The sequence below is a fragment of the Halorubrum tibetense genome (assembly GCF_055396225.1).
This window is the reverse complement of the sequence record NZ_AP043742.1, coordinates 2,460,618-2,691,303: the sequence shown is the minus strand read 5'-3', so window position 1 is coordinate 2,691,303 and position 230,686 is coordinate 2,460,618. Positions and strand designations below refer to the sequence as shown.

At 56.3% G+C, this 230,686-nt stretch carries 202 protein-coding genes and 9 pseudogenes (2 of these 211 only partly in view); 108 read left to right on the top strand and 103 right to left on the bottom strand.

All coding sequences use genetic code 11. The features are described 5' to 3' along the window. Positions 1 to 1,652, bottom strand: a pseudogene (locus ACZ5TV_RS13280) (transposase); it reaches 25 nt to the left of the window's first position. A gap of 412 nt (positions 1,653 to 2,064) precedes the next feature. Between ACZ5TV_RS13280 and ACZ5TV_RS13275 the strand changes: the two are divergent. Further along, positions 2,065 to 2,214, top strand: coding sequence for a DUF2080 family transposase-associated protein (locus tag ACZ5TV_RS13275; protein ID WP_209486872.1), 150 nt, complete (start codon positions 2,065 to 2,067; stop codon positions 2,212 to 2,214). A 3-nt stretch (positions 2,215 to 2,217) separates the two neighbouring features. Then, positions 2,218 to 3,446: pseudogene (locus tag ACZ5TV_RS13270) on the top strand (RNA-guided endonuclease InsQ/TnpB family protein). Between the two features lie 50 nt (positions 3,447 to 3,496). On the opposite strand, the gene ACZ5TV_RS13265 reads toward ACZ5TV_RS13270, so the two are convergent. The 3 genes from ACZ5TV_RS13265 to nrdR form a co-directional block, all read right to left on the bottom strand. After that, positions 3,497 to 5,191, bottom strand: a complete 1,695-nt coding sequence (locus ACZ5TV_RS13265) for a ribonucleoside-diphosphate reductase subunit alpha (protein ID WP_128904688.1) — start codon at positions 5,189 to 5,191, stop codon at positions 3,497 to 3,499. Positions 5,192 to 5,193: 2 nt separating this feature from the next. Continuing rightward, positions 5,194 to 6,204 carry a ribonucleotide-diphosphate reductase subunit beta gene (locus tag ACZ5TV_RS13260; RefSeq protein WP_379778096.1) on the bottom strand — a complete coding sequence of 337 codons (1,011 nt, stop codon included), beginning with the start codon at positions 6,202 to 6,204 and terminating at the stop codon, positions 5,194 to 5,196. Positions 6,205 to 6,337: 133 nt separating this feature from the next. Beyond that, on the bottom strand, positions 6,338 to 6,826 hold the full coding sequence (gene nrdR / locus ACZ5TV_RS13255) for a transcriptional regulator NrdR (protein ID WP_128904686.1): 489 nt from the start codon (positions 6,824 to 6,826) through the stop codon (positions 6,338 to 6,340). A 989-nt stretch (positions 6,827 to 7,815) separates the two neighbouring features. Between nrdR and ACZ5TV_RS13250 the strand changes: the two genes are divergently transcribed. Together ACZ5TV_RS13250 and ACZ5TV_RS13245 are read left to right on the top strand one after the other, a co-directional pair. Next, positions 7,816 to 8,808 (top strand): ParA family protein, encoded by a 993-nt coding sequence (locus ACZ5TV_RS13250; protein ID WP_379778098.1) that lies wholly within the window; start codon positions 7,816 to 7,818, stop codon positions 8,806 to 8,808. Then, the gene (locus tag ACZ5TV_RS13245; protein ID WP_379778100.1) at positions 8,808 to 9,314 is read left to right on the top strand and encodes a DUF7970 domain-containing protein; all 507 of its coding nucleotides are present in this window, start codon (positions 8,808 to 8,810) and stop codon (positions 9,312 to 9,314) included. The genes ACZ5TV_RS13250 and ACZ5TV_RS13245 overlap by 1 nt, the downstream gene beginning before the upstream one ends. 21 nt (positions 9,315 to 9,335) lie before the next feature. Here the strand turns inward: ACZ5TV_RS13245 and ACZ5TV_RS13240 are convergent. Both ACZ5TV_RS13240 and ACZ5TV_RS13235 read right to left on the bottom strand, forming a co-directional pair. Further along, a pseudogene (locus ACZ5TV_RS13240) lies at positions 9,336 to 10,608 on the bottom strand (IS4 family transposase). 220 nt (positions 10,609 to 10,828) lie between these two features. Next, positions 10,829 to 11,404 carry a DUF8170 family protein gene (locus ACZ5TV_RS13235; RefSeq protein WP_379778102.1) on the bottom strand — a complete coding sequence of 192 codons (576 nt, stop codon included), beginning with the start codon at positions 11,402 to 11,404 and terminating at the stop codon, positions 10,829 to 10,831. A gap of 132 nt (positions 11,405 to 11,536) precedes the next feature. Here ACZ5TV_RS13235 and ACZ5TV_RS13230 point away from each other — a divergent pair, with 132 nt between their 5' ends. The 4 genes from ACZ5TV_RS13230 to ACZ5TV_RS13215 all read left to right on the top strand — a co-directional run bounded on the left by ACZ5TV_RS13230 (position 11,537) and on the right by ACZ5TV_RS13215 (position 19,443). Further along, positions 11,537 to 11,968 (top strand): helix-turn-helix domain-containing protein, encoded by a 432-nt coding sequence (locus tag ACZ5TV_RS13230; protein WP_050022831.1) that lies wholly within the window; start codon positions 11,537 to 11,539, stop codon positions 11,966 to 11,968. Positions 11,969 to 12,576: 608 nt separating this feature from the next. Next, entirely contained in the window at positions 12,577 to 16,149 is a 3,573-nt protein-coding gene (locus ACZ5TV_RS13225) for an ATP-binding protein (RefSeq protein ID WP_379778104.1), read from the top strand. Positions 16,150 to 17,710: 1,561 nt separating this feature from the next. Continuing rightward, the gene (locus ACZ5TV_RS13220) at positions 17,711 to 18,070 is read left to right on the top strand and encodes a hypothetical protein (RefSeq protein WP_379778106.1); all 360 of its coding nucleotides are present in this window, start codon (positions 17,711 to 17,713) and stop codon (positions 18,068 to 18,070) included. Between the two features lie 200 nt (positions 18,071 to 18,270). Continuing rightward, positions 18,271 to 19,443 (top strand): tubulin/FtsZ family protein, encoded by a 1,173-nt coding sequence (locus ACZ5TV_RS13215; protein ID WP_379778108.1) that lies wholly within the window; start codon positions 18,271 to 18,273, stop codon positions 19,441 to 19,443. Positions 19,444 to 19,455: 12 nt separating this feature from the next. Here the strand turns inward: ACZ5TV_RS13215 and ACZ5TV_RS13210 are convergent, their stop codons facing one another. Further along, positions 19,456 to 20,256, bottom strand: a complete 801-nt coding sequence (locus tag ACZ5TV_RS13210) for an SWIM zinc finger family protein (RefSeq protein ID WP_379778110.1) — start codon at positions 20,254 to 20,256, stop codon at positions 19,456 to 19,458. Positions 20,257 to 21,117: 861 nt separating this feature from the next. Here ACZ5TV_RS13210 and ACZ5TV_RS13205 point away from each other — a divergent pair. From ACZ5TV_RS13205 to ACZ5TV_RS13170, 8 genes are all read left to right on the top strand, one after another. Further along, positions 21,118 to 21,462, top strand: coding sequence for a DUF7344 domain-containing protein (locus ACZ5TV_RS13205; RefSeq protein WP_379778122.1), 345 nt, complete (start codon positions 21,118 to 21,120; stop codon positions 21,460 to 21,462). Further along, complete coding sequence (locus tag ACZ5TV_RS13200; protein ID WP_379778112.1) at positions 21,459 to 22,142, top strand: hypothetical protein; 684 nt, start codon at positions 21,459 to 21,461, stop codon at positions 22,140 to 22,142. The genes ACZ5TV_RS13205 and ACZ5TV_RS13200 overlap by 4 nt, the downstream gene beginning before the upstream one ends. Beyond that, positions 22,139 to 23,182: a hypothetical protein gene (locus ACZ5TV_RS13195; protein WP_379778114.1), complete on the top strand. Its 1,044-nt coding sequence runs from the start codon at positions 22,139 to 22,141 to the stop codon at positions 23,180 to 23,182. The genes ACZ5TV_RS13200 and ACZ5TV_RS13195 overlap by 4 nt, the downstream gene beginning before the upstream one ends. Positions 23,183 to 24,003: 821 nt before the next feature. Further along, entirely contained in the window at positions 24,004 to 25,179 is a 1,176-nt protein-coding gene (locus ACZ5TV_RS13190; protein WP_464383908.1) for a Cdc6/Cdc18 family protein, read from the top strand. A 185-nt stretch (positions 25,180 to 25,364) separates the two neighbouring features. Next, the gene (locus ACZ5TV_RS13185; protein ID WP_464383907.1) at positions 25,365 to 26,705 is read left to right on the top strand and encodes an ISH6 family transposase; all 1,341 of its coding nucleotides are present in this window, start codon (positions 25,365 to 25,367) and stop codon (positions 26,703 to 26,705) included. Positions 26,706 to 26,861: 156 nt separating this feature from the next. Further along, positions 26,862 to 28,580, top strand: coding sequence for an L-lactate permease (locus ACZ5TV_RS13180; RefSeq protein ID WP_379780891.1), 1,719 nt, complete (start codon positions 26,862 to 26,864; stop codon positions 28,578 to 28,580). Positions 28,581 to 28,640: 60 nt separating this feature from the next. Further along, a complete protein-coding gene (locus tag ACZ5TV_RS13175; protein WP_379780893.1) occupies positions 28,641 to 31,688 on the top strand; it encodes an FAD-binding and (Fe-S)-binding domain-containing protein in 3,048 nt (1,015 codons plus the stop codon). Between the two features lie 169 nt (positions 31,689 to 31,857). Next, positions 31,858 to 32,085: an SHOCT domain-containing protein gene (locus ACZ5TV_RS13170; RefSeq protein ID WP_245202894.1), complete on the top strand. Its 228-nt coding sequence runs from the start codon at positions 31,858 to 31,860 to the stop codon at positions 32,083 to 32,085. A 26-nt stretch (positions 32,086 to 32,111) separates the two neighbouring features. On the opposite strand, the gene ACZ5TV_RS13165 is transcribed toward ACZ5TV_RS13170, so the two are convergent. Further along, positions 32,112 to 32,435 (bottom strand): cupin domain-containing protein, encoded by a 324-nt coding sequence (locus tag ACZ5TV_RS13165; protein WP_209487344.1) that lies wholly within the window; start codon positions 32,433 to 32,435, stop codon positions 32,112 to 32,114. Positions 32,436 to 32,550: 115 nt separating this feature from the next. Here ACZ5TV_RS13165 and ACZ5TV_RS13160 point away from each other — a divergent pair, with 115 nt between their 5' ends. The 6 genes from ACZ5TV_RS13160 to ACZ5TV_RS13135 all read left to right on the top strand — a co-directional run bounded on the left by ACZ5TV_RS13160 (position 32,551) and on the right by ACZ5TV_RS13135 (position 38,523). Beyond that, positions 32,551 to 32,838, top strand: coding sequence for a DUF5789 family protein (locus ACZ5TV_RS13160; RefSeq protein ID WP_209487328.1), 288 nt, complete (start codon positions 32,551 to 32,553; stop codon positions 32,836 to 32,838). Continuing rightward, on the top strand, positions 32,838 to 33,392 hold the full coding sequence (locus tag ACZ5TV_RS13155; protein ID WP_209487327.1) for an adenylate kinase: 555 nt from the start codon (positions 32,838 to 32,840) through the stop codon (positions 33,390 to 33,392). Before ACZ5TV_RS13160 ends, ACZ5TV_RS13155 begins: the two co-directional genes overlap by 1 nt. A 385-nt stretch (positions 33,393 to 33,777) precedes the next feature. Beyond that, entirely contained in the window at positions 33,778 to 34,575 is a 798-nt protein-coding gene (locus tag ACZ5TV_RS13150; RefSeq protein WP_379780896.1) for a TCP-1/cpn60 chaperonin family protein, read from the top strand. 833 nt (positions 34,576 to 35,408) lie between these two features. Next, on the top strand, positions 35,409 to 36,866 hold the full coding sequence (gene tnpC, locus ACZ5TV_RS13145; protein ID WP_464383906.1) for an IS66 family transposase: 1,458 nt from the start codon (positions 35,409 to 35,411) through the stop codon (positions 36,864 to 36,866). A gap of 65 nt (positions 36,867 to 36,931) precedes the next feature. Next, the gene (locus ACZ5TV_RS13140; protein WP_464383905.1) at positions 36,932 to 37,588 is read left to right on the top strand and encodes a glycosyltransferase family 2 protein; all 657 of its coding nucleotides are present in this window, start codon (positions 36,932 to 36,934) and stop codon (positions 37,586 to 37,588) included. Positions 37,589 to 37,677: 89 nt separating this feature from the next. Further along, a complete protein-coding gene (locus tag ACZ5TV_RS13135) occupies positions 37,678 to 38,523 on the top strand; it encodes a glycoside hydrolase family 16 protein (protein WP_379779389.1) in 846 nt (281 codons plus the stop codon). A gap of 411 nt (positions 38,524 to 38,934) precedes the next feature. Here the strand turns inward: ACZ5TV_RS13135 and ACZ5TV_RS13130 are convergent, their stop codons facing one another. Then, positions 38,935 to 39,423 carry a cupin domain-containing protein gene (locus ACZ5TV_RS13130; protein ID WP_379779387.1) on the bottom strand — a complete coding sequence of 163 codons (489 nt, stop codon included), beginning with the start codon at positions 39,421 to 39,423 and terminating at the stop codon, positions 38,935 to 38,937. A gap of 232 nt (positions 39,424 to 39,655) precedes the next feature. On the opposite strand from ACZ5TV_RS13130, the gene ACZ5TV_RS13125 reads away from it, so the two are divergent. Further along, positions 39,656 to 39,817 (top strand): hypothetical protein, encoded by a 162-nt coding sequence (locus ACZ5TV_RS13125; RefSeq protein ID WP_464383904.1) that lies wholly within the window; start codon positions 39,656 to 39,658, stop codon positions 39,815 to 39,817. A 681-nt stretch (positions 39,818 to 40,498) separates the two neighbouring features. Here the strand turns inward: ACZ5TV_RS13125 and ACZ5TV_RS13120 are convergent. Next, positions 40,499 to 40,924, bottom strand: coding sequence for a hypothetical protein (locus ACZ5TV_RS13120; protein ID WP_464384349.1), 426 nt, complete (start codon positions 40,922 to 40,924; stop codon positions 40,499 to 40,501). Positions 40,925 to 41,006: 82 nt separating this feature from the next. On the opposite strand from ACZ5TV_RS13120, the gene ACZ5TV_RS13115 reads away from it, so the two are divergent. After that, positions 41,007 to 41,999, top strand: coding sequence for a transposase (locus ACZ5TV_RS13115; RefSeq protein ID WP_379779385.1), 993 nt, complete (start codon positions 41,007 to 41,009; stop codon positions 41,997 to 41,999). Here the strand turns inward: ACZ5TV_RS13115 and nadE are convergent. Next, positions 41,953 to 43,242, bottom strand: coding sequence for an NAD(+) synthase (gene nadE, locus ACZ5TV_RS13110; protein ID WP_379779383.1), 1,290 nt, complete (start codon positions 43,240 to 43,242; stop codon positions 41,953 to 41,955). The two genes, ACZ5TV_RS13115 and nadE, sit on opposite strands and share 47 nt — an antisense overlap. A gap of 77 nt (positions 43,243 to 43,319) precedes the next feature. Here nadE and ACZ5TV_RS13105 point away from each other — a divergent pair, with 77 nt between their 5' ends. Beyond that, positions 43,320 to 44,654 carry an IS4 family transposase gene (locus ACZ5TV_RS13105; protein WP_379779381.1) on the top strand — a complete coding sequence of 445 codons (1,335 nt, stop codon included), beginning with the start codon at positions 43,320 to 43,322 and terminating at the stop codon, positions 44,652 to 44,654. A 1,029-nt stretch (positions 44,655 to 45,683) separates the two neighbouring features. Here the strand turns inward: ACZ5TV_RS13105 and ACZ5TV_RS13100 are convergent. Together ACZ5TV_RS13100 and ACZ5TV_RS13095 are read right to left on the bottom strand one after the other, a co-directional pair. Further along, positions 45,684 to 45,851: a DUF1931 domain-containing protein gene (locus tag ACZ5TV_RS13100; protein ID WP_089385250.1), complete on the bottom strand. Its 168-nt coding sequence runs from the start codon at positions 45,849 to 45,851 to the stop codon at positions 45,684 to 45,686. Positions 45,852 to 45,928: 77 nt separating this feature from the next. Next, complete coding sequence (locus ACZ5TV_RS13095) at positions 45,929 to 46,789, bottom strand: DUF8137 family protein (RefSeq protein ID WP_379779379.1); 861 nt, start codon at positions 46,787 to 46,789, stop codon at positions 45,929 to 45,931. Between the two features lie 61 nt (positions 46,790 to 46,850). Here ACZ5TV_RS13095 and ACZ5TV_RS13090 point away from each other — a divergent pair, with 61 nt between their 5' ends. The 4 genes from ACZ5TV_RS13090 to ACZ5TV_RS13075 are packed head-to-tail and all read left to right on the top strand — an operon-like array spanning position 46,851 to position 50,283. Next, positions 46,851 to 47,210 (top strand): hypothetical protein, encoded by a 360-nt coding sequence (locus ACZ5TV_RS13090; protein ID WP_379779377.1) that lies wholly within the window; start codon positions 46,851 to 46,853, stop codon positions 47,208 to 47,210. A 60-nt stretch (positions 47,211 to 47,270) separates the two neighbouring features. Beyond that, the gene (locus ACZ5TV_RS13085) at positions 47,271 to 48,680 is read left to right on the top strand and encodes a DEAD/DEAH box helicase family protein (RefSeq protein WP_379779375.1); all 1,410 of its coding nucleotides are present in this window, start codon (positions 47,271 to 47,273) and stop codon (positions 48,678 to 48,680) included. After that, entirely contained in the window at positions 48,667 to 50,019 is a 1,353-nt protein-coding gene (locus tag ACZ5TV_RS13080; protein WP_379779373.1) for a DUF790 family protein, read from the top strand. Before ACZ5TV_RS13085 ends, ACZ5TV_RS13080 begins: the two co-directional genes overlap by 14 nt. A 60-nt stretch (positions 50,020 to 50,079) precedes the next feature. Further along, on the top strand, positions 50,080 to 50,283 hold the full coding sequence (locus ACZ5TV_RS13075; protein ID WP_459825075.1) for a DUF7837 family putative zinc-binding protein: 204 nt from the start codon (positions 50,080 to 50,082) through the stop codon (positions 50,281 to 50,283). A 167-nt stretch (positions 50,284 to 50,450) separates the two neighbouring features. Here the strand turns inward: ACZ5TV_RS13075 and ACZ5TV_RS13070 are convergent, their stop codons facing one another. Continuing rightward, positions 50,451 to 50,825 (bottom strand): hypothetical protein, encoded by a 375-nt coding sequence (locus tag ACZ5TV_RS13070; protein ID WP_379779371.1) that lies wholly within the window; start codon positions 50,823 to 50,825, stop codon positions 50,451 to 50,453. A 27-nt stretch (positions 50,826 to 50,852) separates the two neighbouring features. Here ACZ5TV_RS13070 and ACZ5TV_RS13065 point away from each other — a divergent pair, with 27 nt between their 5' ends. Together ACZ5TV_RS13065 and ACZ5TV_RS13060 are read left to right on the top strand one after the other, a co-directional pair. Then, entirely contained in the window at positions 50,853 to 51,845 is a 993-nt protein-coding gene (locus tag ACZ5TV_RS13065) for a transposase (RefSeq protein ID WP_209487235.1), read from the top strand. Between the two features lie 82 nt (positions 51,846 to 51,927). Next, positions 51,928 to 53,187, top strand: coding sequence for a glycosyltransferase family 2 protein (locus tag ACZ5TV_RS13060; protein ID WP_379779369.1), 1,260 nt, complete (start codon positions 51,928 to 51,930; stop codon positions 53,185 to 53,187). Here ACZ5TV_RS13060 and ACZ5TV_RS13055 read toward each other — a convergent pair whose 3' ends face one another. The 3 genes from ACZ5TV_RS13055 to ACZ5TV_RS13045 all read right to left on the bottom strand — a co-directional run bounded on the left by ACZ5TV_RS13055 (position 53,188) and on the right by ACZ5TV_RS13045 (position 55,111). Beyond that, entirely contained in the window at positions 53,188 to 53,466 is a 279-nt protein-coding gene (locus tag ACZ5TV_RS13055) for a YgaP family membrane protein (protein WP_209487239.1), read from the bottom strand. Between the two features lie 271 nt (positions 53,467 to 53,737). Further along, complete coding sequence (locus ACZ5TV_RS13050; RefSeq protein ID WP_379779366.1) at positions 53,738 to 54,730, bottom strand: DUF7983 family protein; 993 nt, start codon at positions 54,728 to 54,730, stop codon at positions 53,738 to 53,740. 102 nt (positions 54,731 to 54,832) lie between these two features. Then, positions 54,833 to 55,111: a hypothetical protein gene (locus ACZ5TV_RS13045; RefSeq protein WP_379779364.1), complete on the bottom strand. Its 279-nt coding sequence runs from the start codon at positions 55,109 to 55,111 to the stop codon at positions 54,833 to 54,835. Between the two features lie 174 nt (positions 55,112 to 55,285). On the opposite strand from ACZ5TV_RS13045, the gene ACZ5TV_RS13040 reads away from it, so the two are divergent. Continuing rightward, complete coding sequence (locus ACZ5TV_RS13040) at positions 55,286 to 56,431, top strand: ISH3 family transposase (protein ID WP_379783759.1); 1,146 nt, start codon at positions 55,286 to 55,288, stop codon at positions 56,429 to 56,431. A gap of 520 nt (positions 56,432 to 56,951) precedes the next feature. On the opposite strand, the gene ACZ5TV_RS13035 is transcribed toward ACZ5TV_RS13040, so the two are convergent. From ACZ5TV_RS13035 to ACZ5TV_RS13025, 3 genes are all read right to left on the bottom strand, one after another. Continuing rightward, positions 56,952 to 57,557, bottom strand: coding sequence for a GNAT family N-acetyltransferase (locus ACZ5TV_RS13035; protein ID WP_464383903.1), 606 nt, complete (start codon positions 57,555 to 57,557; stop codon positions 56,952 to 56,954). A gap of 317 nt (positions 57,558 to 57,874) precedes the next feature. Beyond that, a complete protein-coding gene (locus ACZ5TV_RS13030) occupies positions 57,875 to 58,432 on the bottom strand; it encodes a hypothetical protein (RefSeq protein ID WP_379783561.1) in 558 nt (185 codons plus the stop codon). A gap of 4 nt (positions 58,433 to 58,436) precedes the next feature. Next, positions 58,437 to 59,048 carry a helix-turn-helix domain-containing protein gene (locus tag ACZ5TV_RS13025; RefSeq protein WP_379783563.1) on the bottom strand — a complete coding sequence of 204 codons (612 nt, stop codon included), beginning with the start codon at positions 59,046 to 59,048 and terminating at the stop codon, positions 58,437 to 58,439. Positions 59,049 to 59,434: 386 nt separating this feature from the next. Here ACZ5TV_RS13025 and ACZ5TV_RS13020 point away from each other — a divergent pair, with 386 nt between their 5' ends. Beyond that, a complete protein-coding gene (locus ACZ5TV_RS13020) occupies positions 59,435 to 59,806 on the top strand; it encodes a hypothetical protein (RefSeq protein ID WP_464383902.1) in 372 nt (123 codons plus the stop codon). A 180-nt stretch (positions 59,807 to 59,986) separates the two neighbouring features. Here the strand turns inward: ACZ5TV_RS13020 and ACZ5TV_RS13015 are convergent, their stop codons facing one another. From ACZ5TV_RS13015 to ACZ5TV_RS13005, 3 genes are all read right to left on the bottom strand, one after another. Continuing rightward, positions 59,987 to 60,658: a hypothetical protein gene (locus ACZ5TV_RS13015; protein WP_379782833.1), complete on the bottom strand. Its 672-nt coding sequence runs from the start codon at positions 60,656 to 60,658 to the stop codon at positions 59,987 to 59,989. Positions 60,659 to 62,319: 1,661 nt separating this feature from the next. After that, a complete protein-coding gene (locus tag ACZ5TV_RS13010; protein ID WP_379782835.1) occupies positions 62,320 to 62,853 on the bottom strand; it encodes a hypothetical protein in 534 nt (177 codons plus the stop codon). 503 nt (positions 62,854 to 63,356) lie between these two features. After that, entirely contained in the window at positions 63,357 to 64,502 is a 1,146-nt protein-coding gene (locus tag ACZ5TV_RS13005) for an ISH3 family transposase (protein ID WP_464383898.1), read from the bottom strand. Between the two features lie 1,413 nt (positions 64,503 to 65,915). Between ACZ5TV_RS13005 and ACZ5TV_RS13000 the strand changes: the two genes are divergently transcribed. The 3 genes from ACZ5TV_RS13000 (at position 65,916) to ACZ5TV_RS12990 (ending at position 68,986) form a co-directional block, all read left to right on the top strand. After that, positions 65,916 to 67,265, top strand: a complete 1,350-nt coding sequence (locus tag ACZ5TV_RS13000) for a PD-(D/E)XK nuclease family protein (RefSeq protein WP_379780106.1) — start codon at positions 65,916 to 65,918, stop codon at positions 67,263 to 67,265. A gap of 55 nt (positions 67,266 to 67,320) precedes the next feature. Continuing rightward, entirely contained in the window at positions 67,321 to 68,223 is a 903-nt protein-coding gene (locus ACZ5TV_RS12995) for an ADP-ribosylglycohydrolase family protein (protein ID WP_379780104.1), read from the top strand. Positions 68,224 to 68,317: 94 nt separating this feature from the next. Further along, positions 68,318 to 68,986: a peptidylprolyl isomerase gene (locus ACZ5TV_RS12990; protein ID WP_379780102.1), complete on the top strand. Its 669-nt coding sequence runs from the start codon at positions 68,318 to 68,320 to the stop codon at positions 68,984 to 68,986. A 122-nt stretch (positions 68,987 to 69,108) separates the two neighbouring features. Here the strand turns inward: ACZ5TV_RS12990 and ACZ5TV_RS12985 are convergent, their stop codons facing one another. Then, positions 69,109 to 69,735: a peptide-methionine (S)-S-oxide reductase MsrA gene (locus ACZ5TV_RS12985; RefSeq protein WP_379780100.1), complete on the bottom strand. Its 627-nt coding sequence runs from the start codon at positions 69,733 to 69,735 to the stop codon at positions 69,109 to 69,111. Between the two features lie 190 nt (positions 69,736 to 69,925). On the opposite strand from ACZ5TV_RS12985, the gene ACZ5TV_RS12980 reads away from it, so the two are divergent. From ACZ5TV_RS12980 to ACZ5TV_RS12965, 4 genes are all read left to right on the top strand, one after another. Further along, a complete protein-coding gene (locus ACZ5TV_RS12980; protein ID WP_379780108.1) occupies positions 69,926 to 72,514 on the top strand; it encodes a PD-(D/E)XK nuclease family protein in 2,589 nt (862 codons plus the stop codon). After that, entirely contained in the window at positions 72,511 to 75,357 is a 2,847-nt protein-coding gene (locus tag ACZ5TV_RS12975) for a UvrD-helicase domain-containing protein (protein ID WP_379780098.1), read from the top strand. The genes ACZ5TV_RS12980 and ACZ5TV_RS12975 overlap by 4 nt, the downstream gene beginning before the upstream one ends. A 128-nt stretch (positions 75,358 to 75,485) precedes the next feature. Next, entirely contained in the window at positions 75,486 to 76,865 is a 1,380-nt protein-coding gene (locus tag ACZ5TV_RS12970; protein ID WP_379780096.1) for a PDDEXK-like family protein, read from the top strand. 511 nt (positions 76,866 to 77,376) lie between these two features. Further along, complete coding sequence (locus ACZ5TV_RS12965) at positions 77,377 to 77,967, top strand: hypothetical protein (RefSeq protein WP_379780094.1); 591 nt, start codon at positions 77,377 to 77,379, stop codon at positions 77,965 to 77,967. Between the two features lie 211 nt (positions 77,968 to 78,178). Here ACZ5TV_RS12965 and ACZ5TV_RS12960 read toward each other — a convergent pair whose 3' ends face one another. Then, positions 78,179 to 78,562: a hypothetical protein gene (locus tag ACZ5TV_RS12960; RefSeq protein ID WP_464383901.1), complete on the bottom strand. Its 384-nt coding sequence runs from the start codon at positions 78,560 to 78,562 to the stop codon at positions 78,179 to 78,181. A 377-nt stretch (positions 78,563 to 78,939) separates the two neighbouring features. Between ACZ5TV_RS12960 and ACZ5TV_RS12955 the strand changes: the two genes are divergently transcribed. Continuing rightward, the gene (locus ACZ5TV_RS12955; RefSeq protein ID WP_379780090.1) at positions 78,940 to 79,761 is read left to right on the top strand and encodes a tyrosine-type recombinase/integrase; all 822 of its coding nucleotides are present in this window, start codon (positions 78,940 to 78,942) and stop codon (positions 79,759 to 79,761) included. Between the two features lie 183 nt (positions 79,762 to 79,944). On the opposite strand, the gene ACZ5TV_RS12950 is transcribed toward ACZ5TV_RS12955, so the two are convergent. The 7 genes from ACZ5TV_RS12950 to ACZ5TV_RS12920 form a co-directional block, all read right to left on the bottom strand. Further along, complete coding sequence (locus tag ACZ5TV_RS12950) at positions 79,945 to 80,574, bottom strand: hypothetical protein (protein WP_379780088.1); 630 nt, start codon at positions 80,572 to 80,574, stop codon at positions 79,945 to 79,947. Then, positions 80,574 to 81,281, bottom strand: coding sequence for a hypothetical protein (locus ACZ5TV_RS12945; protein ID WP_379780086.1), 708 nt, complete (start codon positions 81,279 to 81,281; stop codon positions 80,574 to 80,576). Before ACZ5TV_RS12945 ends, ACZ5TV_RS12950 begins: the two co-directional genes overlap by 1 nt. Before the next feature lie 23 nt (positions 81,282 to 81,304). After that, on the bottom strand, positions 81,305 to 82,528 hold the full coding sequence (locus tag ACZ5TV_RS12940; protein WP_007140874.1) for an IS701-like element ISHala1 family transposase: 1,224 nt from the start codon (positions 82,526 to 82,528) through the stop codon (positions 81,305 to 81,307). Positions 82,529 to 82,549: 21 nt separating this feature from the next. After that, the gene (locus tag ACZ5TV_RS12935; RefSeq protein WP_379782371.1) at positions 82,550 to 83,032 is read right to left on the bottom strand and encodes a hypothetical protein; all 483 of its coding nucleotides are present in this window, start codon (positions 83,030 to 83,032) and stop codon (positions 82,550 to 82,552) included. An 82-nt stretch (positions 83,033 to 83,114) separates the two neighbouring features. Beyond that, on the bottom strand, positions 83,115 to 83,474 hold the full coding sequence (locus tag ACZ5TV_RS12930; RefSeq protein WP_379782373.1) for a DUF7344 domain-containing protein: 360 nt from the start codon (positions 83,472 to 83,474) through the stop codon (positions 83,115 to 83,117). Between the two features lie 1,399 nt (positions 83,475 to 84,873). After that, positions 84,874 to 86,148 carry an IS4 family transposase gene (locus tag ACZ5TV_RS12925; protein ID WP_379782375.1) on the bottom strand — a complete coding sequence of 425 codons (1,275 nt, stop codon included), beginning with the start codon at positions 86,146 to 86,148 and terminating at the stop codon, positions 84,874 to 84,876. A 98-nt stretch (positions 86,149 to 86,246) separates the two neighbouring features. Then, the gene (locus tag ACZ5TV_RS12920) at positions 86,247 to 86,882 is read right to left on the bottom strand and encodes an HNH endonuclease (protein WP_464383900.1); all 636 of its coding nucleotides are present in this window, start codon (positions 86,880 to 86,882) and stop codon (positions 86,247 to 86,249) included. Between the two features lie 127 nt (positions 86,883 to 87,009). On the opposite strand from ACZ5TV_RS12920, the gene ACZ5TV_RS12915 reads away from it, so the two are divergent. Beyond that, positions 87,010 to 88,233 (top strand): IS701-like element ISHala1 family transposase, encoded by a 1,224-nt coding sequence (locus tag ACZ5TV_RS12915; RefSeq protein WP_007140874.1) that lies wholly within the window; start codon positions 87,010 to 87,012, stop codon positions 88,231 to 88,233. A 619-nt stretch (positions 88,234 to 88,852) separates the two neighbouring features. Here the strand turns inward: ACZ5TV_RS12915 and ACZ5TV_RS12910 are convergent. Further along, positions 88,853 to 91,804, bottom strand: coding sequence for a helicase-related protein (locus tag ACZ5TV_RS12910; protein WP_379778305.1), 2,952 nt, complete (start codon positions 91,802 to 91,804; stop codon positions 88,853 to 88,855). Between the two features lie 44 nt (positions 91,805 to 91,848). Between ACZ5TV_RS12910 and ACZ5TV_RS12905 the strand changes: the two genes are divergently transcribed. Beyond that, complete coding sequence (locus tag ACZ5TV_RS12905) at positions 91,849 to 92,391, top strand: hypothetical protein (protein WP_379778303.1); 543 nt, start codon at positions 91,849 to 91,851, stop codon at positions 92,389 to 92,391. Here ACZ5TV_RS12905 and ACZ5TV_RS12900 read toward each other — a convergent pair. The 3 genes from ACZ5TV_RS12900 to ACZ5TV_RS12890 all read right to left on the bottom strand — a co-directional run bounded on the left by ACZ5TV_RS12900 (position 92,377) and on the right by ACZ5TV_RS12890 (position 98,123). After that, complete coding sequence (locus tag ACZ5TV_RS12900; protein ID WP_379778301.1) at positions 92,377 to 96,468, bottom strand: Eco57I restriction-modification methylase domain-containing protein; 4,092 nt, start codon at positions 96,466 to 96,468, stop codon at positions 92,377 to 92,379. The two genes, ACZ5TV_RS12905 and ACZ5TV_RS12900, sit on opposite strands and share 15 nt — an antisense overlap. 3 nt (positions 96,469 to 96,471) lie before the next feature. Then, the gene (locus ACZ5TV_RS12895; RefSeq protein WP_379778299.1) at positions 96,472 to 96,663 is read right to left on the bottom strand and encodes a hypothetical protein; all 192 of its coding nucleotides are present in this window, start codon (positions 96,661 to 96,663) and stop codon (positions 96,472 to 96,474) included. A 74-nt stretch (positions 96,664 to 96,737) separates the two neighbouring features. Continuing rightward, positions 96,738 to 98,123, bottom strand: a complete 1,386-nt coding sequence (locus ACZ5TV_RS12890) for an AlbA family DNA-binding domain-containing protein (RefSeq protein ID WP_379778297.1) — start codon at positions 98,121 to 98,123, stop codon at positions 96,738 to 96,740. A 653-nt stretch (positions 98,124 to 98,776) separates the two neighbouring features. Here ACZ5TV_RS12890 and ACZ5TV_RS12885 point away from each other — a divergent pair. The 3 genes from ACZ5TV_RS12885 (at position 98,777) to ACZ5TV_RS12875 (ending at position 102,844) form a co-directional block, all read left to right on the top strand. After that, positions 98,777 to 99,877 carry a restriction endonuclease gene (locus ACZ5TV_RS12885; RefSeq protein WP_379778295.1) on the top strand — a complete coding sequence of 367 codons (1,101 nt, stop codon included), beginning with the start codon at positions 98,777 to 98,779 and terminating at the stop codon, positions 99,875 to 99,877. A gap of 29 nt (positions 99,878 to 99,906) precedes the next feature. Continuing rightward, positions 99,907 to 100,101: a hypothetical protein gene (locus ACZ5TV_RS12880; protein ID WP_245202765.1), complete on the top strand. Its 195-nt coding sequence runs from the start codon at positions 99,907 to 99,909 to the stop codon at positions 100,099 to 100,101. A gap of 1,417 nt (positions 100,102 to 101,518) precedes the next feature. Next, positions 101,519 to 102,844, top strand: coding sequence for a Cdc6/Cdc18 family protein (locus ACZ5TV_RS12875; RefSeq protein ID WP_209486343.1), 1,326 nt, complete (start codon positions 101,519 to 101,521; stop codon positions 102,842 to 102,844). A gap of 478 nt (positions 102,845 to 103,322) precedes the next feature. On the opposite strand, the gene ACZ5TV_RS12870 is transcribed toward ACZ5TV_RS12875, so the two are convergent. Next, complete coding sequence (locus tag ACZ5TV_RS12870) at positions 103,323 to 105,299, bottom strand: SWIM zinc finger family protein (RefSeq protein WP_209486342.1); 1,977 nt, start codon at positions 105,297 to 105,299, stop codon at positions 103,323 to 103,325. A 132-nt stretch (positions 105,300 to 105,431) separates the two neighbouring features. Here ACZ5TV_RS12870 and ACZ5TV_RS12865 point away from each other — a divergent pair, with 132 nt between their 5' ends. Both ACZ5TV_RS12865 and ACZ5TV_RS12860 read left to right on the top strand, forming a co-directional pair. Then, positions 105,432 to 106,844 (top strand): DEAD/DEAH box helicase, encoded by a 1,413-nt coding sequence (locus ACZ5TV_RS12865; protein WP_379778291.1) that lies wholly within the window; start codon positions 105,432 to 105,434, stop codon positions 106,842 to 106,844. Then, positions 106,831 to 108,180 carry a DUF790 family protein gene (locus tag ACZ5TV_RS12860; protein ID WP_007997472.1) on the top strand — a complete coding sequence of 450 codons (1,350 nt, stop codon included), beginning with the start codon at positions 106,831 to 106,833 and terminating at the stop codon, positions 108,178 to 108,180. The genes ACZ5TV_RS12865 and ACZ5TV_RS12860 overlap by 14 nt, the downstream gene beginning before the upstream one ends. A gap of 6 nt (positions 108,181 to 108,186) precedes the next feature. On the opposite strand, the gene ACZ5TV_RS12855 is transcribed toward ACZ5TV_RS12860, so the two are convergent. From ACZ5TV_RS12855 to ACZ5TV_RS12840, 4 genes are read right to left on the bottom strand one after another with little or no spacing between them, the layout of a single operon-like run. Further along, on the bottom strand, positions 108,187 to 108,555 hold the full coding sequence (locus ACZ5TV_RS12855; protein WP_007997470.1) for a calcium-binding protein: 369 nt from the start codon (positions 108,553 to 108,555) through the stop codon (positions 108,187 to 108,189). Further along, entirely contained in the window at positions 108,552 to 109,331 is a 780-nt protein-coding gene (locus ACZ5TV_RS12850; protein WP_379778288.1) for a hypothetical protein, read from the bottom strand. The genes ACZ5TV_RS12855 and ACZ5TV_RS12850 overlap by 4 nt, the downstream gene beginning before the upstream one ends. 6 nt (positions 109,332 to 109,337) lie before the next feature. Further along, the gene (locus tag ACZ5TV_RS12845; protein ID WP_379778286.1) at positions 109,338 to 109,970 is read right to left on the bottom strand and encodes a DUF7986 domain-containing protein; all 633 of its coding nucleotides are present in this window, start codon (positions 109,968 to 109,970) and stop codon (positions 109,338 to 109,340) included. Between the two features lie 58 nt (positions 109,971 to 110,028). Then, a complete protein-coding gene (locus tag ACZ5TV_RS12840; RefSeq protein ID WP_379778284.1) occupies positions 110,029 to 110,829 on the bottom strand; it encodes an SWIM zinc finger family protein in 801 nt (266 codons plus the stop codon). Positions 110,830 to 111,228: 399 nt separating this feature from the next. Between ACZ5TV_RS12840 and ACZ5TV_RS12835 the strand changes: the two genes are divergently transcribed. After that, positions 111,229 to 112,326, top strand: coding sequence for a tetratricopeptide repeat protein (locus tag ACZ5TV_RS12835; RefSeq protein WP_379778282.1), 1,098 nt, complete (start codon positions 111,229 to 111,231; stop codon positions 112,324 to 112,326). A 269-nt stretch (positions 112,327 to 112,595) separates the two neighbouring features. After that, on the top strand, positions 112,596 to 113,579 hold the full coding sequence (locus ACZ5TV_RS12830; protein WP_379778280.1) for a DUF7983 family protein: 984 nt from the start codon (positions 112,596 to 112,598) through the stop codon (positions 113,577 to 113,579). 782 nt (positions 113,580 to 114,361) lie between these two features. Here the strand turns inward: ACZ5TV_RS12830 and ACZ5TV_RS12825 are convergent. Together ACZ5TV_RS12825 and ACZ5TV_RS12820 are read right to left on the bottom strand one after the other, a co-directional pair. After that, on the bottom strand, positions 114,362 to 115,153 hold the full coding sequence (locus tag ACZ5TV_RS12825) for a hypothetical protein (protein WP_149784125.1): 792 nt from the start codon (positions 115,151 to 115,153) through the stop codon (positions 114,362 to 114,364). A 120-nt stretch (positions 115,154 to 115,273) separates the two neighbouring features. Continuing rightward, a complete protein-coding gene (locus ACZ5TV_RS12820) occupies positions 115,274 to 115,603 on the bottom strand; it encodes a hypothetical protein (RefSeq protein WP_379778278.1) in 330 nt (109 codons plus the stop codon). Positions 115,604 to 116,127: 524 nt separating this feature from the next. Between ACZ5TV_RS12820 and ACZ5TV_RS12815 the strand changes: the two are divergent. Next, positions 116,128 to 116,262 (top strand): annotated as a pseudogene (locus ACZ5TV_RS12815) (DUF5817 domain-containing protein); the annotation flags it as partial. On the opposite strand, the gene ACZ5TV_RS12810 reads toward ACZ5TV_RS12815, so the two are convergent. Beyond that, positions 116,245 to 116,847, bottom strand: a complete 603-nt coding sequence (locus ACZ5TV_RS12810; RefSeq protein ID WP_379778311.1) for a hypothetical protein — start codon at positions 116,845 to 116,847, stop codon at positions 116,245 to 116,247. The pseudogene ACZ5TV_RS12815 and the gene ACZ5TV_RS12810 overlap by 18 nt on opposite strands. On the opposite strand from ACZ5TV_RS12810, the gene ACZ5TV_RS12805 reads away from it, so the two are divergent. Beyond that, on the top strand, positions 116,812 to 117,576 hold the full coding sequence (locus tag ACZ5TV_RS12805; RefSeq protein ID WP_379778309.1) for a hypothetical protein: 765 nt from the start codon (positions 116,812 to 116,814) through the stop codon (positions 117,574 to 117,576). The two genes, ACZ5TV_RS12810 and ACZ5TV_RS12805, sit on opposite strands and share 36 nt — an antisense overlap. 7 nt (positions 117,577 to 117,583) lie before the next feature. Continuing rightward, on the top strand, positions 117,584 to 119,338 hold the full coding sequence (locus ACZ5TV_RS12800; protein ID WP_464383899.1) for a hypothetical protein: 1,755 nt from the start codon (positions 117,584 to 117,586) through the stop codon (positions 119,336 to 119,338). 193 nt (positions 119,339 to 119,531) lie between these two features. On the opposite strand, the gene ACZ5TV_RS12795 is transcribed toward ACZ5TV_RS12800, so the two are convergent. Both ACZ5TV_RS12795 and ACZ5TV_RS12790 read right to left on the bottom strand, forming a co-directional pair. Further along, the gene (locus tag ACZ5TV_RS12795) at positions 119,532 to 120,059 is read right to left on the bottom strand and encodes a hypothetical protein (RefSeq protein ID WP_094521150.1); all 528 of its coding nucleotides are present in this window, start codon (positions 120,057 to 120,059) and stop codon (positions 119,532 to 119,534) included. Between the two features lie 11 nt (positions 120,060 to 120,070). Continuing rightward, positions 120,071 to 120,652: a DUF7437 domain-containing protein gene (locus ACZ5TV_RS12790; protein WP_209487308.1), complete on the bottom strand. Its 582-nt coding sequence runs from the start codon at positions 120,650 to 120,652 to the stop codon at positions 120,071 to 120,073. 243 nt (positions 120,653 to 120,895) lie between these two features. Between ACZ5TV_RS12790 and ACZ5TV_RS12785 the strand changes: the two genes are divergently transcribed. Further along, on the top strand, positions 120,896 to 121,327 hold the full coding sequence (locus ACZ5TV_RS12785; RefSeq protein ID WP_209487306.1) for a TRAM domain-containing protein: 432 nt from the start codon (positions 120,896 to 120,898) through the stop codon (positions 121,325 to 121,327). A gap of 65 nt (positions 121,328 to 121,392) precedes the next feature. On the opposite strand, the gene ACZ5TV_RS12780 is transcribed toward ACZ5TV_RS12785, so the two are convergent. From ACZ5TV_RS12780 to ACZ5TV_RS12765, 4 genes are all read right to left on the bottom strand, one after another. Further along, complete coding sequence (locus ACZ5TV_RS12780; RefSeq protein ID WP_209487304.1) at positions 121,393 to 121,740, bottom strand: DUF6788 family protein; 348 nt, start codon at positions 121,738 to 121,740, stop codon at positions 121,393 to 121,395. A 235-nt stretch (positions 121,741 to 121,975) separates the two neighbouring features. After that, positions 121,976 to 122,140 carry a DUF7837 family putative zinc-binding protein gene (locus ACZ5TV_RS12775; protein WP_449405244.1) on the bottom strand — a complete coding sequence of 55 codons (165 nt, stop codon included), beginning with the start codon at positions 122,138 to 122,140 and terminating at the stop codon, positions 121,976 to 121,978. Positions 122,141 to 122,439: 299 nt separating this feature from the next. Further along, positions 122,440 to 123,096 carry a hypothetical protein gene (locus ACZ5TV_RS12770; protein WP_379778275.1) on the bottom strand — a complete coding sequence of 219 codons (657 nt, stop codon included), beginning with the start codon at positions 123,094 to 123,096 and terminating at the stop codon, positions 122,440 to 122,442. Continuing rightward, positions 123,089 to 123,694: a hypothetical protein gene (locus tag ACZ5TV_RS12765; RefSeq protein ID WP_379778273.1), complete on the bottom strand. Its 606-nt coding sequence runs from the start codon at positions 123,692 to 123,694 to the stop codon at positions 123,089 to 123,091. Before ACZ5TV_RS12765 ends, ACZ5TV_RS12770 begins: the two co-directional genes overlap by 8 nt. A 273-nt stretch (positions 123,695 to 123,967) precedes the next feature. Between ACZ5TV_RS12765 and ACZ5TV_RS12760 the strand changes: the two genes are divergently transcribed. Then, positions 123,968 to 124,198, top strand: a complete 231-nt coding sequence (locus ACZ5TV_RS12760; protein WP_379778307.1) for a winged helix-turn-helix domain-containing protein — start codon at positions 123,968 to 123,970, stop codon at positions 124,196 to 124,198. Positions 124,199 to 124,567: 369 nt separating this feature from the next. On the opposite strand, the gene ACZ5TV_RS12755 is transcribed toward ACZ5TV_RS12760, so the two are convergent. Then, positions 124,568 to 124,768, bottom strand: a complete 201-nt coding sequence (locus tag ACZ5TV_RS12755; protein WP_379778271.1) for a hypothetical protein — start codon at positions 124,766 to 124,768, stop codon at positions 124,568 to 124,570. A 354-nt stretch (positions 124,769 to 125,122) separates the two neighbouring features. Between ACZ5TV_RS12755 and ACZ5TV_RS12750 the strand changes: the two genes are divergently transcribed. The 3 genes from ACZ5TV_RS12750 to ACZ5TV_RS12740 all read left to right on the top strand — a co-directional run bounded on the left by ACZ5TV_RS12750 (position 125,123) and on the right by ACZ5TV_RS12740 (position 128,072). Continuing rightward, complete coding sequence (locus ACZ5TV_RS12750; protein ID WP_379778269.1) at positions 125,123 to 125,536, top strand: ribbon-helix-helix domain-containing protein; 414 nt, start codon at positions 125,123 to 125,125, stop codon at positions 125,534 to 125,536. Between the two features lie 110 nt (positions 125,537 to 125,646). Then, positions 125,647 to 126,792 (top strand): ISH3 family transposase, encoded by a 1,146-nt coding sequence (locus ACZ5TV_RS12745; protein WP_464383898.1) that lies wholly within the window; start codon positions 125,647 to 125,649, stop codon positions 126,790 to 126,792. A 173-nt stretch (positions 126,793 to 126,965) separates the two neighbouring features. Further along, entirely contained in the window at positions 126,966 to 128,072 is a 1,107-nt protein-coding gene (locus ACZ5TV_RS12740; RefSeq protein WP_379778386.1) for a tyrosine-type recombinase/integrase, read from the top strand. 549 nt (positions 128,073 to 128,621) lie between these two features. Here ACZ5TV_RS12740 and ACZ5TV_RS12735 read toward each other — a convergent pair. Both ACZ5TV_RS12735 and ACZ5TV_RS12730 read right to left on the bottom strand, forming a co-directional pair. Further along, positions 128,622 to 129,278 carry a hypothetical protein gene (locus ACZ5TV_RS12735; protein ID WP_379778384.1) on the bottom strand — a complete coding sequence of 219 codons (657 nt, stop codon included), beginning with the start codon at positions 129,276 to 129,278 and terminating at the stop codon, positions 128,622 to 128,624. Then, positions 129,271 to 129,516 carry a hypothetical protein gene (locus tag ACZ5TV_RS12730; protein ID WP_379778382.1) on the bottom strand — a complete coding sequence of 82 codons (246 nt, stop codon included), beginning with the start codon at positions 129,514 to 129,516 and terminating at the stop codon, positions 129,271 to 129,273. The genes ACZ5TV_RS12735 and ACZ5TV_RS12730 overlap by 8 nt, the downstream gene beginning before the upstream one ends. A gap of 518 nt (positions 129,517 to 130,034) precedes the next feature. Here ACZ5TV_RS12730 and ACZ5TV_RS12725 point away from each other — a divergent pair. Continuing rightward, positions 130,035 to 130,286, top strand: a complete 252-nt coding sequence (locus ACZ5TV_RS12725; RefSeq protein ID WP_379778380.1) for a winged-helix domain-containing protein — start codon at positions 130,035 to 130,037, stop codon at positions 130,284 to 130,286. Positions 130,287 to 130,606: 320 nt separating this feature from the next. Here the strand turns inward: ACZ5TV_RS12725 and ACZ5TV_RS12720 are convergent. Continuing rightward, a pseudogene (locus ACZ5TV_RS12720) lies at positions 130,607 to 130,797 on the bottom strand (IS1595 family transposase); the annotation flags it as partial. A gap of 212 nt (positions 130,798 to 131,009) precedes the next feature. After that, on the bottom strand, positions 131,010 to 131,138 hold the full coding sequence (locus tag ACZ5TV_RS12715; RefSeq protein WP_379778378.1) for a hypothetical protein: 129 nt from the start codon (positions 131,136 to 131,138) through the stop codon (positions 131,010 to 131,012). 95 nt (positions 131,139 to 131,233) lie between these two features. Here ACZ5TV_RS12715 and ACZ5TV_RS12710 point away from each other — a divergent pair. The 3 genes and pseudogenes from ACZ5TV_RS12710 (at position 131,234) to ACZ5TV_RS12700 (ending at position 132,416) form a co-directional block, all read left to right on the top strand. Further along, positions 131,234 to 131,529: pseudogene (locus ACZ5TV_RS12710) on the top strand (toxin-antitoxin system TumE family protein). 57 nt (positions 131,530 to 131,586) lie between these two features. Next, entirely contained in the window at positions 131,587 to 131,982 is a 396-nt protein-coding gene (locus ACZ5TV_RS12705) for an HVO_A0114 family putative DNA-binding protein (protein ID WP_379778376.1), read from the top strand. A 14-nt stretch (positions 131,983 to 131,996) separates the two neighbouring features. Continuing rightward, complete coding sequence (locus tag ACZ5TV_RS12700; RefSeq protein ID WP_379778374.1) at positions 131,997 to 132,416, top strand: DUF8161 domain-containing protein; 420 nt, start codon at positions 131,997 to 131,999, stop codon at positions 132,414 to 132,416. A 189-nt stretch (positions 132,417 to 132,605) separates the two neighbouring features. On the opposite strand, the gene ACZ5TV_RS12695 is transcribed toward ACZ5TV_RS12700, so the two are convergent. The 3 genes from ACZ5TV_RS12695 to ACZ5TV_RS12685 form a co-directional block, all read right to left on the bottom strand. Continuing rightward, positions 132,606 to 132,767, bottom strand: a complete 162-nt coding sequence (locus tag ACZ5TV_RS12695) for a hypothetical protein (RefSeq protein ID WP_379778372.1) — start codon at positions 132,765 to 132,767, stop codon at positions 132,606 to 132,608. Between the two features lie 52 nt (positions 132,768 to 132,819). Beyond that, positions 132,820 to 132,981, bottom strand: a complete 162-nt coding sequence (locus tag ACZ5TV_RS12690) for a hypothetical protein (RefSeq protein ID WP_379778370.1) — start codon at positions 132,979 to 132,981, stop codon at positions 132,820 to 132,822. Between the two features lie 512 nt (positions 132,982 to 133,493). After that, on the bottom strand, positions 133,494 to 135,248 hold the full coding sequence (locus ACZ5TV_RS12685) for a transposase (protein ID WP_379778368.1): 1,755 nt from the start codon (positions 135,246 to 135,248) through the stop codon (positions 133,494 to 133,496). 274 nt (positions 135,249 to 135,522) lie between these two features. Here ACZ5TV_RS12685 and ACZ5TV_RS12680 point away from each other — a divergent pair, with 274 nt between their 5' ends. Beyond that, on the top strand, positions 135,523 to 136,029 hold the full coding sequence (locus ACZ5TV_RS12680; RefSeq protein WP_379778366.1) for a hypothetical protein: 507 nt from the start codon (positions 135,523 to 135,525) through the stop codon (positions 136,027 to 136,029). A gap of 443 nt (positions 136,030 to 136,472) precedes the next feature. Here the strand turns inward: ACZ5TV_RS12680 and ACZ5TV_RS12675 are convergent, their stop codons facing one another. Next, positions 136,473 to 136,778: a hypothetical protein gene (locus tag ACZ5TV_RS12675; RefSeq protein ID WP_379778364.1), complete on the bottom strand. Its 306-nt coding sequence runs from the start codon at positions 136,776 to 136,778 to the stop codon at positions 136,473 to 136,475. Positions 136,779 to 136,987: 209 nt separating this feature from the next. Beyond that, on the bottom strand, positions 136,988 to 137,995 hold the full coding sequence (locus ACZ5TV_RS12670; RefSeq protein ID WP_379778362.1) for a hypothetical protein: 1,008 nt from the start codon (positions 137,993 to 137,995) through the stop codon (positions 136,988 to 136,990). Positions 137,996 to 138,371: 376 nt separating this feature from the next. Here ACZ5TV_RS12670 and ACZ5TV_RS12665 point away from each other — a divergent pair, with 376 nt between their 5' ends. Beyond that, on the top strand, positions 138,372 to 139,511 hold the full coding sequence (locus tag ACZ5TV_RS12665; protein ID WP_379778360.1) for a Fic family protein: 1,140 nt from the start codon (positions 138,372 to 138,374) through the stop codon (positions 139,509 to 139,511). Positions 139,512 to 139,522: 11 nt separating this feature from the next. Here the strand turns inward: ACZ5TV_RS12665 and ACZ5TV_RS12660 are convergent, their stop codons facing one another. Together ACZ5TV_RS12660 and ACZ5TV_RS12655 are read right to left on the bottom strand one after the other, a co-directional pair. Further along, a complete protein-coding gene (locus tag ACZ5TV_RS12660; RefSeq protein WP_379778358.1) occupies positions 139,523 to 139,852 on the bottom strand; it encodes a hypothetical protein in 330 nt (109 codons plus the stop codon). 2 nt (positions 139,853 to 139,854) lie between these two features. Further along, positions 139,855 to 140,265, bottom strand: coding sequence for a hypothetical protein (locus ACZ5TV_RS12655; RefSeq protein WP_379778356.1), 411 nt, complete (start codon positions 140,263 to 140,265; stop codon positions 139,855 to 139,857). 176 nt (positions 140,266 to 140,441) lie between these two features. On the opposite strand from ACZ5TV_RS12655, the gene ACZ5TV_RS12650 reads away from it, so the two are divergent. Beyond that, positions 140,442 to 141,653, top strand: coding sequence for a hypothetical protein (locus tag ACZ5TV_RS12650; protein WP_379778354.1), 1,212 nt, complete (start codon positions 140,442 to 140,444; stop codon positions 141,651 to 141,653). 129 nt (positions 141,654 to 141,782) lie between these two features. Here the strand turns inward: ACZ5TV_RS12650 and ACZ5TV_RS12645 are convergent, their stop codons facing one another. Further along, the gene (locus tag ACZ5TV_RS12645; RefSeq protein ID WP_379778352.1) at positions 141,783 to 142,049 is read right to left on the bottom strand and encodes a hypothetical protein; all 267 of its coding nucleotides are present in this window, start codon (positions 142,047 to 142,049) and stop codon (positions 141,783 to 141,785) included. 195 nt (positions 142,050 to 142,244) lie between these two features. After that, positions 142,245 to 142,991: a hypothetical protein gene (locus ACZ5TV_RS12640; protein ID WP_379778350.1), complete on the bottom strand. Its 747-nt coding sequence runs from the start codon at positions 142,989 to 142,991 to the stop codon at positions 142,245 to 142,247. Between the two features lie 564 nt (positions 142,992 to 143,555). On the opposite strand from ACZ5TV_RS12640, the gene ACZ5TV_RS12635 reads away from it, so the two are divergent. After that, a complete protein-coding gene (locus ACZ5TV_RS12635; RefSeq protein ID WP_379778348.1) occupies positions 143,556 to 145,430 on the top strand; it encodes an ABC transporter permease in 1,875 nt (624 codons plus the stop codon). 5 nt (positions 145,431 to 145,435) lie between these two features. Here ACZ5TV_RS12635 and ACZ5TV_RS12630 read toward each other — a convergent pair whose 3' ends face one another. From ACZ5TV_RS12630 to ACZ5TV_RS12620, 3 genes are all read right to left on the bottom strand, one after another. Further along, positions 145,436 to 146,338, bottom strand: a complete 903-nt coding sequence (locus tag ACZ5TV_RS12630) for an ABC transporter ATP-binding protein (RefSeq protein ID WP_379778346.1) — start codon at positions 146,336 to 146,338, stop codon at positions 145,436 to 145,438. 141 nt (positions 146,339 to 146,479) lie between these two features. Beyond that, on the bottom strand, positions 146,480 to 147,163 hold the full coding sequence (locus ACZ5TV_RS12625) for a hypothetical protein (protein ID WP_379778344.1): 684 nt from the start codon (positions 147,161 to 147,163) through the stop codon (positions 146,480 to 146,482). Positions 147,164 to 147,325: 162 nt separating this feature from the next. Then, positions 147,326 to 148,450, bottom strand: a complete 1,125-nt coding sequence (locus ACZ5TV_RS12620) for a chymotrypsin family serine protease (RefSeq protein WP_464383897.1) — start codon at positions 148,448 to 148,450, stop codon at positions 147,326 to 147,328. A gap of 484 nt (positions 148,451 to 148,934) precedes the next feature. On the opposite strand from ACZ5TV_RS12620, the gene ACZ5TV_RS12615 reads away from it, so the two are divergent. The 4 genes and pseudogenes from ACZ5TV_RS12615 to ACZ5TV_RS12600 all read left to right on the top strand — a co-directional run. Further along, entirely contained in the window at positions 148,935 to 150,209 is a 1,275-nt protein-coding gene (locus ACZ5TV_RS12615) for an IS4 family transposase (RefSeq protein ID WP_379778387.1), read from the top strand. Between the two features lie 10 nt (positions 150,210 to 150,219). Then, entirely contained in the window at positions 150,220 to 150,693 is a 474-nt protein-coding gene (locus ACZ5TV_RS12610) for an ArsR/SmtB family transcription factor (RefSeq protein WP_379778340.1), read from the top strand. Between the two features lie 61 nt (positions 150,694 to 150,754). After that, on the top strand, positions 150,755 to 151,516 hold the full coding sequence (locus ACZ5TV_RS12605; protein WP_379778338.1) for a transcriptional regulator FilR1 domain-containing protein: 762 nt from the start codon (positions 150,755 to 150,757) through the stop codon (positions 151,514 to 151,516). Between the two features lie 73 nt (positions 151,517 to 151,589). Then, positions 151,590 to 151,736: pseudogene (locus ACZ5TV_RS12600) on the top strand (integrase core domain-containing protein); the annotation flags it as partial. 57 nt (positions 151,737 to 151,793) lie between these two features. Here ACZ5TV_RS12600 and ACZ5TV_RS12595 read toward each other — a convergent pair. From ACZ5TV_RS12595 to ACZ5TV_RS12555, 9 genes and pseudogenes are all read right to left on the bottom strand, one after another. After that, positions 151,794 to 152,339 carry a hypothetical protein gene (locus ACZ5TV_RS12595; RefSeq protein ID WP_379778336.1) on the bottom strand — a complete coding sequence of 182 codons (546 nt, stop codon included), beginning with the start codon at positions 152,337 to 152,339 and terminating at the stop codon, positions 151,794 to 151,796. Between the two features lie 94 nt (positions 152,340 to 152,433). Further along, positions 152,434 to 153,567: a hypothetical protein gene (locus tag ACZ5TV_RS12590; protein ID WP_379778334.1), complete on the bottom strand. Its 1,134-nt coding sequence runs from the start codon at positions 153,565 to 153,567 to the stop codon at positions 152,434 to 152,436. 325 nt (positions 153,568 to 153,892) lie between these two features. Continuing rightward, positions 153,893 to 154,000: pseudogene (locus ACZ5TV_RS12585) on the bottom strand (transposase); the annotation flags it as partial. 183 nt (positions 154,001 to 154,183) lie between these two features. Next, complete coding sequence (locus ACZ5TV_RS12580) at positions 154,184 to 154,624, bottom strand: hypothetical protein (protein WP_379778330.1); 441 nt, start codon at positions 154,622 to 154,624, stop codon at positions 154,184 to 154,186. Next, entirely contained in the window at positions 154,617 to 155,396 is a 780-nt protein-coding gene (locus ACZ5TV_RS12575; RefSeq protein ID WP_209486724.1) for a ParA family protein, read from the bottom strand. Before ACZ5TV_RS12575 ends, ACZ5TV_RS12580 begins: the two co-directional genes overlap by 8 nt. Before the next feature lie 109 nt (positions 155,397 to 155,505). Next, positions 155,506 to 155,925, bottom strand: coding sequence for a PIN domain-containing protein (locus ACZ5TV_RS12570; protein WP_379778327.1), 420 nt, complete (start codon positions 155,923 to 155,925; stop codon positions 155,506 to 155,508). Further along, positions 155,925 to 156,227: an AbrB/MazE/SpoVT family DNA-binding domain-containing protein gene (locus ACZ5TV_RS12565; protein WP_007344316.1), complete on the bottom strand. Its 303-nt coding sequence runs from the start codon at positions 156,225 to 156,227 to the stop codon at positions 155,925 to 155,927. The genes ACZ5TV_RS12570 and ACZ5TV_RS12565 overlap by 1 nt, the downstream gene beginning before the upstream one ends. Before the next feature lie 156 nt (positions 156,228 to 156,383). Then, on the bottom strand, positions 156,384 to 156,665 hold the full coding sequence (locus ACZ5TV_RS12560) for a helix-turn-helix transcriptional regulator (protein WP_379778325.1): 282 nt from the start codon (positions 156,663 to 156,665) through the stop codon (positions 156,384 to 156,386). 169 nt (positions 156,666 to 156,834) lie between these two features. Further along, positions 156,835 to 157,719 (bottom strand): transcriptional regulator TbsP domain-containing protein, encoded by an 885-nt coding sequence (locus tag ACZ5TV_RS12555; protein ID WP_379778323.1) that lies wholly within the window; start codon positions 157,717 to 157,719, stop codon positions 156,835 to 156,837. 614 nt (positions 157,720 to 158,333) lie between these two features. On the opposite strand from ACZ5TV_RS12555, the gene ACZ5TV_RS12550 reads away from it, so the two are divergent. Both ACZ5TV_RS12550 and ACZ5TV_RS12545 read left to right on the top strand, forming a co-directional pair. Continuing rightward, a complete protein-coding gene (locus tag ACZ5TV_RS12550) occupies positions 158,334 to 158,576 on the top strand; it encodes a HalOD1 output domain-containing protein (RefSeq protein WP_379778321.1) in 243 nt (80 codons plus the stop codon). Positions 158,577 to 159,045: 469 nt separating this feature from the next. Continuing rightward, complete coding sequence (locus ACZ5TV_RS12545; protein ID WP_379778319.1) at positions 159,046 to 159,714, top strand: tyrosine-type recombinase/integrase; 669 nt, start codon at positions 159,046 to 159,048, stop codon at positions 159,712 to 159,714. 234 nt (positions 159,715 to 159,948) lie between these two features. Here ACZ5TV_RS12545 and ACZ5TV_RS12540 read toward each other — a convergent pair whose 3' ends face one another. The 4 genes from ACZ5TV_RS12540 to ACZ5TV_RS12525 form a co-directional block, all read right to left on the bottom strand. After that, positions 159,949 to 161,058: a sensor histidine kinase gene (locus tag ACZ5TV_RS12540; RefSeq protein ID WP_379778317.1), complete on the bottom strand. Its 1,110-nt coding sequence runs from the start codon at positions 161,056 to 161,058 to the stop codon at positions 159,949 to 159,951. A gap of 238 nt (positions 161,059 to 161,296) precedes the next feature. Further along, the gene (locus tag ACZ5TV_RS12535; RefSeq protein ID WP_379778315.1) at positions 161,297 to 162,469 is read right to left on the bottom strand and encodes an ISH3 family transposase; all 1,173 of its coding nucleotides are present in this window, start codon (positions 162,467 to 162,469) and stop codon (positions 161,297 to 161,299) included. A 478-nt stretch (positions 162,470 to 162,947) separates the two neighbouring features. Beyond that, positions 162,948 to 163,385, bottom strand: coding sequence for a TRAM domain-containing protein (locus ACZ5TV_RS12530; protein WP_379778313.1), 438 nt, complete (start codon positions 163,383 to 163,385; stop codon positions 162,948 to 162,950). A 293-nt stretch (positions 163,386 to 163,678) separates the two neighbouring features. Beyond that, positions 163,679 to 164,824 carry an ISH3 family transposase gene (locus ACZ5TV_RS12525; protein WP_379783759.1) on the bottom strand — a complete coding sequence of 382 codons (1,146 nt, stop codon included), beginning with the start codon at positions 164,822 to 164,824 and terminating at the stop codon, positions 163,679 to 163,681. Between the two features lie 168 nt (positions 164,825 to 164,992). Between ACZ5TV_RS12525 and ACZ5TV_RS12520 the strand changes: the two are divergent. Both ACZ5TV_RS12520 and ACZ5TV_RS12515 read left to right on the top strand, forming a co-directional pair. Further along, a pseudogene (locus tag ACZ5TV_RS12520) lies at positions 164,993 to 165,601 on the top strand (class I SAM-dependent DNA methyltransferase); the annotation flags it as partial. Positions 165,602 to 165,694: 93 nt separating this feature from the next. Further along, positions 165,695 to 166,510, top strand: coding sequence for an IS5 family transposase (locus ACZ5TV_RS12515; protein ID WP_379781011.1), 816 nt, complete (start codon positions 165,695 to 165,697; stop codon positions 166,508 to 166,510). Positions 166,511 to 166,684: 174 nt separating this feature from the next. Here the strand turns inward: ACZ5TV_RS12515 and ACZ5TV_RS12510 are convergent, their stop codons facing one another. Next, positions 166,685 to 167,413 (bottom strand): hypothetical protein, encoded by a 729-nt coding sequence (locus ACZ5TV_RS12510; protein WP_379781013.1) that lies wholly within the window; start codon positions 167,411 to 167,413, stop codon positions 166,685 to 166,687. A 360-nt stretch (positions 167,414 to 167,773) separates the two neighbouring features. On the opposite strand from ACZ5TV_RS12510, the gene ACZ5TV_RS12505 reads away from it, so the two are divergent. The 7 genes from ACZ5TV_RS12505 (at position 167,774) to ACZ5TV_RS12475 (ending at position 179,477) form a co-directional block, all read left to right on the top strand. Next, a complete protein-coding gene (locus tag ACZ5TV_RS12505) occupies positions 167,774 to 168,253 on the top strand; it encodes a hypothetical protein (protein ID WP_379781015.1) in 480 nt (159 codons plus the stop codon). 324 nt (positions 168,254 to 168,577) lie between these two features. After that, positions 168,578 to 169,375: a recombinase family protein gene (locus ACZ5TV_RS12500; protein WP_379781017.1), complete on the top strand. Its 798-nt coding sequence runs from the start codon at positions 168,578 to 168,580 to the stop codon at positions 169,373 to 169,375. 330 nt (positions 169,376 to 169,705) lie between these two features. Continuing rightward, the gene (locus ACZ5TV_RS12495) at positions 169,706 to 171,484 is read left to right on the top strand and encodes a hybrid sensor histidine kinase/response regulator (protein ID WP_379781020.1); all 1,779 of its coding nucleotides are present in this window, start codon (positions 169,706 to 169,708) and stop codon (positions 171,482 to 171,484) included. A gap of 330 nt (positions 171,485 to 171,814) precedes the next feature. Further along, on the top strand, positions 171,815 to 173,293 hold the full coding sequence (locus tag ACZ5TV_RS12490) for an ATPase domain-containing protein (RefSeq protein WP_464383896.1): 1,479 nt from the start codon (positions 171,815 to 171,817) through the stop codon (positions 173,291 to 173,293). A 50-nt stretch (positions 173,294 to 173,343) separates the two neighbouring features. Continuing rightward, positions 173,344 to 174,885, top strand: a complete 1,542-nt coding sequence (locus ACZ5TV_RS12485) for a sensor histidine kinase (RefSeq protein ID WP_379783529.1) — start codon at positions 173,344 to 173,346, stop codon at positions 174,883 to 174,885. Further along, positions 174,882 to 176,711: a PAS domain-containing protein gene (locus ACZ5TV_RS12480; protein ID WP_464383895.1), complete on the top strand. Its 1,830-nt coding sequence runs from the start codon at positions 174,882 to 174,884 to the stop codon at positions 176,709 to 176,711. Before ACZ5TV_RS12485 ends, ACZ5TV_RS12480 begins: the two co-directional genes overlap by 4 nt. A 498-nt stretch (positions 176,712 to 177,209) precedes the next feature. Next, entirely contained in the window at positions 177,210 to 179,477 is a 2,268-nt protein-coding gene (locus tag ACZ5TV_RS12475; RefSeq protein ID WP_464384348.1) for an amino acid permease, read from the top strand. A gap of 79 nt (positions 179,478 to 179,556) precedes the next feature. Here the strand turns inward: ACZ5TV_RS12475 and ACZ5TV_RS12470 are convergent, their stop codons facing one another. Beyond that, positions 179,557 to 180,675: a mechanosensitive ion channel family protein gene (locus ACZ5TV_RS12470; protein WP_379778867.1), complete on the bottom strand. Its 1,119-nt coding sequence runs from the start codon at positions 180,673 to 180,675 to the stop codon at positions 179,557 to 179,559. Between the two features lie 433 nt (positions 180,676 to 181,108). Here ACZ5TV_RS12470 and ACZ5TV_RS12465 point away from each other — a divergent pair, with 433 nt between their 5' ends. The 17 genes from ACZ5TV_RS12465 to ACZ5TV_RS12385 all read left to right on the top strand — a co-directional run bounded on the left by ACZ5TV_RS12465 (position 181,109) and on the right by ACZ5TV_RS12385 (position 200,769). Continuing rightward, positions 181,109 to 182,860: a cation:proton antiporter domain-containing protein gene (locus ACZ5TV_RS12465; RefSeq protein ID WP_379778871.1), complete on the top strand. Its 1,752-nt coding sequence runs from the start codon at positions 181,109 to 181,111 to the stop codon at positions 182,858 to 182,860. Beyond that, a complete protein-coding gene (locus ACZ5TV_RS12460; protein ID WP_379778874.1) occupies positions 182,857 to 184,551 on the top strand; it encodes a cation:proton antiporter domain-containing protein in 1,695 nt (564 codons plus the stop codon). Before ACZ5TV_RS12465 ends, ACZ5TV_RS12460 begins: the two co-directional genes overlap by 4 nt. 408 nt (positions 184,552 to 184,959) lie before the next feature. Then, complete coding sequence (locus ACZ5TV_RS12455; protein ID WP_379778877.1) at positions 184,960 to 186,297, top strand: RNA-guided endonuclease InsQ/TnpB family protein; 1,338 nt, start codon at positions 184,960 to 184,962, stop codon at positions 186,295 to 186,297. 426 nt (positions 186,298 to 186,723) lie between these two features. Continuing rightward, positions 186,724 to 186,996 carry a DUF7111 family protein gene (locus tag ACZ5TV_RS12450; protein ID WP_379778880.1) on the top strand — a complete coding sequence of 91 codons (273 nt, stop codon included), beginning with the start codon at positions 186,724 to 186,726 and terminating at the stop codon, positions 186,994 to 186,996. A 260-nt stretch (positions 186,997 to 187,256) separates the two neighbouring features. Next, on the top strand, positions 187,257 to 188,243 hold the full coding sequence (locus tag ACZ5TV_RS12445) for a substrate-binding domain-containing protein (RefSeq protein WP_379778883.1): 987 nt from the start codon (positions 187,257 to 187,259) through the stop codon (positions 188,241 to 188,243). Between the two features lies 1 nt (position 188,244). Continuing rightward, the gene (locus ACZ5TV_RS12440) at positions 188,245 to 189,054 is read left to right on the top strand and encodes an ABC transporter permease (RefSeq protein ID WP_379778886.1); all 810 of its coding nucleotides are present in this window, start codon (positions 188,245 to 188,247) and stop codon (positions 189,052 to 189,054) included. Continuing rightward, complete coding sequence (locus tag ACZ5TV_RS12435; RefSeq protein WP_464383894.1) at positions 189,038 to 189,826, top strand: ABC transporter ATP-binding protein; 789 nt, start codon at positions 189,038 to 189,040, stop codon at positions 189,824 to 189,826. Before ACZ5TV_RS12440 ends, ACZ5TV_RS12435 begins: the two co-directional genes overlap by 17 nt. A 279-nt stretch (positions 189,827 to 190,105) precedes the next feature. After that, positions 190,106 to 191,308, top strand: a complete 1,203-nt coding sequence (locus ACZ5TV_RS12430) for a LeuA family protein (protein WP_464384347.1) — start codon at positions 190,106 to 190,108, stop codon at positions 191,306 to 191,308. Between the two features lie 361 nt (positions 191,309 to 191,669). Continuing rightward, positions 191,670 to 193,502 carry a biosynthetic-type acetolactate synthase large subunit gene (gene ilvB / locus ACZ5TV_RS12425; RefSeq protein WP_379778892.1) on the top strand — a complete coding sequence of 611 codons (1,833 nt, stop codon included), beginning with the start codon at positions 191,670 to 191,672 and terminating at the stop codon, positions 193,500 to 193,502. A gap of 74 nt (positions 193,503 to 193,576) precedes the next feature. Then, on the top strand, positions 193,577 to 194,206 hold the full coding sequence (gene ilvN, locus ACZ5TV_RS12420) for an acetolactate synthase small subunit (protein ID WP_379778919.1): 630 nt from the start codon (positions 193,577 to 193,579) through the stop codon (positions 194,204 to 194,206). 3 nt (positions 194,207 to 194,209) lie between these two features. Continuing rightward, positions 194,210 to 195,268 (top strand): ketol-acid reductoisomerase, encoded by a 1,059-nt coding sequence (gene ilvC / locus ACZ5TV_RS12415; protein ID WP_379778895.1) that lies wholly within the window; start codon positions 194,210 to 194,212, stop codon positions 195,266 to 195,268. A gap of 61 nt (positions 195,269 to 195,329) precedes the next feature. Then, positions 195,330 to 196,790, top strand: coding sequence for a 3-isopropylmalate dehydratase large subunit (leuC, locus tag ACZ5TV_RS12410; protein WP_379778898.1), 1,461 nt, complete (start codon positions 195,330 to 195,332; stop codon positions 196,788 to 196,790). Next, positions 196,790 to 197,404: a 3-isopropylmalate dehydratase small subunit gene (gene leuD / locus ACZ5TV_RS12405; protein ID WP_379778901.1), complete on the top strand. Its 615-nt coding sequence runs from the start codon at positions 196,790 to 196,792 to the stop codon at positions 197,402 to 197,404. The genes leuC and leuD overlap by 1 nt, the downstream gene beginning before the upstream one ends. Continuing rightward, positions 197,405 to 198,403 (top strand): isocitrate/isopropylmalate family dehydrogenase, encoded by a 999-nt coding sequence (locus tag ACZ5TV_RS12400; RefSeq protein WP_379778904.1) that lies wholly within the window; start codon positions 197,405 to 197,407, stop codon positions 198,401 to 198,403. 76 nt (positions 198,404 to 198,479) lie between these two features. Next, positions 198,480 to 198,863, top strand: a complete 384-nt coding sequence (locus ACZ5TV_RS12395; RefSeq protein WP_379778907.1) for a DUF555 domain-containing protein — start codon at positions 198,480 to 198,482, stop codon at positions 198,861 to 198,863. A gap of 173 nt (positions 198,864 to 199,036) precedes the next feature. Beyond that, positions 199,037 to 199,576, top strand: a complete 540-nt coding sequence (locus ACZ5TV_RS12390; protein ID WP_379778910.1) for a CBS domain-containing protein — start codon at positions 199,037 to 199,039, stop codon at positions 199,574 to 199,576. Positions 199,577 to 199,698: 122 nt separating this feature from the next. Next, positions 199,699 to 200,769, top strand: a complete 1,071-nt coding sequence (locus tag ACZ5TV_RS12385; protein ID WP_379778913.1) for a sensor histidine kinase — start codon at positions 199,699 to 199,701, stop codon at positions 200,767 to 200,769. 29 nt (positions 200,770 to 200,798) lie between these two features. On the opposite strand, the gene purM is transcribed toward ACZ5TV_RS12385, so the two are convergent. Genes purM through ACZ5TV_RS12370 form a run of 3 tightly spaced genes read right to left on the bottom strand, consistent with a single transcriptional unit; the run spans position 200,799 to position 204,363 of the window. Beyond that, positions 200,799 to 201,875 carry a phosphoribosylformylglycinamidine cyclo-ligase gene (gene purM, locus ACZ5TV_RS12380; protein ID WP_464383893.1) on the bottom strand — a complete coding sequence of 359 codons (1,077 nt, stop codon included), beginning with the start codon at positions 201,873 to 201,875 and terminating at the stop codon, positions 200,799 to 200,801. A 45-nt stretch (positions 201,876 to 201,920) separates the two neighbouring features. Further along, a complete protein-coding gene (locus ACZ5TV_RS12375) occupies positions 201,921 to 202,595 on the bottom strand; it encodes a metalloprotease (protein ID WP_379783230.1) in 675 nt (224 codons plus the stop codon). 4 nt (positions 202,596 to 202,599) lie between these two features. Then, complete coding sequence (locus ACZ5TV_RS12370; RefSeq protein ID WP_464383892.1) at positions 202,600 to 204,363, bottom strand: TraB/GumN family protein; 1,764 nt, start codon at positions 204,361 to 204,363, stop codon at positions 202,600 to 202,602. Positions 204,364 to 204,570: 207 nt separating this feature from the next. On the opposite strand from ACZ5TV_RS12370, the gene ACZ5TV_RS12365 reads away from it, so the two are divergent. The 3 genes from ACZ5TV_RS12365 (at position 204,571) to ACZ5TV_RS12355 (ending at position 206,422) form a co-directional block, all read left to right on the top strand. Then, the gene (locus ACZ5TV_RS12365) at positions 204,571 to 205,341 is read left to right on the top strand and encodes an ArsR/SmtB family transcription factor (RefSeq protein ID WP_379782989.1); all 771 of its coding nucleotides are present in this window, start codon (positions 204,571 to 204,573) and stop codon (positions 205,339 to 205,341) included. Positions 205,342 to 205,422: 81 nt separating this feature from the next. Continuing rightward, a complete protein-coding gene (locus ACZ5TV_RS12360) occupies positions 205,423 to 205,875 on the top strand; it encodes a bifunctional nuclease family protein (protein ID WP_379782987.1) in 453 nt (150 codons plus the stop codon). A gap of 34 nt (positions 205,876 to 205,909) precedes the next feature. Further along, entirely contained in the window at positions 205,910 to 206,422 is a 513-nt protein-coding gene (locus ACZ5TV_RS12355; RefSeq protein WP_379782985.1) for an acyl-CoA thioesterase, read from the top strand. Here the strand turns inward: ACZ5TV_RS12355 and ACZ5TV_RS12350 are convergent. From ACZ5TV_RS12350 to ACZ5TV_RS12325, 6 genes are all read right to left on the bottom strand, one after another. Continuing rightward, on the bottom strand, positions 206,410 to 206,895 hold the full coding sequence (locus ACZ5TV_RS12350) for a GIY-YIG nuclease family protein (protein ID WP_464383891.1): 486 nt from the start codon (positions 206,893 to 206,895) through the stop codon (positions 206,410 to 206,412). The two genes, ACZ5TV_RS12355 and ACZ5TV_RS12350, sit on opposite strands and share 13 nt — an antisense overlap. Next, the gene (locus tag ACZ5TV_RS12345) at positions 206,892 to 207,335 is read right to left on the bottom strand and encodes a thiol-disulfide oxidoreductase DCC family protein (RefSeq protein WP_464383890.1); all 444 of its coding nucleotides are present in this window, start codon (positions 207,333 to 207,335) and stop codon (positions 206,892 to 206,894) included. Before ACZ5TV_RS12345 ends, ACZ5TV_RS12350 begins: the two co-directional genes overlap by 4 nt. Before the next feature lie 146 nt (positions 207,336 to 207,481). Continuing rightward, positions 207,482 to 207,766 carry a DUF7545 family protein gene (locus ACZ5TV_RS12340; RefSeq protein WP_379780511.1) on the bottom strand — a complete coding sequence of 95 codons (285 nt, stop codon included), beginning with the start codon at positions 207,764 to 207,766 and terminating at the stop codon, positions 207,482 to 207,484. A 112-nt stretch (positions 207,767 to 207,878) separates the two neighbouring features. Continuing rightward, entirely contained in the window at positions 207,879 to 209,096 is a 1,218-nt protein-coding gene (locus ACZ5TV_RS12335) for a metal ABC transporter permease (protein ID WP_379780509.1), read from the bottom strand. After that, positions 209,093 to 209,836, bottom strand: coding sequence for a metal ABC transporter ATP-binding protein (locus ACZ5TV_RS12330; RefSeq protein WP_379780507.1), 744 nt, complete (start codon positions 209,834 to 209,836; stop codon positions 209,093 to 209,095). The genes ACZ5TV_RS12335 and ACZ5TV_RS12330 overlap by 4 nt, the downstream gene beginning before the upstream one ends. A 78-nt stretch (positions 209,837 to 209,914) precedes the next feature. Further along, a complete protein-coding gene (locus ACZ5TV_RS12325; RefSeq protein ID WP_379780505.1) occupies positions 209,915 to 211,297 on the bottom strand; it encodes a metal ABC transporter substrate-binding protein in 1,383 nt (460 codons plus the stop codon). A 210-nt stretch (positions 211,298 to 211,507) separates the two neighbouring features. On the opposite strand from ACZ5TV_RS12325, the gene ACZ5TV_RS12320 reads away from it, so the two are divergent. Further along, on the top strand, positions 211,508 to 213,025 hold the full coding sequence (locus tag ACZ5TV_RS12320; RefSeq protein WP_379780503.1) for an HTTM domain-containing protein: 1,518 nt from the start codon (positions 211,508 to 211,510) through the stop codon (positions 213,023 to 213,025). 348 nt (positions 213,026 to 213,373) lie between these two features. Here ACZ5TV_RS12320 and ACZ5TV_RS12315 read toward each other — a convergent pair whose 3' ends face one another. The 9 genes from ACZ5TV_RS12315 to ACZ5TV_RS12275 all read right to left on the bottom strand — a co-directional run bounded on the left by ACZ5TV_RS12315 (position 213,374) and on the right by ACZ5TV_RS12275 (position 222,861). Then, positions 213,374 to 214,240 carry a hypothetical protein gene (locus ACZ5TV_RS12315; RefSeq protein ID WP_379780501.1) on the bottom strand — a complete coding sequence of 289 codons (867 nt, stop codon included), beginning with the start codon at positions 214,238 to 214,240 and terminating at the stop codon, positions 213,374 to 213,376. Between the two features lie 100 nt (positions 214,241 to 214,340). Then, positions 214,341 to 214,826, bottom strand: coding sequence for a YbaK/EbsC family protein (locus ACZ5TV_RS12310; RefSeq protein WP_379780499.1), 486 nt, complete (start codon positions 214,824 to 214,826; stop codon positions 214,341 to 214,343). 121 nt (positions 214,827 to 214,947) lie between these two features. Continuing rightward, positions 214,948 to 215,865 (bottom strand): DUF1028 domain-containing protein, encoded by a 918-nt coding sequence (locus ACZ5TV_RS12305; protein WP_379780497.1) that lies wholly within the window; start codon positions 215,863 to 215,865, stop codon positions 214,948 to 214,950. 119 nt (positions 215,866 to 215,984) lie between these two features. Next, positions 215,985 to 217,418 carry an aminomethyl-transferring glycine dehydrogenase subunit GcvPB gene (gcvPB, locus tag ACZ5TV_RS12300; protein ID WP_379780495.1) on the bottom strand — a complete coding sequence of 478 codons (1,434 nt, stop codon included), beginning with the start codon at positions 217,416 to 217,418 and terminating at the stop codon, positions 215,985 to 215,987. Between the two features lies 1 nt (position 217,419). Further along, on the bottom strand, positions 217,420 to 218,691 hold the full coding sequence (gene gcvPA / locus ACZ5TV_RS12295) for an aminomethyl-transferring glycine dehydrogenase subunit GcvPA (protein WP_464384346.1): 1,272 nt from the start codon (positions 218,689 to 218,691) through the stop codon (positions 217,420 to 217,422). 136 nt (positions 218,692 to 218,827) lie between these two features. Further along, the gene (gene gcvH, locus ACZ5TV_RS12290) at positions 218,828 to 219,211 is read right to left on the bottom strand and encodes a glycine cleavage system protein GcvH (RefSeq protein ID WP_379782709.1); all 384 of its coding nucleotides are present in this window, start codon (positions 219,209 to 219,211) and stop codon (positions 218,828 to 218,830) included. A 281-nt stretch (positions 219,212 to 219,492) separates the two neighbouring features. Beyond that, positions 219,493 to 220,383 (bottom strand): NAD-dependent epimerase/dehydratase family protein, encoded by an 891-nt coding sequence (locus tag ACZ5TV_RS12285; protein WP_379782712.1) that lies wholly within the window; start codon positions 220,381 to 220,383, stop codon positions 219,493 to 219,495. A gap of 86 nt (positions 220,384 to 220,469) precedes the next feature. After that, positions 220,470 to 221,414, bottom strand: a complete 945-nt coding sequence (locus ACZ5TV_RS12280; RefSeq protein ID WP_379782715.1) for a mannonate dehydratase — start codon at positions 221,412 to 221,414, stop codon at positions 220,470 to 220,472. A 142-nt stretch (positions 221,415 to 221,556) separates the two neighbouring features. Then, complete coding sequence (locus tag ACZ5TV_RS12275) at positions 221,557 to 222,861, bottom strand: AGE family epimerase/isomerase (RefSeq protein ID WP_464383889.1); 1,305 nt, start codon at positions 222,859 to 222,861, stop codon at positions 221,557 to 221,559. A gap of 106 nt (positions 222,862 to 222,967) precedes the next feature. Between ACZ5TV_RS12275 and ACZ5TV_RS12270 the strand changes: the two genes are divergently transcribed. Both ACZ5TV_RS12270 and tmk read left to right on the top strand, forming a co-directional pair. Then, positions 222,968 to 223,867: an SMP-30/gluconolactonase/LRE family protein gene (locus ACZ5TV_RS12270; protein WP_379782498.1), complete on the top strand. Its 900-nt coding sequence runs from the start codon at positions 222,968 to 222,970 to the stop codon at positions 223,865 to 223,867. 97 nt (positions 223,868 to 223,964) lie between these two features. Further along, positions 223,965 to 224,579 carry a dTMP kinase gene (gene tmk / locus ACZ5TV_RS12265; protein WP_379782500.1) on the top strand — a complete coding sequence of 205 codons (615 nt, stop codon included), beginning with the start codon at positions 223,965 to 223,967 and terminating at the stop codon, positions 224,577 to 224,579. A gap of 175 nt (positions 224,580 to 224,754) precedes the next feature. Here tmk and ACZ5TV_RS12260 read toward each other — a convergent pair whose 3' ends face one another. Both ACZ5TV_RS12260 and ACZ5TV_RS12255 read right to left on the bottom strand, forming a co-directional pair. Continuing rightward, entirely contained in the window at positions 224,755 to 225,078 is a 324-nt protein-coding gene (locus ACZ5TV_RS12260; protein ID WP_379782502.1) for a hypothetical protein, read from the bottom strand. Positions 225,079 to 225,154: 76 nt separating this feature from the next. Then, positions 225,155 to 225,823: a DUF5813 family protein gene (locus tag ACZ5TV_RS12255; RefSeq protein ID WP_379782504.1), complete on the bottom strand. Its 669-nt coding sequence runs from the start codon at positions 225,821 to 225,823 to the stop codon at positions 225,155 to 225,157. Positions 225,824 to 225,960: 137 nt separating this feature from the next. Here ACZ5TV_RS12255 and ACZ5TV_RS12250 point away from each other — a divergent pair, with 137 nt between their 5' ends. From ACZ5TV_RS12250 to ACZ5TV_RS12240, 3 genes are all read left to right on the top strand, one after another. Next, a complete protein-coding gene (locus ACZ5TV_RS12250; RefSeq protein WP_464383888.1) occupies positions 225,961 to 227,271 on the top strand; it encodes a carboxylate--amine ligase in 1,311 nt (436 codons plus the stop codon). A 122-nt stretch (positions 227,272 to 227,393) separates the two neighbouring features. Then, positions 227,394 to 228,572: a mechanosensitive ion channel family protein gene (locus tag ACZ5TV_RS12245; RefSeq protein WP_379782078.1), complete on the top strand. Its 1,179-nt coding sequence runs from the start codon at positions 227,394 to 227,396 to the stop codon at positions 228,570 to 228,572. A 115-nt stretch (positions 228,573 to 228,687) separates the two neighbouring features. Beyond that, positions 228,688 to 229,878 carry an amidohydrolase gene (locus ACZ5TV_RS12240; RefSeq protein WP_379782081.1) on the top strand — a complete coding sequence of 397 codons (1,191 nt, stop codon included), beginning with the start codon at positions 228,688 to 228,690 and terminating at the stop codon, positions 229,876 to 229,878. Positions 229,879 to 229,916: 38 nt separating this feature from the next. Here the strand turns inward: ACZ5TV_RS12240 and ACZ5TV_RS12235 are convergent, their stop codons facing one another. Then, positions 229,917 to 230,321 (bottom strand): halocyanin domain-containing protein, encoded by a 405-nt coding sequence (locus ACZ5TV_RS12235; RefSeq protein WP_379782083.1) that lies wholly within the window; start codon positions 230,319 to 230,321, stop codon positions 229,917 to 229,919. Positions 230,322 to 230,415: 94 nt separating this feature from the next. Here ACZ5TV_RS12235 and ACZ5TV_RS12230 point away from each other — a divergent pair, with 94 nt between their 5' ends. Then, positions 230,416 to 230,686, top strand: partial view of a DUF5799 family protein gene (locus tag ACZ5TV_RS12230; RefSeq protein WP_379782085.1) — the 5' portion only. Its footprint extends 197 nt past the window's final position; the window shows 271 of its 468 coding nt (coding positions 1-271); its start codon is at positions 230,416 to 230,418; the stop codon falls past the right edge of the window.

Genomic DNA, 230,686 nt, shown 5'->3' with positions numbered 1-230,686 from the left:
AGCAGCGTCAGCGTATTATCGGCCGTCACGATCGGTGCATGCTCGTACTCTCCAGTCAATTCGACCTGCACAAGCAGGTCCACCGCTCGCTAGATCGAGTACAACAAACAGGCGAACGCGAAGTAGAAGAACCGCAACCCGAAGTGCTTCAACGTCGTGGCGGCCATGAACCGCTTGATCGACTTGTACCCACTCTCGATCTCCCACCGGTAGCCGTACTCTGTGAGGTGCCCGCTCCCTCGATTCGTCATAAACACCGAGTACTGCCGGTGATCGTCGTGCTCGGAGTCCTCTTTCCGCCGGTAGATCAGCGTCGTCTCGTGCCATTCGTTCTTGCCGAGATGGAGCTTGCGATCGGTTTCGTATCGGTCCTGGTCACGCTGGAGCAATCGCTTCGCCTGAGCCTTCTCGCTGGTCTGCATCCGCTTCGGAACGACGTACGAGAGTCCACGCTGACTGATCATCTCCAGAACGTGCTGACTATCGAACTCCCGATCCATCAAGACGTTATCGACGTGAACGAGCTCTTCGGCGGAGTCAAGCAGATCCTCAACGATTTCCAGTCGTGTCTCCCCCTTTCGGACGGGGCGCGCGTCCAGCACGATTGGGACGGCATTGCCAACCAACTGGACCGTCGCCCATTGGTAGGCGTACTCCTCGGTGTTCTCTTTTGTCCCGATGATCTCGTCCTCGTGCCCGGTCCTGTCGCCGGCGAAAGGATCGGCTTCGGTGATATTGATTGCGACGATGCCTGCGCGGAAGAACTCCTCTGTCTCTGCAATCTCGTCGATGAGGTGCCGGATCGCCTGTCGGTACATCTCGCGAGTCTGCTCGATAGAGAGATCGCGAATGTGGCTGCGGTGGGCGTGTCCGAGTGGTGTTCGATCCCGCGTTGACTCATGAATGTAACTGCGGGCTCCTTCGTTCGCAGCCAGCCGCTCGCGAAGTCCGAGATACGTTTGTAAGTTCCAGTATGCGTTCTCGTGAATCTCACAGCCGTCTCCACGATCCAGCGAGAATGCTGGGAAGATGATGCGACTGACGTAGTCGGTGATTTTCTTTGCCCGCTCCAGAACGGTCCGACCGTCCGGTACTGAGTCGTCTTCATTATCGTTCCGATAGCTGAGCTTCCGCTCTAGTTCTCGTGGAATCTCGATACCCGCCTTCTGGGCCTTGATCAAGATCGTTCGAGCTGCCGTTTGGACGGCCTCGCGTAGGTCGACAGAGAACCGCTCGTGCCAACTGCGCCATACTGTCGATTGATTCGGCATACGCTCAAAACCGAGGTGTCGTCGAAGTGCCGGTCGCTGTTGGAGGAACGTCAAAAGTGCCGTTTCGTGGTCCCAGCCGTGAATCTCTTTGAGCAAGAACAACCGCACCAACTGTGGCATCTGATACCGCGTAGAGCCAAAATATTCGTCATGCGGTTCGAAATCGACGTATTTCAGCGGATACTGACATATGAACTCCGCAATCGACTCGTGGGCGTCGTGATCGAACCAGACTCTAGCGACGGTTCGAATGTCCGATTGGAGAGCGGATACTGAACTCCGGTCGTATAGTGGTGTCGACCCGTATGCAGGCCACTCGACGTGCTGTAACTGTGCGATAGTCCGAAAGACATCCTGTCGCGATTGCTCTGTTGATGACATTAGTCGAGAATAATCCGTCCGAGAGACGCTGTAAGGTCTCCTCGGTCAGGAGGTACAGCCATGCTTCGAAGACAGCTAGGGGACCACGTTGCTATGCGGAACGCGGTCGGATGTTACCAATTGAGGCTACCCCCGCTCTGGTATTCGGTCACCTGCGTCTCGAAGGAATTCTCTTCCTTGTTCAGGTTGACTTACCTGAAGATAGGCGCTAAGGCCCTTTCCTCAACGAGCGACCGGAGGGAGCGAGTAGGGAGGGGATACAGCGTCCCCAGAAATCAAAGATTTCTGGTGTGCGAACGAATCGCGGAGCGATTCGTCAACGCCGTCATCGCCTGTTCATACACCCGGTACACTCGGCCCGCAGGCCAACGGTCCGGAATCTTCATGTCCCTACAAAGTCTATACATCGTCTATGGAACGGTTCGAACTCAACGGCCACGAAGTCGTAGACGGCGACGTTCGCGCCACCGGCAACGGCGCACACGTCTACGTCCCGCGACGGTGGCTCGGCGCTGATGTGAAAATCATTCGCGTTTCCGAACCCGACCAAGACGACGAATAGGCCATGAACTACAACTACAGGTATCGACTCCGACCGTCCGACGCGCTCGAAGAACGGTTAGCGTGGATCGTCGATACCTGCCGGCAGGTCTACAACCACTTTCTCCACCGACTCAACGAGTAGACGACACGTCGTCCTACTCGGAACAGAAGCGCCTGCCGGACCTCAAGGACTGGTGGACCGACCTCAAGCAAGTCCACTCGAAAGTCCTACAGAAAGTCGTGCAACGACTGTACGACAACCTCTCGACGCTTCGCGGCCGCAAAGAGAAGGGCTACCGCGTCGGGACGCTCAACTGGAAGGGATCGGGAGAGTACCACTCGTTCACCTACAGTCAATCCGGCTTCGAACTCAAGAACACGAGTGGTCGGACGCGGCTGTGGCTCTCGAAGGTTGGCGAGATACCCCTCACCTTCCACCGCGACCTCCCCGACGACGCCGAGATAAAGACCGTCACGGTGAAACAAGAGCCGACGGGCGAGTGGTTCGCCACCCTCGGCGTCGAAACGCCGAACGACCCACCTGCGAAACCCGATGAGTTGGCCGACGTAGTGGGTATCGACGTGGGTATCCTGAAGTACGCCCACGACACCGACGGAACGGTGGTCGAGTCGTCGGACCTACGCGACGAGCGAGAGCGGCTGGAACGCGCCCAACGCAACCTCTCGCGGAAAGAACACGGCTCGAACAACTGGGAGGAACAGCGCAAGACCGCCGCGCGGCGGCACGCCGACCTCCGCCGGAAGCGCCGCGATTTCCTCCACAAGCTCTCGAACTACTACGCCCGGGAGTACGACCTCGTGGCGGTCGAAGACTTGGACGCGAAAGGCTTGGTCGAACTCCCCGGCAACTCCCGAAACCGCGCGGGGGCGGCGTGGGGAACGTTCCTGCGGATGCTCGAATACAAGTGCGAGCGGGAAGGCACGCACTTCGTGGCGGTCGAACCAGCGGGAACGACCAAGGAGTGCGCGGCGTGCGGTATCTCGACGGACAAGCCGCTCTGGGTCCGCGAACACTCGTGCCCGTCGTGCGGGTTCACCGCCGACCGGGACTGGAACGCGGCGTACAACATCTTGGTACGCGGTCTAAAGCAAGTAGGGACGGGCTGTCCCGAATCAACGCCTGCGGAGACTGCGCTCCCTACGGGGACCCATTCGGTTCCTGCAAAGCGCGTCGTGGAAACAGGAAGCCCCACCCTCAAGGAGCGAGCCGCGAGCGCGGCGAGCGAGTAGGGTGGGGAGGAAGTCACATGGACCACTCTATCATACCGGCCGATGGGGGATCAGCTCTCACAGGCCTTACATTCGAGGATGTCTCGGCTGAACTTCTGTGCGGCGTTCACGCTGTGTTGGTAGTAGAGACTCTTCACCCCTTTCTTCCAAGCCTCGATGTAGAGCTGGTTTATCTCCTTGACGCTCACTTCGCTCGGATCGATCGAGACGTTCAGGCTCTGTGCCTGATCGATGTGTTTCTGCCGCTGCGCTGCCTGGTTGATGATCGCCATCTGTGGGATCTCGGCGAAGGTCTTGAACACCTCCTTCTCCTCGTCGGTCAGGCAGTCGAGGTGTTGCACGCTCCCGTCGTTCTGTGCGATGCTGTCCCAGACCTCGCGTTCGTCTCTGCCTCGCTGTTTCAGTATCGCCTCGAGGAACCGGTTCTTCTGCGTCGATTTTAGCTTCGCACCGTCGCGGACGAAGTAATTCGATTTCAGCGGTTCGATGCTCGGACTGACCTGCCCCAGGATGACACTGCTGGATTTCGTCGGGGCCACGCTCATCGTCGTCGCGTTCCGGCGACCGTAGCCCTCGAGCACCTCCGGCTCGCCGAACTCGTCGGCGAGCCGACGACTCTCCTCGTAACTTCGCTCCTTGATGGTGCGGAAGATTGCCTCGTTTTTCTCCATCGCCTCCATGCTGTCGAACGGAATCATCTCGCTCTGGAGGTAGCTGTGCCAGCCGAGGACGCCGATGCCGATCGCCCTGTGCCGTTTCGCAAACCGCACCGGGCGATCCATGAACTGCGTCCCCTCCGCCTCTTGAATAAACTCCTCCATGACGGTATCAAGGAACCGCGTCAGCGTTTCCACTGCGTCGGTATCCTTCCACTCGTCATAGTGGAGCGCATTCATCGATGAGAGACAACAGACGAAACTCTCATCTGGCGTGGCTGGCAGTGCAATCTCGGTACACAGGTTGGAGGCATTGATTTCGTAGCCCTTGTCCTTGTAGACCTGTGGCTTACCTTCGTTCATGTTGTCCCGGAAAATGATGTACGGGACACCGATGTTGATCCGCGCCTCAATGATTTCTGCCCACGTCTCTCGCTTCTCCTCGTCGCCGTCGACCATCGCCCGGAACCAGTCGTCACCGATGATGACGCCGTAGTAGATGTCCTGTACGGGGTCGCCCTCGGTCTTGATGTTGAGCCACTCGTCCAGATCGTCGTGTTCAACGTCTATGTACCCCGCGAACTGGCCGCGCCGCGTCTCGCCCTGGCTGACGACGTTGATGATCGTGTCGAACAGCTCGGTGAAGCTGTAGCTTCCGTTGCTCTTGCCGTTGTTCGTGATCGGGCTGCCTCGGGGCCGGATCTCGCCGAAGTACCCGCTGGTCCCGCCGCCCAGCTTGGTCATTTCGCCTACTTCGGCCTGCGTGTAGAGGATGCTCTCCATGTTGTCCTCCATGTAGCTACCGAAGCAGCTGATGGGCAGGCCTCGGTCCAGACCGAAGTTCGACCACACCGGACTCGCGAGGCTGTAGAAGCCCCGACTCATGTAGTCGTAGAACTTGTCCGCGAAGCCGTCGTCGTCCAGGATCTCCTCGGCCCGCTCCGCGATCTCCCTGACACGCTCCTCGGCCGTGACACCCTCGATCAGGTACCCCTCGTCGAGGAACGCTCGGCTGTCCTCGTTCAGCCAGTAGAACGGTTCCTCGTGCTGCTGGTTGACCTCGTCGAGTGCTGGTTCTGTTTGTGCCATCGTTAGAACATGTCCTCCGCGGTGATGCTCTGTGCGTGTTTGTTGTACGTGGTCGACCGCTTGCTGAAGAAGTCGTTGTCCTTCGTCATCATGATGTCCTCGTCGAACCACCGTGTCTCCTCGAGCAGGTCATCGTCCGGGTCGAATATCGGCTCGACACCGACGTTCTCGAGGCTCTGGTTGAACCGGTCCCGCAGGAACGCGTCGACGTGCACCCGGGGAAGAAACTCTAGTTCGCCCTCACCGAAGATCCAGTCCAGTATCTTCATCTCTGCCTCAAACGCCTGCTGACAGGCCGCTTGGACCTCTTCTTCGAAGTCCTCGTCGAAGAGATCCGGATTCTCCTCGCGAATCATCTCTACGAGTTCGACACCGAACAGTCCGTGAATCTGCTCCTCCTTGCTGGTCGCTTCGACGGCGTTCGCGATCCCCTTGAACTTCTTTTCGTGTTTGTCGAAGCTCGTCATGATGAGGAACTGCGAGAACAGCGAGACGTGCTCGACGAACGTGGAGAACAGCAGGAGACTCATCACGTACTCCTGTGTGTCGTCGCTCTCGCTCCTCTCGAGGTACTCGTCGAGGTAGTCGATCCGCTCCTCGATTGCGGGGACGTCGGTCACCTCCTCGAAGTCCTCCGTGATCCCCAGGATGTCGAGGAGGTGGCTGTACGCGTCCATGTGTCTGACCTCGCTCTCGGCGAAGGTCATGCCGACGTTCCCAACCTCCGCTTTGGGCATCTCGTCGTAGATTTCTGCCCAGAAGGTCTTGACCTGGACCTCGATCTGCGCGATAGCCAGCATCGTCCGCTTGATGACGGTCTTTTCGGCCGGAGTCGTGTTGACCTTGAAGTCCTGCACGTCTCCCGAGAAGTTGAACTCCGTGTGAACCCAGTAGCTGTTCCGTATCGCGTCTTTGTACTCGATGACGTCGGGGTACTCGTACGGTTTGAGCTGCGTTCGTTCGGAGAAGATGTCGGTCTCCGGATCTCCGCCTGTGGTTTTGTTTTCAGTCATTGGCACGTACTCCGGAGGAATCGTCCTCTGTTGGTTGGTTTCTGTTTCCGTCGTTCTCTGTACGTCTGGACGTGGGCCATGCTCGCCCGGTCAAGAATTGACCGAACATTCGTTTGATCTGCGTATGTTTGTGTCATAGTGAGCTGTTCGAGGCTTCGAAGTCATCAAGTTCTGCATCCAAGACTGCATCAAGTTCTCTCAGGAATTCCTGCGGCTCAGAGAATGCTTTGTAAACGGAGACAAATCGAATGTAGGCTACCTTATCGAGCGTGCGGAGGTTCTCAGAAACGAGTTCGCCGATGAGACTCGAAGAGACGATACGTGCCTCTCGACCTTGCAGTTCGCTCTCGATATCGTCGACGAGAGCAGTCACTGTTGTCTCGGTTACATCCCGCTTCTCAACGGCTCGCTCGATCCCTGCGCGGAGTTTCTGTCGGTCGAACGATTCGATGGTTCCGTCGCGTTTTTTCACTTGGAGGGACTCCCACTCCGGACGTTCGTAGGTCGTAAAGCGGAACGAACAGCGTTGACACTCGCGGCGCCGTCGGACGGAGGTTCCGTCGGCACTGGTCCCTGTATCGATGACGCGTGTTCGCTCGTTCCCGCAGTCCGGGCAGTTCATAGTTGTCACTGCTTAATCCTCTAAGATCTTAACCCTATATGTGGTGTCTCTCGATTTTGACCGCAATATCTGGTGGTGAAGGCTGTCACATAAAACTTCCTCAATAGAATTGATGTAGTACAATTAAAATTGATTGGTGGGGTGGATGATTGGGATCATATGCATTGAGAACACCAATCTCAACTACTGTGTGCCGATCGCCACCGGTGGCGTATTTCCCTCAGTCTGCTTAGCAATTCCCTAGATGCAAAGGTATAGCTACCACAGATGTGCTTTAGCGATTACGTCGATGAACGCGAGATCATAGTCCATACTTCAAACTCCACAAAACGTCGACCACTTCAAGATGATCACGCTTGACGCAGTTCTGTCTCGAGATCAGGTAGAACCAGATGTGGTTCCTGCGATCCAAGAGAACGTGTGGCCAAATTTGTGGTTCTCCTTCAGAGTCACCAATATCTGTACGAGACATCTGTAACGGGTATCTGTATCCGCGAACTAGATGGCCTCCTGAAGTTAAGATCACCTCCTCTACGTATCGATGTCCACACACCCATTCCAGATTAGCGTCTGTGGTATACATCTGTAACGTATATCTGTTACAGAGATTAACTGGGATCACTTCCTACTGCACTTCGTGTGAAGACCTACTCCAGATTTCTGTTATAAATATCTGCAACGGGTACCTGTAGCAGATATCTGTAACAGATTATTGCCACAGACATATTCCTAGGTCGAGTACTCGCAATGTAGTTTTCTATTCCAGACGGACTATACAGACAGAAATTACAGATAGCTACTACAGACAATTTGTTGAACACTCTTACACCTCTATAATTGCGACATAGGAGCAGTATCCTACGGTATCAGCACTACTAGCCATGAACTACAGAGGAAATCACAGATATAAATTACAGACATCTGTTACAGATTGCTGCCCCGATCGTCTGACACAGATATATGTAACAGGCATGCAAATGAGCAGGTGTATGATAACGACCGCCATCTACGCTGAGTCCGGGGGGACGTACAAAACGACCATGACGGCGAATCTCGCAGTCGCGCTCAAGCGGATGGGCCTTGATGTCCTCGTGATCGACTTAGACCCTCAGACAGGCAACCTCACCTCACTCTTCGATATTGGAGAGAATCGTGGAGACCCGGATGCAGACAATCTCGTAAAGCACATTTTGGAAATGCCTGATGGCGACTTTGACGATCTCATCGAGACCTCCGAGGAGGGCGTCGACGTCATTCCGAGCCACGACATGCTAGGAGACTTCACCTCCAATCTTGAGCAGAAGATCTCCTACGAAACGGGGGTGAAGGGGATCTCCCGTGAAGAGTACCCACGCTTCGAACTCCTATACAATCTCCTCTGGGAGCGAGAGCAGTTGAACGAAAAGTACGACGCGGTCCTCATCGATCCTAACGCACGGGCTGAAGACCTCCTCTACAATGCCATCTACGCGCTTCGGACACTGGTGGCGCCCGTTAAGCCAGCTGGAAAGGGAAGTCTCAGCCTCGACGGTCTCGAAGAGATGGTCGGAAACATGGAAACTGCGCTGGACATCGAAATCGGGCTTTCGTGTGTGGTCCCATCCGGAGTCGGGCAGACGAACGCCCACAAGCAGTATCGCGATCAGTTCGAAAATACGGACGCCTTCGCAACGCCAGTTTCGATCGGATCGCGAGAGAGTCTGATGGACGCCATGTGGGAAGCCCGTGGCTCTGCGTTCAAAGTCGTTGAAGAGCGGTGGAAGACCTACGAAGAGAATGGCGAGATGGTCACAGAGAAGGGAGAACGTAGAGTGCCTGACCGTGAACTCGAGACGTTGGAGAAGCTTTGGCAGCTGGCAGGGTTCATAGCGACAGAGACGTTCGATGTCGACGTCAACGACGAGCTCGTCCTAGACATCGATGACTACGGGACTGAGACGATACGGGCTGACCTCACGACTGAACCGGAGGTGGCTAACTAATGGGGGGCGATTCATTCAAATCCGGGTCAGGAAACCTCAACTTCGGAGACAGCGAGGAGGAAGAAACAGATGACGAACCAGAAGAAGCCGGTAATGTTGCGAACGAGGAGGCAGATGATCAGGAACCCGAGGTAGCCACCTCAGCCGAAGAAGACGAAGGCCAGACTTCCCCAAGAGCGAATGATGCGAACAGTACCAGCGAAGAGAGCACAACGACCACCTCGACAGCCGGTGATACCGAAGCACACCAGACAGGTAGCCATCGGTATCCGTACTTCGTTCGTCGAAATAACGTCGGGGACGAACGAGACAACCGGCTTGAGCTCTTCGCTCGTGATGAGGTCGTTGCCCGAGAAGCGGAGTTTCGAAGCCAGCTTGCTTCGGAGCTCGGGACGGATGATATCGCGAAGACGGACGCCCGTGAGTATGCGCTTCTCGCGGCGTTTGACAACGTGGAAGCCGTTGCAGAACTGATGAGAGAAGACGGGTACGGCGAACTCGATTAGCGGCTGTTCATCCGTCTTTATTTAAGCCTCACACCTCGGTTGTGTAGCGGTAGCGAGTGTCTCTTGTAAGATTGGTCGTTGCTTGTGGATCTTTTGAGCGTCTTCGATCAGCCGGTCGAGGAGCGGCGGTGGTGAGTAGCCGAGGAACTCACCGAGTTCGTGGAGAATGAGCTGGGCGTGCGACCGGAAGGTCGCCGCCCAGCGCTCTGTCGGAAACACAAGCCCATCATCCGCCTGCTCAGTGACTAGATCCAACAGATCGCAGCTTACAAGCAGCGACAGCAGCGCCGCGTACAATAAGATCCTCACCACGTGTTCCTCACTCGTGTCGAACTCGTCCAGTTCGTACTGCGTCTTCAGCTCCCGGAACAGCAACTCAACTTCCCACCGACAGCGGTAGATCTCCGCTAAATCCGCCGGAAAGAACTCTTTCCTCGCTAAATTCGTCATGTACAGGTGGTAGTCGTCGGCGTCCGCGACGAGGACGCCGACGACGCGAAATCGCTTCGTATCTAGCGACTGTGTCCCATTGTACGGCCCCCGTTTGAATTCGACTCTGACCTCCACATCGATGTATTTCCGGTCAAGATCATCGAGAACAGCTCGGAGCTGCTTGCCCTCTAAGGGAATGGCGCAGCCGCGCCATTCCCGTAACTCCCCCGTAATCAGCGGATTCGCGCTCTGCTTCAGCCGACTCACAAAGTAGCCGTCGTTCTCGTCGATCAGCGCAAATCGGCGGTACTTGAAGTAGGCGAGATCGAACAGCACGAGGCGATTCTCAAGCCACAGCCCTGTTTTGAACAAGGTGCTGTCGTGCGTTTTCTAGTTAGCACTATCAAGCCGTTCAATCGTCTGCTCTGTGGCATTGTGGAGCAGGTGGAGCTTCGCTCTAGCCTGCTCCTCGCGGCGGGCTTCGAACTGATCTGAGAGAAATTCGTGTAACCGCAACACCGTTCCATCAGAGATCATCACGTCTCTAAACCGGTCGAGATCAGCGTCAACAGCGGTAGGAACAGCGACCTCGTCGAGCGCGGTCTCGACGAGGTCGCGGAGGTACTCCGGAAGCGTCGGTGTCAACCGCTGATAGAACCCGCCCGGAGAGACCGTCTCATCGGCAGTAGAGTTGTAACAGCGTCTAAACCCAGCGAGTGTTCGGCTTTCGCCTGCGGCGAAGCCGAACACGAACGCCCAAACGAGGGCAGGGATCTGGAGCTTGCGGTCACGTTCGACCACGCCGAGTTCCTCGGCGTGCTCTTCGAGGAACTCAGAGGAACAGTGTAGTGAGCCGACGCATAATCCGAGATGAGGAGTCCTTGTCGTGCACAGGCTGGACTTCCTCATTCGTTTCGAAAGATGCCTCGATAAGCCGCCGCTATCACGCGGTTTCTCGCTTAACTAAAGACGGATGGACAATATGGATAATGTCGAATGAAAGGAACGCATCAATATCTATCCATCAAGATTGTGGGAATTCACGGTCTTCGAGGATGAGTCAGTTTTGGATTGAATCGGCATCAATCGGGTGCGTAGGCGTCCGCCACACAATCACGAAGTTCCTTTGGCGTCGTCCACGTGTACGCACGGTCCACGCGCTCCATCGAGAGGAGATAGTGTGCGAACATCCCGTCGTAGGCCGCGTACTGTTCCTCCTCAGTCTCGTAAGTTCGATAGAAGGCCCACGTCCGTTTTCGATAGGTCGGCTGATCGATGTAACCCGCTTCCCACGCGTGCCCGCCTTGGGAATGTTCGTACACCCCCACGATATGGTCCGCATAGCTGACCAGTAGCTTGAATTTCGACGTGAAGAACTCCGAGATGTCCAGAATATCGTCCATCAGGAACGCGTCGACCCCATCATCGGAGTTCGAAGCTGCGGCATCGATCGCGAGTTGGTCGCGAACAGCCTCCAATCGTGGCCGCTCCTCCTCATCGTAGGAACCGAGAACAAAGTAGGACGTGTTGTTAATGAATCGTCCGAGGTCCTCGTGCATCGCGGTCTGGATCGCCTCGACCCGTTCGGGTGTGAGCGTCTCGCCCGGCTGTTCACCCAATTTATCGATGACTGCACGGGTAGCGTCGTCGTTGTTCATACTGGGCCTCATTCACCACCGCCACCTAACGGCACGGAAATACGACTGGAAGTGGAATACGCAATCACTTTGGGCATCAATTCGAGTTTCACCGAAATGGTTATCCGATCGGGAGAGAAACACAGAGACACAATGTCCCGGCCCGACGCCACCCCGCTCACGCCAGCCGAGAGTTCGGCCGGACTCGATCCGATCGCAGCGTTTAGTGTCCTCGACGACACGACCCGTGCGAATATCATCGGGACAATCGTCGGTCATCCGAAAGGCGCGCCCTCGAAGAAGGAACTCGAATACTACAATCCGAGTATCGCAGCGTCGACGCTCACCGACCACCTCATCCGGCTGGAAGAAGTGGGACTGATCGAGGCCATCGAACAGGATCGTGAGGGGCTCGAACGGGGTCAGCCGTACCGGTTCTTTCAGTTGACCGACGCCGCCCGCGAGCTGTTCGACCGAAACAACCTCTTTGAGCCCGATGCGTACCGAGAACTGTTCGCCGAAGTCGAGAAAACAGACGAAATCACGGCCGCCGAGGGTGTCGAGCGACCGAACGGACGAAACTGAAACCCACCTAAGGCGTACGTTCTGCCGGTCAGAGAACTCGACGTCTGGGATATTCCAGAAGCGGAACCAGCGCAGAGCCGACGCGAGAGATCAGCTCGATTTTGATTCAGAACAGACGAATCGAACAGAAGGCACGCATCAATTCCATCCTCCGAGGCTGTGACCCTCTCAACGTTGAAGCGGTCTTAACCAATACCTACCGGTTCCCATCACTAGATGTTGGTTAACGAGAGCGGATCGCCTATCACCGAGCGGTCGGAATCGGTAGGTATGGTCGGAACCTTTCGCTGGTGCTGACGAAGACACAACTGAGATCCAAGCTGAAATCGAAGAACTGGAGCAGCGTATCACCGAGCTCACCAGTTGTGACCTCGGTCCGCTCGGCACTAACCCCCAGTCGCTACGACGCAGTTGCGGTGTGAGTCGTCATTGGTCTCGTCGTCGCTATCAGTCACTTCCTTCGTGTCGGCAAACCTGACTGGGCCGTGTTCAAATGAGTATACGTGCTACCGTAGTTCCATCTGGATAATCCTGGAATAGTATATAGATTGAACAGTTTGTAGACCCCCAAAAAAGAGCTATTTAGGAGGGTTGTGTCGAAAATCACTGTGTGTAAAAAAGAAAACAAACATGATGAGGTACCTCCGGAATCCGGTGAACCAACAAATCCGGATGCACCACCTGATGCGGAAGAAGCGGACTCCACACCAAAATCTGATGCTGACGAGACCTCCGCTAGTGCTTCACTCAGCGGGGAGATCGATGCTGACGAAGCGGAAGACTTCATCGAACAGATCGAATCCGAACAAGAATATATTCAGATCACCCCCGTGCGTGAGGAGGTGAACTCAGAGACGGTCAAGCGAGAACTCTACGGACTCCACCGATACGGAAACGGGCGCAAGCTCCCACTCGATATGGAACTCCATATCGCCGGCATTGAACCCGTCTCAAACTTCGAGTTCATCATCTACAAACCGGAGGATGAAGCTCAATTCAAGTTCTTCATCGGACCCGGCGACCGCGGTGAAGTCACCTGCGACCGACTCGAAAGCACCACACGATCGCAGTATCCAGAGAACTTCGAGTTCGGACGGGAAAGCTTCGACATCACGAACGTCTTCGATGAGGTCCCCGAGATGGTGCGGTGGGAGGGCGTCGAGGAGAAACGACGAGACTGGATGACGACGCTCTCGTCATTCGACAACGAAGCGATCGAACGCTCGCCACTCTCCAATCTCCTCGAAACCATCATCCAATCAGACGGCGCGGTCCTCTTTCAAGCGGTTTTCGAGCCACGCGCAGACTGGTCTCCGAAGGCCGAACGCCAGAAAGGAAACCTCAAACAGGGCGTCCACACGACCGGCGGACTTGTCCTTCGGACAGTTCTCGACGGCGTCCTCGGCGTCTCTGATGAAGAGCGACAGGAGCGCCACCGGAGTGATACACCGAACGAGATTGGCGGCTCAATCCACGACTCACAGACTGCGGGCTACCGCTCAGGCACGGGACGGATGGGTCAGATCGACCTGAAAGATCCATCTCACACATACAACGTCACGCTCCGAGCGGCCACATCAGACACCGAGTGTGCCCGAAATCTTCAGGATTCACTCAACCATCTCAGTGGGAAGTTCTACTCAATCGAAGGGAACTACCTCGGTACGAACGAACCTGAGTACAAGCGGATGCTCAGCCACGGGATCACCTACCCGAACGGGCTGGAGTCCTGGTCGCGACAAAAACCGATCCTCGTCTGTAACATTGACGAGCTCTCAAACTTCATCACGGTCCCGTCAATCGACACGCTGCCGAAAGCGAGTCGAGGTGGGACCGGGGGGAGACCGACAGCGCAGTCCCCGCTCACCTCGCCAAACGAGGAAGTATTCAAGGAGTTCTCGACCGGCATGACGATCGGTCATGCCGTCACCGCACTCCGAGATAACTCCGACGAGCCGGACAAGATCAGTACCATCCAGAGCAAAAATGAGTGGTGGGACCACCTCGCGAAGCGGGATGCGCTCTCACTGTCAGCAGATCATCTCACCCAGCACTACATCCGCGCAGCAACGACTGGGAGCGGGAAAACGGTCGCGACAATCAACGACATGCTCACCACACACCACAATCTCGAGGGGCCGACAATCCTCATCGATCCCAAGGACGGCGAGATGTGTGAGAACTATCTGCGGTGTCACCGGACATTGTTCGGCAACCTCGCAGACGTCGAATACATCCAGATTCCAGAAGCGGAGGGCAAGGTTCCAGGGATGCCATTCTTCGACCTACGGCCGCTCACAGAGGGTGCGGGACGGACCCGAGAGACAGCCAAACAGGACATCATCGACCATTATTTTCAGTTACTCAGATTCGTCCTCGGGAAGAAGACAGTCGAACAAGCGTTCGTCGCGAACGAAATCCTCACCAACCTAATCAAGGCGCTGTTCGACCGCGAACACGGGAAAGATTACTTCTCGATCGGTGAGCTCATGGAGGCCGCACAGGTCTTCCAGAAGTACGGCAAGCAAGTCGAAGATCTCGACGAGGACTACGAAACCGTCCTCAAAGCCATCCCGCAAACGGTCGACACGCAGGTGAAGTCCATCCTCGAGTCGCACCTTGAGAAGGACGCGCGCCAGTTCATGAACACGACTGACGCGGTCCTCAACCGGATCCGAAAGCTGAAAGAGCGCGACTTCATCTGGGATATGCTGTCGTACACGGTCGATGACGAGTACTGGAACGACAACACAAACTGGTACAACAAAGAGCAGATTCCGATGCTCGACATGAAGAGCATCCTCAACTCGAACAAGGTCGTCCTCATCGACACGGGAAGTCTGCGCGGGGCCAGCAGCGAAGTCTTCACCGTCCTGTTCTTGTCTCATCTGTGGACTTCGGCGCAGTCAATCTGGACGCCAGACGATGATGAATACATCACGAACGTCATCATCGAGGAGTCTGCGAACATCGCTCGCAACGAAATCGTCTACCGAGAACTCCTCCCGAAGGGGCGTGAGTTCAACCTCTCGCTCGGGCTCATCATGCAGTATCCCGAGCAGGTACTCGGAGATAATCCACAGGACAACCGGCGGGCGTACAAAGAAATCCTCAACAACATCAACACGAAGATCATCGGCAACGTCGCGACGGACGACCTCTTAGCCGAGTCGCTGTTCCATGAAGATCTCGAAAACGACGAGATCAAAGACCGTATCGCGGGGCTCCGACGCGGAGAATGGCTCGTCCAACTCCCGTCGACAGGCTTCCACAAACAGAAGCCAGAGATACTCACACTCCGTCCGCTTCCCATCCCGCCAGGGCATAACGCAGGGTCGTTCAACGTCAGCTCGCGGGGTGAACAAGTCCGTGAACGAAGCCGAGACCGACACTGCGTCAACCGCCAGCACGAAGCGATCGACATGGACAGCGGCGTGAAGACCGGTCCTGGTGCGGACGAAGACGAAGACTCGGACAGTGATGGAGACAATCCTGAAGACTCTGAGGAGTTCACAGGCGATCATGAATCCTTCCTCCGGATGGTCTTCGACGCACTCACAGACGGGGTGACTGGCTACCACATCAAGGACACAATGAACGTCCTTCCGTACAGCGAGACGGCACCCGATCTCATCGAGTGGGGCTTCCTCGAGAAGTTCGAACTCGGTAACAGACAGGCGTACTACTGGCCGACAGACGAAGCAAACGTCGTCGTCGACAAGAATCTCGCGCCACGAGACGGTGGTGAGTACGGTCGGGAAAGCCCGGAACACCGGGTCGGCGTCAGGCTCATCGACGCATACTACGACGGGCTCGGCTACGAAACATACATGTACTACACCCCCGAGGGCAGCGAACTCAAATTCGATCTCTACGTCGAGGCGACAGAGGAATCCCCCGACGATCGAGACAAAGTCATCGAAGTTGAGCTGTCTCCGGAGAAGCGACGACACGTCGTAGACGACTTCTTCAAACTCCGAGACGCAGATGCCGACGCCATCTGGGTCGTCAAAGATGTCGACGGGATGCGAAAGCTGCTGTCGTCGCTCACTGGTCAGCTCGGGTATATTGAGGCACGAGAATCAGACAACTTCGAAAAGATCAGCGACGAACTTGACGCAGAAGGCGCGCAGAAAATCTTCAGCATCAACAAACTCAGAAAGGACCTGGGAGACGACTAACAACCACCTCAGCAATATCTCGCGGTTGTCTCAGCAATATCTCGCGGTTGTCTCAGCAATATCTCGCGGTTGTCTCAGCAATATCTCGCGGTTGTCTCAGCAATATCTCGCGGTTGTCTCAGCAATATCTCACGGCCAACTAGGGCCGTGTAGACCACAATCTGTGACCATCTAGAACAACAATCTGAGGCCATAGAATTGTTTTCACCCACACCCTGAGAAGCTTCATCCATCACTAATACAACGAACTCTCATCTGGCAGAGACCAATACAAACTAACGAAGAAAGGCGACCCAGATTGTATCGTGTGCGGATACCGCCCACGCGACAGGACCACCGAGCGTCAATTCTCAGACCCAGATACACAAACGAAACCGCCCCATATATAATAAATAAAACAATAGCTGGATAGAGAATCTAATTAATGACAAGACGGGACCGCGAAAGTACCCCCTCCTCATTAAACCCTTAATGACACGACGGAGGGCGATATTAGGAAGATTATCATTAACCAATTTCTTGATGATCCAGGAGCCCGACCCAATCTCATCAAAGATGTAATGACAAGACAGCACCGTGAACTCAGGGGGTGTTCATGAAATCAGTAATGACACGACGGAGGCCGAATACAGGCATATCGTAATGAAACAGAGAATCCCACTCACAAACACATTGACACTTTCGAAAACAAGGGTTAATGACTAGACGGGAGCGGGTTAGGAGCATATTTTCATTAATCCTATAATGACCAGACGGCGGGCAGATTTGACGCTTTTGTAATGAGCACCCTCGAATCCAAAAACACAGCTAATAATGACATGACGGGAAGCGGGTTGGGGTACTTTGTAATGAATATTGTTTGTTTGTTGACAAACGCAATAATGACAAGAGGGGAAGCTTATAGAGGTGTTTCTTCATTAACTAACCCTATCCGATAATCCCGCTGGTTGGGTTCTGAGGGCCTGAGAGAGCTTTAGAGATGTTCTAATATATCTCTCAACCTCTCCGGTTAGGTTCCGCGAATTCACAATGTTAGGGGCTTAGAGAGCAAAATGACCAGAAGGTCGACCGCGTGGCGAGGAGACGGGGCGGAGCCAGGAGAAGAAGAGAGATCAGAAAAATCGAGCGAGATATCGCAGAACGCATATCAGAAATCAGATACTGGATTAGCAAGGGAGAGACGAGTCGGTCAGAAGTCGAGATAGACGACGATCGGGAGGGTGGCCCGTCCGGACAGAGTGGCTATCGCAACCAAGCGAGTAGACGTCCCGGTGGGCACACCCACGGAGGAACGACGATCGACGCCCGGCAGAGACAGTCGCGTCAACACAGCCACTCACTTTCAGTATGGGGACAGGCAGAGACAACGAGCCACGGGCGGGGCAGATACAACCAGGCGGGCAGCGATGACCGTCTCCACAGTCCGGCTGGGTATCACGTGAGGACACTCGCTGCTGGGAGAGTCGTGACTAGTCCCTAGTGCTATAGATGATGTCTACTGATTATCAATCCTTGTTACTCACCAGACACATTGATTACCCACTACGCGAGAGACATCGCGATGCCGACGAAAATCTCCGGCTACGTAGCCGACGAATTAGCGGACCTCATCGATGAGATTGCAGACTACCACGACATCCCCAAAACACGAGCACATGAACTCCTCCTTCGAGAAGGAGTGAACAACCGCCACCAGCGGATCAAGATGGAGCAGATCAACATCAAGGTCGAGCGGGTGCTTCGAGAGATAGATGTCAACACGGATGGCGAGTTCGGCGAGGAGATCGAAGCGCAGAGCGAGAAGATCGGGAACATGCCCCTGCCCGAAGGAACGACTGGGGTCGACCTCGTCACACCACATCCGTACTTCGGCGGAGATGGCTGGTACCACGACCCAGAAGATCACCCCTACAATCAGTAAGTAGAACTGACGGCCGACGGGTCGCGACACACAGGTTCCGGTAGGGCTGTTCACTCCATTTTGTCTTGTCTCTCATTGACCACACCATTTTGCGAGTGCTCTGGGTCGATTACATTATTCATGGACCCCCCACACCGGTTTTCCAGTGTTCTTCCAAGCTTTATGGGTCCAACCCGCGTAGTCACACGTGGGATGTTCACATGAAACTCGCATTGATCGGGGTCGGACAGGCGGGTGGGAAGGTGGTCGACGAGTTCCTGGTCTACGACGCACGGACAGGCGCAGATATCGTTCGTGGAGCGATCGCCGTCAACACGGCGAAAGCAGATCTCCAGGGAATCGACCACCTCCCGACAGACCGCCGGATTCTGATCGGGCAGTCGCGAGTGAAGGGACACGGCGTGGGCGCAGACAACGAACTGGGTGCAGAAGTGGCCGAGGAGGATATCGACGAGATCCAAGGAGCACTCGACTCAGTGCCAGTCCACGAGATCGATGCGTTCCTTATCGTTGCGGGGCTTGGTGGCGGGACGGGCTCAGGCGGGGCACCCGTGATTGCCAAGAACCTCAAGCGGATCTACACCGAACCTGTGTACGGGCTCGGCATTCTGCCCGGCAGTGACGAGGGTGGGATCTACACGCTGAACGCCGCTCGATCGCTCAAGACGTTCGTCGACGAGGTGGACAACCTCATGTTGTTTGACAACGACGCTTGGCGCAGCTCGGGTGAATCCGTTGGCGAAGGGTTCGACGCGATCAACGAGGAGCTCGTCCAGCGGTTCGGCGTGCTCTTCAGTGCGGGCGAGATAACCGAGGGAAGCGATGTCGCTGAAAGCGTGGTTGACTCTTCGGAGATCATCAATACGCTCAAAGGGGGCGGGATCTCTTCGCTAGGCTACGCCGACGTCGAGGTAGACGAGCCAGAGCGGAAGGGATTGCTCTCGCGACTCCGTGGCAATACAGATAACGGGATCGACAGTACAGAAGCGACCAACCGAATCACGAGTCTCGTCCGGAAAGCAACACTCGGTCGACTCACGCTGCCCTGTGAGGTGAGCGGGACAGAGCGAGCGCTGCTTGTGGTTGCCGGCCCACCAGAGTATCTCAATCGGAAGGGAATCGAGCACGGTCGCAAGTGGCTCGAAGAACAGACCGGATCGATGGAGGTCCGTGGTGGTGACTATCCACGACGTGGGGAAGGGACGGTCGCAGCGCTCGTGCTGCTCGGCGGCGTGACGAACGTCCCGAGAGTGAAAGAGCTCCAGCAAGTCGCAATCGAAGCACAACAGAATCTCGGGGAGATCACTGACGAGAGCGAGGACCGTTTCTCGGAGCTGATGGATAGCGACGAGGAGTTGGAGTCGCTGTTTTGAGATCGTGGTGGTCTATTTGTCGTATCGATCTTCGAGGTCGTCGAGTGCTCGCCAGAACTGCGTGTTGTTAATCTCTGACTCTGTCGATGCCCGGGTTTCCAAAACACCCGCGTACGTCTCGAAGTCCTCGGGACTGGGATCGGTCGCCAAGACACAGTCGATGTATCCATCGAGAGCTGTCTGGAGAGTCTGTGCGTAGTGGTCGTAGGACCCGTCGATCCAATTAAAATTCTCATCGACTTCCTCGAACACTGCCCGATAGACGGTCGCAGCGGCGAGGTATCGATCGCGCTCACGGTACTGTTCGGCAATATCGAAGAATCGGGAGAAGTCGATCGCTTCGAACACGACCGGGTCGGCGTGTTGCTCGAACAAGTGGCTAATTTCCTCGCGGTACTCATTGACCGATTTGTGTTCGTCACCGAACTGCGCGAGAAACTGTTCTCGGACCGTACTGTGAGTGGCAAGAATCCCGTGGACGAACGCACGCAGCTCTTCGACAGGGACGTCCGCAAGGAGAGCCTCGATACGCTCACTCTCATCTTTTGGCGGGTCGCCTGCGATAGCGAGGAGCACCGCGACGACGTGTTTGCAGTCGCCATGGCCGTCGTATGGACAGGCACACTGAGTCTCGAGAGTTCGGCCACCGAATTTGATAGTCACGTCGTATGGGTTCGATCCGCTGACAACGGCCGACACGAGATCGTCGAACCGGTCGAGCTGCTGGATCCGTCCCTCCCTGCGATAGGTTTGCCCCCGCTCAAACACGGGATCGGTACATCGGTCCTGGATGGTTTCTGTATCAACATTCATGCGGAGCCCTTCCGAAATCACTCTACTGGGACCTCGGTACTCTCGTCACACTTGTGGCCGCCACCCCTCAAAAGCGTCTCTCTTGAGGTCTTCCACAGTTACGAGCACGAACGAATACTTGAGTGAGGATATCGTGGAAACTTATTGGAGACCTCCACCACTTGCCGGTGTTCGACCACCGTTGGTGAGCCCGCCTGCTGGACCCGCTGTGCCATTTGGAAGATGACTGAGTCTGTTACTACATTTGGGCAGTCAACTGTTTCTCACGGCGCTGTCAGGGGCCTTGTGGTCGAGGAGCTGTCAACACCCCACCTCGACCATGTCAAATTCGAGTCGCTACGCTTGTGTGTCGGCTCGAGATTCAGGCCTGACTCACTTGGCCTACTCCGTCTATGAGTAGAATGAGAAGGTCCGCTGTAGTGACGGATTGTTTTTACCCACCGGTGGTGGATGGAGCGTAGTTTAAGAGGTGATTAAGAACACAAGGTGATTCTGACTGTAGAGGCCCTCAAATGGCCAAATAACCGACCCCCCAGTTTGTGATACTCTTATAAAAGTTACAAGCAGTTCTCCACAACTCACGCACGACATGCACGATTCCTGACGGAACCCTCCGGCGCTTGGACGCCGGAGGAGTCGTGCTGCCACCCAATGACAGCAACCAACCCAAACAGGGTCAGGAGTGATAACTCTGGTTTCCAGAGTACCTCATTCGATACTGACCCACTGACACACCGCGTCGAACAGTCCAGTTCTCAAATCCCGCCGAACCGTCGCCAGCGAAACGCCGGTCGAACAATCATCGTGGGGTCGGTCTAAGTGACCGAAGCCACCGACGATCCGACCGCTTCTGCCATCCCGATGGATCCAGACCGTGCGTTCAACGCGATCGCAAACAGTCGTCGCCGGCGCGTCTTGCTCTCACTCTCACAGTCGCATGGAGCAACTACCGCAGGTGATCTGGCCGTCGAAATCGCTGCCATCGAGAATGCGATCGACCCCAGTAGAATCGGGAGCAACGAACGCACCTCAGTCTACATCTCGCTGACTCAAGCGCATCTCGAGAAACTCGATCAGAGCGGTGCCATCGCGTATGATGACCGTTCAAAAACGGTGACGCCGACGGACGCTACCGAGCCGCTTGCAGAATACATCCGCCGACTCCAGACTGCGTGTTACAAGCCAGATTCGGAGGAATCCCGATGACCGAGTATCACCCAGAAATGGAGACGCTCAGAGACATCGACACGAGTTTTCACCGGCTGTTCGAGACAGTCAACGACTCTGAGGCGCCTTCCATGCCGGGAGATGACCCACTCTCCACACTACGGCGGGCACGGGCACAAATCGACGCCGCACTGTTCGCGTATCGTCGCCGAACTGAGGACGCTACACTCGCTGATGACGGGGCGTGTCTGCTCCAGTGGGACCCACCGAGTGCTCCGCCTCGCCGCCTCCGGTTCGAGCCCGACAGCACTGGCGAGACGTGGACCCGTCGCGAATGGGAGTGGACTGGCGCTGAGTGGCGTCCCTGTGGGAGTGACCGCCTCGACAACGTCGAGATACGTGCTCCAGCAGCGGCGCGGTACCCAGAGCCAGTCGATCCCACACCGATCGAAACGATGCTCGAGTGGACCCGCGACAGTTGGGCTCGTCCGGATCCGCCTGCGCTCGTGTTCGCGAAGACGGCCACCACCGAGCAGGGCGTGGTCGTTTCCGTCGACGGCGAGCTACGCTACCGCGAGCGCGATAGCCCACAGTGGTATCCTGCGACGACAGACGAGTTCTACCACCACCTTCGCACTCACGGACAGCCAACGCTCCTACCGCTCTCAGAAACCGCACTGACTCGCCACGACTTCACTCCCAGCCCGCTCTCTCAATGACGGACGAAACATTCTCGCTTCCACCGGGATTCGATCGTGGACTCACCCAGCTTATCGACGCGATCGAGACGCTCCGGGACGCTCTCTCAGACGAGGAGACACTTACGACCGTCCAAGCTGTCACCACACGGCGGCGGTTGTTCCTCGCGCTTTACGCGCTCAAAGCGATCCGTCGACAGCTTGCGGATACAGAGCATCGCCCGTCCCAAGGCGATCATGAGGTGGTGACGTGGGATGGCCCTGCTCAGGCACTGTATCATATCGAACTACGTCTCGATCGGCTGCTTGAGGATCTCTCCATTCAGGGGTACGACCACTCCTCACAAGAGTATTCGATCGAGCAAACACTCGAAACGATTCGAGACCACATCGTCATTCTTCAGGACGCACTTTCTGAGGGGTCGACGGACAACTCCACGCTGCTTGAGAAACTCTCCAGTCACCGATCTGTCTATGCAGACGTGGCTGGGCGTGGGGTTGGCGATGGGCGATGGCTTGAGTATCAACTCCAGCGCGCGTTGATGCGGTGGGGGTATCGAGCAGCGACGCGCCAGCACCTGTTCGGTCTCGAGGTCGACGTCGTCGCCAACCGGAAGCCAAAACAACAGCAGCCGACTGATTGGATTGTCGCTCAGTGTAAAGACTGGACAAGCGACACGATCACGCCATCGACGATCTTCCGGCTGTGTACGATAGCGTTTGCCTGTCGGGCAATGCCGGTCCTCTGTCATACAACCGAGCTCACACCGAAGGCTGAGAAACTCGCCCGTCACTTCGAAGTTCGGGTCCTCGATCTGCGGGATCTTGAACGAGGTGCGCTTCCTGCACCCCAAGTGTACAGCCTGTCGGCTGAACTCAACGAATGGCCTCCAGAGTATGGGGTACGTGACGATCGGGGGAGTCTCCCCTTGATGTTCTACGGAGAGCCTGGCAAACGCTTCAGCTACGTCCCTGGCTTTACTCCCGTGGGGATGGATTACGACTACGGCCCGATCGATACCAACCGAGACGACGATACGCATCCCGCAGCTGGGCACTAAATCCCTGACTCATTCGTCTTTAGTTAATACTCACAGGAATACCAAATAACCGTGTTTCGACGGTGGATCCCGTCGTAACATGCCCGCTGCGAAGCAAAATACGGTTTTCAAATCGTGTGAATCGTCTGTTCTCAGTAGCAAGAGCGACTCAGTCGATATTTTCTACCGTCTAATACTATGAGAAATGAGATTGAATCAAAATATAACCACCAGTCTTAGCTAAAGACGAATGGGTTGTGCGTGCATACTCGATCGTTCGGACAGAGAGGCTAAAAAGACAGAGCGTGACAACCAGCACACCTCTCGTCGATATCCAACAGACCCCCTGTTTCCGCATAATCGAAGGCTCCACATGCCACGACGACACACAGCCGGGGACACACCCCTCGTTTCCGCATTATTCACCCAGTGATTTGGAGGACCTCAACAGCGGTCCTCCACGAGTATTATACTTAAACGGAGTCTATACGCCAGTACCGGATCGTCTAATAGTGCTGTTTTTTGGTGTCTCCAGTCTACAACACAACAACAACAATACATTAAACAAAAGATATATAATTATACGGAAAGAGCGAGGTGAGATTATCGGGGAGGGTGTGATTCGGCTTCGAGACAGACGCTCTGGTATCCCCACACCCAGTAGCGAGTATTATGCGGAAACGAGGTGTGGGTGTGGTATATAAAACCCGACTTATGAGGAAGTTCGAGAAAATGCGGAAGGAGGGGTTTTATAAATGAATGTGTGTATGATACTCGTAACATAGAGCCCCATGTCGCTGTTTGAAACCGACACTAACGTCTTCGAGAACGAGCGCGCGTTGATGGAAGAGTGGGTTCCTGATCGCCTCCCGGAGCGCGAGCCCGAATTGGAAGAGATCGCAAAGAGCTTTCGGACAACTATCCGCTCTGGGATCGAACCGAAGAACGTCCTCATCTCCGGGAAGACCGGGCAGGGGAAGACCGTCACCGCCCGTGTTGTGTTGAAGGAACTTCACAACTACTGCCAAGAGAAAGATATCGACCTCCGGACGTTTGAGGTGTCGCTGAAAGACGTGAACACCGCCTACCAGTCCGTCGGGAAAATTCTCACCGAGATCGAGCCCGAAACGACAGAGCGACCGAAGGGGCTTTCGCTCACCGATCTCAACGAGCGGATGTTCCGCCGACTTGATGAAATCGGTGGGTACATCGTATTCTTCCTCGACGAAATCGACAACCTCGGGTCTGACGACGACCTGTTGTACCAGCTCCCACGGGCGCGGTCGAACGGGAAGATCACGAACGCGCACCTATCGATTATCGGTATCTCGAATGACCTCCAGTTCAAACAGGATCTATCCGCAAAAACGAAGGACAGCCTCTATGAGAACGAGGTTCACTTCGATCCATACGACGCCGACGAGCTTCGGTCTATTCTGTACGACCGTGTCGAAACCGCGTTCAAACCCGGTGCAGTCGATGACGGCGTTGTCGGGCTGGCTGCCGCGTGGACAGCAAAAGATACTGGCTCTGCGAGACAGGCTATTCGACTCCTGCATGAAGCCGGGGATATTGCTTGCGTTGAGGGAAGCGATATCGTTACTGAGGCGCACCTCGACAACGCCCGAGACGAACTGGAGGAAGTGAATATCGTCAACAAGCTCAAGGACTTGACGATCAACGATCAGGCGCTCTTGATGGCGCTGGCGATACTCGAATCCCGTGGAGACACGCCGGCACGGACGAAAGAGGTCTATTCGGAGTACAAACGCGTCGCTGACGCGATCGGGACGAACCAACTCACGTCGCGGAGTATTCGTGACAAGCTCACGAACCTCGATACATACAATCTGGCGATGACCCACAAGCGGAAGGGCGGCGTGCAGGGCGGGGATTACTACCTCTCAGAACTACGCGTGAACCTCGATTCGCTATTGGAAGGATTCGAGCACGTCGAGGACTTTGACGGGATCGTGCAAGACGTGGATACATTCAGTCGACAGAGTACCCTGTCGTAGGACTCAACTTTCTCGCGGGTGGCCTGTTCGTTGCTGGTTGCCTCGTTCGGTACCTCTCGAAGGAACGGGGGCATATCCATCATCTTTCAATCATTTGGTCGTGTCACAAAGTCCTCTAGAGTTCAGTAGCAACTGGCTCCCGTGAGGAACGGGTTGCCTCTGGTGTCCAACCTACGAGGCAACCCATGCACGCTACAATCGACGTGCGGTTGACCGTTAGCATCGACGACGACAAAACGATACCGCTGGCCACGTTGGCTGAGTTCATCACTGATCAGAACGTCGAATCAGTCCTCCTCGAGGGGCTGGTCGAGAGCCTCGACGCGGCCCGCGTCGAGGCGCTCTGTGGCGAAAAACATGCCACCGGCAACGGTCAACAGAGGTTCCAACGAACTGGAACCGATACCCGCACAGCCGTCACAACCGCTGGTGAGCACGAATTTCCCCTTCATTACGTCAAAGATACCGCCGCTGACCAGGGCGAATCTAGCTACTTCCGGCCCGTCGAAGACGTTCTCGACTTCGACGGGCAGAACCGCTATCAACAAGATATCGCCGCCAAGAGCGTCGATCTCGCTACCTCTCTCAGTTACCGTGACGCTGCTGACCACGGCGACGGCATCTTCGAGAGGATGCCGTCGCCGACCACGATTAATCGCCGCGCCAGAGAATACGGCAACGAGCTCAAGCAGTTCCTTCCAGACTGTGTCGCTAACACAGACGCTGACGCCATTATTCCAGACGGCACGAAGTGTCACAGTCAAGACGAGGACCGCTCGTACCACTCCGTCCAAGCCACGCTGGGCGAAGACACTGCCGAGGAGTCACACTCCCTGCTGGATCTCTCTGTCAACGCTGACTGGGATGAGACAGCTGCCGAACTTGATGACATCGACGCAGTCACTGACGACGCGACGGTCGTCAGTGACGGCGATAGCGGCATTGTCACGGCATTCACTGACGAACACCGCGATCATCAGCTTGACCTCGTTCACGTGGGCCGAACGCTGGATTACAACCTCTGGGATGACGGTGTGTTCTCTCTGGACCGGCGCAACGAAATCGTCTCGGAAGTGATCGACGAGGTATTCCATCTGAAGAACTCTGTTGCCAAGCATCGTCCAGAAGAAGAGTTCGCGGCGATCCGCGAGCGGATCGCGCGAACGACCGAGCGCATCAAGAAGACAGCGTGGCAGCTGGATCAGTACGGATCAGGGAAGGCTGCGGGGTATCTTCGGCGGTGGTTGCCGTCGATCGTGACGTTTGCCGAGCAGGCCGTCGAGGGGTTCGAGGTGCCGTGGACCTCGAACCCCGTCGAACGGCTGATGGGTGAGGTCAGCAAGCGCTGTAAGAACCAGTGGATGCGCTGGACAAAGGATGGATTGGAGGCGATACTCCAGCTTCGGCTGGTGAAGTACGCTGATCCAGAGTACTACCAATCGTTCCTTGACGAACTGCTCCAACGATCGACCAAAACAGCAATGAGCTGTGAACTCTCAGTTGAGAGCACCAGAGGCAAACTCTAGACCGCTTTGCAACACGACCAATCAGGTGATGCGGTAACTGATTCAATATGCGACAAAAGCCACAGGCAACAGGCCACGACGGGACGTGTATCAACCATCAGATAGATGCTGTCAGTCTCGCCGACCGTTCGGCATTGTGGCTGCGTGGTGAGACCAATGTTTGAGACACTCCTCGCGCTCACACCGCTTTTGATCGTCGCGGTGTTGCTGGTCGGCCTGCTGTGGGAGGCCACGCGCGTGATGCCGATTGCGTGGCTTGCAGCGGCCGTCATCGCGTTTGTCGTCTGGGGGATGCCACTGGAGTACGTCGCCGCAGCCAGTTTGACAGGCGTGATGGCCGCCATCGAGATCCTCTGGATCGTCTTCGGCGCGCTCGTGCTCTTGTATACCCTGATGCGCTCGGGCGCGGTCGACCGGATCAACACCGGCTTTGCGACGATCAGCGACGACCGGCGGGTCCAGATTATCCTCCTCGGGTTTTTCCTGGCGACGTTTATGGAGGGTGTCGCCGGCTTCGGAACGCCCGCAGCGGTTGTCGCGCCGCTGTTGCTCGCGCTTGGCTTCCCCGCGCTGGCGGCGGTGATCGCCGCGCTGATCGGCCACGCAATCGCGACCGTATTCGGCGCGGTTGGCACACCGATTATTGTCGGCTATGAAACGCCGCTGGGAGCCGTCGAACAGCAGATCGCTGACGGCACCGGACTGACCGTCGCACAGTACTCGGCTGAGGCTGGCGTGTACGCTGCGATGTTCAACGGTATACTGGGCATACTGATGCCGCTTGTGGCGGTCGGGATGGTCGTCTACTTCTTCGGCGAAGAACGGACGATCAAACCCGTGATGAGTGTGGTGCCGCTGGCAGTGGTCTCCGGATTCGCCTTCGCGATTCCGTACGTGGCCACGGCGTATCTCATCGGCCCAGAGCTTCCGTCGCTGTTCGCGGCGATGATCGGCGGCGGCGTTGTTGTGGGCCTCCTCAAGGCGGGTTACCTCGAACCGAAAGACGACTGGGACTTCCCGCCACGCGACGAGTGGCCCGACCACTGGGTCGGCTCGATTGAACCCGGCGGCGAAGAGGCCAAATCCGAGGCCGGTGCCGGAACCGACACTGGGGTCGACTCGACGCCCTCGATGGGACTGCTGCGTGCGTGGTCGCCGTACATCATTCTGGCTGTGCTGCTGATCGCCACCCGGATGATCGAACCGCTTGCAGCGTTCCTCCAGGCAGGCCCGATTCTGGCAATCGGCTGGGACGTCTTCGGCACCGGACTAGAGGGCGCGATCCGGTGGGCCTACGTCCCCGGCACCTGGCTCCTCGTTAGCGCGCTGGTCGCCGTCCCGCTGTTCGGCATGGACCGCTCGGAGGTCACCGGCGCATGGAAAGAGGCCGGTGGCAAGATCGTCTCGCCGGCCATCGTGCTGTTCTTTGTCATCGCAATGGTCGAGATCATGCTGAACACGGACGCCCACGGCGGCGCGCTCGTCGACGGCAGCATGATCGTCGTGCTGGCGGATGGAACCGCCTCAACGTTCGGCGCGGCGTACCCGATGATCGCGCCCACCGTCGGAATGGTTGGGGCGTTCGTTGCCGGCTCGATCACGGTGAGCAACATCACGTTTGCGGCCTTCCAGTTCGAGGTCGGCCTCGCGCTCGATATGCCGACGACGATTCTGGTCGCCTCCCAGTCGATCGGAGCAGCTATCGGTAACATCATCGCCATCCACAACGTGATCGCCGCGCTGGCGACCGTCGGGATGGTCGGTGCGACTGGGCGGGTGATCCGACTGAACTTGATACCGCTTGCGTACTACCTGATCGGCGGTGGCATCCTCACTACACTTGCGGTGTACGTGGTGTTCCCGACCGTGTTCTAACCCACCAACCCACACATTCATTCATCCAGTACACCAACACACCCCTAGTCAATACATACCATGAGCAAAACTACCCAACCCGGCGAGGAACCGCGCCCGGATCCGGCGAGCGATCCGCGCAGTAACTACGACTACCGAAGCGACGATATCGAGGACCCGGAGCTCGTTGCGGATCTCGAAGCCCTCGTCGACGGCGACGTGCGGTTCGACAGCTACACGCGCAACCTGTTTGCGACCGACGCCAGCGCGTACCACCAGCTGCCGATCGGCGTCGTCGTCCCCGAGTCGACCGACGATGTCCAGGCGGTCATGGAGTACTGCTGGGAACACGAGATCCCCGTTCTGCCGCGCGGCGGCGGCACGAGCCTCGCCGGCCAGACAGTCAACGAGGCGGTCGTCCTCGACTTTAAAAAGCGGTTCAACGAGATCGTCGACGTCGACCCCGAGGCCGAAACGGCGACCGCCCAGCCGGGGATCACCCTTGGTCGACTCAACAACCGGCTCAGCGAGCACGGCCTCAAGTACGCCCCTGATCCCGCATGGGGCGACAAAAGCGTGCTTGGCGGCTGTATCGGTAACAACTCGACCGGCTCGCACTCGCTCAAATACGAGAAGGCCGACGGCTATCTCGAATCCGTGGAGGTCGTGCTGGCCGACGGCACCCTGACGACGTTCGACTGGATGGAGATCGAGGAACTCCACGAGCGCGCCGCCGAGGTCACCGACGACGACCCGATCAAACAGCAGGTCTACCGGGTTGTCTCCGACGTTCTGCAGAACAAGCGCGAGGCTATCGAGGACAAATACCCTGACCTGATGCGGAACGTCTCGGGGTACAACTTCGACAAACTGCTCGAAGACGTCGACGAGCGCGGCAAGGTCAACGTCGGTCGACTGCTCGCGGGCAGCGAGGGCAGCCTGGGTATTGTCACCGAGGCGACCGTTTCGCTGGAGCCCGTACCAAACGAGACGTCGGTCGTTTTGCTCACCTACGACGACGTGATCTCGGCAATGAAAGATGTCGCGCCGATTCTCGAACACGACCCCGCGGCCGTCGAGGTGATGGACGACATTCTGCTCGATTTGGCCCGCGATACCGCCGAGTTCGAGGCTGTCGTCGACATCCTCCCCGAGGGAACAGACTCGACGCTACTCGTCGAGCTCTACGCGGAAGACGTCGACGACGGCAAAGGGAAGGTCGCAAACCTGTTGGCCGACCGACTGCCGAGCTACGACCCCAAGGTCGAGGCCAGTTCCGAGGCGATCACGACCGACGAGCCGATCAACGCCACCGACGCCCTCGAAGCGTATGATCCGGACCGGCAGGCCAAGTTCTGGAAGATGCGGAAGGCTGGCCTTCCCATCCTGCTTTCGCGGACCGGCGACGACAAACACTGGCCCTTTGTCGAAGACACCGCGGTGCCCGCCGAGAATCTGCCGGAGTACGTCGCCGACATTCAGGAGTTGTTCGACGAGCACGACACCTTCGCTTCCTACTACGCCCACGCAGGACCTGGCGTGCTGCACATTCGACCCCTCTTAAACCTCAAAGCCGACGACGGCGTCGAGACGATGCTCGAAATCTCGGATGCAGTGACTGATCTCGTCATCGAGTACGGCGGGTCGGTCTCGGGCGAACACGGCGACGGCCGCGCTCGGACGACCTGGAACAGGAAGCTGTACGGCGATGAAATCTGGGGCGCGTTTAAAGAGCTGAAGGCTGCCTTCGATCCGAAAGGACTCCTTAACCCGGGCAACGTCAGCGGCGATTTCGATCCAACCGAGAACCTCCGGTACGATTCGGACTACGAGTTCGATGCCGGCTTCGAGCCGAGTCTCCAGTGGGCCAATGAAAACGGCTTCCAGGGAATGACCGAACTCTGTCACGGCTGTGCGGGCTGTGAGGGCCACCAAGATACCACCGGCTCGATTATGTGTCCAACCTACCGGGCAACCGAAAACGAGGAGATCACCTCAACGCGCGGGCGGGCGAACATGCTCCGGCGGTCGATGAGCGGCGATCTCCCCGACGACATTTTTGAGGATGAATTCGTTCACGAGGTGCTCGACCTCTGTATCGGCTGCAAGGGCTGCAAACGCGACTGCCCGAGCGGCGTCGACCTAGCCAAACTCAAAACCGAGGTTAAACACGAGTACCACCAGCGTGAGGGGATTCCGCTGCGTGACAAACTGTTCGCCAACGTCGAGACGCTCTATAGCTTGGGCAGTACGTTCGCACCCATCTCGAACGTCGCCACGAAGCTACCGGGCAGCGGCGTCGTGATGGAGAAAACGCTCGGCATCGCCCGCGAGCGCGAGCTGCCGACGTTCAAACGCAACACGCTCCAGAAGTGGGACAACTCGCGGACGCCCGCAGTCACCGAGGCGGAGGCCGACCGCAAGGCCCTGGTGATCGCCGATCCGTACACCAACTACACCCAACCCGCGGTCGGCAAAGCCGCCGTCCGCGCGCTGGAGGCCGCCGGCGTCTACGTCGAGGTCTCCGAGGAGGTCACCGACAGCGGCAGGCCGGCCCACTCGAAGGCAATGGTCGACCACTCGCGGGCGACCGCCGAGGACAACGTCGACGCGCTCGTCCCGAAAATCGAAGCCGGCTGGGATATCGTCAGCGTCGAACCCTCTGATGCGGTGATGTACCAAGAGGACTATCTCGACCTGCTGGCCGGCGACGATGTCGAAGCCGTCGCGGCCAACACCTACAGCATCATGGAGTACATCGACACCTTCCGACTCGACGAGCAGATGGACGCCGACGGCGGCGAGACGGTCTCGTACCACGGTCATTGCCATCAGACCGCCGCAAGTCGGGACCACCACGCGGTTGGTGTGCTCCGGCGGACGGGCTACGAGGTCGACGTGCTGGATACCACCTGCTGTGGAATGGCTGGCTCGTTTGGCTACGAGGCTGAACACTACTCGATGAGTCAGGCGATCGGACGCATGCTGTTCGATGCGGTCGAAGAATCTCCGGCCCAGGAAGTCGTCGCGCCCGGCACCTCGTGTCGCTCGCAGCTGGCTGACTACGAAAAGCAGTACGGCAAACCGCCACACCCAATCGAGAAAGTCGCCGCCGCGCTGGTCGACTGATCGCACCGAGGCCATCCGTCGCATCGCCGACCAAACAGGAGTTGCGTCGACCGTCTCTCCGGCTGCAACCGTTGGGGTACTCGCGCTCACACTCGTCGGTGCAGCATACGTCGTTGGCAGTAGCGCACTTGGCGGATACCTCGCCGACAGGGTATCCGCGGGTGAGAAATTGCCGTGGTCGACAGACGATTCGACAGTCTCAGAGACGCCAATCGACCGTCTGAAACATCAATACGTCGATGGCGAACTCACTGATGCGGAGTTTGAACGCCGACTCGAACGGTTAGTCGACGCCGATCGCGAACGCGAGCGCGCAGAAGCAGGGCCCGACCACGGACAGCAAAGCCGCTATAGGCCGACAGACCACGAACGCGAGTCGATTGACCGCAAACGCTGAATCTATTCTTTCCGAAGTGGATTTATTTATTCAGATCCCTCCCCAGGTGCGTACGTCACTGTGACCACGAACTCACCCTCAAAGTCTATGAACTGGTGGTCTGTTTCAGGCTCGAGATGAATGACGTCGCCTGGTTCAACTTCGATGGACTCCTCTTCTGTTACGAGCGTCGCCTTTCCTGTATCGACATGATAAATCTCATCGACGGAGTGGGCGTGCATCGAATCTTCGTCTCCAGGTTCAAACCGCATGACATGGAAGCTGAAGGAGTCTTTTCGCATCGCCTCGATCTCTATCTCATCGTCTTCGTCCAGTTGTTCTGCTGATTCGGCAATATTAATTTGATTCACACGCATAGTATCGTTTCGATAAGGTTATTTCCACCGGTTCCAGTTCAATGATGAAATACAAGAATGTGAAGACCTCATACATAATTATTATACAGTGTGGTTCCATGTACTGCACATGCGCTTGCCAGAGACCCGTGATCTCTTCGCGAGAAAACTAGAGTTCCCAGTACCACGGGAGACGGTCGTAGAGACTGTCGGGAGTACAGAACTGACACCTCCGGATGGCGAAAGCACAACGATCCAATCCGTAATCGAGAAATCTGAAGTAGAGGAGTTCGCTTCAGCCGATGATCTTTACGATACGCTGATGACGCGCGTCGGAGCTCAATTTGTCGGACGCAGGTATTACGACGACCGCGGATCGATGCCAAAACAGGACGACAAAAGCGAGGTGAGTTTCTAATGTCAGTCACGCTAGTCTCAGGTGTCACCGGTGTTGGGCTGTCGACCGTCTGCCAGACGCTTCGGCAGAAACTCGGAGACGGGTACAAACTGGTGAACTTCGGCGACGTAATGCTTGAACAGGCCGCGACGAGAGGCCTGGCGACCGAACGAGGAGAACTTGCCACACTTTCGCAACAAGAGACACGCCGTCTACAGCGTCGTGCGGGCGAGTTCGTCGCCGATGAAGCCGAAGACACGAATATCATCCTCTCGACTCATCTGGCAGTAGAGACCCAGGCCGGCTACATAGAGGGACTCCCTGAGGAGGTACTCCGCGATGTCTCGCCGACAACGTTCGCTCTCGTTGAAGCGAGTCCAGCAACGATTCTCGAACGCCGAAGAAATAGGGGCCGTAAAGTCCAGGATGTGACCGAACACAAAATTGATTTCGAGCAGGATCTTAATCGGTCTGCCGCGCTCCAGTACGCACGTGATCAAAACGCGCCCGTTCAGTTCATCGAAAACGAAGGCAGCGTCGAGGAGGCCGCCGAGCGTCTCGCAGATGCGCTCTGAGTAAGCTACTATTCGCAATTTGCCAAGGCCGAATACCAGACAATCATCGAATTGAAGAATACCTCAGCTACAATTAACAGTCTTGCACACCATTAACTGAGTGATCTATCAACGTTACTTCGAGGCCTACAGGTAACGTTGTTGGGCGTATTCGAAATACCCCGGTTTCTCGAATGAAGATTAACCATCACCAGTGCTATACTTAGAGCGTGAAATCAGCAGTCGGCAACCATTGATTTCACACCGATTCTGATAAATTAGCCGGCCAGTCTCGATTTTAACACACCATCGTCAGTGTGACAGCAAGGGTTGTATCTCCGTGGACCTGACTGATGGATAGGAGATGCTCCTTGGTTATTAATACAGCTGAGCCAATTTGGTTTTCATGGGACTTTTCGGTGGCAGTGATAAATCTGTGAATAAACCAACAAAATCACAAAAGCGTGCCGACAAAATTGCCGAAGAACTTCAAGCCGGTCAACTCCAGCCCGGAGATGTTAAACAGCGCCTCCGTGGACCTCACCGTCCCGCCGCAGCCCGAGGCCTCGTCCTGGCGACTCTGCAAAATAAGGCAGTAATTGAAAGCTCTGTTGACACGTCAATAGACGAACTCGCAACGCGAGAACTGGCACGGCCAATCGCCGATAGTCTGCTTGTCAACGCTGAAAGATTCCGAACTTTAGATTTTGAATATACGACTGTGGTGGAAGAATCGCTTGTTGCACTTGAACAGGCTCTCCGTGAGATTGATTCGGTACGGACAGGGCATACTACAGAGGTCCTCGGTGGTGGTTCGAGCGAACTGGCGCTCGCTGCTGAACTTCGGGATTATGCTGATTCGGTGGAAGGTAGGCAGCAACTTGTCGCTGAAGCGACTGCTGATGCGTTCGAAGCTGTACCACAGAGGCTTGCGCTAGAGGCTGGGCTTGACCCGCTTGAAACGCTAGTTGAAATGCGGTCGGAGCACGCAAACGGTGGGGCGGTTAGTATCCATGTAGAAGAAAAGGAACTGCGGAATGCCAAGAATGCCAGCGAGCTGGCGATTGAGGCAGAGGAACTCCGAAAGCGGTTGACTGATGGGGTAGCACTTGCTGGGGTTGTTGCCCTTACTAGGGGAACGGTCACCCAGCTTGGTGTACTCACCGATTATGATCCGTATGACGGTTGGTCGGCGGGAATCTAACTGACGCGCATGTGTCGTCGGTACTTTCTGGAGGTGAGAGCGATATTAGAGGGTTAGTGTAATGAACTGAGACCGAGGCTTGTAGATCGTATCTGATTATTGCGTGTCTTTCATCGATTGTCTGGTAGTCTCGTTATACAGCTTGTATCTCAGTCTATATTAGCGGTCAAGAACAAAGTGATTGCTGTCGCTCTGGCTGTATTCTAAACACCGGTGAGGAAAGAGACCTGATCAAATCTCATACTCTATCAGTCATGCAAGATCGGGGCCGCGCGTCTTGCAGCAGATCTCCTATCATATGCAGATTGTGTTGAGTGGCCTCTGCAGAATATAGAGCGTGAAGTCAGCAATAAAGCACGCTGGGAAGAAGGGCACATAGAACGCATGTATCCACTAACTGCTAATACACCGGTTCTCAAGATATATACTTATCTCCAAGGTAAGGTGTACAGAGGAGACAATAATAATCTCTACTCTTCACTATGTCCAATCGCAGGATATGAGCGAGGATACATTCGTTTGTGACGACTGCGGTGAGGAATTCCACGTCTCTGAGGAAGCAGATGATGGGGTTTGTGACTGGTGCTGGATGGTTTCGGGAGCGTAGGTCTCTGTGAACAGCTTCGCTCCCCAAGGAGAACAGCAGACTGTGTGGACGATTAGGTTAATTGTACGTGTTTAGCCCGGGCTGATTTCGTCACTGTCTCGTAGATAGAGACACGCGGGGGACACATGGTCCGTCAGCAGGAATCGGGAATGCCTTCTCAGGGATGGTCTCCGAGCAGCGGAGACCATCCCGTTGGCCCTGCTGTCGCCGTTCCGAGGTGGGATCGATGAGCTGGGACGATCTCACCAAGGATGAACTTCTCTCGCGGTTTCTCCAGATGGAGGAGCGAATCAACGAGTTGGAAGAAAAGCTCAACCAGAAAAATGAGCGGATCGAGGAACAGAACGAACGAATAGAGCAGCAGCAAGAGCGGATCGAAGAACTCGAAACACGCCTCCGAAAGTACGAAAATCCACACACTCCACCCAGCAAGCGACGGTCGGGGACCGACGAGTCCCCGACCTCGCAGGATGACGAAGATGACGATGTCCGAACTGACGGCGGCACTCCCGGTCGGAAGGACGGTCACGATCCGGAGTGGCGTTCTACAGCTGATCCCGACGAAGAAATCGAAGTCACCTGTGACTGTTGTCCTGAGTGTGGCGACCACTTCGACGAGTCGGTGGGCGTCAGCCCCCGACTCGTCGAGGAGATCCCTGATCCGCAGCCCCCAGAAATCACTCGGTACAACCGCCACTACTACCAGTGCGATTCCTGTGGAACAGAGACAGTTGCGGCTCACCCCGACTGCCCCGATGAGGGGCAGTTCGGGGTGAACGTCATCGCTCAATCAGCTCTGTCACGGTACGATCACCGCCTTCCCTACCGGAAGATCGCTGACCGCTTCGAGCAACTGCATGGACTCGAACTCTCGGGTGCATCCGCGTGGCACGCGACCGAGCGCGCTGCGCGCGCCGGTCGCTGTGAGTACGAGCAGATCCGTCAAGAGATCCGAGATGCCGACGTGGTTCATATCGACGAAACAGGCATCAAACGTGACGGTGAGCAGGCATGGATCTGGACGTTCAAGACCGCTCAGCATACGTTATACGCGGTGAGAGAGAGTCGTGGGAGTGATGTTCCCGCGGAAGTCCTCGGTGAGGACTTCGCGGGAACGGTCATCTGTGACGGGTGGACGGCGTACCCAGCTTTCAGCAGCAACCTCCAGCGGTGTTGGGCGCACATTCTTCGAGAGGCTGAAGACGCCGCCGAAAAGCAGGCAGAAGGTGAACCGATCTACCACGCTCTCAGACAGGTGTACGTCGCTCTCCAGGCCCGGCTGGAGAGCGACCCAAGCCCTCGTGAGAGAGCAGACCTCCAGCGTGTGGCGCGAAGAGAGCTTGAATCGCTGATTGAACGGTCAGTACCCGACGGACCAGTGGCAACACTGCTCGGGAAGATCGAAGGAGGTCTCGACCACTGGCTCACCTTCGTCGGTGAGCCAGCGGTCTCTCCGACGAACAATGCCGCAGAGAATGCACTTCGTGAGCCAGTGGTTCTCCGGAAAATCATCGGAACGCTCCGTAATGACCGAGGAATGTTCGTTCACGAGACGATCTTGTCCCTGCTGGCGACATGGCGCCAGCAGGGACGCAATCCATACGAAGAGCTTCGTCGAGTCGTCAGCAACAATGAAATGATCTCACGGGCTCACGCTGTGCCGGCTGTCGAGACCTCGGGGTAAACACGTACGGTCAGTTTAAATATCCACTCTACGCGTGGGGTGGAGGGATTGCGATTCGAAAATCGGTGGAGGATACGATCACATGGGATGCAGAGACGATCACGGAGGATACAAATTTCATTTGGCGTGCAGCAAAGGCCGGCGACCTTGATTTTCGGGTGTTGAACCTGAAGTTCCGGAATCAGGCTCCGCCCTCACTTCGGGGCATGTTCCGACAGCGACGACGGTGGTTCGCGGGGACCCAGCATTCTTCAGACGTGCTTCCACGACGATACCGTTCGCTCCTCGGTTTCCGGATGGTTGCGTGGGCGTTGTCGCCGTTGATCCCTGTTATGTCGGTATTCTTGTTTTTATTTCCACAGTACCTTCCGCAACCGCTGTTGTATCAATTCGGCTCCCTTGCCATGTTTCTTTTCCTGTTCGTGATTACGCTCGTTGGCGTCCGCGTGTATATTCGCTGTGAGCGGATTCAACTGCTTGCCGTCCCACTGACGCCCTTGTTGGTCGTCCTGAACACTGCTGGCGCGCTATGGGGGTGGGTTTCCCCGGTACAGACCTTCGCGGTTACAGAAAAAGTCGCGCCCAAATCTGAAAAAGTCTCACCGGATGTTATAGAACAAAAGAACCCGTATCTCACGGAAGGCGATTTTGAAGCACACGATGGCGAAAACCGGCTTATCGATAACGCCGGATTCGTCTGGGTGAGTTTTAAAGACGAATGAGAGTGTAGTAAGAAACAATTCGGATACGGTCGTGGATGATGGATTCAGATCTCTCTCGGCGAAGGGACGTACTCGCAACGGTGGGAGCAGTGAGCACCGCCGGCTGTCTCGGTTCGAGGATTGATGATATTATGAGACGTGATTCGCAGTCCGGAAGCTGGCCGGATGATGACTGGCAGCTCGTCGTTGACGAACAGTGGGAGTCATTCGACACCGACCGATGGGGGGTTGGGTTTATCGACCGCGAAGAGTGGATACCAGACGACGACGCAGCGGTGCGGGAGGAGAACGTCACGATCACCGACGGCGTCTGTGAGCTGCTGGTAGAATCTGAGGGAACTGGCCCGGATGGATGCTTTCAGGGTGTCATCAATTCAACCACAGGAGAGGAACCGCACCATCCGGCTGCAGGGATTCCAATCGATCCGGTGCCGGGCCAGTATGTTGAAGCACGGCTCAAACTCCCCGGACGAACAGGAATCTTACCTGCCTTCTGGATGCACCCGGCGAACATGAACTGGCCGCCGGAGATAGATATTGTCGAACTGTTTCAGCGCGGCGAAGAGACCTCATCCGAACGCCAGCACCTACACGTGAACGTCCACTGGAGCGAGTCAGGAACACCGAATGATAGAGAGACGCACACGGATGATCCATTCTCACTGGACACTAGCATTGATCTCACTGAAAGCTTCAATACGTACGGGTGTGCATGGTTTGAAGATCGGATTGAGTGGTATTTCAACGAGAATCATATTCTGACACGAACGACGCCACCAGCGATGATCCAATCGCTGACTGCTCTTGAATCTCGGCCCTTCGGATTGGTCTTCTCGAATCACGTGAACCGGATCGGTCAGGCAAATCTTACTGAACAGTGGAGGGAGCGCCTCGCCATTGATTGGGTCCGGGTCTGGGAACAAGACGCGCAGTAGTGTTTGTCGTCGGATAGGTCGGATTGCCATTGCGGTCTACAGCATAGCCTCTCTAGTTCCCATCGCCTGTCAGCAACGACGTTCGAGAAACGCGCGCTCTATCAGTACGCCACAGAGTACATGATGGATCTGTCAGGTAGGTCAACGATTGGTACGCACTTCGAGTAGCACAGCTGATTCAGCAGGTCGGAAACGGAATGAAGGTGACTCCCGTGCTGGCTTCATCCTCTATATTTGGCAGGCGTTCAGCGATTTACCGACATTCTACCAAAATCGGTCTGGTAAATACAACGCACATATCTCGCACAGACTGGTTGTAGATCCGTTCAGACTGAGTCAGTCGAGGGAGAACGCACAGAGGTGGCTAATATTCGTAGTTTCTATTGAATACATTCTCAAATGAGAGGTATTTCAGGGGCCGACAGGCGGCGGTCCAACAATACGAATGTCGTGTTCTGGGGCGAGTTCGTTCACGCGGCCAATAGCTGCTTCAGATGGTGGAGCGGTCGGGACGGTTCGGTCCTCGGTCGGTTCACCAACGGCGGTCACGAACTCGCCAAACCCACCGGGTGAATCAGCTGTGACGATCGTGGCCTCTGTTACGGCATGGAGTGAGTGTGGCTCTCCACGTGGCAAGACGACCGAGCTCTCAGCGGTCAACTCTTGTTGGTCGTCCTCAGTGTGAACGTGGATGGTTCCATCAGTTACGTGAATCAGCTCGTCAGCATTCTCATGTATATGCAAGGGAGGAGCGTGTCCTTCCCGAAGTTGCATCTCAACGACCGACCACCGCCCATCCGTCTCTTCACTGGCCACATGGACAAACGACAGTGTGTCCAGAAACTGAATTGGTTCCGTCTCGGTACGGTGTCCACTGACCGGCAACTCAAATCCGGGCATACGTAGTTGATTGGACCCAGTTTATCTAAATCTGCCCCCGTTCCGCATCCTTGTATTGGCTGGGCGTAATGCTACCAGCTCCACTAGATGTCCCCCGCAGCATAATGAATACACAGCGTGGATGTAGCATTACACAAAGTGCCCCATCGTTGGTCTGCTCGCTCAAGATACTATCTCTGTGGTGCTGTAACGGCAGAATCCTTTTTGCTCTATGAATGGTTTGCTTGAGCGAATGGAAACTACCCAGTGGAACTGGCAGTGGACAGCAACATTTGGGGTTATACTCAGCTACAGCGTCAGCGGCATTCTATGGACTCGTGGATCTCAGGCAATCGCTTCGGTCATCACGATTACGGCAACTCTACTCGCCATGTATGTCATCGCCAAGGGCTAATTCGGACGAGACTGTTCTGACTGAGCTGGCTCTGTTGACTCGATGGAAACGCTGCTATCCCTGGAGAACGTGAACCAAGATATGGGGCGCAAGAGACCGATAAGGATTCCGTGCCATCGAGCACGTTCTGTTGACTGGTCCATGCGCGAAAGAAGTCGAGCCATGGGCGCTACAGCCCGGATGCCGCAGGGCGCGGCATCCGGGAAAGCCCGAATAGGTGAATCTCTGCTTCACGTGCTGGCGTCCCGAGTCACAAGATCGCCTCTCCGAACGATGATGACCACTGGCCGGGCAGACAGACGAGGGAGCTGAGGGCCGCCAAACCGGCGGCCCTCAGCGGTCGGTCGGAGCCTTTCTTTAGCATCTGCTATCGCTAGACAGCGACCGCACCGCACACACGTTTCGACCGCCTACCGGCTGTGAAAGGAACAGATCCCCGGACGGCGTAATCATTTTGTCGCTAGACGTGGTTTGATCGGCTAGCAGCGTTTACATAGGTGAAATCCTTCACATCTGATACGAGGGCCGTGCTGAATACACAGCGCGAATGCAGTACGAACCGAGACTAATCAACTGGAGAGAGTGATCGGTCAGTACAGGGGAAAGCACTATCATGTCAGGTCCGCATCCGCTCAGGATTTGTCAGAAGCGGTCTACAGATTATAGAGGTCCGACACAACATTACGATCCGCTTCCAGACTCGCTTTCGATGACCTCGGCATAGGATGCCGTAATCGGATACCGCCACCCGCTGTCGAATGCTTTTGTCGTAACACGGAGTGACGGTGGAGTTTGTTCGCGTTTGAATTCCGCCTGCGTAAGGCGGCGCACGACCGTTTCAACTTGCTCACGTGTCGCATCAGTTTCGTTAATGATCTCCTCTACAGTCTCTTTGCTGCCAACGTATCGCTTGACCACTGGATCAATGATATGGTACGGTGGAATGTCATCGGTGTCAGTCTGTCCCTCAGCCAACTCGGCGGTCGGTGCTTTCTCCAACACCGAGTCGGGGATCGGTGCTGAATCAATCCACGGTGGTGGGTCTGAGTTGAATGACTCCGCAAGCGCATACACTCGGCGTTTGGTACAGTCTCCGAGCGGTGCGATTGCACCAACTGCATCGCCATACAGCGTACAGTAGAGCGTGTCATAGAAACGTTCTCAGAGAAGGCAGCAGGGTGTTGGAACTGTGTCTACGAGCGCCAGCACCCTGCAAGACGTAGCTTCGGTAGACGACTTCTTGAATGTCGCGGCTATCGAGACAGTACCGCTGTTTGAACACCTTGAATTCGAGTTTCTGCTGGGGTACGACGTGTTCGCCCCCGCTTCGAGGGGGCGAACACGAGTTCACAAGCCACCAGACCTCTTTCGAGGCTTTCTGCACTGCTACTACGAGAATGTCTACGGAACACGCCCGGTTACACGAGAACTTCAGAACGGCCTTGTCTGGTACTACTGTGGACTCGACAAACCGCCATCCAGAGACACGGTTGACCGCTTTCTCACCGACCTCGAACACGTTATCGACGATGTCTTCGACAGACTCGTCGAGCAGGCCGCCGCTCGCGGCCTGCTCGACTCCACGTACTCCATCGATTCGACCCACGTTGAAGCGATCCAATACAACGACGCTGCGTCGTGGAACTACGATCCAACAGCTGAGGAGTACTACTACGGTTTCGGCTGTACGATCGTCTCAACCGGCGCAAAGATACCGATTGCAGCCGAGTTCACACAGGCTAAACAAGCAGACCAAGAGACGGCGATGCGCGTCACGCGTGACGCGCTCGCCGTCGATACACCGATCTGGATGCTTGGGGACAGCGCCTACGACATCCTCGATTGGCACGACCACCTGCTAGCCGCAGGGGTCGTGCCAATCACTCCGTACAACCCGCGAAACACTGACGACCCGAAAGATATCGAGTACAGGGTCGAAGACCGCATCGAGGAACACAGCAAGGACGTTCAGCTGAAACAGTCTATCTTGGACGAGACGTACAACAACCGGACAGGAGTCGAGCGAACCAACGGCGCGGTGAAAGACTGCGGCCTCGGGCACGTCCGCGCCCGAGGCCGCGTCCACGCACGAACAGAAGTGTTCGTTGCGCTCTGCCTACGGCTCGTCGTGGCCATCACCAACTACGAGCGAGGAAACAATCCGGGCTGTGAGAAGCTATGAGATGGATTCTATGACACGCTCTACAGTAGCCAACCGCAGCCTCGCTCTTGTTATCAGGGGTTAAAACCAATGCGTCCGTGTCGTTGGCGACACCCATCAGTAACAGACCTCGTACCCGAGCCTGCACGTTCTCACGGGTGACACCTCGCGTACCCGTTCCTTCTGTGAGTCCCGAAATCGACGTAATTGCGGACTTCGAGAGCAGTTCGATCTCTTCTTCACCGAATTGTATCTCTAAGTTGCGAGCGACACGCTCCGCATCTGTACGATTCTCGTCTGTAGTAACTGCGCTGGGGAGAGTAATCCCGTAGACATGTTCTGGGCCAACCGCTTCGGCGGCAAGCGCAGCAGTAACGGACGAATCAATACCGCCCGATAAGCCAATCACAACGTCTTCGAATCCGGTCTTACGCAAGTAATCCCGGATTCCAAGTTCAAGCATACGTCGGAGTTGAACCGTGTCGGACAGCATTGTTGTCCTTGAGAGGTCTTCCTCTGATGTGCTGGACAGGATATGTGGCTTGCCGACCGGCGCGGAGGCGACCGTGGAACCAGTAGCGTCAAGTAGTATTGACGTTCCGTCAAAGAGAATGTCATCATTTCCACCCACCTGATTAGCAAAAACCACCGGCGAATTGATACGCTCAGCATGATTGCCAAACCGAGTTGCCCGTGACGAGAGTTTGCCTACCCGGTAGGGACTCGCAGACAGGTTGACAAGCAGGTCAACGGTCTCGTACGATGCAACTGGGTTCGTTCCATGTCGCTGCTGACCGGTCACTTCGTGGTTGTACCACGCATCCTCACAGATCGTAATGCCAACTGTTGTATCGTTCACAACGACGGACTGTGGTGAGTCACCTTGGGTGAAGTACCGACGTTCGTCGAAAATGTCGTATGTGGGGAGGAGGCGCTTATCATATCTCGTGGCAGCTTCGCCGTCGATAAACACGGTGGCACTGTTCGTCAGTGGCGGGCCGCTCTCTTGAGTTGAGGGGGCGGTATGCCCAACGATGAGTGCTGGACCGTCCTCGGTGATACGGCGAAGTTTATCCAGAGTGGCCTGTTCAGCGTTAAGAACGGCTTGTCGATGGAGTAGGTCACGTGGCGGATACCCAAGGAGTGCGAGTTCCGGAGTAATGACTAGCTCAGCACCTGCATCGGCAGCTTGCGAGTATGCTTCAATGATCTGATCGCAGTTGCCAGAAATATCACCAATGATGGGATTGTGTTGTGTGACCATCCGTTGTAGTTTAACGCCTCACGCCAGCGCCGTCTCCTGATCTGAATATCGTTGGAACTACCTGTCAGAGAAACCCGGTGGCTGCTGTGAGTTACCAACCACCGGATTCAGTGATTGTCGACCGGATCAAAAGAGCGTTTCCCTCTGATGAGTTGCGCGAGCGCGCTCGCGCAACGAATCTCGTCCAACGAGAGCGCAAGTTCGACACTGTCGCGTTGTTCTACACCCTCTCACTGGGTTTCGCTGCTGGATCGGATCGCTCTATTCAGACTTTTCTCAAGCGCTTCGTCGAAATGGCTGACTGTGACGAACTTGCTTATCCAACTTTCCACGGCTGGTTTTCACCCGCGTTCGTTGCACTCCTGCGAGAGATTCTCGATGACGCTATCGAGAATCTCGAACCGGGACAAACCGACCTCAGCGGACGTCTCGAACGCTTTCGAGACGTCCTCATTGTTGACGCCTCTATCGTCTCACTCTACCAAGACGCTACAGATGTCTACGCAGCGACTGGCGAAGATCAAGCTGGCGTAAAGCTCCACCTTACGGAATCACTCTCAACCGGACTTCCTACGCGTTTTCAAACGACTGAAGCCAAAACGCAGGAACGGAGCCAGCTACCCACCGGCGAGTGGGTAGCTGGCGCACTCGTCTTACTTGATCTCGGCTTCTACGACTTCTGGTTGTTCGACCGTATCGACCAAAACGACGGCTGGTTCGTCTCACGGGTCAAAGATGACGCGAACTTCGAGATCGTCGAAGAGCTTCGCACATGGCGGGGAAACAGTATTCCCCTCGAAGGCGAGTCGCTGCAGGACGTCCTCGACGACCTGCAGCGACAGGAGATCGACGCTCGGGTCACCCTCTCATTCGACCGCAAGCGAGGGTCGGGCGTCAGCACGACCCGAACGTTCCGACTCGTCGGTGTGCTCAACGAGGACAGCGATGAGTACCATCTCTACCTAACAAATCTTCCCAGAGACAACTACCACGCGCCCGATATCGCACAGCTCTATCGGGCGCGGTGGGAGATTGAGCTGCTGTTCAAGGAACTCAAATCGCGCTTTGGTCTTGATGAGATCAATACGACGGATCCCTACATTATTGAAGCGCTGATCATCGTAGCGGCGCTCTCGCTGCTGATGAGCCGCGTTATGGTGGATGAACTCCGCAAATTAGACGCAAGGCGGCAGGGGAGCGACGACGACGCGGCCGCGTCGTCGACGCGTCTCCCACGCCGTCGGTGTTCTCACGCGCTCGAACGTCACGCACACCTAGTCCAGCTGTACCTGATGCTGGATCTCGGGTATGAACTGCCAGATCTCGACGAATTGCTGTTGTGGTCGTCACGGGATCCAAATCCACATCGACCAAGATTACGTGAGCAGGTTGAGTCAGGCGAGTTCTGGTAGAAACTCGCCTGACAAGCCGGTCAGCTCAGACGGAGGTAGTAGCGACAGCTCTGGATCGGCGACGCACTCACCGGAGTGAGTGCGCCGCCTTCAGAGAGTGACACAGATCTCATCACCCGAGACAGAAGAACATCCGTTCAGTTCTCCGATCACGCCTCATCAGCGATTCGACTCAACACTGTCTTGCTCAACTATCCGCACAAACACCGTCTTGACGCGCCGCTAAACTATAACGGATGGTTGTGTGACAGCAACTTGAATTGGCAAAGTCATACCAGACGTTAGGCTCGCTGGGTTGTAAATACACAGACGTTTGTCTCTGGGCAACTCAATAGCGTATGAGATACCTTCCACGAAATTCTGAGCTGATTGTGTGAAACATGCGCTCTGCGTCTTACCGAGTCGTAAAATATACGTGAATCGGTCGAAATCGAAACAATCAGTCTGCACGTGTAGTGTACGGATGGTTCACTTCCTGCGGCGCGAAACAGACGGAGGTGGCGTGCTGTACTCATCCTCTATATTCAGCAGTCATTTCCATTCGGGTTTCTGATGACAATGCCTCTCGATGAGTGATGCCGCCCAGAGACCACTCTTGATGATGACAGTTAAGCGCTGCACATCCCTCGTATTCTACAGCCGATTCGATCTCCACCGATAACTGCTGAGTGTACCGATATCTCGCCGCCTTCTACCGATCTTCAGGTCAGCACGATCTACTAGTAGTTATTGAATATGGAACGCCAACACCGCGAAACTACCAGTAGTCCTTTGATATTGACCAAGGGTTTCTTTCAGGATTGGTTTTGCCCAACTACCGTAACCGATCACGATGTGCTGCTGATTTGGTTACGAGATCGGCCCACACTTGCACGTGTGCTTGACACCCGTGAGTGGTCTCGAACATCATTTGTACACAAAATAGCAGGACTACTTTGTCCAACTACACAGGAACTCACGGTCGCAGGATGCTCAGATTGGCGCTTTACCGACCCGGTTAGAATGGATCGTTGGTGAACTCTCAGACCGTTACAAGTCTTGTGGCATGACAGTCTTGCGGTCGTTCGCTTCAGCACGACGGGAGGCTTCCTCAATGAGTTCGGCCACTTCCTCATCCAGAGCATCGTAGAAATCTGCTGCAACTGGGTGGTCTTCTAGTGCATCCTGCACCCCGCTATTGACGATCAGGTCTGTCATACAATCCGGTATTAACGGGTCAGAGTAGTAAATATTGGCAAATTGGTTCGTGAGTAATGGTACAATTCCGAGACTGGTCACAGAGTTAGGTCAGCAATCTCCCAGTCGCCCGAGAGCTCATTGTCCAGTCCCTCGTCACTCACGAGCTTCTGTATCCGCTGCTCAACATCATCATCAAGCCTAAATTCGAAGTCAAACTCCTCTTGCCATTCCCAGTAGCGCGGGATCGTCGGCGAAAACTCACTCACCGCTCCGGCGGGTGCATCCAAAAGATGGCGGGCTTCGGATATGTCCCCTCGTGGATGGGCAAAGCTTCTGCTGATGTTGTCGTCATTCACGATTCGTTCCAGTAAGTCGATAGCCGCGTGCTGGTCTGCATAGAATGCATGTTCGAGCATTGGATTTACGACAGAGATGTCCTTCGAGGCATGCTGGTGAATGGTGTCTGCAACAGCGTGATCAGGATGTCCGATCCCCCAACCGTACGGATGGACTCCCTCGTTGATGAAATCGTATCCGTCGCCCTCGACACGATCAAGAATTGAGCTGAAGAACTCCAACGATTTGACTGGGATCTCCGTTACACCCTCTGTGAGTCGGGTCCGGATCAGATACCGACCCGTGACATTCTGAAGGACTGTCGTCACATGAGGGAACTCGTCTGATGTGTCCGGGTGATAGGCGTCAAGAAACTCTTCAAGCAACTCCCAATCTTCCGCTAGTACGGCATCATCAAACACCGCGATGAGTCGTTCCCGATACGCACGGGTAATCCCCTGATAACGGTCGGACTCCCCTTGTTCGTGTGCTGACGATAACTCTGTTTCATACGTTGCTACTGCCTGCATGAGTGCCGCTACATCCCCATCGTCAGCAGTTGCTATCTGCTGTTCAAGCGCCTCTATTTCGATTGGATCTGATCGTCTGTCTGGCACCATTGATTCTCTCTACAGAAACCCTAGTCGTAATGCTTGTGTCTCAAAACTGTAATAGTAGCGTATGACAGCGACGTATGCTCTCAGTGTTACCATCGAATCACACGACTACAGGGGCGAGTTCTATCTCATGGGCGATGAATACGATACAGGTGAAGATGTCCTAAAATACGTAGCAATTGACCATATCTTAGCAATGAAGCAACGCCCACACGTTGTCGAGTACCTTTTAGAGACACTCCGAGATGGTGAGAACGTGAGCAAGGCAGAGTACGACCAAGCTGACCCGGATGTCTCCTGTGGGCTCCACTTCGATGTTAACCACCAACAGTTCGGATTCTGGGTTGGCGACCGTAGAGTCGAGATCGGGAGACGACCAACAAAGAGCGAATTGCGCTCAATCGCTGACGAACTTTCGGTGTAGTTACTTCCTCGTTCTCCACTCCAGCAACGACAAGTATGTGACCTGCATAAAGAGAGTTGAATGCGTCTCTCGTTTGATGACGGGACACTCCTTGTTGAAGACGCTCCTGAGTCTGTGCCGTATGCTGAGTGGGACGACCGTGTCGATGAGTACCGAGCACAGGCACACCATTACCGTGACATTCGAAAGTGGGTGACCGGATCTGATGGGCAAGCCAGCCTTGAACAGCCAATGGGAACTGTGGCTGAATTGGAAGACGAGGCTCGTGCGTACTCGAAGTTCCATCTCACGCCTTCTGTCGCTATCGAACCTCGTGATTACCAGCAGGAGGCACTCTCAGCGTGGCAGGATAACAACCGTCAGGGCAGTGTGATCCTCCCCACAGGAAGCGGAAAGACGTTTCTCGCCGTCCAAGCAATTGCTGACGCTGGTGTCAGCACGCTTGTTGTCGTTCCGACTATTGACCTGATGAACCAGTGGCACGCCACTCTCACGAACGCTTTCGGGAATCAACTCCCTGATGGAGTCGGCGTCTTGGGCGGTGGAAGCCACAACGTGACCAATATTACGGTGACGACCTACGACTCTGCGTACCGGTATATCAACGAGTACGGCGACCGGTTCGGACTTCTCGTGGTGGACGAAGTACACCACCTTCCGGCACCGACCTACCAACAGATCCCTGAGATGACGATTGCCCCGTATCGACTTGGACTCACAGCTACCTACGAGCGCGCTGACGGGAAACATGAAGAGCTAGCGGAACTGTTGGGCACGGTTGTGTATCGAGAAGGAGTCGACGAGCTTGCAGGGGAGTATCTCAGCGAGTACGAAACGCTCCATCTCAGCGTGGAACTCACTGATGAGGAACGGAAGCAGTATACTGAGGAATACCAGATTTACCGCGACTACGTCGACAGTCATGATTTTGATCTCTGGAAAGAGAGCGGCTATCAGGAATTTCTCAAGCGCACGTCATACGACCCGCAGGGACGACGCTCCCTCATTGCGAAGCAACGAGCCGAGAAAATTGCTCGGACTGCGGAAAAGAAACTCGATACGCTGGATAGTTTGCTGAAGAGACACCACGACGACCGTACAATCATCTTTACAGCGAACAACGAGTTTGCATACGAGATCTCTCAAGAGTTTGTTGTTCCCTGTATCACGCATCAGACCGAGACTGAGGAGCGAACAGAGATTCTAGAGCGATTTCGAACAGGAAAGTACTCGATGCTTGCTACCTCGCAGGTGCTGGATGAGGGAATCGATGTACCGTCTGCAAACGTGGGTATCATCCTCTCTGGAAGTGCATCGAAACGACAGTATGCACAGCGATTGGGGCGGATTCTTCGTCCAACGGATGATCGTCAACCCGCTCGACTCTATGAGATCATTACCGAGGATACGATGGAGACCTACGTATCTGAACGGCGACGGCAGGGGGTGAGCGCTAATGCTGACAGCTGACCTCGCCCGCTCACGTACGTACGAAGGAACTACCTCCCCGCTGTTCATCGACGCGGACGACCAGCAGTACCGAGAGACCGCTACAGAACTCATCCAGATCTTCAAGGAGCATCTCGGACAATCCAAGGGTAGGCTGGAGGAGACGATAGACGAACTCACTATCGCAGACACGGACTACAAGATCGTACAAGGGCTGGCGAAACTGCTCAAAGACGAATGTGAATTCGAAACCGTTGCACCAGTAGATCCACAGAAGATCCGGCAGCGGCTTTTTGAGAAAGCGAACGATTCGTACCCGATTGCACGTCAGCCCACGCTCGGTGAGGACACACAAAAGTTGGAGGTGTACAGTGCTGTTGCTGACCAGTTCGGAATCTCACTCGAAGACTGCTACCGAGGCATGTACGCCGATTTAGAGGAGAACAAGCGACTTGTACGATTTGGACACCGTACGTCCGATGAGTATGATGAGGCTGACGACGGGACGACTACGACACGGTTGACTGGAGATAGTGAGGAATCGTATGCTGAGGATACGATAACGGTCGATTGGCTTCTCACACGCTACAATCTCGCTCTGGCACAAGCAGTACTGTACGATGCGACAAAGATGCGAATACGAGTTTGGGACTCGTTTGCGACAGTCTTCAGCTACGTGAAACTGTTTGGGCTGATGCACCGCATCTATCCAATCGACGCCAACGGAAACCGTGTCTCCAGTACAGAAGTTGCCGACGGGTACGAGGCTATTCTGGATGGAGCAGCGTCTCTCTTCTCGAAATCGAGGAAGTACGGAATACGGATGTCAAACTTCCTTCCGGCTCTCCCATTGTGTGACCGCTGGGAGATGGAAGCCGACATTCTTGATGACGATGGAGGAGCAACGAGTCAAACGCTCTCGTTTGAACTTGACCACACGGACGAACTCTCCTCGCACTACTCGGCTCAGAGCGATTTTGACTCCGATGTGGAACGCACACTTGCCCAGAAATGGGGACGTGCCAACACTGACTGGCAACTCGTCCGCGAGGATGACGTACTGGACCTAGGAGCAGAGGTAATGCTCCCAGACTTCGCTATCGAACACCCTGATGGACGTCGAGTCATATTCGAGATTGTCGGATTCTGGACGCCAGAGTATCTGAATGAAAAGCTGGCGAAGATACGGAATGCTGACCGGGACAACCTCATCGTCGCCGTCTCTGAACGGTTGGACTGTTCGTCTGAAGATTTCGATGGACTGGATGACCGTATCTTGTGGTTCAAATCGGGTATCCACGTCTATGACGTGATTGAATTAGCGAAGGAGTACGCAGTTGAGTTCTCACCACGGCAATAGCGTTGATCTCGCCTATTACTTCCGCCGCACTCTCCTTAGTTATACAACAGCTGGGTGCGTATGCAAGCGTGGAACTTGGAATCCTGTCACACGCTCCACGTTCCTCATCACATCATGTCCAATGCAGTGTCGAAACTCGGTACGTGTCCATTCTGTGGGTCGGCTGTTCCAGCCGGAGCATTGCTCATCGAATATGAGGTTGAAGAGGGAACACGCCTCTTTGCGGAGTGCTACGAATGTGAAGAGCCGGTCCAGCCACAGTAGCTGTAACACGCACAAACTACTGTTCATGTCATACTGTCGAGTCACTATCACCTAGCTGCTACGGACACCATCACGCTGCGTATAGAACACGGCATAGATCGAATACATTCCGCCGCAGGCGAACTGCATTGGTGGTTAGAGAAATCTCCGCATGTGGAACGTTTCTCCTATTGAGCAGCTCGTAGCCTCTCGGGGACTACCGTGTGCTCTGTTATGAAGGCAACTAAGAATCCGATAAAACCGCCGACAATGAGAGCCTGAAACGGTGGGATGTACGCAGGGACGCCGAACGCCAGCGCAAGCCCAAGTGTGATCGGAGCAGCTATCATAACGACTCCAAACGCGACCAATGTCAGACGCTCTCTGTGCTGTTCAGAGTATTGGTCACGCAGTAGCCAGACAAACGGGCCAGCAAGAAGTGCTATAATGACTCCAATGCCAGCAATTGAAATCCATGGAATGGCACCCCTCTCCATGAGTTGCAGAACGCTCAAAAGAGCAAATATTCCAACAAAGAGGGTGTCATAGAACGAGTAGCACACTAAAGAGCAGGGTGAACGCTGAGGTGGATGAGTTTAGCGACCCTACAAGATGATCCTTCGATAGAGTCGTTCTTCAATGTCGCGGAAACCGAGACGCTAGCGTTGTTTGAGCATCTCTCCTTCGAGTTTCTCGAAGAGTTCGACGTGTTCGCCCCGGCGCAGACGGGGCGAACACGAGAGCACGAACCACCAGAGTTGATGCGTGGCTTCATCCATTGCTACTACCACGACATCTACGGCATTCGTCTCGTTGAGCGAGAACTTCGGAACACGCTCGTTTGGCTCAGCTGTGGCTTCGATCGACCGCCGTCCAGAGACGCAGTCGATCGCTTTCTCACCGACCTCGAACACGTCGTTGACGAGGTGTTCGACCGACTCGTCGAGCAGGCCGCCCGGCGCGGCCTGCTTGACTTGACTTATTGTATCGATTCAACCGATGTGAGGGCGATGCCCGCCGATCAAGACGCGTCGAAGTGCTACGATCCAACCGACGACGAGTACTACTACGGCTACGGCTGTACAATCGTCTCGACCGGGCAAAAGATCCCGATTAAAGCCGAGTTCACCGAGAGTAAGCAAGCGCCAGAGGAGACGGCGATGCGCGTCACGCGTGACGCGCTCGCCGTCACCAAGCCGATCTGGATGGTCGGTGACAGCGCCTACGACACGCTCGACTGGCACGACCACCTGCTGGCCGCAGGGGTCGTGCCAGTCGCCCCGTACAACGCGCGAAACACCGACGACCCGAAGGACATCGAGTACAGGGTCGAAGACCGCATCGAACAACACAGCGAGGACGTTCAGCTGAAGCAGTCCACGTTGGATGAGACGTACAACCGCCGGACAGGAGTCGAACGAACCAACGAATCAGTAAAAGACTGCGGCCTCGGGCGGACGCACGCCCGAGGCCGCGTCCACGCACGAGCACAGGTGTTTCTTGCCTTGTGCCTTCGCCTCGTCGTCGCAATCACCAACTACGAACGCGGAGACAATCCGGGAAGCACGATCATCACGGTGTGACAAGAAATCTATAACACGCCTATATAATATACAACGCGCGCTTTAGTCAGGATGCCGGCGTTGAATCGTTTATTCCAGTTATATGATTGATACGGGCCGGCATGGTTTTATCCCGCTGTTTCTACTTATTCCGAACGTGCCTGATGCTGTGTTAGCACAGTTGCTCAGTGTCTTTCTCTGGGCTACATTAGTGCTGTACGGCGGTGCCTCGTTATGGTGGCTCATACAGGTATTCATTCTTTCGTACGGCTGGCAGGACACGAACCAGACTGAAGTCGGATTGGACAATATTCAAGTCAGGGTTCTCACTATCGCTGCTGAAGAAACCGTACAGCGAACGGTGAGTTCTATTCCCGACGAGATTACTGACCCACTTGTCATCGCTGAGGAAGATATTGACATTGCCGGGGCTGACGTTCATGTCGTACCGGATGACTTCGAGTGTGCGGCACAGCGGAAAGGGCGCGCAATTGAGTGGGCCCGCCAACAGATTCCGTGTGAGAAGGAATACGTTCTGTATCTTGATGAAGACACCCTGCTCAGTGGCTTTTCAGGGTTGCCAGCAGCTGATATTATTCAACTTAGCGAGCATCCACTCCGGACCCACTCTCGGCTCACATATGTGTGTGAGATATTCCGTATCGGCTTTCAATTCGAGCAACGAGCGTTTCATCAAGTCGCCTATCCCGCGTACGCTTGGGGCGGGGCTGTTGCCGTACGGCATGAGTTAGAAGAGCAGATTACATGGAACGTTCCGTCAATCACCGAGGACACGACGTTCATCTGGCGTGCAGCCGCTCGCACGAATATTGACTACCGACTTGCGACAGTGAAAGCACGGAATCAAGCACCACCGACGCTCAAATCACTGATAAAACAGCGCCGTCGCTGGGTTTCTGGAACGATCCAAGATCGCAATCTTCTGCCGCGAAGGTATCAACCAGTCATTTTCACACGGATCGTAACGTGGGCACTGTCACCGGTTATCCCATTATTCGGTATCATCGCTTTCGTGTTTCCAGAAGCAATCCCATCGTCCAGTGTATATCTCTTGCTTTCCGCACTACTGTTTGGGATCGTTTTCCTATACATGATTTTCGGGCTCGTTGAATATCGAAAATATCCCGAGGTATGGTGGGCATATATTGTTGTCACTCCGCTTGCAGTGCTTGTCCATTCGCTTGGAGCCCTGTGGGGAATTATGCAACCAGTAGACGATTTCGAGGTCACTCAGAAGACCGCAGCAATCGACACGGGGACCATTGAGGAGCGTAACCCGGAGCTCACAGAAGACGAGTCCGAGTATGACACCAAGGCGGAAACCGAACCCGATGAGAACTGACTATTCTGCTACCCATGCTTCGTCCGAGTCAGCTTCAGTACAAACTTCGTCACCACAAGTGTTGATTCCGAAAACACCGTAGATTCCACAGGTCCCTGTTGTCGCACTAATAAGCAGGATTGCTGCCAACAGAGCCAGCGGCAATATTACGGAAACTCCTACCGCCACTTCAAGTGGGTATGCTATAAATACCCAGCCGGCAATAACAGCGGCAGACACCCCGAGGGGTACTCGAAGCAATCTATCTAATCGGCCAACGTTCTGATCTCGGTCTCCCATACCCATCATACGTACTGAGGCCGTTTAATCCCATGTTTTGTGCGGACGGAAGCTGTCTTAACGATTTTGTCGAGCTGGTTGACAAAGATCTCCCGCGCCTGACTCCATAGTATTCTATTAGGTACTTTTCGCCATTAGGACTAATCCGATATTGATGCTGCCTGTATCAGACGATTCGAGGAGCCCGAGAGGGGCATGCCAACCGTTCTATGACACCCTGCAACAAATACAAACACAAGGAATTGCCCCATGAAGTGAGAAAGCGACTTCATTACGGCCCCCCTCGGGTATGTGTGTGAAATCGTGAGCCGGATTTGAATTCGGTTAGCTCCGCGATCCGATTTTCAAGCTCTTTGATTTCTCCACGGAGCTCTTTCGCCTCGTTCCCCTCTGTAGCAGCCAGCTGGTCTTTCAGCCCCTGCAGCCGTGTTTCTTTGTGTTCCTCGTCAACCTCGGCCTTCCGGACATATGCTGACTCTTCGATATCGTACACATCACTATCAGATAAGGGTGTGACCTCAATTGCATCGTCCACTTTGCTCCGGTCGACGCCCAGCACGCGCTCACGCTCAATCCCGGCTTCTTCCAGCGTCTCCAGTACCTCTTCATCGGGTTTGAGCGACCGATTTCTGCGTGTCGTCCGTTGGACGGACCCAAACGGTCCAGAGACGGGTTGATCGTGATGGAGCCGGCTGAGAAGCACATCGCTCACATCCTTCCGGAGGTCGTTTCCGTTCCGTTGGACATCCGAGAGTAGCGTGTAGAGATTCACCAGCACGTCCGTATCCATCTCATCGAGAGTGGTTACCTCGTGTCGCTCCAGTACATCAACCAGCAAGAGTGCATCCGCATATACGTCCAAGTCTGGCTCAGTTCGTTCTTTCTGCTCACTCTCTGTCTCGTCCCCAGCGTCGAGAATCTGGGTAGTGGTCGGTCCGTCCTTTTCGACGATCACGCTGGCATCCTCATCGATCTCAAAGCGTGGATGGAGACTCCACACCGCTGGGTAGGGGTCCGCATTGGGTGGGAGTCGGTCTAACTCAAATCCCGCCTCGGAGTCAGTAATCCGACGATATAGTGTTTCGAATTGATCCTGCTGGAGCGGCTGGGAGTCACCGCTGTGTGTAAACCGGATCACGACACGGTGCTCTTGGACATCCGTGATCCGGAACCGGTCGTGTGACAGCGGCGTCCGGAGAGTGGCTCCCTCTGGCAACTCATCCAATCGCTCGATGAGATTATGCCAGCTAACTCGGAACGACATACCTGCATAGAGAGGGTCAGGTGCTAAATGTTTGCGGGCACTTCAAACTGGAATCATAAGGAAGCCTTCGGTCAGCGCATCTAGTGTGTACCGGCCAGAAACTTACTCCGAGTCGACCTCAGCGATGTCTGCTCGGCGGCGGGCAGCCTGTTCGAGGACAGCAAGCATCTCGGTGCGTTTCTCATCAGGGACGTTACGCCACTGCTCACGGTAGCTATCGACAAACTGGTCGAACTCCTCAGCAAATGTCGCTTCAGGGTCATTAGATGCCTGAATCCGAGCAATCGCGTCCTGCCAGAGATCTCGTGTCACCCCGCGCTCAAACACGTAATCGATCAAGAGGGTTGCGTCGAACGAGAATTCGCGGGTGCGTTCTTTCACCTCCCACTCGTCACTCGTGAGGTGGTAGCGATAGCGGGTCCGAATGTGCCAGCGCGCAGGTGTTGGCCCCCCAGCCATTGAGGCAGCTAACAGTGGAGAGGGGTGCCGTTCAAGACGGAAACTGAAGCTCAGTCGATCACATCGGGTTAGAGTAAGCGTCTGCTTGGAGAGGATGTGCAATCAACCCAAGCAGACAGCGAGATAGAGGAAGAGCACCTGCTTAATTTTGTCGTCAACAGCCTCGAAGGAGAACTTCCGGTAGACCTCGACGAGAACGTAGAGGTCACGACAGAGACATTGTACGAGGTCCTCGCCGGCGCCAGCGCCGGCGGGACCTCAATCAATCACGTCTGCGAAACGACCGATGACTCACCGCACGCCAATACCGTCCGTGGACATCTCACCGATCAGTTCGAGCTTGACTCGGTTGAGGCGGTTGGAGACACGCTGCTTCAACGAGATACGCTCGAGACACTTCCGGATCGACCGGTGGAGGTCTGCGCAGACCTCCACCTCGATCCCTACTACGGTGACGAGGACGAAACCGAGGCTCTGTACTCCTCACAGGCTAAGCGTGGAACAACAACGTTTCACGCCTATACGACGCTCTACGTGCGGGTACGCAACAAGCGGTACACGCTGGCGGTTCGCCAGCTCGTCGCTGGCGAAACCACCAGCGATGTCCTCGGTGAGTTTCTGGAACTTCTTGACGGCCTTGACCTCAGCGTCAAGGCCGTCTACCTTGATCGCGGATTCTACAACAGCACCTGCCTCAAACTGCTGTACGCGCACAACTACGCCTATGCGATGCCAATCGTCAAATGGGGTGAGACGATCCAAAACAAACTCAACAGGGGCTGGAGCCGCGAGATCAAACACGATCTCGCTGGCGAGGTAACGTTTCCTGTGTTCATCGACTGCGTCTACCAGCAGGGACGATACGACGAACACGGGGTGGCGCGTCACGGCTACGCCGCTGACGCGCCGTTCATCAACACGCCACGAGATGCACGAGAACACTACAGCAAGCGCTTCGGCATTGAATCAAGCTACCGATTAGCCAAGCAGAGCCTCGCTTTTACCAGTTCTCAGGACGCTGGTCTGCGGCTAGTAATGTTTGTAGTGAGCCTGCTTCTCCAGAACAGCTGGCGGTATCTGCATTGGAGGTACGTGGCGGCGCCCCGCCGCGGGGGGCGCCGCCTCTGGAGATGGCCGTTCACGGAGTTCTGTGAGATGGTGCTGCGGGCCGCTTGGACAGCGCTTGGTGTGCGCAGGGCTGTTTCAGCGAATCAACCATTAGACGACCGGTTCTTCCGGTAGCTGTCCACCGATCCGGACAGGGATCGTGAGTGGCGACGCTGTCGCGTCGGCGGCAGTCCGCCGCCGACAGCGACGCTCCACTCCGAAGACCATGCTCACCAGCGCTTCGGAGACGCTCCACGACCAGTTCGATCTGGTTCACCGCCATCAGACAAGATTACGCGGCTGTCGATGTGATCGACTGAAGCTCTCTTCATTGAACTCCCACCATGCGCCACGCTCCCGAATTTTCCTGACTGTCAATCCATCCGGCAGCGAGATATCACTCGTCGTCACCAGTCGAAGTGCATCTTCCCGATCCTCAATACGCCCTTGCGAGGGATCGGACTTCTTCATATCTTGGGATAGTCACACACTCACAAAGCTGTTATCCAGACTCTCAGTCTAACCTGATCGGAATGATTAGAGAGTCTCTGACAGAAAACAGAGAGTTCATTCGGAGGATGCTGAATAGAGGGCGCGAATGTGGTGCGAACCGAGGCCGATCTACGTGAGAGAGTGATCGGTCAGTACAAACGACCTACGTATCGGGTGTTGACTCTCGATACTGGTTTTGTGTAACTGTGTATCGGTGATGGGCGATTATCGTTCCGTCAGGCCGAACTGTCGAGTTGCGGATGACGCCGTCGTACTGACCACCGTGCGCAGAAATGTACTTCTCCACCGCCGCCCGCGACCTATCGTTGCCGTCCTGTACAGGAACGGCGACGAGGTCGAGGTCGAGACGCTCGAAGGCCAGTTCGAGCATCGCATCTGCCCGTTCACCGGAGTATCCGTTACCCCAGAACTGCTTGCGAAGCCAAATCGCAGGTTTCCCTGTTCGGGTTTCCCAGTCGATGATGAGGCCGCCCGACCCAGCGATTTCGCCAGCCCCCGGTTCACCCTCCTCTGGTTGAATGACATACTCTGCCCGTGTTCCGTCTTCCCACTTGGATTCGAGTTCAGAGAGGTAGTCCGCCGTTTCCTTCACAGTGTTATGAGGACCCCATGGGAGGTACTCTGTTACTTCCTCGATTCCTGATTCGTGGTGAGAACACAATTCATAGTATTCGAAGGCATCAACTGTCTCGTGGCAGAACCGTCGCAAATGGAGACGTTCCGTTTCGATCTCCTCCGGAAACAACATATCGACGACTACCTGAAAGGAGTATATAAGACCAACGCTGAGTTCGCAAGCACACTCTATCGGCTTATTCAGAATTCAGTTGGGGAAAATAACGCAGTTCTCGTGCTGACTGCATCCTCTACATCTTGCACAAGGTTCTTCTCGGTTACTCGACAAACCGTCAGCTCCGTTGAGCCACCTCACCTCTGAATTGCTCACAGGGCATCAACGACGAGTGCTAAACCGTGCCGTGTATTCAGCGCAGAGTTTGTATCACCCCTGAAAAGTCTCAGCAGAGCCGGGAGGATCAATAGAACCAATGAGGGTCAAATCGCGCACTACTGACCGTTCCACGTAAGTGACTCCACGGTCGGAAAGGTGTCTCTCGCTGTGTGGGGCGGATTATAGTACCGGGATTTGATCTCGTAGTACCCAAACTCAGGTAGGATTCGAGCACATGCCTGTGCCAACCCTTCGTCTGCTGTGTGCGTGATGACTCGGATACGGGCATTCTGCTCAAACAGTCGCACCGCAAGTGCGACTATCGATGCATCCCGCCAGTTATTCGTCACTGGATACTTGCTTCGCTGATTCAGGAAGTCATCCGTAAGATGTTGCGCCTGTGTAACCGGATCGGCCACCGACTCAAATTGCTCATCTCGATTCGCAGTCAGGGGTAGTGCAATCCGGATCCATCCGTCTACAACTCCGGCATCCAGATATGGATTCACCGCCGGCACCGTCCCATAATCCGTCAGTTCACGATAGATCGACGCTGGCACCCACAGTTCCGTGTCGGCTTGTTCTACGGCGATCTGCAACGAGTCAAGAAGCGGATTCGGTGACTTGCCCAGACTACGAAAAATCACCGCATCAACGATATTGGCCGTGTACATTAGCTTATCGCTCAGTCAGCAGATCGTCGTCCTCGTCGACGACATCGTCTGGTGTGTACGTCGTTGGATCGGAATCATCACCCAGATCGTGGATATCATAGAGGGCTTCCAGAAGGTCGTAGGTCGTTCCGTGTGAAAGATCGGTGAGACTCGCAATTTGCCGGACTGTGATGTCACCCACGCTGTGAGATTTAATCATATCATGAGCCAGTGCAAAAGTCACCAGCCCGTGCTCATCGCGGACACGCGCGATAACAGGGTACTCGGTGGCGTGTGCGACGACCGCAACGAGTTCAGGCGTAATCGACACTTCCATCCCCCGAATCGTCAGCTGTAACTCGAACTTCTCTGCTTCGTATCGCTTCGGATTGCTCTCATCCTCGATCTCAGTGATGAGCCCCGCCTGTGCTAATTTTCCCAGATACTCGTAAACCGTCTTTTTCGAAATCGTACTCAGGTCGACGAGTTCAGGTGCAGTAATAGCTGGTGAATGGCGAATCGCAGTATAGAGCGTAGCAAGGTCTGGATTCGTCAGTAGCTCAGTAAACGTCGGCACCCCAGTGATCGGTGCGATACTGTTGTCCACGCCCCGAACGTGCTCCGTTTCGTAGCTCATTGTATAGTGTTACGAAACTCGAAACTATAAGCGTTTGCCCAAACCATCTCTCACCGAGCCGCTCATCATGTCTAGACTCGTGTGTTCTTGTGGCCAAGCACAGTGTGTCTGTCCGACTCTTGTCAAGATCCGCGTGCAAGATACTGAGAAGAGTAGTAGGATAGTCTCAGGGTGTCATACAACGTTTCCCATACCTGTTAGCACCGCCCCGAATCAGTCAATTCAAGGGAGCCACGTATCGATGCCGAACACCGACCTCTCCACAATATGTCAGCAGCGGCGTGCAAGATACAGAGGGTCGGGCTTGTTTAGTCGCGTGAGATCACGGTTGTGAGTGGCTGACGGCTACCCCAAGACAGTTATCTACACCTTTCAAAATGAGTAGTATGAATAGAAGGGCCTTCCTTTCGACTGGGTTGGTGCCTCTTTTGAGCGGGTGTGCGTGGTTCGGCATTGGTGAAGAGCCGGGTGGCGATCTCCATGTTCGGAATCGTGATTTTACGGGACACACCGTCGAAATCGAAATCACTCCGACCTCTTCAGGTGCCACAGTTTTCGAGAATAGTATTTACGTTGAGGAAGGGCAGACGGTAGAAGTAGAGGAAGCATTTGGAGGCGGTTCATTCGACGTAGATGTTGCTCTCGATGATGGAAGACGAGAAGAGTTCGGCCTGAACGTCGGCAGCTGCCCGAACATCCGACTGAGAGTGGTAATTGGAGAAGACAAACTGAGGGTTGAGCAGTCGTACTGTACCTGAGCAGTCTTGAATCTGGTTGTACCGTCGAAACATCACTGAGCGATACGCGCTGTGTATCTCGCATGGCTATCGAAACACCTTCTTAAACTGGTAGATCTCTTAGTGTTCAACATGCACCCTTCAGCGACCAGTTGTTTCAGGTAAGAACCTATCTGAAGAAGAGGATTTCAACAGAGCCTGCTATTCCGAATCGAATTGGGGAATAGACGCTCGTATCATTTGGTCGTGCCTATTCATTTCAGAGTCTGCTCCAACGCGACGATGGTGTAATTCGTCTCTCACAGCTAGCTGTAGCCCTATCTCATACTGGTTTGCGGCTTCTGACTTCTCGATTACCTCGTCATCATCTCCCTCAAATGTTCCCCGGACATACTCATTGAGCAGCCTCCACTGGCTTGTGTTGAGCTCTCGCTGTAACTCATCTGCGCTGGGGATTTCAAACAACTCGGTGTTAGAGTCAATCAAAACAGGATCTGGTGCGCTTCCAAAGTGCTGTTTGCCTTTCTTGATGCCGCCACAAAGTGCTCGACGGAAAGCAAGGGCGTTATCATCAGCTTGGTCACCAACCATCTCCTCAGGGTCAGCAGCACGCTCGTTCAGCCAAATATAGAGAAACTCGATTATGTCCGCTGCTGTCTCTTCTGAATCCTTAACTTCATCAAGTGTGCGACGGCGCTCCTTTTCTGTCCAGTGTTGATTCAGCTCTGCGAAGTCAGAGAGAGCTGCAGCGACTCGGTTTCGGATTGCTGCGCGCCTATTAGCTGCTGACTGTCTATGTTCATAATCAATCTCTCCCCGGAGCCATTCCTTGTCCTTATCGGTGAGAAATCCACGGGTATCTGCGCGCGACATTCGTAAGTGATGATCCGGCTAAGGTCATATATAAATATCCTCGCTAACAGCGGTGAGCACCCCATTTGTAAGTGAAATATATCTTAACAACAATTTAACTAACTCAGCGGTGTGTGTCAAATATAATATCAAAGTAAAAGTACGTAAGTCTGTTTTTGTTGACGCGAAGTATAAAAGAAGTCTAGAATGTAACCGCTGGGGTGATTTGACGTTAGAAGCTCACTAAACGCGAAGTTCCCGGTTCGGCGGTTAACCCAAATCGCGATGTCACGAAACACACCAACATCGCGGACCAAGCAGCATAGCACGTCAGCGTCAGTCGACGAACCCTCTCACACAAGGCTAGAGGCGATCACCCCCGAAAAAGCGATTGAGATGTTTAGCGATGCTAGGATTCAGGAACTCCGCCCGTCATCTCAGTATCAGTACGAATCCGCACTCGGATTCTTCGCAGAGTGGTGCGACAAGCAAGGAATGGACAATCTGAACGACCTTACCGGGCGGAAACTCCACCAGTACCGTATCTGGCGACGTGAGGACGGAGCAAAAAAAGTAGATAGGCTAAGCCAATCCACTGAGAAGACTCAACAGACATGTGTGCGCCAGTTCATCAAATATTGTGAGCAGATCAACGCGGCCCGTCCGAACCTACACGAAACGGTGGTTATCCCGAATGTATCTGAGGAGGATGAGGCGCGCGATGAAGCCCTAGATGGAGATCATGCTCAAGAGATATTGGATTGGCTCAATGACTACCACTACGCGTCGTTGGAGCATGCGGTTTGGACCTTGTTAGTGGATACCGGTGCCCGTACGGGGACGGTTGTCGGACTCGATATTGACGACTATCGTCCAAATGGAGACCCACCCCATCTCCGTGTGCGCCATCGGCCCGATACGGGTACTAACCTCAAGAATGGTAAAGGAGGCGAACGGCTGATCGCACTAAGCCGAAGCGCCTGTACGGTCATCGATGACTACATCGAAGTTAATCGACCAAGCGTCACCGATGACCACGGGAGACAACCCCTACTAGCAACATCACATGGTCGCATTAGCAAAAGCACAGTCAGGAAGTATGTCTACAAGTGGACAAGGCCGTGTGCGACTGGGAATGAATGCCCCCACAGCAGAGACCCTGATGAATGTGAGGCTACGAAAGCTGGTTCAGCCTCAAAATGCCCATCGACCAAATCACCGCATACAATTCGGCGAGGATACATCACCCACCAACTCAAAACTGGGGTTGAGCAGCCCATCGTTGGTAGCCGATGTGATGTAACAGCCGACGTACTGGAGCAACATTACGATGGTCGGGATGAGCAGTCGAAAATGGAGGTCCGGCATCGTGCACTAACAAACGCTCAGCGCGATCACTCTGGATACGGAAGTTAACGAAGTTCTAGCTGACCGCCTCAGACATTATTATTCTCTGTGAGGGTGTCATAGAAGTCGTCTCACACCTACACAGGAATCGCTCAGTACAGAGCACTCACGAATCGGTCAATACAGGTTGCACACGTACCGCGATCAGCAACTACCTCTCAGAAGTCTATTAGAAATACTGTGTGAGATACAGAGGATGAGTGCAGCGCGAAACTTCTTGCACTCTGTTTCGCATGATTAATTGGTCACGAAACGTCGAGGTATTATCTAATCTATTAATCAGAACAGGAACGGATGTCAGCATGACGTTCAATCGTTTCTATTTCGATCGCTGCGCGGGTAGGTTGGCTTGTCAATAGGCTTGGCTGCTGTACTCGTAGAATAACCCTGTTTACGTATGGCTCTTCGAGTTCATTCGGCCACTCCTCGAATGGAAATCGAAAGACCAATCGATCATCATCGATCTCTATTTCCGGGCACCATCCCTTTCGGGTCCCTTGGGGGACGAACTCTCTTGTTGACGCGCACACTCCGAGAAATTCGGTATCTGGGTCAAAATTAACGGCCTGTTCTATTGCAGGCTCAATCCCTTCAATATGTGTATTGAGCGCAGTTTTAGCTTCTTCTGGTGTTGAAAACACGGCTGCTTCGAAGGGTGAGTCCTGCCATCTCTCTGAATCCTGTTCAAAAATAGGTTCCCGAAGAGTCAGTGAAGTGGTACTTCTAGAGGATGAGAGACGACCAAGACATCCTGATGTCGTAATCGAGACAGTCGCTGCGGTGGCGAGAAACGCCCGTCTGGAGGACATATGGGGAATTACTAACTTCTCAAACAAATGTCTTCAGATTTGGCTAATTCTAAGTGGTTTCGTCGATAATAAAATCTACGCTGCAGGCAACTTCTCTTTCGTAGAGTGAGTTCACATAGTGCTGTATTCGCGCTGTGTATCTCGCACGTCTCTCAGAACATCTCTCTGAGCTGGCAGAACTCTCGGCGGTCAATAAGCAGTTCTCATTGACCGGCTGTTTCAGGCGAGAATATATCTGGAAAAGAGGATTTCAACAGAGCCTGTTAAACCGGGGTAAGAGGGGTCTCACGTCGAAGAAAATCATTAAATTCGCTAGAACCAGTCGATCACATCGACAGGCGCGTGATCTGGTCTGATGGCGGCGGATCAGATCGAACTGGTCTTGGAGTGTCTTCGAAGCGCTGGTAAGCGTAATCTTCGGGATGGACCGTCGCTGTCGGCGGCGGACCGCCGCTGACGCGACAGCGTCGCCACTCACGACTGCTGTCCGGACCGGTGGACAGCTACCGGAAGAACCGGTCGTCGAGTGGTTGGTTCGCTGGAACAGTCCTACGCACACCAAGCGCTGTCCAAGCGGCCCGCAACACCATCTCACAGAACTCCGTGAACGACCACTGCCAGAGGCGGCGCCCCCCGCGGCGGGGCGCCGCCACGTACCGCCAGTGTAGATACCGCCAGCTATTCTGGAGCAGTAGGCTCACCACAAACATCACCAGCCGTAGCCCAGCGTCCTGAGAACTGGTGAATGCGAGGCTCTGCTTGGCTAATCGGTAGCTCGACTCGATGCCGAAGCGCTTGCTGTAGTGCTCTCGGGCATCCCGTGGCGTGTCGATAAACGGCGCGTCAGCGGCGTAGCCGTGACGCGCCACCCCGTGTTCGTCGTATCGTCCCTGTTGGTAGACGCAGTCGATGAACACAGGGAACGTTACCTTGCCGGCGAGATCGTGTTCGATCTCGCGGCTCCAGCCTCTACTGAGTTCGTCTTGGATCGTTTCACCCCACTTGACGATCGGCATCACGTAGGCGTAGTTGTGCGTGGACAACAGCCCAAGACAGGTGCTGTTGTAGAATCCGCGATCGAGATAGACGGCCTTGACGCCGAGGTCAAGGCCGTCGAGGAGCTCGAGAAACTCACCAAGGACGTCGCTGGTGGTGTCGCCAGCGACAAGCTGGCGCACCGCCAGCGTGTACCGCTTGTTGCGTACCCGCGCGTACAGCGTCGCGTACGCGTGAAACGTCGTGGTTCCCCGTTTCGCCTGTGAAGAGTACAGCGCTTCTGTTTCGTCTTCATCGCCGTAGTAGGGGTCGAGGTGGAGGTCTGCACAGACCTCCACCGGTCGATCTGGAAGCGTCTCAAGCGCATCTCGTTGAAGTAGCGTGTCGCCAACCGCCTCAACGGAGTCAAGTTCGAACTGCTCGGTGAGATGTCCTCGGACGGTGTTGGCGTGTGGCGAGTCCTCGGTCGTTTCGCAGACGTGATTGATCGAGGTCCCGCCGGCGCTGGCGCCGGCGAGGACCTCGTACAACGTCTCTGTCGTGACCTTGACGTTCTCGTCGAGGTCTATCTCAAGCTCTTCATCGAGGCTGTTGACGACAAAATTAAGAAGATGCTCTTCTTCTATCTCGTTGTCTGCTTCGGTAGGTTCCACACTCTTCCCAAGCAGACACTTTCACTCAAACCCGATGTGATCGACTGAGAACTGCTTTCCTCGGAACCAGCAGTCGACGCGATGAAGTCTTGAAGATCGGCAAGTTGATCTTGGCTCATATCACAGAAGTCTGGATTCAGTTGAGGAAACCAGTCTAATATTTCACTCTTCCTTTCGCGCCCACCCGTTTGGGCCTCTCCCAAGTGAACTAACGCCTTTACTACTGTAAGAGGGAGCTGTGTATCGTTGCGGTAGTGTGTACTCTGCCGGAAAAATCGATCTGCCCCATGAGTAGTTTGGAGTGTCCAATTCGGTCCGTCAATGTAAAATCCGGACTTGTCCGTGTTCGCCGAGTACTTCTTCAAATACGCATAGGTCATGGTAGTATATCGTGTCAGTTCACCTATTTAAAACCTGTCCGAAGCCGGCTGTGCTAATCTTATATTAGGACGCGTCCGATTACAATCTGGACATCCTGAAATGGCGCGGGGATCCCCGCGCCACCCGCGGTCGAGAAGAGAACGCAAACCTGAGGCATGAATTCAGCACTCGGTCGCTATTGATTTCGCCCCGTCATTCGTGAATCAACTGCTCAGTAGCGATATGAAATGAGCACCGAGGCAACTACCTGATGGAGGTAATATCAGTACTGATATGTGAGATATAGTAAATATGTACGTAGAAGAATATTAACTAAAGTAAAATAATAACAATCAGTTTTAATATAATGAGTGTCTAGTCATAGCATGGAACATGGGACTGTTAAGCAGCTCCAAGTGTGCGTATTGTGACGGTAAAAACCCTGATAACAAATGTAACGGATGTGGGTTAAAAGTCCATATGAAGTGTGCTCACCGGAAAGGTCACTTGCAAACCCGTGAAGAAAGCGGTGGGCTTCTTAGTTCAAGTACCACCCATTATAGGTGGAATTGTCCGAACTGCCCACGTACTTCTGAGTGGAAATCGTAGACTAGAGTGGCCAGCTCCCTTCCATCACCGATTTTTGAGCGCTGATGGAATGAAAGCCTGCTAAGTCCCCAGTGCCAACCGACCGATATGCGTCTGCAAGACTCGCGCTGTGTATTTCGCACGGCTATCGAAACACCTTCATAAACTGGTAGATCTCTTAGTGTTCAACATGCAGCTCTCATCGACCGGGTGTTTCAGGCGATGATATATCTGAGAAATAGGATTTCAACAGAGTCTGCGCAGTAGAGGATTGACCGTTAAAATTCGTCGTCGGAACTAACTCCATCGATTTCAATGATCTCACCGTCTCCTACATCCAGTTTCTGACGGAGCGCTTCCAAGTGCTCATCTGCCTCGTCGCGGAGTTCGCGAGCTCGTTCCAGATTGAATAGATTCTGGGGTTGGTCGGGTAAGTTTGATTTAGTGCCCGGCACATGTGGGAGTGTGCCAGAACGTCTTGACGGTCGTCTCGCTGAGTTCAAGCGGCAGCTTGACCGGCTGCCCGAAGCTGAGACGCCACCCCCGACGACACTACAGGTGCTCGGGCGCGGACAATTGGAGCAGGACTGGCAGCGATTACTGTTTCATTTCCTCTCTCCGGAGAGACCGCATGGACTCGACCACGCCTTCTTAGAGCACCTGCTGACTACTCTTGCCGACCACGACGAGGTAGAGTATACGTTTTCTCCGTTTGATCTCACAGATATTCGTGTCGAAACAGAGATACAGACATCGAACGAGCGGCGACCGGATGCAGTAATGTGGGTTCAAGACGAGTGGTTCATCTGCTGGGAACTCAAGGTCACCGCGGCTGAAGGCAGTGGCCAAACCACTGATTACGTTCAGGCAGAGGACTTCAACGGCATTGACCTCACGAAAGACGGTGTCCCAACCGAAAATCACCACTACATTTACCTCGCTCCCAGCGAGGCATCGCCGCCGACGGCTGATGAGTTCGTACCGGTTTCGTGGGAGTGGATGTCGTCCGGGCTCCAGTCGTTTCTTACGGCCGGTCACGGGAAATATCCGGCTGAGACGACTGCACAGCTCAATAGCTTCATACGGACAATCAGGAGCGAATTACAGATGACAGAATATCAAGAAAATCAACAACAAAAGGCGGAATTGTACTTTGATTATTACCACGAGATTCGGGAAGCCGAGTCTGCCTTCGACAGTCAATGGGATGAATACGCGGACACGTGGGGGACACGTCTTGCCGAGTCGCTTGATATTGCCGAAGTTATTGAGCTCCCGACTCAACCTGCGAATCAAGTTGCCGTCGAAATTACGAAACCGAACGGCGAATCTGAGCGCTGGATGTTCCGGCAAGGGGGTTCAGACTGGGCTGGACTCGTTAAGGAAGGCTGGTGGCTTGACAAAGCTGATCTTGCCCCGATTTATGCCAAGCCCGATGACAAAAGTGGTGCTCGAATTTCTCTCTTCCACCGGTTAGAGCAGAACCGCAGTAAGGCAGTGGAAGATCAGACACTCGAACTCCAGCTGTGGCACGGAACTGGCAATAGCGACCAATTCATGTACGATTTCAAGGACCGGATTGGTAAAAAGATCGACAAACATGCCAGTGAGATCCCCCCAACAACAGAAGCCACCGGGCGACGAGGGGGACCAGTTGCACTCTCCTATGATATCCCGGTTGGTGACCACGATGGGTTCTTTAATGCGTATACAGCGGCGTTACACGACGCATTCCTCGATATCGTGATTGAGTATCCGAAACTAATCACGTTGATCGAAGAAGCCTTCGAGGAGTCACTAGAAATATACGAGTGACGGTTGCGTCACTGGTGCGCTGCGTTTTTGTCTTACGCCATTCGTGAACTTCGGTATGAACCCAGATGGCGCCCGTGGAGTGTTGCTCGGACTTGCATGTGGGGATGCCCTTGGACGGCCAGTTGAATTCATGTCCGCTGATGCAATCACCGCAGAGCACGGGCGTCTCGACGAAATGGTTGGTCACGGCACGTGGAATCAACAGGCCGGAACGATCACCGATGACACCGAACAGGCGCTATGTATCGCACGCAGCGTAGTTGAAAAGGGAGGGTTTGACCCGGCCGATATCGCTACCCGATTTGTTGCGTGGTACGACAGCGATCCGTTCGATATCGGGCGCATGACGATGCAGTCACTCAGTCGACTCAAACACGGTGATGAGTGGAACGAGGCGGGCAAGCAGGTTTGGGAAGCTAGTCCTGAAGGGCAAAATGCCGGGAACGGGAGCGTGATGCGATGCCCGCCGCTCGCTGTCCCGTACGTGACGGACAGAGAGCAGCTTGTTGAGGTGAGTCGAGACTCCTCGCGGATCACTCACGCCGATCCGCGGTGTACCGACGGGTGTGCTATCCTTACCCTCACGGTGGCTGGCCTGCTCCAAAATGTAGACAAGCCGCTACAGGATGCGCTTGACCACGTCGCCGGCGTACCCGAAGAGCTCATCGCCGCGCTCGAACCCATCGCTCGTGGAGCGTCACCTGACCTCCAGACATCCGGATACGTCGTCCACTCCCTCCAGACGGCGCTCTACGATGGGTTGCACGCTGATTCTGCCACGGAGGCAATCGTGACAGCCGTGAATCGTGGTGGGGACACCGACACTATCGGGGCGATTGCGGGCGCCGTCGCTGGGGCACGATTCGGCGCCTCCGATCTCCCCAACCGATGGCTCTCGGCTATCGACGAGACGGATGAACTCAACGCGCTTGCGGACCAGCTGGCCGAGCTGGCGTAGCATCTTCTTCCATCAATGTCGTCGCCCAAAGCCCCCAAATTCGGCCTCGGTCCCGATCCGTCATCGCTTTCTATACCGGTTTACTGATGGTTTCATGAGCAACAGACGGCGATTCATAACGGGGCTACTTGCTGCCGGGTCGGCTGCCGTCGCCGGCTGTGGGGACACTGAGAATGGTGGTGCAGAACCGGCTGAAGAATCCGATCCTAACGCCGAGTTAGAAGCCGAGCCAGAACCCGACGAAAGCCAACAGGATCAGGTGGCCGCAACGCTCCAGACAAGCAAGGGCGCTATCGAGGTCGAACTTTACGGTGATCGCGCACCACGGACAGTCGACAATTTCGTCAGGTTGGCGACAGGCTCACGCGAGTGGACCGACCCCGAAACCGGAGACACCGTCACCGGAACTCCGCTGTACGAGGACGTACTGTTTCACCGTGTTATCGACGGCTTCATGATCCAGACCGGCGACCCGACCGGCACTGGTCGTGGGGGACCCGGATACATGTTCGATGATGAGTTCCACGAGGAACTCCGTCATGACGGACCGGGCGTGCTCTCGATGGCCAACTCCGGCCCAGACACCAACGGTTCACAGTTCTTCATAACGCTTGAGGCGACACCACATCTCGACGACCGACATAGCGTCTTCGGCCAAGTCACGGCTGGACTGAACGTCGTTCGTGATATCGGCTCAGTCGAAACTGAGGGGGATGACCGACCAGTTGACCCCGTTGCCCTCGAATCAGTTGGTATTGAGTAACAACACAGTGTTCGGCGTGTCGTGAAATTTTGAGAGCTCGGTAATTGGGATTATCGACTCCATTATGCTGTCTCTCACAGATTGGCTTACACTAGAAACCGCCACTCATCGAGACAAGCCAGTCACGTCGATGAATCCAGACGTTGTTCTGGAAGGGTATCGCTGATAGCAACGTCGTGTCCAGCGACATACGCGTTCAGTTTGGCTGCAATTGGTGACTCACGAAACTCTTCGTCGCTGTATCCCGCGGCTTCAAACACATCCATGAGTGATGAGGCGGACTGGAGTTTGTACTTCTGGTGGTACTCTTCAGCGGGGTAAAATCGCGACAGACGTTCGATTCGTGTTTCGACTCCATCGGCGGTGAGCCCCCGTGTCGTGAGAAACTCATCAATAGCCGCTCGTTGGCTTGCTGTCGCAGCAAGGACGACGTTCTGATACTGCGTCTTTCCGGTCTGATGGTGCGGATTGTGCGACTCAAACACCAATTGGAGAATATCCCGATACGTCACCGTGTTCGGGTCGAACTCAACTTGGAGAATTTCGGTATGATCCCCCAGAGAGTGGTACGTCGGGTCGTGTTTTGTCCCTCCGGCATACCCGACGCGGGTTCGAATGATGCCATCAATTGCCCCGAACTGCGCATCGGGCCCCCAGAAACACCCGATTCCAAATGTTGCTGTCTCAGTCGTTTCACTGTCCACTGCACGCCGGTCGTACTCGCGTATTTGTGTCTTTGTGAGTTCCATTGGCATCACTAGTCGAGAAGCACGTCGAAGTGCGGCACGTGGGTCCCACCGCATTAGCACACGTACTGGCCACACGCATATATGCTAACTGTTGACGTGTCTCTTTCATCGGTCGGCTAACAAACGGCACCCGACGAACCGTTTCCCTCAGTTGCCGAGCTTTTATTATGTGACAAAGGTCACATATCCTGTGCCACTCCCCCAAGCGAAGTCCTCCGAGCGGCTCTATGACGCAGTGGCAGATTACGATCTCGTTATCACGCCTGACGGGCCGCTCGCCAGCACCCTGAATCGTCAGTTAGATCGACCACACCTCGGCTCGTTTGCTATCCCACCTCGCCGACACGCAGTCGGGCGCCGAGAACAAGCCGAGGATCGGCTTGCATTTCTCGAGATGGTCAATCACGACACTATCTCGTGGAAGCGAAGCGCCTATGCCATCGGAAACATCCTCCAATGCTGGGAGCATCAGGGGACTCACGAAGCGATTCTGGAGTACGACACATACGTCGATGATGCGACCAAGCGCGCCGTTGAGCGTATTGGAGAGTTCGACACAGCGTCGATGGAACTGACAACTGGGAGATTAGATCCCGAGTTAGATATCGCGGTGATCGCTCCAGAAATGCTGACGCAACTTGAGCGGTCATATCTCCCAGAATCGTACGATACGGTCAAGCTATTCACAGACGAGCCGTTCGATCTCCCTCCATTCCGGATCCTCGATTCGGCAACGGCGATTGTCGATGCTGTTGAGGATGCGATCACTACAGAAAATGCCGAGAGCGTTGGTATCGTCCTCGATCAGGCCAGTGAATACTCACCGCTCGTTGAATCAGCGCTTGAGGCCGCAGATATTCCGTTCTTCGGTGGGCCCGGATTTATTGACATCGCGGAGCATCGTGCATTCCTTCGGTTGCTCCGAGCGGGTCACTACGGAACAGACACCCGAATTGGTGAGATTCGACCGCTGCTTGCGATGCTTGGGATCGACGTTGAACTAGAACACGATGAAAAGCGACTCTATGAGAGTGACATCCCTGCCCTGTCGTGGTTGATCGCCTTCTGTGACGAGATTGAGCAGTACACCTTCGGAGAGGCGCTCACGCTGTTCGAGAACCGCGCGGGGTGTGATCTTGAGACGTTCCGCGAGGAACTCACAACGCTCGGTATTGTCGACGAGCCAATCACCGAGCGTGGCGTCGACGAGCTGGAGTTTTATCTCCAATCGTATGAAGTCCCAGTAGACCGCGAAAACGAGGGTGTCCTCCTTGCAGACGCGAAGTCGGCCTCATATGTTGGCCGGGATGTCGTGTTCTTCCTCGGGTTGGATGAGGGGTGGACGCACTCGCCACCGCGTCGACCGTGGGTCGATCAGGACACACAGTATACGCGTAATATTCAGAGCTTCCAGTTACTCCTCCAGAGCGGAGACGAGCAACACTACCTCGTCCAAGATTCGACAGGCGGCTCACCAGTCACGCCGTGTCTCTACTTTGAGGAACTGCTCGATGAGGAGTTCGAGCGATTCAGCGACCTCCCCTCGACGACGCACAGTCAGCAACACGAGACGGCGTCGACGACTGCCTTCGAAAAACCGCCGACGGAGGTAACCAACGAGTCAGTCGAGACAATCAGCCAATCAACGTTGAGCACCTACGTCAACTCGCCCCGTGACCACTACTTCAGTCGGCTAGTCGACGGTCCAGACAAGGACTACTTTATTGAGGGGAACCTGTATCACGACTTCGCGGAATTCTACGTGAACCATCCCACGTTCGTTGACACCGACGTGGTCGACGAGGTGGTCGATCTCATGTGTACGGAGGCGCGGTCGCTCGTTCGCTCGGTCGACGAGGCGGTGCTTCGATCCGAATACCGAGTCGGACTCGAAACGATCATCGAGTATCTCGACGAACATCCCCCGACCGACGGAGTATTTCTCACGCCGGCAAGCGGGTTCGGGAAGAACGCTATCGCCGAGCATTTTGATCGCGATGTCGGCTCACCGGTCACGGAGCGTTGGTTCGAGGATTCCGACCTCGGCGTGAAAGGGCTCATTGATTTGGTTCACTCCCGGACCCACCTCCTCGATTTCAAGAGCGGCTCAAAAAAGAGCGCCCGAGATATTGTAAAGAATTCGGCACTCGACGAGCCAGCCGACACGCCCAACTTTCAGGCGCTACTATACCTCACCTACTGGCGGTCGAGAGAGCCGAACGAACGGCTTGAGTTCACCTTCTTCCATTTCCTCGAGACCGTCGATGAGGCCATTACGGGTGACCCCGATCTCGAAGATACGCTCACGACTGTCACGTACTACCCGACGACAGCAGCGGAGTACGTCTCGAGAGAGGCGTTCTTTGACACCCTATTGAAAGAGGGGCCGAACGACTGTCAAAAGACGCTCGGGAAGATCGACTACGACATGTACGCGGCACTGTTCGATGAGGAACTGCTCCCACGAACGACTGATAGCGATGAGCTGATCGAGTCGGAATTTGGTCAAACCATGATGGACCGATTACAGACACACGTTGGCGAGTACAAATACGTCACAAAGGGGACAAAACAGGTTCTACGTCAAATTGCTACCGTACAGGCTCAAAACTACTTCAAGAGTGATCTCGACGCGTTCGAGGCGTTCATCGATGACCGGATAGATGAGCTTAATCGACAGCGTACGGGCGACGAGCGATTCCCGGTTGAGGGACTGGGCGGCGAACCTAACTACCGCTATGTCGATAACCGCGACCTGCTACTGGAGGGAGACCGATGAGCGAGTTCCCGCCGAACGACAAACAGCAAACGCTGATCAACAGCACGGAGGGGCTCTATCTCGTCGATGCCGGTGCTGGCACCGGGAAGACGTTCACCGTCACTCGGCGCTACGCCAATATCATCGATCAGGATGGCGTCGATCCGGAGGATATCCTGCTGGTCACGTTCACCAATAATGCAGCTGCAGAAATGCGTGATCGAATCGTCACACAAAGCAACTACGGGATGCGTGAGTTGACTGATGCCCCCATCCAAACGTTTCACTCGCTGGCGAACGACTTGCTCGAAGAGCACGGGCACGCAGCGCCGACGCATCTCGGGATCGACGACCGAATCACCGGGTCGACACGGCTCATTGAGGACGCACTTATCGAAAAGGCGTTGTTCCGGGAGTTCATCAACCAATTTATTGATACGAACCCCCAGTACGATGATTTCTTTGCGGCGATGTCCGACGCCAGCCAGCTCCTCGACCTGATCAAGGAACTCGCCTCGAAGGGCATCTTCCCTGATGCTGAGGGGTGGCATCGAGATGGTGAATCCCATCTCGACGGAGAGTTCGAAGCGTTCGAGTCGCTGTTCGAGCAGGTTAATGAGCCACGAAACGACGGAAGCAAACAGTCCGCTCTCCGGTCGAAACTCTATCGATATGGACAAAACAAGGTCTACACACCAGAGGCACCGGCGAAGGAGGAGATCCGCGGCGATGGAAAACAGGTGCCAACTGGAGTTGCCGCTCGGGTGTTCGAAGAAGATCGCTCCGAGCTCAAGGCGTTCATCCACGACGTCTATCACGCCTACCTCTCGTTCGCGCTGCGTCGCAACTACCTCAATTTCAGCTTTCTCCAGCTCTTTGCGTTCGTCCTTCTGTGTGAGGACCACGACGTGCGTGAGGCAGTAAACTTCGAGTACGTGATGATCGACGAGTTTCAGGACTCCAGCGAGATCCAATTCAAACTCTCACTACTCCTCGCAGGAACGAGCAATATCTGTGTCGTGGGCGACTGGAAACAGAGTATTTACAGCTTCCAGTACGCCGACGTCGACAATATCCGCGAGTTCGAGGGCCGGCTCGAACGGTTTGCTGCTGAACTCAACAGTGATCACGAACGAATCGAGTTCCCGCTGAGCCCCGTCACACGACGCAAGCTTGATACGAACTATCGGTCGACACAGTCCGTACTTGACTTCTCAGAACACGCGCTTACCACGCCGGCGACGGGACGTGACTCCGTGGACGTTGCCGCCATACGCGAAAAGGTAACGTCGCTTACCGCCGATGCGAGCTACGACAACAGCGTTATCGAGGCGATACAGAGCGAGGACGAACAGGAGGCGATCCTCGCAAAGATCGATGAGATCGTCGGGAATGACCGCTATGCGGTTGAGGGAGACGATGGTGAGCTTCGTGCCCCGAAATACGCCGACATCACTGTCCTCACGCGAACGCGAGATTTCGGACGTGAATTGCTCGAAATTGCCAATCAATACGACCTCCCGATGGCGTACGAAGGTGGAATCGAAGTGTTCCGCACGAATGCTGCTAAGTTACTGTTAGCGTGGCTCCGCATTCTCGAGCGTGATGCCGACCGAGGCTGGGCACTTGTTCTCGAGGAGGCTGGCTGTACCATCGATGAGACACAAGCGGTGCTCAAACACGAGACATACCCCGAGGCCATGGTCGAATTCCGCGAGGAGCTTTCGGAGTTGGAGACGTTGGGCGGCGTCGCCCGCCGCGTGTTCGAGTGCTACGGCTGTGAGGGGCCCACAGCAGACGTTGTGTTACATACCATCCAATCCGTCCAAGAGACAACTACCCTCACGCGTGGCGATGTTATCCAGTTCATTGAGGACGCTATCGAGGCAGGTAGCACTCACGATGTCAATGCTGGCGCCGGGACGGACTCCGTCACCGTCCAGACGATCCACGCGACGAAGGGGCTGGAGTACCCCATCGTCATCCTCGCGAATATGAACGCTCACAAATTCCCCTCCTCTGGCGGACGTGGCGGCAACATCATGTACACGGATCCGGTTGGCCTTCGCCAGCGCAAACACTACTCGGAAGCACATGGTGTACCGTACATCTACGACAACTGGAAGGTGGATGTGCTTCGGCGGTGTCTTCCACGTGAGTATGATGAGGAGCGGCGCCTGTTGTACGTCGCCATCACACGCGCCGAGAATCATGTCATATTCACGGCTGGCGACTCACCAAACACGTTCATTGAGGAACTTCCCGTCGAGATCACGGACGTTGAGCCCGACCTCTCGTCCTTCGACCTCGACCTACCAGAGTCAACGCCGTTCGAGGTGGAGATCACGACACAGGCCGGAACACCGAGATTCTCTCCGCACACGTTCATCGACGAGGGCGTCTTCGAGGATGGCAGCGGCGGTCGCGGGATGGAGTTCGGGTCGAAGGTCCACGAGTTCGCCGAAGCGTCTGCACTCGGAGAGTCGGTGACGCCGGACGGGCGAGACGAAACCAACGTACAGTCGCTGCTTGACTCACTAGACGGCGACCTACATGCTGAAAAGCAGGCGTTTCTCCCACTCGATGTCGACGGTGAGCGAGTCACCATCTCTGGCGTTATCGACCTTCTCCACGTGACGCCCGAACGTGCCGAAATCGTTGATTACAAAACCGATCTTGACCGGCGTGCCGAATCTGAATACCAGAAGCAGCTCAGTGTGTACTATCATGTGGTCGCCGAACTGTATCCGGACCGGGAGGTGACTATGGCGATCTTCTATACGTCTGACGGGGAACGGAAACCAATTGAGCCACTGAGCAAGACGGAACTACGAGAATTGGTACGAGGTGTTCGAAATGGGTAAATGAAATCCCTCCGGGTTGAACCGTAACTGGTGATAAGAATTGAATACAAATTAGGGAACGAAACTGAAGCGTCTGGTCTTTTACAGCGTCAATCAGGTTCAAGGGGGATTAGGAACTTCGTCTTAGCATGGCTGATGATCTCCCGAGATTTGAGCGCGATGAGCTAGAGACATTTGTACAACAGTATATGGAACTTGACCGGAGGACACAGCGTCCACAAGGCATCTATTCGATACTCTCTGCGTCACGAGAGAAAAAATACCAAGATACGCTACAATACTTCTTGAATCCGCGGAAATCCCACGGGTTCAGATACGCACTCCTCAACCAGTTCTTCGAGTGTATTGATTTCTACGAGTACAACTTACCTAACCAGCATATCGACATTGATGATGAAGTCTGGATTGGGGACGACGGGATAGAAGGCCGAATTGACTTGGTTATCGCTGGTGGGAGTGCATTGGGTGACCATCCACGCTGGGCGGTGTTTCTCGAACTGAAGGTCGGTGCAGAAGAGGGGACAGAACAAACGCCCACGTATGCCGCGGCAGACACGTGGAATTTCAGTTGGTTTGACGAAAACGAACTAGTGGTTGATGATCTCGAATCAAAAAAGTATGTGTATCTGAAACGGGAGGCTGCTGATACTCCGACAGATTCCACGTTTGAGACCGTTACATGGGCTGATGTCGCAAAAAGTTTTGAATCAGGGACACAGGCATCGCTCTTTGAGTACCCCAACCGGAGTGTTATTCAGTTCACAGACTTTATTCAGTCACTGAAAGAGACAGAGGGTATGGACTCAGCAATTGATGAGGATGAACTCAATGAGCGGCTCAACGTGTATTTCGAGCACAGCGACCTCATCCAGCAAGTTGAACGGGCAAACAGCCAGTTCGAGAGTGATTTCGACGATGTGACCACTTATCTACAGAACAACTGGGTGGATAAGATCGTCAATAAATACGACGTTGAAAAATCCGGTTGGAACACCTCCGTGTCAAGCAACGCAGAGTATCAGAAGCTATTCCCGGAGTATTGGGATCAAGATCCGCTGAACAGTACCAGCACGATTCAGTTGTTCTACCGTCATTCGCCAACGACAGAGCTACTCCGGAATCAAACGCTCCGATTCAGACTCAGACTACCACCAGCCCGAAACGCACACACTGAAACACAAGACACCGGACACTCATTTAATACGTTGTTTGCTGAGAAGTGTACCACGAAATATGGAGATCGCATCCACGATGTACTAACTAAGATCGGTGTTGACGAGATACGACTGGGGAGTGCATCAGCACTCGCTGTCAAAGATTATCCGCTTGACCCACATAATCTGGTTGGTTCGTATTTTGACCAGCTTGACACTGCAGTCTCGGAGTTCTGTACTCCGGACAGCGGGCTCCCGATCATCATCAATGACGTCTTTGAAGACGTGTATCGAGACGTGTTCGGTGAAGATCCTACAGGTGAGTTTTCCGGCGGCCTACATATAAAAGAATAGCATTAGATACAGAGATACTCAATTTTGTTTAAATCCTACTCTTCAGATAGAATCCCGTCTGTAAAAGGGACAGATACAATCGGCGTAGAGATTTACAGAAATCCGGCTGTTTGAATTCGGCGGAGAGCTCTACGACTCGCCAACGCCGCGGTTGATCGAAGACGCACAGACGACTCACTCGCGCAATAACCGAACTTCCCAGAGACGCTCGTTTCAGTTACGCAACCGAGGTAAGTAGTATAGCTAAAGGCGGCTCTGTTGAAATCCTCTGTAGTTGATAGGAAACGGGTGCAAGATACAGAGGCTGGATTCAGCACCTGAACGATGTTATTTTCTCCGTCTATATCCTGAACTAGCCGGTAGAATTTGCTTGCACATTTATCGGCGAAGAGAATCAGATACGCCGTATATTCGAGATATAATATGGTTGTATGCTCTTCCGGCCCTAGCGAAATGATAAATTATATTAAGAAAAATACTAATAACTTCGCATAAAATGTCATCTACGAGTATGAAAGCTCCAAAAAGTATTGGAAGCATCGAATTGTCCGATGACAAATATACAATTGTCGAAGGAAATATCAATTTCATATATCGTATCGATGATTCCAGAGGTAACACCGTACTCCGGTTTAATATGGAGGAAGGCGAAGGCGATGATTATCATATTAAAGACGCAAATGATGAATTAGTGGGCATAATGGGAAGACATTATAATTCTCCTGAGATTCCCGAAGGACATGATGGAGATTATGTAATCTACTCGGTGATTGAGGATGAACCACTTGCTTCAATAAGTCTATCGTGGACTACTGGAGCAAAAGTAACAAATTATAATAATTCAGAGGAAATTGTAACAGTTGATGTTAATAATTTGAGACGGCTATACGCTGTTTTTGGCAAATGGCCAATTAATGCACTGCTAACCAGAAAATGGAAATTTAATTCGCCTAGTAAGGGTCAAATTGGCAAACTTGAAGAAAATAACTCATTCAACCCGTTCGGCAAGCCAACCAACGAACTATCGTTTGACAAATCTGTCAATTTGACAGACTTCGAAAAACTCTGTGTAATGGGTGTTGGAACAATCGCAGTCTACTAAGTAGTATCAATATAATCTTGAATTGTGTTGACCGATCTGGCTTGAGTCGAATATGGAGCTGATTCTGTGCGAGACACGCGCTGTGTATCTCGCACGTCTCTCAGAACATCTCTCTGAGCTGGCAGAATTCTCGGCGGTCAATAAGCAGTTCTCATTGACCGGCTGTTTCAGGCGAGAATATATCTGGAAAAGAGGATTTCAACAGAGCGTGTTAAACCGGGGTAAGAGGGGTCTCACGTCGAAGAAAATGATTAAATTCGCTAGAATTGCTTTCCTCGGAACCAGCAGTCGACGCGATGAAGTCTTGAAGATCGGCAAGTTGATCTTGGCTCATATCACAGAAGTCTGGATTCAGTTGAGGAAACCAGCCCAAAATTTCACTCTTCCTTTCGCGCCCACCGGTTTTGGCCTCTCCCAAATGGACCAACGCCTTTACTACTGTAAGAGGGAGCTGTGTATCGTTGCGGTAGTGTGTACTCTGCCGGAAAAATCGGTCTGCTTCATGAGTAGTTTGGAGCGTCCGATTCGGTCCGTCAATATAAAATCCGGATTTGTCCGTGCTCACTGAGTACTTCTTCAAATACGCATAGGTCATGATAATATATCGTGTCATTTCACCTATTTAAAACCTGTCCGAAGCCGGTTGTGCTAATCTTATATTAGGACGCGTCCGATTACAATCTGGACATCCTGAAATGGCGCGGGGATCCCCGCGCCACCCGCGGTCGAGAAGAGAACGCAAACTTTGGACATGGGTTTTGCGCTCGGAGTTGCCATACGATATAAACTATTGCAATCTGCCTCAGTATCTCGTCTAATTTTGAAAAGTGACTGCTCAAATCGTATTTAAACATATGGATTATCCTTTGCCGAGCCAGACTCCGCTGACTTGCCATAGTATATGAATGTTCAGGTTTTTACTCATCGATTTTGCTATCATTCAAATAGGAACACAGGCACTCTATCTCTGTAATGGAATCCCCACTAATGCGGACGAGAAGCGCTGTACGAGATGCACCGTCAGAGGAGGAATTTGAGCGTCTGTACCAAGCCACACTTGAGTCGCCATCGTACGAACGACAGGTTGAGGATCAGTTTATACTCCTTGCAACTGGGCGCCTTGGTTTACGCTCTGGCGAAGTGCTACACTTCCTAAGTGGAGACAATAAAAAATGGATTGATCGCGAAAGCAAACAGCTCAAAATCCCCCACCATGTAGCATGTGGGTGCCGCTATTGTCAGGAGCAGGCACAGCAAGCCGTAGAAACAAAACCCGAAAGAGACTTTGAACATATTATAGATCGGTATTGGAAGCCAAAATATAGCCCGAGTGCACGAGCGATCCCATACGATTGGTCGGCGCGCATAGTTGAGGTCGTCGAACGCTTCACAGATCTGATCGGTGGATTCAATATCGCTCAATCGACGTTGAATCGGCGCGTCAACACACTCCACGAAAGAGCTGGGATTAGTGGTAATACCTATCCGCACGCGTTACGAGCTGCCGCCGCGTGCTGGTGGGCAAACAGGGGAATGAGCAGTCCAAACCTCCAAGCGTACTTCGGTTGGAAAGACATGAGAGTCGCTGAAGCATACATCCGACTTAGTGGTAAAGAACTACAGAAGCACGTTTCGCGACTTCTTGATCAGGACCCAGAAGTGCCTGACGTTGACGGACCAGAACCCCAAAGTGGCGAGCACTCACGTCCGCGTTACGAGAATGAAACAGAGACGAATAATATGTCATTACTTGAAGTAGAGAAACACCTCGAAGAATCTGATGTGGTAGGCTGATTTGTGGCACGGGATCAGAGCAGAGTCGTCTACAGACTACAATTGATCTGTTTTGAGCAAAAAAACAATAAATATCACCCGGTTTGCCGAATTTACCAAATAAGCTATAACTGAGGCTTTGTTGAAATACTTAGTAAGTAGTTGATTTCTTCTTATCAATATAGCCGTCAGATTTCATTTGTTTTATGATAAATAAGCTGGCATTCGATCCCAAGCAGGAGCATCAAGACTTACCGTATCACGTTTGATTAGCGATCCTAGGCTCATTTTCCAAGTAGTTGGATCAAGCCGACCGACACGGATTGGCCCGAGTTGCTTGAGGTAATGTTCGAGACGATCCGGGTTGACACCCGAATTTTTGACCACAATCAACATTACCCCGTATCCTTCATCGAATAATGTTTGAAGGCGACGTTTTAGGCTAATGTTTCTATTTTTATATATTATCTCAACAGCAACTCGCGCTGGCTTAGACACGGCGTCTACGATTACAAAATCAGACGCGTCTCCAATACGCCGCTCAAGATCCACTTCGGCGAGTTCAGATCCATCCGGAAGGAGATTGTACAGTTTCATGACAGCAAACTCCTGCGCAGATCGATGACACGCCGAGGTGTTGCCATCAGCTACGCAGTTCGACTCACTGTTACAATGGAAGAAACGATCAGGCTGTCCGTCGTCGGACACATTGACCTTCAACTGTGAATCACAGAGCAGGCAACGATACCGATTGTGATGGGTATCCATTTGATCTGGAGCTAAATCACCAACAGAGACTGCAACGTCGCAGTGAGTATCAAGGGCTACGTGCATTATTCTTTTTCACCAGTGTGAAGGATTGACTCGCAGCGCTTTGCTACCTCTGTGGTGACCGCTTCGGTGAGATCAGAGTTGTGATCTGTGTCCAGCTGACAAAAAACATCATTGAGGAAGCGTACCTGCTGATATAGGTCTGAAACACCCGCCCGTAACGCGTCATCACTGCTGGAGGAGTTCGATATTTCCAAGTTAGGATCATCTAAATCTGATGGCTCCTGTGCCCGTCCAGATTCGCCCTCATCATCTGGTGTGGTGACAGCGGGATCGGGGTCTGGCACACCACGCAATCCTGTTTGATTGTTCACTGGTGATCCCCAGATGTCCTGCTGGTCTGCCTCACGTTCGTCATCTCCGGTAGCCGCGGTCTCAGTATCTTCGTTGACTACCTGCTCAAACTCAATAGGGAGGTCATCCACAAGCCCACGGTTTGTAAGAGCACTCATGCTCTCCATAGAGAGGGCAGATTTGATTAGCTCAACTCGATCCCCTTCCGAATCCTCAAATCGTTGTACGACACGCGGTGCGCGGTCGTATACTTGTGGTGGATATGAGGATGCACAACCGACGTGGTCTGCGACATTCGCATGCGTCTTGTCTTGTAGGAGCAGGCGAGCGATGATTATTGCCGCCTGTTTAGCAGTCAGTGTATCAAGTGATTCAGTCTCCTCGGGTTCATCATGTGGATGATAAAATTCTCTCACGACTCGACGGATCGTGCTGTAACTCAGCTTTGCACGTTAGCGTCAGCGGTTGAGTGAACGAAGAGGTGGTCGATCTCGGTCATCAAGTCATCGATACCGCGATCATCGTTGTCTCGAACCCACGAGAGAAGGTTGTAGACGGCTTCCTTCAGGGAGTGTTCGAGGTTCGCTCGAAGCGATGACGCCTTCGAGCGAACAGTCCCCAAGGCGCTCGACTCAGGATCAAGACGAACGAGACTGTAGGCAGCCATCAGAAGGTGCCAGTGCCGACTGGCACCTTCGTCGGTCTGCATCTCGCAGTCTCCAAAGCCGAGATCCTGCTTCGAGTCCTCGAAGAACGTCTCGATGCGCCAGCGCATCCCGTAAGAGCGGATCACGTGCTCGGTCGGTGCGTCGATTTTGTTCGTAGCGAGGTACTTGACCGGATTCTCTTCGTCTTCATCGGTCTCTTTCTCGGCGATAACCAGCTTCACGTCTCCCAGCTGGGAGACGGGAAGCTTCTTCGTCCAGATGTGGTAGGTATCGTCCTCGATGTTGCGCTCTGCGGTGTCGATGCGCTCTGCCAGCGCATCGACGCTTAGCTCTTCTCCGCCGTAGGTCACCTGTCGATTGCTCCGGAGCGGGCCGATCCAGTCCTTGCCGTAGGATTCGATGTGTTCAACGAGACCAGAATCGTGAGCGAACCACGAGTCGAAGAGGTAGGTGTCCGCAGGCACACCTACCTCTTCTTCGAGTTCGGTGACGATCTCGCGGGCGAGATCGTACTTGGTGTCGTGGTCTTGGTCATCTTCGTCCTGTTTTTCGTAGAGGCGGAAAGTGAGTGGGTAGGCGGTTTTATCGTCGGCGTAGAAGGCGTAGATGAGGTCTTGGCCCCAGACAGTGTCACCTTCAGCGTGATCGTAGAAGTGGCCGACGCCGGGGACTTCGTCCCCGGCTTTCTCGGTGATCGTGTCGTCGAGGATGATGTAACCACCCTGTGACCAGCGCGTTTCACCGTGTTTTTGGAGTTCTTCGAGGCGTTCGTGGTTGAATTGCTGTTCGTCCCAGTCGTACTCGGTGAAGAACTTGTTGAGGGCGCGTTTGCCCTTGGCTGGAAGGACTTCGCGTGCGATGCCTGCCACGGTCTTGTTGCTGGCCGCAACAAGACCGGTGGCGTAGGTTTTCGCGTGATGGCGCTGGGCTGGAGACAGCGACTCGAACTCGTCGAACACACGCGTACACGACAAGAACTCCGTAATCGGCATCATCCGTCCTTGCCACCGCCTACGTCATGCACCTACTTCAACGTGCAAAGCTGAGCTGTAAGATGGAACTTCAATTCCCAACTGGTCGGACTCACTAGCAACCAAATCCTCGAGCTCGGTGTAACTCGCATATGGATTACGAGTCGCAATCTTGATTATTTGCTTGTGATGCTCCGGATAACCAGCCGGCAGCTGGTCAATCGACAGGCTTTCCAGACTAATTTCCTCAGGTTGCCGCGATACAGTATCGAACACCCCATCATCACTCGATAGTACCTCTACCTCTACTTCTGGCATGAGGCCGTTGTGATTTAGATGGTCATCATCGTCGACACGCGTGATATGTACACGAGCAGTGATTTCATTATTGTACGTGACTCCACAGATCGGACATTGGTACGTGTACTCATCCTGCTGGTCAGCTGTATCTCCTATATCGATTGTTGTCTCTGTGCTAGTGTCGTCTATTTGTGCCGCCTCATCGAGAGGTTGCTGATGTTGGCTCATACGCAACCTATGATTGTTTCTCCATATACTTACTTAATCGGAGATTGATCATATAAAAAAGTAATAACAAACAGCATTCCAACTAACTCTCAGATAGAATCTGAAGCAAACCTAACGCATCATTCAAAGCTTCGCCCTCGGTAACCATTTTACCATCTGCTTGGTAATCAACAATATCCAGTTCATCTAAGACACTCAGGTGCGTCTGAACGAGTGTATTGTACACACTCCGGTATGGCTTTCCGGTGGCATGTTCAACCTGAATACCCTGCTCAATCGCTGTTATTTGCCGAGCGAGCGAGCGTACTGGGATAGCTTCACTGTTGGTCTCTTCGAGAATCTTAATAACGTAGCACCTACGCGTTGATGTCAGACATTCGTACATATTTGCCATGCGCTCCGTTTGCGCAATTTCCACCTTTTGTAATCTCTTCTCGCTCATTTATGCTCCTCCGGGCGTATTGGTGGATTTAGCTCATCATCAACAACTAAGTGAGTTTGTAGCGCCGTCACATACTCTTCGTGCACAACCTCACGCCATTGCTTATGTTTCTCAGCCATCTCGTCTGTTAGTACGTGACATCGGTGTTTGTGGAGAGTCTCCGCCCTATTATATAGGGGATTAATACACTTTACCCGCACATTCCCGACACACGGAACGGGTACATTTCGAGAATTGAGGTAGTGTATCGCTTCAGTCAGCAGTCCTATATCCGCTGGTTGTGGTGACTTGAGGGTCAACTCTAAAAGGTGTCTCTCCGGGTGATCGAGAACCAACTGGTGTGACAACCGGCCAGATTGGTCGCCAGCTTCAAATAAATCATAGACTAGACAACCATCGGATTTCTCTGTGTTTACGCACGACCCCGATTGATGATAACCTGCCTGTGAGGGTTTATCAGACTGCTTGTGTGGCTGTCTGTCCATACTCACGGGAGGACATACTGTGCGGCCACCTCTCTGTATTACCCGCTCACATCCGTATCTGAGCCAATCCTCAAGACCGTCAGTAACTGGGTGATTAATCGGGATTAGAGCATCCTGACGGATCAGTGTGACGCCACCAGCATCAGAAGGTGCGTGTTCAACAGTAGCTGATAGCCGCGATACAGGCTGTTGTAACTCACTATGGCCGTCAATTGTCTTCGTTGTCGATTCTCCGTCCGCCTGAACCCCAGCATTATGTGCTATGGGGTGCGTATCGCTATTTGCTGTCATTGGGGCAGCACTGGGTTCGGTGCTTGTACACCGGGCCCTTTTCCAAGGCCATTACAGTCTTGCCTATCATCGTTTAAAAATAATCGGGAATTTACTGAGTTATTTGTGTGTTCATATACTAATAGATGCCAAGTTGATTGTTTCTTCATCAGATGTTGTTCAGTAGTGAGCACTGACGCGACACCACAAGCGAGCACGAGGCATACTTGATGTAACTGAGACTCCAAACCGGAGTAGATCAGAATTCAGCTCCCACCACATGAGAGCAAAGGCCTGCTCAAGAGCATACTTTCTGAGCAGCGACTGAATATATAAACCACATGTCTTCTCGTTGAGCCATCTAAACCACTACCTTTTGAAAACTGAGTTCGCTGGCTCTGTTGAAATCATCACCCGCTGACACAAACGGCCTGGTGAATAGAGGGTGCAAATATAGCACTTACATCAACCGTGATCAAATTCCGTCGTCATACTCAGTATGCGTGACGAAGCTGAGTCTTTTCTCGGACAAGACGACAATTTCAGTCTTCTCAATTATATACCCTGCGACCGAATTGACTCAACAGACACGTTCTCAATATCCGCTAGTCGCTCGATAAGTTCCCTGTTGTATTCGTCTTTAGCTAAGACTCACACCTCGGTTGCGTACCGGTAGCGAGCGTCTCTTGTAACACTGGCCGTTGCTGGTGGATCTTCTGTGCGTCTTCGATCAGTCGGTCGAGCAGTGGTGGCGGCGAGTAGCCGAGGTATTCGCCAAGTTCGTGGAGGATGAGCTGGGCGTGCGACCGGAAGGTCGCCGCCCAGCGTTCTGGCGGAAACACGATCTCATCGTCGGCCTGTTCGGTGACCAGATCGAGCAATTCACGACTCACCAGCAGTGACAGCAACGCCGCGTACAGCAGAATTTCGACAACATGCTTCTTCGTCGTGTCGAACTCGTCCAGTTCGTACTGCGTTTTCAGCTCCCGAAACAGCAACTCCACTTCCCACCGACAGCGATAGATCGTCCCTAGATCCGACGGCAGAAACTCTTCTCTCGGCAGATTCGTGATGTACAGGTGGTAGTCGTCGGCGTCCTCTTTGCGGACGCCGACGACGCGAAACCGCTTCGTATCGCGTGACTGCGTTCCTCCGTACGGTCTTCGGTCGAACTTGGCTTCGACTTCCACGTCGATGTACTCGCGGTGCAGATCATCCACAACATCGTGGATCTGCTCACCTTCCAAGGGAATGGCGCGGCCGCGCCATTCCCGTAATTCCTCCGTTACGACCGGATTTGCGCTCTCTTTCAGCCGACTCACGAAGTAGCCGTCGTTCTCATCGATCAACGCGAAACGGCGGTACTTGAAGTAGGCTCGGTCGAACAGAACGAGCCGATCTTCGAGCCACGATCCTGTGTTAAACAACGTGCTGTCGTGCGTTTTCTCGTCAGTCACGTCGAGCCGTTCTATCGTCTGCTCAGTGGCATTATGGAGCAGGTGGAGCTTCGCTCCAGCCTGCTCCTCGTGGCGAGCTTCGTACTCATCGGCAAGGAACTCGTGCAACCGCAGGACGGTTCCATCAGCGATCATCACGTCCCTGAATCGGTCGATATCGGCGTCAACAGTGTCAGGGACAGCGACCTCGTCGAGGCCACGCTCGACGAGGTCGCGGAAGTACTCTGCGAGAGACGGCGTCAACCGGTGATAGAAGCCGCCGGGAGAGATCGTCTCGTCGGCTGTCGAGTTGTAGCTGCGTCTGAAGCCAGCGAGTGTTCGGCTTTCGCCTGCGGCGAAGCCGAACACGAATACCCAGACGAAGGCAGGCATCTGGAGCTTGCGGTCACGTTCGACCACGCCGAGTTCCTCGGCGTGCTCTTCAAGGAACTCGGAGGGAAACAATGTAGTGAGCCGATGCATAATCCGATATGAGGAGGCATTGGTGGACACAGCCGTTGCCTCCTCATTCCTCTCGAAAAGATGCCTCGATAAGCCGCCGCTGTCACGTTGTTTCTCGCTTAGCTAAAGACGGATGGTTCCCTGTTGTAATCTTCTCCATCCTTGCCGTGATGAACTCTGTAGTGACAGTTTGGGCAGAGAGCAATGACGGTTTCAGGCGTATCTGAGCCTCCATCACCTAACTCTTGGACGTGATGAGCGTGTAAATACGGGTCTCCTGTTTTGCTGGTGAATGGGGCAGGCTCTCCACATCCTTCACAGACGCCGTCAGCACGTGCTTTTACATACTCCTTGATTTTCGTTGACCTCGTGTACTGAACTGTCTGAGAAGTATTAGTCGTCGCTTCCTGTGGTACCTGCTCCACAGCATCCTCCTCCGCTTCCTTCCGAAGTTCATCTACAGTCTGCGTCTCCGTTCCAGACTCCGACTCGACAGACTGAGAATCCGAAGCCTCAGCACTGACAGTCTGACTCTCTGAGGACGCCGTCTCAGAGCCAGAAAATTTCTCCGACACTTTCGTATCAGTATCTTCAGACTGCTCGCTCCTTTCCGCTGTCTCGATATCTTCTATATCGCTGACTGAAGGAAGCCTACTGACTATCTCCGGGTCATCAGACACTTTCTTGGCTAGACGCGTTTCTATCAACTCTGCCTCAATTAGTCTGCCGACATCATCTTCGGTCACGTTTTCCACAACGATGTCGTGACCCGACGTCGTATCGATTATCCCTACGCCATTCCTACCTATCCTATCTATCTCAGCAACGAACTCAGCTTTGCACGTTGAAGTAGGTGCATGACGTAGGCGGTGGCAAGGACGGATGATGCCGATTACGGAGTTCTTGTCGTGTACGCGTGTGTTCGACGAGTTCGAGTCGCTGTCTCCAGCCCAGCGCCATCACGCGAAAACCTACGCCACCGGTCTTGTTGCGGCCAGCAACAAGACCGTGGCAGGCATCGCACGCGAAGTCCTTCCAGCCAAGGGCAAACGCGCCCTCAACAAGTTCTTCACCGAGTACGACTGGGACGAACAGCAATTCAACCACGAACGCCTCGAAGAACTCCAAAAACACGGTGAAACGCGCTGGTCACAGGGTGGTTACATCATCCTCGACGACACGATCACCGAGAAAGCCGGGGACGAAGTCCCCGGCGTCGGCCACTTCTACGATCACGCTGAAGGTGACACTGTCTGGGGCCAAGACCTCATCTACGCCTTCTACGCCGACGATAAAACCGCCTACCCACTCACTTTCCGCCTCTACGAAAAACAGGACGAAGATGACCAAGACCACGACACCAAGTACGATCTCGCCCGCGAGATCGTCACCGAACTCGAAGAAGAGGTAGGTGTGCCTGCGGACACCTACCTCTTCGACTCGTGGTTCGCTCACGATTCTGGTCTCGTTGAACACATCGAATCCTACGGCAAGGACTGGATCGGCCCGCTCCGGAGCAATCGACAGGTGACCTACGGCGGAGAAGAGCTAAGCGTCGATGCGCTGGCAGAGCGCATCGACACCGCAGAGCGCAACATCGAGGACGATACCTACCACATCTGGACGAAGAAGCTTCCCGTCTCCCAGCTGGGAGACGTGAAGCTGGTTATCGCCGAGAAAGAGACCGATGAAGACGAAGAGAATCCGGTCAAGTACCTCGCTACGAACAAAATCGACGCACCGACCGAGCACGTGATCCGCTCTTACGGGATGCGCTGGCGCATCGAGACGTTCTTCGAGGACTCGAAGCAGGATCTCGGCTTTGGAGACTGCGAGATGCAGACCGACGAAGGTGCCAGTCGGCACTGGCACCTTCTGATGGCTGCCTACAGTCTCGTTCGTCTTGATCCTGAGTCGAGCGCCTTGGGGACTGTTCGCTCGAAGGCGTCATCGCTTCGAGCGAACCTCGAACACTCCCTGAAGGAAGCCGTCTACAACCTTCTCTCGTGGGTTCGAGACAACGATGATCGCGGTATCGATGACTTGATGACCGAGATCGACCACCTCTTCGTTCACTCAACCGCTGACGCTAACGTGCAAAGCTGAGCAACGAACAGATCACCCGACTGCGGATGGCCATTCTTCCGAATCCACGCTCGGTATTCGGGTTCTGCGTCGCTCCCCACGTTCCGATAGAAATCGTTCGCAGCAATCGGATGGGTTTCCAAATAATCGTCAGAACGAAACTCCGTATTGAGACACACCCCAAAGCTCCACGAACACTTCTCAATGATTATATTCCTGCCCACAGCATTCTCGGTCACCTGACCGACGTTCACCTCCCTGTCTCCAAACTTAATTAGACAGTTACCTGACTTAGCACGCTGGTCAATTTCTGCGGTTATTCTCTCACCGGGATCTAATTCTCTCCAGATATCCATTCCTTCTATTTGACACCATTGTCTTCCGCGCCCGTATAATCTTCAGTCTGATGGTGCTGGTGGAGTATGTCCGATGGCGTTCCCGCTAAATTAGACCATGCTCGCGTGATCAACCCCCTAGGAACCGGGTAAAGGGCCTGAGTAATAACGAGTGGAATGCTGGCTATATTCTCTGTATTCAGCACGGCTCCAAGAACATATCTTCGGCTGGAATTTCAGTAGAGCCAGAGAATCCCGATTTTTTTGACCAATCCGTCACATGGGTTAGTTGTTGGAGTGAATAATTAGAAATCTTGTACTATGAAGGCCGCAGTTACTAATTCTGGCTCTTCCGGCGTGACATGTTTTTCTTCTTCAAGTCGGGCGAGTTCCTCATCTTGTTCGCGTCGGAGTGTCTCAAGCTGCCGTTTCGCATTCCCAATTGGCGCCGACATATCCTCACCTTGTTCATCACGTGTTTGGTACGTCTCAAGTCGATCTTCCCATCGGTTGATCTCTTCCTCGAAGTGCCGCTCTGCATGTTGGCGTTTGATTTTCGTCTCGCGTTCGCGCTCTTCACGGGCCTCCTGAGCGAACGACTCGACTTGGTTCCAAGCCTCCATCTCCGCTTGCTGATGGAGGTCATCAGCCATCGATGTCAGCCGGTCGAGTCCCTCGATAGCATTTGCTTCTGAGGGTGGTAGGGTATCGACTATCTCGGGTGATGACGTGGCGACCGTTCCATCCGTGGTGACGTATAGGCTAACGAGCTTCTCAGTAACCACATCTCCAGCTCCGGAGATGTAGCCGAGTCGGTAGGTGAAACGAATACCGGGCGCAGCATCGTCTTCGGTCGTCTTGAGGGCAATTCTCCCCTCCACACGGTCTGAGTCGAGACAGAAATCGATGAGCGACTGGACGAGCGGGTGGTCAAGCGCGATGAAGTCGACGTCGTCCTGTTCCATCGCGACCTCTCTCGTGAACGTCGCCATGGGATATCGCTGCTTGACCTGGTCGCCGGAGAGTACGTTGGGAACATCCAGCTGATAGACATCGCCACCGGAGCGAGCGGGTCCGGGGCGGACACCCTTGATGTCTCCCTTGAAGACGTCGAAGAACTCGCGGACGAGGATCTCAATGTCGTCTTCGCTTATCTCACCGTGTTGACTCCGCTCGATGACGTCGAGTATCTCCTTGTCCTCGTCCGAAAGGTCGAACCGGTCACGGATGAGGAACTGCTCTTCGACCGTCTCCAGAGCCTCTCTACGTTCTTCTATCGTCGCCTCAATGTTCGCGACGACTTCACCGGTGGGCGTGTCGTTCGCAATGGCGGCCATAATCGTCTCATCGAGGTCGACGTCTTCGAGGACGCGACCCATCACGTCGGAGCGCATCCCAAGGTCGGCCTCGATCTGGTCCGTCTTCTCGAGGAGCAGCGAGAGGATCTCGCTCTCGCGGGTATCCTTGAAGAAGAGGTTGCGGATCTCGACGGTGTGTTCTTGGCCGTACCGGTGGAGACGACCCATCCGCTGGTCGATCCGTATCGGGTTCCACGGGAGATCGTAGTTCACCATGATATGGGCGAACTGGAGGTTGAGTCCCTCCTGTGCCGCGTCGGTTGCGAGCATGATGTTGGCCTCCTCCTCGAACTGCTCCATCTCTCGGCGGCGACGGTCTTGATTGAGGTCGCCGTACACCTGCGCGATGTCGTGTTCGGGAAAAATCTCGTCGCGAAGGTACTCGAGGGTATCCGTGTACTCGGTGAAGATGAGAACCTTCTCATCGGGATCCTCGCGGAGGATCCGGCCGACGAACTGCTTGAGGATTTGAGCCTTCGAGTCAGTCTCGATGGCCTTGGCCTGCCGCCAGAGCTCTTTGACTCGGTCGAGTTCCGCTTGTACCTGGTCGGGATTCTGCGTGATTGTGACGTTTTCTAGGGCCTCCTCGACCCGATTGCGCTCGGCATCGGTCAGGGTCTCTGGTTCGGTGCTGTACTGGGGGATGAGCTCTTGGACGTCGTCGGGGAGCTCCTGTCCGGTCCCTTCGTTCTGAATGGCTCGCATGCGGTTCTCGAGGGACTTCCGGATGGCGTAGATGCTCGACACCAGCCGCTTTTGGTAGATGACCATCGTGAAGCCGGCGGCCTGGTTCTCTTCCTGGCGGGCGAGGTTGTAGTACTCGCGGATGTACTCGGTGACATCGTCGTACAGCTTGCGCTCGGCTGGGGACATCTTGACACCGAGCGCCTCGATGTTCTTCTCGGGGAACATACGGGTCCCGTCCGTCTCGTACATGTCGTCCTTCAGCCGGCGGATCATCAGGTCGTCGAGGGCCTCAGGTTCGATCTGGGACTCGTGGCCGAAGCGGTACGGGTCGAGCAGGCTGATGAGGAAGTAGAATTGGTCGGACTTGCCCTTGTGTGGGGTCCCGGTAAGCAGGAGCAGGGCGTCGGAGTTGTTCGCGACGGCCTCGCCGACGCGGTAGCGCTGGGTGCGTTCCATCGAGTTGTCGCTCGACCGTCTGGCGGTCAGGTGGTGTGCTTCGTCGAATACGGCGACGTCCCATTCGGGTTCGAGGTTGTCGAGCGCGTCGATAGGCGAGACAGCGTCAGAACCCGTCTCGTCTGTGGACTGCTTGGCGAAATCCACGGAGGTGATGATGAAATCCTCCTGTGCCCAGACGTTCTGGTTCGGATGCGACTGGCGTTTCGACCGGACGGTTTCGCGGTCGTAGATGACGAAGTTCTGGTCGAACTTCTCGCGCATTTCTTCCTGCCACTGGACCGTGAGTGGAGCGGGCGCGACGATGAGGACACGGTCGGCGCGACCTCGAGCGATGAGCTCCTCGATGACGATCCCGGCCTCAATGGTCTTTCCGAGCCCGACCTCGTCACCGATAAGATAGCGGTGGTCGTACGAATTGAGGATCTCGTAGGCGGCTTGGACCTGATACGGTTCGATCTCGATGCGGTTGTTCGTCAGTGAAAGGAATCGGTCGTAGCGGTACGCGAGATCGAGGCGGGTTGCACGTTCTCGAAGGTCATGGTGGAGTGGCTCGTCGACGTGCTTGGCCGCGAGACGGTCGACAATGGAGTCAATCTTCTCGATATGGGGTAAGCCGCTCGGAAGCTTACGGAGTTGACCTTCGGTAGTGTAGACGTGGAAGAGTTGACCTCCGTTTGGACGATCCTCCACCTTTGTGATCTCTCCTTGTCCCCCAGCGAATTTGATATGATCGCCGACCTCAAACCTGGTCACTTCTGACTAATTTTATACCATCCGACCGTATTTATCTACCTGTTGTGAACGCAGAATTGGTGAATGTGGTTGCAGGAGGCAATCTGGGAGTTACCGTCGATCTTCACAAACTCTCATCTCAAATTAGCCAATATTCAGTAAATTATGAACCTGAAGTATCTCCTGGTCTTCATTTTGAACTACCCCAAAGCGGTGTAACTGTTATGATATTTGCTAGTGGGAAGTATCATCTTACTGGCGGCGAAGGAATTGATCAAATCCATGAGGCATATGATGAAGTAATAGATATAATTGGAGAGTATGTTAACGAAAATATAAATAAAGAAGATCCCGATATTCGAAATTTGGTTTACCGCGGCGATTTTGAACGCGAATTTGATCTATCAGAACTAGCGACATCTCTCGAGGATGCTGATTACGATCCAAAAAAACAACCTGGACTTAGGTGTCGTCTCAATAACCAATCTGGGTTAATAACTATTTTTCGAACTGGCCGGTTTACTATTGTGGGTGTTAAGAATAAAAAAGAAGGAAATCGGCTACTCCATGAGCTTGAAGCGAAGATTACTGAATTAGTGTCCAATTAGGCCGGATGAATCATATTCTGACTCTACAATCTTTTTTTCTTCGTCAGTCAATTCATACATGTCATATACGACCTGATCGATGATTTCGTCAGCGGTTGTGAGTTCTGACTCCAATTCTCGTGCTTTCTCCCAAATATCTATATACTGACTCAATCCTTGCTCAACATCAGATATTTCAGGAAGTGATAGGCTAGATACACGATCGTACAAGCTATTATTTTTTGTTGCAGTTTCTCTAAAGTTTGCGAAGCCGCCAGCTTCATCGATCGCATACGGAACAAACTGCTCGACAAGCGCCTCCTGCCTCTCGCTTAAGCCGACGAATTCAATAACTGGAATAGGCTCTGTCTCAGTATATCCCCACTGATCGGTCTCATATTCATTTTCGTTCTCGGGTTTATATCGAGCAGTAACTTTCAGAATGAGCTTTCCGTTTTCTCGCTCGATCATCCCAGTACCAACTCGCAGATTTTCATAATCGTCACTTGTAGAACTGATAATAGAATCTGATACTCTTGGAGCAGGTTGGGAGCCCGAGAATTCGGCAAGTTGTACACCGAACGAATAATCTCCGAGGTAGTCTGGGAGATGAGTATTGAGCTGTTTCCTCTCACTGCCCAATGACATCATTTTTGAAGATAATTCTGACAGAACATCTTCAACAGAATCTGTGGGATCAATACTACGGTCTTGGATCCAGTCTAGTGACTTTCTATCAAGATAATCACTTATTGATGAAGAGAGAACATTCGATGAAACTATTGGAAGTGATTTTAGATGAGTTTGTTTGACAGCTCGGTCTTGGTAATTTTGGCGATAGTACCAATCCATCAATTTAGAATTGATTATTGCTAAAGCAGTTCCCACCTCAATCGAGCCAGATTCTGGAATTAATATTACAAGATTTTTCTGGACATAGTATTGATTTGTGTCTAGTACAGCATTTATACGCCTCTTCATACCATATGTTAATAGTTGAACTAGTATTTTCTCATCAACTTCGAAAATCCACTGTTCACGAGGGCGCCCAGCATCAGAATACGATTTCATCAGATCAACATCGTAATTGACCCAACTACCGCCCCAAGTGAGACCATATCGGCTGGTATCGCGTTCAAACAAGAGTTTCTTATGATTTTCATCTCTCTTTTCCTGAACCATGAATTTCTCGTCGTCACCGGTAACCAGCCCAGTTCGGAACTCCATGAGTTCTCCCAATTTTCTCTTCGAATCATCCATTTTATCGACAATTGACTGGCTACTTTCTGAGGTGAACAGATCGAATGACTCTACTGAGAGACGAGTGCTGTTATTTGTTATGTCATGCAAATGTTTGATTTCTTTTGATCCAGAATCGTACTGGTGAATCGAATATTCAGATTGTACTATATCCTCAGATCTTTCACAGATATAGATGAGCGTATTTATTGTCACTTCTGGGAAAACTTCTGCATCGGAAAGATCAACGACGTCTCTTAGATTCGTATTTTCCAGTAGATGCTTCCGTGTCTTCTTAAAGAAGCTGTTAGTCAGGAAGGTATTTGGAATAATGAGCCCTAAGTTCCCTGTTTGACGAATGACTTCAATAGTGGATTCCAAGAAGAATTTATAGGAGTCGTAATCTCCCTCAGAAACACGGTATTGGCGATCCAGATAATCTCTGTATCCTGTAGTTACTGAACGCCCATACGGCGGATTCCCGATGACTGCATCAAACCCTGGATTCGGGGACTGCGATCCAGTCTCTTCATAAAATACTTCAGGAAATTCTATCTTCCAGTGGAAGTATTTCGTATCCTCTGCCCATGCTTGTGCGTCTTGGAACCACTGGATCTGCTCGATTCGCTCCCACTCATCATCGTCTTCCATCGCTGCTGCCATCCTCTCATATGCGTCGCTAGGGAGATTGTTGAGGCCAAACTCTTCAGCGGTGTGGACGTTCGCCATCGCCTCTAGGCGCTGTCTGAGCTTGTTTCGCTCGAACTCGTCATACTTGGACTCCATTTCCTTGACGTCCGCGAGTTCTTGGTTCTCGATGGCGATGAAGTCCTGGTAAATCCGCATCAGCTGCTCAATCGTCCCCTTTCGAGCTACACCGAAATCTGCGAGTGAAGCGTTCTTCTCGTCGCCACCACTCTCTGACTCCAGTTCTTCAATTTCCTCGATGTCGCTCCCGACGAGCGAATTCCCGGTTTTGAGGTGATGGTCGAGGAAAGCAAGTGGTTGCTCCGCGGCAAGCGTTCGTAGCCATAGAGAGACCTTAGCCAACTCAACGGCTAGGGGATTCAGGTCAACTCCGTAGATACAGCGCTGGGCGACTTGCCGACGTGCCCAGTTGATATCATGTTTTTTGTCGACAGTTTCGATACCCTGCTGTGCGGCCTGCTTTTCTTGAGCGTCGATAATCTCGCGAGCCAAGTAGTCAATAGTACTCGTGAGGAAATGTCCACTCCCCATCGCCGGGTCGAGAATCTTCAAATTGAAGATACGCTCAGCAAACTCTGCAGCGAATCCACGATCATCTCCCCGAGCACTCCGACCGGCGAGATCCGCTCGTATGTCGTCGATTAGCGGTTTGAGCGTGTTCTCGACGATGTACTCGACAACGTACTCGGGCGTGTAGTACGATCCAGTAGCCTTCCGCTCACCGCTACCAGTCGTCAGGTATACCTCACCATCCTGTACAACTACATCATCGCCCTCATCGACACTCACGTACTCACCGCTGTCTAGTGATAGTGGTTCGTCGGCGACGTTGAGCTGGTACTCTAATAGACCCTCATAGATGCTCCCGAGGTGACGGACATCAAGCGAGGAGTAATCGACGAAGATCTTTCCACCGCCGTTGCTGTTCTGGCTTCGAGTGAGGAGTTCGACGACCTTCGCCAAGTAGGCGTCACCCACATCGTGATTGGCTAGGAACCTCGCCTCAGGGCTGTCGTCCTCGTCCGGATCAGTGCGGAATAGTCCGCCATTGTAGGCCGGAATGTACAGATCCCCCTCCGGAATGCCACGGGATTTGCTCCCTTGGTCGATTAGCATGAAGAGCTCGTCTAGCCGCGTCTGGAGGTTGTTCTGCCAACCACGGTATTTCGGATCCCCACTATCGAGTTCTTCACCGATCTCCTGTTTGAGGGAGTTGAGGCTGTAGGACTCCTCATAAATGTCGTTACTTGTGTCCAGCAGCTCACGCCCCTCGGCTTCTGCGTAAAGAACGAAGATGAGTCTGTAGAGGTAGATGAGCGAGGAGTCGTGGATGAGATCGAGATCCTCCTCATCAAGGTCGTTATCCGGGTACTGGAGATATCCCTCCGAGAGAATCTTGATAGCCTCGTAGATGTTGTCCTGTAGGTCCTCACCCAGTTCCTGGGCGAAGACATTCGACTCGCCATAGACATCGTCGAGGAAGCAGTCGCCGCCGGCGTCCTCAAGGAACGCGCTGTGCCGGAAAAAGAGGTAGAAGTATTTGAAGTCCTCAAGATCCCCCTTCTCGAGGACCGTGGGAAGATCGACCTCGTAGTAGGAGTCGAGACGGTGGCTCGTCGGCCCGTAGTAGAGCCGCCACTTCTTCCCGTCCGTCAGCACCGCCCATCGGGCGGGTGTCTCCTGGAGGTAGACGTGGATCTGGTAGCTCGGGTTCTCGAAGTCGCGCTCGTGCTCTCCGCTCCCCCGCGTGTCGAGCGGGCGTCCCCAGCGCTTAGCGTCGGCGACAGCAACCGCGTTCTCGTAGAAGTCTTCACCCCCTTCGCGGCGCTCGAAGGCGTCACGCGCGGCGTCCTCGGTCTCGAAGAAGCCGTAGTCCGGGCGTCGCTGCGTCCGGCTTGTGCTCTCCTCGACCTCGAAGGGAATACCCAGCTTCCGGAACATCGGTCGGATGAACTTCTCTTCCAGCTGGGACTCGTTCCGCTTCGGGGCCGTGCTCTTCTCCCGTTCGTAGAGATCAACGATCTCGTCGTACGCGGCTTCTAGTTCGTCGTCGTCGACCTCGTCCCACTCCTCCGTCTCGGGGAGATGCTCGTCGAGGTAGTAGTTAGAGAACAAGTCACGGTTCGTGCGGTAGGTGAGTGAACTTTGCATCCGTCAGGCAGGGGTTACAATGAGAAATTCGTCCGAATCCTTGCTGTCGATAAGGGCATGCGCTACGGCGCTCGCGTCGGCGACTTCGACGTCAACCGCGTCACCGATCTCGAGACCGAGTTTGTCGAGTTCGGAACCGGAGACGTTGATCCGCCCCGAGTTCCCGGCGTTTCGCCCGACTTGTTTGCGGGTCATCACGTATGACACGGTCGAATACGGGTAGCCGTATAGACTTTTCTTCGACTAACCATTCCAATGATCACTCTCAGCTAAGCCTCGAAGTTCGACCGGATCCTTTCATCCAGGTCATCCCTCATATCATCCTGATATGCCAGATATGTCTCAGCATTCCTCATCCAACCTTTCAAACCAGATGGACTGGCTTCTGGGGATTCGATAATAACCGAGCGAAGCTCAGAACAGACCGTCTCGATTACCTCTATCAGTTCTACAGGATCCATCGTCGACAAGGTCCAATCCGGCGTCTCGAAACTGTTTGCGGCCGTAGTACCTGTCGACCTCAAAGCGTGATCGGGTTCCGACTCCTCTGCACAACGGAGGACGATCGACCCGTGACCTCTGTAGGAATGGTCGTTCATTTTGGTGTAGTCTACGAGTTGCTCTGTCGTATCCTCTGAACCGAGACAGGCCAAGAGCTGGCCCAAGTAGAGCGTGTGGTTGCTCTCCATTGAACGGATGTTCGTGTTCTCGATCGCATGGAGAAGCGGATCCTTTGACTCCATCTTCCACACCCAGAACGAGCCGAGATGTCCGTTGTTCCACGAACTCTGGACAAGGAAGGCCAACTGCTCCTCAGCTAAATCTAATTGGGCTGTGTTGAGGTAGTAGTCGTACAGACTTTCTTCGCTACAGCAGTGTCGGTCTCTACGCCTCCATTTGGTCACGTCCGCGTTCAATTCCCGGGATACGCTGTCAAGTTCGATAGGATCGATCAAAGAAGACTGGATATCTGGTCCGTCCTCGCCGGGACTCACAGGAATCACGTTGTCATCATCTTCCGCATCGACTTCTCGAACCTCGCCCAGATCCCTGAGGTAGTCAATATTCATTCCGACCACCTGCTGGATCCCATCCGTGATGTAGTCACGCTCTTTTTCTAGGTGGAACTGGACGAAATCTTGGTAGTCCTCCCGTCGGGCCGGACGGTTTCTGTCCCCATCTCGAATATAGACGTCTCCCCGCGACAGTTCAGACCCTAACTCCCGGCTGATAGTGACCGGAGGTGAATCGTAGGCTTCGACGACGATAAGGCAGAGGAACGGCTCCGTATCGTCGTACTTGTGAATCTCGACGTCAGGAGTCGGTGTCAGGTAATCTGCCAGCGTGTTCTGAGGCGTGGATGTATCGACTTCCAATAGACTGGAATATCCACTGAGGTCTTCCGTGGTTCCGACTATGTCTCCGGAGTCATCTACACCGATTAGAATGTAACGTTCATCCTCGTTTAGGAAGCGAAGGCTGTAATCTGGCTGTAGAGTGACTGTGTTAGCCATCGCAGCGATATCCTTGACAAAATCCGCTTTCTTTTCGTTTCCACGGTCCTCGTCGATAGGATAGTGACGTTTCAGGTCAACCCAAGTGTGTTCGTCGCCGGTAAGTTCACCGGCCAGCTGTTCGACTTCCTCTCTAAGCATCTCTTATGTAACAAACAAATCTTGATCATCATATAGTCTGTGTAACTCGGGGGGTCTCAACCATGGAAGAGTGCGTAGCTAAAACCAACCACCCAAATAGAAAGAAAGCAGGCTCTGTTGGAATTCTCAAGCGGTGACAGGTTTTAGCGGGGCTGGTGAATACACAGCGCGATTCTCCCGTAATCAAAGCTAGAGAATTGAGAAAAAGTGACGTGTAAGCCGAACAGACCGGTTGTGTTTTATTGTGCGACTCACGGAGGATCTATCCACCCCTTGGTAAGTCGGTCCCAGCAATTAGGATGAAGCACATACTCGTCTGCTGCGTCTTCACCGTCGGTGCGATTGAGTTCAGCGTTGACCCATACCTGATCTGTCTGAGGGCTAAATCCGTTTCCACAGATCGCACAAAAGGGTAATTCCCAATCAGGTGTATCCTCCATAATCAGCCGATTGTGTACCAATTAACTTAATCCTCCGTTAACTGGATTATTATTCGTCAACTCCCTCGCATCCGGGCAGAGAGACTGTAGAGCGTGGTGACCGACTCATCCTCTGTATCTCGCACACCAATCCTATCAGCTCCTTAGGATTTCAACAGAGTCAATGGAGTTGTAGCCAATTATTTGCTTCCCACGGATGATTTCCACTCAAGCATGACCGGAATCGTGATCCTCCCCGCTGGTCGCGACGACGCGTTTGAGGACTACAAACAGTTCATCCGAGATGGGCACCCAATTGAGGATATTGAGTCCTACCTCAATGACGAGGATCTCGAACTGTTTCGGACGACATCTGACGACGATCTCGTCCACGTCTGGGGGACCTCAGTAGATGGGACGTGGCGTAACGTCGAACGCAACGACATCGCGCTCGTCTACCACGATGGCGCCTTCGTCGCGAGAGGCCAGGTACTCCAACTCCGACACGACCCTGACCTTGCGGAGTACCTCTGGAGAGAGAACGTTGAACACGGTCGTTGGAACGAGGAAAGCCCCTGGGAGTACATGACCTTCCTCACCGATATTGAGGAAGTTGACGTCGACATTGAGAAATTCAACGAACTCGTTGGCTACGACGAGACCTACCGCCCGCAGGGATTTACCCGAGTCGCCGACAAGCGCCTCAACCAACTCTCTGGCGAGGAATCCGTCGAGACCGCCATTGCTGACCTGACCGATGCCGGCGAACGTGTTCACCCCGTCGACGATGAAGACGACGGACCAACTCCCGACCTCGCCGACCAGCTCCGGGCGGCCAGCACGGACGAGAACGCCCACGAGGAGTTCGAGAAACTCGTTGCGAAGGCTTTCTCTCGGCTGGGCTGTGCCGCCGACTGGATCGAAGGAGGGGGTGATACCGACGTGGAGATCCGATCCCCCGAACACGTCGTTGTCGAAGTGAAGGCCCGAGGGAACGGGCGAGTCAACTTTCTAGAGGTCACCAACGTGGACAAACACCGGCGCCAGCGTGGGGCTGATCACGCCATCGTGGTCGCCCCAGGCTTTGCTCCGAAGGTGATCGATAACGCCGAAACGACCGAGCTAACGACCATCGCCGTTGACGACATCGTCGAGCTGCTCGATCACCGGGACGAGTATGCCGTCCCACACGAGGAGATATTGGCCCTCTTGACACGCTCAGGAGCCTTCCAGGACGACAGACTCGACCTCCTCAGTACATCCAGGACCGGATCGATGCTGGAGAAACCCTGCTTGCGGTCATCCGAGCTCTCGAGCGTGCCGACGGAGCCGTAGAGACAGCGGAGGACGTCCGGTGGATCGTCGTGGGCATGGAGGACTCGAACGATATCCCAACCACCGAAGAGATTCGATCCGCCCTCCAACTGCTCGCGCATCCCAGCGTAGGGGCCGTTGAGCAGGATGAAGAAGGGTATCGGGTGACGACTAACTACGAGAACGGGATAGAGTTGGTTCGATCTCTTGGAGATATCGTCCAACCACCGGGAAGGGAGGAGTAGATTGGGGCGATCCGGCCTCATCCTGATTACGTCGCCTCTTTCGTAGTCCCCTTGTTCTCTCGTGAATAGCTTCGGAAATGGTGGTGTGCGGATTCCCGCGATCACTCGTCAACAAAAGCTGCGGAAACGGTGGAGAGTTAGACGCGATCTATACCAGTTATTGAGCCCACACACCACTGCTTCAAGTGAAACAACAGACTCCATTAGCGATGGGTCTTTCCAGCAGTTTTCCATGAGAGTGAGCGATCTTAACCAACATACTTCGGGTTTTGCTATCTTTGTTGGTTAATCACAGCATCCTGCTGTCTAACTACCGAACGTCGGATATTACCTCGATCATACACTTGTCGGGTACACGTTTCTCTTGGGCGGCGATCTGGTTTCACACTACAGAGTCGGTGCTGCCAGTCGCTGTGATTGGCAAGAGGAGTGCGGGTCGTAGTGGGTGTGCTGGAAGAGGTTGATCGCCTACGTCCCCACACCGGCACTTCGAGTATTTCAAACTGTACACCAGTAGATCGACGCTGAGATCCAGCCGCTCTCTCACACTATCCGTTCGAGTGTAACCACCGACGCGGTCGCGAACAAAACTGCTCTCAGCGTTTGGTAAGAGTCTGAGCAACCGCTATCGGAGACACACCCACCACTGTTTCACGAATTTAGCGAGAGTATCGGAGAATGAGAGTCATAAACATATCTGGAGAGAGTAGATTCACGAATTCGGTTCCGGGGCAAGAGATACGCTAACTCATATAAATCCGCCTGACACCCACCAGTGTTTCAGGAATTAATTCAGCTGGACGAACACTATTCCCTAGAGTTCGAGTGAGTGCGTTACTCAAAACAGTAAAGTAGTTAACACTCGATTTTGGAGACCTGAGAAACACTACCTCGGAAGAATAGAGACCACACACGTCTCTTAAGAACTCGTCGGAGGAAGTAAACATGACATTCCCGGATGAACAGTTAAATCGAAGTAACGGATGCCGTTGGGACCCCCACCACTGTTTCATCAATTCACCCGAATTAGATATCGGGTCGAATACGAAGACGAGTCCCGCCAGAGTTATTTCTCTTATAAACCCTTCAAATGTAGGTTGTTATACTTGTTGTAACTGCTCTATCTACTCTCTTACTACTACACTTACTACTACTAAAGGAAAAGAATATATAATATAATAAGAGTCGCTGTGTCTTTAATCCGACTAAAATAGAGGTAACAGTGGTTGAGAACCGTGTCTTCGTAGTATAACGTGTGTTTCCGTCAGGATTGATCGTTCCTACTCTTTCGCACGAGAATTGCTGAAACGGTGGTGGGGGTGTGGTCTGTCTATTTCGTTTAGAGCCTCTAGTTGACGACATTCTAGACATTGCTGTAACCGGGGTTTTATTATCTCTTGCTCAGATGATTCCGCATATGACCCAGTTCTCGAATACCTCGCCTATTTTCCAACGAGAAGAGGTCCTTCGTGAGGAATACCATCCCGACAATCTCCCCGAACGAACTGACGAGATGGAAGATCTTCATATGTCACTAGCTCCCGCGGCTCGCGGAGTCGGTGCCAACAACGTGTTCCTCCACGGGAAGGCCGGTCAAGGAAAAACTGCCGCTGCGAAAGCCAAACTCTCCGAACTGCAGGCTCATGCCGAGGAAGAATCCGATCATCTGGACCTCACGACGGCATATGTCTCCTGTGAATCACATGATCTCTCAACGTCATACAAGGCCGCTTCCCGTATCTACCAGGAACTCACCGGCAACAGCCGGCCGACTGGTTACGCAACCGACGTCGTGATGGACATGATGTTCGAGGCGATGAACGAGATCGGTGGCACGATCATCATCGTCCTCGACGAAATCGATACGCTCGGAGACGACGACCGGATTCTCTACAGTCTCCCCCGAGCTCGAGCGCAGGATTACGTTGAGGACCACGTCTTCCCCAGCATCATCGGCATCAGTAACGACCTCCAGTGGCGGGATAATCTCAGTCCGAAAGTGAAGAGTTCGCTCTACGACGATTCCGTCCTATTCTCACCGTATGATGCGACGCAGCTCCAGCAGATCCTCCGCCGGCGCGCAGCGAAGGCGTTCCGCGATACCGAACTGACTCCGATCAACGAAGTCGACGCCGATGGAGTTTCGGAGGGAACTGTCGTCGAAATCGACCAATCCGGGCAGGAGTATCTGTTTCGGAGTGGTGTACTGACGGATGATGTGATCCCACTCGTCGCTGCACTTTCGGCACAAGATACGGGCGACGCTCGCCAAGCAATCAAATATCTCCGCAAAGCCGGCGAATTGGCGGATAAACACGGTGACAACCAAGTTAGTGCAGAGCACGCTCGTGAAGCTCAGGCGCTCGTTGAACGAGAAGCCGTCGTCGAGGCTATGCGTGAAATGACGACACAAGCTCATCTTGCCCTTGCCGCGCTCACTGCCCTGGAAATTTCCGGGGATGCTCCTGTCCGAGCTCAACCGATCTACGGCGTGTACAAGAGTGTCGCCTCACGAATTGATGCCGACAAACTCGGTCAGCGACGCTTCAAAGACCATCTCCGTGAACTCGACATGCAAGGTATCGCCGAAGGCGAAAAGGTGACCGCGGGTTCGATCGGTGGTCCTGCTTGGGAGTACCAGCTCCAGGTCGATACCGAGATCGCTGTCGAAGTTCTCAAGGATACGGCTCGGTTCGCAGATATCGATTTCGAACATATCAGTGCTGATCGACCGAACGCGTAGTCTTGTTGTTGGGGTGATTTTCGACTCCGTGTTCATCTCTCTACAACACCCCCCACCGTTTCAGCAATTTCAGGATACCCAGCGACCTCCTCTGCTCTTCTGAGGACACCCCACCATTTCGTGAATTCTTCCTGATAACACGTGTGGCGTGGGACTGTCTGCCTCGCGTGAAATCTCCGAAAGTGCTGAGCGTATTTCCATCTCAATCGTGCGGTGAGGAAGTCCTGCCCGGACTTGCATTCGACCGCGAACTGTGGCTGATGGGTGTTTACCATTATGTGTATAATCGGCCGGGATGGCGTAGTCTCCGGTCGAGAGTGTCACGTCCCGCGTCTCGACCGAGAGGGTATCGTCCACGGGCGCTGTTCGCGCGTATCCCGAAAGATCGTTGTTGGAATCCTGTCTCTCTGATTTTGACTATCGATCAGGGCTGGGCTCAGTATCACGGGTGAACGTTCAGCGAACAGCACGGAATTGCTCAAAACCCGGCCTTCTTCAGTTCGTCGAGAAACGCTGGCCGGTTCGAGTGCTTGTCTTTCAGGAAACCGACGAACTCCTCGAACCGCGCTTTGGGGACCAACCCCTGCATCTCCTCTAAGTGGTCGGCGATGTCTCGGTAGTGTCGTCGACCGGTGTCGCCGGCGGCAAACGGGACGAGCAGTTCCCGGTAGAGCTCGAAATACTCGGCCGGCGCAGTGGTCGCGACTGGATCACGGTACTGGCGAACTGACGAGAGGTCTGCGTTCTCTTTCAGTTCGACGAACGCCTTTTCGAGGTCGTCGTCGTGGACGTACAGTGCGACGAGGTCCTTCCTATCGTCCCGTTCGAAATGCCGTTCGAATTCCTCGTAGATCGACTGCCACTCCTGATCGTCACAGACCGAGTTCAGGTCATCGTACGCTGCCCACTCCATATGATCGAGAAACAACTGTTTCAGCGTGGTACGGTACTCGTCCATATCCCGGTCCTCGTAGAGGTCGGCAGCGAGCCAGCGAAGGTTACGAGGCGATCGGAACGTATGGATACCACCTTCGACGACTTCGATCGCACGGTCTTCGTTGCCCTCGTCGATCAGTCGTCGGGCGTACTCTTTGCAGAATCGTTTGCTCTCAAGGTGGATTTCCTCGTAGAGTTGCGAGAGGGCGTCTTCGTCGCCGAGTTCTTCGAGGATGTAAACGTAGGTCGAAAATATCCGACGCTTCTGGAGTGACGACGACATCTTCGTGTCGGTCGTTCCTGATTCGGTCGGTTCAACGCTAGCGGTGTGTCTCTCGACGGTCGTCGGTTCATCGATGCGTAACTTCTCGAACGCGTCACCGACGAAGTACTCGAGTTCCAGTGTCCCGACGGCCAAGTGTTCGACATCTATTGCTCCACCGGTGAACTCGTCGGTACTGAGCGGTCCGTCAGTAAAATCGGATACGTAGAGAACGTCGTCCGTCCGCTCGGGATTGTCTGTGAAATCGTCGTCTCTCGCTGATCCGTCGGATGTATCGACGCTGTCTTCAGTTTCATCTCGTCGGTCGTCCGCTTTCGAGAGTGACTTTCCCGACAGTACTGCGTCGAGCGTGACACCGGACACGTGTGCATCGAGTTGCTCCAGCCAGTATTCGAGATCGTCGTCCGTCGTGCAGAGCGTTCGGAGTGCGTCGTCGTAGTAGTCGCTGGCGAACCCGTGGTCTGCCCCGATGAACTCCGCACAGATATACTGGATATACGGCTGCTTTCGCTCGTGGTCGAACTCCTGTTCCGCGAGCGTCTCTGTATATGACTCGATAGCGCGTTCCAACTCGCGGCCGTAGTACCCGCTGCTGTCGTCGACCCGGTCCAGATTCTCCCGTATTGCCTCGGCAATCGCTCGGTAGACATCTGTCGCCGTATCGACGTGGCCTCGCTCTCTATGTGTCTCCGCGAGGTCGGTGTATTGCGAGAAGTCGATGTGCGTGTCGTGTTCGACCATTCCCCGGCGGCTGACAGCGTCGTCGAACAGACGATCGATCTCCTGTTTGTAGTCGTAGACAGTCTTGTCCGGGTCTTCGCCGACGAACGCGACGAATCGATCGCGGATATCTTGATCCTCCCCAACGATGTCACGCAGAAACGCTCGGAGGTCCTCGACGGTCGTCTGTTCGATCAGCGATTCGACATCGACCGTCTCGTCCCATTCGGGATCGCTCACCGTCTCGGTGTCTCGGTCGTCTACGGTGAGCAAGACCGCGACGACGTGTTTGCAGTCGCCCGCGTAGTTGTACGGACAACTGCAACGAGACCGGACCGCATCGTCCACGAGATCGATAGTGACATCGTAGTAGTTGGATCCCCGAACAGTTGCTCTGATCTCGTCGCCATCGATATCCAGCTCCTGCACCCGATCTTGGTGGTGATAATTGACACCGCGCTCGAAGGACTGTTCGGTACAGAGCGATCGTATTTCATCCCGAGTCGGGTAGTCCATGTTTTGTGTCTGTATACTATGGTACGTCCCCAAAACGTGACGCTGTGCTATCACTGACGTGCGTTGGTGCTTTGTCACTCAGCTAGCGCCCGACAGATTGAATCGTCCGACGGTCGTGCGTTCACGTACCGAATGCGGATCGAATTCGACGAGGGAACGCTCTTGCTCTACGATGCGCCTGAGGAGGTTCCACACGCAGAGTGGGACGACCGCGTCGATACGTATCGCGCCCAGGCGCATCGGTACCGGGCACTCCTCGAGTGGGCCGGACAGTGGAACGATGGCGATGGACAGGCTACCATCAATAGTGGATTCAGTCACGATGTCGAAGACGCTGCCAGAGCGTACCCGGACCTCGCACTGACACCTGCACTCCAGATCGAACCGCGTGAGTATCAGCAGGCCGCACTCGACTCGTGGCGTACACACGACCGGAAGGGGACGGTCGTCCTCCCGACCGGCAGCGGGAAGACGTTCCTCGGATTGCAGGCCATCGCCGACGCCGGTGTCAGCGCACTCGTCGTTACCCCGACCATCGATCTGATGAACCAGTGGCACGCCACGCTCACCAACGCGTTCGGTGAGCAACTCACCGATGAGGTCGGCGTCCTCGGTGGAGGGAGTCACGATATCGGCGCGCTCACAGTCACTACCTACGACAGCGCCTATCGCTATATCGACGAGTACGGCGACCGGTTCGGCTTGCTCATCACCGACGAAACCCACCATTTGGCGGCCGAGACGTACCTCCAGATTCCCGAAATGACGCTTGCACCCTATCGCCTCGGGTTGACTGCGACCTACGAACGCGCCGACGGACGAGAGACGCTACTCGAAGACCGTATGGGGCCGGTCGTCTACGAGGAAGATGTCGACGCCCTCGCCGGTGAGTTCCTCAGCGAGTACGAAACCATCCAGATGTCTGTCGACCTCACACCTGAGGACCGGACTGAATACGACGATGAGTACCAGATCTACCGAGATTATGTCGACAGTCACGACTTCGATCTCTGGAAAGAACAGGGGTACGCCGAGTTTCTTAAACGCACGTCCTACGACCCACAGGGACGACGCGCGCTCGTCGCAAAGCAGCGGGCAGAGCGTATCGCGCGGACAGCGACAAAGAAACTCGATACACTCGATAATCTTCTCAAACGCCACCATGACGACCGCGTCATCATCTTCACTGCGAACAACGACTTCGCCTATGATATCTCCCAAGAGTTCATCCTCCCGTGTATCACACACCAGACCGGCACCGACGAACGCACCGAGATTCTCGAACGATTCCGGAGCGGCGAGTACTCGATGCTGGCCACCTCACAGGTGCTCGACGAGGGGATCGACGTGCCAGCGGCCAACGTGGGCATCATCCTTTCCGGGAGCGCATCGAAACGACAGTACGCCCAACGACTCGGCCGCATCCTCCGCCCGACCGACGACCGCCAGCCAGCACGGCTCTACGAGATTATCGCGACCAATACGATGGAGACGTACGTCTCACAGCGACGACGTGAGGGAGTGAGTAGTAGTGCTGACAGCTGACCTCGCCCGGTCGCGAACACGCGATGGCGAAGTCCGCCCGCTGTTTATCGATATCTCCGACGAGCGGTATCGAGAGACAGCAGCCACGTTGATCGCGCTGTTTGAGGACCATCTCGGTGAACCAAAAGGCGAACTCGACGATGCGATCGACGAACTGACCGTGGCCGATACCGACTACAAGATCGTCCAGGGGTTGGCGAAACTCCTCAGAGACGAGTGTGAGTTCGAGCAACAGGCGGCTGCCAATCCGCGTGAGATCCGGAAGCGACTGTTCGAGCGAGCCAACGATCGCTACCCGATCGTTCGCCAGCCAACGCTCGGCGAAGACACACAGAAGCTGGAGATCTACAGTACGGTCGCCGACGAGTTTGGAATCTCACTCGAGGAGTGTTACCGGGGTATGTACGCGGATCTGGAGGACAACAAGCGGCTGGTTCGGTTCGGCGACCAGTCGATAGTCGAAGACGCCGACGAGAGCGAGAGTACAGCGACCACGAAACTAACGGGGAATAGCAAGCAGACGTACGACCAGCACGAGCAGACAGTCGATTGGCTGCTAGCTCGCTACAATCTGGCACTGGCACAGGCCGTGCTCTACGACGCCCCAAAGATGTACATCCGGGTGTGGGACAACTTCGGAACGGTGTTCAGCTATATGAAGCTGTTCGGGTTGATGCACCGGATCTATCCCATCGACCAGGACGGGACCCGCGTCGCGAGCACTGATCTGGCAGCGGGCTACGAGGTGGAACTCGACGGGCCAGTCTCGCTGTTTCGCAAATCACAGAAGTACGGCATCCGGATGGCGAACTTCCTGCCCGCGCTCCCTCTGTGCGACCGCTGGGAGATGCGCGCAGAGATTCTCGACGAGGGGTCGGCCGGTGACACCAAACAGTTCACACTCGATCACACTGATGGTCTCGTCTCTCATTACAGCACCGGTCAGCGGTTCGACAGCGACGTCGAGCGAACGCTTACACGGAAGTGGGAACGGGCGACTACCGAATGGGACCTCCAGCGCGAAGACGATGTCTTCGACCTCGGTTCCGAAGTGATGATCCCCGATTTCGCCATCGAACATCCCGATGGGCGGCGAGCAATCATGGAGATCATCGGATTCTGGACGCCGGAGTATCTGACATCCAAACTGGCGAAGATTCGGCAGATTGAGGCCGATAACTTCGTGTTAGCCGTCTCGGAGCGACTAGACTGTTCCGACGAGGACTTCGGAGACTCCGCGGATCGCGTGCTATGGTTCAAAACCGGAATGCACGTCTACGACGTGGTCGAACTGGCCGAGGAGTACGCCTCGCCCGTCGAAACAGGGCGCGACTGATCGCACTCAGCCCAATCGGTCGCCGTCGCCGTTCCAGTAGTGCCAGTCGTCGACTGCGTCCCGAGTGTCCTGATCGACGTCGAGCACTTCGAGTTGTGATAACGGGACACCGAACTCTCTGTCCATCCACTCAACGAGGACGAACATCTCACGACTACTGACGACTTCGTCCGTCATCCCAACGACAGGCACTTTTTCGACCTCGCGTAGCGGTGAGATCCCTCTCTCTTCGACACACCGCGCCTGGAAGGGGAACGTCATCTCGCATTCGAGGTAGTAGCACCAGCTAATCGCCCGCTCACTCGCGGTGTAGGCGTCGGTCAGTATCTCCCTCCGAATGCGTTTGTTCCGCTCTTTGTTTGTCTCCTGTGTCACGGTCGCTTCTCCGTGACGATCGCAGCCGTACCGGTCGACGTGATCGCGTTGTCGCCGTCGAGCACCTCGTCAAGTCTGTCTGGTTCGTAGACCTCCTTGACGATGCAGTAGTAGTGCGAGGGCGTCCCGAAGTCATAGACCAGACTGAGTCTGTCGCCCTCACCGAGTCGGGCCCGTTCGGCGACGTCCGTAATCGTCATTTCGCTCGCTCTCGTATACGTCCGGTCACCCGCTTCCTCGTACTGGTGGTTGGGAAGCACTCTGAGGCTGGAGTCTAAGTACTCGCCTTCGAGCCCGTACATCCGGAGGTGGAAGTCATCGAGCGTGGTGAACCGACACACGAGTCTGTCCAGGTCTGCCATCGTCGTCTCGGGTCTGACGACGATATCGTACCACTCGTCTCGCGCTCGACCCTTCTGCTTCCACCGGAGCCGATACCCGACGGATCCGATCTTCTCGGAGACGTTGTTGTCAGCCCGCTCCTGTTCGTCCGCCAGTGCGCCGCGTGTATTCGACCAGCAATACGAGCAGATTTCGTCCGGTGCGTCGCCCTCGAAGTCCGTTTTATTGATATCGTGGTGGGAGGCAAACTCCGCAAATGGGACTCGTTTGTCTCCTGGATGGCGGTTCCCTCGACTACACATCTTCTCGCCGGGACCACTGACTCCGAGTGAGAAGCGAGAGTCCGTTCCGTCTTGGCCGGCGTCCATATCGATGATATGCGCGACCGTTCCGATTCCGATCTCGATGACGAATCGGTCTGCTGGCTCGCTCATTGTTGATCACCGGTACTGAATGTGGATGCCGTGGTCACGATACAAGTCGTGGAACGTGACGAACCGCTGCCGGGAAACCGATTTCGACGCGTCAGGATCTATCTTGCGGCCGTGCTCGTCCAGCAGTTGGCCCTTCTCCTCGCCGGGGAACGGAAACGAGACACCCGAGGTCGTTGTGAACTCGTCGTAGCGAACGGGTCTGAAAAACAGCACGACCCCCGGCTCTGCGGTTCGGCTGAGGTTGACGTCCAAAAGCGTGAGTTCTTCGCGGTCGTTCAACAAGTCGGTTACCGTCAAACGGGGCTCTGACTCCCTGATGGATTCGACCTCGAACAGGGAGAGGTCAGCGTCGACTGTGGCTTCGAGAATGTCCCGTTCGGTTTTACTCTCCCAGCGCTCCGCTTCGAGGTAGCGTTCCGCCGTGGTGGTCTTGTCCCGGCGGTATTCGTACAGTGCGAACTCGAAGTGAGCCACCATCTGGGACTCGAACTCGTAGGCCAGGTTCAGTCCGTCAAATCCGATGTCCAGTTCCGATGCGGATTCGACGATCAGCTCGCGGTCGGAGTACGCCTCCATGATGTCGCTGTTCAATTGCGTCCCGACTTCCCGATAGGTCTTGTACTGGTCGATGTCAGTCATTACGAGACGGTATATCAGGGCGATATCAATATTTTCCGATGCCGAGAGTTCGACGCCATCACTGTTCGTATCGTTCCTCCAGATCGTCGAGTGCACGCCAGAACTGCTCGTCGTTGATCGGTGGCTCTGTCGTCGCTCGCCTCTCCAGCACGCCAGCGTACGTGTCGAACTCTTCGGGAGTCGGATCGGTCGCGAGGACGCAGTCGGCGTATCCGTCGAGTGCGGTCTGGATGGTTTTCGCGTAGTGGTTGTAGGCCCCGTCGATCCAGTTCGATTTCTCATCGACTTCCTCGAATATGGCCTGATACACCGTCGCAGCGGCCAGATTCCGGTCCCGATCGCGGTACTGCTCGGCGATATCGAAAAACCGGGAGAAATCGATTGCCTCGAACACGACCGGGTCAGCATGTTGTTCGAACAGTTGTGCTATCTCCTCGCGATACTCCTCAACTGACTTGTGATCGTCGCCGAACAGTGCGAGAAACCGCTCGCGAAACTCTGCGTGTTCGGCGAGTACGTCACGGACGAACCCACGCAAGTCGTCGGCCGACACGTCGTCGAGAACTTCCTCGACGCCTTTGCTCTCGTCTTCCGGCGGACCAGCAGCGATATCCAGCAACACGGCGACAACGTGTTTGCAGTCGCCGCTCCCGTCGTACGGACAGGTGCACTTCGTATCGAGACTGCGCCCACCGAACTTTATCGTCACGTCGTACAGTTTCGACCCGCTGACAGCCGCGGTAACGAGGTTTTCGAACCGGTCAAGCTGTTGGATACGTCCCTCCTTGCGGTACGTTTCACCCCGATCGAACACGGCGTCCGTGCTCCGATTTCGGATGGTTTCCTCGTCGACCCTCATGTTCCATCGTTCGCAGACGAGTCTAATCTAATTTCGGCTAGGTGAACAGCACATCAGCCAAACGTGTATCTCACTCTCGGTGACCCTTTAGGGCCGACTTTGCTCAATAGAGGTGCGATATAACATAACCGAAAGCGAATATCGTTGAGAATGCGGCGCACAAGATCGTCTACCCCCAAGACTAGCGCCGGCGTCCTCCTTCGAGATACACGACGAATTCTGTGTTGCGATCTTGTACTATGTTCCTTGGCTTACCAAGCGATTAGCGCGAAAGTGTTCGAATCACTTGGTAAGGTCGGCCCTTTGATGGAGCCGACAGCTCAAGTTATCTGGTTGTTCGTCACGAATATCCTGTTGAGACCTGGTACTTTTTCCACCCGTATGTATAGCTCTCGATTAATGAGCGACTGTCACTACTGCGAACAAACCTTCGAGAAAGAGGCTGCGCTCCGTGAACATCTCTATGAGGCCCACGAACGTGACGAACTGAGCCGGATTGACCGGAAACGTGTCGAGCAATACGGTGAGGAACACGGCGTAGATGAGAGTGGCAACGACACAGACGCGGATGCCAGCCAACCCATCCAACGTGAGCAACAAACAGACGATACATCAAACGGTATCTATCCTGCTGATGCGTGGGAACTCAGCGACGTCAAAGCCCTCTCTACGGACGAGATCACCGTGAAACTCGCAGACCACGGTATCGAAACGAACGAGACTGCGTTTCAGAAGCGGGTGGAAAACCACAATTCGGCGACTGCGCTCTCTGAGCAGTGGGAAGCCGAATACGAGGTTGATGCCACAGGCTACGATCAAGACTTTATTTGGATGGCGGCACAGGTACTCTGGAAGCGCTGGATACCGGATATCCCAAACACAGAACGGATCTACGACTTCATAGAGGAGGGACGCGACCTCCGAGAGAAGGGAAACGATGTTGAGGCCTGTGACCGATGGCTTACTGCTTGGGAGTACACAGTCGCTGTAACGCCAGACGATCTCACAACTATCGAAGCAGCAGATCAACGCCTCCCGGCATTTCTCTCTCTTGAGGCCTTCATTCGCTCGCTTGATAGCGATCTTGCCAGCGTGGCTGAGGATAATTCGGCGTATCATGAGAAACGCCTCGAATTCTGTCAGGAGGTCTGCGAGCAGTTCCCGGACGCTGATGACGAGTTCCTGCTTGACTTTCACCACTTTGTCGCCGATTCATTCGTGGAACTGGATAGAATAGCCGACAGCAGGGCCGAGCTCGAAGCACTCATCGAAGCGTACCCGGAGGATCCCTATGCGTACAAGAAACTCGCAGATAGCTACTGGCTTGATGACACGGCACAGCTAACGACTGAAGAGCTAGAACTGACTGTAGAATTATACCGAACGGCGCTTGAAGTTGATACTCCTCTCGAAGGAGCGCCGATGGTGACTGAACGCCTCAAGGAAGTCGAGAGCCGACTCGCTGACTGGGGCGCAGTCGATAAGCAGGAGGACTGAAGCGTCATGAAACTCACATACTACGCCGATATTCCAAACTCCCACGATCATGAGCAGATCGTCGATCTCCTATACACCATTTCAGAAAAGTACGTTGTGAGAGATCATAGTGGCGGGCTGCCCACTCCGTACTTATCGTCGGCTGTGACACTAGGCTCGAGAGATCTTAACCAACAGACTGGCGCTTCTGCCGCTATCTGTTGGTTAATTACGGAAAGAGCTATCACTCACGCCCGCATACTTTTGTCTCGCAGTACTGAATCGCCAGTATGTCGTTTCGAGTGACGTGGGACAACCTCCTCGACAACGTGGAGGAACTTTCAGCAGACGCCACACTCCTCACCCCGGTCTCTCAGAAACCGTTTCAGATTACCGACGTCCAGCAACACCGAGTGCTGATCGAGTATCAGGCCGACAGTGAGACCGTCCCGCTCCAGCGGGAGCAGTTCGAGACGCTGTTTGAGCGCGTTGACGATGCGACTGGGTCGTTCGATCTCGATCGCCTCCCAGCCGGAGCTGAACCGTATGCCACCGTCATGAGTCTCCATCCGCGATTCACTATCGATGACCGGGACGGCACCCTCTCTGAAAGCGAGACGCCAACAGCGTCGCCACTTGTCGATGCGCACACGGTCGAACACGACGATGGCCCACGAGAAGAGCCCGATATCCCGGTGTACGCAGACGCGCTCCTGTTGATCGATGCGCTCGAGCAGCACGACATGACGTCACTCACCGAATTAGACGTGCCGACGCTTGTGAACCTCTATACGCTGCTGTCAGATGTCCAGCGCAATGCCAACGACCTTCGGCAAGAGGTTCGTGGCGTCTTGCTTGACCGCCTCCATCACGATCAACCCGTGAGTGGTCAATACGGCTCCGTTCAGCGGACTGTCCGCCAAAATCGAACACTCAAAGATGACGACACGGTCGTTGAGCTACTGGAGGCGGAGGGGATCGACCCCGAGCGGGTGATGAGCGTCGATACGAGCAAACTCGACGATGCGTTGGAGGTAACGTCACTCTCTGAATCCGATGTGTACGATATCGAGGAAAGCGAGTATGTTCGGAAAGCAGACGTCGACGAAGAGATGAAAGAAACACGTCTCCAAGGGCTCAAAGACCAGTTGGCTGGTGCCGACGAAGACACAACCGAGCTCCAAGCTGAAATCGAAGAACTGGAGCAGCGTATCACTGAACTCACCAGCTTTGATTCCGGGACATCCTTCCATACTCGTTCAAGTGGTGGGTAGCCGGTACCCACACCCGTACCCGTTGGGAGACGACAGACCGGCCACGGGAATTGACTAGATACTGTATCCGGACCTTCTTCGAGGCTGGTCTTTATCGGTGCGATGGACGAAGCTACCGTATGAGCGACTCGGCGTCTCCAAGCGCCTCTATCTCGCTATCTGGGCCGACTGACGTTCCAGCAGTCCTGAATCGGGCTGGTATTGACCACGTCGGTGTTCACGATCAGCGACTACTGGCTATCTATCGCACCGGCATCTTCAATGTGGTAACTGAGCCGGAGTCGGTGTCGAATGCGCGCACACTCGAGATCGAATGTTGGGAAGCACCCCTCCCGTCTCGTGGTGATGAGCGATCACCCCAGGAGTTTCTTGACGACTTTGCCGCCGTGTTTGAGCGTGGCGATAAGTCCTGAATCGTCTATCGAGTCTCTCGCTCGCAACGACGGTGATCAGTTGAGAGTGACAAGAACACTAGAGTCAAGTTCTCTAGCACGAGTCAAGACATACGCAATCTATAGAATGGGCGTATAGTTTTGGAGATCTATCGGTCAGAACCGTGTCCAAGATAAGCCACACCGAAGAACGTGGGTGCCTTCATCGGATCATCACTGTCTGACTGTGGATTTGTTACCGTCGTCGTCTCGCATTAGTTATGGTGAAGGTTTATCACCGCGGCCGGTAGTAGTAGTAAGTGAGCGCTGCGCGCCAGCGTGTTGAGCCCGTTCGACCATGTCCCTCGACGGACGTGGGGGCGGGAAATGGCGCTATTCCAACTTCAGCAGTTACAACTCTCGGAGTTTCTCAGCGAGGTCATCGTAGCCGTTCCGCTGGAGAGCGTTGACCACCCGCGTAACGGAGTCTGACATCGGCTCGTCCACACCCTCATGCGGCATGACGGCACCCTCGTACCAGCAATTGACTCGCTCTCGGACAGTGTTGCCTCGAAGCGCCGGGAGCGTCGGAGGGGTGTACTCAGGCGAGTTCCGATAGGTCGCGCTGATAGCCTGCCCCCAGTCCTGGCCACGATGGTGCTTCGCCCGTGGGGCCGGGATGACGAGCTCCCCTGCCCGCGGCATCGTGTCTGTGCTGTTAATCCGGTGGGCGAGGTGGTTCGAGACCAAGTCGGCGAGAAGTGCCGCCGGGTAGTAGAACTCCGACTTCTGGCAGTGAGCCACCAGCGGGCGATCGTCTCGCAGCCCTCCGAGTGCGGCGACGAACGGTTTGGCCTGCTGTTCGTTCCCATCGACGATTACCGCGGGGGGCTCGGCGACCGTGTTCAAGATGTCGTGGACGTGGATCGCGGAGTGGACCGCTTCGACCTGCTGGGTGTCCTCGTTCCCATCCAGGCTCTGGCGGTGGGAGAACACACGGATGTGCTCCGGAAATTCCTGCAGGACGGCTTCGGTGAAGTCTCGGCGGACGGCGTGTTCGTAGTCGTTCGCCTTGTTGTAGAACGGTTTGAATTCGATGCCACTCCCGTGGTCGTAGATCGCCTCCAGAATCGCCGGTTCGAGCTCCCGGGAGGCATACACGGCTGCCGTCACCGTCGTATCACCGACAGTGCTCGCGTCCATCGTCACAGACGTCGAGTAGGTGTCTGACTCGGTACGGAAGGGAAGGAGCGCCATTAGTGATTCAGTTGGTGCTGTATTCAGCCAGGTGGGCCTTCACATAAGTGCGTGTAGATTCCGCCATTATGCCTCCTCGAAGTCGAGCTTCTCCTTCGCCGACCGGACCCGGTCGCTGACCGTCTGCGGGCTGGCCTTCCGATCATCAGCCCACGAAGACTGCCGAGTCGAGTAGAGCGTCTGCGTCATCCAGTAGTCCAAGGTCTCAGCGGGTGACTGGAGTTCGTTCGCCAGCACGGCGAGCTCGACCGCCGCAATCTGCCGGCCGATGTCGAGCGCGGTCAGCTCCTCTTGGTAGTCGTTGATCGCCCGCCAGCCGTCTTCGATCTTGAACTCCAAGTTGATGACGCACTTCCCATCCGCCCCGTACCCGAAACGGCATGTTCGTATTGACACCTTTGGACGCTAAATGCTTGAGGCTACCTACAGAACTCACAGCTGTATCGGAGTGCGTGGATGCTGATTGGATGAGTTCGTCGGAGGGCTCCCACATGGGACCCATGATAATTGCCAGTTACCCGTTTTAGTGGTGTGTAAATCACCCGAATACGGACACCGGGCAAAATAACAGTAATTGTATGTATGTCTGACGCTCGCCGTGAGTATTAAGACGGAGGCCGGCGCAACATCGCAGTATGCACGGCTAGGCGATGTTTAGAAAGGGGGGGAGTTCCCCTGTTGGCAGCAGGGGCCGCTTGGGAAGGGACAGGATGGCACCTGTCCGAGGAAGTCTCCTATTCCTCATTTCTTCCGAAGTGGTCTTAATGGTTGCGGTGGTGAGAGTCATCTCCGGCTTTCGCCGATAACCCTCTCTGCTGTCTCTGAGACGGCCGATTATCCGATTCCGGCCGTAGCGTCGAGCACGTGCGCGGAGAGCGCACTATGCAGGACCACCCGGCTCATGGAGGTGTGCCAGCGGCGTGAGTCGCTTCGCTGTCGTTGGCTGTTCCAACTGTAGCCAACACTGGGTCATCGAGGATGCCGTCAGTAGTGGCGCTGCTAGCACTCGTGAGTGCCCCCGGTGTGGGAGTCAGCATTCAGATGGCCAGTTGCGACGTCGAGCAAGAGCTGACACGTGGGAGAATGCTGTTGAGCAACGGGCGGCGCTTCTCGCGAATACTCGGAACGCTGGCGCTGAGTTCGACGAGGTTGGCCACTACGCCAATCTTGAAGAGGAATGGGACCGCGATCTCGTCGGCCGACCACTCGGCGTACAGGTGCTTACAGGTGCCTTCGCAGACGATCAGCACCTCGACACAACGAATCGAGAGACATCCAACAACACCGATCAGAGCTCTCGTCAGCTTGGAGATCTCCGCTGTGATGAGGACGCGGGTCTCTGGGTGGTTCAGCAGTACCCGGCCGTGTCGTCTGGGACAGTACGCCTCGACAAAGAGAGCCGACCAGGTGAACTCTGGCGGCGTCTTGTTGGGGTCCTCGAAGCCGATATTGCGCTCGCCGTGCGCGAACTCGTCGGTGGTGTCGCAGATGGGGCCGCCTGGCAGATGCTTGAATCGATTATCGACGATCAGCTCGGGACAGTCGACCGAGAGGCGCTTCCAGACGCAGAGAGCCTCAACGGGTCGATCGTTGCGTCGACGCTGTTGAGCCTGTGTAAAGACGTCGAGTCCGAGCAGCATCAGCAGGCGCTCGAACTGCTCGAGAGCTTTGGGAGCTCGGAGTTCGGCCCGCTTGGCATCGGGTTTCCTGGTGAGCTTGAGGATGTTCGCCGAGTTGTGAAGCCGTTGCTCGCAGCCGCAGAACATACGCCAACACTCACCGTGCGGATCGATGAGTCATTCCGGGAGATCGGCCACGCCGACCAACGCCGGCAAATGGTCCAGCTGCTCAGTTGGCTTGGCCACGGTGTGGACGTCCGGATTGTGTTTGAGTCGTCCATCTGGATGCGGCGCTTCGCTTGGAGTTACGATCCGGAGATCGATGTCGACGAACTGGATGGGAACGTCCCGGACGTGGCAGCGTTCGATGTGAGTTCACAATGCGATACAGGCCAGCGCGCTCACGGAACCGTCGACGACCACGTCGCGGCTGCATGTGAGGCGCTTGAGATGGACGGTGAGGTTGTCGCAACCCTCGACCGTATTGGTGCGGAAGCTGGCCAGACAGCTGGCTACGAGACGCTCTACGAGGCTGCCCCGTACGATGACCCCGACCAGTCTCGGAACAACGTCGCGTACCACCTCCGACAGCTTCGCGAACACGAACTCGTGACGGATCGTATCGCGACCAGCGACGGGAGCAAAGTCGCAATTCGCCCGGCTGGCGTGCGTTTTCCTCGAAGAAATCGGCCGATCTGGAACGCGACAAAAACCCCTTCAGAATTTTGTGAGTCGGACCGGAAAATCTGACGACAATGTGGAGTCTAGACCCGCGCACACACGTGAGGGGGGGACCGGCTGGAGCCGCGACCGCCTCCCAGCACTCCACACTATCCAACCGCTTTCTCGCTCTACGTATCAGGCCGCCGTTGCGGCGACCCCCGAGAATGGCGTCGCAACTGTCGATGCGGCGGTCTCTGAGTGGGACGATCGAGCAGCTCCCCGCCGCTACACGGACTGGGAAAATGATCGGCTCGCTGTGGCCGCCGAAGTCGACAATTCGATGCAGTGGGCAGTCTGTACTGCTCGTTCGTTGGGTGATGGGTTTGTCTGGGACAATCTGCTAACTGACGAGCGACTCGACGAGAGTAGTGATTTCCGCCGACTGCTCCAAGAGGCACCCAATATCCTACAGAACAGTGCGTGCCTCGGGTGGATTGCTGAAGAAGACGAACTCGTCGACGATGTCGATGAGTTTGGCGACCGCATACAAGCTGTTCTCGAGGAGATTTGCGAGATGACGCGGGACATGACTCACGGCGAGTACCGCGAGTACAACTCTCGAACGGCGTTTCGGACGAAGATTCTCACTGAGTCACTCGGCGTGATTGGCGTAATGACCCGGTTACTGGACTTCGCCGGCGTGGACATCCTCCGAATCGGTCGGATGCCCCGGTTCAAGAGCGATTTTGCCGATGAGAAGCTCTCAGCTATCGCGAAGTTCGTTGGAATCAACTCGGCGATTGCGTCGAAATACGGGATGGCGTCGGTGTTTCGGCAACTGTTTGAGGATCGTGACGAGGTCCTCCGGTGGTCACTAGATGTCGATGTCAACGCCGCAGAGCCGTTCGGTGAGCTCATCGGCTCGTGGTGTCTGTTTGCTGATTACGGCGACCGCCAGGAAGTGTTCGCTGAGAAGCTTCGATCCAACGTCTCGCCGAGGGACATCCGGGATGATGCCCCCGAGATCGGTGTCCGCGTCCCCGTCCAGACGTCGACGAGTCGAGCCCAGTACCGCGACCTTCTTGACACAGCACTTGAAAAAAAGAACCTCCTCACAACTCCAGAGGCGGTATCGGTGCTCCACGGGCTGTGTCGGTCACCGCTAGCAATCGCGAACGGCGTCGCCCGAGCGCTAGAGCCGGAAGCCGAGACGCGACATATCCGGTCTGTAGAACTCCGACGCATCATCGCAGCACTGTCCCCAGAGCAGGTACTCCGGAATGCGTCGTCGACGCCGCGAAAGGCCCTCGTGGCACTCGCGGGCGCTGAAGAATTCCTGACGCAGTCAGCACTCGCCGAGAGAGCCGGCGTGTCGGCTCGCTCGCTTCGTGACCACCTCCCTGACCTCGTTGATACTGGAATCGTCGCGATGACGGATGCTGGCTACCGGCTCCAGCTGTCGTTTGCGGAGACGGATCGGGACGACGGAGAACTTCCTGAACGGTATCAGGATATCTACCCGCAATGGGTGAGTGATCCGACTGTCAGCAACGACGTCCACGCCGCGGCCGGAGCGTTACGGACAGCTCGGTGTCATCATGGGCCAGATGGACCAGTTCCACCGAAGGAAATCGGGTTCGCTGGCGATGTCTTGCTGGAACTCACAGAGCCATGGCCGTTACTCGATGAGGTGCTGCCAGCGCTGTGGGCAGTGACTGCGAGAGCGTGTTATCGAGAGGACGCTGCTGTCGCTGGTGGTGCCCTTGTTGAACGCGAGACTGAGATAATGGGGAGACGCCCGCGTCAGCTGAGCCTCCAAGAAGCAACTACTGGGGAGCTTGTCGGATGAGTTCTAGAGGAATTAAGGCGTCTGTCACCGGTGATTTGTGGGGGCTTGGTATACTGTTCTCGCCATCATATCTCTTGACGAGATTGTTGGGCCACTCATGCTGTTCCTAGGGTGTCATAGAAGAGTTGCCACGACATTTATTTCGTGAATTTACAGCCGAATCAGCCGATAGAACGCGCTTGCTGACTGACCATTACGTGATCTCGTCAATCAGCTCAAACCCATTTTTGAACCGCACACGATTCTCGAACCCGTGGGCGTCGAGTGTCGCAACAACCGCCTCGCCGGCGTCGATGTCGGTCGTCACGATACAGACCAGACCGCTATCCGCTTCGAGCCTTTCAACTGCGGCCGCAGCAAGCGCGGTGTCAGCCTTTTCGATCCGATCCTCGCTTCTTTTCGAGGATCGAGCGATGTACGACCGAACGTCGTCCATCACTTGTGACACGGTGCCGTTCGTGTAGTCAGGCTCGTCGGCGACTGTAACCCAACCGGCATCAATGGCGCTATTGATCGGAGTCTGTCCCGGCGTACTTCGCCTCGGCGCACCACCGAGCTCGTCGTAGACTCGCTGCGGAATGACAAATGTGAGATCGTTCCGTTGAGCAAAGCGTTCGAGAGCCGTGTACTTGTTGTTCTGTTGGCGACCACACGCGATGAACAATCCTGTATCCGCGATCCACGTCACCGAATTCTGCAACGGGTTGAACGGCTCACTCATCGCTCTCGTAGTCAGGCTTCAATCGTCGGATTCTCATTAGCGTCCCGAATCTCGTCAAAATAGGGATCGACCGATTCCATATCGAGGACGACGTCTCGTAGTGCCTGTAACACGGCAATTGCGAAGGCGTGCTGAAGGTCGAGTTCCCGGGCTGCAACTCGCTCCGACATGTTCCCGTTGGCGTACGGTATCGCATACGTTAGGGCGGCAGCGAGCTTTCCGAGACCGTCTCTCTCGATGAGGAGATTGAGGTCCTGATCCCGAGGCGATCGGCCGAACGCTTCGATGAGCGTCGGCGTGATCGTATACTCGTCTCCCCCGAGATTTGCCGAGAGAGTGATCGGGACTGCTGAATACGTGTGTGTTTTCTGGCCCTCATCTCGAGTGAGGACCTTGAGCTCAACGAGCGAGCCGGCATCCGAATACGCTGTCGTCCGGGGAATCTCCAATTCATCGACAATGTCGTCGATAGTGACCTCCTCTTGCCGGAGCACGAAGGTGTAGAGCCGCGCCAGTCGTGGCTCTTCCAGCAGCTGTGCAACTGACAGCAGGCCGTTGACGGCGCGTTCGGGGTCTCCAGCTGCCTTCGACATACAATTCATAATTCATGTACTAGATAATAGTGTTTGGGATTGCCGAATCGGACGTGATACTTCGGACACCCTGTGCCGAGCGATTCGTGAGTCCTCTGTATTGACCGATCTGGCCTGCTAGCCTTTCGAGGAGTTTCTGTTTGGGATCTGCGTGGTCTCTTCAGCATACACTAGATTACCACCTCAGAGTAGCGCGAAACGCGAGATTTAGATACGTTGACTAGCTACAACTCGTGATACCTGATGGTCGAAATTTCTGATTCGCTTCGCACTGTGTTTAGTGCTCAAATCGAAGAACGTGACGGCTCATATATTGTGGATGTCCCCGCGAGTGAAATCGAACACGACGCGCTTGCTGCCGACGAAACGTATCGCGTCGCGATCTTGAAATCAGAATCCTCGACAAGCAAGAAGACTCAGGAAGAGCAACCCCAATCGGCTGCGCAAGAACCAACTCCGACGTCGGACGGTCCTCCCGTAGAGGAAGGTGAAGTCCGGGACGTGACGATCGAGACAACTGGTGATCAAGGTGACGGCATTGCGAAGGTTGAACGCGGCTACGTCGTGATCGTCCCCGGCGGACAACCAGGTGATGAGCCGTCGGTCGAGATCGAGCAAGTCAAAGAGAACGTCGCGTTTGCTAGTATCGTCGAACGCGACTCACGGGCGCTGTAACGTCGTTTTAGTAGCAACTGTCTATTTGACTGGGATCGTTGGAACCACGACTATCCTGATCCACCCTACTCGCCTCCTGGCTTCCCGATGTACTCCGATTTCATCGTCCCGTTTTCACGATAGTAGCGATAGAGATACGGACCGTGCATATCCGCGGGATTTCCGCTAGCGCACTTGCAGCTGTCGTCGCCACAGGTGACTTTCTCTTTGACGACGGTCCCGATTCCTGCGCTATCGGACTCGTCGACGGGCTCGGCAGCCTCGGGAAGCTCGTCAGTGTCGACCGACTGGTCGCGATACTCGATGAGCGCCTCGACGTAGTTCCGTATCTCATGGAGTGTTTCCGTGTCCTGTTTGGGGAGCCCCTCTGCGAGATACTTCGGGAGCGAGGCAGGTGGTGACGGCTGCTCCATACCTTATGTAACAATTGGAGCCATGTTAGCGTTCGGGTGCTACATAAGGTATTGAACCTTCTCTGCCAACCGTGACCACCTCAGCAATTACTCGAGATCGTAGGCCGCAATTTCGTGAGAGCCACACTGTGGACACTCATCGATGTCCTTCTCCACGCTGTACCCACAGTAACGGCACTCGTGGTGCGTTGTCGATGACGGCTCGAGACTGACGATCTGCCGGATGAACTGTTTACTAAGCATGGGTGGGGTCAACGATCTCGCCACAGCCGGGGCATTCGGCCCATACGCCAGGGTCACCGCCAGCGGTCTCATAGTGGATGATTGCGTGCCGACTCGTGACTGTTTCGCCGCAGAACGAGCAGTCGCCACGGACTGTCTCTGGGTCATCAGGGGTCATTCTCACGAGTTCACGAGCTACTTCGAGGGGGAGAGGGAGCGTGTGACTCTGTCTTGGAGCTGGTCCGGTCGGTGGGACCGACCCTGCTCTGCTCCCTCACCTCAAAATTTGAGACTCTGTGACTTATAGTTCGGGCGAGCGGAGTGAAAGTACTTCTCTAGGACGGCTACATGACCACGGTTCGCGAGTGGCCACTACGCAGCTACGATTTCTAGTGACGATGTGTTAGATACCTAGCTGTCCTCACCATCGGTATGTCGTTCCGCATCTCGTGGCCCATCTCTCCCATTGTGAACCCTTCATCGATGTGGTGGCTGTAGATTTTTCATCTTGAAATCCGATTGGGCGACAAACTGTCCGGCCAGTTCAGCCAACTTCCGGGTTCGCTGGATGTCGGCCAGATTGTGCTTACAGAGTGGAAGCCAGTCGCCGGCCTGGAACGCATCCACAGCTTCGGCGCTGTCGTCAAATGGGTCGCACGTCTCCTCACCAACAAGGACATCATACACCCCAACGAGATCAGTCTGATCTTGTGTATTGAAGCGGTCAACCACCTGTATCATATCGGCGTACGCAATATCGCCAAAGGGCCATCGTAGTCCATGTTGGAGAAATCGCGTTCGACAAAAGGGGAGATCGAACCCACCGTTCCACGTCTCACCGTTGAATGCGGTCACGTAGTGGGTGTCACCATCGAGTTGGTTCGTGACAAACGACGCGACCGCCTCGAGGAGTTCGCCCTCGTCAGCAACGATGTCGAGTTGGGCTGTCCCAGTTGACTCCTCATCAAGCGCCCTCACCAGTATGTTGCGATCAACCTCGCTGTGGCCGCCAGTATTGAGAATAAGCGATTCACCGAGACCGTGCGCGAACCCAGCAACGGTGATGACAGCGTCGGCATCGAATCCAGAGGTTTCGATGTCAAACGCAACCGGAGTGAGTCCTGAGTCACTCATCTGTGAGATCGATAATGTGTTCGGATTTGAATCGATCTGTCGAAACACCCAATCGCTTCAGAAGTAGATGCCACGAGATCTGACGTGTCTTTTGTTCTCCCATCGTTACGTGATCTTCAGACGACCAGTTGTCAAGGACATCGTCAACCATCTCGACAGGTGCGATTAGTTTCCCTACTTCCTTCTCTATTCCATCTGTGACTGAATATACAACAAAAAAGTAAATCGCGGTTTTCAAATCAGAATATGAACTTTCAACTGTCAACCGATCGTGATGAGACTTCCAGATTCGGAACTGGCCGTACCTACCCAAGTTCCCGGTCTTACTTTGATACCGATTTACGCAGGACTTGACCTCGACATAGTACGATATCTCACCACTGATATATGCGTCAACATATGATTTTACTGACCATCGAATCATTAGCCCTAAATCATGGAATATAGCGTTAGCTAGGCGTTCAGCATTGTATCCCCGCCCAGATGCAGTTGATCGTCCACGTCCTTCACAGCTGTTACCATCTACGTCTTTGCGAACATCTTCCAATTTTATTTCAGGATTGACTACAGTCGGGTTAGGGGAACTGTTCTGCGTCATTGTCTCCTCGTCGCGATCGTCCTGGAATTAGACCCTGTGAGAGGTAGTTCAGCAGCTGATGAACTCATTCGACGAATGGGCCCACTCAAAGCCACTCGAATTATGACGTGACTGTGTGATATCATGGCTTGCGGCCCAGTATATGTAAGACCGATATAAAAATCTCATCAATAAGTGAGATTAGGGACATCAATTAGTTATCAGATCTGATATATCGGTCGAAAAAGTAGTGCGGAACAGAGGAGAGCCTGAGTGAGAGAGCCAGCCCCGTGGATGCAAATGCCAATCGACGATCGAATTCTCGAGGCATTAGCAACATCTGGGTTGGTCCTATCTCCCTCGGTAATCGCATTCAACATCGACAAGGCACGAAGCGAAGTGAACCGTCGACTTTCAATCCTTGTCGATCATGGCCTTGTCGAACGCGTCAAGCGAGGATACTACAAGATCACCGATATCGGTGAACAGTATCTTTCCGGAGAAGCTGATCCCAACGACCTCTGATCGAGCTATAACAGGCTAATTATAGTCTTGAAATGGTCACAACTCCTGTTTGCTACTATCTTGAAGCCAAATCTGATTCGGTGTCGACCGTTCTATGGCTCCTAATTAGATAGAACAAGGAGCACAGTCTGGCTGATCACGGACAGTTGATTCAAAGTCTAATTGATGAAGACATAGCACACTTCAGTAGTGCTGACATGATAATTCTCATTGTCACTAGTAAGGTATAGAAGTGTATTAACGATACAAGATAGTGCTAAGTGAGGCCATGGATTACGGATATCGCTTTGGGAGTGAATCTGAAACGCTAATTACTCACAGTAGTCCCTTCAGCGATGGGTTCACTGCCCGTAATCAACTCGTACAACTCTATGCGTTCTCTTCTTCCACATCAGACAGTTTTGTATCATCATCCTCGTTGACCACTTTAGCAACAGAAATATCGTTGAGTCGCAGGAACGCTTCTTTATTTTTGATACCTAATACTTCTCGTACCTCGACTGGGATCACGACCACTCCATCTGCGGAGCATTTGACTACTCCCGCAGACTCGGATTGTCTATTGCTCATTGGGTAGATTTGTATAAGCAAAGTATAAAAACATAACTCAGTCTAATACAGTCTTATTTTAATTTGCTGTATAGAACGTCCTAGCCGCTTTTGTAGTGCTTAACTGAAACAGGGTTAGGTTGTCTCTTTATATTATTAAAAGAGATCTGCTCGCTGTCTTGCGTTTATATTATCTCTTTCTTGTTGTTTCACTTAGGCACTACAAAAATAAGCGTATTATACTTATTCCATGTTCTTTAGTCTAGTATGTTTCATCAAGTTATTAAGATATATTACCCAGGAGAAGACAGTGGGAACACATGGTAGTGAAAATAGATCTGAACTTTGGAGATTCCCTCAACTAGATTCACAATCATGAGTGAGCATAAGCGCATCAGCATTCAATTCGAGCGCGATCGGCTGGAACAGATAGAAGAGGCAGCCGAGGACAGTGGGTACAACTCACGATCAGCTTACCTCCGATCAGTGATTGAAGCAGGCGAGTCAAACATCGCTGCTCTTGACCCTCGTACGAGCAACACTGACTCATCAACTCAAAAAACCCACAACACGGCAGAAGCTGCTGGAAAATCACTATCCGATGCGGCTATTATTAATGAACTTGCTGATGGCAAAGACAACAAAGCCCAGTTTGATGAGGTCGTTGAAAGCTTGATAATAGAGTTCGAGGACACTATTGCAGCTCGACTCAATGAATTGTCACAGGAGGATAACAGTCCCGTCACAACTGATGGACGGGGAAACTACTGGCGTGAGGCGGATCAGTAATGTCGGCGGGCGATGGAGAGTATATTGAGACATATAATCCAGACGGTAATGTTCTGTGGGTCTCAGTCGATCACATCGGGTTTGAGTGAAAGTGTCTGCTTGGGAAGAGTGTGGAACCTACCGAAGCAGACAACGAGATAGAAGAAGAGCATCTTCTTAATTTTGTCGTCAACAGCCTCGATGAAGAGCTTGAGATAGACCTCGACGAGAACGTCAAGGTCACGACAGAGACGTTGTACGAGGTCCTCGCCGGCGCCAGCGCCGGCGGGACCTCGATCAATCACGTCTGCGAAACGACCGAGGACTCGCCACACGCCAACACCGTCCGAGGACATCTCACCGAGCAGTTCGAACTTGACTCCGTTGAGGCGGTTGGCGACACGCTACTTCAACGAGATGCGCTTGAGACGCTTCCAGATCGACCGGTGGAGGTCTGTGCAGACCTCCACCTCGACCCCTACTACGGCGATGAAGACGAAACAGAAGCGCTGTACTCTTCACAGGCGAAACGGGGAACCACGACGTTTCACGCGTACGCGACGCTGTACGCGCGGGTACGCAACAAGCGGTACACGCTGGCGGTGCGCCAGCTTGTCGCTGGCGACACCACCAGCGACGTCCTTGGTGAGTTTCTCGAGCTCCTCGACGGCCTTGACCTCGGCGTCAAGGCCGTCTATCTCGATCGCGGATTCTACAACAGCACCTGTCTTGGGCTGTTGTCCACGCACAACTACGCCTACGTGATGCCGATCGTCAAGTGGGGTGAAACGATCCAAGACGAACTCAGTAGAGGCTGGAGCCGCGAGATCGAACACGATCTCGCCGGCAAGGTAACGTTCCCTGTGTTCATCGACTGCGTCTACCAACAGGGACGATACGACGAACACGGGGTGGCGCGTCACGGCTACGCCGCTGACGCGCCGTTTATCGACACGCCACGGGATGCCCGAGAGCACTACAGCAAGCGCTTCGGCATCGAGTCGAGCTACCGATTAGCCAAGCAGAGCCTCGCATTCACCAGTTCTCAGGACGCTGGGCTACGGCTGGTGATGTTTGTGGTGAGCCTACTGCTCCAGAATAGCTGGCGGTATCTACACTGGCGGTACGTGGCGGCGCCCCGCCGCGGGGGGCGCCGCCTCTGGCAGTGGTCGTTCACGGAGTTCTGTGAGATGGTGTTGCGGGCCGCTTGGACAGCGCTTGGTGTGCGTAGGACTGTTCCAGCGAACCAACCACTCGACGACCGGTTCTTCCGGTAGCTGTCCACCGGTCCGGACAGCAGTCGTGAGTGGCGACGCTGTCGCGTCAGCGGCGGTCCGCCGCCGACAGCGACGGTCCATCCCGAAGATTACGCTTACCAGCGCTTCGAAGACACTCCAAGACCAGTTCGATCTGATCCGCCGCCATCAGACCAGATCACGCGCCTGTCGATGTGATCGACTGGGTCTGGTACGAGAAGTGGCACTGCCAAGCAGCGACTCCAGAGAATCTCTCTGCTGAAAGGACAAGATTGGTGGCAGAGAGATGTATAAACAGATTTGAGAGGTTCTTAGCAGCAAAAAAAGGTGATTACGACTGTCACTGGACAGAGATCGATGCGGGTCGGCTATCATACGAAGATATCATCCCACCACGATCAGTAACTCCCCAAATTGCCGAAGAGTTCCTGAAAGAACTCGTGAGGAACTATGCTCCTAAGACTCAGCAAAACACGTACGCAGTACTGACACAGGCGTACGAGTGGTGTACCGAATCCGTTGATCCTATTGAGATAGACCCGTTTCAAAAGGTGTATCAGAAACATGCAGTGAAGAACGGAGACTGGTTTCTAGAATCACCGTCTGGCAGGGAACCACACATCATCGATTTATCGGAAGCTCGGAACGTTGTCAGACAGTGGAATCATCCCCTGTGGATCACTGTCCAGCTTCTGCTGGCCAAAATACCAAGACGGGCAGGAGCAGTATCTAACCTCGACTTCGAAGATGTCTCCATCACTCACCCTGGTTGTAACTGGAATGTTCATCCAGATCTCCGACGGTGGGATGATCACATTATTTTTCGATCTGAGAAACGGCAGTCAGACGAAACCCGAAATACCGGCAATAAAACAAAAACAGACAGCAAAATTCCGATCGATGAAGAATTGAGAGATGCGCTGCTATGGTATCTTTGTACCCGTCCGCAGCCGGATTCTCCGTCTGATCCGTTATTTCTCACAACACAGAGCAAAATGCGGTTGAGTGGGAAAATCATCTCAAATAAATTTATTCGAAGGGCCAAAGAACTTGGATATTTCTACGGTCCAAATGATGATGACAATCTTAACCCACATTATTGGCGGCACTGGGGAACGACCCACTACGAGGATCAGTTCGGTGGGGATGCTAACACTCCAGGGAACACATCCATGACTGATTATTTGCGGGGTGACTCCCGAGAAGGAATTAAACAGCTGTACAACAGCTACTCTATTGAGAAGCGGGACACAATTCTCAACGCCATGCCGACTTTCTTAGAGTCGTATGCTGATGATTAATTACTATCCCACGAGGATTCGAGAAAGTGCCCGACGCCTAGTCTGAACGAGCTTGGCTCAGCATGGGATATCGATAGCTCATCGGCGTCCATACCGACAAAAGATTTCACACCCAAATCACCACCATCCTCTTGGATTGTCTGGAATAAACTGTTGTATTCATTAGAAAACTGATATTTATGGGCGAAATCAGATGTGTATGAAAATGTATATAAAATGGTGACGAACTCTAGGAGGTGACTTTCTCCTACGTAGGTCGACACAAGTGTGTTGAGTACGACAGCTTAGTGAGCTGAACGTCGACGGGACGCTCAGTACTCACCGTTCGCTCAATATCTACCTCGACAATCGCTGGAAAAACAGTTCCTACCTCTTTCTCTCCAGACAGTCCGAGCGGATGACGACACGCTTTGTCCGAAACTCCGTCAAGAGGCTTGCTCACGAGGCTGCTGTTCGACCATTTAGGTACACGAGACCGGTGAGTTTGGTCGCGGCGGACCAGAGGATGTCTATCCGCACGTCTTCCGTCACAGCCTCGCCTATCGACTTCTACCTAAAGTTGTAGTCGGTGTTAGAGGCGTTGACATACTTGTCATTCCCACGTCGATCTGGCACGTAACAAGGGCCACAGCCGCCATCGAAGAACACCGGCGTCTCGATATCAAGTTTGCTCCGTCGCTTCAGTAACTGCGGCATATTACTCCTGAGTTCGCTCACGTACGGTTCTCGTCTCGTTCGAAGCGTCCCCCGAGGCGGCCGACGTTCAGTAAGCGGCGGCAGCGAGTCCTTGTTGAGGTCATCAATGGTGAGGATTCGCACATCAAGCACTTGGGCAAGCCACCACGCTTGGGTGGTGACGCCCCACCCGACGACGAGCGCAGGCATCGCCCGCGCGAGCAGCGCCCGGTGAGAGATATCGGCGACCGCATCACGGCCGACGAGCGTCGTGTGCCAGTCTTTACACTCGGCGACGAGGTAATCGGCCGGGTCGTTCTGGAGGTCCGATCTCCGGGCGACGACGTCCGTCTCAAGCCCGAACAGGTACTTATTCCGTGTTGTCTGGTACCCCCACCGCTCGAACGCTTCTGCTGTCTCTCGTTCGAGCCACCGACCATTTGTCGGATCGTGCTCAAGATCGTCGACTGGTTCCTCCTGATCGCCGAGAGCGCCGATTTTCTCGTTGAGGTCATCGAAGAAGTCACCCATCGGTTGAGTCCTCCGTGGCAGCGGCAGCGCGCACGGCCGTATGTTCGAGTGCTGTTGCGATCGCACGGGCTTCCGTCGGGGTGAGTTCGGCGAAGGTAACACCCCAGCTCCCGCCGACGCTGAGCGTGAGTTGTGACGGGTCGTCATCACAGAGCGTCACCTGAATCTTCGCCTCTTCTTGGATGAGCGGACGGTCGCGGACGACGTCAGTTTCAAGATCGATTGCTGGGCGGCTCATTGAGATGTACCGTTTATCGGGAGCATACGCGGTGGGTTGTGAAGCGATGCGATCTTCGGTGGAAATGGTATCGTCATGGTTGATTCAGGGGTGTTGGTTGCGAGCGATACGTCTAGCTGGTGACTCCGGTGCTGGTTGTTGGATAGGTCGTGGCTCGCGTGGACGACCCATACTAGCGTCGCGAGCGCTGCCGGGTACTCGTCAGTCAAAGTCGATTCTATGTGTCGGACGAGAGTTTCAAGCCCCCGCGTTGAACCGGTGTACATGGGTTCGTGCGTGTTCACGGAACCCCCATATGGGCCATCTATTGGCACGGGTCGGCCAGCATCTTTTTTCGCACAGTGCGTCGTCATCAACGGCCGATGGGGTCCGTGATTATAGCATGTGTATTGTGAAGTATTAAATATTAGCCTATGTAGGCTATTTATTGGCTCAAATAGTCTATTCAGGAGACACAACCCCTGTAACTAACAAAGTCTCCATTGGATATAGCAAAAATGCGGCCTACTCCGGGATGGATGACGATGACTGACCTAGTCATCTTGGAGTTTCTCAACGACTACAACCTAGAACTCGCCCCGAAGCCTCTCTACCGGAATTTAAATCGACACGGGCACAACATCGGGTACTCTACAGTACGGGGGCGGTTGCCAGAATTAGCCGAGAAGGGGCTCTTAGTGAAGGACAGTGACGGATACTACCAGCTATCTGATCTCGGTCGAGAGTACCTTACAGGCGATATCGACGCAGATGAGTTGGAAGATGCGTAACAGTCGATTTCGATAATCGCTCACTGGTCGTCGCTTTCGTCGCCCCCAGCCTCATCATCTGGTAGTTCTGCCGCTCTTTGGGGCTGATCGCGGTCAGTCATCGTCGACCTGCTCGATCAACTCTGTCACTGGTAGGCCTTGTTCGTTGGCGACCCCTCTGGCGCAGCCCTCGCTGGGTCTGGAGTCGCTGTCCTCGCGCTGTACCTCGGTACGCTCGCCGTGAACCCCGCAAGGTTCGCGCTCATCTACGCGACGGTCGAGTACCGATGATACGGTGTTCTGTAGGTGTAGGCCGGCTTGAAATTACAGTCTCGGTACTACAGACCGTCGGTATTTGAGCACGTGACGATACTCTGATCCCCGTAGCGCGACAAGACGTGGTCTCCCAGAATTCTTTGAGTCACCGCTTGATGCGGACATCGAGTGGCTCCGAATCCATCTTGATGACTTCTAACTCAATCAGCTGCTGAAACAGGCGATCGAACGCCGACTGAGCGGAGAATACCTCCAGATTACCGACGATTCAGTGTAACTATACGGACTTTCCGCGTTTCTACATAAGAGCGACAGTTCTTAACCAACAATCTCGGTACGGATCTCCAGAGTACTGGCCGTCCACAGTAGCCACCATAGATCAGCATTTTTCAAGAACAAGACCCCCAGTCAGTAGATCACCTATGGCTGCTGCTTGGAGGCTCTAAAAACCACGTAAAAGCAGTAGTACTACTCGCCAACATCGACAACCGTTGCCTCTTCAGGCAGCGTAATCTCGAGGTTGCTGGCCTCCTGATCAATCGCCTTGGGCATCGTCCTCTCATCATCACCGAGCAGTTCGGTGAACTCTTCGTTCAAGACCGTGTCGGCGTCAGATGGGGCTTTGCGACTCAATCTCGTGTTAGGTTTCACTCTAACACTTATCGGTATTGTCTCCCTCACCACAGGTGTGGATGAGCGATGACGTCACCGTACTCGAAGATGAGATTGAAGCCTACGCCGACGGGACTGTCGCCCGGGTACGCGTACTCTCAGTCCTACCTCAGAGAAGTTTGAGGAGGGCATCAACTACGCCTATCATTACGGTGAAGCCGGCGCAGAAGATCCGATCATTCGGTTCGACAATCATCACGGCGTCCACGAACTCCATATGGGCTCGGAGACGTTCGAGATCGACTATCCTGGACTCGTCGAGATATTCCGTGCGTGGCGAGCGGCGCTGCCCCCAGAGAAACGAACCGACTGGTAACCTCCCAAGCACGCTGATCGACGCACGATCGCAACCCCAGCCCCACCCCACAACATCATGACCCGAACACTACACGTCCAGATCAAGTCCGCGGATCGCAGCGGCCTCGAGGAGCGGCTCGAATTGATCGACGCCGGCGACGACGTCGAACCCGGTGAGCCGACGCTGTCGATCGAGGACCTCGAGACGTTTGGTCGCGTCTTTCGGTCGACCAACCTCGAACTCCTCGAAGCAATCGTTGAGCACGAGCCAGAGAGCATCCGTGAACTCGCTCGCCTTGTCGACCGGAACCCACCGGAGGTCCTCGACAACGTGAACGAGCTCGCCGACTACGGGCTCCTTGAGTTCGAAGAGAACGGCAGCGCAAAGCGCCCGGTAGTGTGGTACGACGAGATCGACGCGGACCTCCCGCTCACATCGGCGTCGGGACCGGAGCGCAAGGCGAACGCCTGAGCGCTGAGACAACGATGGCTGACGACGTCGATCCCGAGAATCCTCGGCCCTACGGGCACTACCATGTGGATCGAGATGCCGACTGGTTCTACGTCGACGACGACCTGGCGTCAACGATTGCCCTCGGGCCTGCGACCGACGGCGAGCCGGGTGACGATTGGGTTCTCACTCTCTCGGCCGCGACGTCGGAAGAGGATCCAGCAACTGCCGAGCGCGTCGCTGTCCGCCTCACTCCGTGGGCCTTACATGAGCTCTACACCGAGGCGAAGAACCTCTCGCCGGACGCCCGTCAGGCCGGCCACAGTGCTGAATGTGGGCTCTGTGGAGAGCAGGTTCCACTCGATCGGGCGTGGCCTGACAATCGAAAAGAGCCCTGCCACCCAGACTGTTACGCTGAGGCGTTCGGTGCGCCCCCATGGTACGATGGCCAGTAGGTAGATTTCTACGAGAACTCCGCGGTGACAGCCTTATCCAACACTAAAGCGTGAATCTCCAGAGAAGAGATCGTCATCAGTGACCGCTATCTGGCCGTTCTGAGTTGTTTTTGAGCATAGAACCGCCAGTCAGTAGATCCAGCTGTAGCCGTTGCTTAGTGGTGCTGAAAACAAATCGAAATAGTAGTGCTACTCGTCGACGTCGACGATGGTCGCCCTTTCAGGCGGTGTGATCTCGAGTTTAGCAGCGCCGCGCTCGATCTCCTGGGGCGTCGCCCCCTCAGCATCGGCGAGCAGCTCGGTGAGCTCCTCGTCCGAGATCATGTCGGCGTCGGGGGGTTCCCTGCTCATACCACGTTCTACTCGGTGTGAAGGATAAACGTAGGTGTCGACCTCCGGTAGGTCAGTTCTCCCGCTCCCACCATTCGTCTATTTCTTGTGCGCCGATGTCGACGGTTGCGGTGACCCCGCACGAACAGTGGATGCCAACGGTGCCGGGATGCGTCGTGATCGGGCCCTTCTCCTGTCCACAGCCCGGGCAGTTGACGCGGAAGATATCGCCCATACACACCGATCCGTGTGGTCCGGGAAAGCCGCTCTGCTCAGTCTTAACCAACAGTCGGTAATCCGATGGCTGATCGTTGGTTAAGATCGAAACCGCAGGACGATGAGGGTAATGGGGTCAGTGTTCTAGATAGTCTTTCTTATCTCGAAATATAGCACTATTAACCCCGGAAGCGTTGTTTCCGGCGCTCTCATACCTCCGAGGAGGTCGATCCTTCTGCCTCGAAGCAGGGGTAAACACGCCTCGATCCGATCCATTCGGAGGAACTCCCCGTTATGGAAGTGTAGTATATCGTATCTCGCTATAGAAAGTTTGTGGCCGTGGAGTTGCGAATGCCGGTCAAAACGTTCACGGGATCGACTCTATTCGTACCAGTACCCGATAGAAATAGCCGCGATTACGCTCTAATAGCTATCATAGAGACAGAATTATTATACTAAACAAACTTATCGGTCGAAATCTATCTCAGCAAAGAGTGATGCCTCTCGGGAAGGGCTAACCCAGACCGAGCTCTAAATGAGTGTGATCAGCTCTTTGTCCAGCCAATCAAGGAACCGACTGAGTGTGATTCTGGGCTTCTTCCGGGTTTCAATGACCCCAATGCGCTCTTGTGTGAGGAAATCGACTAACAACCACATATTGTAGATCACACACCCGAAGGCGAAATGGAACCACCGTACTCCGAACTCCTTCGAGGTAGTCCACGCTGCTGCGTTCTTGATCGACGAGTACGAGTTCTCGATCGCTCCACGGTCACTGTACTGTTCAATCTGCTTTTTCGCCCAGCGCCGATCGAGTGCGACCTCGTCACTCACATCGAGACTGGTGATAAACGGCTGTGGCGATCCCTCTTCATGGACATCATCATCTTCCGCTGGGGGTAACACGGCAACGGTCGTATGTACCGTGTGGTTTGAGACGCCACCCTTCACTGCACCGTGCATGACGAAATCCTCCTCGACATACAGCGGGGTGTCATTCGGTTCGTGATACCCCTGCTTCACTTGATCAAACCGGTCACACATTGGTCCAATTCGATGCTGATCTTTCTGAGCAGGGATCACGTAGTCCAACCCCTTGTCAGTGAGCGTCTGAATCACGTCTACAGCGTGGAATTCCCGATCGGCATACACCATCTTGATGTCGACATAGTCTTCGGCGATCGAGAGAAGTCGCCGTGCAACGTCCCCGACGTAGTAGGAACTATCCTTACCGGGATAGGCGTCTGTCGCGGCGTAGTCCGTACTCCCAAGCGGACACACCCCAACGACGTAGTGGGTGTTCTCGCCGACGATCACGACCGTCGCAAACTTGTGACACCAGGTGTATCCCTTCCCCTCTGGTGCGCCCTGGACCCATTTCATCTCGTCGCGATCGCCATAGTAGGCAACATACGTGATGTCCAGTGCGACTTTCGCCCGAGTGCCAAATCGTGAGCCGTTCCCGTGTTCAAGCTCCCTGATTTGGGGCTTCGCGCGTGTGTAGGTCTTTCGGAGAGCGAAATTTAGCACAGTCGCGATGTCCTCGATAGACATCTGCTTGAGGGCTTCCAATAGCGTCTCACCAGATGGACCGTCCTCGTAGAACGGGTCATCAACAGCGGGATCTGGATTTTTCATGTCACCCAGCTTCTGTCCCGAACCGTGTGCCGCCTGCTGCTTGATCGATGCGATTGCTTCTAAGACGAGTAACTCATCGTCGTCGTAGATCGCATCATCCGAGCGAGAGAGTGAGATTGAAGGGATGGCTACTGATTTCAACTCATCAAGCACTTCGTGGCCCTTCTTCCGCAGCAGGCGTTGGACGGTTCGATTTGACAGCGACTGTTTGTCCTCGCCGTCCGCTGTTTTGAGAAGATCATTCCCGATTGGTGCGCCTCGTTCAGCTACAAGCAGGCGGATCTCTTCAGCACCTGATTTGACGACCGTCTGTAACTTTCCGAATCGGCTTTCAAGCCGGACTGGTTTGCAGCTACTTTCTGAGGGGAGATTATCCATCTCGAATCCAAATGCACGGGCGAGTTCCGGTCGGTCAGAGAGGCGTTCTGGGATTCCTGACAGGGATTCATGCTCGACAGTTGCCCACAGATACGCCAGAAACATTGGCCGAAACGGAAGTGACGAACTCCACTCAGGGTGTGCGTCCCGTAGCGTATAGCGGCTCACGTCCAGTTCGTTCGCAAGTGTGATCCAGTCAGTATCTGCAGTAAAGACATCATCAACTTGCTTTGTCAGCCCACTTTGAACCCGACTGTTCTCATTGCTCATCGGCTCTCACCGCCGATAGACAAAAATGAGCTGTCAACAGCCCAGTTGAGTGAGGACATTAGTATCGATAGTAGATTCATTTTGAACTTAACTGCTAGCGTGTTGTTTCCGAAGTTTCCGGAATAACCTTTGATACGGAGAGTTAAATACAAAATTCGCATACTACCGTTCGTCTCAAACAGTAATACATAGAATATTTGGATATATCCTGAATGCCAGTATAATTTGAACTAATGTACAAGGTGAATAGCGCTGCATCACAGAACAGTAGGTAATGCCAGATGATATCCGCGATACAGCGCCCAATTTAGAGGATGTGGATTACGATGAACTATCGGAATTTTTTGAGAAGAAGGGCGCAGTTGAGTTGATCTCTCTTCTTGATGGTGAAGGGTATCGATTCGACGAAATCGACGATTTACTGGATGTGAGCCGTGGGTATCTGAATGATCGCCGTGACGAAGCCGTCCATCTCAGGCTGATTGTTCCTGACCAAGCATACCGAGATGACTCCGTCCGCCGTGTGTGGACTCTTACAACGCTGGGCCACTACCTCCGACAGCGGATGCGCCATCTCGGAGTGACAGAGAGCCACGAGCGACTCATCACTGCAAGACGTGAATACGAAGACCGCAAGAGTGATTTCCTGGAGTGGGTTGATGATCCAGAGTCAATCGAAGCATACGCTGAAGATCTGCGAACTGGCAATCAGGTACATCCAAAAGAGTTGCCGCCTAAGTTACAAGACCTTTTTCGTCGAGTAGATGACGACCATTTCTAATTCTTCTTGAGCTGTCGGTAGAGCTTTCGGATGGTGGGTCTGTTGAAATATTCAGCACGTGACACGATCTGAACTGGCTTCGGTCAGTGCAGTGAATTTACCTTGTACCTAAAATGATAGATGATTATAATCGCACTTATTGAGAGTATGACTACACAAACCATTGACAAAGCGAATATTTCATCAGGATCATCCCCCAGGAGAGCGCCCACTGTAATCGCAACGAGTAGAATCGCTATCGACCCAATACTGCCGGCTACACGAACAAATAAATCTTCATTCATATCTTATCTACCTGTTGAGCAAATTCTTGACTATGCTGAACCAAATCATGTTAACGCCCCAAGCGATAAAAAAACGATGAGTATTGATTCAGAGCAAATAAACGGAACAGAAAGCTCGCATCAAATCTATCCTCCGAGATTGTGCGACTCCCAGCAAAATCACTGACGGCACGTTTCTTGAGCAGATGGCCGAAAGTCGATGAAATCAGAATCAATAACAACATTAATTCCAAAACAATTGATCCCATCTGTATCCCCAACGATCTCGAGGAAATCCTCCGTCGAGTACGACTCAGTCTCTGTATCAGCTAGGTCGATTATCACCTCATACGGAGTTTGCGTTCCTAGCCAGTCTTCGTCGATAAGAAGTTCACCAAACGAAGTGTTACTCTTCCAAGCGGCGAGCTCGTGGGCCTGTTCATACACAATTTCGCTATCTCGTTCCACAGCCACGGCGACCTCCACTTCTTGAGTGCGCTGGTTACGGAGGTAGAGGCTATCAAGTCCTGGTGGAGAGGGTTCCTGACCTGGGAGGCTGGTACACCCTCCTGTTACTGAAAGTCCCGCTAACGCCAATAGACGCCTTCGTGAACATGTTATCAAACTTTTGTCCATGCTAAAACACTCGAAAAGAGAGTTATTAATTGTACTGGATAGAAGTGTAGATGAAATCTCTAGTAATCGGAGGGAGCTGGCTTGTTCAGACGCTCTCGGAATCGCTTGCTGCGAGGTTCATCCATTTCAGACTCGTCCCGTTCGACAACCTCAAATCCATCTCTAGAGATCGGAGATTCTCTCACTATGTAATCAAGTTTGACTTCCTCAGAGGCCGCCGCTGACGTGATCGTTTCTTCTTGCTTACGCACGTCCTCAATTCCCAGTTTCTCTCGGGTCTCTGGGCTCATCTTGGACGGATCAGACTCTAGCTTATCTGGCGAAAATCCAGGGTCTCCACTACTACCGAAGAAATCTAGTTCACCTTCGAGATCCTTCCAGAGGGTGGTTGCAGTACTATCGTGGTGACAGATACCCAGTTTAACATCAACAACAGGAGACACTTCTTCAGTTTCGAGTTCGACACGATGGAAGAATGCGCTTTGTTTCCAGGGGTTTGGTGATGTGATACTAAATGCCATATCACCATATTCGAACCCGCCACCGAAGATCTCGAACCCGTCTGGCCGCCGCCCGAATTCTTCCCTAAGGGCTTGACCAACAGCAAGGAACCAGCTCATTCCAACACTTACTGTTCCGATAGCTGCTTCCAGAAGCGGCGCACCCCAGTCTGGGATACTACCGTCATCATCACCGGGAAGATGACCATGCTTGTCTCCTTCAGTAGACGGTTGGATATCGCCGTCTGACGTTTCCAGCTTGTAGTGTTGTCCATGAACGTGGCCGCCCAGTACTCCAGACGATTCGGACGAGGCTCCACCAGACACTGAGAAAATGTGGAACCATTTGCCTTTCTGAGACGAATAGCCTGATTCCTTCCAATGAATGGAAGCAGCACCTTCAAGCTTATCAGCACTACCAGCTGGATCTGGAAGTTCGAGTTGCTTTGTCTGAACCTCTTCTTGGGGACAACTGTCTGTACAATCCCAATCCTCATCTGCTGCCCCAGAGGTGCTACCTGCGATGATTCCGGGGATACTCACTGAACCTGCCCCAACAGTTCTCATTACTCGACGCCGACTTACTGGAACTTTGCTACTATCAGTAGGATCGTTGGAATTCGTCATTCCAGCCAAATTATCTGAGGTTTAATACTATTCTTTAATGGATGTGATTTTGAATACTGTCTGAACATATAATCAAGAATTGAATAGACCTCCCGCCGCAAAAAGTGATTTTTCGGTCTGTGCTTCGATGATAATCCACTGCCCACAAACCACTCCAAAGCTCAGATCGTGGTTCCGTATTCGCTGTTCATGCCAACGAAACCAAGCCGATCGCTAGGCAGACTAATAGAATACAGTACCAAGACAGTCCAACTCTATAATTGTATTCAAACCTTATTCATTACACTTATAGAGGTGGTAAACCACTCTTACTGTAATGAAACCCGCTGAGTTCGAAGATGGACCTGGTCAGATTGAGCCCTACAACGGGCTCCCCTGCTACAATCCGACAAGCCTTCCTCCAGAACTCGAATTTACCGAAGCGATTCTAGAGGCCCACGGCGATGCTCTCTACGCACTGGGCCAACTCTCGACCCTTCACGACCACATCGAGAACGAGAATCTCTTGCTCGCTCCTTTCGTGGTTCGGGAAGCCGCGATGAGCTCGCAGATCGAAGGCACCTCAGTCACCGTCTCAGACATCATCCTTCACGAACCAGATGAAGACCCTGAACGGTCAGCAGCATCCGAGCGCGACATCCGAGAAGCGTACAACTACGTCGAGGCCATCCAGATGGGGTTCGATCGGCTCGAACAAGGTGAGAATATCGACCGCGATCTTCTCTGTGAACTCCACGAATCGCTCCTGCTCGATGTTCGTGGCGAAGACAAGCGCCCCGGCAACATCCGAGATACCCCAGTCATCATTGGCCCAAACCAGAATCCCGAGGACGCACAGTTCATCCCTGCTCATCCAGCCCATGTTCCGATGCTGCTCGACCAGCTCATCGCGTACAACCGAATGGAAAACTACCCGCCCCTCATTGATATTGTCCTCTCACACTACCAGTTCGAGACAATCCACCCGTTCCGTGACGGGAATGGACGACTCGGACGACTCCTCATCATGCTCCAGTTGTACGACGCTGGCTTGCTAGATGAGCCGTACCTGTACTTGTCTGCGTATTTCAACCGGAACCGGAGTGAGTACTTCGAGGAACTTCTGAGCGTCAGCAGGGACGGTACGTGGGAAGAGTGGGTGCTGTTCGCGTTGACTGCGATCGGTGAACAGGCTCGCGACGCCTACGAGTGTGGTCAAGAGCTCTTAGAACTTCGAGCCAGATATCTCGAGCAGTACGACGGGTATCCAGCTGTTCGCGACGTCGTCACCCACCTCTTTGAGGAACCGTATCTACAGGCGAATCGCGCTCAAGAAGCGACGGGTCGATCGATGAAAGCCGTCTACAACGCGATCGATATGCTCTCAGAGGATGGGATCATCGATGAAATTACTGGAAAAGAACGCGGGAAGGTGTACCGAGCCCCAGAAATTCTCACGATCGTCGAAACACCGTAACTCGATAGGGCTTAGCTTTCTGAATGAGATTGGTTAGTCATCTTATCAACGACAAGCTTGATCAGGAACACAACAGTCACGGCAAAGGAGATATGGAATACAACGAATAGCACGCCCCCACCGAGCGTCATAGGCACGTAGTACGTGACAAACTCCAGCGGCGAAAGCAAGTATCTGGATACGAGGTTGACATTCTGGCTGCTAGTTTGCGTGAAGATTGGACGGTACCACGGGTACAGCCACACTACTAGCCAAACCGCTGCCACCTCCTTGTTGAAGACGTGGTTTTTCAAAGAGTTTCTATCAATCATCTGCTGTATTTCTGTCAGGATATATTCCACCTCTACGGATTCCCCACTTCTGAACTAACTTCGGATTCCCGTTGACGTCCCATCCGGTAGTATATTTCACGGAGAAGTATGCATACGAAGAGACCTATCGAAACGGCAACCGTGATCACCCCACCAAAGAAAACGCCACCTTCGGTCGAAAAGTATGCGTACAAACTCCCAGACCCGACGATAAACGTGATCACAGCAGCGATACCTACGATCGTATTGATGAGAGTACGCTCACCGTAAAGTGAACCAGCGATGACGACAGCAGCAAAGAGTATCGGAAGGATCAGTGTGAAGAATATACTGGATGCTGTGGACGTATACAAAGAGTACAGGTACACCTCGACAAGGAATGACACAACCACTATCGCTCCAACAAGCAACTCACCCATCCAAATCTTTGATTTTTTGGCCATATCTCAACGATGAACGTTATTTCACTTTAACTTACGGTCCGAATATCAACTCAATTTTTGACTATATGCTCATTACGTGATCAAGCCTCCAACCAAACACCAAATCATCGATATATAAAATATGGTCAATAACTAATGTAAATACAGGTGCCATATATTGTATTTTCGCAGTGACAATGGTGAAAGATACACCCAACAAGTCTGGTAGTGGTATAGTCGACATCGAGCGTCGAAGTAGCCTGAAAGCCATCGGGGGTACACTCGGCTTGATCGCCGGTGGTTCCCTGAGTATCGGTTCCGTTGCAGGAGAGAATGATCCGGAACCCGGTATTTCTGTTCGAGACGCAACGAAGGTTGCTCAGCAAATAGTGAAGAAAGCTTCTCAGAAAGAAGCCTACCGGGGATTTACTGAAGCAACCGTCAAAACACCTGAACTGTACTACTCTCTGACTGGGAGAAGGTCAGACACCGATGTGGTCCCGTCTGTGTACGTCTTCCCAGTCGTGGACGGCAACGATCATGTTGGGCATGTGACGACAGGAGCTCAGGAGAAGATGCCACCGGTTGTGGAATACGGTACCGATCCTGCACCACATCTCGAAACGGAACAGACACTATCTCAGGACGGACTCTCGCCTTCCTCAGAACGTGAGTATCTCTTCCAAGGGCCACTCTCGTTCGGTATCAGTGCCATTGACGAGACGACTGGCGAGGAGTATTTTGTCAACCTCGTGAGTAGGTTGACGCAAAAGCTCGAAGACACGCCAAAAATCAATCCTAGCACTGACCATACTGAAGGTTGGAATACACTCACCAACCCCGATAAAGCAGATCTCAGTGATGTCGAGCCACTTAACAGTGGAAGTATTACTGACGTTCCAAACTGGACGGACACTGGCTACAGTAACTGGCCAGGCTGTACGCCGATCGCGGCAGCAATGTGTATCGGATACCATGAATCCTTCCCCAACCGGACTGACATCATCGACGGCCTCAATGATGAGATGAATACGAATCCAAACGGGAGGACTTGGCCCCACAACATGCCGAGTGGTATCGAAGGATACGACAGTTCATACTCCGCGTCTAACAACTACACTGGTCGACCAGCTGCGGCGAAAGGTGGTGTAGACAGTAACAATCCACCATTCGTGAATACTCTTGGCGACAAGGAAGCCGGGAAGACTGACGTTGTATCTGATGAAGTGTCGCCATCAGATTGGGACGTTCTGGTCGGCCATTCCGAAACCGTTGTAGGGTACGAGGAAGAGGGATCGTGGTCAGGAACTGATCTTTACCTAGACACTCACAATACGTGGGGAAGTACAAGAACGGTCCTAGTGGGCGATTACTGGGATACGTACATGATCACCACTGTCGAACCGTAGCATCAAAACCGCACAGCCTTTTCTACATATTTATGACAAATAATATCTGTTTGGTGTTCTCAAGGATTTATCTATAGCAGTCACGGCACCTAATAAGCCAGTTTCTAGTTGTTCTGATAGAAAAGAAAGTCATTGGCGGCATGTTTCCTGAGCCGCTGGCCGAAAGTCAATAAAATCGGAATCAATGACAACTGTGATTTCAAAACAATCGAACTCATCCGTATTCCCAACGATCTCGAGGAAGTCCTCCGTCGAATACGACTCAGTACCGGCACCACCAAGATCGATTGTCACCTCGTACGGGGTTTGTGCTCCAAGCCACTCTTCTTCGATGAGAGCTTCACCGAACGGAGTATTTCTCTCCCAAACATCAAGCTCGTGGGTCTGTTCGTACACAATCTCACGATTGCGCTCCACAGTCACCCCACCGCCACTTCTTGAGTTCGTTGGTTGCGAAGATAGAGGCTGTCAAGCCCCAGTGGAGAGTATTCCTGACTTGAGAGACTGAGACACCCTCCAGTGACTGAAACCCCCGCTAACGAGAGTACACCCCTTCGTGAATACGATAGTAGGTTCAGCGCGGGGAGGATGTCAAGGCGATATAACAAACTCTGCGTACGGGCTCCAGTCGATATCGTATTGGAGGTCGTTTTCATCGAGCAAGTCCGGTGCCCGGAACATCGCCACTCCCTTCGCGTACCGCCGTTCCCCATCTCCAGCTCCCCGAAATCCTCCGTGGAATTCGAATCCGAAGTTCTGGAGGTCGATCCCACTGAGAGGTTCTAGGGTGCCTTTGCAAACCTCGACCGTTTGAGACATACTCATGTACGCACCGTTGTAGCTAGCTCCGATTTCGAGATCCACATCACTACAATTGGTATCGTACGTTTTGTCAGGGTCCCACTGGGTGATGTTCCAGTCATTGTCAGCAAGCTCCACCTCATGTGAGAGTTCTCGAACAGCAGGTGCGCTTCCCTCAGGATCTCCTGAAGACCAGAATGCTAAGTAGTACAGGTAATTCCCATTGTCATCTTTTTCGTCACCGCGGTAGAAGTGTAAGAAGTGATCCGCGTACCCAAGAGGAATTCCACCCGGATCTGAGTCAATTGGGCCACCCGCTGACAGACTGTCGATGTAAGTTAAATCGTTGTAATCGACATCGATCGTTTGAGTAGTGCCTGGTGTATTGCTTGCTAGTTTGATATCATCCTCATCAGGCTGCCAGCTGCCCGAACGAACATTGTCGTCATCAGGCTGGCCAGAACTGTTGTCTCCTTTTGCTGCGCTAACAGTACCACCCAGCCCAAGGACGCCGAGGAAAGCCGAAGTCGATTTCATCACAGTTCGCCGATCAACCACTTCTGTATTTGGAGACATATTCCGGTCGAAGAGTAGACCCAAGCTGTATTTACATTAATTACTGATGCGATTTAATACAGTAATAAGACAAATCAAGGCCTGATCAAATAATCAGGAAATGAAAAATCTGAAACGCAATAATGTTTTACACAGAGGAGGATAATTTGGAAGATATGACGAAATACATGGCCCTCTGGTATATCTCGACTACAATCATTCTACTTGATAACGCCCTCAATGGAAGAAGTGTAATATTACTCAGTGTCTTAGCTGGGCTGATTGGTGTCGGTGCGTACAAACTCAAAAGCATCCAAAGCGATCAAAGGATTGTAATTGCGACCATCTCGCTGACGGCAGTTATCCTCGCAGGACTCGTCGTCCCGATTGGGGTAGCCGAATTATCTCGGAACTTTGCCTTACGAGATCAATTCGTACTATCAGTATCAGCCCTCGGTATCGTCGTGATCTTGGGATCAGCAATTGAGTTGACTAAGCGAATTAGAGCAACGTAAGCTTGACCGCCCCCGAACCTGAGAACACAAGATGCCCTCCATTCCAGTAGCCCGCACTGAATACCGTCGCTATCTTCGTAGCAAGACACCGTGGATCATCCTCGGTTGCTTCCTCCTATTTAGCCGGATGGCGGTTCAACCAGAATCTCCGGAACTCCAACTCCTCGATGGCGCAGCCGCCCTTGTCAATGCACAAGTCGCAGCCACAATTGTTATCCCGTTCGCGGCGGCTGTAATCGGCTTTCGTGCGATCACTCAAGAACGCGAATCCGGGACCGCCCGAATAATTCTCGGTACCAAAACCACACGCCCGCAATTCGTCCTAAGTATTGTCCTCGGACGCGGAACAGCTCTGCTTGCCCCAGTCGTAGCTGGGACCCTTCTCGTCACCGCCTACGACGTCTTCCAGTACGGCCAATTCTCACCACTGTTGTTCCTGGGCTTTCTCGCCCTTACAACGATCTACGTGTATGTGTGGATGGGGCTCATCGTTGGCCTCTCCGCAGCGAGCTCGTCGACGACCCGCGCAGTGATTCTCGGGACGATCGTCACACTCGCGCTAACGCTTTGGAACGATGTGACACTGGCAGTCCTCTGGCAACTCATCACAGGTACAACACCTGGACCGCAGATGGATCATCAAACAGCATTTCAGATTGCAGGTTGGCTGTCGCCCCTCAGTGCGTTTCAGGTCCTCACAAACTGGCTGCTCGGCGTTCCAGTCGGCCCCGGTAATGCCGTCGCCCAGATATCTAACGCCCTCACTGAAACTGGAGAACTCGCGACGACGTCGCCGCCACTCTCAGCGTGGTGGGGATTCAGCTTCCTGCTCGGCTGGCCGATACTCTCCCTCCTCGGTGGCATCACAGTTTTCCAGCGAAGCGATCTCGCGGCCCGTAGCCAACTCAAGATACTTCGAACGCTTCAACAGGTTTCTCCCTCACTTCCTCGAGTCGAGAGTCGACTATTCCCCCGTCTCACCGGAAACAGTGGCCTGATTGATGCGCTCCCGGGGTCGTGGCAACCGCTCGCCCGTCGTGAATTCCAGCGGCTCATTCGTACCCCACTCGTCTGGGGTGTCGGCATACTCGTGTTCGTCGCTGGAACCCTCAGTCTCTCACCCGCAATGTACGTGCAGGACGCACTCGGGTCTCGTATGCCGCTTGTTGCCCTACAACGACCGCTCACGTTCATCGGCGGTATCGGCGTGCTGTTCGGTACGTTCCGTTCGGTAAATCACGAACGTGATACGGGCGCAATTCGGTTCACCGCAGGCACTGCTATCTCACGAATGGGGACACTCATCGGGTTTTCGCTTGGTCGAGCAGGTGCCTTCGCCGTTCCGATCGTCGGTGGGATCGTCCTGACATGCCTGCTAGCAGTACCCCAGCATGGCATTGTTCCGCTTGGTATACTCGCCGGATTTCTGGTGTTCGCAGTCTTCTTTGTGACCGTGATCGCTGGGATTGGCGTCTCGATCTCGACGATTTTCCAAAGCCAAGCCATTGCCGGATTCACGATTCTCGTCTTTGTGGGCGTTCAAATTGCCTGGTTCACGGTTTCAAACACTCTCTATAGCTTAATCACAGGAGTGAGCACAAATGGACTCAATCCGCCGAGTGACCCGCTATATCTATTTCTCCGATGGATACCTCCGCTACGACTCCCGAACGTTGTGACGAATGCAATCATCGGCGTTCCGAACTCCGCAGCGCCGGCCTCGTCTGTAATTCGAGAATTACAACCAAACCAGTTCTCAAATATCGTTGTTGCACGATTAGCCTACGGAACTGACGTTCCAACTTGGTATCTCCATCCGTCAGCCGCACTCGGACAACTTCTCCTGTGGCTCATCCTTCCATTAGGAGTTGCACTCTGGATTTACCGCACGCGAAACATCGATTAGCTGAGTTAACTGTCGGTGGCGAGTTTGACGAAAGCATCCTCGATTGTGCCTTGTTCGATATCGAACGACTGGATGTTCACTCCTGTATCATCTAATGTTTCGAGGACACTGTAACAGGCCGTCCGAGGACACGTCACCACAATCTGGCCAGCATCGTCGGAAACATCCTTGACACCAGCAAGCTCCCGGATCGCTTGTGTCGACGGGCTATCGCTATCAGTATCGATACGAAGCTGGGTTTGAACACCAGCCAGATCACGGAGGTCTTTCGGCGTTCCTTCAGCAATCAATTGACCGTTGGAGAGTAAGCCAACGCGATCACAGATTCGTTCTACTTGATCGAGAACGTGGCTAGAGAAGAAGACAGTAGCGCCACGCTCGCGCTCAGCAGTAACGACTTCACGAACTAGTCGAACACCGTACGGGTCGAGTCCTGAGAAGGGTTCGTCGAGGATGAGAAGATCTGGTTCGCCTGCGATTGCCATCGCAAGTCCGAGGCGTTGCTGCATTCCTTTCGAGTATCCCCCAGCACGCTGGTCGACAGCATTTCCGAGTCCAACACGCTCAAGGATTCCTTCAGGGTTCCCTGTAGCGCCGTTTGCATCAAGGATGTAAGCGACGTGTTCGCGCCCAGTAAGTGTACTGTAGACGCCGAATTGGTCAGGAAGGATGCCGGTGCGAACGTGAATCTCACTTGCGTCTTGCTGGGCGTCAAGTCCAAGTACGGTCGCTGTTCCTGCTGATGGACGGGTATAGTTCATCAGCATATCGATAGTCGTGGATTTTCCTGCACCATTCGGTCCGAGGAATCCATATATTTCACCGTCTTGGACTACAAGGTCGAGTTCTGTAACGGCTGACTCGCCATTGTATCGTTTTGTGAGTTCTGTTGTGTTGATTACAGTCATTTCGATTATTCGGAGAGTGGCTGGTGTCAGTTGTTGGCTGGTCGTGTGTTCTTCTGGAGGGCCACACGACTAGTACTAAGAAGACGTTTGAAATATTTGTGCGGTTCAATGAATACGGTTCTTGCGGTTTTCAGGTGGTGCTTAGCTTGTCGGAGCCTTCTTGCTGACGACGTTGTGGTCGCCATCAGCCTCCCCCTGCGTGACGATCTCGGCTTCCCCGCCACGGGTCACGCCAAGGACGTCTGCGGCGTACTCGGCGGCCAGAGTAGCCGTGAACAGTGTCGAGGATTCGTCGATGTCGTCTTCGGTCTTCCCCTTGAACGTCGCAAAGGGACCAGATAGATCGTAGGACAGCTGTTGGGAGGCGTTCTGGTAGTCGCTCCCATCGTACTCCCACGTGAGGATCTGCTTGTGCGTGTAGACCGTTCCGAAGCCGGGGACAGTACCGGTGGCTTCAGTGGTCTCGCTCGCACTGACGTAGGAGGCGTTGGCCTGGACACTAGTGGGTTCGGAGTAGGTACTGACCTCCAGCTCAGCGTTCGCGTAGAGATCTCCGATTGCCACTTTCTGGTCGTGAGAGAGCTCTTTCGCGTACTCAGCCTGCGCCTGCTCGGAGAGGTCGTCGATGTCGTTGAGGAATCCAACGACTTCCTCGCGCTTGTTGGGGTCGAAGTCGGTATCCGGGCCGTCGTCAGCGATGACCGAGCCCGTACCGACAGTACCGACGCCGACGAGGGACGCGAGTGCGATCCCACCTACTTTTAGGACGCTGCGCCGGGAACTAGTCGGGCGATTCTCCTGTTGATCTGAGCGTTTGCCTGCCATAGACTATCATGTGTTCGGAGTGTCCGAACACATTGGTTCAATTGGGGGTAAAATATAATACATTATCTAATGAAATATATCTCAGAAAGCAATTGTGACCCAATATATGAACAAATAAAAATGGGCTGAAGACCCTATCAATCTACTTTCAACAACAGTTCTTTACAATGTAATGTCGTACTCGTTGTTCTTATGGAACCAGGCGTGACCAGCTGCCGTCCGACCAATATCTCGATCCTCACCTACACAAGACATGGAATCAGTAATATTCGTTGCGTGAGTCGTGTGGCCGAGTAGAACCGCATACTCGATCTCACCGATCTCCTCGATGCGATACATCGGACCACCTGAGTCACCCTCGCCGACATCGAGCCCGGTGAGGATGACCCCTCTATTTTCGAGATTGCCACAGCCGAACCCGATCGATTGGTTCATCGCATCAACCGTTCCAGTTGTCCGACCCGTTGTGACGCCCATTTTGTGGGCGGATTTGCCTTCAGCGACAAGGTCGCTGACTGCCTCTTGTGAGAACCATCCCGAAGTGTATCGCGGTCCATCCTCTTCGATAATCTTGGGAGACAAGTCCAACGAACCGTTTGTTTTCTTTAGAAGTGCAAAGTCTGGCTGAACCTCAGACTCGGCCACTTCACCGAAATTTTGCGTGTACTGAGTAGCTTCTTCGCCTTCACTAGAGCGACAGGACTGGTTTTCCCAGAGATGGTCAGCTGTTAGCAGTCGATCATTCCCATTGCTGTCTTGGACCGGAAAACCGGCGGTGCCCCAGCCAGTGTAGGATTCACCATTGTCTTCCCAGCGAGCTTCGATAGGAAGACCGCCAGCAACGTCATCACGTGTTTTGTAGTGACAGGCTTGTTGCCAGTCCTGTTCGTCGACGGCCTCAACGTCGATACCCTGAAACTCGGATGGTATGACGGATTGTGTTCGCTCATCACCCCCAGCCCGAATTTTGAGACCGGGTTTCCCACCGTAGGTTTCCGAGGACCGAGCAAGACCAACTGACTGAGAACCAGACATTGGAGTGACCTGCTCTTCGAAGTCAGCTTTCGCTTGGAGAGCGTTGCGGACGTGTTCGAGCCACGGTTGGGGAACCTCTTTACGCTTGAGAACCTCGTCATCCGTCACGACGTACGGAATCTCTGTAGTGTCGTTTCCTTCGACGACAGTTGCTGTAACCGGAAGAGTAAGTGTAGCGCCGATGCTCGCAAGCACTCCTCGCCGTTTCGAAGAATACGGTTCCGTACGACCGGGATCGTTATTGGATGTCATATCCACTTCCGCCTTGTCAGGATATTATCAATACATTATCTCGTGAACATTCAAAACCGAAGATAGTCCCGAAAGACAGTGTGATTGAATGAAAAGACTCGACGTATTGCTCATATCGTGATTTTTTAAGTGGAGTTGTGTACTGTAGACAGTTTCGTGCCAAAGTGGCGTGTATACTAAGTGAAGGGGGCATGTTCTTCGAGTGAAAGAAGAATGACTTCGATTCGCGACCTCGTACAAAACGAACGTCCTCTAAATAACAGTAATGAGCTCAGAATCGTAGACATGAACGAAAAGCATACGGCTCCCCTTTTTAAGACGCTTGGCAACGAGACAACACTCAAGATCTACACAGCTATTCAGCAAGAACCATCCGTCTTCAGTTAAGCAAGAAACCACGTGACTGCGGTGGCTTATCGAGACATCTTTCGGAAGGAATGAGGAAGCCGAGTCTGTGTACGACAACGGCTCCTCATCTCGGATTATGCGTCGGCTCACTACACTGTTTCCCTCCGAGTTCCTCAAAGAGCACGCCGAGGAACTCGGCGTGGTCGAACGTGACCGAAAGCTTCAGATTCCTGCCTTCGTCTGGACATTCGTGTTCGGCTTCGCCGCAGGCGAAAGCCGAACACTCGCCGGCTTCAGACGCTGTTACAACTCTACTGCCGATGAGACGATCTCGCCGAGTGGGTTCTATCAGCGGTTGACTCCGACGCTTGCGAAGTACCTCCGCGACCTCGTCGAGCACGGTCTCGACGAGGTCGCTGTTCCTGACGCGACAGCTGCTGATATCGACCGGTTCAGAGATGTGATGATCGCTGATGGAACGGTGTTGCGGTTACATGAGTTTCTTTCAGATCAATTCGAAGCCCGCCATGAGGAGCAGGCTGGAGCGAAGCTCCACCTGCTCCATAATGCCACAAAGCAGACGATCGAACGGATCGATACTGCTGACGAGAAAGCACACGACAGCACCCTGTTCAAGACAGGGCCATGGCTTGAGAACCGCCTCATGCTGTTCGATCTCGCCTACTTCAAGTACCGCCGGTTTGCGCTGATCGACGAGAATGACGGCTACTTCGTCAGCCGGTTGAAGAAGAACGCGAACCCGATGATCACGTCGGAATTACGGGAATGGCGCGGCCGCGCCATTCCCTTGGAGGGCAAGCAACTCCGAGCTGTTCTCGACGATCTCGACCGGAAGTACATCGATGTGGAGGTCGAAGTGGAGTTCAAACGGGGGCCGTACAATGGGACACAGTCGCTGGATACGAAGCGGTTCCGCGTCGTCGGCGTCCGCGACGAGGACGCCGACGACTACCATCTGTACATGACGAATTTGGTGAGAAAAGAGTTCTTTCCGGCTGATTTAGCGCAGATCTACCGATGTCGGTGGGAAGTTGAGTTGTTGTTCCGTGAGCTGAAGACGCAGTACAACTTGGATGAGTTCGACACGAGTGACGAACACGTGGTGAAGATCTTACTATACGCAGCACTGCTGTCGCTGCTTGTAAGCCGCGATTTATTGGATCTGGTGACTGAGCAGGCTGATGATGAACTCGTGTTTCCGACAGAACGCTGGGCGGCGACCTTCCGGTCGCACGCCCAGCTTTTCCTCCACAAACTGGGTGAGTACCTCGGCTACTCACCACCGCCGCTGCTTGAACGACTGATCGAAGACGCTCAAAAGATCCACAAGCAGCGACCGATCTTACAAGAGACGCTCGCTACCGCTACACAACCGAGGTGTGAGTCTTAACTGAAGACGGATGCAGCAAGAACCAAAGACTCCCTCCGAACTAAAAGACATTACGGAGACAACACTTCAGAATACGCACTACCACTTGAACAAGCTTGAGGACGCTAAACTCGTCAAGCCGGTTGGAACGTGGCTGTCTGATCGAGGGAAAGAAATAGACGTTTACGGGCCCAGGCACAGCCCGCTCATCCTCAGTTTTGCTGCTGAACAGGATGCGCCACACATTCGCGCACAGATCATGAGCGTTCTTGGCTTGCTCGGCGTCGTATCCTTCTTCAGTTTGGTCGTGGAGTACGCAGTACACTTCTTCGGACCAACTTCCCAATGGCAGCAGGTCGGAGCAGGCGGGTATGATGAACAAGGATTGCTGACTTCCACTTTCCTTCAGTATCCCGGCCTTTGCGTGTTTGCGATTGGCCTGGTAGGAATTCTCGCATACCTGATTTACATGTCGTCACCCACCTTTCAGCAGTTAACCTCGTGAGCATCAAATCACGATTTGATGTATCTCATCGTTCATTTTAGTAGGGATATTGACGTATGGTATGGCATCCTCCATCGGACCCATTGTCGATGTGGTCCTCAAACGCCGGATCGTCCTCGAATATATCTGCCAGTGTAAGCCGGACAAGCGCACGCTCGTCGGGAATCTCTCCGAATCGCGTCCCACTGTCGACCGGGCAGTTCGGGAATTGGAAGACCACGATCTAGTGAAACGTGTGGATGGAGTCTGCAAGCCGACATATACTGGAAAGACCGCGTACGAGCTCTGTGAAGAGTTCAGGAATTCCTTCCAGATGTTAAAAGAAACGAGTACTGAACTGTCATCTCTCCCGCTTGACGCAGGTCTAGACAAGTCAATTTTTCTGGACGGATCGGTCTTTCACCCACCCGACTGCGCCCCGTACGAGACAATACAGCCGATGGACAAAGACATCAGAAACGGAGAGAAGATCATAGCGGTCACAGAGGTACTGATTCCCCACATCGACAAGATTCTCAAGCAGGGAGCAGACGATAACGCGGATATCACCCTGTTCGTGAGCAATGACGTTTTGGATGTTCTTCTCGACAAGCAGCCCGGTAGTATCATCCCCCATATCGAATCTGGTGACGCTATCTACAGGGGGATCGGGGTTTCACATTACAGTCTCTTTTTGATTGACGACGAAATTCTGTATACGGGTATCTATTCAGACACGAACCATCTCTCAGCTGTTATTCGAAACACAAACCAGCAAGTAATCCAATGGGCAAAGGAAATGGTCTCCGGATTCAAAGATGAGGGGACACTCCTCACAGCGTAAGACGTTTGCTTATTTGGCTTTGTTGAAATCCCATTCTTCAGATATATTCTCACCTAGAACAGTCGATCGATGAGAGCTGCGAATTGACTGTTTTCATCACATAGGGGTCAGTTGGGCACGCATCCGCAAATGGCTTGAACAGTTCGTACACTACTATAACTACCAACGACCGCATCAATCACTAAACGGTCAAACGCTAGCTGAGGAGGTGCTAAACTAGACAGTACTGTTAATCTGAACATTCAATATAGAATAAATACTCTGATATTGAGAATAATCACACTGAGTTTTTAATTCTACTAGTCACAACACGAGTATTGTCATCTTCAGTAGGGTCGAAATGATTTTCAACTACTTCTACTATGTCTGGAAGGCTTGATTCTAATCCTAAAGTAACAGAATATGGCTTATGATCCAAATCATCAGTACATGAGCCGGTAAACAATCCAGACTTATTGCCCTCTTCTATCCAACCAACGCCAATACATAATTTCTTTTTCTTATTCTCAAAATTAAGGTCTTCAATTCTTATAGCATTACACGTGCTTGAACCATAAGTTAAAAAACCTTGGATATTTACTTCTTTTTCTTCGATATCAAAATTTATCCTGGGTTCCTCAGATGGGAGTGTATTTTTGTCGATTTCAAGGGTAGAAATCTTACCCCACTCAAACTTAGTTGAGTCTATTTCTTTCGGTGGGTTGTCTAGTGGATCTCGATCTGATCGCAAAAACAACCACCAAGAACCCAAACCGGAAACGGTCGCAAGTCCTATTTTTATTAATCTACGCTTTGTGATTTTCAGGTATTTATTGTTGGTCATTTTTCTGAAAACTGATATTGTCTCTCTTCAGTAAAGGAGTTAAATACTAGTTGTCCTACAGTATTAAAAATTATTCGCACTACTTTCATTGGCCTCATGACTCTAACTGGGCATTTCCAGCATCTAAAGCTTCATCACCAGCAACACCGGCATCCCATTCATCTATAATAATACCACCTATTGGATCTTCGAGATAAACACGCCCAGAATGGAATGCAACTAGTTTCCCATTATCATCAACCCACGGTCCTCCGGAGTCGCCATTCTGTGCATTTCTAGAGTTCATATTAACTTGATGTTCAACACGCTCACCACCTGAATCCACTCCTGTTGCCATATTATCTTCAGTACAGCTGTTTTTCCCAGAGAGAGTACAGTCGATTGTTCCTTGGATTGTATTTTCAAGAATTCCATCCCAGGTCCAAGCACCAGTGACATCTGACGCACCAATAATATCTCGATGATTAACTGAAACTCCTGAGTCTGAATCAAATTCGTATACAGTAATATCCTCATCTTGATCTCGTGAAGAAAAAGATCCAATAGGATCTGAGTCTACTTGATACATACTTGAATCTCCCTCCATAACGTGATCTGCAGTGATTAGAACTGTATCGTCAGTATCGGTCCCATCTCCGTAACAAACCAGACCAAGAGTTCCAGTAGTGGTAAAAGGACTAGTACTGATTCCGAGTCCCCCCTCCATAGTAGACTGATCATCACCTCGATCCCCACATGCGTCTTTCTCTGATTTTATATTTTCTTCATTTATTTCAACTGGAAGTCGAGCAGGCTCGTTGTTTTTAATTTCCTGTTTCGCTTTTTTGATTTCTTCTTTCACTTCCTCGGTTGGTTCTTTTTCTGGTCGGGTTTTATCTTCGGGTTTTAAGATAATAACCTCTATTTTAAGATCTGTTCTACTATCGGATTGCTGATGAAGTGTTATACTTCTAATTTTATCGTTGCCATTCACTTCCTCAGAAAATTCTTTGTACGTCTGTAGTAGCTCATACCTCTCTTCTTCAATTATTTTGACTTTATCTGGACGCCCCTGTGTATCTTTGGTAAGAGTTAACGGAACACCTTCAGGTTCTTCGCCATAAGCAGTGCCCAAGGCAGTTCGAAGTCCGGCAATGCTAACTGTACCTGCCCCTAATAGCCTAAGGAACCGGCGACGAGTACTGTGATTAAGCTGAACAGTCTCTCCGATCTCAAGTTGTTTCGCCATTGGTTTTCACCAACTATACCCATAATAATAAGAGTATTAACATTAATTGATGAGTGTTTCGTCAATAAGTGAGTATTATATCAGACAGTGATTAAATTTGGAGCTCTGTTGAACTCCTCAAGAAGTGATATATTCTAATCCTACTGCGGTCAATACAGGTGACGTAGAGAATATTCTGCTAGATCGGTGCGGTGGCGCGCGCCTCCGAGCGCCCGAAGGGCGTGGTTCCGCGAGTTCCGTGAGATTGCTCTGATGTGAATGGTCTACAACATCAAGCGCTTCGTCAAACAGTGAATCCCTACGCCTTACAGTGATTCAACACAGCCGTTCGGTCAGAATGGCAGCGAGGACAGGAAACGCCGTCACGCCAGCGAACCTGTTGGAGCAGGTCCGCTGCGACCGATTCCGACCCAAACGCATCTAGCGGAATCATTTGTGTCGGAAACCGCTGACGCGGTGTCCTTGTCTTCTTCGACTCGACAGCCACAGTTCAGCAGTATCAACAATCTCCTACAGAAGAGCGCAGGTTAATAATAAAGTCAAATATTTTGAGGAGGTATATTTGATGAGACAAAGTCGTGAACGTTTTGTGTCGTTCGTAACTTAACTGTGGCCGCTACTCGTCAAGGCCGAGTTCTTCCTCGATAGACGACTCTCCCAGCGCTGCCCGAACTGCCGCCGGGTAGAACTCCTCGTTCTTCGGCATGTCCTCGCCGTGTTGTCGTCGCCACTTGACGTTCAGTTCCGAGTAGCGTAGTTGTAGGTCGTCAACAAGCGTCTCTGGGAGGTACATGTTCACGTTCTTTCGCTCTCGGACAGTCCCGCTGCTCTCTCTGTTCTTCTCGCTCTCTGCGTTCATTTTGCTCTTTGACATCTTTGTGGTTTCTGGTCTCTTTGAGGTCTTTGAGTCCTTTGATGTATTTGCTGTGTTTGATGTCTCTTCTGTCTCTGAGGTCGACAGATCGTCTTCGGGGACGGCATCGTCATGATTGTCGTCATCGTGGTCGTAGCGGTCGTCCCAAGGGTTCCGATCGCGCTTCTCATCACTGTCAGTCATCAGCATAGTCCTCCAAGTGCTCAGCGACATCGAGGTACACCTCTTCCATGTCGCAGTCCTCCTCGTGTTCGAAGATGGAGACGCCGGCGTTCCACGCCCGTTGTAGCGCGACGCGCTTTCTGATCTCAAAGACCTCACAGTTCTCTCTGTCCTCAAAGATGTCTTTGAACCACTCCATCATCTCCTCGGCCTCGCCGTCGACACCGACCTCGTTCGCGACGAGTCCAACCTCGTCGACATCGCCGAAGGCGGACTCGATCGACCGCAACTGCTTGAACAGGAGCTCGATTGCGCGGATGCTCGTCGACTTCGCCTGCGCGGGGATCAGGACGTTCCCCGTCGCGACGATTGCGTTGTCGGTGAGCACACCGAGGTTCGGGGGACAGTCAACGAGGATGTAGTCCCAGCGCTGATCGGCGTCGCTCTCGTTGAAAAGCATGTCAAGGCGCTCCTCACGCTTCATCACGTTCGCGAGCTCATCCTCGGCGTTGATCATCCGCTCGTGACTGGGAACGACGTCGACCTCTTGGTGCTCGACGGCTAGCTGCTCGAGGTCGCCCATCCGGTCGAGATCAGGGAGGACGTCGAACAGCGAGTCACGATCTGGATCGTCGTACAGATCCTCGAAGCCGAGCCCCTCAGTGGCATGTCCCTGTGGGTCGAGGTCGATGACAAGAACATCATGGCCGCGCTGGTTTAGTGCGCCGGCGACGTTCAGTGTCGTGGTTGTCTTCCCGGCACCGCCTTTCTGGTTGGTAACTCCGAGTCTCATACGTGTCTTTGTCCTCAAAGAGAGCAAAGATATCGGAGAGGCATAAGAGTGCGTCAGACACTCATAGAATGTTGGGGGTCACAGACAAGTCAGATCTTCGAACGGGTACCTACGCGGAACCGTCGCGGAACCGTTCGATCGGGATATCAGAGACATCGTCATAATCGTCGTCACCGCCAACTAAGAGCGTCGCGTCGACATGTTCAGCCGTTGCCAGCGCGAACGAGTCGCCAAGCGCAGGATTATACTTGAGCGTATACTCCGAGGCGTCCGTCCAAGTATCGCCGACATCTACCGTTTTGATACCGAGATCAGTCAGCCAGTCGAGATACTCGTCGGCTGTGTCGCGGTCGTACTTCCGGGCGATTGTGTACCGGATCTCAGCGAGATTCACGTAGCTGGCGTAGCCGACGGTGTCCTCGACTGCGACCGCGTCGAGATACTCTTCTACAACCTCGCTGCCTGGTTCATCGTCGGCGTGTGCTATCAGTGGCTCGGCGTCGAAGACAACGCGGTCAGGAACCGACATTACTCTTCAGTTGAGAACTGCGAGTCGCGTTCTTTCCGGTCCTGGTCGCGTTTCTCTTTGAGGATCTCGGACGCAGGCGTGTCCGTACTCGCTTCGCTACGGGCGGCAAAGCCGCGCATCTCGCTCGGTGAGCGGACCTGTTCAACGATCACCTCTCCATCTTCGGTTTCCCGGAACAACACCTTCCCAGGCGCTTCGATCCCGAGCTTTTCGCGGAACCGTTTTGGGATGGTCGCCTGGCCGTGCTTAGTGACGGCGACAATCTCTTTTTCAGAGTTGTTTGACTGTTCTGTCTTACTCATAGTTCATAATTAGATCTCGATCATAATCAAATTTTCTTCTCATTGACAAACAGTCGTTGCTCCTCTGTCGGGTGTTTAGTCGAGTTCGAAGTTTGGTTCGGCTTTTGAGGGACGTGAAGTACTAGAGTCAAACAGTCCTCGAACGTAGCGGTTCGATCACGCGTCGTGGTCAATATATCCGGCTTCCCATTTAGTCCGAGCTTCGATCTCTCTCGTGCCCCGGCGAGTAGTGCTGTACTCGTTGGTCCGTCGGTCCCGCTGACTTTTTTCGATGAGTCCCTTCTCAACGAGCGTGTCGAGGTTGGGATAGAGCCGTCCATGATGGATCTCTTTTTCGTAGTAGTCCTCGAGCTCGTCTTTGATCGCGAGTCCGTGGGGGTCGTCAAGTCCGGCAACGACGTATAGCAGATCGCGCTGGAAGCCAGTGAGATCGTACATGTCGCAATTTTCGTATTCGAGTTTTGAAATACTATTGATCTGGTAACTGCGTGTTATAGAATACGTTTCACACCCTCTACACAGTAATTTTGACTGCTTCATCTCACGCTTGAGTCGAAGAAGTACCGTATACCCGTCTCGATAGTCGGTGGCTATCGTGGGGCGGATGCTACAGCGGAGACTGGATCTCGGTAGAGAGTGTCTTCAGGTCTGCTGTCGCGAGCTCGTCGGTTGCGATAAGCCGAAGTCGGGGGCGGCCGATGTCCAGTGGGACTTTTTCAGTCTCGATGAGGCCAGCATCTTCGAGTGCTGTTTTGGCCCGCGAGAAGGTCGCTTTCGAAGCGATATCCGTATCCTCTCCCCATTTCGAGACGTCGTAGAGGAGGACCTCGTTGCGGGCTGCGAGGATGAGCATGATCTCGACGATACTGAGGTATTCGTTGCTGTTGGAAATCTCTTCAGCGTGTGCGAGCACTTCGTCGAGGTCAGCTGCGATATCGTCGCCGATCTCTTCTCGGAGCGTCTGTTTCACTACTGAGAGGGCAGGTGTCCGAAGGTGATACTGCTCGGCAGCCTCGAATCTGGAGTCGAACTCACTGTAGACTGATGAGACCAGTTCGGGATCTGAACTCGAGATACTGTGCTTGTCCATCACAGGAACTACAGTCTCAGATTCGGTTGTGAAGATAGTATTCTGAACTGGCTCCGTGAGTGTTCGGAGGCTGAGTTGCTCTCGGTGGATGAGTTCGGCGATCTTTGAGGCCGTGAGGAAGCTGTAGAGGGCGTCTTTGATTTCATCTGAGTCTGCGAGCAGTCGGACCTTGGGCTGGTCTTCACCCGTTATTGCTTGCTCTGCGAAGGCTGCGATTTGTTCAGAGCGAGGATTGATATACAATGCTGGCTCGTCTCGTTCGGGAATCATCTGAGTAGGAATGTGTTGTTTGGTCATGTTCTGTAATTTTGTCGATATGTACTTAACAGATACGATATCTGAGGATTGGACTACTTTGCCAGTTACAGAATAGAGCTGACTATCCGTTTCGAGTACGCTCATAGGAAGCAGATTGTTGGTCGCAGTAGTGACCCTCGATCTGGGGTAGTAGAATCCGGCGCGTTCCAACTCAGACGAGAACTACACCAGACTGTGACGCCGTCGAGTCCAGTGACAGTAGCTGGTGTGTACCTACCCGCGGTGGATAGCCCTATTTATCTGAACGTGTAGGATTATCGGTGTACCGACCGGTAACTGGTCGGTGTTCTCGATGGCGGCCGTCCCGAGGTGTCCACTCCAGCTGCGCTGCACGAGTCAACAGACCACCGAGCAAATGTACAGATGCCCCGTCCAAGTGCTTCCCGTTCCTCGATGACGACAGGTTCAGTCAGTGGCCTTGATCTCATTTCGATGGAGGGGCCTGAAGTCCTCAGAACCAGATAGGAATAACGTGCAAGATACAGAGGATACAGTCAGCACGGGAAATGCGTTATTTTCTCCATCCGAATCCTGAACCAACCGATAGAACGCACCTGCTAATGTGCCACCGACTGAGAAGCGATCAACACAGAAATTCAAACAATCAGTACAGTTTGTTTCTGCTCATATAGTTCAATTAAAATATATGAATATCGTTAGATATATATTACTTCACTCATATAATCAAAACAAAATCTATGCCGTCAGAGATAGTCCCAAAGATCGTCAAGAGTCTCGCTGATAGGAAAGATGTTGAACCAGATGATTTAGATATTGTACTTTATGATTATATTGATTTAGACGCTTTGGAAAAACTTAGCAAACACAAAAACAGCGCTTGGAAGCTGGAGTCTGAACTCCCCAATCATCGTATAACTGTAAACGGTAATGGAGAAATTCGTGTTGATGGTCAAATAAAAGAAATTTATAGTTCCGACTGAAGAATATGCAAGCTAATCAAACACATACTATCGGTCGATTCAAGAATTGCTTAGATATAACAATATAGCCTTGTGCTGACTACTTCCCTGTGTCTTGCACACCGCTGCTGACATATTATGGAGAGGTCGGTGCCCGGTATCGGTACGTGAGTCACCTGTACTGACCGATCACTCCCTCCCGTAGATCGGCCTCAGTTCGTGCCACATTCGCGCCCTGTATCTTGCACGGCTACCAAAACATCTCTCTGAGCTGGTAGAAATGTCAACGGCCAATTCGCAGGTTTCAGTGACCAGCTGTTTCAGGCGGGAATGTGTCTAAAGATCTGGTTTCATCTCGATAACGGGGTCTTCATTTCGAAGGCGGTGTACATCGATCTGCCCGTGCTGGTTTGAGTTTCCGACTTTGCTAAGAAAATCGGAAACTCAAAGCGCCAAGCGGCCCAATCAGCGCCACGAGTTATTTAAACAGATGAGCGAGTCAACGAATTCGGAAACTCAAAGCGAGCAGGCCCGAGTCTGGCTTACGCCCGAGCAGGTCGACACGATGCGAGACGCCGCCACCGACACCGGCGCCAAGTACCTCCGGGCTCGGAACGAGACCATCATCGCACTCCTCGCCGACACCGGCCTCCGCAACGAGGAGCTGACTCAACTCACCACCGAGATGTACCTCCGCGACGCCGGCGAGCTGTACCTCCCAACAAATATCCAGAAACAGTCAGGGAACGGTCGCGACGACTGGCCCCGCTCACACCACCTCAAGCTGGACGTCGACGGCACGGTCGGCACCCAGCGGTCGCTCAACACCTACCTCGACAACCGCTGGAAGGATAGTCCCTACCTCTTCCCCTCACGGCAGTCCGACCAGATGACGACCCGCTCTGTCCGGAACGTCGTCAAGCGACTCGCACACGAGGCCGATATACAGCCGTTCAGGTACGATGAGAGCGGCGAGTTCGGTCGGGGAGACCCAGACGACGTTCACCCGCACGTCTTCCGGCACAGCCTCGCCTATCGGCTCCTCCACGATCGCGACCGGGATGACAACCACTTCGATATCTACTTTGTCCGGAACCGGCTCCGCCACGCCAGCCTCCAGACGACTCTCCGGAAGTACGACCACTTCCGTACGATCTGAGTTCTTGTTGGATGACAGCTACTCACTCGCTTCCTCAGAGAGGATAGATTGGATCTGTTGAAATCCTCAGCTGGTGATAGGTCTCAGTAACCGTGCAAGATACAACGCGCGAATGTGGCACGAACCGAGGGTGATCTACGGGAGAGAGTGATCGCTCAGTACAGGAGGTTCACATACCGACACAAAGAACCGATCTATCCATATTGTGCCCGATGTTGAACACAAAATAAGAAGTTATCCAGATGTAAACTCAACATTTGTAACTTCGAATCGTGCTCCACCGTAAGTGCCTTCAGTAACTTGAATTTCCCATTTGTGTGACTCTGCAACCTGTTTAACAATACTTAATCCGAGGCCAGTTCCCTGCTCTGAGGTGGTGTGTCCTGTCTCAAACACGGCTCCTCTTTCATCAGGAGGAATACCGGGCCCATCGTCTTCAATATAAAATCCATTTTCAAGATCGCCAACAGTTATTGTCACGTCGGAACTACCGTGTTCTACGCTATTTCTAAACAGATTTTCGAATAGTTGCTTAAGACGAGTCTCTTCAGTACGAATCGTGGAATCAGTCTCGATATTGACAGTCGCGTCTTCTGTTTGCACATTTGTCCAACAGTTCTCAACCAAATTCGCAAGCTGAATAATGCTCCAATCAGACGGGTCTTGGCCTTGTTGAGCTAATGTTAACAGGTCTGAGATCAACGCTTCCATACGCTTGTGAGCGTCCTCAACGTGTGAGAGGTGTTTGCTGTCGCAGTCATCTTTAGCCAGCTCCAACCGTCCGCTGGCGACGTTCAACGGATTTCGTAAATCATGGGAGACAATATTTGCAAATTCCTCTAATCGCTCATTTTGACGTTCGAGGTGCTGTTCACGATCTTTTAGCTCATGCGTGCGCTCTTTGAGTTCTTCTGTTCGAGTCGTTGCTTTCGATTCCTGGATTCCAATTGATAACCCACCAATAGAGCCAATCAATAGTGCGATTGACTGCGTGCCTACAGTCCATTCAACGGTAACACCGGGATGGAAGTCGCGTAATACTATGAAACCGAACATAACGCCAGTCCCACCGACAATCCATGCGATTAGCCGTGGATAATATTGTGGAGAGATGTCAGAACGCGGCATCCGATAACCGGTGTACATGAGGATTACTCCGGGGGTTCCTACGAGAATGAGATGAAAGAGAGCGGTGACTACCGACCCATCACCAAAAAGTTCCAGCATGGTCTGTGAGATGCTGATCAGACAAATTACTCCACCAGCAAGAAAAACCAGGCCGGGGAGCAGCAGGGGACCCCGAGGACTCTCACCACTAGACACAAAATCTTTGGTGAGTTTCATGTTCGTGATTTATATGCTCAACGTACTTAGTCATGAAACATTCAAAGATCGGTACTTCCCGAACGCTGCTTCGTGAGCTGTGCTGAGTTACGCTTCTTTGGATCAAACGCTGCGTAGTTGCTCTGTGAAGATTGGAATAGAGTTCACAGATCAAGAGAACCAAGCGGAAAGAACTCATCTAGCTGTCAGAGACGAGTGCTGTAGCTCAGGAGACGCTTACCCGAGGCCGCGGGCTGGCTCAGCCCGCGGCCGGTGCGTACGCTTCTGGTACACCGACGCCGTTCATTTCTATCTCCCAACTGCGCTCTAATTCCTCCTCTAACACGTGTCTGATCCAGTCAGAGAACGTTTTGAACGTGAACTCTTTGGGCAGGTCGCGCCCGCCCCGCCGTGGGCGGGCGACGACCGCCCATCGAAGCACGAGCCAGAGGTTCTCCAGCAAAAATCCGACCAAGACGAACGCAAAGCGGATGATTGGATCCTGAGTCGTCGTTACCACTCGTGCTTGGCGGAACACACGATAGCTGGTCTCAATCGCCGAGCGTTTCCGGTAGAGCCGTTCGACCTGCTTCGGCGTGCGATCAGCCAGATCGCACGCCACATAGCCACGAACGACCTCTCCGCTCTTGCCACGGTCTCCGGCTTGATACGAGACAGCGACTGCAAGCGGGAATTTCAGTTCCCGCTTGCAGTCTTTGTACATCCGATAGGTCGTCATGTACGAACAGTGCGTGTCTAGCTTCCTCTTCATGCGTTTGCCCTTCTTTTGGACGGGAACGACAGTCGCAGCAATGTCACGTGATCGCCGCAGGATGCGTTCGTTGTAGAAGCCGCGATCAGCCAACAGAAGGTCTATCTCGAAAGGATAGGCCTCGATGCGGTCGAGGATACGCTCGACCGCATCGGCCTCACTCTCATCACTTCGCACGTACGTCATGGCCAACGTCACCGGCTTCCCGTTTGAAACGAGGTATGCTGAGCAGTAGCGGTGACACGTTGTTGTACCGTCTTTAGCCGCCATTCGACAGAGTTCGCCGCTCTCGTCGTCGTACGTCCCGTGGTAGGGGTTATCAACGAAATCAATGGAGACGATCCTCGACCGGTCAGGGTCGAGGATCGTCATTGCCATCTCCTTGAGAAGGTCGTTAGCAATCCGTTCTAGCCACTCTCGGTTGAGAGTATCGAGCCAGTCCATGACAGTGTCGTCACAGGGAGCGTTGTCGTTGTCTTTGCAGGTTTCCCAGACAGAAGTCTGGTTCACTGCTGCAAGGGTGACGACAACCCAGATCTCGCCGGGATCGAGGGGCGAGCCCTCGATTCCCGGCAGCGGGAGCTGTTCAACGAGATCTTCCGCTAGTTCTTTCACGTCTGTGGCTGAAAGAGAACCGTCTGGCTGAGGAATCGTGAACACATTCACTCAACCAGACATCTTCCTCATGAGAGCTACGTTTTAGCTACAGCTCTCAGACCGGTTGGGAAGTACCGAAGATAGACTTCTTACCGGTTACTACGCAGGCACGTTCTATCGGCTAATTTAGGATCCGTTTTGAGAAAATAACGCAGTCCCCGTGCTGACTACACCCTCTGTATCTTGCACGCCGCTACTAACATATTGTGGACAGATCAGCGCTCTATCGCGATATGTGGGTTCTCTGTATTGACCGTGATTAGATCGACAAATGTCAATCACAGATAATTGTAGATAGTCGGCTTCCTCCAGAAATCAGGTTTGTCTGGCCCAGAAAAACGCCAAAAGCTTACGTTCAAGCGCTGGTGAAATTCATTTGGAAGGACCAGTGTCACACGCTCCTTCCACCCCTTCTACTAAGCGATCCGGCTTGCGTGCGAGAAATCATCTCTGACCGCAAGTTCGTCCCAATCAGCAACTTCTAGACTTCTCCACGAGGGTTGTGCTCAACGACATCCGCGAACGCAACGTTTTCGCGCACCTGTCGCATCTCAACGGTGACGCTGTCTCCGATAGTCGTCTCGGGAACGATCACGACGTAGCCCTGCTCGACTTTTGCGATCCCGTCACCTTGCTCACCGAGGTTCTCGATCTCAACCTCCCGCTGCTCACCTTCCTCAACAGGCGGGCCCTCAAACTCCTGCTGCTGATCTGCATCATCAGTGGATTGGATGGAGTCAGTCGTCTCCGTGTCATCCACATCTGATGCAGCCGTCGAAATAAGCGCAACACGGTATGTCTCATCTTCAGCGATTGTTCCGGTGGCTATCTCGCGTTCCGGCACGGTGATCTGGTAGCTCCCATCATCGTGCTCAACAGTCGCAGTATACAATGTCTGGAGTGTCTCAGAGATATCCATAGATTGCGTATATCTTGACTTGTGCTAGGGGACTTGACTCTAGTGTTTCCCCAGCACTCAATCGCTTACCGCAGTTCTGCTCGGAAGAACTCAATAGAGAACACAGTCTCAGTCGATCACATCGACAGCCGCGTAATCTTGTCTGATGGCGGTGAACCAGATCGAACTGGTCGTGGAGCGTCTCCGAAGCGCTGGTGAGCATGGTCTTCGGAGTGGAGCGTCGCTGTCGGCGGCGGACTGCCGCCGACGCGACAGCGTCGCCACTCACGATCCCTGTCCGGATCGGTGGACAGCTACCGGAAGAACCGGTCGTCTAATGGTTGATTCGCTGAAACAGCCCTGCGCACACCAAGCGCTGTCCAAGCGGCCCGCAGCACCATCTCACAGAACTCCGTGAACGGCCATCTCCAGAGGCGGCGCCCCCCGCGGCGGGGCGCCGCCACGTACCTCCAATGCAGATACCGCCAGCTGTTCTGGAGAAGCAGGCTCACTACAAACATTACTAGCCGCAGACCAGCGTCCTGAGAACTGGTAAAAGCGAGGCTCTGCTTGGCTAATCGGTAGCTTGATTCAATGCCGAAGCGCTTGCTGTAGTGTTCTCGTGCATCTCGTGGCGTGTTGATGAACGGCGCGTCAGCGGCGTAGCCGTGACGCGCCACCCCGTGTTCGTCGTATCGTCCCTGCTGGTAGACGCAGTCGATGAACACAGGAAACGTTACCTCGCCAGCGAGATCGTGTTTGATCTCGCGGCTCCAGCCCCTGTTGAGTTTGTTTTGGATCGTCTCACCCCATTTGACGATTGGCATCGCATAGGCGTAGTTGTGCGCGTACAGCAGTTTGAGGCAGGTGCTGTTGTAGAATCCGCGATCAAGGTAGACGGCCTTGACGCTGAGGTCAAGGCCGTCAAGAAGTTCCAGAAACTCACCGAGGACATCGCTGGTGGTTTCGCCAGCGACGAGCTGGCGAACCGCCAGCGTGTACCGCTTGTTGCGTACCCGCACGTAGAGCGTCGTATAGGCGTGAAACGTTGTTGTTCCACGCTTAGCCTGTGAGGAGTACAGAGCCTCGGTTTCGTCCTCGTCACCGTAGTAGGGATCGAGGTGGAGGTCTGCGCAGACCTCCACCGGTCGATCCGGAAGTGTCTCGAGCGTATCTCGTTGAAGCAGCGTGTCTCCAACCGCCTCAACCGAGTCAAGCTCGAACTGATCGGTGAGATGTCCACGGACGGTATTGGCGTGCGGTGAGTCATCGGTCGTTTCGCAGACGTGATTGATTGAGGTCCCGCCGGCGCTGGCGCCGGCGAGGACCTCGTACAATGTCTCTGTCGTGACCTCTACGTTCTCGTCGAGGTCTACCGGAAGTTCTCCTTCGAGGCTGTTGACGACAAAATTAAGCAGGTGCTCTTCCTCTATCTCGCTGTCTGCTTGGGTTGATTGCACATCCTCTCCAAGCAGACGCTTACTCTAACCCGATGTGATCGACTGAAACTCGGTCTCGAGATCGGTGATGCGGTCGACGTCGAAGTCGCCGATGCGACGACCGTCGCCCATGCCCTCATCGACAGCAAGGACTCGGACGAATTTCTTATCGTGACCCCTGCCTGACTAATGCAAAGTTCACTCACCTACCGCACGAATCGTGACCTGTTCTCTAATTACTACCTCGACGAGCATCTCCCCGAGACGGAGGAGTGGGACGAGGTCGACGACGACGAACTAGAAGCCGCGTACGACGAGATCGTCGATCTCTACAAGCGGGAGAAGAGCACGGCCCCGAAGCGGAACGAGTCCCAGCTGGAGGAGAAGTTTATCCGGCCGATGTTCCGGAAGCTAGGAATTCCCTTCGAAGTCGAGGAGAGTACAAGCCGGACGCAGCGACGCCCGGACTACGGCTTCTTCGAGACCGAGGACGCCGCGCGTGACGCCTTCGAGCGCCGCGAAGGGGGAGGCGACTTCTACGAGAACGCGGTCGCTGTCGCTGACGCTAAGCGCTGGGGACGCCCGCTCGACACGCGGGGGAGCGGAGAGCACGAGCGCGACTTCGAGAACCCGAGCTACCAGATCCACGTCTACTTGCAAGAGACACCCGCTCAGTGGGCGGTGCTAACGGACGGGAAGAAGTGGCGGCTCTACTACGGCCCGACGAGCCATCGGCTCGATTCCTACTACGAGGTCGACTTACCAACCGTCCTCGAGAAGGGGGATCTTGAGGATTTCATGCCTTGTTTTGCCGCCGAGTGATGGTAGCTTCAGACGCTCTCACGGCGTTCTTCCGTCAGATTAACCCGGGATTGGACGCCGTCTGGCGATATGGCATCGCTCAGACGGCTAGCGCAGATGTGTCGAGACCTTGCCAAACAGCACGTTGGCGACCCGGACGTACCCGCCGCGCCGGACGGCGCGGGCGGGTACGCCGAGTGGGTGCAGATCGCGTTGATTCTGTACCGCGTCGAATTAGAGAAAAGCCTCCGCGAGACGGAAGACTACCTCAATGAGATGCCCGGTGTCCTTGCCGTGTTTGGACTCGACGAGGCACCGCACTACAGTTCGTTCTGCCGGTGGGAAAACGAGTATCGAATGCGTGAACTCCGCCGCCTGCTCCGCGCTTCGGCGGAGCAGGCGGGCTGGAGTGGTGAAGCCGCTATTGACGCGAGTGGCTTCCAGCGTGACCAAACCAGCTACCACTACCGCGACCGCGCGAACTACTCGTTCCAGTCGATGAAGACGACGATCTTGATCGACGTCAACTCACTAGCGATCAAGGACGTTCATTTCACTACGCAGAAGGCGTGGGACGGCCATATCGGGATGCAGGTCTTCCGCCGGAACGCGGAAGACCTGCGTGTGCTGTCTGCTGACGCGAACTATTCATGGGGAGAGCTTCGTGAAGAGTGTCGCTCCGAGTCAACGCGACCGTTGATCAAACACCGAGAACAGACGCCGTTACAGAAGGCGCACAACGCACGGATGAACGAAGACTACAACCAGCGGTGGATGAGTGAAACCGGCTTCTCGCAGTTGAAGCAAGACGACGGCGAGAAGCTGCGCTCCCGGAGCTGGCACGGCCAGTTCCGGGAGCTGACACGGAAGTGCATCATCCATAACCTGACGCAGGCGGCGAGTTAAGGGCTCGCCGCCTGCTCTCCTTCTCCGGACGTATCCAGGAGAGGCATCGCCGTCGTCATCGAAGCAAAGACGCTAGATACCATAGTTCTGATCCTTCAGCAAACGACGGTAACTGCGAGTGCTGCATCTTCTGCGTTCAAAAAGTCGCTTCTGACACCGTGACGCTGTAGATTATCAACCCCACCCCGCCGCTGTCTGGCGTTCAACAAGGCAGATGAACAGCATCGAGAGGATGAACCCATAAAACGTGTCGCCGAAGTCCTCTAGCGTGTCGATATCGTCGCTTGATGGCCTCTCGAAGTTACGGATCTGCTCGTGGGTCTTGTCGAACAGCTCAAGTTCCTCTTCCCGTCCCCCAATCAGGCTTTTCAGGCACCGCTGGAAGCAGTATCGATATTCCGTGTCGCGCAGATCATAGTCCCCGAACAGGAACTTCCCATCTGACATCGGGACCGGGTATTCGATACAAAGCCGGAACCGGTCTTCGACGTGCTTGAGCGCTCTCACGAGTTCCGCCTGCGCAGAGAGTAGCGTGTCGATTTCCTCATTGAGTTCATCGCCGCGGTCTAAGTACTTGTCTCCGAAACTGCTCTCGTCCGCCGTATAGACGATTTGGATTAGGTAGTTGATGTAGGCGAACTCCCGCATCTTCAGGCGACGGTTTTCGTAAAAGCTGTACGAGACCTTGTTGAGACGTTCTATGAGGTAGAGGAGTAGGTGGCCCTTGTCGTACTCCTGCATAAGTTGGACTAGGTTCTCATCACGGAGGAACTGCCGGTCGCGTCTAACTTTCTCCTCAATTTCGTCCTGGTCCGCGATCTGGATATCGAGACAATTCGGACACACCAGTTTCTCGTTGTTATGGTCCAAGATGAGAAGATGGCTACAGTCAGAACAGGGCATATCCTTGTTTATGCTAGATTTGTGAGTTTAATATACCTTGGCTGGGAGCCGTCCTAAGATCGACAGTCTGGGATGGTCTGACTACATATCGAGATAGGGGCCGCAAGCCCGAAATCTGGCACTACTGCCGATCGTCCAGCACGAGTTCAGTAATATACCCCGACGACCGACGCGGTTATCGCTCCAAAGTCGGCGGTTATCAGGCCCACTCATCGAGTTGTTGAGAACCTCCTATTTCATCTGGTGAAACAGCTGTTGGCCTAGTGATATTGTGACGGGTTGGCGTGCAAGATGTAGAGTATGAGTGCAGCACTGTTACAAGCATAACAACTTTTAATTTCCAGATTTTTTTCTGTTATGATGGATAGACGCCAATTTATTACGGGAGTTGCCACGGTAAGTGCAGTTGCACTTGCAGGGTGTGGGGATAGTGAAGGTGGGGGAAGAGAACTTTCAGATAGAACGGCAGAAGACGCAGTTGAACAATATTACACTGCGGCCAATGACGATGATGTTGAATCCGCAAATGAAGTGATACATCCTGAATCCGAAGCGCACCCGATTGAAGAGGCTGATCTTGAGGACTTTGACGCCACCCTTATAGAGGTAAATCAGCTCTCAACGAGAGAGTTTGTTGAATGGGAGCAAGGGGGTGAGTTATCCGAAGAAGAGATTGAACAAGAAGTTGAAAGACAAGAGGAAGTTCTTAACGATGTAATTGAATTTTTTGATGCAGACGATGCCGCTCTGGTGTTGGTAACAGAAGAGGTGGATGGTGAAGAAATTGAAACTACGGTTCGTACAGTTCAAGACGATGGTGATTGGTATTTATACAATTAACACTCATAGTGAGTGTGTCATAGAATCGATCACAGGGTTTTGAGCTTCGTTCATCCGGGATTGTGTCCTCTTTTGTATAATAAAGTTAATTTTTCAGTTAATAGAAATCACTATTTGAAGCATTCTATGACACGCTAACTCTATTGCAAGACTCGCGCTCTGTATCTTGCACTGATCGACCTGCCAAATATCAAATATATACTGCTGTTTCACTATCCCTCTGTACTGGACAGCTGATCTCAAGGTTCGTCGAGAAGGAAGTGGTAATCGATAACAACGAAAAGGATACCTGTTTCATATACTAACCCGGGCAAAACGGAAAGTGTGACTCACGTCGCGTTATACGCCCGCGTCTCGACCGACCGCCAAGACCACGAGCGACAGATCCGCGAGCTCGAGGAGTTTGTCGGCAAGGAGTATCCTGACGCAAGCGTCGAGCGGTTCGCCGATATTATTTCGGGGACTGATGACGAGGGTGGCGCAGAGTACCACCGGCTTCGCGAAGCGATCGCCAATGGGGAAGTCGACGTCGTCGTTGTTCATGAGTTGTCTCGACTCTCCCGGCTTGGTGGTGGCGAGATCCACAACTTCCTCCAGCACGCGCTTGAGCACGACACGAGCGTCCGAGACCTTGAGGTTGGCCTCGAGCTTGATGTCGACGACAGTATGGTCGATCAGGCGGTCACCCAAATGATCGCCGGGCTCATGGGTGACCTCGCTCGGATTGAACAGACACAGAAGGTCCGCCGAATCCAGTCGGGGATCGACGCTGCCCGAGAGGCCGGTAAGTGGACTGGCCGGCCGCCGACGGGGTTTGAGGTTGTCGACGGACATCTCCGGGTCGACCCGGAGGAGTACCTCCGGGTACGCGCCGGCATGGAGCGAGTCGCCAGTGGTGAATCACTTGCCGACGTCGCCGATGACGTTGGTGTCGCTGCGAGCACGCTCCGAGAGCTGTATAACGACCGCGCGGAGCTATATCTCCGCGGCGAGGCTGACGACGATCGCGTTGACACCGCCCTTGAGGATGTTCGGCCACTGAGTGAGCCCGCTGCTGAGCCTGACGAGGATCTCAACGAGCGGCTCAAGCGGCTCGAACAGAAGGTTGAGAATCTTGACTGAACACAATCCACAGTAGTGATCCATCTGGAGATTTGTTAGTAGATCTGTACAAATCTCGATGTTAACTGGTCTCTGGAACTTCTGTCAGTTTCAAATGATGTTTGGGCCGGCGTGCTGAATGTAACGCGCGTATACAGCATTACTGTACCCCGCTAAGAGACCCGTCTCACTCGATTATGAGAGTATGAGCTTTGTAGAGTGCTCTATGGAACAGAAATAAAATGAGTCTCAATCTGAACTACAGGTCAGCATCAAACAACGGCTGATATTCTAGTTCTGCTGTTTCAGACTCACCAAAAGAAGTAAGCAGATAAACATCCTTGGTATATCATGGAAGATGAAATCAACGTGCTGCTCGTTGATGACGAACCCGGAATCACAGATCTAACAGCAAGCTTTCTCAAACGGGAAGATGATCGATTTTGTATCCGGACGGCGACTAGCGCCGACGAGGGACTGGCCATAATTAATGACTGCCGACCTGATTGCATCGTCTCAGATTACGATATGCCTGAAATGGATGGAATTGAATTCTTGCAGACCGTTCGAGAGGAGTTTCCTACTCTCCCGTTTATCCTCTTTACCGGTGAGGGCAGTGAAACCGTCGCCAGTGACGCGATTGCTGCCGACGTTACTGACTATCTTCAGAAAGGGGGTGGAGCCGAGCGGTACAAACTTCTCACCAACCGGATCTGTAACGCTGTTAACGCACAACGTGAGGCTGAGCGCGCTGACAGACAAGAAGAACTGATAGATCTCGCTGAGCGTGCCGATAGTATTGGTAGCTTCGAACTAGATACTGAGACCGGGGAGTTGTCTCTAAGTAATGGCCTCTACAACGTCATGGATCTTCCTGAGCAGGCAGATCTCTCACTGGATGATGCTCTTGATTTGTTTCACTCCGACGATCGCAAAGAGATCCAGCAAGATATTGACTCCGCTTCTCAGACGGGCGAACAGATACAGGGAAGCTACTGTGTTGAGACACCAAACGGAGAAAAACGAATTATCGGTGTTACCCTCAAATCGGCAGCCACCGAAGAGAACGATCAGATAGTCTATGGCGCTGTCAGCGACATTACTGATCGTCGGGAGCGCCAGCGAGAGCTCAGAGAGTACGGAACGATTATTGACGCGCTCACTGACCCGGTGTACGTCATTAGCGAAACCGGTCGGTTCACGCACGTCAATGACGAGTTCGTTGAGTTGGTCGGCTACGAGCGGGAGACGATCATCGGGAGTACACCATCGTTGATCAAAGATGACGACGCTGTTGAACAAGCAGAACAACAGCTGGGACGACTATTGTCGGGTGCTGGGCCAGAGACAGTTACTTTCGAAGTGGCGATACACCCTCGTAATGGAGATCCAATCACTTGCGAGGATCATATGGGTGTCCTCCCATACGACGGCAACTCATTTGACGGATCAGTCGGCGTGCTTCGTGATATTACTGAACATAAAGAATACGAACGGGAATTGGAGGCACAAAACGAGCGGTTAGAAGAGTTCAGCAGTATCGTGAGCCACGATTTACGGAACCCACTCAACGTTGCTGAAGGTCGCTTAGAATTAGCGAACGAAGAGTGCGACAGTGACCACCTCGATCCAATCGGTCGAGCACTTGATCGGATGGATACACTGATCACTGATTTGCTGGCGCTCGCTCGGGGGGCCAAAAGTACGACTGATATAACTTCGATCAAGGTTTCAATGCTTGCGGAGAACTGTTGGCGTAACGTCGATACCAGAGACGCCAGCATCGTCACCGATATCGAGCGGACGATTCGAGCCGATGAAGGGAGACTGAGTCAGGTGTTCGAGAATCTCATTCGTAATGCTGTCGAACACGGAGGTGACGGCGTGACGGTCCGAGTTGGCGAACTGGACGCCGGCTTCTACATCGAAGACGACGGCCCAGGAATTCCAGTTGGCGAACGTGACGACGTGTTCGACGCGGGGTATTCGACAAGCGATGAAGGGACTGGCTTCGGGCTGAGCATTGTCAAACAGGTCGTCGATGCCCACGGCTGGGAGATCCACCTAACTGAAGGTTCTGATGGTGGTGCGCGGTTTGAAATTACCGGCGTCATGTTTGCTGCTGAATAGATCCTCTGGGCCTTGTTTAGACGCGGTATAGATCGGACGGAACAGGTGCTACCGAAGGAACTAAACCGAACAGAGATGCCCTCATAGACGGATCCTGTTCAGCTGATACAGACGCTAACCCACACTATCAGGAGCGTCTAAACAATGCCGATCCTCTGTATCTCGCAGGCAGCTTCTGGCAAATCTCCGGTAGGTAACTCCGATACGTGCAAGATGCAGGGCGCGTATCGCATATCGACACTCTGTGATTGTGAACGCGTACTCGTGCTAGAACAAATGGATACGTTCTCCAGAGGGAAAATACTTGTAGACTAAAAACAAAATCAGATTATGTCAGTTGAACGGATGTCAACGGGCGTCAGTGGTTTTGATGAGGTTCTGGACGGTGGTCTCATTCAGGGTCGAAATGTTCTCGTGCGTGGCTCGCCGGGTTCAGGCAAGACAATCTTCGGATTACACTTCCTCTCGGCTGGGATAGATGCCGAAGAGACGGCTCTGTACATTAATATGGGTGAGCCGCAGGCGTACGTCGAAGAAACAGCCGACGCGTTCGGCCTCAATACTGAGCAGATACAGTTTCATAACCTCTCGCCGACCCAAGAGCAGTTCTCAGAGCGTAACTCCTACAGCGTCTTCGAATCAGCCGAAGTCGAACAGCCGGGGTTTATTGAAGATCTACGCGACAAAGTCGACAAAATCAAACCAGATCGTGTGTTGCTTGACCCCATCACAGAGTTTCGATATCTTACCAGCGACGAACGGCAATTCCGCTCCGGTGTTCTTGGCCTCCTCGACTATCTCAAAGAGGCTGGCGCGACGGTGATGCTCACTTCGCAGGCTGGCGGTTCAATCACGGACGACGATATTCAGTTCCTCGTCGACGCTGTCGTCACACTTGATGTGACTCCCGAAAGCAGGGCAGTCAACGTCTCCAAGTTCCGAGGGTCGTCGTTCCGACGTGGAAATCACTCCTACGATATTACTGACGAGGGACTGACGGTCTGGCCGACACTCGTTCCCGGCGAACAGGAGCGAGAGGTCGAATCGGGGACGCTCTCTTCGGGTGTGGCGGAACTTGACGATCTGCTCCACGGTGGCTTAGATCAGGGAACCGTAACAATACTCAGCGGTCCGACTGGCGTCGGCAAGACCACGACCGGTCTCCAATTTCTCATCCAAGCGGCCCTTGAGGGCAAACAGAGCATTCTATTCCAATTTGAAGAGGCGGAGTGGACCATCCGCAAACGAGCCGACGCGATCGGCCTCCCGCTACAGGATGCGCTGGACAGCGGACAGCTCTCCATCGTCGAAATCGATCCGGAAGAGTATACGGTCGGCGAATTCGAGCATCTCGTCCGCGAGGCGGTCACCGACGGTACCGAAGTGGTGATGATCGATGGCTCACAAGGGTTTCAGGAGAATCTCCGTGGGCTTGACAACACGACGGGTGCGTTGTTGCGGATCGGCCGATTCTTGCGGGCCGCTGGCGTCTCCACGATCCTCGTCAATGAGGTTCACAATATCACTGGAGACTTCCATGCGACCGAAGAGCGGACGAGCAATCTTGCGGACAACATCATGTTCTTGCGTCACGTTGAGTATCGCGGGAAGGTGCGGAAGGTCATCGGGACGCTGAAGATGCGGACGAGCGACTTCGAACGTAGCCTCCGGGAACTCGAAATTACGACGGACGGGATCCGCGTCGGAGAGCCTCTTCCGCAGCTTCGGGGTATTCTCACCGGGACGCCGGAGTGGAACGATACGGATACTGCCAGCAAACACGACGTTGACAACGACGAACAGACGTAACTGTCGCACGAAATGAGAGACCAGTCATAGGAGTCGCCGATCCGAACATCATGCCCACGAACGAACAGCATACGAATCGAGAATCAGTCGACGAATCCACGCGCGTGCTCACTTTGGTCACTGACCCGGGAAATCAGCGTGTCCTCAAAGAGTGGCTAACCGCACACGATCAGTACACGCTCGTCGAAACCCCGGATATCGCCGAGGCTGCATTCGACTGCTGTCTGCTCGACAGAAAGCAGTTGGACAAACACCGGTCGGAACTCCTGAACCGAAAAGAAAGCGAGCAGATTATTCTCCCGTATCTCTTGTTGGTTCCGGAGTCAAGACATCGAGAGATCCGTAATCGTCTCCGGGATGAACATCCGGAACTGTGGGATGCGATTGACGGGTTGATCGACATGCCACTCGCAGAAAGTCAACTCAGTGAACAGCTAGAGACATTTCTCCGCCTTCGGGATCAGTCGATCGTCGCATACAATCAGCGCGCACAACTCCGGCAGATCCGGAATCAACACGCCGGTCACGGGGTGTTAGTCACCGACACAGACGGAACAATCGAGTACGTGAACGAAGCAATTGAATCTCAGTCAGGCTATACGAGCGAGGAAGTTGTCGGTAACACCCCGCGCATTCTCAAATCAGGTGAACACGATGAGGCGTTCTATGAGGAGTTGTGGAACACTATCACAGCGGGTGACGTCTGGGACGGAACAGTCATCAACAGTCGAAAAGATGGGAATCGGTATGTTATCGAACAGACAGTCGCTCCGGTAGAAGGCCCTTCAGGAGAGATTACGCAGTTCATCGCCGTCAACCACGAAATTACTGAGCTGAGAGAGCTAGAAGAGAGTCTCCGCCAGCAACGCGAGCAACTCGACGTGTTGAACCGAGTTCTCCGGCACGACATCCGGAACGATATGAACGTTGTTGTCGCGTGGGGCGAAATGCTTGAAGATGAGGTAACGCCGACTGGACAGGAGAAACTCGACAGGATTCTCCGGGCGGGCCGACACGTCGTCGAACTCACAAATGTCGCCCGGGATCTCTCAGAAATCATTCACGGTGACGGGAAACCGGACCTCAAGCCAATCCCGCTTCGACAGCTCCTCAGTGAGGAACTCGAAAAGCGCCGGGAAACGTTCGCAAATGCCGAGATCACGATGGCAGATCCACCCGATCAGAGGACACACGTACTGGCGAACGAGTTGCTCTCGTCGGTGTTTCGGAACCTCGTCAACAACGCCGTCCAGCACAACCATACAGCTCAACCAAAGGTGATGATTTCTGTTGAGGAAGCTGACGAGTCAGTCCGCATCAGAGTGGCCGATAACGGGCCGGGAATCTCAGACGATGTGAAAGAGAGTCTGTTCCGAGAGGGTAAGAAAGGGCTTGAAAGCGGGGGAACCGGAATGGGCCTGTTTCTCGTCGACAGTCTTGTTGAGAGTTACGGCGGAAATGTCTGGATCGAGGACAGAGTGGAGAGCGAATTGTTCGATACTCCTGACGAAGCGGATCCAGCCGGCGCGGTTTTTATCGTCGAGTTACGGACGACGGCGAAACAGGACAAAATCGATGGAGGACGTGAATGAACGACGCGTACCCTACTGACGATTCACCCGATGATGGCGCTGGGCAGGCAGCCTTGTTCCCATTACTCTCTGGAGAGGGGAATCAACGGTTGGTAGTTGAGTGGATCCAAGCTCATGACCGCTATACGCTGGTCGATCCGGACCAGCCGGTCGAAACGGCGACGTTCGACTGCTGTATCCTTGACGGGGAGATGCTACAGACACACGCTGAGACGCTTCGAGCCCGAAAACGCAAGGCGAAGCCGGCTCTGTTGCCGTGTCTTCTGCTCATACCGGAGGCGGACCTTTCACTCATTGAAACTGACAGCGGAGAGATTGCCGACAGCGTCGTGTTCAAAACCGCCGACGAGGTGGTCTCGATGCCGATCAAAAAGGCCGAACTAGAGTGGCGGACACAGGCGCTTGTCAGACTGCGAACCCAGTCGCTGCGCCTCAAAGAACGGACGGAGACGCTGGAACTGTTCAAGCAGGCCGTCGAGGCCTCCGGTCACGCCATCTGGATATCCGATACGGACGGAACGATCAACTACGTCAATCCGGCGTTCGAATCGATCACGGGCTACAGCCGAGACGAGGCCGTCGGCGAGTCACCGAATCTTCTCAACTCCGGAGAGATGGACGACGACTTCTACAGCGACCTCTGGGAGACGATTACCGCTGGTGACACGTGGCACGAGGAGATTACCAACCAACGCAGCGACGGCTCGCAATACGTCGCCGATCAGACGATCGCACCGATCGTCGCAGACGGCGAGCCGAGAGCGTTTGTCGCCGTCCAGACCGATATCACCGAGCGTAAAGAACTCGAAGGTCGGCTCTCGCTGTACCGCGATATCATCGAACGGCTTGAGGATCCGATTATGATCCAGGCCTGTGAGGGGGAGTTTCGGCTGGTTAATGACGCGCTGTGTTCGTTCGCCGGGCTGTCGAGAGATGAACTGCTCGGCGACGGCGAATACGCGTTTATGGATGAAGAAACTGCCACGACGATCGCCCGACAGAAACAGCGCGTGATCGAGACGGAACAGCCGGTCGAATACAGCGTTGAGCCGACGTTCAAGCACAGCGACAGAGAGGCGATCTTCTATACGAGTCGGTACCCCTACTACGAGGACGGAGAGCTCGCGGGGACGCTGGCGATCTGCCGGAACGTGACTGATCTCGAAGAACGGACCCGACAGCTCCACGTACTTGATAACATCCTGCGGCACAATATCCGCAACGAGCTGAACGTGATCCATGGTCGAGGCGAGCAGCTTCAAAGGAATCTTGAGGGCGAACCCAAAGCCGCTGCCGGCACCATTGTTGACCGGGCCGAAACTCTGTTGACGACGAGTGAGAAGTCGCGGGAGATTACAGCTGTTCTCAGTGACCCACGCGAGCCGACCTCTGTAGATATCGGGCAGGTGGTTCGGGGTCTCGCCGAAGAGACAGCCGATGACTGGCCCAACGCAGATGTTGACGTTACAGGCCCGACAGAGCTCGTCGTCTCCGCGACCGGATCGATTGCTGCCGCAATTGAAGAGCTGTTGACCAACGCTGTGATCCACAACGACAGCGAAAACCCCCATGTGCGTGTCAACCTCGCTGTCGAGGGATCATGGGGCACTCTTAGCGTGCGGGACAACGGCCCGGGTATCTCGGAATTTGACAGAGATGTCCTCGAATCGGGAGAGGCTATCGAGACACTCTCACACGGTAGCGGACTGGGGCTGTGGCTGGTCTACTGGACAATCAACCACTCTGGAGGTAAGATCCGCGTCGACGAGCGCGAGCCACGCGGTACCGAGATTACAATCTGGCTTCCGCTGGCAACTGCTGTGTAGCAGTCTAATAGAGTACTACCTATTCGGTGTGTTCCGCGAGAATGTTGTGTACTGCCCAAGCGATCCATCCAAATGTAACAGCTAACAGTACTACGATTACATCCCCAAACGAGTCATGTTCTATAATTACAGAGAATACGCCGATAGTGACCACTATGGCCAAGAGAACAGTGACTATATCTCTGAAATCGGATGGATTCCGCAGGTTCGGCCATTTTAACACAACTATACATTAGAGGCTCATAATAATAACAGTACCTACGGTCCTACTCAAATCATCCATCAATAGATAATTCACCGCCGTTTATAATACAGATTATGTATGGCGACCGTGTAGTTCTATATGTGTCATATTATGCGTTTGACTGGGGTTTTTTTTATTCCTGAGTGTTATCACTGTAGTACAAGTAACGTTTATGAGAAACACGCTAGTATGGGTGAGACACCGTGACTGCTGAAGAGGGTGAACTCGCTCGAAATCTCGGATTCCTCGAAGCGATGACGCTCGGTGGCGGGACGATGATCGGTGCCGGAATTTTCATTCTTCCCGGGATCGCGGCTGAAGGGGCCGGACCGGCCAGTTCCCTTTCGTTTGCGATCGCGGGCGTTGTTGCCTTATTGGCCGCTCTTTCTATTTCCGAGTTAGCAACCGGGATGCCGGTTGCCGGTGGAAGCTACGTGTACGTCAACCGTGCGTTAGGTGACCTCTTCGGATCCATCGTCGGGTGGGGAATGTGGACCGGATTGATGTTCGCGTCGGCGTTCTACATGATCGGCTTCGGCCAGTACATCGTCGAACCGCTACCGTTCCTCTCTGGACGTGTGCTTATCGTCGGACTCGGGCTTGTTGGCCTGCTCTTTCTCGTCGGCGTCAACTACAAAGGGACCGAGGAGTCCGGGGCGTTCCAGAATTGGATGATCGGAATTGAGACGGTTATTATCCTAATTTATCTCGCCTTCGGGATCTTCTTTATCAATCCGAGCAATCTCGAACCGTTTGCCCCGACCGGCCCCAGCGGGATTATCGCGACGACTGGAATCGTTTTTGTAACGTTTCTCGGATTTGAAATCATCGCTACTGTTGCAGAAGAGATCAAAGACCCCGGTCGGCTTATTCCGCTGACGATGGTCCTGTCGGTCGTCTCAGTGTCGATTCTATATGTCATCGTTATGATCGTCAGTACCGGCGTTATAAACTGGCAGGAACTGGGTGGTTCACTCGTACCTGTATCCGACGTGGCCGCCATCTCAATGGGACCGATCGGTGTCATAGCGATCGTCTCTGCTGCGGCAATCGCTGCGATCTCAAGTTCAAATTCTTCGATCCTCTCGGCTGCCAGAGTGGTATTCGCCATGGGACGTGACGGCGTTATGAGCAACAAGCTGAACGTGACCCACCGGAAGTTCCGGACGCCCCACCGTGCGGTCATGGTCACGGGCGCTATTACTGCGGCACTGATCAGTCTCGGACTCCGGATCGAAGAGATCGTTGCCCTGTTGGCAGAGGTTGCGAGTTTCAGCTTCCTCGTTTCATATACGCTCGTCCACGTCGCCGTCGTCGTCGTCCGACGAGCGGAACCGGAAAACTACGACCCCGAGTTCGAGATGCCGAGCCTTCTGTATCCGGCCGTTCCGATCTTGGGCGTCATCCTTTCGTTCGTCGTGATCTCTCAGATGGCGCCCATCGTACAGTATATCGGTATCGGTATCATCGCGCTCAGCGTTCTCTGGTACTTCGGATACGTACGAGGACGCGTTGATGACGATACGTTGGTCGGCGATGCGATCGTCGGTAACGGGGACGAGCGGGAAGGCACGGAGGAAACATACAGGGTCGTCGTGCCCATCGCAAATCCGGAAACACAAGGAACCCTACTGCGGCTTGCCGCAGCCAGTGCCCGTTCGCACTCCGAAGTCGAGCAGCCCGAAATCATTGCGCTCAATGTTATTAAGGTGCCGTCCCAGACAGCGCTCGAACAGAACCTCCAATTCGAGGAAGAGCGCGTCGAGCGGCAGCGTGAGCTCTTCGAGAGCGCTCGAGAAGCGGCAGGCGAGCTGGGTGTTAACCTGCGAACACGGGCGATAGTCGGTCGAAGCATCGGACAGATCGTTTTGGGGGTGCTCGAAGAGGAGGACGCAAATCAGGTGCTTCTCGGCTGGCACGGGACGAAACGGAAGCGTGACTACGTGTTCGGCTCGACCGTGGACCCCATCATTAGAGATGCCCCTTGTGAGGTCACTGTCGTGAATCTCAAGAGAGAACGTATCGGTCACCCTGTCGCATTGGCTGGTCCGGGACCGCACGCACCAGTTGCAGCCCGTCGGGCGTTTGAGTTCGCGCAGATTCAGGGGCAGATTCCCACACTGGTGAACTTCCAGCCCTCTGTCGACGACCGAGAGACGGATGAAGAGACGCCAGATCCGTATGAAGAAGGTCAAATAGCGATCGACGCTGTTGCCGAGCAGGCCGGACTCGCTCCAGATGACTACGACTCCCGAGTGCTAGTCGGTGGTGATCTAGAATCGACGATTATCAGTAATATCGGTAGTGACGAGTTTGTTTGCGTTGGAGTGTCCGAACAACAGGCGATATCAAAGATTCTACGCGGATCTCTGGCGGATCGCATTGTTCAAGACGCAACTGGCAACGTCGCCCTGATCCGAAGCGGAATCAAAACGCATCGAACCGTACGTGAAGGAATTGTGGAACGGTTATCACAAGGCCCAGAGGAGGAATCCCAATCAGACGATGACGCTTCCATATAAGTAGTTGAACTCAGATCAACCGACAGAAATAGTCGAACACCTGGTATTACTCGGCGAGCGGTGTTTCATTTCGTTTGAATTAGTCGTCATTATTTCGTTCCGCTGTGCCTTCGCTCTCCGGATCGTAAAATGACACTTGTTCAGTGGTCTCTTCGAATCGAACCGTGTTTCCTGACTCATAGAACGATACTTCACGCTGGGGGAACGGTATCTTGATCTCTTCCTCGCGGAATCGCTCGTCTATCCGTTCAATCAACGAGTGTCTTGCCCGTCCTCGTAACGCCGGGTGTTCAATATGACATTGTAACTGTGCGACGATAGCCGAATCTTCAAACTCCCGAAATCGAACGGCTGGTGCGGGTGCTTTGAGTATCAAGTCCTCCTGTTCGGCTATTTCGAGCAGCGCTTTTTTTACTTGCTGTAAGCTCGACCCGTACGCGACACCCACATCGAGTCGTATCCGTCGACGGCGTACAGGAGAGGATTCGTTGATAACTTGTTTTGAGTTCAGTTCGGAGTTCGGGACCGTAATGGAAATGTTATCTCTCGTGAGTATCGTCGTGCTTCGAATACTCATATCAATAACTGTCCCGCGTTCGCCCGATTCCAGCTGTATCACGTCTCCGAGTTTGTACGTTTTGTCCAAATACAGTGAGATACCACTAAAGAAATTGCCCAACGAGTCCTGAGCGGCAATACCGAGGACAATTCCAATTATCCCCGCAGATGCGAGAAACGGGGTGATGTTGACGTTCCAGATGCCTAAGAGCAGAGAAAAGCCGGCAAGAATAACGAAGAACGTGAGTACGTTTTTGATAATGGGCGTGATTTCACGGTCGGTTGGAGCGTTATTGCTGGCTCCGATAATACGTCCTCCGACACGGATTGTTGCATAGGACCATAGAACAAGGATGATGGACATCGCAGTAGAGGCGATATAAAATCCAATTCCCACCTCCGGAAGTAATTGAGCGCTTGCGTACACCCCAACGAGGAAGACGGTTACATATAATGGAATATGAAGCTCTTCAATAATGATTCGATCGTACTCACCAGTTGCCAGTCTTTTAGACTGATGTAGTGCATAATACCCGACAGATTCAATTATTTTCGCAGCGACAAAAGAAAATGAGAGAATTAGAACAACTTGTATCGACGTCGGTATCACTTCAATATACTCGCTGACAATAGGCTCCATAGCGGAGTACAGTTCGTAAGCACATGATAAGCTTTTGCTACGTGGAAAACTCCGACAAGAGACTTGGAAACAACGTTCTTAGACTTGTGGTCCGATAGATGATGGCTAGTGTTTTTCACCGAAAGCCACACACGCTCGCGATACCGATCTCGGTACCACCTCCTAGACGGTCCCTCGTAGCGTTGATTGCGTTTCTCGAAATCGGTGTTTTTGCCCTCTACAGGTATTACTACATCCAGATTTACTGAGAGCCTTGATCGTCGTCGGACCGAGAGCGGTCGGACCATGCTGAAAGACCCAAGCGATAGCGTCCGCTGACGTTCTTACGAATTAAACGCAAAAATCACGATAGTCTCGGATCTAAATACTGAGTTTTATTTAACCCTCGAATCTATCTCAACCCGACTCCGCCTCCGAACCTATACATCTTATTATGTCAGAAATCGCACTTGCTGCTGACTTCGCCATCATCATCGTCGCAGCGGCCGTTGTCGGGTTGATAGCAAAACAAACCGGACAACCAACGATCATCGCGTACATCCTGACCGGTCTGTTGCTTGGCCCTGCCGTATTCGGCGTTATCACTCCGGGAGAGCTCACAGAGACGATGGCGGAACTCGGACTCGGCTTCCTGTTGTTTTTGCTCGGTATCAAAATGCGGATCGATGATATCAAAGATATCCTCCGGCCGATCGTCAATATCGCAGTTCTTCAGACGATTCTTCAAACTGCGCTCGCATTCGCCGTGGCGTGGTTTCTCGGTTTTACCCTCACTGAAACGGTCATTATCGCGTTGGCAACGGTCTTCGGAGCGACGCCGATCATCGTCAAAATCCTCACTGACAAGGACGAAATCACGGCAATGCCCGGCAAGATCGATGTCGGGGTCCTCATCGTTCAGGACATCTATCTCGTTTTCGTGCTCGCGTTGTTGGGTGCGGGTCAACTCGGGACACCGACAGAGGTCGGCACGACTATCGTCACGATCACCCTCCTTATTTCGCTCATCGGAGTTATCGCCTTCGCGTCGTCACGATACCTTCTCCCACAGCTGTTCCGCCGTGTCGCCGATAACAAGGACGTGTTCTTTTTGGTCGCGATTGCGTGGGCGTTCCTCTTTATTTTAATTTCCCAAGAGTTGGACCTCTCTCTTGAGGTGGGCGCGTTCCTCGCAGGAATGTCTATCGCTCAGTTGCCTTACAGTACAGAGCTTGAGGATCGGGTTACGCCCATAACGGACTTTTTCATTCTCGTATTCTTCGTTGCGATCGGCCTTCAGCTCGAAGCCGCAGACCTGTTCGCCTTCTGGAGAGAGGCGATTATCGCCTCGGTCGTGCTGATGGTCGGAAACTTTTGGATCATGTTCTACCTCATCGATCGCGAGGACTTCAGCGTCGAAACGTCGTTCCTCGGAAGCTTGAATATGATTCAGGTGAGCGAGTTCTCACTGGTGGTCGGTGGTATCGCCATTACCGCGGGGTTCATCGACGAACCGATTCTCGGGTATCTCAGCCTGATGGCGTTGATGACGATGAGTGTCTCCGTGTACATCATCAACTACAACCACCAGATCTACGACCGCGTCCAGCCGTTCTTCAGTCGTTGGGAATCCGAAGAAAAGGTTGATGCCGAGTTGCCGGAGTACAACGATCACGCAGTCGTCATCGGATACGATGAAATCACGAAGAATGTGTTACCCATTCTCGACCGGGAGTTCGATCAATTGGTCGTCGTCGACCGAAAAGCGGCCCACCGAGAAGAACTCGAACAGAAGGGGTACGACACCGTATATGGTGACTTCAGACATACGGAAGTCCGCAAGGCTGCGGGTCTCAAACGCGCATCCTTCGTCCTGAGTTCGACGATGCAAGCCGAGGTGAACAAAGCGCTACTCTCGGAGCTCTCGAGTAAAACGACCGTCTTCGTCGAGGCGAATTGGATCGACGATGCCCGCGAACTCTACGACCTAGGGGCGCATTACGTCATCATGAGTACCCATCTGACGGGTGAACGCGTAAGCAATTACTTGGAGCTGTATTTCGATGATCGCGACGAGTTCGAACGGATGGCCCAAGTCGATATTGAGCGAATCCAAAAGTACCCAACCGAAGGGCTTGATATGGATGATGTGACGGTCCTTTCGTCGGACGAAGACGCTGCCGCAAGTGGGGGTGAGAAGGAATGACAGAGCTCTTGACGGCGATGGGGATTATCTTCGTGATCGCCGGGGTGTTCCTGCTCGGCGCGAACTACTTCAGACTGGCAATTGTTCCGGCGCTGATCCTCGCAGGAATTGTCGCCGGACAGTTCATCCAAGAGGATAGTCTCCTCGAAATCGCACAGTGGGGTATCGCATTCCTCGTATTCGTGTACGGGGTGAATCTGGAGTTCGGGGACATCCGCGACGTTTTGCGGGACAGCGAAGTTGCGGCCTTCGGTCAGTTCGCAGTGATCGGTGGCATCGGATACGGTGCTGGAGTGTTGCTCGGATACGATGCTCTCAACGCGGCTTACTTCGCCGTCGCCGCAGCACTGAGTTCGACGATCGTCGGGACGACATTGCTTCAATCGGAAATTAGAGAAAACCTCGTACACGGTCGGCTCGCTAACTCCATCCACTTCATTCAAGATCTAATCGCCGTTCTCCTCATACTGATCCTCGCCGCAGAGACGTTCACAATTGAGGCAGTCGGTCAACGACTTGCGGTTGGCGTCGGTCTCTTGGTGTTCGCATTCGTTATCAGCACGTATCTGTTCGACTATCTCCTCAAACTCGCCGAGGGATCCCAAGAACTGTTGTTGATCAGCAGCGTATCGATCCTGATCGGGTTTATGGCTATTTCCGAATTTCTCGGAATGTCAATTGTCGTCGGTGCGTTCGCGGCTGGCCTAGCGATCAAGCGAGACTTCACGCGCAATCTCGGAATGCTCAACGGTATTCAGTCGATTCGTGACTTCTTCGTCGCGATTTTCTTCGTTACGGTAGGTGCTCTCGTCGCTATCCCAACGCTCGAGATCGCGCTTACCGCGCTCGTCTTGATGGTCCTCACTGTTCTCGTGAAACCCCTCATTATCATCGCGACGCTGCTTTGGGAGGGATACGATACGCGAGCTGCGACGTTTACCAGCCTGAGTCTCGATCAGGTGAGTGAATTTGCGCTCATCATTGCAATTCAGGCATTCATACTCGATCACTTACTCCGAGAGTTGTTCGATGCGATCGTTCTCGCCGCCGCAGTCACGATGATTACCTCCAGTTTCACGCGTCGACACGACGATCGGATCTATCGAGTGCTTTCGGAGCTGGGACTGAACAGATTCCACGGCAAGAAGACTGACACCAAAAGTCGGATCGATTCCGGGCTTCGTGATCACGTCATTATTGTCGGGTTTGGGCGGATCGGTCGCCAGCTGGCGTCCCAATGTGAGCAAGTCGGTCGGGAGTATGTCGTCATAGAGAACGATCCAGTTCGGCTCGAAGACCTCAAAAGCAGTTGTACACACTTCGTGTTCGGAGATGCGCTACACGACTATACGTGGGAGAAGGCCCAGCACGATTCGGCTCAGTTGATCGTTTCGACCGTCGATACGACGTATCTCTCGGAGCGAATACTGACCCTCGACACGGACGCCGAAATGATGCTGCGCTCCTCTAATGCTGAGGAAGCACGCTCACAATTACAGCAGGGTGCGGATTATGTGATTATCCCAGATTTACTGGCAACCGAGCAGCTGACGGAGCATCTCGGGGACGTGCTTTCAGGAGACGTTGATCGAGAGGCCTTACGAGAGCACCACCTCGAAACACTTGACGAGTTCGAACAGGCTGGATTTGCCTCGTTAGGTAAAACAGATTTCGAAGAGCGGCAGTGGTGAGAACAGTTGGTCATTAAGACAATCACGGGGTAACGTCGTTGTATGGCTTCACCAACGTTTGCAATTCGGCGTATCATACGCGCGCAACGAGAGATAAGTCAAACCTCACAATCGAACGAGGTGAACCCCCGAGACGACTACCTGACTCAAGGAGAGAGTCCCGCCGTTCACGGCGGGCGTGAATCCGACACTCCACGTCACAAACCACGTTCGACGCTTACTCCGGGGTATCCTCTCTGACTTTCTTCTCGCCTTCGAGAAGCAATCCCTTCCACGTCAATCCACGGTGCTTCTTCAGTTCCTTCAGTCGTTCGTATTGTTCGTCATCGTCAAACTCGACACGAATTGCGACCATAATGTATCACACGAACGGAACAACTATGTGCGTTACGGTACAATAAGTAGTCAATGAAGCGAGCCAACTCGTTTGAGGTGATTCCGCAGTCCGACGAGGACGGGGAATTGCTCCGACGCCTGTTGGACGCTTCTGCCGCTCTCTGGAACGAAATCAACTATGAGCGCCGTGAGAACTATGCTGATCCAGACGGGGACGTGTGGGACATCAGCGAGTATCGCGGTCGCTATGGCGGAACACTCGGCGCATCCACGGTTCAGCAAATCGAACGGAAGAACCGAGAAGCGTGGAAGTCGTTCTTCAGCCTCAAAAAGAAAGGCGAAGCAAACGGCAAACCCGGATTTTGGGGCAACGAAGACGAAGGGCGAGAACTCCGCACGTACATCCGCAACACATCGTACTCCGTTGAGTGGGGCGAATACTCCCGGCTCGAAATTCTGGTCGGCAAAGACCTGAAAGACGACTATGGGTTGGGACACCGCGAACGCCTCCGACTCGAAGTTCGAGGCGACCCCAGCTGGCAGGAGTACGAGAAGCAGGGTCGGTTGGAGTTGTTTTACGACGAGCAAGCACAGACATTCAGGGCCTTTCAGCCAGTCACAATCAGCGAAAATCAGTCTCGACTGGCACAACCACTGGCTTCGGAAGAAGCCGCTCTGGACATCGGTGCGAACAACCTCGTCGCCTGCACGACCACGACCGGACAGCAACTCCTGTACGAAGGACGTGATCTGTTCGAGCGGTTCCGCGAAACTACGCGAGAAATCGCCCGACTCCAATCACTGCTGGAGGACGGTCGATACAGCAGTCATCGTATTCGACGCCTGTACGACCGACGTACCAAGCGACGTGACCACTCCCAAGATGCACTCGCCCGTGACCTCATCGAACGCCTGTACGACGAAGGCGTTTCGACGGTGTACGTTGGGGCGTTGACGGACGTGCTTGAGACGCACTGGTCGGTAGAGACGAACGCCAAGACGCACAACTTCTGGGCGTTCAAAGCGTTCGTGAATCGGCTAGCATGTACTGCTGAGGAATACGGTATGTCGGTTGAGATACGGTCTGAAGCGTGGACGAGTCAGGAGTGTCCGAACTGCGGTTCGACGGAGGACACGACGCGTCACCGTGACACGCTGACGTGTCCGTGTGGATTCGAGGGACACGCCGACCTCACAGCGTCAGAGACGTTCCTTCGACGTCACCAGAACGCTTCGAGTTCTGGTTGGCGAACGAGACGCGAAGCGTCTCGTCAACGGCAGGCGACAGTAACACGGTCGATGGCACGACCTGTATGCCTCAAGTGGGACGACCATGACTGGTCAGAGTCACCACGCTCAGTTCCCAACGAGGAGCATACGAACCCGCAAGTTGCCTCCGTGGGTCGGTAAGCGATACCCCCAGCGTGAGGAAACCTCGCCGTCGTCGGGCGTAGCCCGACTGCTTGAGGGAGCTTCGCTCCCTCTCCGTTCACGGCGAGGAGGATGTCATGCGACCGGGCTCGAGAGCTCTGTCTATACCGCAATATCGACATTCCAGATGGTTCATCTCTCCAGCGGTAATCAGTCAAAAACGTATTTTCAGTCGTCTGACTCGGGCACGTCAGGTTGCTCCGGCGGTGTATGAGAGAGTTCGCTGACCTCCTCGCCGCAGTGGGGGCAGTACTGTGTTCCGCGGCGTCTTGCTGAAATTTCCTCTGCAAAGCCGGACGCGAAAATACCGGCTGGGAGCGCGAATAGAGCCATCGAGATCCATTTCGTCGACGGGACGACGGAACCGACCGACAGATACGACACGGATCGACCCGTACGATCGGTATGGCAGACACGACGGCAGCGAACGGCGTTACCGCGCGCTACGAGGAGACTGAGGAGGAGCGACTGCTCACGTTCACCGCGGACGGCCGGAGCGCGGCGGTCGCCCAGAACATCGAGGGATACGCGATGTTAAAAGTCCGAACCGCCCCCGACGGCGACGAGCTCGAACGGTACTACGGGTTCGATATGGCGCTCGACCACGCCGCAGAGCTGCTCGGGGTCGCTGTCACCGACCTGCCCGTCCCCGAGGACGCGGCCGACATGGGAATGTGATACTGTGACACAGAGGGGGCGATCCGAGCCGAGGAAACCAGCAATTCGTTCCGGTATCGCGCACGGGTCCGAATTAGCGCTACAGGGGCGGTTCGTTCGTACCTGTCGCTATTCCCGGGGCAGAAGCCTCAAATCGACGTATTTGTCCACGTCGACCTCTGTCACACTCGCGTAATAATTACTGTAGGGCATCATAGTCGCGGTTGAATATTCTCCATAGCCATATTCCCTTATGAGTGGGACCGGTATACAGTACTACGATGAAGCGAAGACAGTTCCTCGGCGGCACCGGCGCGGCGATCGGCAGCTCGCTGCTCGCCGGCTGTATCGGGGGGAACGACGGTGGGACGGTGACAGTCGATTACGCCTATTACAATCCGGTCAGCCTCGTGTTACGCGAGAAGGGATGGATGGCGGAGGCGTTCGACGACACCGACGTCGACGTCGAGTGGGTGTTGAGCCTCGGTAGCAACAAGGCCAACGAGTACTCGCAGGGCGGACAGGCGGAGGTCGCCTCCACCGCGGGCGTCGCTGCGCTGATGGCCCGCTCGAACGGCGTTCCGATCACGACGCCATACATCTACTCGGAGCCCGAGTGGACCGCGCTCGTCGCCTTCGAGGACAGCGGTATCGAGACGGTCGCCGACCTGGAGGGGAAACAGATCGCCGCGACGCGCGGCACCGACCCGTACTTCTTCCTGCTACAGGCGCTCGACGAGGCGGGACTGACCGAGGACGACGTCGAGGTCGTTCACCTCCAGCACCCCGAGGGTCAGTCCTCGTTGGTCCAAGAGAACGTGGATGCGTGGGCCGGCCTCGACCCGCACATGGCGGAGTTGGAGTTAGAGCACGACGGCGCGGAGCTGTTCTACCGCGAGCCGAACTTCAACACGTACGGCTTTCTCAACTTCCTCGACGAGTTCATCGAGGACCGTCCCGAGGACGCTCGCCGGGTGATCGGGGCGTACGAGCGCGGCCGCGAGTGGGCCATCGAGAACCCCGAGGAGACGGCGAGTATCCTCGCGAGCGAGTCGGAGATGTCCGAGCCGGTCGCCGAACGCGTGTTTACCGAGCGCAACGAGCTCTCCGAGGTGATTCCCGGGAGCGCGCACCGCGATCTGCTCTCCGAGCTCGCGCCGATCCTGGAACGCGAGGGACTCGTCAACGACGACACCGACCCGGCCGGCAGCATCGACGAGCTGCTGGACTCGGAGTTCGCGGTCGGCATCGGTCCGGAGGGTGAGTGAGATGGCGACCACGCGGGAGACGGACACCGGCGGTGTCGGCTCGGATCTCACCGGCGTGCTTCCGGATGCGACTCGATTCCGGTGGCTGCTCGGGCTGGTCGCACCCGCCGCACTCGTCGTCGTCTGGCATCTGCTGGTCGCGACCGGCGTGTTCGCCCCCCACCAGCTCCCGGAGCCCCTCCGCGTGGTCGAGACGCTGTACGGGATGGGCGTCTCCGGCGAGCTGTGGGGTCACATCTCGATCACGCTTCAGCGCGTGTTCCTCGGCGTCGTCCTCGGCGTCGCCGTCGGGATACTCTTCGGGACGCTAACGGGATTATACGGGCTCGCGAGTGACCTACTCGATCCGCTGTTACAGAGTCTGAAGAATATCCCCTCGCTGGCGTGGGTGCCGCTGTTCCTGCTGTGGTTCGGAATCGGCGAGAGCGCGAAGGTGCTGCTCATCGCCGTGGGAGCGTTTTTCCCGGTCTACCTCAACCTCTCGACGGGCATCGCGAACGTGAGCGAGGAGCTGATCGAGGTGGCCGAGGTGTACGACCTCGGTCGGCTCGAGTCGCTCCGACGCGTGGTGTTCCCGGCCGCGGTGCCGAGTCTGCTCGTCGGGATCCGTGGCGGCGTCGGGCTGGCGTGGATGTTCGTCGTCGCCGCGGAGCTGATCGCGGCGAGTCAGGGGATCGGCTTCCTGATGAGCGACGGACGGGTACTCGCCCGGCCGGACATCATCGTCGGCTCGATCCTGCTTTTCGCGTTCTTTGGGAACCCCTCGGATCTCGCGGTCAAGGGGGTGGAACGTCGTGTTGTCGACTGGTGAGCCGTCGGAGTCGGACCCGGAACGCGAGTCGGGAGACCCGACGCTCACCGTCCGCGGACTCACGAAGCGGTACGGCGACACGGTCGCGCTCCAGGACGTCGATCTGACCGTCGAGGAGGGGGAGTTCGTCGCCGTCGTCGGTCCCTCCGGCTGCGGGAAGTCGACGCTGTTACGCGTCCTCTCCGGGCTCGAAGAGTCATTCGGGGGTCGCGCCGCGGTCGACGGGGTCGACGTCCGCGACGGCGGAAGCGACGACGTCGGGATGGTGTTCCAAGAGCCGCGGCTTCTCGCGTGGGCGGACGTGCGCGAGAACGTCGCCGTCGGCCTTCCGGACGGCGTCGATCCCGACGCGCCCGGGGCTCAAGAGCGCGTCGACGAGCTGATCGAGACGGTCGGTCTCGACGGGTTCGCCGGGAGCCGCCCCGGCGAGCTCTCGGGCGGGATGGCCCAACGCGTGTCGCTGGCGCGGGGACTCGCGTACCGGCCCGAAGTGTTGCTACTCGACGAGCCGTTCTCCGCGCTCGATCAGCTCACGAAGTACGAACAGCAGGACAACCTCTTGGAGGTGTGGACTGAACGGGGAACGACGATAGCGCTCGTCACGCACGACGTGGAGGAGGCCGCGTACCTCGCCGACCGCGTTCTCGTGCTGGGCGGAGAGCCGGGCACGGTCGCGACGGTCATCGACGTCGACACGCCGCGGCCGCGCGACCGCACCCACCCGGAGGTGGTGGCGGCCCGAGACGCGATCACCGACGCGCTCGGAGTGTAGGAACGTCCGGGTACGTGAATTCGGAGCCCGTGCGCGCGCCGGAGACGAGAAGAGTGTAAGAACGTGTATCTTCCTTATGAAGCACGTTCCGAAACGGCAGAACCGCTCCGAGACCATATTAATATATACTATATAAGGAATTATGGAGGCGTTGAGGGACCGGGGTTTTCTCGCATGGAGTGAACCACGCACCCGCCGCGGTCGGTCGAATCTTGCGATCGGCGGAATGCTTAAGTATCGGTGACCGTTGCTGTGAGTCGATGACAGACATCACGGAGGATTCGTCGGACACCCCGGCGGATCGAGTTCTTCCAGGGCACGATAGCTTCTAACATCGATATCGGTCCTGTACGGATCTTCGACACGACGTTACGAGACGGTGAACAGTCACCACGGACGTCGTTCAGCTACGACGAGAAACGCCGCATAGCGGCGACGCTGGACGACATGAACACCCACGTCATCGAGGCGGGGTTCCCGGTGAACTCGGACGCGGAGTTCGAGGCCGTGAGCGACATCGCCGCCGCGACGGACACCACCGTCTGCGGACTGGCCCGCGTCGTCGAGGGCGACATCGACGCCGCCATCGACGCCGGCGTCGGGTTGGTCCACGTGTTCGTCTCGACGAGCGACGTCCAGCTCGAGGACTCCATGCACGCCACCCGCGAGGAGGCGAAAGAACGGGCGGTCGCCGCCGTCGAGCAGGTGAAAGACGCCGGCGTCGAGTGCATGTTCTCGCCGATGGACGCCACGCGAACCGACCCCGACTACCTGATCGACATCGTCGAGGCAGTCTCGGACGCGGGTACGGACTGGATCAACATCCCGGACACCTGCGGCGTCGGGATGCCGACCAGTTTCGGGCAGACGGTGAAAGCCGTCGTTGAGGCGACGGACGCGCGTGTCGATGTCCACACCCACGACGACTTCGGGATGGCCGCGGCGAACGCGGTCACCGGCTTCGAAAACGGTGCGGAGCAGGCGCAGGTGTCGGTCAACGGGATCGGCGAGCGCGCAGGCAACGCCGCCTACGAGGAGGTCGTGATGGCGGTCGAGTCGGTGTACGGCGTAGACACCGGGATCGACACGACACAGATCACGAAGCTGGCACGGATCGTCGAGGAGGCCTCGGACATCCCGGTGCCGGCAAACAAGCCGATCACCGGACGGAACGCGTTCGCACACGAGTCCGGGATCCACGCGGCCGGCGTGATCGAGAACGCCGACACGTTCGAGCCCGGCGTCATGACGCCGGAGATGGTGGGTGCCGAGCGGGAGTTCGTGTTGGGTAAACACACGGGGACCCACAGCGTCCGCAAACACCTGGTCGAGGCGGGGTTCGACCCGACCGAGAGCGAGGTGCGCGAGGTCACCGAACGCGTCAAGGAGTACGGCTCCGGCAAGCGTCAGGTGACCGCGGGCGACGTCGAGCGGTTCGCCCGAGAGGCGAACGTCGCCCGGGAGGAGGAGGTCCGCGTCTGATGGTCTCCCCCCCGATCGCCGAACCCGCCCAGCGACTGCCGTTCGACGTTCAGGGACACTCCCCCGACCTCGCGGGTCGGTACGGACTGGATAGCCGGATCCAACCCCGGCGACAGGTATTTACCCCGGGATCCCGTGCGGTCGCACGGAATGCGACGGCGACACGGGTCCCACTGGGCCAGCCCGATCTCGGGAGCTGTCGCGCCGGTTATCGTAGGGGTCTGACCCCCTACAGCACTTTCTCCTCGCCGACACGACGTACCGACGAACGCCACCGACCAGGCCGGCGGTCGGCCGACGCGGCGGCGTTCGGATCGACCCGAACACACACCAGCGAGACTACGACACACCACACACGACGATGAGCGATTCAGCAGCACACACACGGGAGGACGACCCCAAGAGCGCCGACGAGGCCGATGGACCCGCCCCCGAATACGACGAGGGGCGGTCGGACGAGTCCCGCGGACCGGCCGAGAATGACACCGCTTCGACGGTGTCGACCGGGGCGGAGTCCGTCGTCACCGCGCTCGAGGCGGCCGGCGCGAAAACCGCCTTCGGCGTTCAGGGAGGGGCGATCATGCCCGTCTACGACGCGTTGTACAGCTCTTCGATCCGCCACGTGACGATGGCGCACGAACAGGGTGCCGCGCACGCGGCCGACGCATACGGTGTCGTCGCCGGCGAGCCGGGGCTCTGTCTGGCGACGTCGGGGCCGGGGGCGACGAACCTCGTCACCGGCATCGCGGACGCCGACATGGATAGCGACGCCATGCTCGCGTTGACCGGGCAGGTGCCGACGGAGTTCGTCGGCAACGACGCGTTCCAGGAGACGGACACCGTCGGCGTCACGCGACCGATCACGAAACACAACTACTTCGCGGGCGATGCGGACGCCGTCGGCGACGTCGTGGGCGAGGCGTTCGCGCTCGCGGACGTGGGACGCCCGGGTCCGACGCTCGTCGACCTCCCGAAGGACGTCACGCAGACGGAGACGAACCGGACACCGGGACCCCCTGAGGCACCGCCGGGAACGGACCCGAACCCGGAGGCACGAGCGGACGCGGTGGAAGCGGCCGCTCGCGCGATATCGCAAGCGGAGCGGCCCCTCTGTCTGTTCGGCGGCGGCGTGATCAAAGCCGACGCGAGCGACGCCGCCCGGACGTTCGCGCGAACCTACGGGATCCCGGTCACCACGACGATGCCGGGGATCGGCTCGTTCCCGGAGGACGACAACCTGTGCCTCTCGTGGGCAGGCATGCACGGGACCGGCTACGCCAACATGGCGATCACTCACACCGACTGCCTGATCGCGGTCGGTACCCGGTTCGACGACCGGCTCACGGGGGGGATCGACACGTTCGCGCCGGAGGCGGAGGTCGTTCACATCGATATCGACCCGGCGGAGATCTCCAAGAACGTCCACGCGGACTACCCGCTGATCGGCGACGCGGGAACCGTACTCGAACAGCTCACGGGTGCGATACGGTCGGAACCGGACGCGGACGAGTGGCGCGAACAGTGTGAAGCGTGGCAGGAGACGTACCCGATGACGTACGCCACCCCCGACGACGAACCGCTCAAACCGCAGTTCGTCGTCGAGGCGTTCGACGAGGCCACCGACGACGACACGATCGTGACCACGGGGGTCGGCCAGCACCAGATGTGGGCTTCACAGTTCTGGACGTACACCGAGCCCCGGACGTGGGTCTCCTCACACGGCCTCGGGACGATGGGGTACGGCGTCCCCGCCGCGATCGGCGCGCGCGTCGCCGCGGACACGATGGGCGATCCCGATCGCGACGTGGTGTGTTTCGACGGCGACGGCTCGTTCCTGATGACGATGCAGGAGCTGTCGGTCGCGGTCCGCGAGGATCTCGACATCACGGTCGCCGTGCTCAACAACGAGTACATCGGCATGGTTCGCCAGTGGCAGGACGCGTTCTACGAGGGCCGACACATGGCCTCGGAGTACAACTGGATGCCCGAGTTCGACAAGCTCGCCGAGGCGTTCGGCGCGCTCGGCATCCGCGTCGACGGCTACGACGAGGTCGCGCCAGCGGTCGAAGAAGCGCTCGCGTACGACGGCCCCGCAGTGATCGATTTCCACGTCGATCCCGAGGAGAACGTGCTGCCGATGGTGCCGAGTGGCGGCGCGAACGGGCGGTTCGCCCTCGCGGAGGACCAACTATGAGCGAGAACATCGACGGCGACGTGGATCGGACGGACGGCGAAGAAACGCGAACTGACGGGGGCGAAACCGCCGGGATGCCCGGTCCGGCACCCGACGAGCGACCCCACCCGGAGGGTCGGCGGAACTTGGAGGGCAACCGGATCGACCCGGTCGTCGAGGCGAGCCACGACACCCGTCGCGCGGTCATCTCCGCGCTCGTCGAGGACGAACCCGGGGTGCTCGCGCGGGTGTCCGGGCTTGTCTCTCGTCGACAGTTCAATATCGAGAGCCTGACCGTCGGACCGACGACCGTCGAGGGTCACTCTCGGATCACGATGGTGGTCGAAGAGACGGACCCGGGTATCGACCAGATCGAGAAACAGACCGCAAAACTGAAGCCGGTCATCTCCGTCGGGGAGGTGTCCGGAAACGCGATCACCTCCGAGCTCGTCCTACTGAAAGTCGAGGGTGACGAGCCGGACAAAGTGCACGCGGTGACGGAGATGTACGACGGGACGGCCCTCGATGCGGACCCCGAGACGATCACCGTTCAGCTTACCGGCGACGAGTCGAAAATAGACGACGCGCTCGACGCGTTCAGCCAGTTCGGGATCATCGAGATCGCCCGAACCGGGCAGACCGCGCTCGCACAGGGGAACGTCCCCACTGCGCCAGGAGAGAAACCCGGAACGGCCGGCGAACCGACCACACCAACTACCGAGTAACATATGCCAGCAGACGACACACACACGTTCGATTCGACCGTATACTACGACGACGACGCGGACCCGAGCCACATCACCGACAAGACGGTCGCCGTCCTCGGCTACGGCTCGCAGGGTCACGCGCACGCACAGAACCTCTCCGACAGCGGGATCGATGTCGTCGTCGGCCTCCGGGAGGACTCCTCCTCGTGGGACGCCGCCGAGAGCGACGGGCTCCGTGTGGCGACACCAGATGCAGCGGCCGCCGAAGCCGACATCGTGAGCGTACTCGTCCCCGACACGGTCCAACCGGACGTGTACGAGCACGCGATCGAGCCGAATCTGGAGGCAGGCGACACGCTCCAGTTCGCGCACGGGTTCAACATCCACTACAACCAGATCCAGCCGCCGGAAGACGTGGACGTGACGATGGTCGCACCCAAGTCGCCCGGCCATCTCGTCCGCCGGAACTACGAGAACGACGAGGGAACACCCGGGCTGTTAGCGGTGTACCAGGACGCGACCGGCGAGGCCCGCGACGAGGGGCTCGCGTACGCAGCCGCGATCGGCTGTGCGCGAGCCGGCGTCGTGGAGACCTCTTTCCGGGAGGAGACGGAGACGGACCTGTTCGGCGAGCAGGCCGTGCTGTGTGGCGGCGTCACCTCCCTCGTGAAACAGGGGTACGAGACGCTCGTCGACGCCGGCTACTCCCCGGAGATGGCGTACTTCGAGTGTCTCAACGAGCTCAAGCTCATCGTCGACCTGATGTACGAGGACGGGCTCGGCGGCATGTGGGACTCCGTCTCGGACACCGCCGAGTACGGCGGGCTCACGCAGGGCGACGTCGTCGTCGACGAGCACGCCCGGGAGAACATGGAGGAGGTCTTAGAGAAGGTCCAGAACGGGCAGTTCGCCCGGGAGTGGATCGCGGAGAATCAGGCGGGACGACCCTCCTACACGCAGCTCCGTCACGCCGAGAAGAACCACGAGATCGAGGCCGTCGGCGAGGAGCTCCGCGGCCTGTTCGCGTGGCAGGAGACGGACGAGGAGGACGACGAGGAGACCGCCGAGGTGACGGCCTGATGGGTGTAGCCGCCTTCGACACAGGTCGGTCCACGAGCGTCGCACCGTCGGGTGACCGGCGATGAGCGAGGGGACGCTGTACGACAAGGTGTGGGACAGACACAAGGTGACGGAGCTGCCGAACGGCCAGGACCAGCTGTTCATCGGTCTCCACCTCGTCCACGAGGTGACGAGCCCGCAGGCGTTCGGCATGCTGCGCGAGCGCGACCTCGACGTGGCGTACCCGGATCAGACGTTCGCGACGACGGACCACATCGCGCCGACGGAGGCCGAGAAGCGCGAGCGGCCCCTCGCGGACGACCAAGCCGAGGAGATGCTCTCCGCGCTCGAACGAAACACGAGCGAGAGCGGGATCACTTTCTTCGGCTTCGAGTCCGGTAAACAGGGTATCACACACGTCGTCGCCCCCGAACTGGGGCTCTCCCAGCCGGGGATGACGGTCGCCTGTGGTGACAGCCACACCGCGACTCACGGCGCGTTCGGTTCCATCGGCGTCGGTATCGGTACCAGTCAGATCCGCGACGTGCTCGCGACCGGCTGTATCGCCGCGGACAAACAGAAAGTCCGCCGGATCGAAGTCGAGGGAAGCCTCGGCGAGGGCGTCTACGCCAAGGACGTGATCATGAAAGTGATACAGGACCTCGGCGTGGACGGTGGCGTCGGTCACGTGTACGAGTACGGCGGCCCCGCCATCGAGGCGCTCGACATGGAGGGGCGGCTCGCCGTCTGTAACATGTCGATCGAGGGGGGCGCACGCGCCGGCTACGTCAATCCAGACGAGACGACCTACGAGTACCTGCGAGGTCGTGAGTACGTCCCCGAGGGCGACGCCTTCGAGGAGCGAAAGGCGTACTGGGAGTCGATCCGCTCGGACGCGGACGCCGAGTACGACGACGTGGTCACGGTCGACGCCGACGGGATCGACCCGATGGTCACCTGGGGGATCAACCCCGGGCAGGCGATGGAGATCACCGATCGCGTCCCGCACCCGGACGATTTCGACGCCCGGACCGACCGGGAGGCGGCCGAACAGGCGCTCGATCACATGGAGATCGACCCGGGCCAGTCGATGGTCGGGTACGACGTCGACGTGGCCTTTTTGGGTACCTGTACGAACGGTCGGCTCTCGGACTTCGTGGAGGCCGCGAAGGTGTTGGAGGGCCGGACGGTCGACGAGGACGTTCGCGCGCTCGCGGTCCCGGGTTCGGAGACCGTGCGAGCGGAGTGTGAGGCACGCGGCATCGACGAGACGTTCATCGAGGCCGGCTTCCAGTGGCGGCGCGCCGGCTGTTCGATGTGTCTCGCGATGAACGACGACGCTTTAGAGGGCGACGAGGTGTGTGCCTCGTCGTCGAACCGGAACTTCATCGGGCGGCAGGGGTCGAAGGACGGCCGGACCGTCCTGATGAGCCCCGCGATGGTCGCGGCCGCGGCCGTCGAGGGTGCGGTCGTCGACGCGCGCGACTACCTAGACGACGGGCCGACCGGCGGTGCCGGCGGCGTCGAGGAGGTGGCGGACTGATGAGCGACGCCAACGGCGAGAACCACATCACCGAGGTCGGCGGGACCGGCGTGCCGATCCCCGGCGACGACGTCGACACCGACCAGATCCTGCCGGCGAAGTTCATGAAGGAGGTTACGTTCGACAACATGGCGGACTACCTCTTTTATGACGCGCGGCGCGACGACGACGGTGGGTTCAACGACCACCCGCTCAACCGGTTCGAGGGCGCGTCGATCGCGGTCGTCAACTCGAACTTCGGCTGTGGATCCTCGCGTGAACACGCGCCGCAGGCGATGATGCGGTGGGGGATCGACGGCGTAGTCGGCGAGTCGTACGCGGAGATCTTCCGCGACAACTGCAAGTCGCTCGGGATCCCCGCGGTGACAACGGACCACGAGACGGTCGTCGAACTCCAGGAGTGGATCGAGGCGAACCCCGACGGCGACATCGATATCGACGTCGAGGCCAAAACGGTCACCTACGGCGACACGACGATCGACGTCGACATCGACGGGGCGATGCGCGAGGCGCTCGTGGACGGTATCTGGGACACGACGGCGCTGATGTACTCCAACCGCAGCAAGGTCGACGCGACGGTGGACGGACTCCCGTACGTCGAGGGTGACGACTGAATGGCGGCGGAGATCGTCGTCATCGAGGGCGACGGGATCGGGAAGGAGGTGGTCCCCGCGGCCGTCGAGGTACTCGAGGCGTTCGACAGCGACTTCGAGTTCGTCGAGGCGGACGCCGGCGACGCGACGAAGGCGGCGACCGGCGAGGCGCTCCCCGCGGAGACGTTCGAGGCGGCCGCGAGCGCGGACGCGACGCTGTTCGGCGCGGCCGGCGAGACCGCGGCCGACGTGATCCTCCCGTTGCGGGAGGCGGTAGAGTCGTTCGTCAACGTCCGACCCGCGACGGCGTATCCCGGCGTCGACGCGCTCCGCCCGGAGACGGATGTCGTCTTCCTGCGTGAGAACACCGAGGGCGTCTACTCGGGCCACGAGGACCGCCTGAGCGATGACCTCTCGACGCTGACGCGGGTCGTCACCTCGTCGGCCTCCCGCGAGCTCGCCGAGTTCGCCTGTGAGTTCGTCGCGGACGGCCGGGGGCCCAACGGTGACGCAGACGAGGGGTTCACCGTCGTTCACAAAGCCAACGTGATGCGCGAGACGGACGGCCGGTTCCGCGAGGAAGTGCTCTCGGTCGCTGATGAGCATGACGTCGACGCCGACGAGGAGCTGATGGACGCGTTCGCGACGAAGCTCCCGCTCGACCCGGGGCAGTACGGCGTCGTGGTCTGTCCGAACCTCGCCGGGGACGTGCTCTCCGACCTCGCCGCAGGGCTCGTCGGCGGGCTCGGACTCCTCCCGTCGGCCAACATCGGCCACGACAACGCGCTGTTCGAGCCGGTTCACGGCACCGCGCCCGATATCGCGGGCGAGGGGATCGCGAACCCGACGGCGGCCGTCCTCTCGGCCGCATTGCTGTTAGAGTACCTCGGCCACGTCGAGGAAGGCCAACGGGTACGCGACGCGGTGACAGGTGTGCTCTCTGACGGTCCGCGCACCGGCGACCTCGGTGGGGAGGCGACGACCGACGAGGTCACCGCGGCGATAGTCGACCGACTGTAGCGCCGTCGACCACGTCCGCGGACGTGACTGCAAGCGAACCACAAGAAAGGAAACCCTGCGGCCCGTCGAAGCGAACATGAGTAATTACTCGGTCGCGATGGAAGCCGCCTGGTTGGTCCGAGATGTCGAGGAGACCGACGACGCTATCGGCGTCGCGGTCAGCGAGGCGGGCAAGCGACTCAACGAAACGGACAAGCAGTACGTCGAGGTCGAACCCGGCGTCACCGGCTGTCCCGCCTGCGGCGAGCCGTTCGACGCCGCGTTCCTCGCGGCGAACACGGCGCTGGTCGGCCTGCTGTTGGAGATCGACGTGTTCAACGCCGACAGCGCCGAGCACGCCGAGCGGATCGCGAAAAGCGAGGTCGGCGGCGCGCTCCGCGATGTTCCGCTCGAAGTGATCGAGATCATCGAGACCGAGTCCGACGACGAGGACGACGCGAACGGCGACGGCGGGCGGTAATCGCCCCGTTGGGCGAGCGACGACGGGACGAACGGCGCGGGCGACGACAGTACGGACGGTGAGCGCGACGGCGGGACGAACGGCGCGGCCGCCGACGATGGGCGATACCCGCCACGGGAGGCGAGGCCAGCCGCCGCCGAAACCTTTTCTAATAACCCCTAGTTATCCCACGTATGGAACTACCGACGCCGCAGGACCTGCGGGAGCGGCGGACGACGCTCGAACTGACACAAAGCGAGCTGGCGGACGCGGCCGAGGTCTCCCAGCCACTGATCGCCCGGATCGAGGGCGGGGACGTCGACCCTCGGCTCTCCACGCTCCGGCGGATCGTGAACGCGCTCCAGGAGGCGGAAGGCGAGGTAGTTCGGTCACGGGACCTGATGAACGAGACGGTTATCAGCGTCGCACCCGACGACGCCGTGCGGGAGGCCGTCGAATTGATGGAGGAGGAGGCGTACTCGCAGCTCCCGGTGTTACAGAACGGCGTACCGGTCGGGTCGATAAGCCAGGGGGACGTCGTCCATGCGGGCGAGAACGTCGGGGATCACCCCGTGAGCGAGGTGATGAGCGAGTCGTTCCCGACGGTTGCGCCGTCCGCGACCGTCGACGAGGTCCGGAACCTGCTCGACCACTACAAAGCCGTGATGGTCACCGACGGCGGCGAGACAGTCGGGATCATCACCGAGGCCGACATCGCCGCGCACCTGTCGTGAACGGGAAGCGGTCGCGTGGACCTGGCCGACCTCACGGCGACGAATAGGGACGGAGCGGCGGCCGCGAGCGGCCACGCCTTTTATGTCCTAACTCTACGCTACTGTGGGCACGGAGCCTCCACATGGACCCAACCGTCGATCCGACAGTCGTTTTGGTGGTCGGCGAGCCCGCGGGCGACGGAGCGTCGATGGCAACCGGGCTCGAACGCGCGGACGATCGTCTCGACGTGCACCACGTTCCCGACACGAGCACGGCACTGAGCCGGCTCGGCGGCCGTGAGTACGACTGTATCGTCGCCGCCGACACGCTCCCGTCGACCGACGGGATCGACTTCCTCGAGACGGTCCGGGAGCGCGAAGCCGACCTCCCGTTCGTCCTCTGTGCCGAGGAGGGCAGCGAGGCGCTCGCCGCGGCGGCGATCGCGGCCGGCGTGACCGATTACGTCGTGAGTGGATCGGGCGTCGACCACGCGGCGCTCGCGGAGCGGGTCGTTGACGCGGCGAAGTCGTATCGCGCCGACGTGTACGCGGACCGCCGACGGGAGCGGCTCGAACGGTTCGTGGCGGTCGTCTCACACGACCTCCGAAGCCCGTTGAACGTCGCCCAGGGCCGGCTGGAGCTCGCCAGAGGCGACTGTGAGAGCGACCACCTCGACCCCGCAGCGAACGCAGTGGATCGGAGCCTGGCGCTGATAGACGACCTGTTGACTCTCGCGAGCGAGGGCGAGGCCGTTACGGACCCGGAACCGATCGACCTCCGTGAGCTCGTCGAGGCGTGTTGGGAGACGATCGAAACGAACGACGCGACTCTCGTCGTCGAGACCGAGAGGCGGATCCGTGGCGACCCGAGTCGCGTGCGGCAGCTCTTCGAGAACCTGCTGGGCAACGCGGTCAGGCACGGCGGCGACGGCGTAACGGTCCGAGTCGGGACGATGCAGCCGATGTTCACCTCGACGCGTGCGGACGACGACCGCCCGATGGGAGTGTACGTCGCCGACGACGGCCCGGGGATCCCGCCCGACGAGCGCGAGCGCGCCTTCGAAACCGGGTTCACCACCGCCGGTGACGGTACCGGGTTCGGCTTGGACATCGCCCGCGAAATCGCTCGCGCACACGGATGGGATATCCGGGCCGTAGAGAGTCGGGACGGTGGCGCGAGGTTCGAGGTGACCGGCGTCGACCTCGACGGGTGACCGTCGGGTCTAGAGCGACTGAGGGGGGTTTAGAGCGTTAGACCACGGATCTCGACGACGGCGGACCCGGACTCGTCGGTATCGTCGTCGCCGTGAGCGCCGGGGTCGACGCGGTCTGCTTCGGTGCCGACACCGCCGGCCGACTCGCCAGCCGACCCACCGTCGACCGGCTCGACCCGGCCGACGACCCGTCCGCCCGTCGCCGCCGCCAGCGACTCGGCGGCGTCGGGGGCGACGGCGGCGACGAACCCGGTACCCATGTTGAACGTGCGGTGCATCTCCGCGTCGGAGACGTTTCCCGCCGCCTGGACGAACTCGAACACCGGCTGGGGCTCGAACGGGTCGTCGACGACGTAGCGGTTCACGCCCAGCCGTTCGAGGTTACCCCAGCCACCGCCGGTGACGTGAGCCGCACCGCGAACGTCGTGGTCGCGCATCGGGTCGAGCAGGTCGGTGTAGATCCGCGTGGGTTCGAGCAACGCCTCGCCGAGCGTGTCGTACTCCCCGAACGGGCAGGGGTCGGTGTAGTCGTGATCCCGGGTGACGGCCTCACGCGCGAGCGTCAAGCCGTTGGAGTGTATCCCCGAAGAGCGCCAGCCGACGAGCGCGTCGCCCGGTTCGGCCGTCCCGTCGAAGACGGCGTCCTTGGCGGCGAGCCCGGCACACGTCCCGGCGAGGTCGAGCCCGCGGACGACCTCCGGCATCACCGCGGTTTCGCCGCCGACGAGCTCGATGTCGGCCCGGTCGGCGCCCGCGGCGAGCCCCTTGCCGACCTGCTCGGCGAACGTCTCGTCCGGCTCCTCGACCGCGAGGTAGTCGACGAACGCCACCGGGCGGACACCCGCGGCGACCAGATCGTTGACGTTCATCGCGATACAGTCGATCCCGACCGTCGAGTAGTCGGCGAGCGCCTCCGCGACGAGCAGCTTCGTCCCGACTCCGTCGGTCGCGAGCGCGAGATACCGGTCGCCGATATCGAGCAGCCCGGCGTAGTCGCCGTCGCCCTCCCCGACCATCCCGATCAGCGCGGCGGTCGCCGCCTCGCTCGCGTCGATATCGACGCCCGCGTCGGCGTACGTGAGTTCCTCGCCGTCGTTATCGGCCATACGCTCCTCGTAGCGCGCCGGAGCAAAAACACACCGCTTCGGGGCTCAGAACGGGCCGCCGAACCCCAGCCCGAACACGAACACCAAGACGACGGTGAGAAGCACCGAGGGAACGAACGCCGCGACCCACATGCCCTTGTGCCAGTCGAGGACAGTCTTCCCGTCGAGGGGGCCGTACGGGATCAGATTGAACGCCGCGAGAAAGACGTTGATCGCCATCCCTCGCTCGCCGACCAGCGTGACGACATCGTTACCGATCACGAGCCCGACGATCAGCACCGGGAGGAACGCGACGAGCAACACGAGGTTGACGACCGGGCCGGCGATCGCGATCCGGCCGTGTTCGGCCGCCGTCAGCCGGCCTCGGTGATGGACCGCGCCCGGGGCGGCGAAGATGAACCCGAGCAGGGCGCTCATCACCGCGAGAAACAGCATGCTCGTGTCCGCCCGGAACTCCGCGACCTGGTCGTAGCGGACGGCGACGACCTTGTGTGCCACCTCGTGTAGGAGGAACGCGACCCCGGCCGTGAGCAGGCTGACAGCGAGCGGGAGGACGACCCCCGCCGCGAGGAGCCGGTCGATGCCGGTCGTCCCCCCGACGAAGAACAGCATGAACGCCACGCCGAGCGCGAGCCAAGCGACGAGGAGGTCTCTGAGTTCGGTACCGCTGAAGTAGAGGCCGCCGATCCGGCGGCCGCGGAAGGTCGTGTTCGTTCCCATGGTATCAGGCGGATACCGCGGTTGCCAGGCCGCGGATCAGGTCGACGCTGTTTCGGGCCCCGTCGATCATCAGCCGGGTGACCTCGTCGAGGGAGCCGACCTCCGCGCCGAACATCGCCGGCAACACGTACACCGCGAACAGGAAGCTCGCGACGATGCTGCCGACGTTCGTCATCGCGACGACGACGATGAGCTTGAACAGCGGGACGTCGAGCATCGCGGAGACGAGATCGGAGGGTGCTCGGGTCTCATCGGACAACAACTCGTTGAGCGTCCCGATATCGCCGACGTTCACGGTGAGGTGTCGCAGCTCCATGTAGCCCGCGAACCACCCGGGCGCGAGCAGTGGGTTGATCGAGGTCATCCACGCGACCGCGCCGCCGACGCCTGCAGAGGACCAGCGCGCTCCGGCAAGTTTCGCGAAGCCGAACGCGAAGACGGCGTTGATGAGGAACCACGCGCCGAACAGTCGGAGGAGGAACTCGTTTCGAACGCCCGCCATCGCGAGCAGGACGAAGAACGTCACGAACGCGATCGCGATCCCGTACCCGATGATCTTCTTCCACGGGAGACCGCGACCGGACTCCCGCCCGACCAAGCTCTCCACCGGCGGGAGCGTCTCCGGGTTCGCGAGGTAGCGTTCGATCCCCGCACGATGACCCGCGCCGACGACGGCGACGACGTCGTGGCCGGCGTCCCGGAGCGCGACCAGCCGATGGGCGATGAATGCGTCACGCTCGTCGATGAGCGCCTCCGCGCCGCCCGGCGAGAACTGGCGGAACTCCTCCATCATCATCGTTACCACGTCGGTGTCGGTGAGCTGCTCCATGTCGAGCGATTCGATCCCGCCGTGGTCGCCCGATCGGTCGTCGCGACCGAGGACGCCGGCGACTCCCAACAGGGCGGCTGCGACGAGCCCGACACCGAGGCCGAGCAGGATGCCGAGCCCGAGACTGCCGACCGCGCGGACGGTGAACCCGCCGAGATACGTCGTGACGAGCCCGTCCGCGAACCCGAACGTCGCGGCACCGACCCCGGCGGCGGTACCGAGACCGGCCGCGGCGTACAGCCGGGCGTCCGGCGAGAGCCCGACCCGACCGACCTGGTCGACGAGGAGCGAAACGACGATCGCCGTCAACACCCCGGCGGTGACGCTCGTCAACAGCGGCTCGGTCACGCCGAGCGACCCGCCGAAGATCCCGATCGCGGGCCCGGCGAGGATACCGATCAGGAGTCCGGCGGTGACTCCGACGATCCGGGGATCGGTGATACCGAACGCGAGCCCACCGACCATGCGGAGCTTCTCGACCACTGTCATTCGGGCCCAGAACCGTTGGATCGTCGTCTGGATGTCACGATCGACGAGCGCCACGTCGATACCGAGTCCCTCTGCCACGTCGATGGCGGCTTTCATGTCGGCACCGGGCTCGATGTCGAACCGCTCGCCGAGCTGGGTCTGGACGTACGAGAGCATCCAGTAGGCGAGGAACTGGAAGACGGTGTTCCCCTTGAGAAGGTCACTCGCGTCGAGGTCGTCGGGTGTCTCGCCTTTCATCTGGCGGTACCGACCCTCGTCAAGCTCGACGGCGACGACGTCCGGGCGCTCGCGGTCGATCGCCTCCTCGACCTCTTCGACGGAGTGCTCGGAGACGTGTGCGGTCCCGACGACCGTAACCGATCCGGGCTCCGGGTCGGCCGGCGCGTCCGCGGCCGCGCTCGCTGCGGGGGGCGACGGGGAGTCGGATGCCCCCCCAGGCGTCTCTGTCATCACCCGACGTACTGCGTCCCGGCGTTTAGGGCTTGTGAGTCGATGTCGATGTGTGCTGCCGTCACCGCCCCGAGCCCGGGGACGGGAGCGGCATGACGGGACGGGGCGAGACTGGAGGTGCTGAGACCGGGCGAATCGGGCCACCGACGCTCAGGGTGTCCGCCGGTCCCCAACAGATTTGTATCCGACCGGTGTTCACGGAGGTATATGTCCCGGCTGTTACCCTCCCTGCCGGATTCGACGCCGGACGACCGCGATCCCCGAGTCGTCGGCGTCGACGACGACGAGGCCAAGGACCTCATCGCCGCGCTCGGTTCCGAGACCGCACGGAACGTCCTCTCCGCGCTCCACGACGAACCCGCCACGACCTCCGAGCTGGCCGACGAGCTCGACACCTCGTTACAGAACGTCCAGTACCACCTTTCGAAGCTCAGCGACGCCGACGTCGTCGATGTCGTCGACACCACGTACTCCGAGAAGGGCCGCGAGATGAACGTGTACGCGCCGACGGACGAGCCACTGGTGTTGTTCGCGGGCGGTGCCGACCAGTCCCACGGGATCAAAACCGCGCTCAAGCGGCTACTTGGCGGATACGGGGTCATCGGGCTCGCCGCGCTAGCGGCGCAGGCCGCGTTTTCCTCGCTCCTCCCGGACGTGGGACTGGCCGACGACGCGCCGGCAACGACCGAAGACGGGGCGGCGACCGACGACGTCGACGATGTCGGGGTCGCGACCGAGGACCCGGACGAGCCGACCGACGACGCGGAGGCCGCGCCGGAGCCGGACGAGGAGTTCGCGGATGTCGACGCCAGCGTCGAGGACACGGGGTATCAGTTCCGCGAGGCCGCCGGGGAGTCGGAGCTACTCACGGAGCTCGCGGCGACGCTTTCGGAACCGGGCGTCGTGTTCTTCCTCGGCGCAGCGCTCGTGTTCACGCTCGCGTGGCTCGCCTGGTATCGGGGCGACTGGGGCCCCTAAGACGACACGACACGGCGGGACGGGCGCACGCGATCCACATCTCGGGGACAGGTATTCATGCGGCCGCCCCGTGTCTCACGTATGGAACACGAAGCGGAGGTCGTCGGAGTCGGCGCGGGCTCCGCGCCCGGTGGGGACGTCCCAGCAGTCGTGCTCGGCGTCCGGGGCGAGTACGTCCCGATCTTCGTCAGCGGCGACCAGGCCCGGTCGATCGGGATGGTGTTGGAGGGAGAGCCGTTCGACCGGCCGCTCACGCACGACCTGCTCGTGGAGATCCTCACCGAGTTCGGCGGGGCCATCGATCGGGTGCGGATCGACGACCTCACCGACGGGACCTTTTACGCCAAGATAGACGCCCAGCGGTACGAGAACGGCGAGCCGGAGTCGTTCGTCTTCGACGCCCGTCCCTCGGACGCGCTCGCGCTCGCCGTCCGCATCGACTGCCCTATCATGGTTTCCGACGACGTGATAGACGAAGCGGGCCGTCATCCCGACTCCGTTCAGTTCGGCGACGACCGTCGCGAGGGCTCATAAAGGGGTTCAAGTCGCCCGCCGCCGGATCGGAGATATGACCGATACGGACGACGACCCGGACACGGATTCGGAAACCGCGACCGTCGCGGAGTCGTACACCGAGATGACGGAGCTGCTCTTGCCGAACGACACCAACAACCTCGGTCGGGCGCTGGGTGGTGCGGTGTTACACTGGATGGACATCTGTGGCGCGATCGCCGGGATGCGCTTCGCCAGCCGGCAGGTGGTCACCGCCTCGATGGACCACGTCGACTTCATCGCGCCCATCGAGATGGGGGAAGTCGTCGTAGTCGAGGGGTACGTGTTCAACGCCGGGCGAACGAGTCTCGACGTGAAAGTCGAGGTACGTGCGGAGAATCCTCGAACCGGCGATTCGCGCCGGACCACCACCTCCTACTTCACCTTCGTCGCACTCGACGAGGCGGGGCGGCCGACCGAAGTGCCCGCGGTCGAGTGTCCGACCGCGGAAGAGACCGCGCTCCGCGAGCGCGCCATCGAAGGACGACGCGAGCAGCTCCGCGAGGTCGTCGACCGCTACGATGTCTGATCGGTCGGCGAGCCGCCGCCCGAGTCGCTCCGGATCGGCCGCGCGGATCCGACCGTCTCGTACGCGCTGACGACCCGCTCGGTCAGGTCGTCGAGCGTGGCCGCCCGCGAGAGGTGGCTCCGACAGTCGCAGTCGGACGCGCCGAACCCCTCGACCGGACCTTCGGGGAGTCGGGTCGCGACGGCACATTCGACGTCGACGCCCGGGCCGTGGACGACACGGTCGATCCCGACTGCCGGGTGGCCGAGGAGGTAGTCGATGTGCCAGTGTCGGACGTCGTGCGTGCCCGCGGCGGTCCGGCGATGCCGGTGGACGCGCGAGAACCCGCCCGCACCGAGCGCGCTCCCGGTGTAGGCGTACGCTCCTGCGGGGAAGCGACACTCGCCGAGCGCGCCGACCGCGATCGTGGCTGTTTCGGGGAGCTCGGCGACGAGGGTGTACGTCCCGCCGCTGTCGGCTGTCGGGGCGGTCACGCGGCGGCGTCCGACGGGTCCGGCGGGTCACTCGCGGCCGGCCGGAGGGAGTCGACCAGCGGGGCCGCCTCGGCCGTCAGCTCGTACGTGTCGTGGAAGTCGTCGGGGTCACGACCGCGACCGGAGAGCGTCCCGACCGCGCTCGCGATCCGGTCGTAGTTGTCCCGCACCAGCCCGCCGACGATCCCGGGGGTCCCCGCGCGGTCGGCGAGCTCTTCGGCCGCGGCTTTCCCGGCGTAGACCCGCTCCTCGCTCGGGTCAACGAGCACCATCGCGAACGGCCGCGCGCCGAACTGCGCTTCAAGAAACGGACCGACGGGGTCGGCCTCCCACGGCACGGCGAGGACGCCGTCGAGGCGGCGGAGCGCGACCGCCGCCATCGAGCAATACGGACAGTCGCCGTCGAAGATCAGGACGGGCGCGTCCGATGTATTACTCATACGACATACTACGGGTCGGCACGTCTTAAAAAGCAGGTCAGGGTGGTCACGTCGGGCGAGCGCCCCCGTCTCTCGGCCGGGCGGACGCGGTCGGTTCTCGGCCGAGCGAACACGACCGTCTCTCGTCTCTAGGACGGCCGGGCGACTCAGTGCGAGTGGCCGAGCGCGTCCTGGAGCGACTGGCCGAACCGCTCCTCGAACAGCTCCTCGGCGGTCTCGTTCATCTCGGCGATGTCCTCGGGGACGTCGCCCTCGCTGTGGTGAGCGATCACGTGCGCCTGCTGGGCCATCGCCTGGACGACGACATCGGTGACGACGCGGGTCGACGGCTCGCCCTGTTCGCTGAGCACGTCGACCAGCCCCGCGGGCAGTTCAAACGACTCTTCTTCTCCGTCCGGGCCGGTTACGACGTAGGTTTCGGTGGCTCCCATACACCCAGATAACGCCGCGTACCTAAGGGTGTGTGGAATCCGGATCACCGCGACGCGCGCTTCGTACCGTCCGGCCCGACGATCGCATGAGAGAAGCCATCCGAGTACGACCTCAGTGCATAGAGATGGACGCGGACCGGTCGGAGAGGAGGATAGCCAAGAGGTACACGCCGATGGCGATAACGATGATGGAACCTCCCGGTGGAAGGCTCGCGCCGATCGCGACGGCGAGCCCCCCAAGGACGGCGACCTGTCCGATCAGCACCGACAGGTAAACCGTCTCGCGGAAGCTCCGTGAGAGCTGTGAGGCGGCCGCGACGGGGATGACGAGTAACCCGGCGACGAGAATGACCCCGAGTATCTGCATCGCGCCCACGACGACCGTCGCGGTCATTACGATGAGGAGCGCGTTGTATCGGTCGACGTTCAGCCGAGCGACGCGCGCGGCACGCTCGTCGAACGTGATGAAGAGGAACTGCTTGTAGTTGTACGCGACGAGCGCGACGACGACGACACTGAGCACGGCGACGAGTCGCGCGCCGGTCGCGGTAACGATGGCGAGGCTCCCGAAGAGGAAGTCCTCGATATCGATCGCGATGGCGACGAACTCCCGACTCCAGCTGATGACGAGGGTCCCCACCGCGAAGCTCCCCGTGAGGACGATCGCGATCGGGACGTCGCCGTAGCTATCGGTGCGTTCGGTCAACCACTGGAGGCCGAGGGCGCTCGTCGCGCTGACGACCAACGCGACGATCAGCAGTGTCCCGCTCGACCCGAACGCAGCGACTGCCCCACCCGCGAGCCCCGCGCCGAGCGCTATGAACAACATCCCGAACGCGACGCCGGCGAACGCGGTGTGTGCGAGCGTCTCGCCGATCAGCGCCATCTGGCGGTGCACGAGGAACGCGCCGACGACGGGGCCGACGACGCCGACCAGCACACCGGTCGCCGCCGCCCGCCAGACGAACGGGTGCCGGAAGACGTTCGTACCGAGATAGAAGTCCGCCCACTCACCGATCACGAGGAACCCGGCGAACCAACCAGCGGTAACGGTGCCGACCGCTCCGGGGGCGTCACGGAGCCAGTCGAGCGCGATGAACGCGAGCATCCCCGTCGCGAGGACGCCGACCAGCACGACACCGAGTAGTTCGAGTCGTTCCCGCGTCGACCCCCCGACGTTCGTGATCGTGGCTGCCGCCGTGTCATCTCGGGCGGCCCGACCGTCGTCCTGGACGGCGGCGTGGATCGTGGCCCCGCCGTCGACAGTCGGTTCGCCATCGCCCCGCTCGCTGTCGGCCGGACTGCCCCGATCGTCGTGTTCCTCAGTCATTGGTGGTCGTGTTCGATGATCCCGCTTTCTCGACCGTACGCGTCGGCGAGTGCGTCGCTTTCGAGGAACGAGACCGTGTCGCCGTGGTGGTAGAGGTCCACGTTGATACAGGCAACGGTGTCGACGTGTTTCGTGAGCACCCCGATATCGTGTTCGATCAGGACGATAGTCATCCCGTTGCGGTTCAGCTCGTCGAGGAGGTCGTAAAACCGGTCCCGCGAGTCGGCGTCGATGCCGACCGTAGGCTCGTCGAGCGCGAGCACGTCCGCCTCCGAGGCGAGCGCACGGGCGATGAACGCCCGCTGGCGCTGACCGCCGGAGAGCGCGCTGACGCGACGATTGGCGAGCGGTTCGATCTCCACGGTTCGCATCGCTTCGGTGGCGATCGCCCGGTCCTCGTCGGTGAGCCGCGAGCGACCCGCGCGTGCGAACCGTCCCATGAGCACCGTCTCCCGGACCGTGACCGGCATCGCGTCTCCCCGGTCCGACGCCCGCTGACCGACGTAGCCGATCCGTTCGCCCTCGTCGAATTCGTGGGCGGGTTCGCCGAACAGCGACACTCGTCCCGCGTCGGGTTCGTGGAGCCCGAGCATCAGGTGTAGCAGGGTCGTCTTCCCGGAGCCGTTCGGGCCGATCAGCCCGAGGAACTCCCCCGCCTCAACCGAAAGCGACACGTCGTCAACAGCCAGCGTCTCGCCGTATCCGAACGTGACGTCTTCCACGTCGATCACGCGGCTCATCGCGACCCCCACGGGCGCAACGACTCCGGGCCACACTCCCGCCACGGAGTGGACGACTCGAGTGGCCGCGTAGTAGGCCTACGCATCGAGTGCCGTCCGGAGCGATGGGACGTTGATCTCCAGCATCTGTTCGATCCAGCCCCACTCGTCTTCCGCCCACGTCGGCGTCGTTCCCTCCGCCGGAGTGAGCATCTCAGCGTTGTTCACGTCCGTGTTCTCCATGAGGAGTTCGACCATCTGTGGGACATCCGTCTCAGGATCGGGGGCTTCGAACGGGTCGTACAAGACCGTATGGATGTCGTGCTCCTCGATGACGTCGACGAGGCCGGCGATGTCCTCGAACGACTCGGCCGCATCCGGCGAGATCCCGGTCGGCGTTCGCAGTTCGAAGTCGTAGCGTCGTTCGATGTACTGGAACGAGTCGTGACCGGCGAACACGGCGACATCGCGCTCGGCATCGTCGGAGAGCGTTTCGAACGCGGCGTCAACCTCGTCCATCCGCCCGACGTACTCGTCGTGATTCGCCTCGTACGTGTCGGCGTGGTCCGGGTCGAGCTCGACGAGCGCGTCACGGATGTTTCCGACCATCCGCTGGCCGAGCACGGGATCGGTCCAGACGTGTGGGTCATGGAACTCGGTCGCGCCGGACTCGCCGGCTTCGATCACGTCGAACGCGGCGGGTTCGTCCGCTGTGTCGTAGATGACCTCGCCGTCGTCGAGGATCTCGAATACAACCGCGGTTCGACCGGTTTCGAGACCCGTGAACTCCACCTGGCGACCGTGTGCCTCGATATCGACGATCGCCGGTTCCCCGTCGGCGATCCGGGCGTCGACGGCGTAGCGCTCCGATTCGCCCAGCGGCACCACCCGTCCTTGGTCGTCCTCAAGGACGATCCCGACTGGGACCGTCGCGTCGAAGGGAACGTCCGGGATACCGCCGTGCCAGTGTTCGGTGTGCCAGTAGCCGAGCTGGTCGTCGGACCGCAGGTCGTAGATGTCGAACTCGTCGAGCCGAAGCGACTCGAGTGGGTAGTCGTGGCCATAGTCGAACCCCGGTAACGCCCCCGAGTCGAATCCGATAAGATACGGCCCGAGCCCGTCGAGCAGGTCGTACGTCGCCACGTCGTCGTAGTCGCGTTGGAGCTCGCGAGCCACGTCCTGTGCCCAGGAGAACTCCGGGGTGTCCAGATATATGAACGCCCGCGTCGACGCGATATCACGGGCGACATCACCGTCGGGACTCCACCCATGACCCATCTGACCGACGGAGATCGGGTTCGTGAACTCGAACTCGTCACCCGCGACGTGCTCGGCCCAGTCCTGGATCGTAAAGAACGCGGTGTACCCGGCCCGCTCCGAGTCACCCTCGAACGGACTCCCGAGGGCGGTGCAGCCGGCAAGGCCCGCCACGGCCGCGACCCCGGCTCCCGAGCGAAGAACCGTTCGTCTGGAGAGTTTCATATCCGTTATTTAGTCCCATTCGGATAAAAGCGTTATTATACTCTTGGCCCTGATTATTAACTAGATGGACGGGCGTGGACGTCGGTCGAGATGTTCGCGTGTCCCGTCACGGGTGAGGCCAGCATGACCCGCGGATCCGATCGACCGTGGTCCGTCGGGCCACGGGCCGCGCTTCACCGACTTCGTGGACATCTGATCGGCTGCGTCTCCGTGGACGCGCGATCACTCGCGGCGTTCAGGATCCTGCTCGGCCTGCTCGTGATCGCGGACCTACTTCTGAGAGCGCGGAACTTCGGGTTCTACTACACGGATGACGGGGTAGTTCCGCAGTCGCTTGCCGAGCGGGGAGCCGCGGAGCACGCGTTCTCGGTGTACTACTACGTCTCGGAGCCGGAGCTCATCGCGGCGTTGTTCCTGCTTCAGGGAATGTTCGCGCTGGCGCTCGTCGTCGGGTATCGGACCCGGGCGGCGACCGTGATCTCCTTCCTGTTCGTCGTCTCACTCGATCACCACAACCCGTTCGTGTTGAGCTACGCGGACACGCTGTTTCGATTGTTGTTCTTCTGGGCGGTCTTCCTCCCGTTGGGGGAACGGTGGTCGGTCGACGCGCTCCACGCGGACGGGGCGAGACGTCGAACCGTCGCTGGCGTCGCGACCGGGCTGGCGATGGCACAGATGGTGTTTATGTACTTCCTCAACGGCGTCCACAAGGCGACCTCCGAGACGTGGCGCAGCGGCGACGCCGCGCCGCTCGTCTTCGGGATCGACGAGATGACGTTTCTGCTCGGTGACTTCGTGCGAGCGTTCCCGACGCTCGTCGGATACGGCGGACTGGTCTGGTTCTCCATGCTGCTCGGCTCGTTCCTGCTGGTACTGCTCCACGGTCGGCCCCGGATCACAATGGTCGCGTTATTCGTCCTCGGTCACGCGTCGTTCGCGGTCACGGTGCGGATCGGGGCGTTCGCGTACGTCGCTATCGCCGGACTGACGCTGTTCCTCCAGTCGGCGTTTTGGCGCGATGCCGGACGGGTCGCCCGTCGACTCAGGGTCGACCCGGCCACGGTCGAGACGCGAGTACGAACGACCGTCGGCGTCCCCCTTGCCGCGGCGCTTCCGGCGGTCCGAGTCCCGTCGAGAATGGACCGAACAACGCGTGTACTGTCGACTCTGACGATCTGGCTCGTCGCCGGCGCAATGCTACTCGTTGTCGCGCTGGCGTTGCTCAACGCCGGAGCCGTCGCCGACGACACGTACGATCAAGACGAGGTGAACGCGCTGGTTGAACAGCACACTGTCGGGAGCCACGTGTATCTCGTCGCGGAGTCGCTCGGTATCAGACAGCCCGAGTGGAGCGTGTTCGCTCCACAGCCGCGAACGACGGATCGGTACTACGTATTTGGTGGACGAACCGTGGATGGCAACCGGGTCGACGTGTTCAATGACCGGGCGTTCACGTGGGATCGACCGGGAGATCAGCTCCAGAAACAACACGACACCTATCGGATGCGGTTCTTCATGAATAGCGTCCGGCGCGGGTCTGTCGGCGGCGACCTCACGGCCAGTTACGGCGAACATCTCTGTCGGACGTACGCCGAGGCGTACGACATCGATCTCTCACACATCAGTATGTTCGAGGTTGCGGAGCGGATAACGTTCGGGACGATCGACGACCCGAGTGACCGCGAAACCGATCGGACCCACTTCTATCGGCACGAGTGCGGCAGCTGAGTCCTTATTAGCGATCGAGACCGGCTCTCGACTATCGTGCCATCCATGAGAGAGGCTCACGGTACAGTATGGTGAGCGTCTGAAGATGGCCACTCTGCCCGTGACGAGCGATAACTAGCCACCAGCGACACCGTTCGATCCGGATAAATGACCGTTCCAGCAGTTCGAGACACCGACTCCCGTCGGTGATCGGGACGCACTCTCCAACGACCGACTGGTCCGGTCCAGTGGTCGTCCGTGGAACGGATGTTCAACGGAATCTTCGCGTCTAACCGGTATCGAAACCGGGGCGAAAGTGCGACGCGTTTCGGCAACGACTAACCGCGGGGTCGTGAGGCGGGAACCCCGTTAGGCGTCGAGCGTCAGCTCGACGAGGACGCGGCCGTGGTCCGCCTCGGCGACGACGTAACGCTCGATATCGGCACAGGTCTCGACGCCCTCCTGCTCGTGGAGCGTGTGCCCCTCGTGGACCGTCACGGAGCCGCCGGTGGTGAAGAACCCGAAGGTGTCGCCGCCGCCATGGTCGTGATCGTCGTCGTGGTCGTGGTCGTGCTCGTCGTCGTGGTCGTCGTCATGCTCGTCGTCGTGGTCGTCGTCATGCTCGTCGTCGTGGTCGTCGTCATGCTCGTCGTCGTGATCATCGTCGTGATCGTGGTCGTCGTGGTCGTCGGTATCGCCATAGGCCTCAGCGTCGAACGCGATGAACGCGCTAGAGCCCTCCACAGAGACATCGAACGGTTGGTGAGTTGCATCGATTACAGTTGCTTCCTCGGCGGATCCGCCACCGACGAGGGATTCGGGTTCGTCGAACTCCATGTGTCCGCAAGCCTCGTCGATGACTGCCTGTGAGACGCGTTCGCCGTGGTCGTCGTCGTGGTCGTGGTCGTCGTCGTGGTCGTCGTCGTCGTGGTCGTCGTCGTCGTCGTGGTCGTGATCGTCGTCGTGGTCGTGATCGTCGTCGTGGTCGTCGTCGTCGTCGTGGTCGTGATCGTCGTCGTGATCGTGGTCGTCGTCGTGGTCGTGGTCGTCGTCGTGATCGTGACCACCCACGCCCTCGACCAAGAGGGTCATCGAGGCGGAGCCGTCCCCACCAGGGTCGCCTCCATCGTCCGTCTCCGGTGCTTCCTCGTCCGAGCACCCGGCCAGAGACGCCGCCACACCGACTCCCAGCAGTCCGGCACCGCGTTTCAGCATCGTTCGCCGTGTTCCTGTCATCACTCCCACTAACGCTGATTAATAGAAAAGTGTTGTTATATAATAAGAGATGGTTAATATAGAATGCGAGACGGGAGGAGGCGTACCCGATCGCCGGCGACTATTCGGTCAGATCGACCACGGTCGCCCCCGCGAGGTCGGCGAGCCGCTCCGGTTCGATAGGGAACACCGCGTTCGGCGTGCCGGCGGCGCCGTAAACGGTGTCGAACCCCGCGAGGGTGGGGTCCATCACTGTCGGGAGCGCGGCGTCGTGACACAGCGGCGGGACGCCACCGATACTCCAGCCGACCGTCTCGCGGATCCGGTCCGGGTCGCCCATGAACGCCTCGTCGGCTCCGAAGTGGCCCGCGACGGCGTCGAGGTCGAGCCGGTTCGCGCCACTCGTGATCCCCGCGACGAGCGCCCCGTCGTGTTCGCCCCCCGAGAGCGACACCACGATGGTGGAGGCGATAGCCGCGGTCTCACAGCCGACCGCCTCCGCAGCCGCCGCCGCGGTTTTCGTCCCCGTCTCGAACTCGGACACGTCCACATCGAGGTCGTACCGCTCGCGTGCGCGCGCTGCGAACTCCGCCGCTCGTTCGTGCATGGGGCGTACAGCGCCGCCTGTCGGTATCAACCCCCCGGACGCGGTAGATATGGACGCGCCGCTCTACCGTGTCGCGGGTACGGGGAGGCTCGATTCCTCGGCTCACCGACGCTCCCCTCGCTCACTCCCGCGGAAGGCGTCCGAGTCCGTGCCAGATAGCGTCGATCAGCCGAGCCTCCCCGTCGGCCGCGGGGTCCGTTTCCGGCCACCCGTGAGCGATGGCGTCCTCCAACGCCGCGAGCGAGTGGTTCTCGAAGTTGTTGACCCCGCGGAACGACTCCAGTGCGTCGCGCTCCGCCTCGCCGAACGACGCGGACGGCTCGCCGTCGACGAACCCGAGCTCCGCGAGCGTTCCCGTCACCGCCTCGGCGACATCCCCGTCTACGGACACGGGGTCGTCCGGCTCCGCCCGCGAGAGCAGCGTCACGTCGTACAGCTTGAACACCCGTTCGAGCTCCGCGATCGGGTCCTCGTGGTCGTCCACCCTGACGTCGATCCACCGGTCGTTCCGGCCGTCGTACCCCCCGTCGGGCTTGGCGACGTACAGCGCGGCCGACTGTTTCCCGCGCGAGTCACCGCCCGCCTCGTCGCCCGCGAACAGCGCCGCGAGTAACCGCTCCGGGAGGTCGCCATCCTCCGACTCGTACGCCTCCGCCATCGCCGTCAGGGTGGCCTCGTTCTCCAAGATGTTCCCCTGGACCGTATAGGTCTCTCCCTGTTGGTCGCCGGCAACATCGAGACAATCATCACCGGTGTACGCCGCGATCGATCCGTCCGCGCCGACGACGCCCACCTGCCGGCTCGCCGCCTCCTCGTCGTCCTCGACGAGGGCGTCGATCGCCTCCGCGGCGGTGTACCCCTCGCGGAGCAGGTCGAGTCCGTCCGGGCCGTACGCGACGTTCGCGAAGCTCTGCGTTGCGATCGCGCCCGCGTCCGCGGCCGCGAACGGAACGACGGAGCCGACGCTGACGAACTTGGACTGGACGGCGACGCCGACGGCTTCCGTTTCAGGGTCGTGTGCGACGATCGAGAAGGTCATGCCGGATCCGGCGACCGCCGTAGACAAAAGCGTTCAGGCGGCGGCAGTCGGGTGGCACATCGTCGGCAGTCGCGAATCTGGTGTACCGTCGGTGGTCGCGGATCCGCCGTGCCGCGCGGTTACGCGTCCTCGTCGAGCGCCTGCCACGAGAGCCGCGGGTTACGGGCGGCGTCGGCCTGGTCGATCCGGGCGGCGGCGGTCCGGTTGGGCGCGGTTTCGAGCGACTCGTCATCGTCCGCGTACGCCGCGTTGAACGCGGCCGCGAGGTCGTCGAGCGACGATCGGCTCTCGATCTCCGTCGGTTCGGTCAGCATCGCCTCCGGGACCATCTCCGGCCACTTGGTGGTCGGCGGATGGACGCCGAAATCGAGCATCCGCTTGGCGATGTCAGCTGCATCCCGGTCGCCCGCCGTCGCCGCGAACTCGTGATGGAACGGCTCGAACGGCACGTCGAGATCGATCCGCTCGGCGAGATAGTTGGCGTTGAGCACGGCCTTCGCTGCGGCGTCCGACAGCCCCTCGTCACCGAGCCGTGCGATGTACGCGTACGCCTTTATGAGGACCTGCCAGTTCCCCTCGAACCCGTGGACCTTTCCGATCGACTCGGACGGCGTGAACCGCTCGTAGCCGCTTCCCGTCTCCGACTCCCGAACCCGCGGACCGGGTAGGAACGGCGCGAGCTCGTCCGTGACGCCCACGGGACCCGCACCGGGCCCGCCGCCGCCGTGCGGGGTCGCGAACGTCTTGTGGACGTTGTAATGCATCACGTCGAACCCCATGTCGCCGGGGCGGCCTCGGCCAAGGAGCGCGTTGAGGTTCGCGCCGTCGTAGTACAACAGTCCGCCCGCGTCGTGGACGAGGTCGGCTATCGCTTCGATATCCCGTTCGAACAGCCCCACCGTGTTCGGGTTCGTCAACATGAGGGCGGCGGTGTCGTCACCGACGGCCGCCTCCAAGGCCTCGAAATCGACGCGACCGTCCTCACCGGACGGGAGCTCGACGACGTCGTATCCGGCGAGCGCGGCCGTCGCGAAGTTGGTCCCGTGTGCCGACGCCGGGATGACGACCTCCGACCGGTCGTTCCCGTGTCGCTCGTGGTACGCCTTCGCGATCAGGATCCCGGTGAACTCCCCGGCCGCGCCCGCCGGTGGTTGGAGCGTCACGGCGTCCATCCCGCCGATGTCCGCGAGGAACCCTTGGAGGCGATGCTGTAGCTCGAGGTTCCCCTGAAGGGTCCGGTCCGGGCGGTCTGGATGGACCGCCGCGTTCGGGTCGGCGGCGATGTCCTCGGTGAACTTCGGGTTGTACTTCATCGTACAGCTCCCGAGGGGGTACGGGCCCGAGTCGATCGCCCAGTTCATCTGCGAGAGTCGAGTGTAGTGCCGGGCGATCTCCGGCTCGGAGACGTCCGGCAGCGTCAGCTCGTCGCGCGTGAGGTCGTCGGGGAGCGGCGAGGACGCAGTGACGTCCACGGTCGCTTCTCCCTTCTCCGAGAGCAGCGGCTCTCGAACCGATCCCTCTTCACGGGCGTATCGTGCTTGATCGTGGATCATCTCAGATCACCTCCTCGAACGCGGCGACGAGGCCGTCGGCCCTGTCGGCGTTCAGGTCGGTCACACACACCTGTATCAGGTGTTCCCCGACGACGTGGACCGCGAACCCCTCGTCCGCCAGGTCGCCAGCCACGGCGGCGGCCGGCTGGTCGGTCCGCACGACGAACTCGCGGAAATGGTGTCGGTCGTGAACCGGCGCTTTCGCGCCCGAGAGGTCGTCGATCCGCCCGGCGAGCGCCGCGGCGTCGCGGACGCAGTCGTTCGCGAGCTCGACGAGCCCGTCCGGCCCCAGCGACGCCGCGTGGATCGCCGCGCGGAGCGCCACCCAGGCTTGGTTCGTACAGATGTTCGAGGTCGCCCGCTCCTTGCGGATGTGCTGTTCGCGGGTCTGGAGCGTGAGGGTGAACGCGCGGTCGCCGTTGGCGTCCTCCCCCGCTCCGACGAGCCGCCCGGGGACCTGCCGGAGGAACTCCTCGCGACACGCGAACACGCCGAGCCCCATCCCGTAGGCCGTCGGCAGCCCGAGCACGCCGGCCTCGCCGACGACGACGTCGGCCCCGACGCTCGCCGGCTCCTCGAGAACCGAGAGCGCGACGACGTCCGCGCCGAGCGTGAACAGCGCGTCGTGCTCGCTCGCGAGGTCGCCGACCGCCGAGAGCCGTTCCTCGATACAGCCACGGACCGTCGGGTTCTCCGCGTACACCATGACGACGTCGTCGCCAAGGCGGTCAGCGAGCGCGTCGACGTCGACGATGCCGTCGTCCATCGGATACGATTCGACGGTCAGATCCGCGCCCGCACAGTAGTTCTCCAGGACGGCCGCCTTGCCCTCGCGGAGGTGTTCGGGGACGACGACGACGTCGCCGCTCGTCGAGCGAACACGGTCCGCGAGCGTCGCGGCCTCCGCGAGGCCGGTCGCCGCGTCGTACATCGAGCAGTTGGCGACCGGGAGCCCGGTCAGCTCGACGAGCATCGACTGGTACTCGAACAGCACCTGTAGGAAGCCCTGTGAGACCTCCGGCTGGTACTGCGTGTAGCTCGTGATGAACTCCGCGCGGTCCGAGAGGTGATCGACGACGCTCGGAACGTAGTGGCCGTAGTGCCCCCGACCGAGGAACTCGACGAGGTCGTCGTTGCGGTCGAACAGCTGGGCGCACTCCCGGCGTATCCCCCGCTCGCTCCGGGGATCGATCCCGAACTCGCCGTCGAACGCGACCGTTTCGGGAATATCGAACAGGGCTTCCTCGTCGTCGACGTCGATCGCATCGAGCATCGCCGCGGTGTCGGCGTCGGTGTGAGGCGCATAGGGGCTACCGCTCACCGTCGCTCACCTCGTCGTCCGTCGGTGCCCGACTGACGGCCGGTGTGGCCGCGGGCAGATGTGTGTCGTGTCATGTATCTGTGGGCCCTCACGCGATCTGCTCGTCGTACTCGCTCGGGTCGAGCAGTTCCGCGAAGTCGACGCCGTCGCTCGGCTCGACTTCGATCATCCAGCCGTCACCGTACGGGTCGTCGTTGACCAGCTCGGGGCTGTCGAACAGCGCCTCGTTGACTGCGACGACCTCGCCGGAGACGGGCGAGTAGAGGTCGGAAACCGCCTTGATCGACTCGACGACACCGAACGCCTCGCCTGCCGTGACCTCGTCGCCGGCCGCCGGAAGTTCGACGAACACCACGTCGCCCAGCTCGTCTTGAGCGAACGCGGAGATACCGACCCGAACGGTGTCGCCGTCCGCAGTCGTCCATTCGTGCGATTCCAGGTACCGTAACTCGTCGGGAACTTCGAAGCTCATTGTAGGGTGTCTCGTGGTCCCTGTTCCCACCCGATCGCGACGAATTCAACGGGCGTCACGGCGAGCACGGCCGATACCACGCCGGGCACGGCCGGGACCGCGACGAGCGTGACTGGGTCGCCGGCGGGTACGGTGTCGCGGTCGTCATCAGGTGGGAACGGTCCACGGTTCGCGTACGTAACCCTTCCGAGGACGAGGAAATAAAAGGTGTGTTCCCGGCGGTCCGTCCCGCTTCACTGTTCACGGTCGGCGGCGTCCGTCCGAGGTCCGGAAGACGGTTCTCAGTCCCGCCAGCTGTGTTCCGGCTGCCAGTCGAGCAGCGCGTCCGCCTTCGAGAGGTCGACGATCCCTTCCGTGCCGTCGAACCCCTCGAACCCGTCCCGTCGTTCGGCGTCGGGATAGAACGCCTCGACCACCTCGGTAGTGGGTGCGTCGGCAGTCGTGTCGCCTGCGACGGCCCAGAACGCCTCGTGGCCCTCGAACTCCGCCTCGACGGCCTTCCGCGCGATCCGCGTCGCGTCCGCGACGGCGAGATATGAGAACAGCACCTCCCGGCCGGTGGCGGGGTGGACGTCGGCGAGCGCGTCGAGCGACCGATCGGCCTCCCGGAACTGTTCACGCATCTCCTCGTCGGTCGTCACCCAGGGGTATCGGAGCGAGGCGATCGTCAGGTCACAGGAAGGCCGTCGGCCGAACCCGTCGGCGGTCACCTCCATGGCGTGTTTCGCGATCCCGTAGGCGTCGTCCGGCGTCCGCGGGTGGTCCTCGTCGACCGGGAGGTACCGAACGTCGGCCGGCCGCTCCTGATGTTCGCTGCCTATCGCGTTGATGCTGGAGGGGAGCACGACGGACTCCAGTCCGAGCGCGTCCGCGGCCTCGAGGACGTGTGCCGCCGACAACACGTTACTCTCGTACACGCGATGGTCCGCGTTGCGGTAGGGATTCGGGATCGTCCCCATGTGGATGACCGCGTCCGCGTCGTACTTCGCGAGCGCGCCGTACGTCTCGCCGGCGTCGAGGAGGTCAGTCGTGACGTACCGGTCCGAGACCTCCTCGCGTCGTTTCCCCCGAGACACGTTCACCGTCTCGTAACCGTGTTCGGAGCAGTGTTCGAGTATCGCTTCGCCGATCTTACCGTTGCCGCCAGTTACCGCGATCGTGTCGAGCGTCATGATGGTATCGTGAGTGGTGTGATGTGTTCGAGTCGTGAGTGCGTATCCGAGCCGAGATCTGTTCGAGCCGAGAGCGGGCGTTCGCGCTACTCCAGGAGGCCCTTGATGTAGCCGATGGCGAACAGCCGCCCCATGTCCGTGTACCCAGCCATGGCGTCCTCGCGGTCCTGTTCACCGACCATCCGCGGGACGTGGTCGGGGCGGATCGGCCCGTCGAACCCCGCCTGCATATACGCCTCGATGGCGGCTTTCATGTCCGTCGGTCCCTCGTCGTGCCACGTCTCCACGAACTTCCGCTCGTCGCCCTCGACGTCGCGGAAGTGGACGAAGTGGATCCGGTCGCCGAACTCGCGGATCGCCTCGACGGTGTCGCCGGCCATCGCCGAGAAGTTCCCTTGACAGAACGTGACGCCGTGGCGCTCGCTGTCGTGAAGTGACAGGATCCGGCGGTAGTCCTCAACCGACTGGACGATCCGCGGCACGCCACGAACGGGCGAGGTCGGCGGGTCGTCGGGGTGGAGGGCGAGGTTCACGCCGTACTCCTCGGCGACGGGAACGACCTCGTCGAGGAAGTACTCGAGGTTCTCCCACAGCTCCGCCTCGGTGATGTCCGCGGCCGCGTGGTCCGGGGCCCGCTCCATCCACTCGTGGTCGTAGCCGATCCGCTGGGAATCCCCGCGACCGGGAACCGAGTCGGAGGTCCGGATGACGCCGAGCGGGTTCTCGGTCCACACCCAACAGTAGGTGTCGATACCGAGCCGCCCCATGTTCTCGATCAGCGTTTTCACCGTCTCGATCTCCGCGTCTCGACCGTCTTCCCCGAGAACCGTCTTCTCCATCGGCGGGCGGTCCTCGACGACATCGAGCGAGAACCCGTGGTCCGCGAACCGAGTGACCGTGCGCTGGAGGGTGTCGTACTCCCACCAGTCGTCGACGCCCCAGAAGCGGACGACTGCGGTGTCGAGTCCGAGCTGTTTCGCGATGGTCCACCGCCGGTCGGGGCGCGGCGGAAGCATCACGGTCGGGTCCATGTCGGTGCCACCGGCGGTGTCGCTCCCGCCGGCGATGTCGGTTCCGTCGTCGGTGTCGTGGTTCGTAGTCATGCGGATCGGTGTGTGTCGGGGAGGGTAATCGGCATCGGTTCGTGCTCCGTTCGTCGCCGGCCGGTGACCGTCACGGCTCCCGCGCTTCCGCACGCAGTCGGGTCGACCGGTGCCGCTCGTAGCCCGCACCGAGCGGGTGATAGTCGGGTTCGACGCCAGGCGGATCCGGGGCCACGAGCCCGCCACCGGCGTCGGGGGCGAGCCGCTTCTCGTACCAGACGCCCGCCGGCCCCCGGTACAGGTCGGTCCGAACCGCGAGTCGGCGGGTCCACTCGTCGAGACGCGCCGCCTCGTCGGCGTCGTCGCGGGCGGCCGCGCGCTCCGCCAGCGCCGCGGACGCGCCGATCGCCTCCGCGAGCGCCCAGCCGTACCGGTCGGCGACGATCGGCGTCCCATCCGCCTCGTGGGTGTACACGAAGCCGTTCTCCGTCCACCCGTGATCGACCGCGGCGTCGAACAGCTCGCGCCCGCGTTCGTACCACCCGCCTCGACCACCGGAGGAGCCACCCACCGTCGGCGGGGCCGCCCCGTACCGGTCCAGCAGCGCGAGGAACTTCGCCCACTCCGCGTGGTGGCCCGGCTGGTACCCCGGCGGGCGGAACTGGTGGCGCGGCTCGTCCGCGTTGTACCCGAAGTCGTGGTCCCACCCGTCGGTGTAGTGTTCCCACAACAGGCCGTCCGTCTCGGCCGCGATGTCGACCGTGATCGTCTCTGCGAGGTGACGGGCGCGGTCGAGGTAACTCTCCTCACCGGTCGCCTCGTACGCCGCGAGGTACGCCTCACAGGCGTGCATGTTCGCGTTCTGGCCGCGGTACGCCTCCTGTTCTGTCCAGTCCGGACCACAGTCGCTCCTGAGCATCCCGGCGTCGTCGCGGAACCGCTCCTCGATCAGCGCGTGGGTCCGCTCCAAGTCGGCTGCGGCCCCTTCGATCCCGGCGTCCGCCGCGCGGGCGTACGCGAGGAGGACGAACGCGTGACCGTACGCCGACCGAGTCCGGTCGACCGGGTCGCCGTCGGCGTCGACGACGAGATGATAGCCCCCGTCCGCTCCTCGGTGGGCCTCTCGGAGGAACCGGAGGCCGTGCTCGGCGGCGTCGACACACCACTCCGGGCCGTCGGCGAGCACCCCGACCGCGAAGTTCGCAACGGACCGACTGGTGGCGACGAGGTGACGCCGGTCGTCGGTGTAGTGGTTCCCGGTTCGGGGGTGCAGGAGTCGGTATCCGGCGTCGGCGATCACGTCCGGGTACTGCACCCGGAGCGTCGCGAGGACGCCGGCTCTGGTGGTTTCGGATCGATCCCGCAGCGCGTCGGTGTCGGCGGCGCGCCCGTCATCCGGCGCGCCGTCGGCGCGTGTGTGCTGGTTCGGTGGCATTAATCCGTTATTCATTGTCATCGCATGGGCTACGTCGTTCTGACGGTTTTCAGGTCGTTGCCTTGGAGATGAGTCTCAAGTACATCCCGATAAAAAGAAGCGTACAATGACGAGTGACGACCACAGAGAAGCTGGACAGACCGAGTACAACGACGCTGAACGCGTCGCCGACACCCGAGCACACACCGGTGAAGGGCCGCTGTGGCATCCCGAAGAGGAGCAACTGTACTGGGTCGACATCCCGGCAGGTCGGTTGTACGCCTACGACCCGGTCACCGACGAGAACACGGTCGTCTATGAGACGAACGGTGCGCCGATCGGTGGATACACGATCGAGGCCGACGGCGCGCTCGCGCTGTTCACCCACGGGCGGATCGAGCGGTTCGTTCCCGGGACGGCGGGGACGGAAGTCGTCCACGAGATCGACGCCGACACCCGGTTCAACGACGTGATCGCCGACCCTGAGGGGCGGGTATTCGCGGGAACGATGCCAGGGCCCGACGCGCTCGGCGAGCTGTACCGGATCGATCCCGACGGCTCGACACGAGTCGTCGTCGACGGACTCGATATCCCGAACGGGATGGGGTTCTCCCGCGACCGCGGAACGTTCTATCTCACCGAATCGGAGGCACGGGCGATCTACGCGTTCGAGTATGACCGGGCGACCGGACGGATATCCGACCGCCGCACGTTCCGTGAAACTCCCGAAGGCGACGGCGTCCCGGACGGCTTGACCGTCGACGACGAGGACCACGTCTGGTCGGCGCGCTGGAACGGGGATCGGGTCGCCCGATACACGCCGGCTGGCGAACCGGTCGAGGCCGTTGAGCTCCCGGCGCGGAAGGTCGCATCCGTCACGTTCGGCGGTCCCGACGCCGCCGACCTCTACTGTACGACCGCGCTGACTGACGGCGACCGTGAGGTCGAGGGCGACGGCGCGGGCGCGCTGTTTCGGATCCCCCACGTCGGCGGCGGCGTGCCGGAGTTCCGATCACGGATCGCCTGAGCGCTGGGCACCCACCCGCGAGTGACCGAGCCTCGCGAACGACGGGTCCCCGCGACGGAACCCGGCGATTTATTCGTGGGCCGGCCGGAGCGCGAGCATGCTGATCACGCTGGAGGGGCTGGACGGGAGCGGCAAGACGACGGTCTGGGAGGCGCTTCACGACGTCTATCCCGACGCGGTGTTCACCCGCGAGCCGACGGACAGCTGGTACGGTGACGCCGTCTACCGCTCTATCGGCGACGAGGACGCCGACCCGCTCGCCGAGCTCTTCCTGTACACCGCCGACCACGCGGACCACCTCGCCAACACCGTGCGTCCCGCGCTGCACGACGGGGAGCTCGTCGTCTCCGACCGCTACTCCGACTCGCGGTTCGCCTATCAGGCCGCGAGCCTGGCGGCGAGCGATATCGACATCGCACGCCCCATGGAGTACATCCGGGGGGTTCACAGCGCCTTCTCGCGGCCGCCGGATGCGACGATCTACCTCGACCTGGACGCACGGACGGCGGCCGAGCGGTCCGGCCGAACCGACAAGTACGAGCGGGACGGCTACCTCTCCGCGGTCCGCGAGAACTACGAACGGCTCGTCGAAGCCGAACCCGAGCGGTTCGTCCGTGTTGACGCCACCCGCTCTCCGGAGGAAGTGATCGAGGCGGTCGAGGGTGCGTTCGCGGACATACTCGACGGGACCGAGCACGACGCACGGGAGTAACGGGATCGTCAGGGGTCCTCAGAGGTGTCGATGGCGGCCACGCGTACGATCAGCGGTCGCGTCTGCCGAGTTCGATCGCCGCATATCCGAAGTAGTCGCCGCATGTACGAAGTAGTCACCGCGTATCCGAACTAGTCGCCGCGTGTCCGGGGGGATCACCGTGTGTCCGGAGGGATCACCGCGTGTCCGGCAGCTCGTACTCGTCGGGCGGCTCGATGTAGAGGTAATCGATCGCAGCGCCGAGGACCGCCGGAAGCACCACGAGAAGGAGGATCACGACGGTTGGGCTCCGGAGGTCGATCCCGGCTCCGACGCCGAAAAACCCCGCAAACAGCAGGGTTGACACGAGGAGCAATGTCGGCGTCAGGATCACCGTGTACAGGACCCATCCCCAAGACGTCGACAGCCGGAGTCGGAAAAAGCGCGTCGTCACGCCGGCCAGAAACGTGTGAAACGCCACCAGCGCGAGGACGAGCGCGAAGCCGAACAGCGCGATCATCGCAGCGAACCACCTACCCGACTCGCGGCCCCGTCCGCCGGTCGCTCGTGCCGCCACGCTCCGGTTCCCGCGGCCATCAGAACGCCCCGCCCTCGGCGTCCCCACCTTGGCGTCTCGCGGACGAAATCAGCCCCGAGACCGGTTCAGTGTACTCGTATCCGGGAATAATACCCTGCACGTACGTTCCCTCGACGAAATCGATCAACGCGCCGGCGTCATCCACGCCACGGCGCTCGTTGCTGTCGGTCAGTTCGAAGCGAACGACGACCTCGTCGTCCGCGCGTCCGACATCAGGGTCGAACGCGTGGTCTCCCCGCGTGACGCCGCCCACGTCGACGACCCGTCGTTCGAACGTCTCCAACCAGCCGGTTTCGACGACGTCCGCCACGTCGTCCGTCGTTACGGCCGACAGCGTCGGTACACGAACGCTGACGGAGAACCGGAGCCGACCGTCCTCGGCGGACGCGACCGTCACCGTCCCATCGAACGCGGTCGTCTCCGAGCTCCACACCGCCGCACTCGGCTCCTCGTCGTCCGTCGCTGCTCCCGAATCCTCCTTGCCGTCCCCATCCGTCTCCCTGTCCCCGTCCGTCTCCCCATCCCCGTCCGTCTCCTCGTCCTCATCCGTCTTCCCCTGCGTTACGCCTGCGGCAGCGGGTTCGAAGGACCCGTGACCGCTGAAAGCGCGGCGAACACGCCCGGGAACAGCGGGGGTGTTTTCGGTGTCTCGCTCGAGGTCGCTCATACCGATAGTTGGGTCCGCGGACTCAAAAACGCGCCGGGAGTTCGGTCCGGAGCCCTGCACCGGCGGCGATCGTCACCGGTAGTGGCACGCGGCTCCGGTACTGGTGTTCCTTTGTACCCTGGCCGGTGATCGGTGGTATGGCAGACCGATTTCACTCCACGGAGGGACTGATCGACGCGCTCGCCGACGCGTCGTTCGACCGCCCGCCCGCGCTCGTCAGCAACGCGCACGTGACGGGACTCGGGGTCGCCCGCGCGCTCGACGCCCACGACGTGCCGGTGATCGCGCTCGACCGTCCCGCCGACGAGCCCGGTGGAACGGCGACGGACAACGGTACCGCCGTCCGCCACGACGGGCTGGCTCCACCGTCCGACGCCGTCGATTTCGCCGGTGCGGTCACCTACCCCCTCGACGACCTCGACGGCTTTCGCACGGACGTGGAAGCGATCGTCGACGCCGCGGGAACTGAGGCGGTCGCGTTCGGCTGTATGGACGAGTGGGCGCTCGCGTACGCCGAGGCCGACCCGGACGGGGTCCGACTCCCCTACGCGGGGATCGACACCGTCGACGACGTGTTGAACAAGTCGCGGCTGTACGCGACCTGCGAGGAGCTGGGTGTGCCGTACCCCGAGACGTATCGTCTCGGCGGCGGCGACGGCCCGCGCTCGGTTGACGAGTCGGCGCTCGCCGACGCCGCCGACGCGCTCGGGTTCCCGCTCGTGGTGAAGCCCGCGCGGAAACGCGAGTTCGAGGAGGCGTTCGGAACGAACGTGCTCGAGGCCGCGGACCGCGAGGCGCTTGAGGAGACCGTCGTGGCCGCGGCCGCTGAGGGCGTCGAAGTGATGGCGCAAAAGCGCGTCGACGTCGCGACCGGCGAGGACCGTTCGCTGGCGTCGTACGTCCCGCCGTCGGGAGTGGACGACGCGCTCGCGGTGGTCGGCAACGCCGTCGTCCGGCACCCGCTCCAGTTCGGCACGTCGTGTCTGGTCGAGACCGTCGTCGACCCGGAGATCGAGGCGCGAGCACTTGGCGTCCTCGACGACGCGGGCTACTACGGGATCAGCGAGGCGGAGTTCGTCTACGATCGCGAGCGCGAGGAGTACTTGCTGCTCGACGTTAACACCCGCCCCTGGAAGTGGATCTCGCTGCCGGTCGCGGCCGGCGCGAACCTCCCGATGGCCGCGTACGCCGCGGTCACCGACGTCGAGTACGAGTCGCCGGGGATCGACCCCACACGCTGGGTGTACCTCCGCGATTATCTGGCCGGGCTCTCGGGCGGGAAGGTCGGAGACGCGCTCGGTGCCGATGACTGGCGGGCGCTCGTCTCCGGCGAGTTCGAGGCGAACGGGTCGCTCACCACCGGCGTGTACCGTCCGTCCGACCCGGCACCGGCCACGAAGCTGTTCGAAACGGAGTTCGACGACCGGGAGTACTACTGCGCCTGCTGAACGCCGGCGGCGGGCCGATTCGGCGACTCACCCAGTTCGGGCCACGAGCCGGAATAAGCATCATTTGCTGGTAAATCTTATATACACACCCGGATACCGGGCGGTATGACTTCGGTGGTTACGTGATCCCAGAGTTCCTCCGTCCCGTGATCGCGAATCCCTACGGCGTGACGCTTCTCGTGCTCGGTGCGTCCCTCGTCGGTGGCGCGGTGATGAACTTCGTCGTTATCCGGTATCTCCGGAGATACACGGACCGAACGGCGACGGATTACGACTCCATCGTCGTCGACAATCTCCACATCCCGCTGGTCACGACCGTCTCGTTGATCGGCTTCTCGGTACTCGCCAGTATCCCGTCGGTGACGGAGAACACGTTTCTGACGGCCGAACAGGTGTCGACGTTCGTCGGCCGTCCGGCGATCACCGTCATCGTCGTGGTGTGGGGGTTTTACCTCAACCGCGTCGTCAATCGCTTGGTCAAGAAGATCAACGAGGAGGGGAAGGCCTCCGACGCCCGCGGTCGCGCCTATGAGTTCGCGCCGGTGTTCTCGAACATCTGGTCGCTCGTCGTGATCACCGGGACGGTCGCGGCTGTCCTCGTGTTGTGGAACTACGACATCTCCCCGATCCTCGGCGCGGCGGGTATCGCGGGTATCGCCCTCGGTATCGCGGCAAAGGAGAGCGTCGGCAACTTCCTCGGCGGTCTCGCGCTGTACGTCGACGACACGTACACCATCGGCGACTACCTGGAGATCGACACCGGCGAGGCGGGAACGGTCGTTGCGGTCGGGATCCGGTCGACGACGCTGCGGACCCGGGACAACATCGACATCACGCTTCCCAACTCGATGCTCAACGAGGAGCGGGTCGTCAATCTCTCGGAGCCGCGTGGGCAGACCCGGCTCAAGATCGACATCGGCGTCGCGTACGGGTCCGACATCGACCTCGTCGAGGAGGTCCTCGTCGGTGTCGCCCTCGACGAGGAAACGGTGCCGAACAACCCGGAACCGAAGGCACGGTTCGTCTCGTTCGGCGACTCAGCACTGGCGTATCGCCTCGTTTGCTGGGTCGAGCGTCCGGAGCACAGGGGGCGGGTCAGACACCGGCTCAACCGCGAGATCTACACGCGGTTCATGGACCACGGGATCGAGATCCCGTACAACACGCACGACGTGAACGTGTACCAACGGAGCGAGAGCGACGGCGGCGACGAGTCCGTGAACGGTGATCGGGCGGTCCAGTCAGGGGTGGGGGACGCCGAAGGCGACCCCGGACGGGGCGGTCAGATCGACTCCACCTAAGGCGACCGGGGTTCGCAAGGAGATGGCGGCCCCGTTCGATTCTCCCCGGCGCTCGAACCGGCAACACACTCCCCCCGGTCGAACGGTTATATATCGGGGACCACATCCGTGTGATATGTACGCACTCGTCAATGCCGTCGTGCACACGGCGACCGATCGCGGAACCGTCGAGGGGGCCGTCGTCGTCGACGGCGGGAAGATAGCGGCTGTCGGCGACGTCGAGGTGCCGGACGACGCGACCGTGATCGACGTCGACGGTGACCACGTCACGCCCGGGCTCGTCGACGCGCACAGCCACGCGGGGGTCGCCGAGTGGGGCGAGCCCGAGGACGCCGACATCAACGAGGGGACCGATGCCGTGACGCCACACGTCAACGCGCTCGACGGGTTCCACCCGCGCGACGAGGAGCTGAAACGCGCGTTTCAGAACGGGGTCACGTCCGTCTCCGCGCGGATGGGGTCGGGGAACGTGATCGGCGGCGTCATCTGCTCGATGAAGACGTACGGAAAAACGGCCGACGGGATGCTGATCCGGGAGGACGGGATGAAGGCGGCGATGGGCGAGAATCCCAAGCGGTTCCACGGAGAGCGTGAGGGTCGGCAGCCCTCGACTCGACCCGGCGTCGCCGCCACCCTCCGGGAGACGCTGATGGCGGCCGAGGACTACGTCGACCGGCGGGAGCACGCCCGCAACGAGGGGGAGCCGTTCGAGCGGGACCTCGGGATGGAGAACCTCGCGCGGGTGCTCACGGAGGGGCTCCCGCTCCGCGTCCACGCGCATCGCGCCGACGACATCATGACGGTGTTCCGGATCGCCGAGGAGTTCGGGATCGACGCGCTGTCGATCGAACACGCCACGGAGGGGCACCTGATCGCCGAGGAGTTCGCCAAGCGGGACGTCCCCGCCGTCGTCGGGCCGTCGCTGTACTCCGGCGCGAAACACGAGCTGCGAAACATCACGTTCGAAACGCCGGGAGTCCTCAACGAGGCGGGCGTGAAGGTGGCGATCCAGACGGACGCCCCGGTGTTGCCCCAACAACACCTCGACGTCTGCGTCGGACTCGCGGTCCGGGAAGGGTTCCCCGCCGACGAGGCGCTGGAGGCGGTCACCCGATATCCCGCGGAGATCCTCGGGATCGAGGATCGCGTCGGGACGATCGAACCGGGAACCGACGCCGACCTCGCGGTCTGGGACGGGGTGTTCCACGAGAACGGAACGCGGACGACGCACGTGTTCGTCGACGGCGAGCACGTCTTCGACCGCGCGAACGACGCTGTCGATCCTCGTGAGGCGTTCGACTGGTAAGCTGTACGCCGCCGCCCCGGAACCGATCGACTAGGTGACTACTCGACGACCTCGACGAGACCGTACATCCCCTGCGTCTGGTGGGGTGTACAGACGTACTCGTACTCGCCCGGCTCCTCGAACGTGTGCTCGAACGTGTGGCCGGCCTCCTCGGCGAGGTCGGAAGCGAACCGTTCGTCCTCGACGGCGACCACGTCGTGACCACCACCTCGACCGGTCCACTCCCAGACCACCGTCGTCCCGACGTCGATCACGACGTGTGCGGGATCGTACGAGAGGCCGTTGCCCGCGCCGACCGCCACGTGGACTTCGTTCTCGCCGGTTCGCCCCACGGGGTCGCCGAACTCCCGCCCGCCGCCGTCCAACGCCGAACAGCCGGCGAGCGCTAACAACGAGACGGTTCCGACGGACGCGACGACCTCCCGACGACTGCGGTTGACCATGCATCCAATCGGACGGGACGGACGTGGTAAAACGTCTCGCCGGCTCCCGAGCGATGGGAACGAGTTTTTCAACGGTCACCGCTCATAGCCACGTATGAGCGAATGGACCGACGCGATCGTCGGCGAGCGGATGACCGTCGACAATCGTTTCAACGAGCGCGTGGCCGCCTCCCGGTTCTCCAGCCAGGAGTGGGGGTTGATCATGACCGCCACGGAGTTCGAGATCGAGAGCTCCGAGGACCCGGAGGCGGCCCGGATCGTCGCCGACACGTCGAACCTCCCGGCGATCATGCCCGAGCTGCAGAACGTCCGAGACCAGGTGTCGGCGATGGGCGGCGCGCCCGGCGGAGGCGGTAGCACTGGCG

Excerpts from the sequence above, each read along its gene's own strand:
- ACZ5TV_RS12955 (WP_379780090.1), top strand. The coding sequence starts at position 78,940 with ATGGAATCCCCACTAATGCGGACGAGAAGCGCTGTACGAGATGCACCG.
- ACZ5TV_RS13210 (WP_379778110.1), bottom strand. The coding sequence starts at position 20,256 with ATGAATGTTGATACAGAAACCATCCAGGACCGATGTACCGATCCCGTG.
- ACZ5TV_RS12475 (WP_464384348.1), top strand. The coding sequence starts at position 177,210 with ATGACGCTCGGTGGCGGGACGATGATCGGTGCCGGAATTTTCATTCTT.
- ACZ5TV_RS12735 (WP_379778384.1), bottom strand. The coding sequence starts at position 129,278 with ATGGGTGACTTCTTCGATGACCTCAACGAGAAAATCGGCGCTCTCGGC.
- ACZ5TV_RS12240 (WP_379782081.1), top strand. The coding sequence starts at position 228,688 with ATGTACGCACTCGTCAATGCCGTCGTGCACACGGCGACCGATCGCGGA.
- ACZ5TV_RS12285 (WP_379782712.1), bottom strand. The coding sequence starts at position 220,383 with ATGACGCTCGACACGATCGCGGTAACTGGCGGCAACGGTAAGATCGGC.
- ACZ5TV_RS12970 (WP_379780096.1), top strand. The coding sequence starts at position 75,486 with ATGGCTGATGATCTCCCGAGATTTGAGCGCGATGAGCTAGAGACATTT.
- tnpC (WP_464383906.1), top strand. The coding sequence starts at position 35,409 with ATGAGCTGGGACGATCTCACCAAGGATGAACTTCTCTCGCGGTTTCTC.
- ilvB (WP_379778892.1), top strand. The coding sequence starts at position 191,670 with ATGAGCGATTCAGCAGCACACACACGGGAGGACGACCCCAAGAGCGCC.
- ACZ5TV_RS13245 (WP_379778100.1), top strand. The coding sequence starts at position 8,808 with ATGGGGGGCGATTCATTCAAATCCGGGTCAGGAAACCTCAACTTCGGA.
- ACZ5TV_RS12615 (WP_379778387.1), top strand. The coding sequence starts at position 148,935 with ATGCGTCGGCTCACTACACTGTTTCCCTCCGAGTTCCTCAAAGAGCAC.
- ACZ5TV_RS12670 (WP_379778362.1), bottom strand. The coding sequence starts at position 137,995 with ATGAGAACTGTTGGGGCAGGTTCAGTGAGTATCCCCGGAATCATCGCA.
- ACZ5TV_RS12365 (WP_379782989.1), top strand. The coding sequence starts at position 204,571 with ATGTCCCGGCTGTTACCCTCCCTGCCGGATTCGACGCCGGACGACCGC.
- ACZ5TV_RS12360 (WP_379782987.1), top strand. The coding sequence starts at position 205,423 with ATGGAACACGAAGCGGAGGTCGTCGGAGTCGGCGCGGGCTCCGCGCCC.
- ACZ5TV_RS12480 (WP_464383895.1), top strand. The coding sequence starts at position 174,882 with ATGAACGACGCGTACCCTACTGACGATTCACCCGATGATGGCGCTGGG.
- ACZ5TV_RS12470 (WP_379778867.1), bottom strand. The coding sequence starts at position 180,675 with ATGGAGCCTATTGTCAGCGAGTATATTGAAGTGATACCGACGTCGATA.
- ACZ5TV_RS13150 (WP_379780896.1), top strand. The coding sequence starts at position 33,778 with ATGGGACTTTTCGGTGGCAGTGATAAATCTGTGAATAAACCAACAAAA.
- ACZ5TV_RS12390 (WP_379778910.1), top strand. The coding sequence starts at position 199,037 with ATGGAACTACCGACGCCGCAGGACCTGCGGGAGCGGCGGACGACGCTC.
- ACZ5TV_RS12485 (WP_379783529.1), top strand. The coding sequence starts at position 173,344 with ATGCCCACGAACGAACAGCATACGAATCGAGAATCAGTCGACGAATCC.
- ACZ5TV_RS12935 (WP_379782371.1), bottom strand. The coding sequence starts at position 83,032 with ATGAGCCAACATCAGCAACCTCTCGATGAGGCGGCACAAATAGACGAC.
- ACZ5TV_RS12760 (WP_379778307.1), top strand. The coding sequence starts at position 123,968 with ATGCAAATGCCAATCGACGATCGAATTCTCGAGGCATTAGCAACATCT.
- ACZ5TV_RS12395 (WP_379778907.1), top strand. The coding sequence starts at position 198,480 with ATGAGTAATTACTCGGTCGCGATGGAAGCCGCCTGGTTGGTCCGAGAT.
- ACZ5TV_RS12960 (WP_464383901.1), bottom strand. The coding sequence starts at position 78,562 with ATGACCTATGCGTATTTGAAGAAGTACTCAGTGAGCACGGACAAATCC.
- ACZ5TV_RS12545 (WP_379778319.1), top strand. The coding sequence starts at position 159,046 with ATGAGCGAGTCAACGAATTCGGAAACTCAAAGCGAGCAGGCCCGAGTC.
- ACZ5TV_RS12635 (WP_379778348.1), top strand. The coding sequence starts at position 143,556 with ATGCCCTCCATTCCAGTAGCCCGCACTGAATACCGTCGCTATCTTCGT.
- ACZ5TV_RS12975 (WP_379780098.1), top strand. The coding sequence starts at position 72,511 with ATGAGCGAGTTCCCGCCGAACGACAAACAGCAAACGCTGATCAACAGC.
- gcvPB (WP_379780495.1), bottom strand. The coding sequence starts at position 217,418 with ATGATCCACGATCAAGCACGATACGCCCGTGAAGAGGGATCGGTTCGA.
- ACZ5TV_RS12750 (WP_379778269.1), top strand. The coding sequence starts at position 125,123 with ATGAGTGAGCATAAGCGCATCAGCATTCAATTCGAGCGCGATCGGCTG.
- ACZ5TV_RS12665 (WP_379778360.1), top strand. The coding sequence starts at position 138,372 with ATGAAACCCGCTGAGTTCGAAGATGGACCTGGTCAGATTGAGCCCTAC.
- ACZ5TV_RS13190 (WP_464383908.1), top strand. The coding sequence starts at position 24,004 with ATGGAAGAGTGGGTTCCTGATCGCCTCCCGGAGCGCGAGCCCGAATTG.
- ACZ5TV_RS12270 (WP_379782498.1), top strand. The coding sequence starts at position 222,968 with ATGACGAGTGACGACCACAGAGAAGCTGGACAGACCGAGTACAACGAC.
- ACZ5TV_RS12275 (WP_464383889.1), bottom strand. The coding sequence starts at position 222,861 with ATGCCACCGAACCAGCACACACGCGCCGACGGCGCGCCGGATGACGGG.
- ACZ5TV_RS12235 (WP_379782083.1), bottom strand. The coding sequence starts at position 230,321 with ATGGTCAACCGCAGTCGTCGGGAGGTCGTCGCGTCCGTCGGAACCGTC.
- ACZ5TV_RS12505 (WP_379781015.1), top strand. The coding sequence starts at position 167,774 with ATGGATAGACGCCAATTTATTACGGGAGTTGCCACGGTAAGTGCAGTT.
- ACZ5TV_RS12925 (WP_379782375.1), bottom strand. The coding sequence starts at position 86,148 with ATGCATCGGCTCACTACATTGTTTCCCTCCGAGTTCCTTGAAGAGCAC.
- ACZ5TV_RS12950 (WP_379780088.1), bottom strand. The coding sequence starts at position 80,574 with ATGCACGTAGCCCTTGATACTCACTGCGACGTTGCAGTCTCTGTTGGT.
- ACZ5TV_RS12310 (WP_379780499.1), bottom strand. The coding sequence starts at position 214,826 with ATGCACGAACGAGCGGCGGAGTTCGCAGCGCGCGCACGCGAGCGGTAC.
- ACZ5TV_RS12990 (WP_379780102.1), top strand. The coding sequence starts at position 68,318 with ATGAGCAACAGACGGCGATTCATAACGGGGCTACTTGCTGCCGGGTCG.
- ACZ5TV_RS12550 (WP_379778321.1), top strand. The coding sequence starts at position 158,334 with ATGCCGTCAGAGATAGTCCCAAAGATCGTCAAGAGTCTCGCTGATAGG.
- ACZ5TV_RS12915 (WP_007140874.1), top strand. The coding sequence starts at position 87,010 with ATGATGCCGATTACGGAGTTCTTGTCGTGTACGCGTGTGTTCGACGAG.
- ACZ5TV_RS12440 (WP_379778886.1), top strand. The coding sequence starts at position 188,245 with ATGGCGACCACGCGGGAGACGGACACCGGCGGTGTCGGCTCGGATCTC.
- ACZ5TV_RS13265 (WP_128904688.1), bottom strand. The coding sequence starts at position 5,191 with ATGGCACAAACAGAACCAGCACTCGACGAGGTCAACCAGCAGCACGAG.
- ACZ5TV_RS13160 (WP_209487328.1), top strand. The coding sequence starts at position 32,551 with ATGCGCTTGCCAGAGACCCGTGATCTCTTCGCGAGAAAACTAGAGTTC.
- ACZ5TV_RS13035 (WP_464383903.1), bottom strand. The coding sequence starts at position 57,557 with ATGTTGTTTCCGGAGGAGATCGAAACGGAACGTCTCCATTTGCGACGG.
- ACZ5TV_RS12780 (WP_209487304.1), bottom strand. The coding sequence starts at position 121,740 with ATGGAGCAGCCGTCACCACCTGCCTCGCTCCCGAAGTATCTCGCAGAG.
- ACZ5TV_RS12325 (WP_379780505.1), bottom strand. The coding sequence starts at position 211,297 with ATGAAACTCTCCAGACGAACGGTTCTTCGCTCGGGAGCCGGGGTCGCG.
- ACZ5TV_RS13025 (WP_379783563.1), bottom strand. The coding sequence starts at position 59,048 with ATGAGCTACGAAACGGAGCACGTTCGGGGCGTGGACAACAGTATCGCA.
- gcvPA (WP_464384346.1), bottom strand. The coding sequence starts at position 218,691 with ATGCTCGATGCGATCGACGTCGACGACGAGGAAGCCCTGTTCGATATT.
- ACZ5TV_RS12375 (WP_379783230.1), bottom strand. The coding sequence starts at position 202,595 with ATGGGAACGAACACGACCTTCCGCGGCCGCCGGATCGGCGGCCTCTAC.
- ACZ5TV_RS13125 (WP_464383904.1), top strand. The coding sequence starts at position 39,656 with ATGGAAACTACCCAGTGGAACTGGCAGTGGACAGCAACATTTGGGGTT.
- ACZ5TV_RS12515 (WP_379781011.1), top strand. The coding sequence starts at position 165,695 with ATGGCATCGCTCAGACGGCTAGCGCAGATGTGTCGAGACCTTGCCAAA.
- ACZ5TV_RS12445 (WP_379778883.1), top strand. The coding sequence starts at position 187,257 with ATGAAGCGAAGACAGTTCCTCGGCGGCACCGGCGCGGCGATCGGCAGC.
- ACZ5TV_RS12510 (WP_379781013.1), bottom strand. The coding sequence starts at position 167,413 with ATGCCCTGTTCTGACTGTAGCCATCTTCTCATCTTGGACCATAACAAC.
- ACZ5TV_RS12620 (WP_464383897.1), bottom strand. The coding sequence starts at position 148,450 with ATGACATCCAATAACGATCCCGGTCGTACGGAACCGTATTCTTCGAAA.
- ilvC (WP_379778895.1), top strand. The coding sequence starts at position 194,210 with ATGCCAGCAGACGACACACACACGTTCGATTCGACCGTATACTACGAC.
- ACZ5TV_RS12845 (WP_379778286.1), bottom strand. The coding sequence starts at position 109,970 with ATGACTGACATCGACCAGTACAAGACCTATCGGGAAGTCGGGACGCAA.
- ACZ5TV_RS13080 (WP_379779373.1), top strand. The coding sequence starts at position 48,667 with ATGCTGACAGCTGACCTCGCCCGCTCACGTACGTACGAAGGAACTACC.
- ACZ5TV_RS13175 (WP_379780893.1), top strand. The coding sequence starts at position 28,641 with ATGAGCAAAACTACCCAACCCGGCGAGGAACCGCGCCCGGATCCGGCG.
- ACZ5TV_RS12400 (WP_379778904.1), top strand. The coding sequence starts at position 197,405 with ATGGCGGCGGAGATCGTCGTCATCGAGGGCGACGGGATCGGGAAGGAG.
- ACZ5TV_RS12985 (WP_379780100.1), bottom strand. The coding sequence starts at position 69,735 with ATGGAACTCACAAAGACACAAATACGCGAGTACGACCGGCGTGCAGTG.
- ACZ5TV_RS12630 (WP_379778346.1), bottom strand. The coding sequence starts at position 146,338 with ATGACTGTAATCAACACAACAGAACTCACAAAACGATACAATGGCGAG.
- ACZ5TV_RS12575 (WP_209486724.1), bottom strand. The coding sequence starts at position 155,396 with ATGAGACTCGGAGTTACCAACCAGAAAGGCGGTGCCGGGAAGACAACC.
- ACZ5TV_RS13075 (WP_459825075.1), top strand. The coding sequence starts at position 50,080 with ATGCAAGCGTGGAACTTGGAATCCTGTCACACGCTCCACGTTCCTCAT.
- ACZ5TV_RS12940 (WP_007140874.1), bottom strand. The coding sequence starts at position 82,528 with ATGATGCCGATTACGGAGTTCTTGTCGTGTACGCGTGTGTTCGACGAG.
- ACZ5TV_RS12890 (WP_379778297.1), bottom strand. The coding sequence starts at position 98,123 with ATGCTTAGAGAGGAAGTCGAACAGCTGGCCGGTGAACTTACCGGCGAC.
- ACZ5TV_RS12640 (WP_379778350.1), bottom strand. The coding sequence starts at position 142,991 with ATGAAATCGACTTCGGCTTTCCTCGGCGTCCTTGGGCTGGGTGGTACT.
- purM (WP_464383893.1), bottom strand. The coding sequence starts at position 201,875 with ATGGCCGATAACGACGGCGAGGAACTCACGTACGCCGACGCGGGCGTC.
- nrdR (WP_128904686.1), bottom strand. The coding sequence starts at position 6,826 with ATGAACTGCCCGGACTGCGGGAACGAGCGAACACGCGTCATCGATACA.
- ACZ5TV_RS13230 (WP_050022831.1), top strand. The coding sequence starts at position 11,537 with ATGTCCCGGCCCGACGCCACCCCGCTCACGCCAGCCGAGAGTTCGGCC.
- ACZ5TV_RS12450 (WP_379778880.1), top strand. The coding sequence starts at position 186,724 with ATGGCAGACACGACGGCAGCGAACGGCGTTACCGCGCGCTACGAGGAG.
- ACZ5TV_RS12625 (WP_379778344.1), bottom strand. The coding sequence starts at position 147,163 with ATGGCAGGCAAACGCTCAGATCAACAGGAGAATCGCCCGACTAGTTCC.
- ACZ5TV_RS13095 (WP_379779379.1), bottom strand. The coding sequence starts at position 46,789 with ATGGTGCCAGACAGACGATCAGATCCAATCGAAATAGAGGCGCTTGAA.
- ACZ5TV_RS12755 (WP_379778271.1), bottom strand. The coding sequence starts at position 124,768 with ATGAGCAATAGACAATCCGAGTCTGCGGGAGTAGTCAAATGCTCCGCA.
- ACZ5TV_RS12790 (WP_209487308.1), bottom strand. The coding sequence starts at position 120,652 with ATGTCGAAGGCAGCTGGAGACCCCGAACGCGCCGTCAACGGCCTGCTG.
- ACZ5TV_RS13195 (WP_379778114.1), top strand. The coding sequence starts at position 22,139 with ATGACGGACGAAACATTCTCGCTTCCACCGGGATTCGATCGTGGACTC.
- ACZ5TV_RS13060 (WP_379779369.1), top strand. The coding sequence starts at position 51,928 with ATGATTGATACGGGCCGGCATGGTTTTATCCCGCTGTTTCTACTTATT.
- ACZ5TV_RS12260 (WP_379782502.1), bottom strand. The coding sequence starts at position 225,078 with ATGATCGCGCTGTTCGGCTTCGCGCTCGTCCTCGCGCTGGTGGCGTTT.
- ACZ5TV_RS12900 (WP_379778301.1), bottom strand. The coding sequence starts at position 96,468 with ATGCAAAGTTCACTCACCTACCGCACGAACCGTGACTTGTTCTCTAAC.
- ACZ5TV_RS12700 (WP_379778374.1), top strand. The coding sequence starts at position 131,997 with ATGGCTGACGACGTCGATCCCGAGAATCCTCGGCCCTACGGGCACTAC.
- ACZ5TV_RS12540 (WP_379778317.1), bottom strand. The coding sequence starts at position 161,058 with ATGAAACTCACCAAAGATTTTGTGTCTAGTGGTGAGAGTCCTCGGGGT.
- ACZ5TV_RS12725 (WP_379778380.1), top strand. The coding sequence starts at position 130,035 with ATGACGATGACTGACCTAGTCATCTTGGAGTTTCTCAACGACTACAAC.
- ACZ5TV_RS12385 (WP_379778913.1), top strand. The coding sequence starts at position 199,699 with ATGGACCCAACCGTCGATCCGACAGTCGTTTTGGTGGTCGGCGAGCCC.
- ACZ5TV_RS13100 (WP_089385250.1), bottom strand. The coding sequence starts at position 45,851 with ATGACAGACCTGATCGTCAATAGCGGGGTGCAGGATGCACTAGAAGAC.
- ACZ5TV_RS13250 (WP_379778098.1), top strand. The coding sequence starts at position 7,816 with ATGATAACGACCGCCATCTACGCTGAGTCCGGGGGGACGTACAAAACG.
- ACZ5TV_RS13050 (WP_379779366.1), bottom strand. The coding sequence starts at position 54,730 with ATGTCGTTCCGAGTTAGCTGGCATAATCTCATCGAGCGATTGGATGAG.
- ACZ5TV_RS12705 (WP_379778376.1), top strand. The coding sequence starts at position 131,587 with ATGACCCGAACACTACACGTCCAGATCAAGTCCGCGGATCGCAGCGGC.
- ACZ5TV_RS12595 (WP_379778336.1), bottom strand. The coding sequence starts at position 152,339 with ATGACCAACAATAAATACCTGAAAATCACAAAGCGTAGATTAATAAAA.
- ACZ5TV_RS12345 (WP_464383890.1), bottom strand. The coding sequence starts at position 207,335 with ATGAGTAATACATCGGACGCGCCCGTCCTGATCTTCGACGGCGACTGT.
- ACZ5TV_RS12465 (WP_379778871.1), top strand. The coding sequence starts at position 181,109 with ATGTCAGAAATCGCACTTGCTGCTGACTTCGCCATCATCATCGTCGCA.
- ACZ5TV_RS12695 (WP_379778372.1), bottom strand. The coding sequence starts at position 132,767 with ATGAGCAGGGAACCCCCCGACGCCGACATGATCTCGGACGAGGAGCTC.
- ACZ5TV_RS12490 (WP_464383896.1), top strand. The coding sequence starts at position 171,815 with ATGTCAGTTGAACGGATGTCAACGGGCGTCAGTGGTTTTGATGAGGTT.
- ACZ5TV_RS12280 (WP_379782715.1), bottom strand. The coding sequence starts at position 221,414 with ATGGACCCGACCGTGATGCTTCCGCCGCGCCCCGACCGGCGGTGGACC.
- ACZ5TV_RS12455 (WP_379778877.1), top strand. The coding sequence starts at position 184,960 with ATGAAGCGAGCCAACTCGTTTGAGGTGATTCCGCAGTCCGACGAGGAC.
- ACZ5TV_RS12765 (WP_379778273.1), bottom strand. The coding sequence starts at position 123,694 with ATGACGCAGAACAGTTCCCCTAACCCGACTGTAGTCAATCCTGAAATA.
- ACZ5TV_RS12835 (WP_379778282.1), top strand. The coding sequence starts at position 111,229 with ATGAGCGACTGTCACTACTGCGAACAAACCTTCGAGAAAGAGGCTGCG.
- ACZ5TV_RS12830 (WP_379778280.1), top strand. The coding sequence starts at position 112,596 with ATGTCGTTTCGAGTGACGTGGGACAACCTCCTCGACAACGTGGAGGAA.
- ACZ5TV_RS12650 (WP_379778354.1), top strand. The coding sequence starts at position 140,442 with ATGGTGAAAGATACACCCAACAAGTCTGGTAGTGGTATAGTCGACATC.
- leuC (WP_379778898.1), top strand. The coding sequence starts at position 195,330 with ATGAGCGAGGGGACGCTGTACGACAAGGTGTGGGACAGACACAAGGTG.
- leuD (WP_379778901.1), top strand. The coding sequence starts at position 196,790 with ATGAGCGACGCCAACGGCGAGAACCACATCACCGAGGTCGGCGGGACC.
- ACZ5TV_RS13085 (WP_379779375.1), top strand. The coding sequence starts at position 47,271 with ATGCGTCTCTCGTTTGATGACGGGACACTCCTTGTTGAAGACGCTCCT.
- ACZ5TV_RS12250 (WP_464383888.1), top strand. The coding sequence starts at position 225,961 with ATGGCAGACCGATTTCACTCCACGGAGGGACTGATCGACGCGCTCGCC.
- ACZ5TV_RS13200 (WP_379778112.1), top strand. The coding sequence starts at position 21,459 with ATGACCGAGTATCACCCAGAAATGGAGACGCTCAGAGACATCGACACG.
- ACZ5TV_RS12870 (WP_209486342.1), bottom strand. The coding sequence starts at position 105,299 with ATGGACTACCCGACTCGGGATGAAATACGATCGCTCTGTACCGAACAG.
- ACZ5TV_RS12685 (WP_379778368.1), bottom strand. The coding sequence starts at position 135,248 with ATGAGCAATGAGAACAGTCGGGTTCAAAGTGGGCTGACAAAGCAAGTT.
- ACZ5TV_RS13155 (WP_209487327.1), top strand. The coding sequence starts at position 32,838 with ATGTCAGTCACGCTAGTCTCAGGTGTCACCGGTGTTGGGCTGTCGACC.
- ACZ5TV_RS12795 (WP_094521150.1), bottom strand. The coding sequence starts at position 120,059 with ATGAGTGAGCCGTTCAACCCGTTGCAGAATTCGGTGACGTGGATCGCG.
- ACZ5TV_RS12335 (WP_379780509.1), bottom strand. The coding sequence starts at position 209,096 with ATGACTGAGGAACACGACGATCGGGGCAGTCCGGCCGACAGCGAGCGG.
- tmk (WP_379782500.1), top strand. The coding sequence starts at position 223,965 with ATGCTGATCACGCTGGAGGGGCTGGACGGGAGCGGCAAGACGACGGTC.
- ACZ5TV_RS12965 (WP_379780094.1), top strand. The coding sequence starts at position 77,377 with ATGAAAGCTCCAAAAAGTATTGGAAGCATCGAATTGTCCGATGACAAA.
- ACZ5TV_RS12355 (WP_379782985.1), top strand. The coding sequence starts at position 205,910 with ATGACCGATACGGACGACGACCCGGACACGGATTCGGAAACCGCGACC.
- ACZ5TV_RS12680 (WP_379778366.1), top strand. The coding sequence starts at position 135,523 with ATGCCAGATGATATCCGCGATACAGCGCCCAATTTAGAGGATGTGGAT.
- ACZ5TV_RS12370 (WP_464383892.1), bottom strand. The coding sequence starts at position 204,363 with ATGACAGAGACGCCTGGGGGGGCATCCGACTCCCCGTCGCCCCCCGCA.
- ACZ5TV_RS12840 (WP_379778284.1), bottom strand. The coding sequence starts at position 110,829 with ATGAGGGTCGACGAGGAAACCATCCGAAATCGGAGCACGGACGCCGTG.
- ACZ5TV_RS12460 (WP_379778874.1), top strand. The coding sequence starts at position 182,857 with ATGACAGAGCTCTTGACGGCGATGGGGATTATCTTCGTGATCGCCGGG.
- ACZ5TV_RS12315 (WP_379780501.1), bottom strand. The coding sequence starts at position 214,240 with ATGACAGGAACACGGCGAACGATGCTGAAACGCGGTGCCGGACTGCTG.
- ACZ5TV_RS12875 (WP_209486343.1), top strand. The coding sequence starts at position 101,519 with ATGACCCAGTTCTCGAATACCTCGCCTATTTTCCAACGAGAAGAGGTC.
- ACZ5TV_RS13020 (WP_464383902.1), top strand. The coding sequence starts at position 59,435 with ATGAATAGAAGGGCCTTCCTTTCGACTGGGTTGGTGCCTCTTTTGAGC.
- ACZ5TV_RS13275 (WP_209486872.1), top strand. The coding sequence starts at position 2,065 with ATGGAACGGTTCGAACTCAACGGCCACGAAGTCGTAGACGGCGACGTT.
- ACZ5TV_RS12580 (WP_379778330.1), bottom strand. The coding sequence starts at position 154,624 with ATGACTGACAGTGATGAGAAGCGCGATCGGAACCCTTGGGACGACCGC.
- ACZ5TV_RS12865 (WP_379778291.1), top strand. The coding sequence starts at position 105,432 with ATGCGGATCGAATTCGACGAGGGAACGCTCTTGCTCTACGATGCGCCT.
- ACZ5TV_RS13065 (WP_209487235.1), top strand. The coding sequence starts at position 50,853 with ATGAGTTTAGCGACCCTACAAGATGATCCTTCGATAGAGTCGTTCTTC.
- ACZ5TV_RS12995 (WP_379780104.1), top strand. The coding sequence starts at position 67,321 with ATGAACCCAGATGGCGCCCGTGGAGTGTTGCTCGGACTTGCATGTGGG.
- ACZ5TV_RS12810 (WP_379778311.1), bottom strand. The coding sequence starts at position 116,847 with ATGCTGCTCGGACTCGACGTCTTTACACAGGCTCAACAGCGTCGACGC.
- ACZ5TV_RS13015 (WP_379782833.1), bottom strand. The coding sequence starts at position 60,658 with ATGTCGCGCGCAGATACCCGTGGATTTCTCACCGATAAGGACAAGGAA.
- nadE (WP_379779383.1), bottom strand. The coding sequence starts at position 43,242 with ATGGTCACACAACACAATCCCATCATTGGTGATATTTCTGGCAACTGC.
- ACZ5TV_RS12565 (WP_007344316.1), bottom strand. The coding sequence starts at position 156,227 with ATGAGTAAGACAGAACAGTCAAACAACTCTGAAAAAGAGATTGTCGCC.
- ilvN (WP_379778919.1), top strand. The coding sequence starts at position 193,577 with ATGCCCGGTCCGGCACCCGACGAGCGACCCCACCCGGAGGGTCGGCGG.
- ACZ5TV_RS13180 (WP_379780891.1), top strand. The coding sequence starts at position 26,862 with ATGTTTGAGACACTCCTCGCGCTCACACCGCTTTTGATCGTCGCGGTG.
- ACZ5TV_RS12605 (WP_379778338.1), top strand. The coding sequence starts at position 150,755 with ATGGCATCCTCCATCGGACCCATTGTCGATGTGGTCCTCAAACGCCGG.
- ACZ5TV_RS13205 (WP_379778122.1), top strand. The coding sequence starts at position 21,118 with ATGGATCCAGACCGTGCGTTCAACGCGATCGCAAACAGTCGTCGCCGG.
- ACZ5TV_RS12570 (WP_379778327.1), bottom strand. The coding sequence starts at position 155,925 with ATGTCGGTTCCTGACCGCGTTGTCTTCGACGCCGAGCCACTGATAGCA.
- ACZ5TV_RS12530 (WP_379778313.1), bottom strand. The coding sequence starts at position 163,385 with ATGGATATCTCTGAGACACTCCAGACATTGTATACTGCGACTGTTGAG.
- ACZ5TV_RS12590 (WP_379778334.1), bottom strand. The coding sequence starts at position 153,567 with ATGGCGAAACAACTTGAGATCGGAGAGACTGTTCAGCTTAATCACAGT.
- ACZ5TV_RS13215 (WP_379778108.1), top strand. The coding sequence starts at position 18,271 with ATGAAACTCGCATTGATCGGGGTCGGACAGGCGGGTGGGAAGGTGGTC.
- ACZ5TV_RS13030 (WP_379783561.1), bottom strand. The coding sequence starts at position 58,432 with ATGTACACGGCCAATATCGTTGATGCGGTGATTTTTCGTAGTCTGGGC.
- ACZ5TV_RS12340 (WP_379780511.1), bottom strand. The coding sequence starts at position 207,766 with ATGGGAGCCACCGAAACCTACGTCGTAACCGGCCCGGACGGAGAAGAA.
- ACZ5TV_RS12730 (WP_379778382.1), bottom strand. The coding sequence starts at position 129,516 with ATGAGCCGCCCAGCAATCGATCTTGAAACTGACGTCGTCCGCGACCGT.
- ACZ5TV_RS12850 (WP_379778288.1), bottom strand. The coding sequence starts at position 109,331 with ATGAGCGAGCCAGCAGACCGATTCGTCATCGAGATCGGAATCGGAACG.
- ACZ5TV_RS12825 (WP_149784125.1), bottom strand. The coding sequence starts at position 115,153 with ATGGACGCGAGCACTGTCGGTGATACGACGGTGACGGCAGCCGTGTAT.
- ACZ5TV_RS12560 (WP_379778325.1), bottom strand. The coding sequence starts at position 156,665 with ATGTACGATCTCACTGGCTTCCAGCGCGATCTGCTATACGTCGTTGCC.
- ACZ5TV_RS12655 (WP_379778356.1), bottom strand. The coding sequence starts at position 140,265 with ATGGCCAAAAAATCAAAGATTTGGATGGGTGAGTTGCTTGTTGGAGCG.
- ACZ5TV_RS12690 (WP_379778370.1), bottom strand. The coding sequence starts at position 132,981 with ATGGGCGATATCTTCCGCGTCAACTGCCCGGGCTGTGGACAGGAGAAG.
- ACZ5TV_RS13260 (WP_379778096.1), bottom strand. The coding sequence starts at position 6,204 with ATGACTGAAAACAAAACCACAGGCGGAGATCCGGAGACCGACATCTTC.
- ACZ5TV_RS13010 (WP_379782835.1), bottom strand. The coding sequence starts at position 62,853 with ATGTCCTCCAGACGGGCGTTTCTCGCCACCGCAGCGACTGTCTCGATT.
- ACZ5TV_RS12785 (WP_209487306.1), top strand. The coding sequence starts at position 120,896 with ATGGTCGAAATTTCTGATTCGCTTCGCACTGTGTTTAGTGCTCAAATC.
- ACZ5TV_RS13220 (WP_379778106.1), top strand. The coding sequence starts at position 17,711 with ATGCCGACGAAAATCTCCGGCTACGTAGCCGACGAATTAGCGGACCTC.
- ACZ5TV_RS13130 (WP_379779387.1), bottom strand. The coding sequence starts at position 39,423 with ATGCCCGGATTTGAGTTGCCGGTCAGTGGACACCGTACCGAGACGGAA.
- ACZ5TV_RS12555 (WP_379778323.1), bottom strand. The coding sequence starts at position 157,719 with ATGAGCGTACTCGAAACGGATAGTCAGCTCTATTCTGTAACTGGCAAA.
- ACZ5TV_RS12305 (WP_379780497.1), bottom strand. The coding sequence starts at position 215,865 with ATGACCTTCTCGATCGTCGCACACGACCCTGAAACGGAAGCCGTCGGC.
- ACZ5TV_RS13055 (WP_209487239.1), bottom strand. The coding sequence starts at position 53,466 with ATGGGAGACCGAGATCAGAACGTTGGCCGATTAGATAGATTGCTTCGA.
- ACZ5TV_RS13090 (WP_379779377.1), top strand. The coding sequence starts at position 46,851 with ATGACAGCGACGTATGCTCTCAGTGTTACCATCGAATCACACGACTAC.
- ACZ5TV_RS12495 (WP_379781020.1), top strand. The coding sequence starts at position 169,706 with ATGGAAGATGAAATCAACGTGCTGCTCGTTGATGACGAACCCGGAATC.
- ACZ5TV_RS12885 (WP_379778295.1), top strand. The coding sequence starts at position 98,777 with ATGACCGGAATCGTGATCCTCCCCGCTGGTCGCGACGACGCGTTTGAG.
- ACZ5TV_RS12930 (WP_379782373.1), bottom strand. The coding sequence starts at position 83,474 with ATGAGCGAGAAGAGATTACAAAAGGTGGAAATTGCGCAAACGGAGCGC.
- ACZ5TV_RS12610 (WP_379778340.1), top strand. The coding sequence starts at position 150,220 with ATGCAGCAAGAACCAAAGACTCCCTCCGAACTAAAAGACATTACGGAG.
- ACZ5TV_RS13235 (WP_379778102.1), bottom strand. The coding sequence starts at position 11,404 with ATGAACAACGACGACGCTACCCGTGCAGTCATCGATAAATTGGGTGAA.
- ACZ5TV_RS12895 (WP_379778299.1), bottom strand. The coding sequence starts at position 96,663 with ATGACCCGCAAACAAGTCGGGCGAAACGCCGGGAACTCGGGGCGGATC.
- ACZ5TV_RS12255 (WP_379782504.1), bottom strand. The coding sequence starts at position 225,823 with ATGAGCGACCTCGAGCGAGACACCGAAAACACCCCCGCTGTTCCCGGG.
- gcvH (WP_379782709.1), bottom strand. The coding sequence starts at position 219,211 with ATGAGCTTCGAAGTTCCCGACGAGTTACGGTACCTGGAATCGCACGAA.
- ACZ5TV_RS13185 (WP_464383907.1), top strand. The coding sequence starts at position 25,365 with ATGCACGCTACAATCGACGTGCGGTTGACCGTTAGCATCGACGACGAC.
- ACZ5TV_RS12330 (WP_379780507.1), bottom strand. The coding sequence starts at position 209,836 with ATGAGCCGCGTGATCGACGTGGAAGACGTCACGTTCGGATACGGCGAG.
- ACZ5TV_RS12770 (WP_379778275.1), bottom strand. The coding sequence starts at position 123,096 with ATGAGTGACTCAGGACTCACTCCGGTTGCGTTTGACATCGAAACCTCT.
- ACZ5TV_RS12775 (WP_449405244.1), bottom strand. The coding sequence starts at position 122,140 with ATGACCCCTGATGACCCAGAGACAGTCCGTGGCGACTGCTCGTTCTGC.